This window comes from Hymenobacter cavernae (genome assembly GCF_014641455.1).
Lineage (GTDB): Bacteria > Bacteroidota > Bacteroidia > Cytophagales > Hymenobacteraceae > Hymenobacter > Hymenobacter cavernae.
Genome location: NZ_BMHT01000003.1, coordinates 702 through 181,910, shown reverse-complemented (window position 1 = coordinate 181,910; position 181,209 = coordinate 702). Strand labels below are relative to the sequence as shown.

Genomic DNA, 181,209 nt, shown 5'->3' with positions numbered 1-181,209 from the left:
GTGGTGATAAAGAACGTGAGAAACTGCAGGTTCTCCTTCGGCCGCTTGCCCGGCGCGAACAGATTCACGCCCGTGTCCGTGCTCATGGCCCAGTTGTTATGCTTACCTGAGCCGTTCACGCCCGCAAAGGGCTTCTCGTGCAGGAGCACCTTGAAGTGGTGGCGCTCGGCGATGCGGTCCATCAGGTCCATCAGGAGCTGGTTGTGGTCCACGGCCAGGTTGGCATCCTCGAAGGTGGGGGCGCACTCAAACTGGTTCGGAGCTACTTCGTTGTGGCGCGTGCGCAGCGGAATGCCGAGCTTGGTGCCTTCCTCCTCGAACTCGACCATGAAGGCGTGCACGCGGCTGGGGATGGAGCCGAAGTAGTGGTCTTCCAGCTGCTGGCCCTTGGCCGGGGCGTGGCCGAAGAGCGTGCGCGAGGTCATCACTAGGTCGGGGCGGGCATCATACAAGGCTTTGTCGACCAGGAAGTACTCCTGCTCAATGCCCAGGGTGGTGTGCACGCGCTGCACGTCTTTGTCGAAGTACTGGCACACGTCCACGGCGGCCCGCTCCAGCGCGGCCAAGGACTTGAGCAAGGGCGCTTTGTAGTCGAGCGCCTCACCGGTGTAGGCCACGAAGATGGTGGGGATGCACAGGGTCTTGGTGCCGGGGGCTTCCAGGATGAAGGCGGGCGAGGTGGGGTCCCAGGCCGTGTAGCCGCGCGCCTCGAAGGTGTTGCGGATGCCCCCGTTGGGGAAGGAAGACGCGTCGGGCTCCTGCTGCACCAGCGCCGAGCCCTTGAAGTTCTCAATCGGGCGGCCGTCGGAGTTCAGGTCGAAGAAGGAGTCGTGCTTTTCGGCCGTGGCCCCGGTCAGCGGCTGGAACCAGTGCGTGTAGTGGGTGGCCCCTTTGGCCATGGCCCACGTCTTCATGGCTGACGCTACAGCATCGGCTACCGAACGCTCTACCGGTGTGCCTTGCTTAATAGCCGATTGTAATTTCTTGAAATAGTCGCTCGGCATGGTGGCGCGCATGGCCTCCAGGTTGAACACGTTTTTACCGAAGCTATCGGAGCGACGCTCGGTATAGGTGGGAACCAATACGGGCTGACGCCGATCAACCAATTCAAGAGCTTTAAAGCGAAGGATAGACATGAAGACGTGAAGTATTGTTTGGTGGAGGCAAAGTAGAACAGAACAAACCATTTTTCCAAAGTTGCTTCCTAAACAAGGGTGCTTTTTTCTAAAACACCCTTGTTTTAGCAGTTCTTGCTTCTATTTACCCCTAGGTAGTTGCCTAAACATGAATTATTTCGAAGCTACTCCCCAAAACGGCAAAATAGCTTCTATAGCTAAATCCCACTTTTTCTCTCTTGTTAGCTTCATTTCCCTGATCCTATCGCCTACGTTCCGTACAGTTGCTACGGCTTCATTGCGGAGGCTAAAGCTAGGTTTGCGACCTTGTGCCAGGTGCCGGGTGCCAGCCATCACCTTCCCGTTTCAAAGAAGAGCCCTGAATTCAACTGTGCAGCGATGCTGAATAAACTCCGAGAAAAACTCCTGAAGGGCGAACCTAGCCTGGGCACCTTCGTCCAGATGAGTGACACCGCCATTATTGAATGCCTCGCCCTGGCTGGCCTCGACTACGTGGTGCTCGACCTGGAACACAGCCCGATGAGCGTGGAAAGTGCTGGTCGTCAGATTATCACCGCAGAACGGCGAAGCCTCACGCCCTTGGTTCGCTTGGCTGACAGTTCGCGCACTTCGGTTATGAAAATGCTGGACCTAGGTGCGCAGGGGCTCATTATTCCAGCCATCAAAACCGTGGAAGAGGTAAAGAATGTCGTCCGATACGGGAGGTACTATCCGCTTGGCGAGCGAGGCTTCGGGCCGGCCCGCGCGTCGGATTTCACGTACGCCGCGGGTTTGCAAGACCTAGGTAGCTACCTGGAAAGCCGTAATCGGGAAACCCTGCTGCTGCCCCAGTGCGAAACGCGTGAGTGCCTGGAAAACGTGGAAGAAATCGTTAGCCTCGACGGCGTGGACGGCCTGTTCATCGGCCCGTTTGATCTTTCTATTGCGTTGGGCAAACCGGCTCATTTTGAGGCAGAAGAGGTGCAGGCGGCCATCCAGCGCATCTTGGCAGCCTGCCAGGCCGCCGGCAAGTTCTGCTTCACCTACGCCGACCGCACCCAGGCCCGACTGCGCTTTCAGCAGGGCTTCAACAGTGTAGCGACCAGCATGGATACCGTGGAATGTACTCGGGCCTTCCAACTGCTGGTTCGGGAAGTGATGGGGTAAGAACGGGCAAGGCCAATCTACTCAGTTAAAGCCATATACGCTGCCTATGCTTGAGGAATCGTTCTAGGCGTCACTTTCACCGTACCTTTACCCCGTGAAAAAGCGCTTTTTATTCCAGCCGCTGTACTTTTTGTTTTGGCTGGTGTTTTTCGTGGCTTTAAAGGCCTTATTTCTGGGTTATCAATCGGCTAAAGCGGCCGCGCTATCGGCTGATACCCTCCTGCATGTCTTCGTTTATGGCTTGCGCCTGGATGCCTCCGCCACGGCCTATCTCTGCCTGATCCCCTTCCTACTGTTTGCAATAGGGAGTCTGGCCGGCGCGCGCTTTCCCACCGACCGCCTTATTCGCCTGTACACCGGGGTGATGGTCGTGCTGGTCGCGCTGCTGACTACCGTAGATCTGGAGCTGTACCGCGCCTGGGGCTTTCGCCTCGACGCCACCCCGCTGCAATACCTGGATTCGCCCGCTGAAATGGTAGCTTCGGCCGGCAGCGCCCCGGTGGCGGTGCTGTGCCTGCTGCTGACGGGCGCGCTGCTGTTTAGTTGGTGGCTTTACCGGCGTTTGCTGGGACGCCTGCCAGCACTGCCACCTAGGTTTGGGCGCGGTCGGGCGGCGCTGGTCGGTATGCTGGAATTGATCTTGCTCGTAGTGCCGATGCGCGGTGGCGTGCAGCAGATTCCGGTGAACCAGAGTGACGTTTACTTTTCAAGTCAGCCGTTTGCGAACCACGCGGCCGTCAACGTGCCCTGGAACGTTGCCAACTCGCTGTTCTTGCAGAATGGCGGCCCCAATCCGTACCAGTTTATGGCCGACACCACCGCCACGCGCACCGTGCAGGCGCTCTACTCGGCCGCGTCGACTGGGCCGGATACCACGCACCTGCTGCGCCAACCGCGACCTAATGTGCTGTTTATCATCCTGGAAAGCTTCACCGCGAAGCTGGTGGGGTGCGTAGGCGGCGAGCAGGGCGTCACGCCTAACCTCGACAGCCTGGCGCGCACGGGGGTGCTGTTTACCAACTTATACGCCAGCGGCGACCGTAGCCAAAAGGGCCTGGTGTCCTTATTAAGTGGGTACCCCAATCAGCCCACCACCAGCATTATTAAGTACCCGCGCAAAACCGAGCGCCTCCCCCACTTGTGCCAGTCGTTGAAGACAGCCGGCTACAGCTCGCACTATTATTATGGGGGCGAGCTAGCTTTTGCCAACATGAAAAGCTACCTCGTAACGGCTGGCTACGAGCAATTTACCGAGCGAAACGACTTTGCTCCGGCGCAGCAGAACTCGAAGTGGGGCGCCCACGACCACGTGCTCTTTGACCGGATGCTGCGGGACTTGCCTCGTCAGCGACAGCCTTTTTTCGTGACGGCCTTTACCCTGAGCAGCCACGAACCGTTTGAGGTGCCGATTCCGACCAAATTTCCGGGCACCGACGAGGCGTCCCGCTTCCGCAACTCCGTTTATTATACCGACTGGGCCCTAGGTCGCTTTCTGCGCACCGCTCGGAAACAGCCTTGGTGGGATAACACCCTGCTCGTGCTGGTAGCCGACCATGGCCATCCGCTGCCCAACAACGATACTAACGAGGACCCCGGCAAGTTCCATATTCCGCTGGTGCTGGCGGGCGGTGCCTTGCAGCCAGCGGCACGGGGGCGCGTGGTAGCCGACCTAGGTACCCAAACCGACGTTGCAGCAACCCTGCTCACCCAACTTGGCTTGCCGTCTGAGAGTTACGTTTGGAGCCGCGACCTGTTCCAGCCAGCTCGCCAGCCATTTGCTTTCTACTGCTTTAATGACGGCTTCGGCCTGATAACACCAAGCGGCACCGTGACGTACGATAATGTGGCTCGCCAGCTCATATGGAAAAACCCGGCCAGCGTGCCGGGTACCCAGCTCAAGCAAGGACAGGCGTACGAGCAGGCTTCTTACGCCGACTTTCTCCAGAAATAAAGCCCAATGTCCCAGCTGCTCTTCGTTTATAATGCCGAAGCCGGCGCGGTGAACGGGCTGCTGGATACGCTGCACAAAACTCTGTCGCCCAGCACCTACGCCTGCTCGCTCTGCCGCATCACGTACGGCGCCATGAGCATGCGTTCGGAATGGAAGCAGTTTTTGCAGAACCTAGGTTTGCCAACTCGCTTTCTGCACCGCAAGGAGTTTTTTCGGGAGTTTTCGCAATGGCACCACCAGCCGCTGCCCGCTGCTTTCCTGCAAAATGCGGCTGGTGAGTGGCAGCTTCTTCTATCGAAGGAAGACTTCGACCAGGCTGATCTGCCGACGCTGATGCAGCTGGTGCGGGACCGACTGGCGACTGTTGCGTGAGAACCTAGGTTGCTATAAACGAGACTTGTTCCTGAACTAAAAGGACGTCATGCTGAGCTGGTCGAAGCATCTCTACCGCTTCGTTGAGCTAGCGTTATAAAGTTAGCACTGCGGTAGAGACGCTTCGACCAGCTCAGCATGACAAACGATTTTCCCGATTTTCTTAATTCAGGAACAAGCCTACAGAGTGAATCAGAACACGGCTGCCGTTGTACCTAGGTACGGCCGCTTGCTTCGCGCCTGAATCTGCTTGGGCTGCTAGCGGTTGTGCCCGAAAAACGCTGGTTGTTGCGTACCTTTGCAGATTCTTATGGATACCAGAAAAGTTGCCTTTTACACGCTGGGCTGCAAGCTCAATTTCTCGGAGACTTCCGCCATCGGGCGGCAGTTTGAGGAGCGCGGCTTTCAGAAAGTGGCCTTCGAGGAGGCCGCTGATATTTACGTTATCAATACGTGTTCCGTCACCGACCACGCCGACCGCAAGTGTCGCAAGGTGGTGAAGGAAGCGCTGAAGCACAACCCCGACGCCTTTGTGACCATCGTGGGCTGCTACGCGCAGCTGAAGCCGCAGGAAATTGCCGAAATTCCCGGCGTGCACGCTGTGCTGGGGGCCGCCGAGAAGTTTCAACTGGTGGATATTCTGGCCGGGTTCGAGAAGCCCACCGGTGGCAAAGGGCAGGTGTACGCCAGCCCCATCAGCGAGGCCACCGAGTTTCACGCCGCGCATTCGTTCGGCGACCGGACCCGCACTTTCCTGAAGGTACAGGATGGCTGCGACTACTCCTGCTCGTTCTGCACGATTCCGCTGGCCCGTGGCAAAAGCCGCTCGGGCAGTGTGCAGAGCGTGGTAGAGCGGGTGCAGAAGCTAGCCGAAACCGACGTGCAGGAAATCGTGCTGACGGGCGTAAACCTAGGTGACTTTGGTTTGCAAGGCCCGGAGCGCGAGCGGCGCGAGAACTTCTTCGACCTGGTGCAAGCCCTGGATGAAGTGAACGGCATCAGCCGCTTCCGCATCTCGTCGTGCGAGCCCAACCTGCTCACCGACGAGGTGATTCGCTTCGTGGCCGGCTCGCAGCGCTTCATGCCGCACTTCCACATTCCGCTGCAAAGCGGCTCCGATAAGATCCTGGGGCTGATGCGGCGGCGCTACCGTCGGGCCCTCTATGCCAGCCGCGTAGCTCTCATTAAAGAAGTGATGCCGCACGCCTGCATCGGCGTCGATGTGATTGTGGGTTTTCCGGGTGAAACGGAGGAAGATTTTCTGGAAACCTACCACTTCCTCAACGGGCTGGACGTGAGCTACCTGCACGTTTTTCCCTACTCGGAGCGGGCCAACACCCTCGCCCCTAGCCTACCCGGCCGCGTGCACGACGGCGAGCGGCACCGCCGCACGACGATGCTGCGCTCGTTATCGGAGAAGAAGAAGCGCTACTTCTACGAGCAGCACCTAGGTCTTGAAACGGAAGTGCTTTTCGAAGATGATGTGACCAATGGTCAAATGGAAGGCTTCACCCCCAACTACATCCGCGTGACGGCCAGATACGACCCGCTGCTGGTTGGCGAGCGGAAGCGCCTACGCCTGATCAACGTCAATGCGCAAGGCCACATGGAAGCCGAGGAGCTAGGTATTGAAGTGCTTCATCACTAAGCACAACTGTCATTCCGAGCAGCGCGAGGAATCTGAGGAATGAACCTAGGTTGCTACCTCAGATTCCTCGCGCTGCTCGGAATGACAAAACAAAGCGGCCCGTAGCACTTCTGCTACGGGCCGCTTTGTTTTGCAGCATGTTCGATTTGCTTTATCGGCTAAGTTGACGCTGCATCATGTCCATCATTTGTTGCATCATGCGCTGTTGTTCCTGCAAATGCTGGTTGCGCATTTCGGCTAAGGCTAGCTGGTGGGTGAGCTGCTGCGCGTAAAGCGCGGCTTGCAGGCTTGCTGTTGGATCAACGGTTGGCGCAGGCATTGCCGGAATGGCTGGCGCTTGGTTTAGAGTTGTAGCAAATGGTAACACCGGCGCAACGGGAGGTTCTACAATTGGTGCAGCAACTGGCGCGGGAGCTACTGAAGCAGCGGCTGGTTCAATGGGTTCTGGTGCAGAAGTTGGAGCAGGTTCCGCTACAGGCGCAGCCGTTGTGGGGGCACCTGCTGAATTCATCGCGCTGGTTGTAGCTGGAGCGGACCTAGGTTCGGAGGCCGTAGCATCGGTCAGCATGGGTCCTGTTCCTTTCATCAGCCAATCAGTTGATACATTTGGGTATACCTCAAATATTTTATTCATGAGATCAAACCCAGGCTTATTCCGCTCATCAACAAGATGTTGAATGACGGTTGCCGTTTTATCCAGAGATGACGCAAAAGCGTTTTTGGAAATCCCTAGATGGGATATGAGTTGACTTATGCGCTGTCCTACGGTCTGCTCAGCCATGTATTTACCAAATGAGAATTCGCGAGTTATAACGCAAATATATACTCATTTGTTTAATAATTAGATTAATCCTACAGCGAGAAAGCAGGTACGAGAAGAAAAACCAGTAATTTAAATTATTCTAACATGCTTATTACTTATTCCTTTGGCACTGACAACTTACCCGCTCAACTGTGGCAAACATCAAATTCGGGATCTGGACGCCGACGCTAACGGTAATTTTATTGCTTTACTTAGCAACAACGAGGTCTGGACGAATACATGGAAACTAGCTTTGCAACAGCCATTTCGTTACCCCTTTATCCGACAGCTGAATGAGGAACGCTTCCTAATTGTTGAGGGCCGCCAAAGCAGTGGGATGAACAATAATGGGCATATTCTGGACCAAAGTGGCCGTGAGTTGCTAACCTTTGATGCGGGGGATGCCGTAGCAGATGTGCTGGTACAAGCAGCCCGGATTGTCATCTCTTACTTTGATGAGGGCATCGGAAATCACAAACCGAGTAGCGACGGATTGGCCGTGTTCGACACCCAGGGGCAGCAACTTTATGGTTACAACTCTAGCGCGTCCGGTTTTATCTTAGACTGCTACTGTATGACCAAGCAGAGTGACGAGGTGATTTTAGCGTACCCATATACCGAATTCCCTTTACTGGAACTGCGCCTGAGCGATTTTCAAACAATTGAGCGTGTTACTCCAGTTGATTTTCGCGGGGCGTATGCCTTGAGCGGAAGCCACGACAATGTGATCTTCTATGCCCGCCATGAGGATCAAAACAGCTTTTTCTGGTGGAATAAACAAGGAAAGGTGCAACGCTTTGGACGCTATAATTGGCTAGGGCTACGTGGGATTGGGCAGGGGAAGTTCCTGCGGTATGATGCCCAAAGTTTCACCATTATTGATGCCATGGGCCTGATGCGCCAAGAACATCAGCGTAAGTCAGAGACCTAGGTGAAGCTCAAAAATATATTGGGTAGGCAAACCTACTCGTAGCGCAGCGACTCAATCGGGTCGAGGCGCGAGGCTTTGCTGGCGGGGTAATAGCCGGAAGCTAGCCCCACCGTCACGCAGATGATCAAACCTAGCATCATCCAGAGCCACGGCACGAAGAAGACGCCGCCGCCGGGGATGAGCAGCGCGATGGAGTTGCCCATAGCCACGCCCAGCACAATGCCGAGCGCGCCGCCCATCACGCAGATGACGATGGCTTCGATAAGAAACTGCTGCCGAATTTGAACAGCTGTAGCACCGAGGGCTTTGCGGATGCCGATTTCGCGGGTGCGCTCCGTCACCGACACCATCATGATGTTCATGAGGGCGATGCTGGCCCCGAGCAGCGTGATGAAGCCCACCAGGAAGCCACCCGAGCGCAAGGTGCTGGTCATGGAGTCGAGCTTGCCGGTGAGCGACTCGCTGCTGTCCACTTCGAAGGAATCTTCCTGCCCCAAAGGGTCGTGGCGCACGGCGCGCATGATACCGGTGGCCTGACCAGTCACGTAAGCCAGGTTTTCGGCCTGCGTGACGGCGGTTTTGATGTCGAAGGTAAGGGCACGCTGGCGGGGCATCTGGTTGCCGGTTTCGAGCGGAATGAGCACGAGGCGGTCGGCGCCGCCGCCACCTAGGTTGCTGCCGCTGGTTTCGAGCAGCCCGACCACCGAAAAGCGCCGGCCGAGCAAATAGATGTATTTGCCCAGCGGACTTTCATTCGGGAACAGCTTGTCTTTCAGCTCCGAGCCCACGATGGCCACGTTGGCGCCGTTATCCAGCTCCGCCTGCGAGAAGGCGCGGCCCGCGGTAAGATTGTAGCTCTGGATTTGCAGATAGTTCTCATCGCCGGCTACTACCTGCGTATTAGGGTTGGTTTTCTGACCGTTGGCTTTGACTTCGGCGGCGCCGGTAATCTGGGCCGAAAGGCCCACGGTGGCCTCGTCGCCGATTTGCTTCTTGTACTGTTTGGCTTGTAGATACGTGATGGCCGGGTACACCTTTTCCGTCACGCCTTGCCGCCGTCGACCACTGTTGTAACCTTTGGCGCGCATCTCAAAGGAGTTGGCACCCAGGCTGGCAAAGGTCGAGTTCAGCTTGTACTTCATCGTATCAATCGCCGTGAGAATGCCCACGAGCGCCATAATACCGATGCTCACAATAAGGGCGGTAAGAATCGTACGGAGCAGGTTGCTCCCGATGGAACGGAAAGCTTCCTTGATGTTTTCTAACAGATGCATGACGGTAGCGGCTACTTGTGCAAGGTAGATGGTTTCGGCTGAACTATGGTCGGTAGTTCGCGTGAAAACCTAGGTAGCTGGTCATGCTGAGCTGGTCGAAGCATCTCGCGTGCTGAGATTGTGATAGTAAACCCTCACGATTAAAGTTACCATTGCACGCGAGATTCCTCCCGCTGGTCGGAATGACGTTCTAATAATGACGTTCAACGGCAGCCCGCAAGATGCTTCGACCAGCTCAGCATGACCAGCTACCTAGGTTAAGCAACCAACAAATTATCCTCGCCTGTCCCCTGCCGTCTGCACTCTTTCGTATCTTACCTTTATTTTTCCCTTCTTTTCTCTGCCGAATGTGATGGTGTTGAAGCGAATCCTGTCTTTGGTCCTTGTTTTGGCGGCCTGCCTAGGTTTTTCCGGCATTGCCTGGGCCAACCACGTCCTCATCCCGATGGACGAAGCTCAGAAAGAACACCTCAAAGCGTACGGCGCAACGTATTGGCTGCTCGGCAAGCAGGTGGAAGTCGATTGGCTGCTGAACTACCGCGGCGGCGCTTTTGCCTTCCCCAATGCGGCCGGCGCCGAAAACGAGCTGACCGTGCGCGGCGTCACCTACCAGGTCATCAGCGACGCGCAGTACAATAACATCCTCCAGGAAATTGCCGACCCGAATGCCAACATGGACGTGATGAAGCTGGAGAAGGTGCCCAAAATTGCGGTGTACACGCCCAAAGGCAAGCAGCCCTGGGACGACGCCGTGACGATGGTGCTGACTTACGCCGAAATTCCCTACACCCAGATCTACGACGACGAGGTGCTGCACGGCGACCTGCCCAAGTACGACTGGCTCCACCTCCACCACGAAGATTTTACGGGCCAGTACGGCAAGTTCTACGCCTCTTACCGCAACCGGCCTTGGTATCAGCAGCAGCAGCGCGAATCAGAGGCTACGGCCAAGCGCAACGGCTTTTCGAAGGTGAGCGTGATGAAAGGCGCCGTGGCCACCAAGATGCAGGAGTTTATTGCCGGTGGCGGGTTTATGTTTGCTATGTGCTCGGCTACTGACAGTTACGACATTGCCCTGGCCGGCCTGGGTATCGACATGGTGGAAAGCATGTACGATGGCGACCCCGCCGATCCGGCAGCACAAAGCAAGCTGAACTTCAACCGCACCCTGGCTTTCAAGGACTTCACCCTGGAGCGCAACCCCATTCAGTACGAGTACTCCAACATCGATATGCAGCCCTACGAGCGCGGCGTGTACGAGGACAACGACTACTTCCAGCTCTTCACCTTCTCGGCCAAGTACGACCCGGTACCCACCATGCTCACCCAGGATCATGAGAAAACCATCAAAGGTTTTATGGGCCAAACCACCGCCTTCCGCAAGAGCCTCATCAAACCCGACGTGGTGGTGATGGGCGAAAACAAGGCTTCCGGCGAGGTGCGCTACATGCACGGCACGCTCGGCAAAGGCACCTGGACCTTCTACGGCGGCCACGACCCGGAAGACTACCAGCACTTGGTAGAAGAAGAACCTACTGACCTTTCCCTGCACCCCAACTCGCCGGGTTACCGATTGATATTGAACAACATCCTGTTCCCAGCGGCGAAGAAAAAGAAGCAGAAGACCTAGGTCGCTGCTGCGCTTCAAAGAAGTAATATGCAAACCCGTCAGTCGCATGTTTGAACGTGTGGCTGGCGGGTTTGCTATTCCTATAGCTCTATAGTAAATAATAAATCGTATTGCATTTTGCACCTAGTGCATCTATATACAGTTGATAGTTAGTGACATAACGATTATCTTACCCGAGCAGCATAAGAGTCACTCTAGGTGTCTCCTTGCTCAACCCAATCCAGCCGTGTGAGCCATTACGAGATGATACAAAAGCCAGTGCTCCTTCTAACCTCAACAGCTATGCAACGCAGACAATTCGTTCAGACTACCCTCGCCGCCCTGCCGTTTGCGGCAACTGCTCAGGCTCAACCTGCCACTGACCGCCCCACCAAAGGCTTCAAAATACAAGCGGGTGAAGGCCGCTTGCACGGACATCTTCAGCTGAAGGGTGTCAACGCTAACATCCTGGACGTGAAGATATCCGGTAAAGACACCAACGGCAACCTAGCTATTTTCGAGCAAACCAGCTTGTCGCAGGGCCGCGGTACGCCGCTGCACGTGCATCCGGCGCAGGATGAAGTCTTCTACGTGCTCGACGGTGAATACGCCTTCCAGGTCGGCGACGACAAGTACCGCCTCAGAACCGGCGACAGTATTTTCCTGCCTCGCCAGGTTCCGCACGCCTGGACGCAAGTCAGTCCGAAAGGCAAGATGCTGGTGACGCTCCAGCCCGCCGGCAAGCTAGAAGACTTCTTCGTGACGATGGCCGCGCTGAAAACAGAACCTACGCCCCAGGAAGTAGCGCAGATTTTTGCCGCTAATGAGATGAAAGTGGTAGGGCCACCTTTGAAGGTGGAGTGAGCAGGTTAGCTTAACGGAGAAGCTAGCTTCCTTTTGAACATTAATTATATTCTATTTATTATCCTTCATACCTTCCAGCTTCAAACTCTTCCTGAAGCTGATGAGACTCCTGTCCCTTGCTGCGCTGCTCCTCACCTGCCTACATAGCCTGGCTCAGAAACCCGTCGCGGCACAACCTTCCGACGCTTGGTTGCAATTCGCTGTTCAGAAAAATGGCGATTATCTGTATGGGTACAAGGATAAAAATGGGCATGTTCGAGTGCCCGCCAAATTCGGCAACTTCACTAATGCTCAAAAATTTACGCATATCATAGCCGTAAGCGAGGCGGGTACACATCAGCAATATTACTTGCTACGAAACGGCCGGAAAGTAGGCGTTGACAGTGTGTACATGTTTGACTTCACATTCGACTGCGAGCGGGAAGGCAAAATCCGGTTTGAGGACCGTAAAAAGAACCGCATCGGCTTTCTCAATATCCAAGGACGCGCAATTATTCCGGCTATGTATAATTTCGTTACGCCATTTCAGAACGGCTTAGCGGTAGCGCGCGTCGGCGCTCGGGCAAAATGCTGGAGCAGTGAAAACGACACCATCCGCTGCGAACACCTAGGTTGGGTAGGCGGCCGGGACGTGCTCATTAATGAGCGCAATGAAATACTAGCCGACAGCCTTGCCGAGGGCCAATGGGCTCACCTCAACTGGTATTCTCTGAAAATCAATCCAGCTGAAGTTGACACCGCTCTTACCTCCTCTTTCCGGGGTAAGCAGGGCGACCGTTACACGTTTATTAACTACGAAAAAGAGTTTACGCAATGGCTATATGAAGTATTCGTACCCGCTGTGCGTACGGGAAATGACAAACAGGTTGCAGCACTATGCTTTCCGGAGCTAGCCGTTGCGGCCCGACCGTTCAAGGGCTGGCCGCATTTTCAACGCGCCGCCTTCATGACCAAATACTATCAGTCTGTGCTACGCCCGAAGCTAGGTATGCTGCACCGCGACTCAAAAAATGTCGCTGTTCTCTCGGAAGAGCTGAACACTTACATCTTCTCCGGTTCTCTTTTTCAATTGTTTATGACAGATTGCGGCGCGCATTTTCAAGATAAGTATCCTGTGTTTGACGTAATGTTGACCTACGCGGCACCTCCTGGCCAAAAGAGTGATGAGTACCACAATCATTTCGAATTTATCCGCACACCCCAAGGCTACCGACTTCTCAGTGTAGGGCTCTAAGTCGGTCAGAGTAAAACTGGGCAGATTGCGCCTTAGCCTTATCTTGTGCCGCATGAAACTTCTGTCCCTAACCACCCTATTCCTCACCGCCCTACCTAGCCTAGCCCAGAAAACCAAGCCCGCCGAAAATCTCGTTCAGTACGCTCACCCCATCGTTGGGACGGCGAAGATGGGGCATACGTTTCCGGGCGCGACGGTGCCCTTCGGCATGGTGCAACTCTCGCCCGATACTGACACGCTTAGCTACGAGCTGAACGGCAAGTACAACCCCGACATGTACAAGTACTGCGCGGGCTACCAGTACAGCGACAAGACTATCGTCGGCTTCAGCCACACGCACTTCAGCGGCACGGGCCACTCCGACCTAGGTGACTTCCTGATCATGCCCACCACGGGCCCGCTCCAACTCAACCCCGGCACGGCCGACAAGCCCCAGAGCGGCTTCCGCTCCACCTTCTCCCACGCCACTGAGGTGGCCGAGCCCGGCTACTACCGCGTGAAGCTCGACGACCACAACATCGTGGCTGAGTTGACCGCCACCAACCGCGTGGGCATGCACCAGTACACCTTTCCGCAGTCTGACCAGTCGCACTTGATTCTGGACCTGATGGCGGGCATCTACAACTACCCCGATAAGAACGTGTGGACGTTTGTGCGGGTGGAAAACGACACGCTCGTGACCGGCTACCGCCAAACCAACGGCTGGGCGCGCACCCGCACGGTGTACTTCGCCATGACGTTTTCGAAGCCCTTCACCGACTACGGCAGTCGTAACTTTTCCAAAAAGCAGGTGTACCGTGGCTTCTGGGGCAAGTTCGACCAGACCAAGAACTTCCCCGACCTAGCCGGTGAGCAGCTGCGGATGTTCTTCAACTTCAAGACGACGGCCAACGAAAAGCTAAAAGTCAAGTTTGCCCTCTCGCCCACGAGTACCGCCAGCGCCCTCCAAAACCTGCGCACCGAGGCGCCCGGCTGGGACTTCGACAAGGTGAAAAACCAGGCCCAACAGCAGTGGCAGCAGGAGTTGAGCAAAGTGGTCATTGAGTCGCCGAAGAAGGTGGATAAGGAGAACTTCTACACGGCCATGTACCACGCCTTCCTGAGCCCGACGACCTTCATGGACGCTGATGGTCAGTACCGAGGCCTCGACCAGAACACCCACAAGGCGGAAGGCTTCACCAACTACACCACTTTCTCGCTCTGGGATACTTACCGCGCCCTGCACCCGCTCTTCAACGTGCTGCAACCCAAGCGCAACGCCGACATGGTGCAGTCGATGCTCGCCCACTTCGACCAAAGCGTGGAGCGCATGCTGCCCGTGTGGAGCCACTACGCCAACGAAAACTGGTGCATGATCGGCTACCACTCGGTGCCCGTCATTGCCGACGCGGTAATGAAAGGCAACGCGCCCTTCGATGCCAACAAAGCCCTCGACGCCTGCGTGACCACCGCCCGCAACGCTTGGTACGAAGGCCTAGGTTACTACGTGCAGCTCGGCTACGTGCCCGAAGATAAAAGCGGCTCGTCGGTGTCGAAAACCCTGGAATACGCCTACGACGACTGGTGCATCGCCCAGATGGCCCAGAAGCTAGGTCGGCAGGACATCTACCAAGAATTCAATAAGCGCGCCCAGAACTGGCGTAACGTCTACGATCAGCGCATCGGTTTCATGCGCCCCAAGCTAGCCGACGGCTCTTTCCGCCCGCGCTTCGACGTGCTGAGCACTAATGATCAAGGCTTTATTGAGGGCAACGCCTGGAACTATAGCCTCTACGTGCCCCAAGACCCGGCCGCGCTGATCCAGATCATGGGCGGCCAGAAGCGTTTCGTGCCGCACCTAGATTCGCTGTTCACCATGCACTTACCCGATAAGTTCTTCGCCGAAACGGAGGACATCACCCGCGACGGTATCATCGGCAACTACGTGCACGGCAACGAGCCCGCTCACCACGTCGCCTACCTCTACAACTGGACCGACCAGCCCTGGAAAACCCAGGCCCGCGTACGCATGATTCTGCCCAAAATGTACCGCCCCACTCCCGACGGCCTAGGTGGCAACGATGACTGCGGGCAAATGAGCGCCTGGTACATCTTCTCGGCCCTCGGTTTCTACCCCGTAGCGCCCGGCTCGCCCGAGTACGCCCTAGGTAGCCCTGCCGTACACGGCGCTGTATTGAATCTGGAAAACGGCAAAACCTTCCGCATCAACGTCAAAAACCAGAGCGACAAAAACGTGTACGTGAAGGAAGCTAGGCTCAACGGCCAGAAACTCACGCGGCCATTCTTGAACCATCAGGCTATTATGAACGGCGGCGAGCTGACGTTTACGATGGCGGCTAAGCCGTAATATTGTTAAGAAACAAGAAGTTATATACTACTCGCAAATAAATATCTACTGATCGTTACACTGTTAATTCTTGTCTCAACACGAAAAACATATGCGCAGGAATGTTACCATATTAATATATCTAAGCAATTTAACATAAAGCTTAAAGCGAGTAGAGTTTCAGAAGCCGATAGTTTCCCACTTGCTTCAATTGTTTTAGTGTATATAATTGACCAAGAAACAAATAAAGAAATTCAGTCAATACATATAGATGCTGAGTATTTATTTGATGATGTATTCAGTAATTGCGAAGCAGCACGCTCTTACACAACTGGCTATAACGCTGAAGATGATGCAATGGACAATGATTATGGCGATGTAGTTGTTGCTGATTTCAATTTTGATGGTCGAGAAGACCTAGCAGTCAAGTACAGTTCAGGAGGTAATGGCGGCCCACAATATAACTACTATATACAGACAGAACAGAGCATTTTTAAGCTGGATAATTTCTTAACTGAGCAAATGATCTACTTCCCGACGGAAATAGATGCAAAGCGACAAAGGCTCATTAATTATGTGCATGCTAATGCTTTGGGAGAAAATATGAACGTATATGCCTATAACTCTTCCAGAAGAACATGGAAGTTCGTCAAACGCCGTTTTAGAAGAGCTGGTTGAGAGCCCAAGTGGCTCCTAACTAACGCGAGTTACGCTGCGCTACATTCGCGTTAGTTGAGAAAACAAAGAAAGCCCCACCCATCAAGCTATTAAGGCTTGAATGAATGGGGCTTTTTATTTAACCGTTAAGTGAATAGCCTATCGGTTGATTGTGAGATTAGGGAAAGCAGTGCCTTTGTTTTTGGAGCGATTGTATAGGTAAGCGGCACCAGCGGCTAGCAATGCGCCACCGGCCAGCTTGCGGTTAAAGCCGCCAGTTTTTCTGACAGCGCCATCAACGTTACCTGGGGTGGAGTTGCCACCGGAAAAGCTCTGAAACAGGCCCGAAATCAAGCCTCCCATTGTGCCACTTTTGCGGTCAGATCCAAATATGCTCATGATTGACAAGGGAAATGGTGTATGGGGTATATAACGTAAGTGGGGGCGGCATGGTTAAGCCCGACGGTTAAAACTCCCAGGCTGGCACCAGCCGAACAATAGCTAACCTCCACTGTTCTGCTACCAAAACCGCCTACCTAGCTTCTGCTGGCCCCCTGTTAAGCAGCTCCGCACGGCTGCCGACCACCAAGAGTATCGCATGCCTACGTTAGTTTATAGCAATTGGGGACTGCTGCACCTAATAGCGGCGCTGGCTTCGTTAGTTCTGGGAACCACGGTGTTGGCGCTACTAAAAGGCGGCAAACGCCACAGAAAGCTAGGCTATGGGTATGTGGGCAGCATGGCAGTGATGCTTGCTACATCTTTTACTATTTACCGCCAGTTTCACGGCTTCGGGATCTTTCACGTGGCGGCGCTGCTCAGCTCTATCACGCTGTGTGCGGGCATGGTGCCGGTGCTACGGAAGAAACCTAGGTATAGCTGGCGGCAGCTGCACTACAGCTTTATGTATTTGTCGGTGCTGGAGCTTTATGTGGCGCTGGTGGCGGAAGTGCTGGTGCGCAGGCCGGGCATGAGTTTCTGGGAAGTAGCGGGGTTGTCGACGGCCACGGTAATGCTGCCGGGCGCGGCTTTGTTCCGGCGCTTCCGCAAAGGCTGGCGCGAACCTGGCTCCCACGCTCAACGACGCAAATTCAAGTCTGCAATTCGAGTAAATGCGACGCGCGTACCTAGCGCTGTAGGCTAGAACCAAGTTATGAAGTAGCCCCAGCGGGACGCTATATCGGCAGTGATTGGTGGAGTGAATGACCGGCTAAGCCTCAGCGGGGCGGCACCTGGGTTCGAACGACGAGTGCCGCCCCGCTGGGGTCCGGTTCGTCTATGCCCCGCAAGCTACCTAGCTTTAGTGACTGAGCTTAGATACCAGCTTTGTCAGCTGCCATTTGACGTACGGTATCTTTGTCGTGCATACTCGCCGTACCCGAATGCTTATCAACTTGTTGCGTCGTTGCAATATCCTTGGTTTCGGGCACAACAAACAAGAAGAAAAGAGAGCCTAGCCCACCGATGCCAGCCAGGGTAACAAAGCCAATCGGGTAGCCAAAATTCTTGACCACGAAGCCCGCCAGGATGCTGCTGAGCGAGACGGCCAGCCCCATGGCGGAGTACACCACGCCTTGCAGCAAGTTAAAACGGCCGGTGCCTTTGCTCAGGTCGGCAATCATCAGGATGCTGATGACGCCGAACAAGCCCGCGCCAATGCCGTCCAGCAGCTGAATGCCGGTCAGCACGTAGGGGTTGTCGATGAAGGCGAACAGCAAGGCCCGCACCGGCAGCAGCAGAAAAGCCACGAGCAGAACTTTCTTTCGGCCGTTTTCGGCGGCGGTGCCGGCAAATTTTGCCACAAACACCATCACGCCCTGCGCCATGATGATGGCCGCCGACAGATACAGGGAAGAATTCTGCTTGTCAACGAGCCCCATTTTCTGGCCGACCAGCGGCAGTATTGCAGCATTGGACAAATGGAACAGTGCCATGGCAATGGTGAAAACCAGAATATTGCGGTTCGACAATAACGATTTCACGCCGGCTACATCGGTTGTTTGGGTAGCCTCGCCGGCGCCACGGGCCAGGTTGTGGTCAATGTCCTTTTCGCGGATGACAAACACGGCCGCAATCAGAAGCACGCACTGAATGATAGAGAAGTAAAAAATGCCTTCGTAGGAGATAAACCGTCCGATCAGGCCGCAAATAATGGCCGCTAGCATGTTGCCAAGGTGGTTGAAGCTTTCATTGCGCCCTATCCTTTTGGAGAGCAGCGAGTGACCAACGATACCTAGGGTAATGGCCGCCACGGCCGGCGCGTACACCGATTGTATTAAACCCACCAGCGCCTGGGAAATTAGCACGGGCCAGAACCCGCTGCTGACAATGATCATCAGGCAGCACAGGGCAATAATGACGGACGCAACAACCAGCAGCCAGCGCTTGTACTTGGTGCGGTCGATGAGGGCACCGGCGGGCGGCTGCACCAGAATACCCACCAAACCGGGCACAGCAATGACAATCCCGATTTCGTCGGGCTGCCAGTTGCGCACCGTGAGCAAGTACACCGACAGGTACACCCCAACCCCGTCCCGGACATCTGCCATAAGCAGGCTCACCCAGTCCAACCCCTTCAAACTCCGTGACGATGCTTCCATACCTGCGGCTTGATTTTTCCGCTTTAACGGAGAAAAGCCAGCCAGGATATTGTCGGGATTAACAACAGATCAGCTTGTTAGGAGCCAAAACCTAGCTTCTGCCGGCTTCGCTTGCCTCAGCAAAACCACCCAGGTACCACCAAAAATTGCGGCGGCACCTAGGTTACTCAGGCCCCTTACTGCGCCCGGCGCTTCTCGTCTTCGGCGCCGCTCTTGCGCTGGCCGGCAGCCGTGAGCTTGTCGTTGCCGAACCGCCAAGCCAACGAGAGCGTTACCACGCGCGAATCGCGGCGCAGGTAGAGGTCCTGGCGATAGTTGTTGTAGAGCGAGGTGGCGCGCAAGGGCGAGGTGTACAGAATATCCGTGGCCGCAAGCTTGAGGGTGCCTTTCGTGCCGAAAACTGCTTTTTGCAGGCCCACGTTCAGCTGCCCAAAAGGCCGGAAATCGAAGTACCCGACCTGCTGGCGCGACTCGTAGCTGGCATTCAGCTCCCCGCTCCAGCCTTTGCCCAAGGTGAGCGTGCTGTTGCTGCTCAGGCTAAACGCGGGGCGCCCTTTGTTCAGCGACGTGCCCGCCAGGTTCCCCTCGAAGTGGATGTAGTAGAACACCGCGTTATTGTAGATATTCAGCCACTTACCCACCGTAATCGGCGCCGTAAACGTGAGGGCCAGGTAATGCTGGCGCGTCAGGTTCACGTAGGTCGAAACGGTTGTGGTGTCGGTTTCGGGGTAGGCCACGTCGGTGATGGGGCTCCTAGTGATGCTGTAGCTGAGCGCGGTCGTGAATTTCTGTTTGAAGGTGTGGGTAAGCTCCACGTTGTAGCTGGTTTCCGGGCGCAGATTGGGGTTGCCTTTAGCGTAGGTCGCCGGGTCGATGATGCTGCGGAACGGGTTGAGCTGCCGGTACGAAGGCCGGTTGATGCGCCGGCTCAGGGAGGCACCTAGCTCGTGCTGGTCGCTGGCGGTATACTTCAGCGCCGCGCTGGGGAAGAGCTGGTAGTAGTTGCGCTGAAAGTTGTCGTCACTCACCACCTGCTTGCCCACGGCGTAGGTGTGCTCGCCCCGCAAGCCGGCCTGCACGTTCAGCTTACCCGCCGTCCGATTCAAATTCAGGTAGGCAGCCGAAATAACTTCATCGTAGCGGAAGTGATTCGTCAAACCTAGGTTGGTGGTTGTCACATCGTTGACGGTATTTTCGAACAGCACGTCGTTATCCGAATATACCCGACTGGTTTTGGCGCCGGCCTCCAGACGCGTCTGGGCATTCAGCGCCTGCGTGTAGTCGGCTTTCAGGGCCTGAATGGTCAGGAGGCTGGTCTGGTCGCCGGTAATGGTGGATTCTGGCAGATTTCCCAGCTCCGGCAAGATGGTCTGGCTTTGCAGTCGGCGCGTGTCGTAGCGGGCGTAATCGACATCGGCGGTCAGCTCCCGGCTGCCGGCTGCGGCATTAGCAAAGGTGTGTTTGAAGTTCAGATTGCCCGTAATGTTGGGGTTGTAGCCCTCACTCGTGCTGCGGGCCGTGTAATAATTCTGTACCTGGCCGCTGCCATCGTAGAAGGTGCTCGTGTTGGTGCCCGCGCCTCTCGGGTGCGGATTTGGCACCGCGAAACCCGCCAGAACGGCGCCTATCGTCGTATTCTTCGACAGGTTTACGTCGGCCCCGAGCTTATAAATCAGAAAATGATCCTGGCCGGTCAGGTAGTTGCGCTGGTCGCTGGTGCCATCGAGCACCGGGTTGTCGCCCTGCGGCTCGTAGAAGTAGCGGTAGGTGTTGCGGATGCCGAAACTATTGCGCCGCGTGTAGGTGGCCGAGGTGAAAAGGTTGAGCCCTTCGCGCCGATGATTGCCCGACAAGGTGCTGGTAAACTTCCCGTACTTCCCGCGTCCGTAGCTGGTATTCAAGGAGCCATTGGTACCTAGCCTTTGGTCCTTTTTGAGGTTGATGGCGATGATACCGGCGCCGCCCTGCGCGTCGTACTTGGCCGGCGGGTTGGTAATCAGCTCGATGTTCTTGAGCTGATCGGCAGGTAAAACGCGCAGATAGTCAGCTAGTTCGGAGCCCGTCATGGGCTGGCGCTTGCCGTCGATGAGCACCAGCAAGCCTTGCCGGCCGCGCAGGGCCAGGTTGTCGTTGGCATCCACGGTCACGCCGGGCGAGCGGCTCAGCACATCCAGCGCCGTGTTGCCGGCCGCTAGGGTGCTGCCTTCCACGTTCACCACGGTGCGGTCGGCCAGACGCTCAAACAACGGCTTCTGGGCGACTACCTGCACTTCTTTCAGTTGGGTGGCGGCGCTGGCTTGCAGGGTGATGCTCGGCAAGGCTAAGCCATTGGTCGACAATGTGAAAGGCTCGCTCCAATACCGTACAAAGCCGACCTGCGTCGCCGACAACCGGTAGCGCCCGGCGGGCGGGCGCTCGAAGCGAAAGGCCCCGCTTGCATCACTAAATTCGGTTTTTACGACGGCCGAATCGGCAGCGTGGTGCAGCGTAAGTGTGGCGTAGTCAATGGGTTTGCCCTCGGCGGTGCGCACGGTGCCCGTGATGCTGCCCGCATTCTGCGCCAGTGCAACGGGTGCCGCCAACGACAGCATCAGCAAGGCTAAGCTTTTGGCTATAAATACAATAAGACGTGTACACATTTTACTTTCAAATAGAGCGCAGTGCTGAGGTGAAAAGAGAAATGCCGCAGAAAGCTGATTTGGGCTTGCCGGACCAGCCAAAACCTAGCTTTGCTATGCGCCAAGCCTTATGAGGCGGCACGAGAGGCCTCGCTCCTACCGTATGCTAACCGGCTGTGCACGACCGGCGAAGAGGCAGGAGGAAGGCGAGAGAATGAAATTCAGACGGGGATACCGCGCGACTTTTGAATCGTTACAGAAAAAGCCAAACTTTTTTTAAGGGCTTACCGAACCGAAGGAAGGCGCAAGCACCGAAAACAAAAACGGCTTTGCCAGGCGAACCTGACAAAGCCGTTCAGCGAAACCTAGGCATTGGTGGTTGTGAAAACCTAGGTATTGCTTTACAGTAGATCCCGCCCTAATTACTTCACCTTAAATACCTTATCCAGAAAAGCCGCTGTGTAGCTCAGCGTCGGCTCAAACCACGGATTGAACAGCGGAAACGGGTGCGGCGAGTTAGGAAAGGTGTGAGTTTCGTGGTAGATGTGGTAGGTATCCAGCTTCTTAATCATATCCTCGCGGCCGGCGTGCATTCTGTCTACGGCGCTGTTGATGAAGACGATAGGCGGCGTTTTGGCGGTTACGTGGTTGAGGGCGCCGGCCTGATGCCACAGGTCGGGCTTTTCGGTTTTGGAGACGCCAAACCAGTACGTGGCCGCCGAAGGGCCTTTGCTGTCGTTGCCCTCACCTGATTCAGGGTGGATGAAAGCTAGGGTACCATCCACATCCACAATGGCTTGCACGCTGCTGGAGTGGCTCTTATTGCACGCGTCGCCCTCAAACTGCGCGTCGCCGTTGGTGGTGCCGATGAGGGAAGCGAGCTGCCCGCCGGCCGAGAAGCCCCACACGGCAATCCTGGTCGTATCAATCGGATATTGCCTGGCGTTGGCGCGCAGCCAGCGAATGGCGGCTTTCAGATCGTGGACCGCGGCCGGGTAAAGCGCTTCCGTGGAAAGCCGATAGTCGGCCGTCACGGTCACGTAGCCTTTCGCCGCAAGCTGCTGGGCCATAGGCACATGCTGCGAACGTTCGCCGGAGCGCCAGCCGCCGCCATAGATGAACAGCACCGCCGGATAGCCCTTTTTGCGCTTGGCCTTCGGGTAGAAAATATCGAGCTGCAAGCTGCGCGCGCCAAGGGTGCAGTACGTCAGATTCATCTTCGACTGGATGCTGGCGGGTGCCGCGGGCCGGGCAATGCTGATGTCGGGGTAATTCTTCTTGGCTTTGACGAACGCGCTGTACACGGTGAACGACGTATCTCGCTGAGCTGCTGGCTGCTGGCCAGCAGCATGTTGTGCGGCCAGCCAGAGCAGCAGGCCAATAAAGAGCCATTGTTTAGGCGAGAAGAAGCTTGTCATTATAGCATTATTCAAAGTGTCGGAATCTGGCGGGAAGGAGGCTGCCTGCGTGAATTTAGGGCAGTTTCCTCAATTTCTGCGTCCTGATAATCTGTTTGGTCTACCAGCCAAAAAATCGTTTGCTGCGTAGTACTAAGCTCACTTTGATCACCGTTGAGTTTGACAGCAGCCAAAGCAGCACTGCCTGCCTTTTGCCCTAAAACAACCCGCACCGCATGGATCTGAACCACACCAACCTAGGTCTCACGGCCAGCCGTGAGGAAGAGCGCCCCGAAGAGGAATTTGAGAACCCATTGCCCCGCGCCGTCCTCCGGCTCAACAACCACCAGCTGCTCGACGGCGAGTGGAAATTTGCCATCGACGTAGACGATTGCGGCCTGCGCGAGGGCTGGTACCTAGGTCATCACTACGAACACACCGCCAACTGGCCCGGCTCGGTGGAGATGCACATGGCCCAGGCCAAAGGCCAGGCCAGCCCGGTAGCGTGGCAGGACAAAGTGGTGGCCTGGTACGAGCGCGAGTTCACGATGCCGGAGCGCGGCGAGCCTCAGTCCCGCTCCATGTTTCAGCTCACGTTTGGGGCCTGCGGCTACGAAACGCGGGTGTGGCTCAACGGCCACTTGCTGCATACTATTGAGGGAGAGGAAGTTCACTATGGTGAATACACGTCCTTTTCCTACGAAATTCCAGAGAACATTCTGCACCTGGGCAACCGCCTGACGGTGCGCATCGTGGATACGATGGACGCCGACCTGCCCCGCGGCAAGCAGGAGTCGCACGTGTATAAGCGCGGCGGCATCTGGTACCAGACCTACACCGGCGCGGTGCGCAGCGTGTGGCTGGAGATGGTGGAGCGCAACCGCCTCCGTTCCCGCCTGGGTGTGGTGAGCGTGGTGGAAGATCAGCTCGTGCGCTTCAACGTGACGATGCGCATCCACGACCCCGGCAACTACATCGTGCGGCTGAAAGTGTTTGCCCGTGACTCGCACGACGCCGAGCCCCTGGCCACCTCCGACTTCCCGATGCGTCTGGAAGCCGGGCAAAAGCAGCAGCGCCTCGTGATGGAAGTGCCGGATGCGCAGCTCTGGTCGCCGGAGTCGCCGACGCTTTACCGCCTGGTGGCCCAACTAATTGACAGTGACGGCTATGAGGCACAGATTGAGGCTTACTTCGGTTTGCGCAAAATCGAGGCGCGCGGCTGCCACGTGTACCTGAACAACCAACGGATTTACCTGGATGGCATTCTGTATCAGCCCGGTACGGCTACGTTTGCCGAGATGCAGCGCCACATGTACGCCATGAAGGAGCTAGGTTGCAACCTGGTGCGCGTACACATTGCCGGCATCGACCCGCGCATCTACAACCTGGCCGACGAGCTAGGTTTGTTGCTGTGGGTGGAAGTGCCGAGCCCGCACAGCTCCACGGCACGCAGCCGCCGCAACCACAAAGCCGAATTGCTGCGGATGCTGGCGCTGATTGAGACGCACCCGTCCATCGTCATATGGAGTCTCTACAACGAAGACTGGGGCGTGCAGGATATTGCCACCAGCACCAAGACCCAGAAGTATATCGTTGATACTTATCACTATATGCAGCTGGCGCACCCGCAGTTCTTAGTGGTCGATAATGACGGCTGGCACCACATTTCCTTTACGGGGCGCCTGAAATCGGACCTGCTCACGGCTCACCTCTACACGCCCGACCTAGGTCGGTGGCGCGAGCTGCTCGACCGGCTCGTGCACGGCGAAATGGAAGGCACCGCCGCCTTTCCGCTCGTGGTAGGCGACCCGTTCTTCTACCGCCATCAGGTGCCGTTGATTGTGAGCGAGTGGGGCGGTTTCGGCTTTCCCGACTACGGCGGCCCCGCCGACGATGCCGAGCGCACCGAGCGCATCCGACAGTTCAAACAGGAGCTGCGCGCCCGCCCCATCGCCGGCGACGTGTACACGCAGGCCACCAACATCGAAGACGAGCGCAACGGCATCATCGACGCCCAAACGGGGGCGCTGAACGTGCCGGCAGGCTTGCTGGCGTCGGGGCCGTTGGAGCAGCCGAAAGTGGCGAATTGAGATCAAAAAGCACCTTGTCGTTCTGACACTAGAAAAAGCCAGCCCGGTTGCGTACGCAACCGGGCTGGCTTTTTCTGCGCCATTGCTTCTGTGCCGCTAGTGCATGCGGTCGTTGCGCACGGGCAGGTTCGTCACGATTTCGCCTTCGATCTTGAGCAGCTCCTGCAAGCGCGCGTCGACTTCCTGCGGATCGCAGTACTCCTTGGCCAGGTCGACGTAGGCCACGAAGTGTCCGGCTTCAGAGGCCATCAGCTCGTAGTAGAACTGACTCAGGTCGGGGTCGGGAATGTGCTTCCAGAGCAGCTTAAACCGCTCGCACGACCTAGCTTCGATGAGCGCAGACACCAGCAGCTGATCCATGAGCTGCCGCTCGCGGGCGCCGCCCTTGCGCACATGGCTCATAAGCTGCACCACGTACTCGTCGCGCCGCGGCTTGCCCAGCTCGAAGCCGCGCTTGCGCAGCTCCCGCACCACCCGCTCGAAATGCTCCCACTCCTCGGCCACCAGACCAGTCAGCTCATCGACGAGGCGCGTCTTCTCCGGATATTTCACGATCAGGCTGATACCTGTACTCGCTGCCTTCTGCTCGCAGTACGCATGGTCCACCAGAATATCCTCGATGTTCTTGCTGGCAATATCCACCCACCTAGGGTCGGTATTGAGCTTTAGCTTAAGTATGGTTTTCTCTTTCATGAGCGGTGAGTTGGTGAAATGGCGAGTTGGTGAGTTAGTGAAATGGTGAGTTCTCTGCTTCGTTTGCTCAACTTGCACATTCAGATATCTACTCACTATTTCACTAACTCGCCATCTCACCATCTCACTAGTTAAAGAACTGCCAACGGATGCCAAACTGGAAGCGGCGGGGTAGGCCGGTGTAGTAAGGCGTGGTGAAGTAGCCGTCGCGGTAGAGGCCCTGGTTGATGTAGGCCATTTTCAGGAACACCCCCACGGTTTTGATGTCGGCGTTCAGGAACACATCGAAGAGCGCATAGTTGCGAATAGTGAAGTGGTCCTGCACGTAAAACTGCTGGGTGTTCGGGTTGTAGTCGTAGCCCCGGAAGCGCGACTGGTAGTACATCTGCGCGCCTATTTGCCCGAACAGCGCGTTCTTAAAAACAGCGCCTTGGTAGTAGATCCTGGAAGTGGCTACGAGCGCCGGAATGCGCAAGCCTTCCCCGTCGCCGCCCGCCGTGTAGGTGCCCTCGTTGTCGGTGTAGAGCTTGCCGATGTGGAAGCGGTGTCGCACCCCCACGGTCAGGAGCTGTTTTGAGCTGGTAAGCTGTTGCGGCTCGGCATTGCGGTCGTAGTACACCAGGTTGCCGATAGTGACTGCCGTTGCGGAAGCCTCCAGGTGATGAGTACCTAGGGTTTGATTCAGGCGGCCTGTGAGTTGGGTTACATTGGTGTTATCGAACTTGGAGCTGAATCTGTTCCCTGGGCGGTTTGTATCAGGCCGCACGACATCATTGCTGGCAGAGCGATGATTCCAGTCATAATGCGCGCCGAAGAATTCGTCCTGTGTAAAGGTAGGCGCGTAAGAACTACTAGCTACTTCGCCGCTGAGCGGCCCTACACGAGCTAATGCGCGAAACCAGTATTCGCCTAGCTCGCTTGTGCCAGTCGTGCCAAACGAGCCAAATGAAGGCAGTATCTCCCCGGCCGTTTCAATTGCAAAGATTTTATAACGAAAAGCTGCCGTACCCCCTAGGATCACTTGAGAACCGGAACGCGGATTAGTAGGCGCATACAAGACAGACAGGCTATCAAGCGTGCGTGTCGTGAGGCTGAAATTGCGAAGGCGACCGTAGAGCCGGTAATCGACGGTATTGCTGTGACCTAGCACCCCAAACGTATTTTCCAGCTGCCGATAATTGGCCTGATCATCCACATTCGCCAGACCATACCGTCTGAAGGGATAAAAGCTTGCTGTATCCTGCGCATTATCCGTATACTGTACGGACTGACGACGCCAGTCAAACGTATGAAATGCCGTAAGGCCCCTACCTAGCAACTGGTAGGTTTGGGTGAAGTGCAGCTGGTCGCGGTCGTCGCGGTTCACGGCCTGAGTCAGCCACACGTTGGCCCGCTCGTAGCCGAACCAGGTGGTATCCGCAGGCAGACGCCGGACGCCGCCTTGCTCTGCCGCTTCGTACCGCCCGGTCGTGAAGTTGGCCACCAGATGATAGCGTCCATCTTCCGTCTGGTAGCGCGTGAACAGCAGCACGTTAGATTGTTCCGCCAGCCCTGATCTTCGGGGAACATACAGCGCCTTATTGCCCGCAATACGCTCATACGCTACCCCCACGTTGAAATTCTTACCCAGGCTGCGCGTATAGGAGATTTCGAACACCTGCTCGCCGAGGCCGCTCTGCACGTAGCGAATGAACGTGTAGGGCGAGCGGGTATCGTAGTAGGGAATGGTGGTAGCGTCGCGGAAGTAGCGGTTGAACGCGTCGCGCCCCATGCGGGCCCCGATCTGGGTGTTCATCTGCCACAGCAACGGCCGCGACGCCGTGCCCATGTTACCTAGGTCCTGCTGGTAGGTGGTGTCGTGGGTCCAGTAGCGCGGGTTTTGAAGATTGGTAATGGCCGTATCCACCATCACTCCTTTGTAGTTTTCGCGCAGAATATCGGCTTCGCGCAGAATTAGCGTGGTCTTCGGGCCGTAAAGCGTCTTGGTGGAGTCATCCAGAATCTGCGCCCGGCTGGCTACCGGCAGCAGGCCTAACGCGCAGATCAGCAGCAGCCCAAGCCGCCGGAATACGGATTGCGGAAGCACGCAAACAGGAGAAAAGCGCAACGGCGCACGAAAGGTCGAAGGCAAAAGCAGGTCAGACAACAGCTTGGGGCTGAAATAACGACGTGAGCATCTGTTGCAGGCGAGCGGCGCCATCAGCGAGAAACTGCACGTCAATCGGAATATAAAAGATAGGCAATTGGGCAATGGCCGCTGCCAGCTCGGGGGCCAGCAGGCGGGCAGCATCCTTTTGAGTGGTAAAAACGCATTGTCCGGCCCGACATTGCGCGGCCACTGCTGCAATATCGGCAGCCGAAAACACATGGTGGTCGGCGAAAGCCACGTGGTGGGTAATCTGGTAGCCGGCCGCCAGCAGATACTCACGCAATGGCCCCGGCTGGGCAATGCCCGTGAGCAGCACAATCTCTTTCCCGACCAGCGCTGATGCGCTGGTAACGGGTACCGGCGCACCATAGGCATACGTCGAAAACAGCACGGGTACGCCGGGCCGCGCGTAGCGCCGAACCCGGGCCGCAATAGCGCGTTGTGCATCATCCGGCAAGCCAGGTGCGCACTTCGTCACGACCACCACATCCGCCCGGCGGGCCCCGCGCCGGCTCTCGCGCAGACGCCCGGCCGGCAGCACATAGTCACGGTAAAAAGGCCGCTGCTGCTCGGTGAGCAGGATGCTCAGCGCCGGGCGCACGCGGCGGTGTTGATAGGCATCATCGAGCACCACGTTTGTTATATCTAGTTTATTATCAAGGATTTGCGCAACTCCGGCGCGACGATCTTCGCACACGGCAACGGGTACGCTGGCGCCGGAATCCTGGTAGTGCTGCAAGGGCTCGTCGCCGAGCGTGGCAGCGGTATCGGTAGCGCCTGCCAGGCGGTAGCCGCGCGTGCGGCGGCCGTAGCCACGACTCAACACAGCGGGCTTTTCGCCCTGGGCCAGCAGCTCCCGCACCACCCATGCCACGTGGGGCGTTTTGCCCGTGCCGCCCACCCGCAGGTTGCCCACGCTGATAATTGGCACCGGAAAGCTAGCTGATGCTTTCAGGCCTGTGTCGTAGAGCCAGTTGCGCACAGCCATAACCCCGGCATAAAGCCAGGCAAAAGGCAGCAGCAGAACAGCAAGCAGCGAAGGCATTGACCAGATTATAACAGATAGCAGCGCAACAAAAATACAGGGAATATGGTGAGGTGGAGAAATGGCGAAATAGTGAGGTTATGATTTAAGCAGATTTCCTTGAAGAAGAGTAACGCTACGCTCTACTTCGACTCACCGCGTAAGAGCTACAAGAATGCTAGCAGCCTGCCGAGCCAGGGAACAACCTAGCTTTACTTCCGCAGCGCAGGAACCGTAAACGCACCATCTCACCAGTTCACCACCTCACCATCTCGCTGATGACCTTCGCCGACCGCCTGCTTCATTTTCTCACGAGTTTTCCGTTGCCGGCCACGCTGCCGGAGGAAGTCGAGGCCATCAGCCCCTACCAGCAGGCTACGCCGCTGGCGTTGCTTACTCAATTCGCCGAACACTACTACGCTGACAATCAGCCACGCGTAGCCTTGCTGGGCATCAATCCCGGCCGCCTGGGCAATGGCCGCACCGGCGTAGCGTTCACCGATCCTATCGCCCTCGCCGCCTGGGGCATCGACAACGACCTGCCCCGCCGCCGGGAGCCGTCGAGCGAGTTTGTGCAGGAAGTGGTGCTGGCGATGGGCGGACCGCAGGTGTTTTACCAGCACTTTTTCCTCGGCTCGCTCTACCCGCTGGTGCTGCTGCGCCACGGTCTCAACTACAATTTCTACGACTCCCCTGCCGTGACGACCGCGCTGTGGCCCGCTATTCAAGATGCGATGCAGCGGCTGACCCAGGAAGTTGGGCTTGCTCGCCACGCGGCTATTTGTTTGGGTCGCCGCAACGGCAAGTACTTTCAAAAGCTCAACAAAGAGCTAGGTTTGTTCGGCGAAATCATCGTGCTCGACCACCCGCGCTACCTCATGCAGTACAAGCGCCGGGCGCTGGCCGAGAATGTTGCGCGCTACGTGGAGGTGCTGGAATCACTTAAAAAATGAGTTTTTCGCTCAACCTTGCCTCATACACTCTGCACTAGAACACCCAATTTTCAATTCTTAATTCATAATTTTTAATTCCTCCCAATGCCTACCGTTGCCGACCTAGCCCGCGTGCTTGAAGCCGCCGCGCCCCTCGCCTACCAGGAATCGTATGATAATGCTGGCTTGCAGTGCGGCGACCCGCGGGCGGAAGTAAAAGGCGTCCTCATCACGCTGGACTGCACGCCCGCTGTCGTTGAGGAAGCCATTCGGCGCGGGTGCAATGTTGTGGTGGCGCATCATCCGGTGGTATTCAAGCCGTTGAAACGCCTGACCGGCGCCAACGAAGTCGAGCAAACGATGATAAAAGCCATCAAGAACGACGTGGCTATCTACGCGGCGCACACCAACCTCGACAACGTGCTGGCCGGCGTGAACCGCAAGCTGGCCCAAAAGCTAGGTCTGGAAAAGCTGCGCATCCTGGACCCGAAAAGTGGTTTGCTAGCCAAGCTAGCCGTGTACACGCCGCCCGAATACGCCGAGCAGGTAGTGGAGGCGCTCTACGCCGCCGGCGCCGGCCAGATTGGCAATTACCATGATTGTAGCTTTCGCTTCCCAGGCCTAGGTACCTTCACACCCGGCCCCGACACCAACCCGTTTCAGGGCGAGCCGGGTAGCGCCGAGCGCACCGACGAAGTGCGCGTGGAAGTGCTGCTGCCCTTGCATCGGCAGCGTGCTATCTTGAGCGCCATGCGCGCTGCTCACCCCTACGAGGAAGTGGCCTACGATCTGATTCGGCTCGAAAACGAGCACCAGGAAGTAGGCTCCGGCATGATCGGTGAGCTTCCGAAAGCGCTGAGCCCGAATGAGTTCCGGGCGCACCTGCGGCAGAACCTAGGTGTGCCTGTGGTGAAACACACGGCTTTCGACAAGCCCATCCGGAAAGTAGCGCTGTGCGGTGGCGCGGGTAGCTTCCTGACCAGCAAGGCCCGCGCAGCCGGCGCCGACGCGTACGTGACGGCCGACCTGAAGTATCACGAGTTTTTCGGCGCCGAAGGCCAGCTGATGCTTTGCGACGTGGGCCACTTTGAAAGCGAGCAATTCACCGGCGAGCTATTCCAGGATTTGCTTACCGCGAACTTTACGAGTAATTTTGCGGTCTTAATCGCTGAGACCCCCACAAACCCTGTCCGATATGATTTCTAATCCTTCCACGGAGACCCCCGTTGCCAGTAAGCTGGAAGCCCTTCTGAACCTGCAGCGCATTGACTCGCAGCTCGATGAAATCCGGCGCGTGCGCGGCGACTTGCCCGAAGAGGTGCGCGACCTGGAGGATGAGATTGCCGGCTACGAGGTCCGCGTCAGCAAGTTCGACGAAGAAATTGCGGGCCTGAATGACCAAATCAAGCAGCGCAAGCAAGCCGCGAAAGATGCCGAAGGCCTCATCAAAAAGTATGAGGAGCAGCAGCAGAACGTACGCAACAACCGTGAGTACGAGGCCATTGCCAAAGAAATTGAGCTGCAAAAGCTGGAAATCCAGATTTCTGAGAAGAAGATCAAGGAGGCCCAATACCAGATTGATCTGAAGAACACGGAAATCGCCGGTACCAAGCAGCGTCTGGATGAGCGCAAAAAAGACCTCACCAACAAGAAAGGCGAGCTGGAAACCATCGTGAGCGAAAGCGAAAGCGAGGAAAAAACGCTCATGGACGAGCGCGGCAAAGCCACTCAACCCATCGAAGACCGTCTGCTGACGGCGTATACGCGTATCCGCGGTAACGTGCGCAACGGTCTCGCCGTCGTGACAGTGAAGCGCGACGCTTGCGGCGGTTGCTTTAACACGGTCCCTCCTCAGCGTCAGGCTGATATCATCTCGCACAAGAAAATCATCGTGTGTGAGCACTGCGGCCGCGTGCTGGCCGACGTTGATTTCAAAGCAGCCTAGGTTTATAGCTATTGCCTGTAAGAAGAAAAGGAACGGCCTCGGTCGTTCCTTTTTTATTGAGCTGAATGAAGGTTCCCGCAGAGGTGCGCAGAGGGTTTCGCAAAAGGGCGCAGAGGGCAGTCATGCTCGTATTGATTACGACCTCTGCGAACCTCTATGAAACCCTCTGTGCACCTCTGCGGGAACCCTCGCAAGCGCCGATTGAGCTAGTCGCTGCCAACGACCAGCTAGCTCCCGACGCTCGCCGCGCGTATGCTGAAGTACTAAAGTTGCGCCCCGAGCCCGCTCGCACGCTACTCCGCACTGCTTCGCCTACGGCCGCTGGCACCCTGCTCGTTGCCGACTGCGCCGACTTCACAGAGCTGATGATCAGCCAGGAAGCCACGCGCTACACCAAGACGATAGAAGCGCAGAACCACCGGCTGGAACTGCTGGCGAAGTCCAAGGAGCGCGGCCCCTTGCCAAGCTACGCGGCGGCGGAGCTTCGGCTGCACCAGGCGGCGGCTCAGGTCACGTTTGGGCATGAAGTGCAAGGTGCCTGGAACTTACGCCAGACCTACTTGCAGATGCAAGCCGTGGTGCAACGCTATCCTGGCTTTCTGCCGGCTCGCAAAACGCTGGGGCTGTGTCAGTTCTTTATCGGAGCGCTGCCGCCGGGCTACCGCTGGTTTTTGAAGCTGCTGGGCTTAAGCAGCAGCACCGAGGCCGGTTTGCAAAACCTAGGTCTGGCTGCTCAGCGCCCCAACGATTTCCAGCCGGAAGCCCAGATTCTGCTTGCCCTTATTCAAGAGTCGTATTACAAAAAGCCCGGCCAAGCCAGTCAGCTCCTCACGCGCTTAGCCAATCAGCAGCCCGACAACCTATTGTACAGCTATCTGGTTATCAGCCTGAATAAGCGCCAGCACCAGACCGAGCGCGCCCTGGCAGCCTATCGTGCCCGCCCCGAGGGTGCGGGCTACCTGCCGCTGCCGTACCTGCATCACATGGCCGCCGATTTGTTGCTGTACCAGGGCAAGTACGCGGCCGCCGAGCACGCTAACCTGCTGTTTTTGAGGCAATACCACGGCCAGCACTACCGCAAGGATGCTGCCTTCAAGCTCTACCTGGCGGCCTGGCTTGCTAACGACGCAACCGCAGCCAACCGCTACCGCCAGCAGATTGATGCCACGGGCCGCACGGCGGTGGAGGAAGACGCCTATGCGCAGCGCTTCTACGAAGATAAGCTGCCCTTAAATCGGCTGCTCACCCGCGCCCGCCTTCAGATTGATGGTGGCTACTACCGGGAAGCCCTGGCGACGTTGCGAACCTTTTCACCTGCTGCTGCCACACCCCTTCGCGACCAGTTGGAGTGGCCTTACCGCTGGGCCCGCGCCTACCACGGCCTAGGTCGCCTGGATTCTGCGCGCCTGTTCTACGCCCGTACCATCGCACTTGCCGGGCGGGCACCGTACTATTTTGCGCCGCAAGCCGCGTTACAGATGGGCTATCTTTGCCAGGCTGATGGTCAGGTAAATCTGGCGCGGGTCTACTTTCAGAAGGTGCTGGATTCGCCCAAGCACGAGTACAAGAACAGCACCGATGCCAAAGCAAAAATTGCCTTGGTCGAGTTAAAGTAGTTTATCAGCTAAATCTAGCTTACTGCTTAAAAATCTGATACTTTGGTAGCCATTATTTCTTTTGCCTCGCTTCCTGTATCGCCCGAAGATTTCCGGGCGCGGGCGCTGCATTGGGCGGCTCAGTTTCGTTACTGCGCCTACTTCGATCCCAACGACCTAGCCTATCCTGAAGGTCCCTTCGACCGAATGCTAGGTGTCGCCAATGCAGCCGACGACGCTCCTACTTCGCTGGCCGAGCTGCGCCCCTGGCTCCAACAGCCACCGGCTTCCGGACCTAGGTTTGGCATCCTCACCTACGAGCTAAAAAATGAGATTGAAGCCCTGCACAGTCGGCACTTCTCGGGCTTGCAGTGGCCAGCGCTGCACTTCTTCACGCCTCAAACCTGGCTCTGCTGGCGCTTGGACACAGTAGAAATTCACGGGGAAACGGCAGGCGTCCTGGCCGCCATCCTAGCCACTGAACCACCTGTTCCTGCTGCTCCGCGCGTAGCGGCTATGCACCCGCGCCTACCCAAGGCCGACTACCTGACGACGGTAGAAGCTATTCGCGAAGATATTCTCAATGGCGAGGTCTACGAGCTGAACCTCTGCATGGAATTCTACGCCGAAGCCGTTGCACTCGATCCGGCGGCTACTTTTCGGCGCCTGAATGAAGCGTCGCCGATGCCTTTTGCGGGTTTCTATAAGTGGGAGGATTATTACTTGCTTTGTGCTTCGCCCGAACGGTTTCTGGCTCATTATTACCCGAGCATCATTTCTCAGCCTATCAAAGGCACTGTTCGGCGCGGCGCGACACCTGCCGAGGACGAACAGCAGCGCCAGCAATTACTACACGACGAAAAGGAGCGCGCCGAAAACCTGATGATTGTGGACTTGGTGCGCAACGACCTAGCTCGGGTAGCCAAAACCGGCTCCGTGCAAGTGCCTGAGCTGTTCGGCCTGTATCCTTTCCGAAACGTTTGGCAGATGATTTCAACTGTCGAGGCCGAGTTGCGCCCCGACGTAGACGTAGTAGACGTACTGCGAGCGACCTTCCCCATGGGCTCCATGACCGGCGCTCCAAAAGTGCGCGCTATGCAGCTCATCGAGCACTATGAGCGCACCCGCCGCGGCCTCTACAGCGGCAGCCTAGGTTACGTGTGGCCCGACGGTGAATTTGAGTTCAACGTGGTCATTCGCTCGTTGCAGTACAACGCCGCTACCGGCTACCTCAGCTTTCAGGTTGGCTCGGCCATCACCTACGATTCAGTGCCGGAGCGTGAGTACGAAGAATGCCTGTTGAAAGCCAAGGCGATACTGGAAGTGCTTGGATCCGTTGTCAGTTAACATTTAACATTTAATATATACAATTTACCAATTCACACTCTACCCGTTACTTGGACATATTCACAACGACAACAATAACCAAGCACACCATTGATCAATTACCATTCTACCCGTTATCTTAACCTAGGTACCGAGAACGGAGGGTTGATAATTGGTAAATGTTAAATGGTAATTGATCAATGGCAACTGTCATTCTGTCATTTTTCGGGGTAAAAACGTACCTTTGCCGTCCTTCTGTGTTTGAATGATTATGTCGCAGCAACTCTTCACCTTAGATTTTCTTGATTCATCAACGGCACCCGCGGCAGACGAGCACCAGCCGGCTGAGGCCGTGCGCGTGAGCCCTGCTACCCGCACGGGTCGCCAGCGCAAGCTCTACATCGAGAGCTACGGCTGTCAGATGAATTTCTCCGACTCTGAAATTGTCTCCTCCATCCTATTCGAGGAAGGCTTCGATACCACCGAACAGCTCGCCGACGCGGACCTCGTGCTGCTCAACACCTGCTCGATCCGCGAGAAGGCCGAGCAGACTGTGCGGATGCGCCTCAAGCAGATCAATGGTCATAAAAAGAAGAACCCCGGTTTGTTGGTCGGCGTGCTAGGCTGCATGGCTGAGCGCTTGAAAACCAAGTTCTTAGAGGAGGACAAGATCGTTGACCTCGTCGTTGGCCCGGATGCTTACCGCGACCTGCCGCGCCTCATCAGCGAGGTAGATGGTGGGCAGAAGGCCGTGAACGTGCTGCTTTCCCGCGAGGAAACCTACGCCGACATCACGCCCGTGCGCCTGAACTCCAATGGCGTGTCGGCCTTCGTGAGCATCATGCGCGGCTGCGACAACATGTGCTCGTTCTGCGTGGTGCCGTTCACCCGTGGTCGGGAGCGGAGCCGCGACGCCCACAGCATCGTGCGCGAATGCCAGGACTTGGTAGCCGCTGGTTACAAAGAAGTTACGCTCCTGGGCCAGAACGTGGACAGCTACAAGTGGGCTTCCGAAGACGGCACCGAACAGGTCAACTTTGCCCAGTTGCTGGAGCAGGTAGCGCTAGTCAGCCCCGAGCTGCGGGTGCGCTTTTCCACCTCGCACCCCAAGGATATTACCGATGAGGTGCTGTACACGATGGCTCGCTACGAGAACATCTGCAAGTACATTCACTTGCCGGCCCAAAGCGGTAACTCCCGGATTCTCAAGCTAATGAACCGCACCTACGACCGTCCCTGGTACGAGGAGCGTGTGCGCGCCATCCGTCGCATCCTAGGTGACGACTGCGCCATCAGCACCGACATGATTTCGGGCTTCTGCTCCGAAACCGAGGAAGAGCACCAGGATAGCCTCACCCTGCTCGACTTCGCGCAGTACGATATGGGCTATAACTTCTTCTACTCGGAGCGCCCCGGCACGCTGGCCGCCCGCAAGCTGGAGGATGATATTCCGTTGGAAGTGAAGAAGCGCCGCTTGCAGGAAGTTATTGATCGTCAGCAGCTACATGCCCGCGCCCGCTACGCACGCATGGTAGGCCGGGTGCATCGGGTGCTGGTAGAAGGCACCTCCAAGCGCAGCCAAGAGCATCTGAGTGGCCGCAACAGCCAGAACCAGGTGGTTATTTTCCCGAAAGGTAATTTCCAAAAGGGCGATTATGTGAATGTGCTAGCCACCAGCACGACTGGCGCGGCCTTGTTGGGTGAGGTTGTCTCATAGCTTACTTTGCTTGCATGGCGAGAAACAAGCATTACAAGCTAGCTCCTGAGCGCAAGCGAAGAAAGTTTCTTAAAGCAGGAGCAGGCTGCTTGCATGTGCTGCTACTTCTTACTGGCATTCCTGGTGCCTTCATCATTTATTTCTCCATACGTAGCTACTACTTGCGCACTGAAGGAATAGTCACCAAAGCAGTGATTATTGACGACAAAAATTATTTCGGCAACGGCACCGTTTCCCACGACTTTTCCTATTCATACAGGTTTACGGTGAATGGTGAAGAGTACACGGGCGATAGCCGCAGCCGAGACTATTCGGTCGGGCAAACTATCAAAGTAAAGTATGCGGCCAATCACCCGTACTTTAATGAGGTTAGTGAGCCAAAATAAGCGCAGTTGCTAAACAACATTAGCCTTGACACCTTCCGAGATACAAAGCATCAAACAGCGCTTCGGCATCATTGGCAACGCCCCTGCGCTGAACTACGCCATCCAAGTGGCGGCCCAGGTTGCCCCGACCGATATGACCGTGCTCATCTCGGGAGAAAGCGGCTCGGGTAAAGAATCGTTTTCCAAGATCATTCACGCCCTTTCGCCGCGCAAGCACGGGCAGTTCATTGCCATCAACTGCGGCGCCATCCCTGAGGGCACAATTGATTCCGAGCTTTTTGGTCACGAAAAAGGCTCTTTCACGGGGGCCAATGAGGCGCGCAAAGGCTACTTTGAAGTAACGAACGGCGGCACCATCTTCCTCGATGAAATCGGAGAGATGCCGCTCGGCACGCAGGCTAGGTTGCTGCGCGTGCTGGAGAATGGTGAGTTCATTCGGGTTGGTTCTTCCAAAATCCAGAAGACCGATGTGCGCGTGGTTGCCGCCACCAACGTGAATCTGCTGGATGCTGTGCACGAAGGCCGGTTCCGGGAAGATCTGTACTACCGCCTGAATACGGTGCCGATTACGGTTCCACCGTTACGTGAACGTGGGGATGATATCTATCTACTATTCCGCAAGTTCGTTACTGATTTCGCCGAGCGCTACCACGTCAAACCGATCAGCCTGACCTCCGACGCGGTGGTGGAGCTACAGCGCTTCCGGTTTCCTGGCAACATCCGTCAGCTCAAGAACATTGCCGAGCAGATGTCGGTGCTGGAAATGGAACGGGAGGTGGATGCCAACCGCCTGCGCCAGTACCTGCCCGCTCAGCAGAGCAGTAGCCTGCCGATGCTCCTAGGTTCGGGGGGAATGAACGATGGCGCACCGAACAGCGCCTATTCTGAGCGTGATTTGCTCTACAAAGTGCTGTTCGATATGCGCCGCGACATGACTGACCTCAAGAAGCTGGTGCTGGACTTGGCCGCGGGTCAGCGGCCAGCGGAAACCCAGGAGCTGCTGCGCCAGAACAGTCATTTGTTTACCAATCTCAACGTAGCGCCCTACGATGGTAGCGCCCGCCTCAACCGGCCCGCCGTGCCCGACAACGACTCGGAATACTTTATTCCGGACCTAGCCGTTGATGAAACTGCGCACTACGAGGAGGACGAAGCGCAACGCGTGGAAGACATTCCGCACGAGACCGAAGAGGAAACTTTGTCGCTTGAAGCCAAGGAAAAGGAAATGATTATGAAGGCGCTCAAGAAGCACCACAATAAGCGAAAGTACGCCGCCCACGACCTAGGTATTTCGGAGCGCACGCTCTACCGTAAATTGAAGCAATATGACCTGGAACAATTGTAGTCAGCGCCTTATCGGCTGGCTATGCCTACTGCTTCTGCCTGTGCTGGGTGGGTGCAAGATTTACTCGTTTGCCGGTACCAACATTGACCCAAGCGTCAAGACCATTTCGATTCAGACGTTCCAGAACAACGCCAACAACGGCCCGTCGGCGCTGGCGCAAAGCTTCACGGAGAACTTCAAAGACTACTTTCAGCGCAACACCACGCTGAAACTACTGCCCCGCGACGGTGACTTACAATTTGAAGGTCAGATCATTGCCTATGATTTTGCGCCGGCGGCTATTACCCGCGAAGGCAACGTCGACCAGGCGGGCGTGAACCGCCTGACGGTGCAGGTGCGCGTGCGCTTCACCAACACCCGCGACCCGAAGCAGGATTTCGAGCAAACCTTCCAGAGCAACCAGGATTTTCCATCTACCCGCGATATCACCAGCATCAACAGCGACCCAAACGCCACCCGCGATGTGCTGCGCAACATCATCACCGACGTGTTCAATAAGTCGGTGGCGAACTGGTGATGGAAGTTGGAAGTGTTAAGTTTTGAATGTTGAGTTTCGACTTTTGCCTCAGCACAGCTTAACACCTAGGCTCCTTGGCAAGAACCTTCGCACTCAGAACTTAACACTTAACACCCCAACACTCCTATTATGACCCGTGCGTCGCTGCTACATGTTCTGGACCACCTAAGCGAGGTTTCTGATACCGAAGTCCGCGAGTTGGAGCAGCTTGCCACCGCTTTTCCTTACTGTCAGACGGCCCACCTGATTCTGGCTAAAGCAGCGCACGACCGGGGCAGTATGTTGGCCAGCCAACGCCTGCGCCGCGCCGCCACCTATGCTACCGACCGGCAGCTGCTGCGCCAGCTTATCGAGTTTACGGCACCAACTTCCGTGGCGATTTCGGCAGAAGCCGAGCCGCAGCCAGCTTTGCAAAGCGCAGCCGTGGAAGACAGCACTTCTCTTGCATTGGCAGCGACTAGCTCAGCGGAGGTTATTTCAGTCAATGAACCTGCTACTGACGCCGCCCCTGAAGCAGCACCTGATGAAATAGTACAGCCTGCGGTTGAAGCAACAGCGTCTGATTATGAGCAGGATAAAGCCCCAACCGACGATATCACCCATGAAACGCTGGCTAGCTCATCGCTCCCTTCGGAAGCTATTCTTCTATCCGCCGTCGATAGCGCAGAACCTAGGGTAGCTTCTGATACCTCGGAAGAAGTTGACAGCTTTGCAGTTCAGCTCCCTGGTTTATCCTTGCATGAGCAAACTTCTGATAATCAGGAGTATGAGCCGAATAACAATTTCTTACAGGAAGTAGCCGCAGAGCAAGCAGAGCTCGAACCAGTTGCGCCACTTGAGGAGCTGCTACCACCAGCGGCACCGCCCATCCGGCTGCCGCTTGAGACGGGTTTTTCGCAGTTTGAGTTCGGTTTAGCTGACGCAACGCCTGAGCTTACCCCGGTTTATGAGCTGCTGGATTCGGATACGGAAAAAGGCGATGCAATCACTACCGCTTCACCGGCTTTCTACGGCGTTCCTGATGTCGGCTACGGGTTGGGAGCGGGTAGTCGCCTGGGCTATTGTCTGCAAAGCCCGGACGAGCTGACGTTTAGCGTACCGGCTAGCAGCTTCGAGCCTGACGCATTGATCCTGGCGCACTTAGCGGCTCATCAACCCTCTGAGTCCGTTCGCACTTCTGTTGATATCATCTCGCAGTTTCTGCGCAACAAGCCTCGCCTGAAGACGCCCGCAACCATCTTGCCCACAGCAGATGAACAAGATGACTTATCAGTGAAGAGTACCCGCGCCGAACCCGACCTAGCTTCCGAAAGCCTGGCCCTCATCATGGTACGGCAAGGCAAAAAAGACCGTGCTATCGAAATATATGAGCGGCTGATGGTGCGCCAGCCAGAAAAAATGGCGTATTTTGCAGACAAAATTCAAAAACTGAAACTTTCGGAGTAGATGTACATTGCCATCATCAGCCTGATTATTCTTGTTTGCGTGCTGCTCGGCCTGATCGTGCTGGCGCAAAACCCTAAGGGCGGCGGGCTATCCAGCCAGTTTGGCGCCGGCGGCGCAGCCAACCTCATGGGCGTAAAACGCACCGGCGACCTGCTAGAGAAGCTCACCTGGGGCTTTGCCATCGGCCTGATCGTGTTGTCGCTCGGCACCCACGTCCTGCAAGGCTCTGCCACGGCTGGCGTTCCGGCCCGCAGCGTAAACCAACAGCGTGCTCTTGAGACGCGCATCCCAACTGGTCCGGCGGCTCCCGCTGCACCAGCACCGGGCCAAGCAGCTCAGCCACGCACGGATACGCCTCCGGCACCTGCTACTACTACGCCCACAACTCCTCCGGCACAGTAGAACCCATAATTTTGTACCCGACTTCTGTTAACCGGTGCCTCTTCTGAGTAGGAGGCACCGGTTTTTTTTGTGCAGATTTGCCCGCCCTTAGCCCTGCTTCTGTCAGTTTGCACCTGACATGTTTGGCAGCTTCTGACGGACCTAGGTGTCGTGTAGTGCGTCAACTGCGTTCATTCTGTCAGGTTTGCCGGGATGGCACAAGAAGTGTGCATTGGCGGGCACGGGTTTAGTTCCCTCAATATCATTTAACTCCTTTCAACCAAAACGTACAATATGGCACTTAGCATTAAACCGCTGGCCGACCGCATCATCATTGCGCCAGCTGCCGCCGAGGAAAAAACCAAATCGGGTATCATCATCCCCGACACGGCTAAAGAAAAGCCCCAGCGCGGCGAAGTGGTAGCCGTGGGCGAAGGCAAAGTAGCCGACAATGGCACAGCCATTAAGCCTCAGGTGAGCGTTGGTGACCAAGTGCTGTATGGCAAATATGCCGGCACTGAAATCACCGTTGATGGCCAGGACTACCTCATCATGAAGGAGTCGGACATTTTTGCCGTACTGTAGTAGTTTCCCCTCTCCCTTATCTGCTCTAAACCTCTTTAAATAAGATGGCCAAAAACATCCAATTCGACACCGACGGTCGCGACAAGCTGAAGCGCGGCGTAGACAAACTGGCGAATGCCGTGAAAGTAACCCTAGGTCCAAAAGGCCGCAACGTGGTTATTGACAAGAAGTTCGGTGCTCCCACGATTACCAAAGACGGTGTAACCGTTGCCAAAGAAATCGAGCTATCTGACCCCGTTGAAAACATGGGCGCTCAGTTGGTAAAAGAAGTTGCTTCCAAAACTGCTGACCAAGCTGGTGACGGTACTACTACTGCCACCGTACTAGCTCAGGCTATCTACACCGCTGGCTCGAAGAACGTAGCGGCTGGTGCTAACCCGATGGACCTAAAGCGCGGCATCGACAAGGCTGTACAAGCTGTTGTTGCTAACCTGAAGGCTCAGTCAAAGAAAATCGAAAACTCTTCGGAAATCGCCCAGGTAGGTACTATCTCGGCGAACAACGACGCTGAAATCGGTAAAATGATTGCCGATGCCATGGATAAAGTTGGCAAAGAAGGCGTTATCACCGTTGAAGAAGCTCGCGGCACCGAAACCGAAGTAAAAACGGTAGAAGGCATGCAGTTCGACCGTGGCTACCTCTCTCCCTACTTCGTTACCAATCCGGAGAAGATGGAAGCTGAGTTCGACAACCCTTTCGTTCTGATCTACGACAAGAAAGTGAGCACCATGAAAGAACTGCTGCCCGTATTGGAGCAAGTAGTTCAGACTGGTAAGCCGCTGGTTATCATATCGGAAGATGTTGACGGCGAAGCTCTTGCTACGCTCGTAGTAAACAAGCTACGTGGCTCGCTGAAGATTGCCGCTGTGAAAGCTCCTGGCTTCGGCGACCGTCGTAAGGCAATGCTGGAAGACATTGCTGTGCTGACGGGCGGTACCGTGATTTCGGAAGAGCGCGGCTACAAACTCGACAGCGCTACCATCGAATACCTAGGCCAAGCCGAAAAAATCATCATCGACAAAGACAACACGACGATTGTCAATGGCCGCGGTGACAAAGAAGGCATTACGGCTCGCGTAAACGAGATCAAAGCCCAAATCGGCACCACTACCTCTGACTACGACAAGGAGAAACTGCAAGAGCGCCTAGCCAAACTGTCGGGTGGTGTGGCTATCCTCTACATCGGTGCTAGCACGGAAGTAGAGATGAAAGAGAAGAAAGACCGCGTAGACGATGCATTGCACGCTACTCGTGCTGCCGTTGAAGAAGGCGTAGTACCCGGTGGTGGGGTTGCGCTGGTTCGTGCCCTGGATTCGTTGGAAGCCGTTGACACCATCAACAGCGACGAGCGCACGGGTGTGAACATCATCCGCACGGCTCTGGAAGCTCCCTTGCGCACCATCGTAGCTAACGCCGGTGGCGAAGGCTCGGTAGTAGTACAGAAAGTTCGCGAAGGCCAAGGCGACTACGGCTACAACGCCCGCGAAGACCGCTACGAAAACCTTGTGGCTGCTGGTATCCTCGACCCAACCAAAGTAACGCGCCTGGCGCTGGAGAATGCTGCTAGCATCGCTGGTCTGCTCCTAACCACGGAAGCTGTTATTTCGGACGAGCCAGAAGATGAGAAAGCTCCTGCTGGTGGCGGTATGCCTGGTGGCATGGGTGGCATGGGCGGCATGATGTAATCAGCCGCGCAGCTAGCCTAGCTGTGATTTAAAAAGCCCCTGGAACCTAGGTTCCAGGGGCTTTTTGTTTGTGTGATGTAGCGCGAAGCTCCCGCTTCGCGCATCGTTGAACGTCGCGTTTGCAGTAACCTAGGTTGTCAGCAACGATGCTATTCAACGATACGCGAAGCGGGAGCTTCGCGCTACATCCTGCGAGCGGCGCTGGATCATGCAGATCCTGAATCTGCGGCTGATGTACGTGTTTGGTGTATTCGGCTTGCTTTGCCTGGCTTACACGCAGGCACTGCTGAGCTTACTGTATACTATACTCGTTTACGCAAAAAAGCGCTGCCGACAATCAGCCGACAGCGCTTTTTGATGAAAGGCTAGCTTCGTACTTTACCCTACCGTGTTCATCATTTTCACCAGCTTACGGCTGAAGATGAACAGAACCACCGCAGCCGTAGCTGCCGACACGACGAAGACCATGAAGAACTCGTAGATGCCGGTGATTTCGAAGCCGAGCAAATGCGGTGCGGGTTTACCTGCTTCCGGGTAAAGGCCGCTCATGAAGCCAGCCAGATAGTTGGCAGCAGCGTTGGCCAGAAACCACACAGCCATCAGCAAAGAGCTAAACTTTATCGGCGACAATTTATTCACCAGTGAAAGACCAATCGGCGACAAGCAAAGCTCGCCCATCGAGTGCAGAAAATAGAGCGCTACCAGGAAGAACATGCTCACCTTCACACCGGGCTGTATGTCTTTCACCCCGAAGCACATAACGAGGTAGCCAAGCGCCAGCAAACCTAGACCGATAGCCATTTTCATCGGTGACGGCGGCTCGGCACCACGCCGGCCGAGGGCCGTCCAGAGCATAGCCATAAGCGGGGCACCTACTACCACGAAGAAGCCATTGAGGTTCTGGAAAAGGCTAGGCGGTAACGTAACCCCGAAAATAGTACGGTCCATCTGCTCATCGGCGAAGAACGTGAGCGAAGCCGGCGCCTGCTCAAATGCGGCCCAGAAGAACACCACAAAGAACGATACCGCGAAGATTACCCACACGCGCTGCCGGTCGCCGGAAGTCAATGACTTATCGGATAGAATCAGGGTAGCAATGCCTAGCGTCGAGATGATCAGCAGCGGCATGATTATATTCAACCTGGTAGAATCAAGCCACAGAATACCGAGCGCGACGGCCAGTAGTACCGGCAGCAGCATGAACACGCCCTTTACGCCGGGGGAGCTGACGGGCGTAGTGCCCACTTGCTCCCCTTCGGGCGTGTGAAGGTATTTGGTTTTGCCCCAGTTAAAAACCACCGTGCCGAGTACCATCGCAATACCGCAGGCCAGAAAAGCCCATCGGAAGTCGGCCGGGTTGCCGGTGTCACCGACGAGGCTGGTGATGGTGTTGCCAAAGAACGAACCTAGGTTGATGCCCATGTAGAAAATGGTGTAGGCAGCATCTTTGCGCGAATCGGTGGGCGAATAGAGCGTACCCACCATTGAGGAGATATTCGGCTTGAAGAAGCCATTGCCGATAATCATGGCACCTAGGCCCAAGTATAGCAATTGATGGCTAAGCGCATGACTATCAGCAGGCCCGTAAGAAGAAGCTGAGATAAACAACACAAACTGCCCCAGCGCCATCAGCAGGCCGCCCGTCACGATAGAGCGGCGGTTGCCCCAGTAACGGTCGGAGATGTAGCCACCAATCAGCGGGGTCAGGTAGATCAGGCTCGTGTAGCCGCCGTAGAATTTGGAGGCAAAGGCCTTGTCCATCATCATGGCCTTGGTGAGGAAGAGCACGAGCACGGCGCGCATGCCGTAGTAGCTGAACCGTTCCCACATTTCGGTGGCAAACAGCAGGTACAAGCCCCTTGGGTGGCTGGTTTGGGCCGCTACGGGAGCTTGCTCTCGCACGGCAGAAGCACTTTGCATGGAAGGTGATTGAGGTGATAGAAATATAGCGCTGGTGCAGGCTTCGGCTGCAAACAGGCGGCGGTTGGTAAAGCTACAAAACTTTTGGCACTGCCTAGCTTGGGTTGGAAGGCCTTTTTAGGAGCTATTCGCTCATGCTAGGTGCTTTCGTGGCCAAAGTCGAGGTTCTGTCCAACGTCCAGTTTTTTCCTACTTTTAATACAGTTTTCCACCCACCATTTTTTCCCACCCACCCATTATGACGCAAAACGTCAACCTAGCCCTTCGTCGGTTGCAGCCGTTAGGGTTTACACAGCCCACGGGCACACTTCACCTCAACCTCTCGCCTGCCGAACTGGTAGAACACGCGCTCCGGCGCGGCGAAGGCACCCTCACGGACACCGGCGCCCTGATGTGTGACACGGGCCAATTTACCGGCCGTTCGCCCAAAGACCGCTTCATTGTGCGCGATGCCGCCACCCAGGCTAGCGTATGGTGGGGCGACGTCAACATCGCCTTTGCCGCCGATAAGTTCGACCAACTGCATCAGAAGATGGTCGACTACTTGTCGGCGGCAAAGGAGCTGTACGTGCGCGACGCTTACGCTGGTGCCCACCCAAACTACCAGCTGAAGCTACGCGTGGTGAACGAGCTAGCTTGGCACAACCTCTTCTGCCACAAGATGTTCTTGCGGCCTGAAGCTAGCGAGGACACATCCTGGCTGCCAGACTTCAGCATCATTTGCGCCCCCGGCTTTGAGGCCGATACAGCAACCGATGGCACCCGCCAGAAGAATTTCGCCATCATCAACTTCACCAAAAAGCTGATCCTGCTAGGTGGCACGGGCTATGCCGGCGAGATGAAAAAGGGCATCTTCAGCGTGCTCAATTATTTGCTACCGCAGGAGCATAATACGCTGCCGATGCACTGCTCGGCCAACGTTGGTGCCGACGGCGACACGGCCGTTTTCTTTGGCCTGTCGGGCACAGGTAAAACGACCCTCTCGGCTGACCCGCACCGCAGTCTTATCGGCGACGACGAACACGGCTGGACGCCAGACGAAGGCATCTTCAATTTTGAAGGCGGCTGCTATGCCAAAGTGATTGACCTGACCCGCGAGAAGGAGCCGCAGATCTGGGATGCCATCCGCTTCGGGGCTATTGTGGAAAACACGCGCTTCGTGCCGGGCACCCGCACGGTGGACTACACGGACAAATCCGTCACCGAAAATACGCGCACGGCTTACCCTATCTCGTTCATTGACAATGCTATTGAGCCTTCCGTAGCCAAAGCGCCCCGGCATATTTTCTTCCTGACGGCCGATGCTTTTGGCGTGCTGCCGCCCATTAGCAAGCTCGATAAATGCCAGGCCATGTACCACTTCATGTCGGGGTACACGGCGAAGGTGGCGGGCACGGAAATGGGTATTACGGAGCCGCAAATCACGTTTTCGGCTTGCTTTGGGGCGGTGTTCCTCCCCTTGCACCCGACCAGATACGCCGAGATGCTAGGTCGGAAGATGGAGGAAAACCAGGTGAACGTGTGGCTGGTGAACACCGGCTGGACCGGTGGCAGCTACGGCGTAGGGCGTCGGATGAAGCTAGCCTACACGCGCGCCATGATTACGGCCGCCTTGCGTGGTGAGCTCACCAATGTGCCTTCCTTCACTGATCCGGTTTTCGGGGTAAAAATACCGACGAGTGTGCCGGGCGTGCCGAGCAACCTCCTGGACCCGCGCAACACGTGGCAAGACCCGGATGCTTACGACCAAACCGCAGCAGCCTTAGCGGAAAAGTTTGTCCAGAACTTCCGCAAATACGCTGATTTTGCCAGCAAAGACATTCTGGCCGGCGCCCCACGCGTTGTAACTGTCGAGGCCTAGGTCCGGAGCTAGCCTTCAACAAGTTAAGTAAGAACACCCGCTGGCACTGGCTGCTAGCGGGTGTTTTGCTGTGTGGCCGCACGGCCAAATTCGAGCACCAGGTAAGCACCAGTGCCGCTTCGCCCCTCCCCAACGATTCGCCAGTTGTTCTTTTTATAAAACGCTCTGGCTTTCTTGTTCTTCGCCAAGCACTTAAGCGTGTAAGGCGTGGGCAGCCACTCCCGAAGGCTGCGCAGCAAGTGCCGCCCAATACCTAGCCGCTGGTAGCCCGGCGCCACGAACAAGTGGTGAATAAAAGCGTCGGCTTCATCGACTGAGATAAAGCCGGCCAGCTCGCTATCCTTTTCGGCCACCCACACCACTTCGCCTTGCGTTTGTCGTTCAAAATCATCTAGTTGAAATCGTTCAGGATCAAGCCAGAAAAAGCCCGAGCGGCGGCTTTGCAAGAAGATTTCTGCCAAACGGGCGGAATCGTTGGGTTGTGCTTTGCGGATGGTAATCGACATAAAAACGCTGCTCTGGACCTCGTAGCGGAAGGATCTTCCGGTTACCCTGCATATATCGCAGAAAGTTGCGATTCGTTTAAAAAACTGCTTGACCTAGCTTTTCAAAATCTCGCCCCAATCATTCGGCGTACTTTTGTGCTTATGGCTACCTTCTACGCTCCCGACCTGACCACGCCGACCTACACCCTCCCCGAGGAAGAAAGCAAGCACGCCGTTCGCGTGCTGCGCCTAGGTGCCGGCGACGTCGTAGAGCTGGTAAATGGCCGTGGTAGCGTGTATCAGGCGGAAGTTGTGCAGGCCGATGCCAAACGTTGCCAATTGCGCATCACCAGCGAGCAGCAGGTACCGCAGCGGCCTTACTCAGTACACGTCGCCGTGGCGCCCACCAAAAACCTTGACCGCATGGAATGGCTGGTTGAGAAAGCCACTGAAATCGGCGTAGATCGGCTGAGCTTCCTGCGTTGCGCCCGCTCCGAGCGCCGGGAGCTGAAGCTGGAGCGGCTGGAGAAAATTACCGTCAGCGCCCTAAAGCAATCAGGACAAGCCTGGTTGCCGCAACTGGACGAGATGCTCGATTTTAATGCGTTCCTGAAAACAGTAGAACCAACTACCACTTTCATCGCGCACCTGGCCGATGATGAGCGCACCGAGCTGGCACAAGTAGCAAGTGGCCCTTCTTGCTGCATCCTCATCGGCCCCGAAGGCGACTTTACCCCGGAGGAGATTGCCGCGGCCCGGCAACGCGGCATCCGGCCGGTTGCCCTAGGTTTTACCCGTTTACGTACCGAAACCGCGGCTCTGGCGGCGGTTCATACCGTGCATGTTGTTAATTTGCTGAAAGCTGAAACGACGGTTGATTGAACGACGTCTACGGGCCTCCGCGTTACCTCAGCGCACCTCTGCGGGAAATCTCATCAGAACAATGCTCAAATCCTTTCTCCTCAGCTTCCTCCTGCTCATCACGGTAGCGGCCGCACCCGTGGCACCTAGCTTTCGTATTGCTAAGCTACACTATGGTGGTGGCGGCGATTGGTACGCTAACAAAACCTCACTGCCGAACCTGATTCAGTTCTGCAACCAAACCCTAAAAACCAACATCGCGCCCGACGAAGCCACCGTGGAGCTGGATTCGCCAGAGCTGTTCACCTATCCTTTCGTCCACATGACGGGGCACGGCAACGTCTCCTTCACCGAGGCCGAAGCCAAGAACCTGCGTCGTTACCTGATTGGCGGCGGCTTCCTACACATCGATGATAACTATGGCCTCGACAAGTTCATCCGCCCCGAGATGAAGAAAGTATTTCCGGAGCTGGAGTTCGTCGAGCTGCCTTATTCCCACCCCATCTACCACCAAAAGTTTGCCTTCCCGAAAGGTCTGCCTAAAGTGCATGAGCACGACGGCAAGCGGCCGCAAGGGTTTGGCATCCTGTACAAAGGCCGGCTCGTGTGCTTCTACACGTATGAATGCGACCTAGGCAACGGCTGGGAAGACCTAGGTACCTACCCCGAAGATACGCCGGCCGTTCACGAAGCCGCGCTGCGCATGGGCGCAAATCTGGTCGCCTACGCCTTAACGCAGGATTAAGCGCCAGCTGTTCAGAAGCGCTTACTCGTACTTGCGCTTCAAAATTTCACTTAATATGAATGCAGCCCGCACATCGCTTGGGCTGCGCAGCAGGTCGGTTACGTGTCGGCGCGTGCTGGCGGGGCTAAGTTCGCTGGGCGCAGCCTGCCGGCTCCAATAATCCTCGGGGCGCGGTGCATTGGCGCGCGGCAACGCGGCGGCCCGCTGCCGCACGGGTGGCGCCGCATCAAGCGGACGCGCCGTAGCAGGCGCTTCCAAGGAAACCGGCCGCGTTTCGGTGCGCTCTAAGCTACGCGGAGCCTTGGCTTTTTCGCGCGGCAACGGCCGCCCGGCCGGTGTGGTTTCGGGGATTGTTGCAACTGGCGCAGGCGCCGACCTAGGTCCCGCGCCTTGCTGGTTTTGCGTCTGCATCTGCTTCAGCAGTTCCTCAAACGACGTAGCTGGCAACCCCGGCTTGGCTGGCAACCCCGGCTTGGCTGGCCGCGCCGACCTAGGTTTGGGCTGACCGGGCGATGGCAGTCGGCGCTCCTGTGCTTCCCGCCGCATGGTTTCCTTTGCCTTCTTCCACCAGCGCACCACCAAGGCGAGCAGTCCGATAAAGATGAGCAGGAGCGTTTGGAGCTTTTCAGGCATAGCAGTCTTATGGTTTCTGGCAGCACGCCGAAGATACACAAACCCAAGCCAGGAAACCCTTAGCGCACGCCCTGATCCGGAAAGCGACCTTGTTTTGTGCGGTAGAAAGCCTTAATCTTTTCCAGATCGGCTTCGTAGTCGCCAGTCGGGTAAAAGGGCGGACCGACGCCGGCTTCTTTGTTTTTATAGTCCAGATAGCCGAGCAAAATGGGCACGCCGGCACCGACTGCGGCGTGGTAAAAGCCTTTGCGCCACTTGGGTTGGTACTTACGCGTGCCCTCGGGTGTGATAAGGATGACCAGCTCGTCGCGCTCATTGAACAGTTGCACCATGCCATCTACCAGGCTGTTGTTCTTGCTGCGGTCCACGGCCAAGCCGCCGAGTGAGCGGACCAAAGCTCCGAGCACCGGAATGGTCGTCCACTCTTTTTTGATGGTGAGCTTCACATCCACATCCATCAGAAAAAAGGCGGCGCGCGCGTACATAAAGTCCCAGTTGCTGGTGTGGGGCGCGGCAATCATCATGCTTTTGGGAATGCCTGGTGGCACGCGCGGACCTAGGTGCCAGCCCGTTATCCAGAACCAAAAGCGGGAAAAAAGATACCAGAAAGTAGAGGTTTTGCGAGCCATGCGAAAGAGAAAGCAGCTGGTGAGAAGTGCTGCCGGGTATCAAAACTAGGCAAATGTAGCGTAAGCCAATAAGCCGCGACTTACCCTTTTCACAGCAAAGCTTCCAGCTCAGCGGCCCGGCTCAGTGTGTAGCGGTAGCCAATCTCAAAAAGTTCGGGGGCCTGCCGATAGCTCATGGTACGGAACCTACGCAGCTCGGGCGGCTCTAAGAGCAAGTGGCAGAGCTGTTTACTCAAAATCGTATTGCCCCCAATAGCTAGGTTCAGCGTGCGTTCGATTACCCCACGGATGTTGTTGAATTGTGCCTCCCGGTTGGGCGGGTTGCAGTGCACGCCCACGATCCGCAGATCTGGCTGAGCCACATCCAAGAGTGCTTCTACGGGCAGGTTGTTGAGCAACCCACCATCCACCAGTTGCCGGCCCTCATATTCTACTGGTCGGTACAGAATAGGCACCGCCGCCGAAGCTAGCAGCGGCGGCACCAACGGCCCGCTCGAAAAGCGCACCGATGTGCCTTCTACCAAATCAGTAGCCACCAGCGTCAGAGGAAGTTGCAGCTGCTCGAATGTGCAGCCCACGCCTAGGTGCCGCTCAAACAGCGTCCCGACCGCATCAATCCGAAACAGCCCATAGCGGCTCAGCGCAATCCGGGTGAGCCGGGTAATATTTACCTCCTGAAATAGCCGCAGGATTTCGCGGGGCGGAAAACCCGCGGCATAAAAAGTACTGGCAATAGCGCCGGAGCTTACGCCCGCCAGTCGCGCCACCGGAATTTGCAGCTCGTTCAGGGCTTCCAGTACGCCCAGGTGGGCAATACCCCGCGCGCCGCCACCCGATAGGGCTAATCCGATCATCTTGGTGCTTGGTGCTTGGTGCTTGGTGCTTGGTGCTTGGTGCTTGGTGCTTGGTGCTTGGTGCTTAAGAGTACTGGTTTGTTTGAGGAAAGTTCTAAGGGAACCTAGCTTTTCTGAACACTAAGCACTAAGTCCTATAAATCCTCCAGCCGTAGCGCATCGGCCAACCGCACACCTTTGTCAGTGAGCTGCACGGTGCAGGCAGCCACGCTCGGGTCATGTTCGAGGAGGAGCACCCAGTTTTCTTCGGCGGCACGGCGCAAAACAGCTTCTTTCTCGCTGAGCGTCACTAGCGGGCGCATATCGTAGCTCATCACATAAGGCAGCGGAATGTGGCCCGTAGATGGCAGCAGATCGGCCATAAAAGCCAGGGTCCGACCTTTGTAGCGCAACAGCGGCACCATCATCTTCTCGGTATGCCCGTCGGCAAAGATGATTTCGGAGAACTGCGACAAGGCACTGGGTACACCCACCGCTGCATCCACGAACTGCAAATGGCCGCTTTCCTGAATCGGTAAGATATTCTCCCTCAGAAAGCTAGCTTTCTCGCGGGCATTTGGGTACACGGCCCAGTTCCAGTGCGCTTCATTGCTCCAATAGGTAGCATTCGGAAAAGCTAGCACCAGCTTGCCATCGGGGGTGCGCACCACCGAGCCGCCGCAGTGGTCGAAGTGCAGGTGGGTCAGGAATACGTCGGTAATGTCGGAAGCCGTGAAACCTAGCTTTCGCAGCGACTTCTCCAATGTGTCGTCGCCGTGCAGGTAGAAGTGCCCGCGAAACTTAGCATCCTGCTTTTCGCCAATACCATTATCAATGAGAATGAGCCGGTTACCGTCTTCCACCAACAGGCAACGCATGGCCCAGGTGCACATGTTGTTTTCGTCGGCGGGGTTCAGCTTCTGCCACAAGCTCTTGGGCACCACGCCGAACATAGCGCCGCCATCGAGTTTAAATAGCCCCGTATCAATCGTGTGAAGCGTCATTGCAATGAAGATTATCCATGAACATTGAGCAGTAAAACTAAGAATGCGCGGCAAAGTGTAGCAAAGCACTCCGCCGCGCATCTCCTCAATTATCAATGGCTCACTGTTCATTGACAATTGCTCATTGCCTTATTCAAGCACCACTCCCATGGCGGCAAACTTGTCAATCCGTTGACTGATACGTTCTTCCGTGGGCAAGGCTTCTAGCTCGTCGAGCGCCTTAACGAGCGTTTTCTTGAGTGTCTCGACCATCTTTTGCGGGGCGGTGTGGGCGCCACCTAGGGGCTCCTTCACGATGCCATCCACGAGCTTGGCTTCCATCATGTCCTTAGCGGTGGGCTTCATAGCTTCAGCTGCCTGCTCTTTATAATCCCAGGAACGCCATAGGATCGTAGAGCAGTTTTCCGGCGAAATAACTGAGTACCAGGTATTTTCCAGCATTAGCACCCGGTCGCCAATGCCAATACCCAGGGCGCCGCCCGAAGCACCCTCACCAATAACGACGCAGATAACTGGCACCTTCAGCAAGAACATTTCCTTTAGGTTGTGGGCAATGGCTTCGCCTTGTCCCCGCTCCTCCGCTTCCAGGCCAGGGAAAGCGCCGGGCGTATCAATGAGCGTGACAATGGGCTTATTAAACTTCTCAGCTAGCTTCATCAGGCGCAGCGCTTTGCGGTAGCCTTCCGGGTTAGGCATACCGAAATTGCGGAACTGCCGCTGCTTGGTGTTGCGACCTTTTTGCTGGCCGATAAACATCACCGTACGACCATCCAGCTCGGCAAAGCCGCCCACCATGGCCTTATCGTCGGCTACGGTACGGTCGCCGTGCAGCTCCACAAACTTTGTGGTCATGCCCTCAATGTAGTCGAGCGTGTAGGGGCGCTCGGGGTGGCGCGAGAGCTGCACGCGCTGCCAGCGCGTAAGATTAGCGTAGGTTTCTTTCTTAAGAGCCTTGATTTTGGCCTCCAGGGCCGCTACAGCCTCCGATACATCCACTTGGCTGTCGAGCGCCAGTTGCTGCATTTCACGGAGCTTGCCTTCTAAGGCCGCGATAGGTTGTTCGAAATCGAGGAGCATTGCCAAGTAGATAGGATAGTCAGGTTGCGGAAAAAAGCAGGCAGCAAAGGTAAGCGAAACCGCTCCATCTGCGACAAAGCAGCTTCCGGAATGATTTTCCAAAAAATAATGTCGCTGAGAGACAGCCACAAGCGCTCTAATTGGCTCTATTGAGGCAGAAAAAACAGGACGAGTGTTGTGTAGTCTCAAACCTCCTTCTACCTTTGCATCACTTTAACGGAAAGACACACGGTTTTCCACTCAAGTTAAAGTAATTGGTTCGGTAGTTCAGTTGGTTAGAATGCCGCCCTGTCACGGCGGAGGTCGCGGGTTCGAGTCCCGTCCGGACCGCAAAAAGCCGCTCAGCAATACGCTGAGCGGCTTTTTCGTTATAAGTAGAAGGTTCGGTAGTTCAGTTGGTTAGAATGCCGCCCTGTCACGGCGGAGGTCGCGGGTTCGAGTCCCGTCCGGACCGCAAGGAAGTTTTCGGCTTCGCCTTCTAGTTTAAGAGTCTCCTGGTTAAGGCCGGGAGACTCTTTCTTTTTTACGGCATTTTGCAGCAGGCCTAGGTTACCTAGATCTGTTGATTGGGCACCTAGGTTTTGGCAATCAGAAGCTTATCAAAAGATGATCGTCTTATTGCGGTAAACAAACACTTGTTCATCAAAGACCAGCTTCAGGGATTTGGCCAGGACGATCTTTTCCACGTCGCGGCCTGCCTGCGCCATTTCGCGGGCGCTTTGGGTATGATCGACCGGAATAATGCTCTGGGCAATAATAGGCCCTTGGTCGAGCTGCTCATTAACAAAGTGCGCCGTGGCCCCGATGATCTTTACGCCGCGCTCATACGCCTGCGCATACGGATTGGCGCCGACAAATGCGGGCAGAAACGAATGGTGGATATTGATCAGGCGGTTGGAATAATGCGCCACAAACTCGGGCGACAGAATGCGCATGTACTTGGCCAGCACCACAAACTCCGGATTATACGCCTGAATGGCACCCAGCACTTCCGCCTCGTGCTCTTCTCTGCTCTTGCCCTCGTGGCTGATGTATTGAAACGGAACGTCGAACTTCCGGGTCAGGTCGGCTAGCACCTCGTGGTTGCTGATGACGCAGAGAATGCGCGCGTTCAGCTCCTGAAACGCATGCCGAATCAGCAGGTCGCTGAGGCAGTGGTGCTCTTTGGTCGCGAGCAGCACGATGTCTTTTTTCCGCTTATCGGTGAGCTTGATCGTGACGCCGGCCGGCAGCGCCTGGCGCAGGTCTTGCAGCAGCACTTCCCGGTCAAAATCGCCGGTAAACTCCGTACGCATGAAGAAGTGGTTGAATTCTCGCTCTACGAATTCGCCGTTGCTACTAATGTTTAACGCGTGTTTGAAGAGAACTTCGGTGATTTTGTAAACTAAGCCGCGTTCGTCCGGGCAATTGATAAGCAGCAAATGAGACATCAGGAGAAGCGTTTGTAGTGCGTTTATCAGGCTTGCAAGTTAGCCAGCACTGCTTTGCCAGGAACGGCTTTTATAATGAAAACCTAGGTTTATGATAACGAAAGAAGCCCGTGGCGTGACGCGACGGGCTTCTTTCGTTATCATAAACCTAAGTTTGCTTGCTGCCCCCAGCTATTTCTTACTTAATCATCAGCTTTTCGCTCTTGGCGCTTCCATCCTGGTGGCGGATACGGAGCACATAAACGCCTGGCTGCAACTGGCTCCAATCGAGCTTCTCGCTGTATGGGCGCTGCCACAACTGACGGCCCGTTAGGGTATAGAGCTCCTGCGCGACCGGCTTTGCCATGGAAGTAGTACCTAGCTTGGCAGCTAGGGTAATGGTAGCCAGCGGCCCCACGTAAAGCTGCTGCTGCTGAAGCTTTTGCTGCCACAAAGACCATTCATTCTGCTCGGTCTGAATGGTGATGGGAGTGTTGGGCAAGTGGTTGTTGCCAATCATCGGCATCAGGTTGCCGCCCGTCACCACGTCCTGGTCGTGGCGGTCGGTATAGGGGAAGTTATAGCCGCTTTTTACGTAGCCAATAGTGTTATTTTCAATCTTGTTGCCGAAAAACACCGAGCCAGGCTTGCCATAGCCGTTAAAGATAGAAGCAGCGGCGTAGGTAGCATTCAGGCGGGTACCATCGGGCAGTAAGCCGCTGGTGATGATTCGATTATCGTGGTACGATACATCGTGCCCAGCGGCAATGTTCATCCCTGCATTGCAGATACTTACAAACTGGTTGTTGTAGGCCTCCAGATAAGCAGTGGTTGTGGCGGAGGTAGTGCCGTCGCCGTCGGTAGTCATGCCGGTGCCGGTAAAGTGGCTATCCGTTGCCGGGTACGGATAGGCGCCCTGCACGTAGTTGTCGTGCACGCGGGCCGGGCTGCCGGCGGTGCCCGACGAGTTGTAGAAGTTGATATTGTCCTCCACGGCGCTTTCGTTAGGTTCGTTGCGGAACTCATTGAAGCTGACATCAATACCGGCTAGGTTCTGCACCGTATTGAGTTGCACAAAGCTGCGGTGCTCTTTGCCGCCGTTGCGGAAGCGACCGTCGCAATTTAGCCCTTGGTTGTAGCGAACGGTTAGCGTTTGCTGGGCCGATCCGTCGCCGCTCCAGCGGTTAGCCAGAATGCCGGTGGTATGCTCCAGGTAATTATGCTCAACGACCAATTGCTTGGCCTGATACGCATCCACGAAGCGGCCACGGGGGCGGTTGTCTTCGGTGGGCTCCAGGCCGTAGCCGCGGCACTTCCGCACCGTTAGGTTGGAGCCGCCCGTTGCCTGAATCAGGTCGCCGGCTCCCACGAGAGTGCAATTTTCCAGTATCACCGGCTCGTTGGTTACGATAACCACGCACGGCACCGAGGAACTCAGGCTGCGATAGTTGCCGGTGTAGGTTCCGCCCTGCGTAATCATGATGGGCGCCGAGTAGGCTAGCTCAGGGGCCTGCGCCTGCACATGAGCGGCAGTTATTAAAAACGAGAGAGTAAGTGGTAGAATAAACTTCATACGCATTGCGTGCTCAGCGTAGTGCAACGCGCCTGTGCGCTTCGCACTACCTTCAATAAAGAGTTGAATAGCAGAATAATGGGAGACTAGCGCCGCTTGCCTGCAAAGCAACTGAGCACTCTTTCAATTTGTACTTATTTATAAAAATCACTGGCTCACTGTAAATAATAAGCCAAGCATATTTATTACATAAGTACAATTAATAACCACTTAACAGAGCCGCTTTAAACGCTACTCCCATCCACGATCAGGCTAACACAAATTAGACCACACAAACTTTTTAGGCCCTCTATGGCAGTTATTATATAAATTTTTCAATTTATGTATAACAACTTATAAAAATAAGTATAATTACTAAAGCATACCTACGTTATATATTAAAAAATAAAATATTATTGATATTCAAATAGCATTTTTACAGCCTATCAGCAAGAGCTGTGCTTGTGTTAGTGGAAGAATACTGCTCAGCTAAAGGCAACCTTGCTACTTTGCAAAGCCACTTGACTCATTTTTCTGTTTACCTATCGAACTGTAATCTTGCATCATACATGAACGTCTCCGTTACCCGCGCTCAGGACCGAGGTCTGAAGGACATTGGTTGGCTGCAAAGCAACTTTTCCCTGAGCTTTTCATCTTACGCCAACCCAGTGCGCGCCGGCTTTGGGCTGGTGCGCGTGTTCAACGATGACTTCGTGGCGGCTGGGCAAGGCTTTGGATTGCACGCCCACGCCAACATGGAAATCATTTCCGTGCTGTTAGCTGGCAGCATGAACCATAAGGATTCGCTGGGCTATTCGGAGGTGATTACGCCCGGTGGCGTGCAGATTATGAGTGCGGGCAGCGGCCTGCGCCACGAAGAGTACAACGTAGGCGACGAGCAGGTGAACTTTCTGCAAATTTGGATCGAGCCGAAGCTGCAAAACGTGACGCCGCGCTACCAACGGCGTCAGTTTCCGCGAGAGAAGCGCCACAACCAGCTGGTTACAATCGTTAGCAACGAGGAAGGAATGGCGCATTGCTGGATCAATCAGAACGCCAAGCTGTCGTTGGGCTACTTTGCCGCCGGGCAAACCATCGATTATGCCTTCAAACCGCTGAATAAGTGCCTGTTCATCTTCTGCATCAGCGGGCACCTAGCGTTGGCGGATCAGGAGCTAAACGCACGCGACTCGATTGGCATCTGGGACACGGATCAGGTAAGCATCCAGTGTCAGACGGAAAGTGAGTTTTTGATCATTGAGGCGCCTATTAATCACTAGGTAACTCAAGTTACGCAGCAAGAACGATAGCCCCAGCGGGGCGGCACCTAGGTTTCGGGGTGTCGTCTCGCTGGGGCTCAGTCGTTTGTACTGGCTATCTGCTCCTGATATGCCGCCCTGCTAGGGCTAGACCACACCTTGAGTTAAGTAGCTAGAATTAGGATTCAATAAAGCAGGACACACCTTTTACAGCGAACTTCATAGTGAATTATTCAATGTTCTAAATATTACTATACATACAAAATATTGTTATTTTCTTGTAAAGCACCTGCTTACGCTCCTATATTCAGGCACTCACTCCACGCCCCCATCTCACCTCAACCAAAACTCTTCTCGTATGAAAAGCATCTTCTTGCTCTTGTTCGGGCTACTCACCTTTGGGAGTATCAATGAAGCATCAGCGCGGCCGGCGGCGACCAGCTCCGTTCAGGCGGCTTCCGAAACGCCGCGGATTCGCTACCGCCACCCCGCAGTGCATCGCCCAAACTATACGCTTTACAAGGGCAACAAGAAAAAACATCGGCTGTTCGGACTTCTCTAACCTTACGCTGCTTATACTAAAAAAGGCGCCGGCAGACACCGGCGCCTTTTCATTTTTTAGCCTGTCGCCTACTTCACAATCAGCTTGGAGGTTGCGCCGTCGGTAGCGCGCAGCACGTACACGCCGGCCGCCAGTCCATTGGCGTCGAAGTGGTCGGTGGCGAGCAGCTGGCGCACCGGGCGGCCGAGCAGATCGGTGAGCATGCCCGACACGGCGCGGCTCAGGCGCACCGTTGTGCCCTGCGCCGGATTAGGATAAAGCAGCAAAGGCGCAGCCGTTGGGCGGGCGGCAGCGGTACCGAGCACGGTCGTTTGAATGCTGTACACGGCCACAGTGCTGCTGACCTCATTGGCCAGAATCAGCATCGGCTGCCCCGTCGGGCTATTGGCCGCCGACACGAACACAATTCCTTCGGGACCTAGGTCGCCGGTGCCGGCGGTGAGGCTGCGGTTGTTGACGTAGAACTCCAGCACGGGGCTCGCCGGGTTGTTGATGTTGAATCCCATCACGCCACCCGTGCGCTCCATCGACACGAAGGCATACAAGTTATTGCCCAGCTGGCCGGTGGTTATGCCTTCAGGCTCCGGGCCTTTGTCGTCGGATCGGTTCTTACGCGTGGGCGCTTCCCCAAAGCTATTGCTGGCGTTGAAAATATCGCGGTACGGAGCACTGGTAGCCGTAACGCGCTCCAGCAGGTTGCCGCTATCATAGGCTTCGGCGCCGGTAGTGGCATTGTAGATGCTGAATGAACGGCCGCCGTAGGCATAAATCTCATCAAAATCCCCGTCGCCGTCGGTGTCGCCGGTCTTGTTGGTCACGTTCAGACGACCTAGCACACTGGTGTTTTTGAGGAGCGCCGCGTTCGGGAAAGCCATAGGATCGAGCACGTAGCCGCTGCTACCCAGCCGCACCTGCTCGCTGAAACCCGTGTAATCACGCGCATCGCCTTCGTTGGCAGTAAGCAGATACGGCGTGCCGCCCACTTCAAAACTGGCAATGGCGTCGGGCTGCCGCATCCCCTTGATAGGCCAGTTAGCAATCAGCACGTCGCCGCTCTGGTCGGAAGCATCGATGCCGTGGCCGGGCAGGCGCAGGTCGCTGTACCCAATGGGCCGAATAGCCGTTATTTGCTTGGTAGCTAGGTCGAGCGTAGCTAGGCCATTGTTTTCCTGCAACGTGATGTAGGCCATGCGCGAGTCGGCACTCACGGCGATGTACTCCGGCTCCAAGTCCTGAGCCACCGTAGAGGGCGAGGCAGCCCGCCCGCCGTAGATGCGAATGCCCTGTGCCCGCAGCTGCGCGGCCTGCACGTTGAAGCTGCTAAAGGTGGCCGTAGTCACGTTGGCCTGCGTTAAGCCAGCAACTCCGCCGGCCATATCAATTACCGACACGCTGCCTTCGGGGTCCACGGTGTAGTCAGCTTTGGGCTCGCCCTCGTTGGCGGTCAGCACGTAGGTGCCGTCGGGCGAAAAGGTAACCATGTCGGGCATAGCGCCCACGGTCACTTGCTTCAAGAAGGCGCCGTTCTGGTCGAAGAACACCACGCTACCGTTAGCCTGCGGGTTGGTATTTTCGATAGCGCAGGCGACTACGCCGTTGCGCACCGCCACCGAATTGATGCCGCCGTAGGATTTGATATCGATAGAAGCCAAGGCGGTAATGGCTCCAGGATTCGTGAAGTTGAGGATGTCGAGCTTGCCCCCAACCGAGTTGGCTACGTACAGACGCTTGGTGCTGGCGTCGTAGGCCACAATTTCAGCCGAATTGATCTGCGTATTGCCGCTGAAAGGCGTCCCGTTTTGGTAGCTCTGCAACAAGCTCAAGGTGAGGTTGCCGGCTGGTACGGGCGCGGGCGTGTCATTGTCCTTGATGTACACCAGAATATCCGTCGCGCCGGCACCTAGGGTCGCATTCGTTGGGTTTTGGAGGCGTACGGTGAAATACTCTGTTTCCTCGGCCAAGGCATCATCCAGAAGCGGGATGGTGAGCGTCTGGTTGGCCGTGGAGCCATCGGGAAAGGTGATGGTCTGGGTAGTGGTGAAGGTAAAATCCTGCCCCGCGGTAGCCGTACCTAGCCCCTGCACCACCGCCTCGACGGTGCTGGCGGCAGCTCCTGGATTTTGGATGCTAATGGCTAGGCTTACAGAGCCGGCGTTTTCATTTCCGATAACCGTAGCGGCCACACGGCTTATGGTCTGGGCCTGAGCCGTGCCCACCGCCATACCTAGCAGCAATAAGGTTTTTGGCAAAAGCGAGCAGTAGTTTTGGTGCATAGTTCGTTGGTTTACAGGATATTGTAATATAACAACAATAGCTGCGTGATTGGAAGCGCCAAAGCTACCGGCAGCCTGTTACCGCAGCATTACGGCCCCGTTATGGAATCATGAACTGAACGTAGTTCTTCAGCAAACACAACCCGCCAGCAAATCCCGGTACCACCAGCCCGCATCTTTCACGGTGCGTTGCTGCGTCTCGTAGTCCACGCGCACCAGCCCGAAGCGCGGCTCGTAACCTTCTGCCCACTCGAAGTTATCGGTGAAAGACCAGGCGAAGTAACCTTCTACTGGCACCCCTTCGCGGCGGGCGCGCAACACTTGCCCAATGCAGGCGCGCAGGTACGCTTGGCGAGCTAGGTCGGGCACGCGGCCCGCTATCAGCTCATCCGAAAATGCCGCTCCATTCTCCGTAATCAACAAGGAAGGAGCTGATTCGTAAGCACTGAACTGTTTTAACATATGGTAAATACTCTCCGGGAACACCTCCCAACCCATTTGAGTATACGGAACATTGCGCCGCTTGGCGCCCACCAGCGTAGCCCATAGCAGAGGCACGTACGGCGAATGCCGCACCACTTCGCGGGTGTAGTTCTGCACCCCAAAAAAGTCGAAGCTGAATGGCAGCAACGCCTCATCGCCGGGCCGGATATAGCGGTCCAGCCAGTTCAGAATGGGCAAGTCAGCCACGGGGTAACCCAGGCCTAGGGCCGGCTCCACAAAAAGGCGGTTGAGCAAGGCACCAGCCCGCTGAGTAGCTCGTTCGTCGCGGGGCAAACCGAGACGCCAGGGCGTCAGATACGAGCAGGAAAAGGTAGTACCGATACGAGCGGTAGCTGGCAGCGTGGCACGTAGCGCCCGACCTCCTTCGGCCTGTGCCAGGGCGGCATGGTGAGTAGCTGCTAAGAAAGGGCTTAGGCCCCGGAGGCCAGGAGCGTGAATACCAAGCATGTGCCCGGCCCCGACGAACACCATCGGTTCATTGAGCACCATCCAGTGCTGCACCCGGTCGCCGAGGCGAGCAGCCATTAGCTGGGCAAAGTCTGTGAGCCAACCCACTACAGCACGATTGGTCCAGCCGCCGCAGTGCTGTAAGGCCAGTGGTAAGTCCCAGTGGTAAAGCGTCAGCCAGGGCGTAATGCCGCGCTCCAGGCAGCTATCTACGAGGCGCTCGTAGAAGTCCAGTCCTTTCGTATTAATGGCACCGGCACCAGCAGGCAGCACCCGCGACCATGCCACCGAGAAACGAAAATTACTTATACCCATTTGCTTCAAAAGATTCAAGTCTTCTTTATACAAATGGTAAAAATCACAAGCTATATCTGCGGTTTCACGTCGCTTGATACGTCGACGCCCCCGTACAAAGTTATCCCAGATGCTAGGTCCTTTGCCGTCCAGATCCCAGGCTCCTTCTATCTGGTACGCGGCCGTTGATACGCCCCAGTGAAAATTAGGACCAAAATCGGCGCGGGAATAAGCGGCGGGCGTGCTGGGCGGGAAAAAGGCCGCGGGTAACTGGGGCATTTCTTAAGTAACGGGAAATACGGACGCTCAACTTTGGTTGAAAATAATCGCCTGTCATTCTGAGCAGCGCGAGGAATCTGCATGAAACGCCCAAATGGCTACCTCAGACTTCCCCGCTGCTCTGAATGACAGGCCTTACTGGGCACGCAGCCAAGACAAAAATGACTACGAACTCAACGAAACAGGCTTCACACCAGCTCGCAGCTGCTCTAGCAAGAGCTTATCCAGTACCTGCGCGGTTTCGTCGGGGTAATCGACCGGGATGGAGCGGCCATTCTGGAGCCAGTGGTCGACGGTAGCTAGGTGCTTATCCTTCAGGTTCTTCACCATGGGCACCCCGAGTTGGGCCAGCGCTGCCGCGTTGCAGATCTGCTCGTACTGGTTCTTCATGGGCACAACCAGCAGCTTTTTTCGCAGAAATAAAGCTTCCGCGGGGGTTTCGAAGCCAGCGCCGCACAGCACACCGGCACTACGGGCCAGGCTGTCGGTGAAGGCGGCCCCGCTCACGGGCCGCACGCGCACGTTTCCGTGCTCCGACTCCTGCCGGCTATGCTTGCTGAACACCTCCCAGCGCGTGGTGCGACTCAGATAGCGCAGACGATTCACCAGCGTAGCTTCGTCGAAAGCGGGCAGATAAACGGTGTAATGGCCGTCGTTGCGCGGGGTTAGCTCCCGCACCTGCCGCCGGATAACGGGCGTGTGGATGCCGGCGTCATAGCGTTCAAAGTGGAAGCCATAATGGGCAGTGCCGGGCGCATAGTGGCGCAGCACGGCCCGGCCTACGGGGTCATCGGTGTACGGACGCGGGGCATGTTCGCTCAACACGGCACTTTGGTGGCTGAGCGCCACACACGGCACTTGCCGCAACCGGCAGGCCCAAGCCGAAACAGGCTCAAAATCATTGATAACCAAATCATAACTCTCAACCGGAAGTCGGCGCATTTCGCGCAGAAATGCGGTGGAGTTGAGTTGCCAGAAGGTCTTGATGAAGCTGATGCCGCCCTTTTTACCAAAAATAAAACCTAGCCCATGACATTGATGGCGTACCGAAAAGGGTAAGGCCAAGTCGGCGGGTGGCCCGCTTACCAGCACATCGAGGTGGCTGACGCGTTGCTGTAATAGGGGCACTATATCCAGAGCGCGGCTCAGGTGACCATTGCCCGTGCCTTGGATAGCGTAAAGTACTCGGGGCATTCGTATGAAATTTCTGGTTGTATATAGTATTGGAACAAGGCCCTCCTGTCATTCTGAGCGACGCACGGAATCTGAGTAAAAAGCTAGGTATCAACTCAGATTACTCACGCCACTCGGAATGACAGCACTTCTTATTTTTCAGTTAGCTTCTTACCGAGCTTAAACTCAGCCAATAAATCCGTCAGCAGCGCGGCTTCGGTGGCCGCCTCCGATTCGTCTGGCCCGATGGGGTGCTGCATGCGTGGGTCGAGGGCATAGTGGTAGAGCTGCCAACCCGTGGCCGCATTATATTCCAGCGCCGTCAGATTCTCGACCCAATCGCCGGAGTTGAGATAGGTAACTTCACTGTGCGGCATCTGCATCGTCTTCATTTCGGGTTGGTGAATGTGGCCGCAGGCCACGTAGCGGTAGCCTGCTTCGGCGGCAATGCCAACGGCCGTCTGCTCAAAGTCGCTGATGAGACTCACGGCACCTTTCACCCGATCTTTCACTGCTTTCGACAGCGCCACGCGCGGCCGACCTAGCTTTTGAAGCACAAAGTTGACAAGGCGATTCAGCAGGATCAGCAGGTCGTAGCCTTCGGCACCTAGCTTGGCCAGCCAGCGCGAGTGACGCATGGTCACGTCGAACACATCACCGTGGAAGAACCAGGCTTTTCCCTCGGGCAGGTCCAGCACCAGTTTGTTGGCAATGGATAAAGCACCCAGACGCGTCCCAGCAAATTTGCGCAGCAGCTCGTCGTGGTTACCGGTCAGGTAGTGAATGCGCGTGCCTTTAGCCAATAGCCCCACCAGATGCCGTACCACCCGCATGTGGGCCGGCGGCCAGTAGCTTTTGCTGAACTGCCAGATATCGACAATGTCGCCGTTGAGCACCAATATCTTAGGCTTGATACTCTTTAGATAGCGCAGCAGCTCCGGCGCGTGGCAGCCGTAGGTACCGAGGTGTACGTCGGAAATCACCGCTACTTCTACGCGGCGGCGTTTGGGCGTTTTCAGACTCATCCGGCTAGGGGGCGCGACCAAAACCAAGGTCGTGGCTGAACGCGACGCGAGTGGCTAGCAGCGGTTTCTTCGCCGGCCCGGAACGGGGAGCGCAGCGACCCGGCCGAATGCAGCACATACGCCAGCACCAAGGCCAATTGAAACAGCACGTAGGCTAGCCCATGCGCCAGGCTACGCAAGAGCGGAATCGGGTTGGAAGCGTGCATTGTGTCGGGCCAATTAATTCAACTCAAATTTCGGAGCGCACTGTGAATCAGTCATTATGCCTGAGTTACGCTTACGTCACCTTTCCTCCTGCTCACCGCACCATGCCTATTCGCCGTTCCGGGCCCGATTTTAGCTAACGGCCAGCTTTTCGGTCTTTATCCAACTACCTTTCCTTCCCAGGCCGCACCACGGCACTATCATCTTGCTTATTTTATGAAACAAGCTCTTCTATTTTTGGCGCTTTTCACGTCGCTGACCGCTGCCGCCCAGGCGCCTACTCCTATCCCTGGCACGCCCCGCAAGCGCTACCTACGTCCGCAAAAAGATAATGACTGTGCTTACGTACAGAACGTAACTAAGAATACCGATGAAGACTCCGACCAGAACGGCACGCTTACCCGCCTGGCTTTTCGCCCTTACGCGGAGCTGCTCACGGAAATTGACGCCTTGCGCAAAATGAATAACTGGGCCGATACCACCTACCAGCGCCGCTTAAATGCATTGTCACCCGGGGGGGTGCTGGTCGTGACGATGTACCGCCAAGGCGCTAAGAATGCGGACCCATCTGCCCTGAGCGTTTCGGGCAAAGACGCAGCCGGTAAGGAGCTATTCAGCCAGACGCTTACCGCTGGCACCGGCCGTTTCTGGAACCGCGACCAGTACATGAGTCAGCGCATTATTCCATTTGTTAAAACAGATCCGCCGCAGCCCGTAGCTGTTACCATCACCGATTCAAAGCTGAAGCAGAACTTTGAGTACGTAGTTAACCCTTAATAACACTTTGCTTTATAGGATATAACAAACACAAAGAAGCCACTCTATGCAGTGGCTTCTTTGTGTTTAACCAAATGTTTTGCTACACTTTAATCCTTTTGGGTATCACGTAACTGTATCCATTGCACGGCCATAAGCGTCTTGGCATCTTCAAAGCTGGTGCGAATCATCTCTTCCCAGGTGAACGATACAACCGTAATTCCTTCATCTTCATCGGCGGCGCCGCCACCCTCCCCTATCTTCTTGCTGACTTCAGCGTAGTAGAGCCGAATGTATTCGGAGGTGGCGCCGGGTGAGGGGTAAAAGCTAGCTATTGGCTCCAGGTGGTCGACGGCATACCCTAGCTCTTCATCAATCTCGCGGCGGATTGCGTCTTCCGGGCCTTCGCCTTCCTTATCGAGCATGCCCGCGGCTACTTCCAGCAGCTCCGACTCAGCGCCAACCCGAAACTGGCGCACAAACAGGTAGCGCTGCCGGGCAGTGTCGTAAACAAGCGCCGCTACGGCCCGTCCGGGCTCAAATCGTTCACGCTTAAGTTCCTTACCATCAGCATCTACCGTCAGTTCCGAAAGTTTATAGTGCCCGTCGTGAAGGATTTTACGTTTCGTGATGTTCATAGGGTAATGGTTGGGGTTGTTCGTTATTATGTCGTGATAAACCGGCATCTTGCGCAGCATTTCACGTGGCTATACGCTTTTCAGCCATTATTTGCTTACACTATTCCCTTTTTCAAGGGCGGTTTTTCTTCTTTTTTGACTGGACACACAGACCAGTCTAGCAGCCGCAGCCGCTCTTTGGCTGCCTTTTTCCTTTTTTAATGTCATTCGACGAACTCAATTTAGTTGAACCGATTCTGCGTGCTTTGCACGAAGAAGGGTACACCACTCCCACGCCTATTCAGCAGCAGGCTATTCCGCATGTGCTGGAGGGCCACGATTTATTGGGCGTTGCCCAAACCGGCACCGGCAAAACCGCCGCTTTCACCGTTCCAATTCTCCAGACGCTTAGCCAGCGGGCCAAGCTTCAGAATCAGCCTAGTGGCCGCATTCGCTGCCTGGTGCTCACTCCTACCCGCGAGCTAGCTATTCAGATCGGGGAGAGCTTTGCCGCTTACGGCCGTCACCTAGGTTTGCGCCACACCGTCATCTTCGGTGGCGTGGGCCAGATGCCGCAAACCAATGCGCTGAAGCGCGGCGTGGAAGTGCTTATTGCCACGCCCGGCCGCCTGCTCGACCTGATGAACCAGGGCTTTGTTGACCTGCGCCATCTCGAAATCTTCGTGCTGGATGAGGCCGACCGCATGCTCGACATGGGCTTCATTCACGACATCAAGCGTATTCTGCCCAAGTTGCCCGCCAAGCGGCAGACGCTGTTCTTCTCGGCCACCATGCCGGCTCAGATTCAGCAGCTAGCCGACTCTATCCTGCGCCCCAATCCGGTGAAGGTAGCCGTTACACCGGTTTCGAGTACCGCTGATACGGTAAAGCAAGCCGTGTATCTGGTCGAGAAAAATGATAAAGCCGCGCTGCTCGAACATTTACTGGAGGACAAGAATATCCGCCGCGTACTGGTGTTCGCGCGCACCAAGCACGGCGCCGACCGCGTAGTGAAAACCCTGGCGAAAGCAAACATTGCCGCCGAGGCAATCCACGGCAACAAGTCGCAGAATCATCGGCAGCGGGCGCTATCCAGCTTCAAAGCCGGCACTACCCGCGTGCTCGTTGCTACGGATATCGCGGCCCGCGGCATCGACGTGGAAGAGCTTACGCACGTTATCAACTACGAGCTGCCCAACGAGCCCGAAACCTACGTGCACCGCATCGGGCGCACTGGCCGGGCTGGCGCCTCGGGCGTGGCGCTGTCGTTCTGCGAAGATGAGGAACGCGCTTATCTGCAAGACATCCAGAAGCTCATCAAGCGGCAACTCGACGTCGTGACAGATCATCCGTACCGTACGACCAGTGTTGCGCCGGTGCTGCTGCACGGTGGTGGCCCCATCCAGCGTCCGAAAGGCCCGGCTGGTCGCCCACCGCGGCCGGGGCGTGAGCCCCGTGCCCCTCGCGCTGGTGCCGAGGCATCGGGCCGCTCAGGCCAGGCAACACCTCGCACAGGTGGCGGTCAGCGCCCGGAGCGCGCCGCTTCTCCGCGGGGTGGCGAGCGGACTGATGGCAGTGGTCAGGACCGTCGGAGCTATCGTGGTGGCAGAGGCAATGGCCGTTAGGTTACCACTGCTTTCCTCTTAAGCAGACTTCACTTATAAGAAACGTCTGGTGCTACAACATGCGCCAGACGTTTTTTTGTGCGTGCTGGCGACGGCCTGGACCTAGGTCCTGTGCATCTCAAAAGCTAGATGTAAGATCTCTGCGCAAACAAATTCTCCTTATCTGAGCTTATATGAGTGCCTCTTGTTTCTATCGGTTGATTTCAACCAGCTACTATTCATTGTCATGGCGAAAAGCACTCTTCCCGTTATCCAGGCTCTGCGCGATACGGCTCAGCGCCTCGCTACGCAGGCGCCCTACCAGTGGGGCCACATGGGCAGCTGCAACTGCGGCCACCTGGCCCAAACGATTACCCGTCTTACCAAAGGAGAAATCCACGCCCGTGCCATGCAGCGCTACGGCGACTGGGAGCGGCAGCTGATCGACTATTGCCCTACCAGCGGCCTGCCCATCGACCAGACCATTGATGAGATGCTGGCCCTAGGTTTCACCCGCACAGACCTCACCCACTTGGAGCGCCTTGCCGATCCAACGATTCTGGCAGCTATTCCTTTTGAGCGGCGCAACGCCCTGCGTCACAACCAGCGCGATGATGTAGTGCTTTACCTGCGCACCTGGGCTGATCTGCTGGAGACAAGCCTACTGGCGGGCATTCAGCTCCCCGATCTTACGCCAGCCCCGCAGCCGTTAGTTTCCTCGCATACCGCTTCTTCAGTAAGCGCCTAAGCCATTAGAAGGCTCAGCCTGGTACACATATCCATTGCTTAACAACGCGAAAGCAGGAACAGGCCCCACCGAATCAATAATTCAGTGGGGCCTGTTCCTGCTTATATACTATAATGTTGAACAGAAGCCTTACAGCCCGCAGACTTCTTCAAGAAAGCTTAAGCTAGGTTAGTTAGGACCCTAGACTAGACCAGCCTAGCCTTACTGCTTATTAACAGAAGGTTCGCTGCTTTGCGCTTGGCGGTAGCCTTCCGGACGATGAGCACGCTTGTAAGCGGCATCGGCATTAGGGTCTTTCTCAGCGTCGGGCGGCGGTGTGCAGGACGTCAGATAAAACGAGGCGCCAGCGGCGAACAGCAGGGTGAGCAGACGAAATTTTTTCATGGCCCAAAGGTAAGCACCGCCCCCAAAACTGCCAAGCGCTACCATCGCGCTCTGCACACCCACCCGGCTGCGTTTGGAAATAACATCAACGCCTCGCCAATTACAAATGTAACAGGACAACAGTTTGCAGCTTCAACAACCTTGGCTGCAACCTAGCTATAACAATTCTGTCTATTGGTTTCTCCTGGCTTTTCCCACCTGGGTGTAGCTGCTTCTGATCAAAGAGTACAAAAATAGCTGTTGACGAAGTATGTCAGTCTTCTTTGCAGCCAGCACCCAGTTCTCAGCGCAGCGCTAAAGAGGTTAGAACCCAATCTGCTCTTACTAGTAGGATTTAACTTATCGAGCACAATGTTAAATCCCTTAGCAACCAGAGCTTACATCTTCTTTCATCTACTACCTTCTGTTTGATAGCATCTTATTTAACTTAATAAATATTTGGACATCTATAGAAAACAGCAAGAATATCTTAGATTATTGATTCATACATCCCCATATTATTGTCTGATATACAATCATTTATAACACACTACATAAGCACGATACACGCAGTGCAAAACAGCAAAAACGTGTATAATTATCCTAAGCAGAAGAAGGTATATTAAGCACCTAAATACCGCCTATTTAACACGTTGCTATGGATCAGTAAGCTACTAAAATTATCGCTCTGCCAAATTGAACTCTATTAAGCTCGACAGTAAAGATTTTGGTTCTATGAATGATTAATGTCAGCTGCTAATGTGAGTACGAAAAGAAGGCGGAAAGTTTAAGTGTTACGGCAGCTGAACAGCTAGCTGGGCTAACCTGATTGCTAAGCGTTGAAATGAGTGTACAGGATAGGTTTCAGCGTCTATAAGGCCTTGCTACACAACTTCTATACCCGTTTGCTACTGCCGAGCCGTGCGGGCCGTATTATATGAATGCAAATGGTGCTCTTTACAGGCCTGGGCGCGAGCGCAGGCTGATTATCTGTTTGCGCCAGGGCTTAGTTGCACGTGCCTCCCACTGCCCTGCTCACATCAGCTAGCTTCTGGCCGGTAGTCTGTGAACGTACCGTCCTGGTAGAAGATGACGATACGGCGGATTGCTTTATCCGGCTCAGCAAACGCCAGAGTAGCTGAGGCTGGCAGTGGAGCAACAGGGTTTTGCATCACACGCTGGTGGTGCTTGGCTGCGGAGGCGGCTGCTACGGAAGCAGGCACGCCCGGCAAAGGCGTGCCTGGCCCAACTGGCGCCGTCACAGGGTCAGCGGCAAGCCTCTCAGCGACACTTTCCGGCCGAAGACCAGCATCTACTACTATACCCGACTGAGCAGCGCCTTCAAAAAGGGTGCTTATTGGCTCTTCAGTGGCTCGCAAGGCAGTTGCTGTACTCTGGGGCTCCTGACGAGCACTGTTCGTGCTACCGGCAGCTTTTTCGGACCCAGGTGGTCTGGTTGGAAGCTTGGCTTCAGCGACAACAGGTGCCGGTGGTACGGCACTAGCCAGCATCTCGCCCACACCGCGAAGGAGCCACGGCATTGACAGGGCCGGAAAGGCGTCTATAATCTTCTGTACCACCTCCAGGCTAGGTTTATTGCGGCCACTCAAGATGTGACTAACGATTGGGCGCGCCACTCCAATAGCATCCGCAAACTGTGTAGGTGTTAGTTGCCGTGTTTCCAGAAGTTGCCGGATGCGTTCGACCATTGTTTGTAGCTGCCTCATTGTGTGATTACAAATGTACGGCAGCACGGAACACGGATAGCATATTCGCGGCCTGATTACGGATGTTAACAACAATAAACTACCGCTTCTACAGTAGATATATATGTAAACAAATAATCCTTTCTGTTTACATATGTTTTACAATAGTAAATCTTGCTTCCTTCTCGTGCTTGATTAATCAGCAAGCCCAAACCAAGCCGAGGCATCCCTACTCCATTCCCTTTGAGGCTACCTTGAAAGTTCGCTTAGCGTCTAGCCAGATCATAATCCTAGCTCGACAGCACCAAGAAGGTTCACCCCAATCCAGTCCGGTCGGTTACGTGAGACAACAAAAAGGCACCCCGATCAACTATCGGGGTGCCTTATAAAATGTATTGTAATGAGAGAAGGACTTCCGGGCTAGCCTCTCTTCACGGCTAGTCGAAATATTCCTTTGCCAAGGCTTTGTCGTGCCCGTAAATATCATCACGGAAGTGCAGGGCTCCGGCTTCATCCACCCAGGCAGTGAAGTACACGAGGTAGACGGGCAGCTTTTCTTTGAGTGTAATGTACTTCTCCCGATGGTTGGCAATGGTATCCAGAATAGCTTGTTGGTCCCATTCGGGCCGGTCGCGCAGCAGGTATTCGGCTAGCTTAATGGGCTCCTGCACCCGCACACAACCGTGACTAAAGCCCCGCTTGCCCTGACTAAACAGCTCGTCGTGGGGCGTGTCGTGGAGGTAGATATCCTGGGAGTTGGGGAAGATAAACTTCACATCACCGAGGTCGTTTTTGGGACCCGGCCGACGACGCACAGTATACTTGAAGTTGCTCTGATTTACGTTGGCCCAGTCGATAGAGCTAGGGTCTACGGGTGTGGCTTTACGGCCCCAGCCCTTCACCACTTCCATGTCGAGACGGTTGAGCGTACCCACCGGATCAGCCATCAGCCTTGGCCGCAGTTCCTTCTGAATGATGCTCATTGGCACGTTCCAGTAAGGGGCCAGCACCACGTACTCCATCTTGTCGCTGAACACGGGTGTGGCGTTGAGCGTCTTGCCCACAATGACGCGCATGTTGAACGCCTCCTTGTTATTCTCGACGACGTGCAGCGTGTAATCGGGAATGTTCACGAGCAGGTAATTCGGCTCGAAGCGCTTCGGAACCCAGCGCCACCGCTCCATGTTTACGATGATCTGGTTGATGCGACTATCGACCGGAATGTTGAGCGTTTTTAGCGTTTCGCCGCTCACAATTCCGTTAGCCATAAGTCCATTTTGCTGCTGAAAACTCTTTACCGCACTCACCAATTCGGAATCATATTTCTCTGCCGGAGCTGCGGTTCCAACGGCTGTCGCCGACGTATTAGCAACCGCAACGGCAGGCGTTTCGGTCGTGCTAGCAGCAGGGGCTGGCGCAGCTTTGTCGCCTAGCAGGCGCTTGTGCAGGAGCGCAACCGCCGGGCTTACATCGCCCGGCCTGAGCTTGGTAGTAGCCGGCAAGGTTGGCCAGCCGCCATTGCGTTGAATGGCACGATACTCGGCCAGAGCCTTTTTCAGGCGGTCGTACTCCGGGTGGAGCGGCTCAAACTCGTAGTAAGGATACGTGCTTTCGCGCTCCTTCAGAATCGTCATCAAGGCTTTGTGCAGCTTGATCTTGTTGCGCTTGACGTTCCAATCGATGTTCTTGACTTCACGCGGGTTTACAGTACCCCGGTAAAAGTCGGAAGCCCACTTAAAATAAGTGCCCGATAGGGCGACGTCAATCTCCTTTTCAAGCGAATTGCGCTTGGTTGAATCGGATTTGGCCTCATCCAACTCCGCAAAAAGCTTATCGAAGTCCTTGATTTTGTAATCTTTAGGATCTAAGCCTTCGTCGGCGGCCTTGTTGATAACGCCGAGCATGGTTTGGGCCTGCGGCAGCAGCTCGTGGTTGCGAAACCAGCCGAGCCGGAAGTCCCGTTCTCGGTAAAATTTCTTGGCCCATATCAGCTGACTCTTGAACGCAGGCTCAGCCGTCATGGCACGCACCACGTACACGCTGTCAAGCTTGGGCTGCGGCCCGCCAGCTTTGGTAATTGCGCCGGGCAGGGCGTTCTGTATTTTAGCCTTCTGATCCTGGCTGCACGACGTGGTCGAGGTGAGGAGCGTCAGGCTCAGCACCCAGAACAGCAGTGTGGTCAGGAAAGAAGGACGAATAGCTAGGTTCATGCAAACAGGGAAACGAGGTATAGAAAAAGTCAGGTTAACAAGGGTGAGCTCAGCCGAACGCTAAACTCAACCACCGGTCACCGGTTGCGCATTTTACTGCGGATTGCCCGGTGGGGTTGCCACACTATCGCTATACATCAATAGGCGCAAGTTAGTGCTTTTCCTTTATACCCTTGTACAGAATCCTTTCCAGTCTTCCGCAGTCGGCTTCGTTGCTTTTGTTTCCGTACCTAGCTTTTCACCTCCTCTGTTTAGTTGAGTTTGCTCCCCCGTTCTGTTTCGCTCATGCCTACTTCACTGCCTTCCCTCATGCCCGATCCGCACAGCTCCGCCCGACCTGCTGAGGCCAGGGTCCGCCACCTGCTGCTTGACTTAACTGTCGACTTTGCGAGTCGCACGCTGGCGGGTCATGCCACCTGGCAGCTCGACCGCGAGGCAGATGCGATGGAGCTGCTGCTCGACTCCCGTGGCCTGCTCATCGAAGCGGTGCTGCTCGGTGGTGCTGAAGGTACGCCTACCTCGTTCGACCTAGGTCCCGACGACCCGGTACTTGGGCAAGCCTTGCGCATCGACCTGCGGCTGGAGACAGATACAGTCACGATCCGCTACCGCACCGCACCCGACGCCGCGGCGCTTCAGTGGCTCACGCCCGAGCAAACGGCTGAGCGCGTCCACCCCTTTCTGTTCACCCAGTCGCAGGCAATCCTGGCGCGCACCTGGCTGCCCTGCCAGGACTCGCCCGGCGTACGCTTCACCTACGAGGCGCGGATACGGGTGCCGGCCGAACTGCTTGCCCTGATGAGCGCCACAAACCCACAGACGCGCAACGCGCTCGGCAAATATCACTTTTCGATGACGCAGCCCATTCCGGCTTACCTTATGGCGCTGGCCGTCGGCGACCTAGGTTTTGCCCCGGTCAGTGGCCGCACGGGCGTGTATGCCGAACCCGTGACGCTGCCCGGCGCCGTCAGCGAGTTCGTCGACCTGGAAAAAATGGTGGCCGCCGCGGAAGAACTTTACGGCCCCTACCGCTGGGAACGGTACGATTTGCTGGTGCTGCCACCTAGCTTTCCGTTCGGCGGCATGGAAAACCCGCGCTTAACATTTGTAACGCCGACCATCCTGACCGGCGACCGAAGCCTAACCAGCCTGATTGCCCACGAGTTAGCGCACTCTTGGTCGGGGAACCTGGTGACCAACGCTACCTGGAACGACTTCTGGCTGAACGAAGGCTTCACGGTGTACTTCGAGCGGCGCATCATGGAAAAGCTGTACGGCCGCTCCTACTCCGACATGCTGCAAGTCCTCGGCCACTCCGATTTGCTGGCTACCATTGATGAAATCGGGCCGACGAGCCCCGACACTCACCTGCATCTCAACCTAGCGGGCCGCGACCCCGACGAAGGTCTCACCGATATTGCCTACGAAAAAGGCGACTACCTCCTGCTCACCCTGGAGCACCTGGTGGGCCGGGCGCGGCTCGACACCTTTATTAAGGAGTACTTCACGCGCCACAGCTTCCAGTCCATGGACACGGCTTCCTTTGTGAGTTACCTGCGGCGGGAACTGCTCGACCAAGAGCCGGGTTTGGAAGAGCGTCTGCAACTGGATGCCTGGATCAACGGTCCGGGGATTCCGGCGGTGGCGCCGCCGGTCAGTTCGGAGCGGTTTGCAGCAGTGGAGGAAGCGTTGGCAAAGTGGCAGCACGGCACGCCGACCGCCGACCTAGGTACGGCCGATTGGAGCAGCCACGAGTGGCTGCACTTTCTGCACGGCTTACCCAAGCAACTCACTGTCGAGCAACTCGCCGAGCTTGACAGGGCCTTTGGCTTCACCGGCTCCCACAACGCCGAGCTGCTCGCGGCCTGGCTGCCCCTGACCCTAGCTGCTGATTACCACGCTGCCGACGATTCCTTGCATCAGTTCCTGACACGGGTGGGTCGGCGCAAGTTTTTGGTGCCGCTCTACAAGGCGGTGCTAACTACCCCAAATGGCCTAGCACGCGCCCGAGTGCTGTATGCTGAAGCTCGCCCCAACTATCACGCGGTAGCCACAAGCACGCTGGATACGTTAGTAGGGCTAGGCTGAACAATTAAATCGAAACCCCGGTGGCCCAAAGCTTGCTTGCCAACCTGTTTCGTTTCTATCTTTTGTGTTGAACCAGTTGATTGTTAGCGTTGAAAAATCAAAAACCCCTCGGCAAGCTGATTGCCATCGGTGGCAATGAAGATAAAGGCACTTATCCTAACCCCCGCACCAAGAAGAAGTACTACCTCAATTTCTTTGAGCTAGGTATCCTGAAGCGCATCGTGACGGAATCCGGTAAAGACGATCCGCGGATTGAAGTGATTACGACGGCGTCGATGATTCCGGAGGAAGTCGGCAAGATTTACGTGTCGTCGTTTGCGATGCTGAATTGCCTGAACGTAGGCATACTGGACATTCGCACGCCTGAGGACGCCCGCAAGCCCGAGTACCTGGAGCGCCTGCTCGCCGCCGACGTGGTGATGATGAGTGGCGGCAACCAGGCGCGGCTGCGGGAGATGTTCGGCGAAAGCGAGTTTCTCGACCGCCTCACCACCCGCTACTATCAGGAGCCCAACTTCGTGATAGCCGGCACCAGCGCCGGGGCCATGGCCATGTCGCACATCATGATCAAGGGCGGCAGCGTGCCGGGCGCCCTCATGAAAGGTGCCGTGCAGCTCGGCCTGGGTTTGCGGCTGCTCGACACGGCCGTAATCGATTCGCACTTTGTGAAGCGTGGCCGGTTTGGGCGCCTCATCGAGGCAGTAGCGCTTCACCCCAAGCTCATCGGCATTGGGCTGGGGGAAGATACCGGCGTGCTCATCACCGAAGGCAACTTGGTCGAAACGATCGGCTCCAATCTGGTCGTCATCATGGACGGGCACGACTTGGAACACAACAACGCCGCCGCTGCCAAAAAAGGTGCGGCCATTTCGGTCGAGAACATGAGGATGCATGTGCTGATTAAGGGCAACGTTTATAATATTAAGGAGCGGAAATTCTACGTAAACAAAGACGCCCTAGCTCCTGTGGCGGCCGAACCATCACCCCGCCCGCAGCCTACCCCTGCTTCCTAGGTCTGCGAACCTAGGTTTGTCTCTTGTTCTCTTCCCAGTCAACGCCTCAACTTACCACATGCAACGAAGCACCTCTTGGATCTGGAGTAGCTGGCTGATAATTTTCTGGCTAGCTATCCAGACGCTGCAAGCCCAGACGCTTACCGAGCCGTTCGCCAACGAAATTGCCGCCTTCGCTCACCAGGATAGCCTGCTGCCGCCACCAGCTCGCAGCATTGTATTCACGGGCAGTTCCTCCATCCGCATGTGGACAACCCTGGCGGCTGACTACCCCGGCCGGCCAGTGCTGAACCGTGGCTTTGGCGGCTCGCAGCTCAGCGACGTGAATCGCTATTTCGAGCAGCTCGTCACGCGCTACCATCCGCGGCAGGTGGTGCTCTACGCCGGCGACAATGATATCAACGCTGGCGTTTCACCCGAGCAGGTAGTTGAAGCGTTTCGCACGTTTGCCGAGCGGCTGCATCGGGAGTTGCCGGGCACCCGCCTGGTTTTTATCTCGATCAAACCTAGCTTGGCGCGCTTTGCGCAATACGGCCAAATGCAGGCGGCCAACAAACAAATTCAGCAGTACACCAAAACGCACCGCTGGGCGCAGTTTGTCGACGTGGGCCCCGCCATGCTAGGTTCCGACGGCAAACCCAGGCCCGAGTTGTTCAAAGAAGATGGCCTGCATATGACATCCGCCGGCTACACCATTTGGACAAAAACGCTAAGGCCGTATCTAGCCCGATAAACCAACGATAAACAAAGAAGCGCCTTGATCGGGCGCTTCTTTGTTTATCGTTGGTTTGTAGGAACGCGCCACGGCGCGTTCGGCGTTGAACGACTTTACCTGCTTTAATTTGCTCCGACGCGCATGCAGAAGTCGAACACGCCGTGGCGTATTTCTACTCCTTATATATAGGCTGCACAAAAGTCCTCGCCTCTACTCCTTAAAGATGCCGATGTACAAAGGCGTCTCAGAAGTGAGCGTGCCGCGGTACATGCCTTCGGAGTTGAAGGGCAAAGCTAGGTTGCCGGCCGCGTCGACGGCAATCAAGCCGCCATCGCCCCCGACCGGAGCTAGCTTGTCGTGCACCACAATGTTGCAGGCTTCGGCCAGGCTCAGGCCGCGGTACTCGATAAGGCAGGCCACATCGTAGGCAGCCACGGCGCGCATAAAGAATTCGCCGGTACCAGTGCAGCTAATGGCGCATGTACGGTTGTCGGCGAAGGTGCCGCTGCCAATCACCGGAGAGTCGCCGATGCGGGAGTAGCGCTTGTTGGTCATGCCGCCGGTGCTGGTGGCGGCGGCCAGGTTGCCGTGCCGGTCGCGGGCTACGGCGCCCACAGTGCCAATCTTGCTTTTCGGATTTTCCTTCGGAGAACCGTCGTGGCTATGGTCGAGCTGCACCTTGCCGCTTTTCAACGCGCCCTGGAGTTGGTCGTAGCGGTGCTGGGTGAAGAAGTATTCGTCGGGCTGCGTCGGCACGTTATGCTCGCGGGCAAACTCCTCGGCACCAGGCCAGGCCAGCAGCACATGGTCCGACCGCTCCATGATGAGGCGACAAAGACTAATCGGGTTCTGAATATTGCGCACGCCCGCCACGGCGCCCGCCGACCGGTCGCGGCCATCCATAAGGGCGGCATCCATCTCGTGGCGGCCGTCGTGGGTGAAGACCGAGCCTCTACCGGCGTTGAACATGGGCGAATCTTCCAGCGCCCGCACGGCGGCTTCCACCGCATCGAGCGCCAGGCCGCCATTGCGCAGCACATCGTAGCCGGTTTCGATAATTTGTTGCAGCGCGTCGCGGTACTTGCGTTCGAGTTCGGGCGTCATTTGGTCGCGTGAGATGGTACCAGCACCACCGTGCACAGCCAGAGCGAGAGGAGAATTCATGCGAAAAGGAAGAACAAAAACGTGAGAATTTAAGTGACGGTAAGCGGCTCGGGTATACGCATTTCGGCGTTCAATTTCGAGTAGCACAACCTTTGTAGTCCGCGCCAAAGCGGGCACTACGCGGACTACAAAGCCCGCGCTCCACAAGGCTAGCTTCTTCCAGTACGCAGCCCGCCGAGGGTGGTTTTGGTCGAGCTACCTAGTCAAAGCGGCGTTTTCTTCGTATATTTGACTGACTAATCTCACTCTCAATATCTCTTTATTATGGCTTACGAAGCTACCGGCCGCCTGCACGAAATCTTCGATGAACAACAGGTGAGCGAGAAATTCCGCAAGCGCGAGTTCGTGCTGGAAGTTCAGGATGGCCAGTACCCTGAGCATATCAAGTTCCAAATGGTGCAGGACAAAACCGCCCTCATTGACCCCTACAAAATCGGCGACGAGGTAAAAGTGACGTTCAACCTGCGCGGCCGCGGATTCAACAAGAACGGCCAGATGCTGTACTTCACCAACCTCGAAGCATGGCGCATCGAGTCAGCGGCTGGTGGCGCTGCCCCTGCTGGTGGTGGCTATTCCCAGCAGGCTGCTCCGGCTCCCCGTGCTGCTGCTCCCGCTGCTAACCAGAACCCTAACTTGCGCGCTCAGCCCGCTGCTCCCATTGCTGGCGACGACGACAACGACCTGCCTTTCTAAGCATACCTAGGTTTTGACTTTGAAAGAAAAAGCCGCTCCTGATCAGGAGCGGCTTTTTTGTTTTATTTGAATTTGTTTAGAGCTATTGTCAATATGTTCGCACCATCGCAGACAAGCGTTGATAGTTAAATACTAACACTAATTACCTTCTTCTTATGGCACAATCAGGCAGGCCAAGAAAATGTGATCCTAAAGTTGATGCGTTACGGCAGGACATCAAGTATGATCAACTTGATACAGTCACACAAACGCTTGCAGAGTTTGGGGTTGATGCTACCGATGCCTATGGTAGAACAGCTTTAATAAACGCTGTTATTGAAAACAAAGAAGATCTGATCCGCTGGCTCCTAGAAAATGGCGCAAATATTAATCATCAAGATAGAGGAAGGTACTCTGTTTTACATTTTACCGCTCAAGAAAGGTTTGTCGATCTTACCAGGTTACTTCTAGAAGTAGGTGCTAATCCTAATTTGCAAGACAAGCATGGTAATACAGCCTTATGGACCGCAATCATGAACGAGAAGCTTCCACCACATGAACAAGCAATTGTGAAACTACTTTTAGAATTTGGAGCAGATCCAGATATTACTAATAACTACGGCAAGTCACCAAGGGACTTGTATACTACGATGTATGCGTTAGGTATATTAGCTATTGAATGAAGGTTGATCTATACTAGCAAAGCCCTCTGGCTGAACTATACGGATCTGGTACAAGTATGCAGCTCTACTTCCAAAACGGCTTCGTTTTCAACAGCCGATCCGGCCATTGCCACTCGCGTTGAAGCAGCCGGTGCCCGGCAACGCAGGTGGCTTGCGGTCCGCCCCAATACACGAGCGTTTGCGAGGCAGCCGAAAGGCCTTGCTCTTTTGCAGCAGCCAGGTATTGCGCCGCCGAAAGCGCATCCGTCACCACAAAGTGCAGCGGCGAGTGGCCATCGAGGTCAGGAAAACAGTCGTCGGCGTGTTGCGCGTGAATGACGCTGATGACCGGAACTTCGGCCGGAATCTGTCGGCGCAGCGCATAGAAGTGCGACAAGCAGGAAATATCTCCTAATAGCGCGTACCCGGCAGCCGTTGGGTCGAGCACGAATTTGCCACCAAGTCCGTAGAAACTTACTTCATCGCCGGGCTGGCATCGAGCGGCCCAGCGGGCACCCGGTCCATCGGAAAAAGTGCAAATGGCTAGGTCTAACTGCGCGGTGTGCGGGTTGTAGTCCCACACCGAATAGGTTCGCTTGCGTAGGGTGGCCGCTTCGCCGCGGGCACTCAGGCCGAAAAACACGTTCAGCGTCTGGCCCGGTACATACTTCCAATCGACGAAGGCGGGGCTAGCTAACGTGAGCTGATAGGTGTGAGCTGCAATGCGTTGCGCGGCTACAACGGTGGCTTGCTACGTCACCTGACGTGCTAGCGAGGTAAGTAAACTCATGAACGAGAAGCAAACGAGTAGGTCAATAGCTTTAAGACGGTTTAGCTTACGCCTTTACTTTAAGACAGCTTCGAAACTCGGTTCGACAAGCTTAGCAAGAGGCTGGATCAAGCATCATTTTTCAGCTAAACGCTGCTTGATCCTGCCTCTTGCTAAAGCCACTCATTGCCTTTTGTCGTTTATTGCGTTTGTAACATCCCCTAGGTTTGCCCGTTTTGTGGAGCATTCCTGGTTTCTCTCCCCTCGCATGGCTGGCTCTTTTGATCAACAAGTACTTCGTGGTAAAACGGTGCTGATAACCGGCGCTTCGGGCGGCATCGGGCTGGTGACGGCGCGGGAGCTGGCCCGCCGCGGTGCCCATCTGGTGCTGGTGTGCCGCAACCCCGACCGCGCCGCCGGTGCCCGCGCGGCCGTGCAGTTTGCCGCGCCCGGCGCCCAGCCCGACGTGCTGCTCTGCGACTTTTCACTGCTGGCCAACGTGCGCGAACTGGCCGCCGAAATCAACCAGCGCTACGAGAAGCTCGACGTCCTCATCAATAATGTGGGCATTGTGCCCGGCCCGCTCACCATTACCAGCGAAGGCCATGAGCTGAGCTGGGTGACGAACCACTTGGCGCCCTTCCTGCTCACCAACCTGATTCTGCCGAAACTAACGGCCGCCGAGCAAGCACGCATCATCACCCTAGCTTCCGAAGCTCACTGGCTTGGCGAGATAGAAGCCTCCCAAGAAGTGCGCAACGACCCGGAGAAGTACAGCGCCCTCACCGCGTACTGCGACTCCAAACTAGCCAACATCCTCTTCACCAATGAGCTAGCGCATCGCCTCGACCTCACCGGCGTGACGGCCAATTGTCTGCACCCCGGCATCGTGGACACGGGCCTTGTGAACCCAAACAGCTCCCGGCTCATCAAAGCCTTGTGGTGGCTGGCGCGGCCCTTCATGATTACGCCCGAGCAAGGTGCCCAAACCAGCATCTACTTGGCTAGCTCGCCGGAAGCGGCACAAGTATCAGGGCAATACTTCAAGAAAAACAAGCCCGGCCGCTGCTCCAGCCGCGCGCAGAACCGGGCGGAAGCTAGCCGGCTGTGGCGCATTTCGGAAGAGGAAACGGGCGTGGGGCAGTTGTAATATCACCTGTCATCCTGAATGCAGCGCAGCGAAATGAATGACCTCCCTCTCTTACGCGAAAAGCTCATCTATATTCCCCAGATCCTTCTGTTGTACCAAAGCTAGCTTAAAGAGTAATTAAGGGCTTAGGATATGTAAAAGCTTTTCGCGTAAGATAGGAAGGTCCTTCACTCTGCTGCGCGCCGTTCAGGATGACAACGATTTTATATGTAGCATGACAGACCTTCAGGAATTAATCCGGCAGGGCGAGGGCGAGCGGCTGGAATTCAAGAAGAAAACCACCCATCCGACGCGCATTTCGCGCACCCTAGCTTCGCTGGCCAACACGCACGGAGGGCGGGTGCTGGTGGGCGTCGATGACGACGGCCGCATTGTGGGCGTGCGCGATGCGGAAGAAGAAATCTACGTGCTGCGCGAAGCCGCCGAACATTACGTAGAGCCGCCGTTGCGCCTGGGTTTCAAAGAAGTAGAGGAAGACGGCCGCACCGTGCTCATCGTGACGGTGCAGGAAAGCAGCCAAAAGCCGCACCGCGCCCAGGTGGCGCCCGGCGACTGGCGCGGCTACGTGCGCGTGCGCGACGAAAGCGTGCAAACCAGCAGCCTGACCGAGAAAGTGTTGGAGCGCTCCGAACCGCAGTTCGAGAAAATTCCGCTCAATAAAGAAGAGCTGGCGGTGCTGGAATATCTGCGCAAAAACCCGCGCATCACCCTGGCCCAGTACATGAAGCTGCTGAACCTAGGTCAGCGCCGGGCTTACCGCACGCTTATCAAGCTCACGTTGCACGGCTACATCCGCCACCACGACAAAGAACAAGAGCCATATTATACACTGTAGGTGAAATGGAGAGGTGGTGAAATAGTGAGTTATCGTTCTTACTCACTATTTCACCACCTCTCCATTTCACCTATTAGTCCTGCTTGCGGGCGCGGGCTTGTTTTTTCTCCTCTTTGGCGGCCTTCTTCTCCTTGGTCGATTTGACGGGCTCCTTTTTCTTTTCTTTTCGAGCGTCTTGTGCTTTTGCCATGACTGTAAAATGTAGGTGGTGTGAATAAGGAAATTCTGTAACGTAAGGGTTCGGAGCGGTGTTGTCCGCCTTCCGACCTAGCTTTAAAAGACTTTACGCAGTTACGCAGTCTTACAGCAGCGGCAGGTACCGCTCGCGCAACACGTTCAGGTGGTGTGCTTCGTGACCGGGAACGATATACACGAGTGCCCGCACACTAGCCGGGCCATTGTTGGCCGTGCCAGCGCGGTCAAGCTGTGTGGGCGTAAAGGTGCGAAAAAGCGCTATAGTAGCCGCACGTACCGCCGCATATTCCGCGATAATGTCGGTCAGGGGCCGGTCGTTGGCACCCGAGTTCGGCACGTAATCATTCTGCTCAAAGCCGGGCAGGTTCTGCTGGTCGCCGCGGGCAAAGCGCAGGGCACGGTAGGCCATAATGCGCTCCGTATCCAGAATATGCACTAGTACCTCCTTGATCGTCCACTTGCCGGGCGCATAGGCTAGCCCCGCTTGCTCATCGCTGAGCGTACCGGCGAGCTGCTGCACCTGCCAGAACTGCGCCTGAAGCTGCGCAATCGGGTCGGCACCCTCGGGAATGTGGCGAATATAAGCGGCGTAGTAGGCTAGGTATTGGTCCGGCGTGGGAGGCGTAGTAATGGGAGCCATGGGCGGAGCAGGAGCTGATGGAGGCGCTAAGTAATTGAGAAAAGTTTTCTTTTCCAGGCTAGGATGCCGCCGCCGAATCAAGCGCCGGGAGCTTTCCCAGAAGTGCGCCGGAATAGCCTTCATCTGCGGGCGGCTGGCGCTCCAGGCCGACGGCACACCCGTCCCGAAGGCCCATTGTAAGAAGTCGGGCATCACGTAGGACCAGGTGCTCTGGTTGTGGCGGCCATCCACCACCTCCACGTAGCGCACCGCCGACTCCGACAGGCCGCCGCGTGTGATAGCCGCCATCAGGTCCAAGGTATCTTCGATGGAGTCGATGATGCCGTTGTGGTTCCGGTCGTTGGTCTCGTCCTGGGTGCCGGTTTGCAGCCAGAATTGATGCTGCGGATGCGGCCGGCCGTGGCGCACGAGACCGTGCATAATGCGGTCGGCATCAGTGTAACCTTCGCTGAGGGCGCGGCTGCGCCACCAGAAAGAACCCGAAAAGACGCCGGCCCGCCGCGCCGCATCAGGGTGATGCCACACCAGATCGAAGGCTGCTAACCCGCTGAGGGAGAAGCCCGCTACCACCACCAACCTAGGGTCGGCGGTGATGTTATACTGCTCCTGTACCTCGGGCATCAGCTCGCGCAGCACAAACTCGGTGTAGAGCCCGGCTTTCTCGCCCCGGCCTAGAAAGTCGGGGCGGGCGGCGGTGCCGTATTCCCGAATCCGCTCGCCGGCGTGAACGGCCACCAGCACAAACGGCCGCAGCGCCTGACGGCGGTACATCCCATTGAGAATGGCAGGCAGCCGCAGTCGGCTGAGGTCCTGACCATCATTCAGATACAATACCGGGTAGGGCTCGGCCGCCGGGTCGTAACCTGGGGGTAACACTATATCAAGCCGGACCGTACGCTCTAAAGGAACCGAGTTCAAGAACTGGTTGCGCACCACGGTCACCGTCTGACGCTGGGTAGGAAAAAACTGACTCATTATTCAAATAAAGTAAGAACCTGTCATTCCGAGCCGCGCGAGGAACCCGGATTAGATAATAGAGTAGCAAACTCAGATTCCACGCAGGGCTCAGAATGACAGAACTACTGCAAGGTACTTTTTTCCGCTCCTAGCTAGGTTCGCGAACGGCGAATAGATAGTTTACGGCAGGTTCTCGCTTCTTTCGCTCACTCACCAAAACGCTACGACTTTGCACGAAGAATACCGCTCGTTTTACTCGCACCAGCTCGGCCACAACGTGGAGATGCTGGTTTTTGGCGATTGGGGCTACCCTATCGTTGTTTTTCCCACCTCGCGGGGCCGCTACTACGAAGCCAAGGATTTCAAGCTCGTGGAATCGGTGCAGGGTTTTATCAACGACAAAAAGATCAAGCTCTACTGCGTCGACAGCGTGGATGCGCACACCTGGTACGCCAAGCACCTGCATCCGGCCGAGCGCGTGCAGAACCACATGCGCTACGACGCCATGCTCAGCCAGGAACTAGTGCCGATGCTACAGCATGAATGTCAGGTAGATAAGATTGGCGTAGCGGGTTGCAGCTTCGGCGGCTACCAGGCCCTGAACTTCGCTTTCCGCCACCCCGAGCAAGTGGCCTACCTCTTTGCCATGGGCGCGGCGTATAATATGGAGCAGTTTGTAGATGGTCACTACGATGAGAACTTCTACTACAACAACCCGCCGGCCTACATGCGCGATGCGCATAACGAGCATTTCTACCAGATGAACATCGTGCTAGGTACGGCCGAAGACGATTTCTGCAAGCCTTCCACCCTGCACATGTCCGACATTCTCAACCAAAAAGGCATCCGTCACTGGCTCGACATTCGGCCCGGCAGCCACGATTGGCCCGTGTGGCGCGACATGTTTCCGCATTATTTGTCGCAGATTTAAGTACTTAGCGCATCGGCAGTGTTGTCGGCTTTTTAAAATACATCTTCATTTACTTCTACGGATTCCTTATTCCGTACTACGCTTATGAAAAAAATTGGTATTCTCTTCGGCAGGGAAAATAGCTTTCCCCAAGCTTTCGTAGACCGCGTAAACCAGAAAGCACCGGACGGCATCAGAGCCGAGTTCGTCGATATTGACCTCGTAGAGCAGGCAGTACCCACGGATTATGCCGTCATTATTGACCGGATTTCGCAGGACGTGCCTTTCTACCGGGCTTACCTTAAGAACGCAGCCCTAGGTGGTACGGCCGTGATTAACAACCCCTTCTGGTGGAGCGCCGACGAGAAATTCTTCAACAACGCTCTGGCCGTGCAGCTGGGTGTGCCGGTGCCGCGCACGCTGTTGCTACCTTCCAAAGAGCGCCCCACCGATACCGCGCATGAGTCGTTCCGCAACCTGCGCTGGATCGACTGGGAAGAGGCATTTGCCCGTATCGGTGGTTTCCCGGCTTACATGAAGCCTCACTCCGGCGGCGGCTGGAAGAGCGTGTATAAACTTCATAACATGCACGACTTCCACCAGGCCTACGACGAAACCGGTCAGTTGGTGATGCTTCTCCAGGAGTCGGTGGAGTTCACTGATTATTTCCGCTGCTACTGCATCGGCGGCAAGGAAGTGCTCATCATGCCCTACGAGCCCCGCAACGAGCCGCACCTGCGCTACGCCACCGAAATGAAAACGACCGGCGAGGCCGGCGAAAGGCTTTTGGCCACGATGAAAGACTACGTGCTGAAGCTGAACGAAGGCCTAGGTTACGACTTCAATACCGTCGAATTTGCCGTACGCGACGGAATTCCGCTGGCTATCGACTTCGGCAACCCCGCTCCTGATGCTGACATCAATTCGGTGGGTCAGGAAAACTTTGAGTGGGTTGTTGAAACGGCGGCTAACTACGCTATCGAGCGGGCGCTGGCCCAGCAGCCCGGCAAAGACAACCTGACCTGGGGCACGTTCGTGCAGCGTTCGGCCGCGGCTACTGGTGTTGCAGCTCCGGCTGCCGAGGCACCTGTGAAGAAAGCAGCCGCTAAAAAGCCAGCTGCGTCGAAGAAAGAAGCCGCATCGAAGAAGGAAGCAGCCCCAAAAGCTAAGAAGAGCAAAGAGTAACAATTCGCGCAGACTTCACCACCTAGCTTTCTTTTTGGAGCGGGTTGGGAGGTGAGGTCTACGTAAGTTTTCCCGTGTAGCATCCACCTATTAACGTTACCTGCTATGGCTATGCCGGTTTTCACGCTCGGAATCGAGGAAGAGTTTCAAACAATTGACCCTACCACCCGCGACCTTCGCTCCCACATGTCGGAAATTGTGGAGGGGGGCAAGATGGTGCTGCAAGAGCAAGTGAAGGCCGAAATGCACCAATCGGTGGTGGAAGTAGGTACGACGATCTGCCACAACATCACCGAAGCGCGCGAGCAAGTGATGCACCTGCGGCGCATGGTAATCGAGCTGGCCGGCAACGTGGGCTTGCAGATTGCCGCCGCCGGCACGCACCCGTTTTCGCGCTGGCAAGATCAGCCTATCACGCCCGACGCCCGCTACGACAAGATTGTGGAGGAATTGCAGGACGCCGCCCGCTCCAACCTGGTGTTCGGGATGCACGTGCACATCGGGCTCGAAAACCGCGACCTAGGTGTGTACATGATGAACTCGCTGCGGTACTTTCTGCCGCACCTCTTCGCGCTCAGCACCAACTCGCCCTTCTGGGAAGGCCGCGAAACGGGCTACAAATCGTTTCGTACCAAGGTATTCGAGCGTTTTCCGCGCACCGGCATTCCCGATTATTTCAGCAGCGCCAGCGAATACGATGAGTACATCGCCCAATTGGTGAAGACCGGTTGCATCGACAACGGCAAGAAAATCTGGTGGGATTTGCGCCTCCACCCTTTCTTCAACACCATCGAGTACCGCATCTGCGACATGATGATGCGCGTGGACGAAGTGGTAGCCGTAGCGGCCGTAATGCAGGCGCTGGTTGCAAAGATTTACAAGCTAAAGCTTCAGAATCTGAACTTCCGGCTTTACCGCAAGGCGCTCATCAACGAGAACAAATGGCGGGCCGCGCGCTACGGCATTGAAGGCAAGCTGATTGACTTCGGCAAGCAGGAGGAAGTGCCCACCAAAGCCCTTATCCACGAGTTACTGGACTTTGTAGATGATGTACTCGATGAGCTAGGCAGTCGTCACGAAGTGGAATACTTACTCAAAATGATGGAGGTAGGTACCGGCGCCGACCGTCAGTTGGCTGTGTTCCGCCAGACCGGCGACCTGAAGAAAGTAGTCGATTATATTATTTCTGAAACCAGCTACGGGTTGTAAGCTGTTACGTAGAAAGCACACGTCGACGGCGGCCGTCGACGTGTGCTTTTCTATATCTCACGCAGCCAAGCACCTAGGTCGGTACGACCTTTGTGGCACGCTGGCTTTTCCTCTTTAATCCGGTAGCTTTCTGCCTGCCGCTCCTTTGCATGAAATCATTAAAAATTGCCATTCTCGACCTGTACGACAACGCGCCTAACGAAGGCATGCGCTGTCTGAACCAGCTCGCCCGACGCGCGCAGGCCGAAAGCCCCGTAGCCGTGTCGTACGACGTGTTTAACGTACGAGCCAACCTGGAAGTACCTGATCTTAGCTACGACATCTACCTTTCCAGCGGCGGCCCCGGCAGCCCGCTTGCGTCGGAAGAAGCGTGGGAGCAACCGTTTTTTGCCCTAATGGATGGCATTCTTACCTGGAATGAGACCCACGCCCGCAAGAAGCACTTGTTTGTCATTTGCCACTCGTTTCAGCTCTTGACCCGCCACCTAGGTATCGGCACCTTAAGCAAGCGCAAGTCAACGTCACTAGGAATTTTCCCCATTCCAAAAACGGAAGCTGGTCAGATGGATCCGCTGCTGAGCGTGTTACCTGACCCGTTCTACGTGATGGATTCGCGTGACTATCAGGTGACGCAGCCCGACGCAGAGCGTATCGCTGAGCTAGGTGTGCAGATTCTGGCTTTGGAAAAAGAGCGGCCGCACGTGCCGCTGGAGCAAGCCGTTATGGCCATTCGCTTCACCGACGAGATTTTTGGCACTCAGTTTCACCCCGAAGCCGACAGTGAAGGCATGCTGCGCTACATGAAAACCGAGGAGAAGCGTCGGCAAGTAATTGAGAATCATGGCGAAGAGAAGTACCTGGAGATGGTACAGCTTCTGCAAGATCCTAATGCCCTTGAGCTAACGGATGCCGCCATTTTGCCTACCTTCCTGCGGACGGCTATTGAAGCGCTGACGGCCGAGGTAGTTCCGGCTGGTGCCGGCGTGAATAGCTAATCGTTGAACGTTCTGCTTCTTTGAACGTCATGCTGAGCCCCGCGAGGTAGCTCGTGTGTTGATGTTGTGATACTAATTCCTAACGGTTGGAATTACCATTGCACGCAAGATGCTTCGACAAGCTCAGCATGACGTTCTGTTATTTTCCGCCTCCTTCTTATCCTTAGCTCTATGGTTCCTGAATACCGTGCCGCTTATAATCAAGCATTTAGCCCGCAGCGCTACCAAGAATTCCTAGGTTCTATGGCGGACGATCTGCCGGAGCTGTTGGATTTTCGCATTGCGGAGACACCGATTTTCGTGCCCGCTGCGCTGCGTGATAAGCTCATCAGCGCCGGCGAAAGCATTATCGATGTGCTGACGGCGGACAACTTCAAAGAGCTGACGGAGCAGGCCGTGCCGCCGCACCAGCGCGTGCCGCACGAGGATGCGCACACGGCTTTTCTCGCCATCGACTACGCCGTATGCCGCAACGCCGATGGCGAGCTGGAACCGCAGCTAATTGAGCTCCAAGGCTTTCCATCCTTATATGCTTTCCAAGATTACCTACCGGGCAAGTTCCGGCAGTTTTTCCCAATTCCTGATTCGGTGTCGCAACTGTTTGGTGTCGATAGCTCAGCGGCTTATTTCGAGCAGCTGCGCCAGCTGATTGTAGCGGATGAAAACCCGGAGAATGTGATTCTGCTGGAGCTGTTCCCGGAAAAGCAGAAAACCCGGCTCGACTTCGAGCTGACCCGGCGCGCGATTGGCGTGGAAGCCGTCTGTCTGACGAAGGTGCGCAAGGATGGCCGCCAGCTGTATTATGAAAAAGAAGGCCGACGGATTGACATCAAGCGCATTTATAACCGTTTGATTTTCGACGAGTTGGATCAGCACCCAGATTTAAAAACCGAGTTCCGCCTCACTGACTACGTCGATGTGACGTGGGTGGGTCACCCGAACTGGTTTTTTCGCATTAGCAAGTACACGATGCCGCTGCTGCACCACGCGTTTGTGCCACCTAGCTTTTACCTGCACACACTGTCGTCGTACCCCGCCGATCTGGAGAACTACGTGCTCAAGCCCTTGTTTTCCTTCGCCGGCAGCGGCGTGAAGCTGGATGTCAGCGCCGCGGACCTGGACGCCATTTCGGACAAGCACAACTACCTACTCCAGCGCAAAGTACAGTACGAGCCCGTTATTCAATCGCCTGATGGCTTGGTGAAATGCGAGATTCGCATGCTTTACATCTGGCACGAGCACGCCGCCCGGCCTATGCTCATCACCAACCTAGGTCGGCTGAGCCGGGGTGCCATGATCGGGGTTGATTTCAACAAGAATAAAGATTGGGTTGGCGGTACGGTGTGCTTGTTTGAATAAGCGCATTAGGCAGTTGCCTGCTTTGACAGGCGCTCGAATAAAAAATAACGGCAAAAAGCACGGCCTCAAATATCTATAGGTATCTGAGGCCGTGCTTTTTGCGTACAAGTCGAGTTAGCCTTCCGGCGACACTTCTCCCCTAGCTCTCACATAGGATTAAAGACGATTCGAACCGCTGCTGCCGTACATTTGCATTGTATTGAATGCAACTATCCGCAGAATGTATTGTCTTTTTATAATATTATAGTAACATTGTTCTTCCTTGGCCATTGTACTTTTGCTTCTTCTTTCATCACTTACCCAGCACCTATTTCATGAAAAACCTTTTACCATTTTCCCGTTTGCTGACGGGATTTTTGCTTTCGCTCCTGACGGCGAGTAGCGCCTGGGCCCAGGTGACGCTGGCTACCAGCCCGTATGTGGAAACCTTCGACGGCATCGGCAGCGGCCTGCCAACGGGCTTTACCGTGCGCACGGGTGCCACGACTACTATGCTAGGCACCACGGCAACCCTGACGACCGCCAAGACGGCCTGGAACAACACGAGTGGCGCTTTCAAAAACCTAGCTTCGGCTACGGGGCTGACGGCCGCTTCTACTACAGCCGAGCAGGATGCCTCCACCAACCGCGCCTTGGGCGTGCGCCAGACCGGCTCCTTGGGCGACCCTGGCGCAGCATTCGTATTTCAACTGGCTAACACGAATGGCAGAACGGATTTCAAGCTAAACTTTCTGCTTCAGTCGCTGGACCCGTCTTCACCCCGTGTTACCAGCTGGCAGGTAGACTACGGCACGGGCAGCAACCCGACCACCTTTACTACGGTGAGCACCGGAAATACCACCGGCAACTCGGCCTTCGCCAACAAGCCAATCAGTGTTGACTTTGGTAGTCAGCTGGATAACGCCACGGGCCCGGTCTGGATTCGCATCGTTACGCTTACGGCCAGCACAGGCTCGAGCAACCGCCCTACCTCGGCCATCGACGATTTCACCCTAGCTTGGTCGACGCCAAACGGCAACACGCCCGCCATAACCGCAGCGCCGGCTACACTCGATTTTGGCAACCAAAATATCGGCACTACGTCGGCGACAAAAACCTATACGCTTTCGGCGGCCAACCTCACGAGCAACGTAACGGTAACGGCCACAGGGCCTTTTACGGTTTCTAAAGACGGTACGGCTTTCACTTCTACCCTGACCTACACGCCCGCGGAGCTAGCTATGGCCCGCGCCGTTTCGGTTCGCTTTAGCCCCACCGCGCAGGGCGCCGCCAGCGGCACCATCAGCAACGTAAGTACCGGCGCCACCACCCGCAACGTGACCTTGCTCGGCAACGGCGTGGACCCCAACAACCTGCTTTCGACCTTCGATAACTGTACCACTACGCTCTCGGATGGCTGGTCGCAGTTCAGTGTATCAGGCGCTCAAACCTGGGCTTGCACCACTTTCGGCCACGATAATGCCGACCCAACGGGCAAGGCCTCTAAGCCTAATGGCGTGCAGATCAATGGCTTTGCTAACTCCGCCAACAATACCAACCAAGACTGGCTGATCTCGCCCAGTTACGACCTGACCAGCGGCTACAACTTCCCGCTGTTTTCGTTCTGGAGCCGGGTAGCTTTCACCGGCGATCCGCTGCAACTGCGCATCTCAACCAATTATTCCGGCACGGGCAGCCCGACGGCCGCTGGCGTTAGCTGGACCGATTTACCGGTGCAGTTCCCGAGCCAAGCCTCGGACACTTGGACGCGCACTGCTAACATCGACCTGAGCGCCTACAAAGGTCAGAAGGTGTACCTAGCTTTCGTGTATACTTCAACGACGGAAGATGGTGCCCGCTGGACCTTGGATGACATCAGCCTGCTGAACTCCAGCACGCCGCCTCCACCCGCTTTGTTTACCAATTCTTTGGGCATCGACTTCAACTATGTAGCGGTAAATACATCTGCTACGCAGACATTCACGTTGACCCTCAACAACCTGACAGGTTCGGCTACAGTAACTTCCTCCGACCCTGCGTTCTTGCTCGCGAAAGATGGTACAACTACTTTCAGCTCCACGCTAACTTACACGGCAGCCGAGGCCAGCAGCGCCCCCAAAACCATTACCGTTAGATTCTCGCCTACCCAGGCCAGCCGTAACTACACGGCTAACCTGACGATAACGACGCCAGGCGCTTCTACCCTGACCATTCCGCTGTCGGGCAACACCTACAACACGGCTAACTCGCTGGAAGTCGTGAACTGGAACGTGGAGTGGTTCGGCTCGACGCAGAATGGCCCGACCAACAAAGACCAGCAGCAGGCCAACGTGCAGACCATCCTGAACTCTATCAAAGCCGATGTGTACGGCTTGGTAGAAGTGGTTGACACGGTGCGCTTAGCCAGCGTGGTAAGCCAACTGCCGGGTGGTCCTTACACCTACAAAGTGTCGCGCTACGGCTCTTACGCCGACAATCCCAGCGACCCAGATTACGCTAGTGCGCAGAAGCTTGCTTTCGTATACCGCACGGATCTGCTGAGCAATGTCACGATTTCGTCGCTGTTCCGCTGCACCGAGGCTCAGGCTTGCCCCGGCTATAACCCTTGGTCGGGTGGCCGTTTCCCTTACGTGATGGATGCCGATGTGACGCTGAATGGCATCACCAGGCATGTTAAGTTTATCCTGATTCACGCTAAGGCCAATACTGCGCCCACGGCTACGTCGTACCAGCGTCGCAAAGCCGCTGCCGATCAGCTGAAAACTGAGTTGGACACGCACTACCCGAACGAGAATTTCGTCATCCTAGGTGACTTCAACGACGATCTGGACGTGACCATCACCACCGACGCGGGCACGACAGCCACTTCTTACAGCGCCTTTACCACGGATGCAGCCAACTATTCGGCGTTGACTTTGCCGCTGAGCCTGGCCGGCCGGAAGTCGACGGTGAGCTACAACGACATGATTGACCACGTTGTAGTTTCCAACGACATGAACGCGTATTACATCCCCGGCTCGGCGGCGGTGCTAACCAACGCGGCTGGTCTGGTGGCCAATTATGGCAACACCACCACTGACCACTACCCCATCCTCACGCGCTACCTGTTTAGCCCCGTCACGGCTACGAAGGGAGCTTCGGCAGCCAACAACCAGTTCCAGGTGTATCCGAACCCAGCCACGAACTCATTGCACCTGAGCGCACCGGAGCCAGGCAAAGCTCTGCACCTGCAAGTGAGCACCGCTGATGGCCGCTCGGTACTGAGCGCCACTGGTTCGCTGGAGCAGCTGAATGAGCAGATCAATCAGCGCGTTGGCAGCCTCAGCGCCGGTCTCTACGTCATCAAGCTGACCGGCGAAAAGCAGTCATACGTGAAGCGCTTTGTGAAACAATAAGCGTAGCAGACCTAGGTCTTTCTGTAACAAAAAGCCCGCCTTCTCAGGCGGGCTTTTTTTATGGCAATGATCGGTGCGCCATCAAAAATTCATCAGGCTACCGTAAAAAGCAAGTTCACTCGTCATTTCTCCCACTGATCGAAATGACACCCAGGGTAGCCTCTAAGCAACCTAGGAAACCACGCCTTCCTTGTGTCTTAGGGCGGCAGACATAACGCGGACCCGGCTAGGCACGTAGACAAGCGCACTCTCCCTCCTTCATTTCAGCACTTCCTACTTATGTCTTCTCTCGTCCAAAAAGGTCTTCAGATCTCTAAAAATGTCATTTTCAACGTCTTTCTTCAGCGCGCTGGCAAGCTGCTTGGTAAGCCCTTCCGCGTGGCCGTGGTGCTGCGGGAAGTAGCTGCCAAGCTCGACGACAACAATAGTCCCAAAGGAGCGCTTCAGCAGATTGCGGACATGGGCCGCACGCTGGTGCGCCTGGTAAGCGCTTATATTACAGGCTCCTATCGCCACATTGAAGGAAGTACCATTGTGGCGGGCCTGGCCGTGCTGCTTTATTTTCTATCGCCAATAGATCTGGTACCGGATTTCATTCCGATGCTGGGCTTGCTGGATGATGTGGCGTTGGTTAGCTGGTTTATCAGCAAGTTTGCGGGCGAGATTACGCGCTTTCGGGAGTGGGAATCCACTTCTGCGGTATCAGCTTCCGGCGTGGCACCCGCACCCGCCAACTCAGACCGCAGCTTACCGGCGGTGGCCGAGCTAGGTCATTCGTAAGCATCATTTTCCTGTAAAGCTCGAAAGCCCCGGCAGCCGTCGGGGCTTTTTGTTGGTCTTTGCGGAGTTGCTTTCTACCGCCAAGCGTTGCTACTTCCCCGCATGTTGACTTCCCCCCGCTCTTTTTCTGCCCGGCACCTAGCCTGCCTGTTATTCGCCGTTGCTCTTTCAGGCTCGCTGGCGCAGGCACAATCGACAGTCCAGGCGCCGACTCCAACCACAACCCTGCTCTGTCCGGCCGCCGTTTTCGACGGCAAGGAAACCCACGCAGGCTGGGTGGTGCTCGTCAGTGGCAACAAAATAACGGCCGTTGGTCCGGCCGCGCAGGTCACGGCTCCGGTCGGTGCGCGCACGCTGGACCTTGCCAACCAGACGCTGCTGCCGGGCCTGATCGAAGGGCACTCGCACATGCTGTTGCACCCATACAACGAAACCAGCTGGAACGATCAGGTACTCACAGAGTCGCAGGCGCTGCGGGTGGCGCGGGCTACGGCACACGCACAGCGTACCTTGTTGGCCGGCTTCACCACCGCTCGCGACCTAGGTACTGAAGGCGCCGGCTACGCCGATGTGGGCCTGAAACAAGCTATTGACCAAGGAATTATCCCCGGCCCGCGTCTACTGGTGGCTACCCGCGCTTTGGTAGCCACTGGCAGCTACGGCCCCAAGCTATCCACCGACGTAACTTTGCCGCAGGGTGCGCAAGAAGCCGATGGCGTTGAAGGAGTAGCGCGGGCTACGCGCGAGCAAATGGGCAAGGGCGCCGACGTTATCAAGGTTTATTCCGATTACCGCTGGGGCAAGGGCGAGCCTTCGCACCCTACCTTTTCGCAGGAAGAATTGACGGTCATTGTGCAAACGGCCAAAGCCGCCGGTCGCCCCGTCGTGGCGCACTCCTCCACGCCCGAAGGCATAAAGCGCGCCATCCTGGCCGGCGTCGAAACCATTGAGCACGGCGACAACGGCACGCCTGAAGTCTTCAAGCTGATGAAGCAGCACGGCGTAGCCTTCTGCCCCACCGTAGCCGCCGGCGACGCTATCTTACAGTACCAGGGCTGGCGCAAAGGCCAGGACCCGGAGCCCGCTCGCGTGCAGGAAAAACGAGCTAGCGTAGCCGCTGCCCGTAAAGCAGGCGTGACCTTCGTGATGGGCGGCGACGTAGGCGTATTCGCTCACGGTGACAACGCCCGCGAAATGGAGCTGCTGGTGCGCGACTACGGCTTCACGCCCCTGGAAGTGCTTCAGCAAGCCACCAGCGGCAACGCCACCGTCTTCCACCTAGCCGACCGTGGCCGCATCGCTACCGGCTTGCTCGCCGACCTCATCGCTGTGCAAGGCGACCCGACCAAAGATGTAAGCGCCCTACGACAAGTCCAAATGGTGATGAAAGGTGGAGTAGTGTATAAGTAGCTGAGCAACTAAGTAAATCGTTATTGAACACCTTCACTCAGTTGCTCAGCTACTCAGTTACGCTACGGCCGCTCAATACCTAGCTTTTTCAGCTGTTCCGCGTACTTGTCATAAATCACGCGCAGGTCTTCATTGTGCTTGTCGCCGTCTACGCCGATGCTGACGTTGCTGGTGTGGAAACGATGCAGATGGCTGATGTGCGGACTTAGCACTGGCAGGTGGCCGGCCAGCAGAAAGCGCACGTACAGGTCCAGGTCCTCGGCCATTTTGATTTCCTCGTCGTAGCCGCCAACCTGGTCGAAGAGGGTGCGGCTGTAGCATACGTTGCCCTGAATGAAGTGCTCGGCTTTGAAGATGGCCTGGAGCATTTCGGTGGGCGAGTCGAACTTCCAGGTGTAGTAATCTTCGTTGGGCAGATAGCGCCGCTCTTCATCCATGCGCAGAAAATCAGCCACAAACCATTGCTGGTCACGGTATTGCTCTACCAAAGAGCCATAGTGAAACAACGTACGCTGGAGCATGATGTCGTCGTCGTCAAGCGGCACGATCCAGGTATCGGCGGGCGCTTCGTGCACGAGGCGGTTGCGGGCGGGTCCGGCCAGGATGCGCTCGGGGTGCGTCCAGAAGCGCAGCGGCGGGCCATCCTGACCTAGGTTGCGAAGCCACTCGGCCGAGCCGTCGGTGGAGCCATTTTCGTAGATCAGGTGTTCATAAGAGAAGTCGAGGGGGGCGCTTACGGTCGCTCGGACGCTGGCAACGGCTTCGGGCAAATACTGCCGGCGGTTGTGACTAGGGGTGATGATGGAAAAGTGCATAACCGCCTATTCTGGTTTTCCCGGTAAAAAGTTGCCTCGCCGTAGCAGCCTAACTTTCTCCACCGCCTCATCGTTACGGTTGCTAGTACTTCTTTACTTTATGGCAAGATTCCTTGTTTCCCTTCGTCTGCCCGATGTCTTTGATGATGCCCTGATGGAAATCATTCCGCGCCATCGTGCCTTCATCAATCACCTGATAGCCGAAAATGTGGTGGAAACGTACGCTATCAGCGCCGACCGCGCGCGGGGCTGGGTGACCATGAACGGCGAAGATGCCGATGAAGTGCGGGCCGTCGTCGAGCAGTTTCCGCTCTACGACTTCTTCAGCCACATCGAGATTGACGAGCTATTTCTCTTCGACAGCGTTGCTACGCGTCTGCCACGCATCAGTCTTAATTAAGCTTAAAAGCAAGTTTGTAAAATGGTGGCCTGATCTTTTATCTGTGATAGGCAACGCATAACCTCATCCTTTTACAAGCTCACTCGCTCACCGCTCCCCATTTCCCCTTCTGCATGACCCGTTTTTTCCGGTTTTCGGTTCTTATGGTAGCCGGCTGGCTGGCCTTGGCTGCCGTTCCGGCTCCCGCCGATAAAGTCACCACCGAACAAGTTGTTTCTCGACTAGCTACTTCTATTGAAAGCATCAAGACCCTGCGGTGCAGCATCAACGCCAAAGAACGCATTGGCACCGGCTACCAGCTCAACCAGAGCTTTCTGAAGCTAGCCTACAACCCGCAACGGGTATATATGCGCAACAAGAAAGGCATTGAGGTGCTGTGGGTTACGGGCCAAAATGACGGCGATGCCTGGGTTTACCCCAATAGCTTTCCCTACGTTACGCTCAACCTCGACCCCAATGGCACGCTCATGCGCCGCAACCAGCACCATAGTGTGCTCGATGCCGGCTATGGCGTGGTGGCTGATATCATTCACGGCTCCCCTTTGCGCCAGGATCATAGCTTCGAGCGCAGCTTCCGCTACACCGGCGACACGCTCGTGCAGAACCGCCCTTGCTACGTCCTCACCTCCAACTATGCGCAGTTTCGCTACGTGACGTACAAGGCCGTGAAAGGCGACACCCCCGCTCGCGTCGCCGAGCGCTTCGGTTGCGGCGAGTTTCGCGTGATCGAGCGCAACGGCCTCACTCCCGGCCAAGTCATTGCCGAAGGCAAAGTCCTACAGGTGCCGAATGCCTACGGCCGCCATACGGTGCTGTGCATCGACCAAAAGCTCATGCTCCCACTCATCGTCCATGTCGTTGATGACAAAGGTCTGTTTGAACGCTTCGAGTTTTCTGATGTAATTGTTAATCAACAGATTGCACCAGCTGAATTCACCAAAGATTACAAAGGATACAAGCTCTAACCTTGTCTGAACCACGGATTCGACGGATTTTTCGGATTACACGGATTTTGTGGACGATTGACAACCTAGGTTTTAGTCAGCAAAAAAGCCTTCCAGAAGTGGAAGGCTTTTCTTTTTCAAACAGATCAGGAAGCGAGCTGAAAAGAGCCGAAGCGAATCATCCGAAAAATCCGTCGAATCCGTGGTTCAGATTACCGCCGCATAGTTTTCTCAATCTCATCCCACATAGGCGCGGGAATTATTTCCAGCTTATTGAACTCGCCGGCGCCATTCAACCACTCGCCCCCATCGATGGTCACGACTTCGCCGTTCATGTACGCCGAGAAATCAGACACGAGGTAAGCCGCTAGGTTGGCCAGTTCCTGGTGCTCACCCACGCGCTTCAGCGGTACAGAGGCGGCTGGGTCCAGCTTTTTGGCCAATGGCTCGGGAAATAAGCGACTCCAGGCGCCTTCCGTCGGGAACGGGCCGGGTGCAATGGCGTTGGAACGAATTCCATATTTAGCCCATTCTACTGCTAATGAGCGTGTAAGGGCCAGCACCCCCGCTTTGGCTGTGGCCGAAGGCACCACGTACGCCGAGCCGACAGAAGCATACGTCGTGACGATGTTGAGGATGGTGCCGGGCTTCTTATCGGCTATCCAGCGCTTACCAAAAGCTAGGGTGCAGTTGTAGCTACCCTTCAGCACGATGTCCACAATGACGTCGAACGCCTTGTGACTCAGCCGCTCCGTGGGCGAGATAAAGTTGCCGGCGGCGTTATTGAGCAGCACGTCTACGCCGCCAAACTCATTGATCGTGCGCTGAAGCATGTTTTCTACCTCGTCATATTTGCGCACGTCGCACTGCACAGCCAGCACCCGACCACCGGTTTGCTGCCGCAACTCCTCGGCAGTTTTTTCCAGCACATCCAGCTTGCGGCTGCTAATCGTGACGTTGGCGCCAAGCTGCAAAAAATACGTCGTCATGGCGCGACCTAGGCCGGTGCCGCCGCCCGTCACGACGATGGTTTTACCTTGGAGTGCGTTGTCGCGGAGCATGGGTTGGGAGTAAGCGGCCATTTGGGAAGGGTTGAGTGTTAAGTTTTGGATGTTAAATGCTAGGTGTTGAAAGTTGAATGTTACCAATAATTTGATTACCACTTGGCAAAGGCTAGATAACTGGTAGATGGCAACTGTTAAATGAAAAACTCTTAACATGCAGCCAGCATGACGGACTCTCCCCGAAAATCTTCTTCTCTCCCGACCGTAGCCGTACTTGGCTGCGGCTGGCTGGGTCTACCTTTGGCGAAGGCGCTCGTAGCGCAAGGCTACCCGGTTGTTGGCTCCACCACCACTCCAAGCCAGTTACTCACACTGCGCGACACGGGCATTATGCCCTTCTTGCTCCGCCTAGCTCCTACGCTCACCCCAACGGATGCCGACACGCTCCATGCTATGCTTACCGGCGTGGATGTGTTGATTCTCAACGTTCCTCCCCGACGCTCGGCCACCGGCCCCGACTATGCAGCGCTGCTGCAACCTGTGTACGAAGCCGCCGAAACCTGTAGAATTGCCGCGGTGCTGTTTGTCAGTTCCACCAGCGTTTACCCCGATGAGCCCCGCCCCATGCGGGAGCAGGATGCGGTGGCTACGGCAGAAGCCAACTCGTCGATGTTGCGAGCGGAGGCGCTGTTTGCTTCTCCGCAGCGGCCGTGGCAAACGACTGTCGTGCGGCTGGGCGGCTTGTTTGGTCCGGGCCGACTGCCGGGGCGCTTCCTTGCTGGCCGCCAGGATGTTGCGCAACCCCACGCACCCGTCAATCTGATTCATCTTACCGATTGCGTTGGCTTGCTCACCAGCATTATTCGCCAGCAAGCCTGGGGGTACACGTTCAACGCCTGTGCTGCGCAACACCCCTCCCGAGCAGAATTTTATACGCAGGCTGCCCGAAAGCTAGGTCTGGCTGCGCCTGCTTTTCAACAAGCGGACACAGCCGGTGGCAAAAGCATTGATAGCCAACTGGTGCGAGAGAAGGTAGCGTACGAATTTCAGTACGACAACTTATTAGCGGCACTTTAGCCCTTCGATTTTATCTCAATCCCACTCCGAGAAATGACTACTTGCAAAAGCTAGGTTTTCAGGCTCGTACTGCGCGAACGAGAACATGCTGTAGCGTGTTCCTACTGCTCCTCTGTACTTTTGCTCCGTGAATTCTACTCCTTCTACCGTAGCTGTGCTGGGCGGCGGCGCGGCCGGTTTCTTCGGCGCTATTGCCTGCGCCGAGGCCAACCCACGCCTCACGGTTTATCTCCTCGAAAAAACGAGCAAGCTGCTCAGCAAAGTGCGCGTTTCGGGCGGCGGCCGTTGCAACGTGACTCACGCCTGCGACTCGCCCACGCAACTAGCCCAACACTATCCGCGCGGCAGCAAGCCACTGAAGGAGGCCTTTCGCCAATTCGGGGCCACCGATACTGTGCGCTGGTTTGCCGACCGTGGCGTCGCGCTCAAGACTGAGCCCGACGGTCGCATGTTCCCCACCACCGATTCCAGCGAAACCATCGCGCAGTGTTTGCTCGATGCCGCTCATCGGGCTGGCGTTAAAATTCTGACCAACACGGCCGTCGAAATAGTTCAGCCACTACCAAATGGCGGTTTTCGGCTTCACTTAACGGGTGCTCACGCTCAGGAAATGCATGTCGATCGGCTGCTGATTGCCACGGGTGGCGCGCCTAAGTCGGAGAGCTACCAGTGGCTGCGTACCCTAGGTCATACCATCGCGGAGCCAGTGCCGTCGTTGTTCACCTTCAACGTACCCGAGTCGCCCTTGCGAGAGCTGCCGGGCGTGAGTGTGCCCAACGCCCGCGTTCGTGTGGCGGGCGAAAAGCTGGAGTACGAAGGTCCGGTGCTCGTCACGCACTGGGGCGTGAGCGGACCAGCGGTGCTCAAGCTTTCAGCGTGGGGCGCCCGCCGCTTGCACGAGTTGCAATACCAAAGCACGGCGCTCGTAAGTTGGGTGCCAGCCCACACCGAAGAGTCACTGCGGCAATGGCTGCAAGAGTTCCGGGCCCAGAACGGCCGCAAGGTAGTCATGAGCAATCCGCTGTTCGGTTTGCCCCAACGGCTATGGCGCACGCTCACCGAACAGGCTAGCATTGGTGCCGAATTGCGTTGGAGCGAGCTACCCGCCAAAGCACAGAATAAGCTGATTGAAAGCCTACTACGCACCGCACTACCCGTACGCGGCAAGACGACTTTTAAAGAAGAATTTGTGACTTGCGGCGGCGTGGTACTCGGCGAGATAAACATGCAAACCATGGAAAGCCGCCGCGTACCGGGCCTGTATTTTGCCGGCGAGGTCCTCGACATCGACGGCATCACCGGCGGCTTCAACTTCCAAGCTGCCTGGACCACAGGCTACCTGGCCGGCCGCGCAATGGCGGGAAATCATTTACCATTTAACAATTAACATCTACCAACTACCATCCCATCATTGCAGAACGACTAGCACCTAGGTCTACCTGACACAGGTTGTTCAACAATACGCGAACTACAGAGTTCGCGCTACATAGGAGCCGGAAGCAAATACTGCGTAAGTGTTCATTGGTAAATGGTAGATGATAAATGTTAAATGACTCCGCAACCCTGGGAGCAGATAGTTAGTAAACGGAAGCACAGTTCTTTCCCTTAACACACTAACTACTACTCCTCATGGACGCCAAAACCACACAGGCCGGCCTTAACGAATTGATCGAAACACTGAAAGACGGCCAGAAAGGCTACGCCGAGGCAATGACCGACGTAGAAGATGCCGATCTGAAAGATACCTTCAAGAAATACGCCGCCCAGCGTGCCAGCTATATCACTGAGTTGGAAGACCAGATGTTCAAGCTGGACCTGAAGCCAGACGAAACCAGCTCCATTACCGGTACTGTACACCGTGCTTTCATCAACCTGAAAGGCTTAGTGACGAGCAAAGACCGTCATAGCATCCTGGCTGAGTGTGAGCGTGGCGAAGACTACGCCAAGAAAGCCTACGAAACGGCTCAGAAGATTGAAGGTCTGCCCGCCGAACTGAAGGCTGTTATCGAAAAGCAAGCTGCCGGCATCACGCAAGGCCACGACGAAATGCGTGCCCTGCGCGATTCGAGCAAATAAGCTTAAATCATAGATTTTTGAGACACCTTTGTCTCAACAAAAAAGCCTCCCATTACTGGAAGGCTTTTTTGTTGAGAGCTACTAATAGCAAGAGCTAGGTTCGACGAACCTAGCTCTTGCTATTAAATTCAGACGTAGTCTGATCTATTCGTCGAAGCTTTGATTATCGCGACGGGGCTTGTAGCCGCCTTCACGCTCACGGTTGCCGCCATAGCTGCCACCACGATTGCCGTAGCTGCTACCACCGTCGCGGTTACCTTTGTAGCCACCGCCGTAGCTGCTGCCACCACGGCTACCGCCGCCATAACTGCTTCCACCGCGGTTGCCACCGCCATAGCTGCTGCCACCACGGTTGCCACCAAAACCACCTTCGCGGTTACCACCGAAGCTCCGGCGAGCCGGACGGTTTTCATCGGCGCTAAAGCCCCGCTCCCGGTTGCCACCTTCCTGCTGCGCATCACCTTCCTGGCGGGGCGTCGCAATGTTGAAGGCTACCGGGCGGCCAGCGATGGTCGTGCGACCTAGCTTGCTGGTAATTTCTTCCACGAACTCATTCGGCACTTCCACAAAGCTGAATTTATCGTAGAGGGCGATATCGCCTACTTTGCTGCCAGTCAGCGCGGTGTTCTCGGCGATGATGTCGACGATGTCACGCGGATGCACACGGTCTTTCTTGCCAATCGTGACGAAGAGACGGGTGAAGCCCGGGCGAACAGCACCCCGCTCGCGGCCAGCTTCCAGGCTTTTCTCAGCCTGCTTGTCTTCCTTCATCGTCATTCTGAGCAGAGCAGCAGCGATATCCAGCGAAGTGATATCTTCCTCCTGATCGAGCAGACGTTGAACGCGACCAACGTATTTCTCCAGGTTGCCCTTCTCGATCATCTCTTTGATCTGACCCAGGAACAGCGTGGTTTTCACCTCCGACACATCTTCGAAGGAAGGAATACGCTCTTGCTTGATCGTGGCTTTGGTGAAGCGCATGATGTCGCGGAGCTTATAGATGTCGCGGCCCGACACGAAGGTAAAGGCCTTACCTAGCTTGCCAGCGCGGCCCGTACGACCGATGCGGTGCACGTAATATTCCTCGTCGGCAGGAAGGTCGTAGTTTACAACAGCTTCCACATTCTCCACGTCGATACCACGGGCGGCTACGTCGGTAGCTACCAGAACTTCGAGCGTGCTCTTGCGGAACTTGTCAAGCGTATTCTGGCGCTGGGCCTGGCCCATGTCGCCATGCAAGCCATCAGCGAAGTAGCCGCGAGCCTGCAAATCCGTTACAATTTCGTCGACCATGCGCTTGGTGTTCGCAAATACGATGGTTGACTTCAAATTGTACATATCAATGATGCGCGACAATACATCCTTTTTCATAGGATTGCGCACTTCATAGTACATCTGCTCGATGTTCGTAACGGTCATCTCCTGATGATTGACCTTTACGATCTGCGGATTCTTCTGGTACTTCTTGGTAAGCTCCATAATAGGCTTACTCATTGTAGCCGAGAAGAATACCGTCTGGCGTTCCTCAGGCATTTTAGCTAGCACCGTCTCAATGTCGTCGCGGAAGCCCATGTCGAGCATTTCGTCGGCTTCATCAAGGATGATTTTCGTCACCTTATCGAGCTTCAGCGTACCGCGCTCCAAGTGGTCCATCACGCGGCCGGGCGTACCGATTACGATCTGCACACCACGCTCAAGCGCCTGAAACTGACGCTCGTAGCTAGAGCCGCCGTAGATCGGCACCACGGCCAAACCACGCTTATACTTACCTAGCTTTTGGATTTCGCCCGATACCTGTACAGCCAGCTCACGTGTGGGGCACAGGATAAGCACCTGCACGGCGCGGCTGTCGAGGTCGAGGCCTTCGATGGCAGGAATACCGAACGCGGCGGTTTTGCCGGTACCGGTTTGGGCCTGGCCAATTACGTCGCGGCCTTCCAGCAGAACCGGAATAGCAGCCGTTTGGATGGGAGAAGCTTCCTCGTAACCTAGGTCGCTGATAGCACGCTGCATTTCCTCGGAGAGGTGCAGCTCTTCAAATTTTACTTTTTCCATGTCGGAGTTAGGAATGGGAGAACAAAAGCTCTGAAAACAGCAGATTCAGCGACGTACTTCTCCCACTCTACAACGACGATAAGTGACGGAAGCAACAAACGGGAAACAGGAGGCCTATCGATGACGATTACAAATGACGGCAGCCTAGCGCTGCGCAGAACATGGCCGTTCTCAAATGCGGGTGCAAAGGTACAAAGAGTATTTTGTATTTGCTAATTAGGATAGAATATTGAAATGCGGTTTGGAAAGCAGAAAGCTGGTTTTGGCTCTCTGCAGACCGGCTGCCTACTCAGAGAGCAGGCGCTACCTTAAGCCTATCATGCGGAGACGTGAGTGGCTCGCGCAGGTCGTTGCAAGGCTTCCAGACGGCTTACTTGATGTACGCTTTTTGTGAAGCGGTCTGGTGTTCTAAGCTAGCTTATTACTTACAAGCGAGGCTTGTAAATCGTTCCAGCCAGATATAAATATAAACAAAGAAGGCCTGCTAGCTAGCAGGCCTTCTTTGTTTCACTTCGAGGAAGTGAAGCTTGGACTATACAAGCGACACCTTAACGGCATTCAGGCCTTTCTTGCCCTGAGCTACGTCAAATTGAACCTTGTCGTTCTCGCGAATTTCGTCTACGAGGTCACTTACGTGTACGAAGATATCTTCGCCGGTTTGATCGTTCTTAATGAAACCAAATCCTTTGGTATCGTTAAAAAATTTTACTGTTCCTGTCTGCATGATAGCGTTTTACGGATGTCATTTAAGCTAAGTGGTCACGCGAAATAGTATTGGTAATGCTAAAGCGGGATGAAGCACATTCTCTTAAACTTAGGCAATTGTACGACTTATTATTTTAGGAGTTGTCTTCTTACCTGCCAACCACCATTCTGGCCTGGTCACTTGGCGCGGCGCATCAATGTAATAAACCGGCTTTAGAGGCTGCATTCGCAACAAAATGGCCTCGCCAACTATTTACTTTCTGATGGAAAATAATTCTGCTCCGGCCTTTCGCTTCTCCCGAAACTTCACTGTTACTGACGCCGACATCGACGAGCTAGGCCACGCCAACAACGTGCAGTACGTGCGCTGGGTGCAAGATACGGCCGGCGCGCATTGGCTCTCAGCCTACCCTCCCGGCGAGCGAGACGCCTTCATTTGGGTGGTGCTGGAACACCGCATCCGCTACCATCGACCTAGCTTTGCCGGCGAGGAGCTGCGCGGCACTACCTGGATTGGCGAAATCCGCGGGGCGCAGTGCCAACGCTTCGTACGCATCGAGCGGGTGTCGGATGGCGTGCTGCTGTGCGAAGCCGAAACTCAATGGGTGCTGCTCGACCCTAGGTCGCAGCGACCCAAGCGGGTGGAGGAAGCGGTGGTGAAGCGGTTGTGGGGGCCGATGGGGTGAGCAGGTACTATATTGGATCTTCTAACTTGAGATTAAGTATTTCTGTATCAGATGGAATAATCCATTTATTATTTACGCAGGAACCAATACCAATAACAGGGCAGAACCCATTTTCTATATTCATCAGACACCAGCTTCTATCATCTGGAAGCAAGTATAAACTAGCATCAAAAAACGATGTACTAAAGAAATGAATAAATTCATCAATATTCGCTCTGTATATTACCTCTTTTGAATGTGGCAACAAATTATATACTTCATACCATCTCCAATAATCTTCGATATAGAGGTTAACCTTATTAGTTAGGAATATTTGCTTTAGAATGCCCCTTAAATTATCTAATGTATCTTGTTCTAATATAGCAAACCCTCTCTTTCGCCACGGCAAAGTTCTTTGCATGCTCAGATCATAAGGCAATTCAAACATTTTAGCTAACTTACTAAACCTTGTCTTAGAATAATTAGGAGTCGAATTGAATGAGTATATCCCATATTCATTCCAAACTTTAACGTTAGCATTTATCTGTTCAATAGAAATAGTATTTGGATCAACTTCATTGAAAGGAAACCCATCTATAATTCCCACAGAAGGCAATAATGCTATGTAAGCACTATACGTATTAGGAAGAAGATGCTTTACTTTCAAAGATTCAATATCACTTCGATCAGAGACAGAGCCTCGTAACCATTTAAGAGCAGATAAGTCAGTAGTATAGTCCATTATCAAATAAACTGATTAATCTAGTTTTATCAAAACCACCTTCCATGCCCTCCACCTTCCGCATTTATTCTTCTTCTGCCGGCTCCGGCAAAACCTACCAGCTTACCAAGGAATACCTGAAGCTAGCTTTGGGCTCGGAAGATCCGGCTTATTTCAAGAGCATCTTGGCCATTACCTTCACCAACGATGCGGCCGGGGAGATGAAGGAGCGCATCATTGGGGCGTTGCGGCGATTTGCGTACCCGGAGGCCGGGCAGGCGCAGAACGACCCTTTGCTGCGCGACATTGCTGAGGAATTGGCGGAAGATGGCCTGCTCCCACGCCACGCGCAAACGCCCGCGGAAAAGCAACAAGAGCTGCGGCGACGGGCGGCAGCGACGTTTCGGCTGGTGCTCTACCACTACGCCGATTTCGCCGTCAGTACCATCGATTCGTTTGTGCAGCGCATTGTGCAGGCCTTCACGCGGGAGCTAGGTTTACCGGCTACCTTTGAAGTAGAACTGGACAGTGACACGGTGCTGCAAAGTGCCGTGGCTCTGCTGCTCGACAAAGTGAACCGCGACCCGAACAGCAAGCTCCTCTCCCGCTCCCTCGCCGACTACGCCCTGAGCAAAGCCGACGAAGGTCGCAGCTGGAATAACCTGGCTGATGAGTTGGTGACGTTCGGGCGCTTCCTACTTTCGGAGCCGGTGCACGAGGCCGTGGCCCAACTCCAGAAGATGTCGCTGCAAGACTATCGTCGGCTGCACGAAACGCTCAAGACGCGCAAAGAGGAGATTGAGCAGACATTTCAGGCCGTAGCCGGGCGAGCCTTGCAGACGCTAGATGTGGCTAATGTAACGGAAGCTGATCTATATCAGGGTAAAAACGGCATCATGGGCTACTTCACGAAGTGGGAGGAGCGTCTGCTGCCCGACAAAGACGCCAACAGCTACGTGCGTGCCACTATAGAGCAGGATAAATGGTACAGCGGTAAGGTAAAAACGGCCGCCGACAAGCAGCGCGTGGATGTCGTGAAACCTGATTTGACAGAAGCTTATACGGAGCTAGAAAATCTGCGCGCTACCCTGCTACCTGACTACTTGCTGGTGATAGGCATGCTGCCTTATCTCTTTCAGGTGTCGCTGCTGAGCGAGCTGAGCAAGTCGGTGGACCAGCTGAGTCGGGAACGGGGCGTGGTGCTCATCGCCGAGTTCAACCGCCGCATCGCCCAGATTGTACTGCGTGAGCCGGTGCCGTTTCTATACGAGCGCATGGGTGAACGGTACCGCCACCTGCTGATTGATGAGTTTCAGGATACCTCTGTGCTGCAATGGAATAACCTGCTGCCGCTAGTAGAAAACGCGGTTGCTAATGGCGGCCTTTCCCTAGCTGTCGGCGACGCCAAGCAGGCTATCTACCGCTGGCGGGGCGGCGAGATGGAGCAGATTCTGCGCCTCTACCAGAATGAAACGCAGTACCTCTACGGCCGCGTGGCGGATGAGGAGTTGCGCGACTTACTGGAGGGGCGCTACTATACCCTAGATCAAGCACTGGAGCCGGCCAACCTGAATGTAAACTACCGCTCGGCGGCGGAAATCATTGGGTTCAATAATGACTTCTTTGGGCAGGTGAGTCAGTCGCATTCGCAGCTGCCACTGGTGCAAGGCATTTTTGATGAGGGATTTAAGCAGGAAGTACCTAGCCTTCTCCCAGCTTCTGGGTCTGGCGGTAGCACCTCCGCGGGCCACGTCGAACTGCTCTTCACTGAAGACGACGCCCCTGCCCTGCGCTACGACCCCACCACCGGCGCCTACACCACCGAACCCCTGCCCGGCCTGCCGCCCACGTACATCTTCGACTACGACGAAAGCACACTTTACCTTACGCTTCAACTCGTGGAGCAAGCCGTGCACGACGGTTTCAGGCTCCAGGATATTGCCGTGCTGTGCCGTCGGCGCGACAGCAGCCGGCGGGTCGCAAAGTTTCTGAAGGAGCGCGGCTACGCCATTATTTCGGCCGATTCGCTGTCGTTGGAGTTTGCGGAAGTGGTCAACCTGCTGGTGGCTGTGTTCCGGGTGCTCAACCAGCCCGCCGACACCCTAGCTCGTGCTGAGGCTTTGTTGCTGGTTGATAAGGTAGTACGCCGCGTGGCGCCCGCCCCGGACCGCGCCCGCCGCATTGCTGAGCTGGCTAATGATGCCCACGCCCTCCCCTTCTTCGACGAGCTGCGCGCCCTGGGCTACGACGTGCAGGAGCGGGAAACCGGCAACCTAGGTTTGTACGAACTCACCGAGCGGCTGATCGGTACCTTCGGGCTGCTGGGCCGCAACGCGGAAAGCGAGTACCTCTTCCGCTTCCTCGACCTGACGTTGGAGTACAGCCTACGCTTCGGCAACAACCTCAATAACTTCCTCGCTTACTGGCAGCAGAAGAAGAGCAACCTCAGCATTAACGCCCCCGCCGGCCGCGACGCTATTACCATTACCACGGTGCACAAAGCCAAAGGCCTGGCTTATGGCGTGGTCATCGTGCCGTTCGCCGATTGGTCTTTGACGCCCTACCGTGGCACGTTGCTCTGGGGCCGTTTGCTCGACACGGAAAAGCCAGTAGCGGAGATGCCCGCTGTGGCTGTCGTCAACCAGACGCAGGCGCTTACCCGCACGCCCCTGGCCGATCAATACACCGAAGAGCTGGAGAAAACCTTCCTGGAAGGCCTCAACATGCTCTACGTGGCCTTCACGCGCCCGCGCCACCGTCTTTACGTTATCAGCCGCCGACCTAAAGCGACCAAAGCCGCCAAAGAAAATGATGCCGCTACCGAGCAGGCCAAAACGGTGGCCGAGCTGCTGCACCGCTACCTGCTCGCCACGGGTCAGTGGGACGATGAGCGCACCGCCTACATCCTGGCCGACGCTCACAATATGGTGCCCGTGAGTAAAAAGCAGCAACAAGCCACCGGCAATTGGCAGCTGACAAACCTAGCTAGCACGCCCTGGGAAGAGCGCCTGCGCCTGCGCCGTCACGCCAACACGCTCTTCGACTTCAACGACCAGCAAGCTCAGGGCGAATGGAACCGCAAGCTGCACTACGCCTTGCGCCGCACTATCCTGGCCATTGAGGTAGATCGGGTGGCGGCACAACTGGTGTCGGAGGGCTTGGTGAGTACCCGCGAACGGGCGGAGTTGGTCGAGAAGCTGCACCGGGTTGTCGAGCACCCGCAGATAGCACACTACTTCAGCCAGGCCGTGGAGGCCGAAACCGAGCGCGAAATCCTGGTAGGTGGCGCCCGCCGCCAGGACTACAAACCCGACCGTATCGTTTTTGAGCCGAACCTAGGTGAAGCGCCCGGCCGCGTCACGCTGCTCGACTTCAAGATTCCACCACCGGAGCCGCAGCATCGTCGGCAGTTGCAGCAGTATGCCGGGTTGTTCCGGCAGCTAGGTTATGCGGATGTGCAGTGCGTGCTGTATTATTTTGGAACGGAAGAGGTGATTAGGTTTTAGGCGAAGTCCTGAGCAATTTATAAAGCAAAAGAAGTATGCAGGTCCTTGATTCTAGAGAATACACAGCAAATCTCCACCATCATTATGAAAATTACTTTGGTTCGCCTGGAAAAAGGTTAATACTTAATGAAGGACCTAAAGAGAAGCTGCATTCAACGTTTTATGTTCTACTATTCAAGTTAGCTAATTATTACTGCTATTGTACAGTAGGTATGTCAGCAGATCGAATTGACGATAATCTAATTGAACTGATTGTTTATTCTCCTAAAGCTGACAAATTATTGGTTGAGCTTATGACAGTTTGTGCTTCCTTTCACCGGAATGTAGCACCATTAAACCTTCATCATACTGTAAATATCGGCCGGCCTTGGCTGAAAAATTCAAAGTGTGATCATGCCTTTATTTCGCTTCCCTATTTAAATGGGCCACGATTAGAAATATTCAACTTTGAGAGTCATGAGATTCACTGCTACTGGCTTATTCCAATAACCGAGAGAGAAAGAGACTACAAGATTAAGAACGGCTGTGAGGCATTGGAACAGTTATTTGAGGACAAGCAATTAGACTACCTTGACATCAAGCGCAACTGCTTAGCTTCTGAGAGCTAGAAAGTTTTGACACCTAGGGAGCAATATAGAACAGGAATTAATACTGAAATATCTCCTGCAATACCTCACAAATCTGTTGCCCAACAGACTCCGGCAATACACCTAGCTTTTTCACCAAGCGGGTTTTATCTACCGAACGGATTTGATCTAACGCAACCTGACCTGCTTTGCCCTGAAAGGACCAATTTACCCGCGACGGATAGGGCTTCTGTGCACTGGTAAGCGCTGCAATCGTGACGGTGCGTAGGTTGCGATTCATCTCGTCGGGGGAGATGATGAGGCATGGGCGCGTTTTGCTGATCTCGCTGCCTTGCGTGGGGTCTAGGTTTACCAGCCAGACTTCAAGCCGACTGACTACCATTGCCATTCGTCTTCCAGTGTTTCATCCGAGAACCCTTCTAGCAGTTCCTCATCGGGCGTGTGACCCTGGGCAGCCGCTTGTTGAAAACGCTCATCCCAGCCCTGGCGCGCAGCATTTTCCACAGGCGTAATCAGGACCCCTTCGGAGGTTGGTTCTACGTTCACTTCACCGGTCAAATGATACTGCTCCAGCAATTTCTTGTGCAGGATAATCCCCTTCGAATTGCCAACACGTATAAGACGGGTTTTCATAATCGTTAGTCTGTCTGCATGGTAGGAACGCGCCATGACGCGTTAAGTCCTAAATTTACGTTATTATAAAGTAAGAACATTGCCAGTAAGTAACAATGTTCAATGCCGAACGCGCCATGGCGCATTCCTACTATTTTTGGCCACAATACTAATTTAATTGGAATATTTTGTACATTTACCGCTACCAACATCTTTGTTCACGTCCCTAAAAGCGGAGAACCATGTCTGATAAACGCCAGGCCGCGCTCGGCTTCATCTTCATCACGTTGTTGCTGGATGTCATTGGGTTTGGCATCATCATCCCCGTTGTTCCGAAGCTCATCAGCCAGCTTACGGGCGAAGGCATGAGTGAGGCGGCGAAGTATGGCGGCTGGCTGGGTTTTGCGTTTGCCAGCATGCAGTTTCTGTTTTCGCCGGTGCTGGGCAACCTTAGCGACCAATACGGGCGGCGACCGGTGTTGCTGTTCGCCCTTTTTGGCTTTGGCCTTGATTACCTGTTTGTTGCCTTTGCGCCTACCGTGGCGTGGCTTTTCGTGGGGCGCATCATCGCGGGCATCACGGGAGCTAGCTTCACGACGGCCTCGGCTTACATTGCCGACATTACCCCACCGGAGAAGCGGGCGCAGAACTTCGGCATGATCGGAGCGGCGTTTGGACTTGGCTTCATCATCGGGCCAGTGATTGGCGGCTTGCTGGGGCAATACGGTGCACGGGTGCCATTTTTGGCAGCAGCCGGGCTTACCCTAATCAATTGGCTGTATGGCTACTTCATTCTGCCGGAGTCGCTGCCCGTAGAGAACCGGCGAAAGTTTGACTGGAAGCGGGCTAATCCGGTTGGCTCGTTGCGGCAGCTGCAGCGCTATCCGGTTATTCTGGGCATGGTAGGTTCGCTGGTGCTGCTCTACATTGCGGCCCACGCAGTACAGAGCAACTGGTCGTATTTCGTGATGTACCGCTTTGGCTGGAGCGAGGCGTATGTGGGGTATTCGCTGGGCGTTATTGGCCTGCTGACAGCCTTGGTGCAAGGTGTTCTGATTCGCTACCTCAATCCAAAGCTAGGTGCCAAGCGCTCCGTGCTCATCGGTTTTGCGCTGTACGGCCTTGGCTTTCTGCTCTTTGCCTTTGCTTCGAAAGGTTGGATGATGTTTGTCTTTCTGATTCCGTACTGCTTAGGCGGCATTGCCGGGCCAGCGTTGCAGGGCCTTATGTCGGGGCAGGTGCCGCCGAATGCGCAAGGTGAGCTACAAGGTGCGCTAACCAGTTTGGTTAGCCTCACCTCTATCATTGGCCCGCCACTGATGACGAATATCTTCTCCTACTTCACGGGCCCGAAAGCCCCCGTGCATTTCCCCGGCGCCGCCTTCTTGACGGGAGCTGTTCTAATTCTGATCAGCGTGGGGTTGGCGATGCGGTCATTGGCAAACTACAAGCAGCCAGCCGTCAGCATTCCGGCTGAAGCGGCTTTGGCGGAGTAGCTATAACAAAAGAACGTCATTCCTCGCAGGCTCGGAATGACGTTCTTTTTAGTCGCTCTGAAAGCTAGGCCGTTTGCTTTTTGCCCAGCAGATTCTTCACGGCCGTTACGGCTTCCGGCACCGCCAGCGCTACGGAGGCAATGGAGGCAACCGTAGCCGTCTGGCAGTAGAAGCACAGCGCTTTGTTTTCCTTCCACTCTTCACGCGCTAGTGTAAGGTTAGTCGCTACGTCACCTAGGGTCTTGATTAGTAAGCTGATTGGCAACGCAGGGTTGTCAGCAGCACGGTTTGCACCGCCGGCCGCGGCCAGCGCCGTCGTGATGCCGTAGGTGGAAATCATGCCTACAGCATCGGGCGTATCGAGGCGCTTGTAGCCGTAGTCGGAGGCGTCGACTTTATCGGAATCGAAGGGCCCAACGGGTGGGTCGGGCAGGTGGTGGATGATGCCGGTCTGGTACAGTGTCACGATCTGGCCGAGCGCTACTCCGAGCAAGGATAGGCCAATAATCCAGCGGCGACGTTTTAGGTTAGGGTCTTGGTTGTAGCGAAGCTCTTCGCTTAATTGGGTCGGGTTCATAAGAGTTAGTTGCGGTGAATACCAGGTGGTACGTGCCCGCCCGCAGGTTGGGTTACCTAGGTTGTAAAGTGTGCTGAACAGCACATCGTATGCGGCATCCTTTTGCCAGCTTACGGAGTATGTTCTTCTAAACTCCTCAGCAATGGAAGCAGACCTCACCTTGCACGTCAACGGGCAGCCGCACACGGTACGCGTCGACCCAACTACGCCACTGCTTTATGTACTGCGCAACCAATTGGCCCTTAACGGTCCCAAGTTCGGCTGCGGTCTTCAGCAGTGCGGCGCCTGCATGGTGGTCCTCAACGGCAACCTAGCCTGGCCGAGCTGCCAGCTGCCGGTTTCGGAGGTACTGCATACGACTATCACTACGCTCGAAGGCCTCACCCGCCCCGACGGCTCTTTGCACCCCCTGCAGCAAGCCTTCATCGACGAGCAGGTGCCGCAGTGCGGTTACTGCCTCAATGGCATGGTGATGGCGGCCGCTGCCCTTCTTCAGCAACATCCTAAGCCCAACGAAGAAGAAATTCGCAATAGTCTTTACCGGGTGCTGTGCCGATGCAGCGTCCATAGCCGCGCCATCAAAGCCATCAAGCGAGCCTCAGAAATGAGCTAATCACCTGCCAGACATCCGGCCAATAGCCCACACATTTCTCTTGCTATGAACGCCCAACTGCCTTCTGCTTCCCGTCGCAAGTTCCTTAAGAGCGCTGGCTGTCTGACGATTAGCTTTGCCTTCCTAGGTCTAGGCACCGAAACAGCTGGCAGTCCGATAGTAGCTGATGAATTGCCGGGGAGCCTTCAGAACAATCCGCGCATCAACGCCTGGTTGGAAGTGCTAAGCGATGGGCGCGTGCGGGTGCTCACCGGCAAGATTGAGCTAGGGCAGGGCATTGGCGTAGCCGTGCAGCAAATGGCGGCCGAGGAGTTGGATATGCCGCTGGGCAAGGTAGAAGTGGCTCTGGCCGAAACCGACCGCACTCCCGACGAGCGCTACACGGCCGGCAGCGCATCTATCGAGCAAAGTGCCATGTCGGTGCGCTACGCGGCGGCCGCGGCTCGGCAGAAGCTCCTAACGTTGGCGGCGCAAAAGCTAGGTGTGAAAGCAAGTCAGTTAAGCCTTGCTGATGGCGTGATTCAAACCAAGGACAAGAAGCGCCGGCTCACGTTTGCGCAAGTCTTGAACGGCGCACAGCTTACCGATGAGGTGCGCTTACCGATCAAGCTGAAGCCCAAAAGCCAGTACCGCTACGTGGGTAAGGCTATGCACCGGGAGGAAATTGAGCGAATGGTGCGGGCTGATGAGTGGTACGTGCACGACCTACGATTCCCGAACATGCTGCACGCTCGCGTGTTGCGCCCCGCCAACTACGAATCGAAGCTCGTGAAGCTTGATGTAGCCGAACTCAAGCGTCTCGTGCCTGGCTTACTGAAAGTGCACGTCGATGGCAGCTTCGTCGGCTTATTAGCCGAGCAAGAATATGACGCCAAGCTAGCACAGGACTACGCCAAGCTGCACGCCCAATGGACGCCCGGCCGCACTCTCCCAGCCGGGCAGCCCCTCCCCGATTACCTCCGTAAGCTTCCCTCCAGCTCCAAGCAAATAGCCAACCAAGGCCACTTCGACACGCCATCAGTTGCAAGCGAAACTACACTGAGCGCCAGCTACTTCAAGCCCTACCTCATGCACGGCTCCATTGGACCGAGCTGCGCGGTGGCTCTGTTCGACCAAGGCACGCTGCACGTCTGGACGCACACGCAGGGCGTATACCCGTTGCGCGACTCGCTGGCTGATTTGCTGAAGCTGCCCCAGGAAAAGATCCACGTGAAAGGCGTTCCTGGCTCAGGTTGCTACGGCCACAACGGCGCCGATGATGCCGCCGCTGACGCTGCTCTGCTCGCCATAGCCACGCCCGGCCGCCATGTACGCGTGCAGTGGGCTCGCGAGGACGAGCACGCCTGGGAGCCTTACGGCAGCGCTATGGTCGTCGACATCAGCGCCCGCCTTGACCCAAGCGGCCGCATCACGCACTGGCAGCAGCAGGTCTGGACGGATACGCACAGCGCCCGCCCCAGCGGCCACGCCGATAAGCTTCTGCCCGCCCAATACTTAGCCCAACCACGCCTTCCGAAAAACGACGGCGCTACCGACCAGAGCGCCGGGGGTTACCGCAACGCTGAGCCGCTTTACGTGGTGCCCAACCTGCGCGTCGACGCCTATTTCTTCGAAGGACCTTTGCGCGTTTCCGCCTTACGGAGCCTAGGTGCCTACGCTAATGTATTTGCTATTGAGTCGTTCATGGATGAGTTGGTCGAGAAAGTAAAAAAAGATCCGTGGGAGTTCCGGTTGCAGCACTTGCAGGATGAGCGTGCGAAAGCCGTGGTGCGGAAAGCACAGGAAATTGCGGGCCAGCAAAAGCTTACTGAGAGCGAAGGTCTAGGTTTCGCCTTTGCGCAATACAAAAACAAGGCGGCCTACGTCGCGGTGATAGCCAAAGTACGCCTTGCCGAAGAAGGTACTATTTACCGTCCGCAACTCTGGGCCGTTATCGATGCTGGCGAAGTCATCAACCTCGATGGTATTAAAAACCAGACGGAAGGCGGCATGATACAAGCCGCCAGTTGGGCCACCAACGAAGAAGTAATCTTCGATACCCACGGCATCCGCAGCCGGCAATGGGAAAGCTACCCCATCTACCGCTTCGACGAAGCTCCTTATATAATGGGCGTTACGGTCATCGACCGTCCGAATGAGCAACCTCTGGGTGCCGGCGAAGCCGCGCAGGGTCCAACGGCCGCGGCTCTCGCCAACGCCGTGTACCGGGCTACGGGCAAGCGCATCCGCGAACTTCCGCTGCGTCCCGAAAAGCTGGTAGATGAATCGGTGCACCGGCAGTAAGCAGACCTACCCTACTACAGCCCTAGCCAATACTCGATGGCTATGCAAACCCCCATCATCCCGCACACCAGCAACGCCCGCCGTTGAGCATCCGCGAGCCGCCGCTGCCAGTACTCCTCTTTCATCGTCCAGTAGACCAGCCTCTTCATGAAGTTTCCTTGTTGATTATAAGCGCCTTACATTCCTCACAGACAATCTTCTCATGCTGTTTACCAGCGTATGAAGTCGTCTTCTGTTCTATACGGCGCTGCCAAGGAAGTGTCCTACGTAATTGATGGTATATCGTGTAGTACTTTTTTGGTATTGTATAATGCTTATTGCTTCAGGTAGTGGATGTTAGATGAATGCGCTGTTTCCTTTCGCATGCCTGAAGAGTAGCTTGCATGTCTACAAACGTCAGCGAATGCAGCTACTATTACGGCCTAGTTAAGTAGCACCGCATTGCAACGAGTTAATTCAGCAGTTGTGGGGCTTTTTTGCGCTACTGGGCTTTTCCTTACCCACTGCGCATCAATGCACAAAATCATGCATGATTTTGTGCATAACCATTTCTGTGTAAATGAGTAATGCAGATGGTCAGGGCTTGTGTTGCTGATTGCACCTTCTTGTGCTACCCCATTTCCCCCACTGCTATGCGTAAACGTACAATCGAAGCTGAGTACGGCCCTGAGTTGGCCGCAAAGCTCAACGCCTTCCAGGAAGGGTTGAAATCTGTGCAGCAAAAGCATCAACTTCACTTCGACGAGACACCGGCCCGCCCCAGCCGGACAGCCTCAACCCTAGCGGAGTACGTGATTGTGCACTACAATCCACCGCGCATGTCGCTCGTGTTTCATCCGCAGCTTCCCGATGATATTGCCCAAGATACCCGCGCCTTATTTCATCAGTTTTTTGAATAATACTTCCAGTAAAACCTAGGTTAGGGAGTGTGCCGAACAGATGTTGCGGCGCCTATTTGGCAAGCCGCCGCTACTTGGCGTACCGGCTGTTTAGCCCCTCCAAAACAGCAGTTGTGGCCGGATGCTGCCGCTCGCTGGTTGTCCGCTGCTGCTGCTGCTGCTGATCAGCGCGATACTCTTCCTGCAACAGCTTTAGTTCCTGCTGCACCTGCTTCAGCTGCCGCTGTAAGGAACGTGCATGTTCGGCGTGCGTAGTCGTGGGAGGCGTCCAAGCCCGAAACTGCTGAAGCTCCTGCTGAGCGTACGATACCAGCAGCGTAGCATTTGTCAGGAAGGTTTCTTCCGGACCGGGTGCAGGAGCAGCGGGAGAAGCAACACCAATGCCACAGGCATTCAGAAACCGGAGGCAGACAGAGAAGAGGTAGTTCATAGCGGGTGGAAGCCGTAAAGCGGGTATAAAGCCGGTTTACAGAAAGCAATTCCTGCTCCAAATCTTCGTCAACAACCTGCTTATCTGATACTCAGCCGACTACCTAGCTTCTGTTTTATGTATAATATTCCTTTTTCTGAATATATTCCTTGTTTTCTCCTAAAATGGACCTTGCTCAGTGCGGCTACACGCAGGTGCAACTTCTGTAGCTGTTCGCTACGGCTAGCGGCCGGACTTACGCATAGAAGAACCTCTTATTATCAGGGAAGTTGGCAAAACAATCGTATCAACCAGCGCTTCTGCTTCGCTGGTTTGTTCCAACTTTCTTAATAATACGTCTATCGAATTTTCAGCCAGACTTTCCACTGGCTGTGCAATGGCCGTTATTGTTGGGGAGTGCAGTCGAAATAAATCGTGGTCGTCGAACGATATCACACCTATATCCTCCGGGATCCGCAAACCTAGGCGCGCAATAGCTTCCAAACCGTAAATACTTAAAATATTATTAGCGAATATAATTGCGTCGTATTCCCTGTTATTTTTTATAAAACTGTATATTTCTGACACAAGCCTTTCAAGGCCTTCCCCGAAATTCACCACAAAGCGCTTGATGTTCTTTGCCCGCCCCGCTTCATCCAGCGCTTTGCTATAGCCTTGTAGTCGCGCCTCCATTTGCGTTTGCCGCGATTCGCTTGTCACAAAGGCAACATTCTCAAAACCTTGTTCCAGCAAGTGCCTGGCAGCCTGATAAGTACCATCAGCCCCGTCTACGACCACATAATCACTGATCAGGCTCGGAATATACCGATCTAGGAGTACCGTAGGCTTATTGCTTCTAAGTAAAGAATTAACTTCCTCCTCAATTCCTTCAGGTGGGGCAATGATATAGCCGTCAATATGCCGCTCCTGAAACATGGATATTAAATCCTTGGTCTTAGCGGTATTATTATCCGTGCTGCAATAAATAATCCGGTAGCCACGCCCAAATGCTTTTTTTTCAATTAACCATGCAACAGTTGCAAAGAAAGGGTTAGATATATCTTCTATAATGAGCCCAATTACGTGTGTTTTACCAGTCCGCAGACTTTTAGCCAGCTGATTCGGTTTATACCCGACTTCTTCCACATACCGCAATACTTTTTCGGCCAGCGCATCGCTAATTCGCTGCTCTTTCGCCTTACCATTTAAGACAAAGGAAACCGTAGCAATTGACACGTTTAAATGACGTGCAATGTCATGAATCAATGTGCGCTTTTTCACTTTATCTGTACTGCTCATACAATCCGAAAGAAGGGCAGCTTAATTTCTAAGTGATAATCTTGGTACCACCTAGGTTAGTGCCCAATAGGTTATGCTATTACCTATTATATTCTAAAAAATCACTTTCTCCCAGCGGTGATGCCTTCCCACTGATCAGTGCGGAAGGGTGCAGCTGGCAAACCTTCCTTGTTGTAGAGGTTGCCTTTGGGGTTGTTGGCCCAGTCGTAGCGCACAGCTACCGGGTTCGGCACGGCCGCGCTGGTCACGAGCAGTTCTTGTCCTTGCTGCGTGGCCGTGGCCCAGTAGAACTTCTTGTCGGCGCCGGCTATTGCAAAGCCTTTGATCGTGTCGCCTTTCACTTGCAGCCCCGAGCCTAGGTTCCGGAACTTCAGCCGCACTTGATTTCCCTTGATGCTCATCGACTCGTAGGTTGGGCCGCTGGCTACCACTTTTTCACCGTACGCCACGTTGCGCGCTACCAGCGCCAGCCGATGCCCCACGGCCTGCTTATTGGCCGGGTGAATGTCGCTGGCATCGCCCACATCCACGGCGACGGCCATGCCAGTGCGGGGCAACGTCAGTGCCATCGCCTGCGCTTCCCGCAGCTCGGCCCAGCCTGACTCAGCGGGCTCGGGCAGGGCTTTAGTAAAGTTGGCGAGCTGCACGAACAGGAACGGCAGATCGGTGCCCCAACGGCTGCGCCAATCCTTAATCAAGGTCGGAAATAGCGTGCGGTACTGGTAAGACCGGCCGGTGTTGCTTTCACCCTGGTACCAGATTACACCTTTTAAAGCATACGGAATCAGGGGCGCAATCATGCCGTTATAAAGCACCGACGGCAGATTTTGAGCGTTTTTAACTTGCTCAGTGGGCTGCACACCCTGCTGACCTAGCTTTTCCTGCTCGACTACGCGCGCCTGAAAGTCCGGTAGCTGCTTCAGGGCTTCTCCGCTAACCCAAGCCTCGGCGGGTGTACCACCCCAAGGGCTGTTAATCAGGCCAATGGGGATGTTATACTGCTGAAATAAGTCGCGGGCGAAGAAGTACGCCACCGCCGAAAACTGGCCCGCCGTGCCTGGGCTGCACACCATCCACGCGGAGCCCTGGTTCTCTGACCTAGGTTGGTACGCAACTTCTTTCTGGACGGTGAATTGACGAATTTTTGGAAAGCTGGCGGCAGCCACCTCCTGTTCCGCGTTCAGAACCACGGGATACGCGCCAGGCGCAGGCGCGTTTTTGTCGCGCAGCGGCATCTCCATGTTCGACTGTCCCGAAGCCAGCCACACATCCCCAATCAGAACATCTTCTAACGTAATGGTATTCTGCCCTTTAATGGTTAGGGTATAAGGTCCGCCCGCCGGCATAGCTGGGAGCGTCGCCTGCCATTTGCCGCCTGCGCCAGGAGCTGCCGAGTACGTTTTCCCCTGAAAGCTGATCGTGACTTTCTCACCCGGCTCGGCCCACCCCCAAATCGGCACTTTTGTTTCGCGCTGTAGCACCATGTGGCTGCCCACGAGAGCAGGTAAGCGCACTGCTGCCTGCACGGCAAGGCTGCTACTCAGCCCGAGGAAGGACAAGATTAATTTTCTGGTATCCATTGTTGATGAATGGGCGAGGAGAAACAAGGTGAGAGGCGTTTGTAGCGCAAGCAGCAAACCTAGGTCACGGCTCCAAGACAGCAGGATGTTCGCTACTCGGCCAAAGACCTTGACAACTGTTACTATTTGCCGTTGCTTAAACGTTTTTCTTGGTCAATGTATAGTGTTTTCTGGTGTTATCAAATGCTTGCAGCTACTGATTATACTCTTGGCTACTCCTGATTATAGGAAAACTTAGGTAGCGCGGTATAATCAGGGAACTTTACAAAATTTTATGCTTTAAGGTTAACACAAGTTCTTAAGCCGCAAACGTTTGCTTCCCTAATTTCAAAGACATTCTGCCTTTCTATAATATAAATAGTTGACGCACAGGTACTTACTTCCTCTTAATTATCATCTACCTCTTGGTAGCTCGTGAAAGTTTTGCTGTTACTGTATGACGCTCGATTAATAAATATGCTAAAACCTTTTAGCTTAGCATCAATAGCAGCTGCTTCGGCGATTAGCTTCGTCATCATTACACGCTGTTCTTTTCCGCTCCTAAACCCATCTGATGCCTAACCCTTCTACTCTGCTTCGTTTTCTTTCTTGCTTGCTCCTCTTTGGGATGCACCAAGCTTTTTCTCAGCAACCTAGCCCAGCAGCTAGCGCCACTGCTGGCAAAACCATTCAGCCAATAATGACGGGCTGGCGCTTTCGGCAAGTAGGCAAGGACAACTGGGCGCCCGCTACGGTGCCCGGCACGGTACACACTGATCTGCTGGCTACTAAGCAGATCGAAGACCCGCTGTACCGCGACAACGAGATGAAGCTGCAATGGATCGGCAAGACGGATTGGGACTACGAAACGACGTTTGCTGTGGCGCCTGCTACGCTCCAACGCTCGCATCTGGAGCTAGTTTTCAAAGGCTTGGATACGTACGCCGATGTAACCCTCAACGATGCCTCTATTCTGCACACCGACAACATGTTCCGCGAGTGGCGCGTGGACGTGAAGCCGCAGCTGAAAGTCGGCGAAAACCGCTTGCGCATCCGGTTTCGCTCGCCGCTGAATGAGGTGGCAGAACTGCCCAAGAGAGCTGGTTATGAGCTGTTTGCCATCAACGACGAGCAGGCCATGGGCATCATTGGCGACAAAGGCCCGGTACTGAGCCCCTACACCCGCAAAGCGCCCTATCACTACGGTTGGGACTGGGGCCCGCGCTTCGTGACTTCGGGCATCTGGCAGCCGGTGCAGCTGGAAGCCTGGGACGCTGTCAAAATCACCGATTTTCACGTTGTGCAGCGCCAGATCAGCGCGCAAGCGGCTCAGCTACAATTGGTAGTGGAATACGAAGGGGCCGCTTCAGCCGGTGGGCAGCAGGCCACTTTGGTGCTGGAAAACCTAGGTCCGGATGGCAAAGCTGGTCAGCGGCTGGAGCAAACAGTGACGTTGCAGCCCAATAGGCACGAAGTAACGGCTGACCTCCGCATTAACAACCCTAGGCTGTGGTTTCCAGCTGGTTACGGACCTCAGTCGCTCTACTCCTTCAAAGCGCAATTGCTACAAAATGGCAAGCCGCTGGACGAAGCGAAGACACGTACCGGCCTGCGCTCCTTGCAACTGCGGCGCGAGCATGACGCCTATGGCAAGTCGTTCGAGTTTGTGGTCAACGGCATCCCGATTTTTGCCAAAGGCGCCAACTGGATTCCGGCCGACATCTTCCAGACGCGCGTAACGCCAGCACGCTACCGCCACCTGCTGCAATCGGCCAAGGACTGCAACATGAACATGGTGCGCGTATGGGGCGGCGGTATCTATGAGAACCAAATCTTCTATGACCTCTGCGACGAGCTAGGTCTGATGGTGTGGCAGGATTTCTTGTTTGCCTGCTCCTTCTACCCTGGTGATGAAGCTTTTATGAGCAACGTGCGCGAGGAGCTAACTTATCAGGTGCGCCGCCTCCGCGACCATCCCAGCATTTCCATTTGGGTAGGCAACAACGAAAACGAAATTGCCTGGCAGGAATGGGGCTTCCCCGTGAAAAATGGCCCGCACCGACTGGCAGTGTGGAGCAACTACCTCAAGCTGTACCGCGACCTGATACCAACTGTCCTGAAAGCGCAAGACCCTGACCGCCCGTACTGGTCGTCGAGCCCATCGGCTGACTTTGAGGACATTGCCGGTTCGCAGGCCAACGGCGACATGCACTACTGGCAGGTGTGGGGCGGCACGGCACCCATCTCCGATTATGAAAAGCAGATACCTAGGTTTATGAGCGAATACGGCTTCCAGTCGTTCCCTGACTTGAAGTCGGTGGCGCTGTTCACGAAGCCGGAAGACTGGGATATTGCCTCGCCGGTGATGAAGGAACACCAGCGCAGCGCCGTCGGCAACCCGCGCTTGAAAGAGTATTTGCTGCGCGACTACAAGGAGCCGAAAAACTTTGCTTCTTTCCTGTATGTGAGCCAAGTACTACAGGCGCAAGCCATTAAGCTCAGCGCCGAGCACTTGCGGCGCAACCGGCCGCGCACGATGGGCTCGATGTATTGGCAGCTCGATGACTGCTGGGGCGTGGCTTCGTGGTCGTCGATTGACTATTACGGCCGCTGGAAAGCCTTACAGTATTACGCCAAGCGCTTCTACTCCGCCTTCCTCGTGAGTCCCCACGAGGAAGGCGACCAGGTGCGCTTCTACGTGGTGTCGGACCGCACCAGCGCCGTGCCGGCTAGCCTGCAAGTGCGGATGCTGGACTTCAACGGCAAGGTGTTGTTCAAGCAATCGGCTAGCCTGCAAGTGGAGCCGCTGACCAGCAAGGTTTACCTCGAAATTTCCAAGGATAAGCTCCTGAAAGGCCAGGATATCAAGAAGGTAGTGCTAGCCTGTGATCTGCAAGCCAACGGCACCACGCTCTCAACCAACACGCACTACTTTGCACTGCCCAAGGAGATGACACTGCCCAAAACTAACGTCAGCGCTACCTGGGCCCGCACCACCGACAGCACCTACCAGGTGACCCTGAAAAGCACAGCCCTGGCCCGCGAAGTGTACCTCTCACTAGCGCAAGGCGACGGCTTCTTTGGCGACAACTACTTCGACCTATTGCCCGGCGAAACCAAGGTATTGACCTTCAAGAGCGAAGGCGCTACTTCGCTCGATGAGCTGCGCAAGCGGCTAGTGGTTCGCTCGCTCACGGATGCGTTTTAATTGCTCGTAACTCCCTTCCCAGTTTCTCAACATGGTTATCCAACGCTCCGCCTTCGTTACCTCCAAACCACTGAATCACAATCTAAAACCTTTCGTCAGTCGAGCTTCTGCACTAATACTAGGCACTACCGTTTTGCTGGGCAGCGCCTGCCAGCGCAGCAACGTACCGACGGCCGCCACGGCAACTCCGTCCAGTGCAACGACGGCCACGCCGCAGTGGAGCCCGCGCGTGGCGGCCCTGCTGAAGCAAATGACGCTGGAGGAGAAAATCGGGCAGATGACGCAGATTACCAATGCAGCCATCAACCATACCGGCGAGCAGAAGGACGTGTCGCTGGATTCGGCCAAGTTGGTGCCGTTCATTCGGGACTATGGCGTGGGCTCGTTTCTGAATGGTGAGGCCGTGCCGCCGACGCAGTGGCTTTCGTATTTAACTGCTTTGCAACGGATTGCAATGCGCGAATCGCGCCTGCACATTCCCGTCATCTACGGCATCGACCACATGCACGGAGCTAGCTACGTGTCGGGCGCGGCTATTTTTCCGCACAACATCAACCTAGGGGCCACCTTCAATGCGGAGTTTGCGCGGCAGGAAGCCCGCGCTACGGTGATAGAATCGGCGGACCTAGGTCACATCTGGGTGTTCGCGCCGGTGCTCGACCTAGGGGTGAACGTGTACTGGCCGCGCTTCTACGAAACCTACGGCGAAGACCCGCTGGTGGCGGCAAGCCTAGGTGCGGCGTATGTCAAAGAGTTACAGAGTAACACGGACATTCTGCCCTATAAAGTAGCGGCTTGTGGAAAACACTTTCTGGGCTACTCCGACCCGCGCAACGGCTGGGACCGAACCAACGCCATGATTTCCGATCAGCGGCTACAGGAGTTTTTCCGACCTTCATTTCAGGCGGCTATTGATGCAGGCTTGAAGTCGGTGATGATCAACAGCGGCGAAATCAACGGCGAGCCGGTGCACTCTTCTAAAGCCATTCTGACCGACTTGCTACGCACGCAGATGGGCTTTAAAGGGGTGGCCGTAACCGATTGGCAGGACATCATCCGCCTCGTGACGGTGCAGAAAACGGCTGCAAACGAGAAGGAGGCCACGTTTCTATGCATCGATGCGGGCGTGGACATGGCTATGACGCCGTACACCACCGATTTCTGCCGCTATGTGAAAGAGCTGGTGAAGGAAGGTCGGCTGATGGAAGACCGCATCAACCTTTCTGCCGGGCGCGTGCTGCAAATGAAGGACGAGCTAGGTATGTTCGACAACCCCATGCCTCGTGCCGACCGCCTCAACCGCATTGGCTCGCCGGAGTTGAAGCAGCAGACGCTGGAAGCGGCTCGTGAATCGGTGGTGCTGCTCAAAAACGAGAAGAACATGCTGCCCCTGGCTCCGGCTAAGGTGAAGCGGCTGCTGATCGTCGGCCCGTCGGCGGACTCGCGAGCGAACCTGGCCGGTGGCTGGACCCTAGCTTGGCAGGGTCGCCAGGAGGCGCAATACCCGCAGGAGGTGTTGACGATCTATGCCGCGCTGAAAAAGGAGTATCCCAATGCGCAAGTGGAAACAGTTCCTTATCAGGATGTTACTGGCAAACCGCAGCTAGCCAACGTAGCCGCCGCAGCTCGTCGTGCCGACGCGGTTATCCTAGCTATCGGGGAGCGGCCGTACGCGGAAGGCCTAGGCAACAGCAGCGACCTGACGCTACCCGAAGATCAGCAGCAGTTGGTGCGCACGGCCCAGAGCGCTGGCAAGCCGACGGTGCTGGTCATGATTGGCGGCCGACCCAATATCATTCGCCAAGTAGCTGAGCGCTCAGAAGCTATTCTGTGGGGCGGCCTGCCGGGTTTTGGCGGCGGACAAGCCATTGCAGAAATCATCAGCGGCAAAGTGAACCCCAGCGGCCGGTTGCCTTTCACGTATCCGCAGTTTGCCGGGCACATCTCCAACTACCACCACGACAACAACGAGAACAGCTTGGATCTAAGCGACTTCGGGGCCGGCTTTGAGAACCGAGGCGCCAAGTACAAGAGCACCATGCTCACCGAGTACGGCGACGGATTGAGCTATACGGCGTTCCGCTACAGCAACCTCCAGCTCTCCGACACCGTGCTGACCGGCAATGGCACGGTACGCGCCACCGTACGTGTGACGAACACCGGCGCCCGTCTCGGCAAGGAAGCCGTGCTCTGGTTTATGACCGACGAAGTGGGGCGTATCACGCGGCCTGTGCGCCTGCTCAGGCACTTTGAAAAACAAGCGTTTAAGCCGGGCGAAAGCCGGGAGCTAACCTTTATCATTCAGCCGCAGCAAGACCTGAGCTACCCCGATGCGTACGGCAAGCGCCTGCTCGAAGACGGCTACTTCACGCTCCGCGTGGGCGACCAGAAGCAGCGCTTCCGCTATGCGGGTGCCACGGCTCAGCATTCACCTACTACCCCTCCTCATAGCCCGAAAACTAGTGGCGCTACCGGTTCCAAGTAACGCACCTAGGTTATCGTCCGTGCCATCTCATGTAGCGCAGACGATAGACTCCGCACTACACGTACACAAGGCGGGGAACCGCGCTAGTTCAAATTTCTTCTTATGTCGCTATCTAAGAGCACTTTGTGGCTGAGTCTGTTGCTTGTACTGTCCTTGTCGGTGCGCGGGCAGCAGCTCACCGAAGCTATCCGCCTGAACCAGGTCGGGTTTTACCCGTTGGCGCCAAAGGTGGCCGTGGTAGTCGGGACAGTTGTGGGCAAGTTTTTCATCACCACCCCCGACCGGAAGACCACTGTTTTCACGGGGCAGCTAGGTCCTCAGCGCAACGATGCCCTGGCCGGGCAGCAAACCCGCATAGCTGATTTTTCGGGCTGCAAAACAGTGGGCACGTTTGTCATCTGGATTCCTTCGCTAGGGTTTTCGCACTCATTTCAGATTCGGCCGGGCGTGCACGAGGGTGTGGCGCGGGCGTCGCTCAAGGGCTTTTATTACCAACGGACTGCTACGCCCTTGCCGCCGACGTACGCCGGACAGTGGAGCCGCCCTCTAGGCCACCCCGACAACCAAGTGCTCGTGCACGGCTCCGCGGCTAGTGCGCAGCGGCCAACTGGCACCCTCATTTCCGCCCCGCGTGGTTGGTACGATGCCGGCGACTACAATAAATACGTGGTCAACTCGGGCATTACGCTCGGCACTTTGCTTTCCCTTTACGAAGACTTTCCGGCTTACACCACGCAACTCAACGTGCAAATCCCGGAGAGCAAAAATGCCATTCCAGACCTTTTAGACGAATCGCTCTGGAACCTGCGCTGGCTGCTCGCTATGCAAGACCCTGCCGATGGCGGCGTGTACCACAAGCTCACCAATGCCAAATTCGACGGCATGGTCATGCCCGATCAGGTCAGTACGCCGCGCTATGTGGTGCAGAAAAGCACAGCGGCTACCTTAGATTTTGCGGCTGTGATGGCGCAGGCCAGCCGTATTTTTCGGAAGTTCAACCAGCCGCTTCCCGGCCTCGCCGATTCGTGCTTGCAAGCTTCGACTAAGGCTTGGGAGTGGGCCCAACAGCACCCAACCGTCTACTACCAGCAGGAGGCCCTAAACAAGCAGTTTCAGCCCGCCATCAGCACCGGCGCTTACGGCGACCAGGACGTGCAGGATGAGTTTGTCTGGGCGGCGGCCGAGCTGTACGCAACCACCAAACAGGAGAACTACTACAAAGCCGTGCAGCTGTTTCCGGGTGATAAAACGCCATTACCTACTTGGAATCAGGTTCGTACCCTGGCGTATTATACCCTGGCTCGGTTCAGATCGGAGCTGACGCCCCTCGCTCAGAAGGACCTAGGCCAGCTCAGGCAGGGGCTTATCACGCTGGCGGATAACCTGACCGCGGGCGCCACCACGCGCGCCTACCAAACCGTGATGGGAAAAACCGCCGCCGATTTCAACTGGGGCAGCAGCTCCAACGCCGCCAACCAAGGCATTGCCCTGCTCCAAGCCTACCAGCTTACCGGCGACAAGAAATACGCGCTGGCCGCTCTTACGAACCTAGATTATTTGCTAGGCCGCAATGCTACGGGCTACTGCTTTGTAACAGGCACCGGCGCCAAATCGCCGCAGCACCCGCACCACCGGCTTTCGGAAGCAGATGGCGTGCTAGCTCCGGTTCCGGGCCTGTTGGTGGGTGGTCCGAACCCCGGCCGCCAGGATGGCTGCCAGTACACATCGAGCCTGCCCGCCACAACCTACGCCGACGATGTTTGCTCCTATGCTTCCAATGAAATTGCCATCAACTGGAACGCCCCACTGGTGTACTTGGCGGGAGCATTGGAAGCATTGCAGGTGCAGGCTAGCTTCTCTCCTACCGCAACTACCAAGTAAAGCTTTCCTACTTGGTAGCAGGCAGGTAATTCACTTCTCGATAAGTAGTTGAGCCAACTTCCGCTTGCCGAATTCTAAAAAGTGCGGCCCTGGTTTTCAGAGGCCGCACTTTGCGTTTGTGTCTGAGAGCCTATGCTAAATTGCTACAAGAAGCCGTTCAGTTTACAATCACTAAAAAAACAACCTGTACACTTAGTTGGCAGTAGTACTTACTGTCTAATTTGTGAGTCTTCGGCAATTATTTATACTATTCATTAAGAAAATCATCTTTAGCAAAAAACAACCAAGCGCTTACGTAGCAATAATCTGGCATCTAACTGTATATTCGCTGTTAATCCTGTTCTTTTAGATCCTAATTCTGTGAAATCTTATCCTATTCGCATGTATGCCTCCCACCCGGATGCTGCGCTGCTGGGTGCATTGCGGGCAGATGATGAAGGCGCTTTCGCAGAGATTTACAAGCGCTACTCCTACCGGCTATTCACCGTTGCTTACCAAAAGCTAGGTAGCCGGGAAGTGGCGGAAGAGCTGGTGCAGGATTTATTCGCGGACCTCTGGAGCCGCCGCGCCAGCCATCAGGTGCAGGAGCTACAGCCTTACCTGTTTTCCGCGATTCGATACCGGATTATCAACTACATAAAAGCCCAAAAAGTAAAGGCCGGCTACGAGCTTTACTGTCGCCTCAGCACCTCCGAAGCCGATACCGACACGGAAAATAACCTAGCCCTGAGCGACTTAAGCGCGGCTTTTCTGGCTGGTGTGGGCAAGCTGCCTGAGAAGTCGCGGGAGGTATTTCAGCTTAGCCGGCTTGAGCACTACACCGTACCCGAGATTTCAGTGCGCGTAAACCTCTCGGAGAAGTCGGTTGAATACCACCTGACCAAGTCGCTGAAGCTCCTGCGTAGCTACCTGCGCGATTTTTTGCTGGCCATTCTGCCTTTATTCATTTTTTTGCAATAAATTAACTCATTATCAATCAGGATATTATCAATTGCGCTGCTAATCGCTGTCTATATTTTTAAGAAAAAAGTACTGTTGGGTTTAGGGCTAGGGGCAAGTTCGTTGACTTGTAAAGTAGAAGCCCGCCTAAATCCTCTCTCCCCGTGACGGAAGCCGAATTCCATACCTTACTTCAGCGCTACCTCGATGGCCATTGCACGCCCGAAGAGCAGGTGCTGGTAGAGCGCTGGTACGACCGCCTGGAGGAAGCAGACGCGCACTCGTTGCGCAGCCAGAATCAGGAGGCCGTGGAGGATGCCATCTGGCACCGGCTCACCCAAGCCCAGTCTGTGCCGGAGGCCCGCGTGGTGCGCCACCCAGCCAGCTTCTGGCAGGCTCCGGCGCTTCGGGTGGCGGCCGCACTGGTATTGTTTGCGTTAGCCCTCAGCGTGCTGGCTCCTTACGCCAAGCACTTCCAAGGCTTCCCTTTCTCCGACGGGGTAACCCTGGCGAACGGCTGGACGCTGCGCACCAACGCAACCCAGCGGGAGCAAGCGTTTCAGCTACCCGACGGCAGCCAGATTACGCTGCACCCCGGCAGCCGCCTGCGGTATAATACCAATTTCGACGGTCCCCGGCGCGAGGTGCACCTGGAGGGCGAGGCATTCTTCAAGGTGAGCAAGAACCCGGCGCGCCCGTTCCTAGTGTTCACCAAGCAAGTTGTTACGACGGTGCTGGGCACCAGCTTCCGGGTGAAAGCCTACGCGGGCAGCAACCTAGCTTCGGTAGCAGTGCGGGAAGGGAAAGTAGCCGTGCAGGCCCGCAAGAATGCCAAGCTGGAAGCCACACCTGCGCATCCGGCCGCAGCGGGCATACTGCTTCTGCCCAACCAGCAAGTCGTTTATTCGGCGGCGAGCCGCCATTTAAAGAAGGAGTTGGTCGACAAGCCGGTAGTACTGGTGCCGCAGTCCTTCGAGTTTGAGGAACGCCCCGTGACGGAAGTACTGGCCGCTTTGAAAAAGGCCTACGGCGTAGATATAGTATATGATAAAGCAAAGCTGGCCGGCTGCACGGTTAGCATCACCTTTTATAATGAGCCCCTGTTTGAAAAGCTAGGTTTGCTGTGCAAGTCTTTGGGTGCCTACTATAGCCTGTCCGATGCGCAGGTGATAATTCACAGTGATGGTTGTCAGATGAAACCAGGAAGCTAGGCTTCCGTGGTCCGTTCTTTTCGAGTCTTTTCCGGTTCTACCCTACCCTTCCTGCTCAGGAAGCCACCTATTGCAGCAGATATTTGAATGTCAGCGCCTTGCAGAGCACTGACCTTTGTATTGCTTTTTCTTTAGTCCCACCACAATCCATTACATCCCCATGCAAAAATCAGTACATCTTCCCCCACCCTCTTGGTCCAGGGCTACCATCAAAGCACTTTTGCTCCATACGGTGATGGTCGGCTTGCCAGTGGGTGTGGCAACAGCCCGCCCGCTTACCACAGATCAGCCAGCTCTGGTTACGCACCCGCTAGCGGTTCAGACTGTGCTGGAACGCAAAATTACATTACAGGTACAAGCGCAAACGATTAAGGAAATCCTGAATCAAATTGCCAAGCAAGCCAACATCCGCTTTGTGTATAGCCAGCAACTTATTGGTGCTGAGCGCAAAGTAAGCTTACAGGCGAAAGAAGCGCCCTTATCAACAGTGCTGGATGAGGTCTTGTCGCCGCTAAAAATTCAGTACGAAGTCAGCAATGACCGCGTGGTCTTGCGTGTTCCTTCCCGGTCCACGTCCGCAAACGTTACCAATTCTGCAAACGTTTCTGATAGACAAGATGTGACCGTCTCCGGCCGGGTAGTAGATGCAAAAGGCTCAGGCTTGCCCGGCGTAACGGTTGTTGTAAAAGGAACCAGCACGGGTACGGGCACCGGTCCGGATGGCAGCTTCACGCTGCAAGCTCCTGAGAACGGCGTGCTGGTATTCAGCTTCGTGGGTTTCACGCGTAAGGAAGTGCCCGTGACGGGTGCCACCAGCAACCTGACCGTGACGCTGGCCGAAGACACGCAGGCCCTGAACGAAGTAGTGGTAATTGGCTACGGCACTGCCCGCAAGAGTGACCTCACGGGCGCCGTGGCCTCGGTTACCAGCGCGCAGCTCACGCAAGTAGCTACCTCTGACCCTGTGCAGGCGCTGCAAGGCCGCGTGGCCGGCGTAGAAGTGACTTCTAACAGCGGCCAGCCGGGCTCGGGCACCCGCATTCGGGTGCGGGGAGTGGGCACTATTAATAACAGCGACCCGCTGTACGTAGTGGACGGCATCCAGACCAGCGACATCGGCTTTTTGCTGCCCGCCGACATCGAGTCGACCGAGATTTTGAAGGATGCCTCAGCCACAGCCATCTACGGCTCGCGCGGGGCAAACGGAGTGGTACTTATCACCACCAAGCACGGCAAGGCGGGTGCCACGCAGTTCAACTTTTCTGGCTACACCGGCTTTCAGCAAATCCGGCGCACGCTGCCCCTCACCAACGCCGCCCAGTACGCGACGCTCGTGACGGAGGCCTTCACTAATGCCGGGAAGCCGCTGCCCGACTACGGCTCGCGGTTGCAAGAAGCTATTGCTACTAACGCTGAAGGTGTTGATTATCAAGATTTGGTAACGCAGAAGGGCTTAATTACCAACTACAGTTTATCGGCCTCGGGCGGCTCCGAGCAAAACCGCTACCTAGTGAGCGGCAGCTACTTTCAGCAAAACGGCATCATCAAGAATTCGGGCTTTAAGAAGTTCGTGATTCGGGTGAACGACGACGTGGTGCTCACCAAGCGCATCAAGGCGGGCGTGGCGGCTACGTTTACCAACAACAACCAGACGGGCAGCGGCGATGGTCAGGGGGGCTCGCAGCCTTACACGATACTGCAATATGCGCAGCAAATAAACCCGGTTCTCAACCCGTTCGGCCCCAACGGGACTTACAACGACGACGTCATCACGCGCAACGCGCTGAACGTGCCGCGTCTCCTCGACGAGCAGAAGTATAACAAGCTTCAGAACAACAACCTATTCACCAGCAGCTACCTCGATGTTTCGCTGTTTAAGGGTTTGTCGTTCCGCTCCACGTTCGGCATTAACTACTTCAACAACCACCCCAAAGTATACCAGCCGCAGTACTACATCGGCCCGGTAGACCAGCGGGCCCAGAGCGCGCTCATCGAAACGCGCAACGAAAACGTGAGCTGGGTGTGGTCGAACTACTTCAACTACAACAAAACGTTTGCTGATAACAGCAACCTCTCCTTTACCCTAGGCCAGGAGGCGCAACGCGGCTACGGCAACGGCATCTCCATCACGGCTTACAACGTGCCGCTCGATGCTTCGCTGCAATACGCTTCGGCCTCGCGCAGCACCGGCAACGTGGTGCGCAGCAGCCAGTACGACGGTAGCTTATCCTCTTACTTCGGCCGGGCTAACTACAACTTCCGCGACCGTTACCTCGTGACGGGTACGTTGCGCTTCGACCAGACGTCGAAGTTCCTCGGGCCAGTGCGCACAGGCACGTTCCCGTCGGTAGGTGCGGCCTGGAACATCTCCAATGAGCGGTTCCTCAAGGATGTAAGCTACTTGTCAGTGTTGAAGCTACGGACCAGCTACGGCCAGGTAGGCAACCAGAACGCTGCCCCCAACTACGGCTACGCCTCGGTAGCGCGCAACAACCAGATCTACTCCTTCAACGGAGTGGCCGCTCCCGGCTTGGCCATCAGCCAGATTAACAACCCGGACCTGAAGTGGGAAACGGCCATCACTACCGACGTGGGCCTCGATGCAGAGTTTTTTAATAGCCAGCTGACGCTTACGGCCGACTATTTTGAGCGCCGCACCAAGGACATGATTGCCTTGTCTCCGGTCCCCGACTACGTGGGGCAGGCTCCTGCTCCTGCCAACGTAGGTTCGCTGCGCAATCGTGGCCTAGAGCTGGCGCTGAGCTACCGCAATGCCATTGGCAAGCTGCAGTACAACGTAGGGGTTAACTTCACTAAAATCAACAACGAAGTAACCAGCCTAGGTGGCGGTAATGCCATTGCTGCTGGCAATGTGCTCCCGCAGATCGGCAACACTACCCTCACCGACGTAGGCCGCGAGATAGCCTTCTACTACGGCTTGAAAGCCCAGGGCGTGTTTCACAATCAGGGCGAAATTGACGCGTATAAAAATGCTGCTGGTGGGCTGGTGCAGCCCGGTGCGAAGCCCGGCGATGTGCGCTACCAGGACACTAACGGCGACGGCACCATCACGGCTTCCGACAACACGTACCTAGGCAGCGGCACGCCTAACTTCAGCTATGGCGCCTCGCTGAACCTGAACTACTCGGGCTTCGACTTCCGGATGTTGCTCTACGGCGTGCAGGGCGCCGAAGTCATCAACGGTGGGGCCTTCAACCTGTCGAAATCGGCCGACTTTGTGGGTGTGTGGAGCAACTTCTACGCGAACCGCATGGACCGCTGGACGCCCAGCAACCCCAACAGTGACCAGCCCCGCGTGACCTCGACCGACACCAACGGTAACGACCGCTTTAGCAGCCGCTACGTGGAGGACGCGAGCTACCTACGTGCCCGCAACATGGAGCTAGGCTACACGCTGCCCCAGACATTCCTAGACAAGATTCAGGTGAAAGGTGCCCGGGTGTTTGCCTCGGTTGATAACGTTTTCACCATCACCAAGTACACGGGCTACGACCCCGAAATATCGACCGTAGCTAACTACAACAACCCCCTGTCGTACGGCGTGGACTACGGCAACTACCCGCAGGCGCGCACCTACCGTCTGGGCTTCAATGTTCAGTTTTAATCAGCTATTTCCTACCCTCTTCATATGAAACCCACTCGCGCCGCCGTATTGCTCGGCCTGCTGCTAACTACTGCTCTTGCTCCGGGTTGCAAAGACTTTCTGGACAAAGAGCCTCTAGGTACCACTACCCAGGATAATCTCTTCAAAGACCCCACCAATGCCGTACAGGCAATCAACGCCGTGTACGACGTGGCTGCCTGGGACCAGGGGCCCAAGTGGGGCGACCCCAGTGGCCAGTACGTGGCCCAAACCTACGAATGGATGTTTGGAGACCTGATGACCGATGATTCCGAAAAAGGAGGCAGCTCGGCCAGTGACTTCCTGCCCCTCATCGAACTCAAAACCTGGAACATTCCGCCGTCCAACCAGACCGTTACCACGCTGTGGGTGCACAGCTTTACGGGTATTGCGCGGGCTAATACGGTCATTAACAACATCGATGCTGGCACCATCGACGCGGGGCTGAAATCGCGCTTGAAGGGCGAAGCCTTGTTTCTGCGGGCTTATTTCTACTTCAACTTGGTGAAAGGCTTTGGTGGCGTGCCGCTGTTTGAGAAGACCGTGACGCCCGCCGAGGCGTCCAACGTAAGCCGCGCTACCATTGCCGAGACCTACGCCTTCATCGAGAAAGACCTGAAGGCCGCTGCCGCCCTGCTGCCTGAGAAGAATGCCTACGCTGGCGCTGACCTAGGCCGGGCCACCAAGGGCGCCGCCAACGGCTATCTGGCCCGCGCCATCATGTATCAGTTGGGCACCGTGAATGGTAACAACCACACCTGGCAGGAAGTGTACGACATCACGAGCACCATCATCTCGTCGGGTCAGTACAGCCTGCTGGCCAATTACGCGGCCATTCACCAGGAGATTGGCGAGAATAGCAGCGAGTCGCTGTTCGAGATTCAGTTTGCCACCTCCAACGACACTTACGGTCCCATCTCGATAGGCACGACTAACAATATTTTTCAGAACAACCGCAAGACCTGGGGCTATGGGTTCAACAACCCCACGCAGAGCTTGGTGGACGAGTTTGAGCCTAACGACCCGCGTAAGGAAGTCACGATTATCAAGAACAACGACATCGTGCTGGGTATCCTCAACCCCGTTGATATCACGCAGAATGCTACTGGTTACTTCAACCGCAAGGCGGCTATTATCGCCCCCAACGCCCCGGAGTCGGGCCCGCAGAACATCCGCAAAATGCGCTACGCCGACATCCTGCTAATGAAAGCTGAAGCCGCCGCTCAACTCAACAAGCCTGGCGAGGCCATTGCCTTGGTGAACCAGGTGCGCGCCCGCGCTCGTATGTCGACCCGCCCGCCGGGCACTACGTTGGGCTCGCTGGCCTACGAACCCGCCAACGTCCCAGCCGGCACCCTACCCGACCTGGCGCCTGGCCTTTCGGGCAGTGCTCTGCTGAACGCCATCTGGCACGAGCGCCGGGTAGAGTTTGGCGAAGAGTCGCTGCGCTTCTGGGACCTCGTGCGCACAGGTCGCTACCTGAACACCTTGCCGGCCGATGTACGGGCCCGGGCGGCGTCGCACGTTGCCACCGAAACTTCGGTGAACCCCATGCCACTGCTGCCGATTTCGCTGAACGACGCCCAAAGCTGGAAGCTGCCCCAGAACCCTGGCTATTAGCCCTAGGTACCTAGGGTCTCCCAGAAAAAAGCCCCGTTCTACACGTTGTAGAGCGGGGCTTTTTGCTATCGGCAGCTATCAAAAGCCGTGTCATGCTGAGCTGGTCGAAGCATAACAAACGTGTAATTCCGCGACGCTGCAACCTAGGCCAGCTGCTTGCTATTCAGCGTTGCTATGCCATTGAATGGCAAAATACCCGCAGGCCGTGCTGCCCGTGTTGGTGAAGGCGTGCGGCACATTCGAGCGCAGCAAAACCACGTCACCCGCCGCCGCTTTATGCGAGGTTTTATCGATTAGAATTTCACCGCTGCCCTTCGTCATGAGGATGATTTCCTCCGTGCGGTGGGTGTGCGGCGGGTGGCTGGCAATGCCGGGATTGAGCACCGTGGCGTGCACATCAAAGCGCTTGAACATGGACGACGGCTGGTCGAACACGGGACGGGTTTCGCCTTTCTCCGTTTTCACCATTTTGAACTTACTCCAGTCTTTCACGAAAGAGCCGCCGCCCGCCTGTCCGCGCTGAATATCCACGGGGTCTTTGGCCCTGAATTTCAACACGTAATAGGTCACCGGAGCCTTCGTCGTATTCTTGAAGCTTTGCTTATCACCGGCCACAATCAGGGCCAGCCCGCCCGGACCTAGGGTCCTGGTCGAGTCTTTCACTGTGGCCGTCAGGCTGCCTTCTTTTACCACCACGAGTTCCTCGGCATCATTGTACGCCTGTAGCGGATGGTTCATCTGTCCCGGCCCGAGCGTGGACGTGTGAATGGCCAGCTCCGCCAGGTCGAGGGTACTGCCTTTCGCTATTTGCTGGCTTGCTCGCCCGCCGTCTTTTTTCACCGGCTGGGCATTGCTGCTATACACGGCCGAGGGCAGCGAAGCGTCCGTTTGAACGATAAAGCCGGACATAGCAAGAGCGCCGACGGCAAGCAAAGGCATGTTCATATACGCAGTGATTGAATTCAATTCTGGGAGAAAATGTAATGTGGTTCTGTTTGGTTTAACTCAACTACAATAAACCGTCATGTCGACCCGCGGGAGACATCTCGCGTGCGGAGGTTGTGGTGGGAAACCCAACGCTTGGTTTACCATAGCACGCGAGATGTCTCCCGTTGGTCGACATGACGGTTTATTACTCACTCGGGCTCTGCGAAGCTAGCTCCAGCGCTTTGGTGGTGGTGTAGTACTTCGCCAGCATGTTGGGCACTTCCCACTTGGGTATGTTGCGCTTTTCCAGGTATTCCAAAAATTGCTGCGTTACGCGGGCAAAATGCGCTTCGTGGCCTTCGCGGTAGCTGTCCGGAATCAGCATTTCCCAGCCCTTCGCCGACTTTTTTAATGTCACGCCCGGATACCTAGCTTGCAGCTTCTTTAGCTCACTCTGCAAGGCATTTTCATAAGCCGGGTTGTTAACAATAGGCTCGACATAAAGCGCCGTTTTGTATTGTTGCTCAGCGCCTTGCCGAATGACTAAATTGGCTTTCGTGCCGCGCATAATGGAGTGATGCGTATCGCCGGCGCCTTCGGGCGCTTTGTAGGCCCACGTCACCGACACCTTGGCGTGCACCCCGAGCAGCTTGTAGGAAATCGAGCCGTTGCTGTACACTTTCAGCAAGGTGTCGTTAGCCAGGTCGCGCTTTAAGTAATCCGGAAAAGCAGTCAGTTTGGTGATGGTCTTGAACTGACCTAGGTTCATGTCGGTGGCCCAGCGCTTGGCAGCAAGTACCTGAATATCTTTCTTGTAGTCCAGGATTCTCTCCGGAAAACACTCCCACTGCACCAAATCTACCAAGTGCGTCGTGACATCGACGATGCCCTCCCCTTCCTGCCGCACATCCATAAACCACGGTGGCCGGGTTAGCACACTTCCCGACACGTACTTATAGAAGTAGTGCACGCTCTCTTTCGTCACAGCCGGGTTGTCGGGCGTTCCTTTTTCGAGCGTACCGAACACCTGCGGCAGGCGGGAAAGCTCTTTTTGCAGCACGGTTGTTATCTCAAACCGCTCGGTCATAATATCATACAGCAGCAGGTTTTTCTGCTGGGCCGTCGCGAAGGCGGTTTCCAGCGTCTTGAACTCCTTGCTGTTTATGGCCATTGGTTTGTCGGCCAGCACATTAAAGCCCGCCTTTAGCGCTCCGGCGATGTACTCCGTCTTCTTCTGATTATTGCCTGCAATTACGACCACGTTGCCTGCTTTTTCGGCCAGCATTTTCTGGAAGAAATCGGGGCCGGTGTACACCTGCTCCTGCCAGCGCGTCGGGGTTTCGGCGCGGGTGTTGTAGGCCGTAATGCGGTCGAGGTGCAGCTGCACGTCGGAGCCGGCGGGCGCGTACACACGCACCCTAGGGTTGACGTTCGGGTACATCGATTTCTGCACCAGCGCCGCGTGGAAGTGGCCGGGGTCGAGCGTCACCAGCCGCACCGAGGCGCTGGATTTAGCGGTGTTTTGTGCCAGGCAACCTAGGGTCGTCAGAAAAAGAAAGTGGCTGGCAATGAAGAATCTCCTCATTTTTTTTAAGCGTAAGCAGTTAAAAAACGGCGGAAGTCATTTCCCGCAGAGGTGCGCAGAGGAGACGCAGAGGTGCGCAGTGTTCTACCGGCACCTAGGTTGGCTAACAGCTAATAGCCAGCAGCTAACAGCTAACAGCTTAAAATCAACCTGGCAGCGCGTAGGGCTTGCGCTGGGGCCGCGTGAGCATGGCATTGGCTTCGTCGTCGTTTTTGAAGCGCTCCTTGGCCGGGTCCCAGTAAACTTTGCGCTTCAGCTTCATCACGATGTGGTGAATCAGGCAGGTCGAGCAGGACCGGTGCCCCACTTCCACGGGCGCAATCGGCTGCTTGCGTGACTTGATGCACTCCAGCCAGTTGCCGTGGTGCTCCTTGCTTTCGTATAGGTGAATCTCGTTGGGCCCGATTACCGACTGAATGATCTTCGGGTCGCTGGCATCCAACGCTTTACCCGCTTTGCCGGTCGGGTCGCTGGCTGTGGCTTGCGCATCGCCGCGCGACACGAAGATCCAGCCATCGGTGCCTTCAAACCTGATTCCGTTCGGGAAACTGTCGCTGATAATCATGTGCACGCCGTTGGCATACAGGCCTTCTGTCTTGAAGGGGCCGTGCACATCCCACAGACCTTTTTTCGGAAATTCGGCCGTGCCCCACACTTCAATCGGGCCGGTGTGCTCGGTGTTCATGGCCCAGTGAGCACAATCGACGTGGTGGGAGCCCCAACCCGTAATCATGCCCGCGCCAAACTGCTCGCAGCGCAGCCAGCCGGGGCGGTCGTAGCCCTGCTGCGGGTGCACGCGCTTTTCGGTGTAGTACACTTCCGGCGTCGAACCTAGCCACATGTCGTAGTTCAGATTTTTGGGCACCGGCATGGGCGGCTCGTCGTTGCCGGATGGGTCGCCGGGCAGGCCGATGTACACGGTTTTCAGCTGCCCAATGCGCCCGTTGCGCACCAGCTCCGCCGCGTAGCGAAACTGCTGGGAAGACCGCTGCTGACTGCCAATCTGGAAAATGCGCCCGGTGCTTTTCACCGCGTCGCTCAGCGCGCGGCCTTCCGCAATGGTCAGCGACGTGGGCTTCTGGCAGTACACATCCTTGCCCGCCTTCACCGCCGCCATTCCGATCAGCGCGTGCCAGTGGTCGGGCGTGCTAATGAGCACACCGTCAATGTCTTTGTTCTGTAGCAGGGCGTGGTAATCGTTGTACACCTTCACGCCGTCGTACGGCTTGCCGTTCTTCTTCGAATAATATTCGTTGACTAATATTTTCCCTTCTTCGGCGCGGCGGGTATCTAGGTCGCACACGGCCATAATCTGCGCTTGGTCATATTGCCACACGCCGGGCATGTCGTGAATTCGGGAAATTCGGCCCGTACCGATAGCGCCAATATTTATTCGGTTGCTCGGCGCATTTTTCCCAAAAACACTGGCCGGCACAATCGTCGGGAATCCGCCAAAAGCTAGGGTAGCTACCGCTGCTTTCGCTGAGGTTTCCAGAAAATTCCTTCTGGAAAACTGAGATGCTTTTTCTTCGCTCATTTTGCTTATGATTTTAAAGTAATCAGAAGAAAATATTATTTAAGCTTCACCGCAACTTTGGGCGAATTACCGAAATACTGCCAGCCGCTTTCCGCCTTTTCTTTTGTAAAACGACCGTTGTACACAATCAATCTGTATTTCAGCGTGTAGGTTTTGCCGGGTTCGAGCAGCCAGTTTTTATTCTTAGTTGGCGAAAAATTCGCGAACATATCGCCGCGGCCGTTCATGGTTTCGGGCCAGATGCGCAGCGGCTCGGGGTAGTTGTAATTCGTCGGGTACGACATCATCACGAGGCCGCCGTAATCCTTATCAAGTTGCCCTTGCACAATGCACCAGCGGGCCGTGGAACCGTCGGCTTCTTTGCGGTTTTTGCCCTCCGAAGTCAGCACCTCGCTATTGTCCTTGTTCCACTTTTCGGTGGTGCGCCAACCAAAACCGCCGTAGCGATACGCCAGCAGCAGCACCGGGCTAGGACTCGCGCAGCTCATATTGATGGTCACATCGGCAATGTAATAATCCTGATCTTTAGGCTGATACACCCTTACTGATTGCAGCTCATTCAGGGCAACCTTCTCTTTCCCGCCCGGCTTGAAAGCGACGTGCTCCTGCAACACTTCGTACTCGCTGTACACTGGTCCATCGGTGGTAGCTACCACGTTGGCGAAGCGCACGGTGCCTTTCCGGTCGCGGATATTCCAGAAGTCGACGGTGTCTTTTTCGAAGAGCACGTGCGTCCACGGGTTCCAGATACCGTAGTGGTGGTAGTGGTCGGGCGCCTGAATGCGCGTCAGCTCCTGACCGTGCGGCGTCCACAAAGGGTGAATAAAGCCGCTTCGTTTATATGCCGTGTCAATTCCGGCCGGCGGGTAAATGGTTTTATAATTATAGCGCACCAGGTTTTTATCACCCGTGCGAACTGTTAAAGCGCCCTGCTGATCATTTATTTTAATGGTAGCAGGCGGGTTATTTTTCACGCCTTTTACTAATTCAAAGGTGTGCTTGCCTTTTTTCGCATTTACCGGATCAATAATCCAGTGAATAAAACGCTCGTTGCCGTTTTCAATCTGGCTTGGTATTGCCGTGCGCTTGCCTCCTTCCACGGCTACCAGGCTCAAAACTGAATCCGGCAAAAGCGTTATTTCATCCAGGCTGGCTTTAACCGGAATTGCCAGATTGCTGGTGGCTTGCGGAAGGTCGACCTCAAGCGTTGCTATTTTTTGCGAAAACCCGGCAGTACTTATCACCGAGAACAGGAAAAGAAGCGGATACTTTAGGTTGGTCATAATAAGCTAGCTGCTTGGCGCTTTAAAATCCGGCTGATTTGCTCGTGGCTGTCGTTGCCTTGCCTACGCCGGCCCGACCTAGGTACAGCCCCGTACGGGCCGACTTCTTCAGGCTAAAGCGAAGGGCGAAGAGATGCGGACCGAAAGCAATCGGCTTAAAAGTAACTAAGGCAGCATTAAGCGCAATCCTTTGCAAGGCTCCTGCAAACGTTTGTGATAGTTTATTATTGGGATTAGACCTGATTTTTCTGGATTCACGGCAACTTCTGGTACACAACAGACACAGCGTTAGCTGCCCGGGAGTAGCTAGCTTGCGCCAGACGGAAAAACCAGTTGCCGGCCTTCGGAGTACAACTCCCATCCGTTAACCGAGCTTCCCGTTCCAGTAGTATCCGCGAATGAAGCAGTACGTTTCTTTCACCACCATGTCGCTCCTGTATGCTTTTCGCACGGTGCTGGGGTGCGCTATTGTCTGGCTTTTGTTTAATTGGCTGAAGCTGGAAAAGATGGAATGGGCGCTGATTTCGGTGATTATCGTATCGGAACCGGACTTCGGAAACCTGCGCAATGCAATTACCTCGCGCATTGTTAATACCGTGATGGGCTGCGCGATAGGCGCGGTTTGCATTCTTGTGGTAGGCGTCACGGTGTGGTCGTTGCTGGTGGGCGTCACGGTTTCGGTCCTGATCAGCACCTCGTTCAAGCAGTACCCTTCGGCCTGGAAGCTAGCCCCGGCCACCGTTTCCATCGTGATGGCGCCGGCCGTGATGGAGCACGCGCCCTGGCGCGAGGCCATCGCCACTGCCCTGACGCGCACGGGTGAAGTGCTGCTGGGGTGCTTCGTTGCGTTTGCCCTGGGGTTTATTTTTTCCACCATTCGTAGATGGCGCAATCCGCCTTCCTTGTCGGAATAGCGGCTTCCGCTCCTCTTTCATCTTTTCCCTAATCTTCTCTAAATGAGCCAAGAACTTCTGCTAACCGTTGCTACTAGCCTGCCCCTGACGGGCCTAGGTGTCCTGCTTTTCCCGGAGGAAACCGAGTCCGAGCTGCTCGCCTTCGAGCTGTATGTGCAGCTGCCCGTGCGGCTGCTTTGGCCCGACGGCCGCGAGCAGAACAGCACCGCGAGCGTGGAAGAAGTTTTCCGGCCGGTGGTGCCGGGCGCTTTGCAGAACGTGGCGGTGCGGGCCCTAATGCTCAACCAGGAAGATGCCGCCGAGGTGCCCATGGGCACGCGGGTGTACAGGCGGGAGATGTGAGTTAGAAGTTGGGAGCTAGGAGCCAGGGTGTCGACTAGCCTGCCAAATAGTTCTCATGTCTGAGGTCTTCTAACTCCCAGCTCCTCACTTCTTATACTTTCCTAAGAGCCTATGAATAAAGCAGTTAATTGCAATTTTTATTTGAAATCTTTATATTCACTGCTGTAAGGGCAGGATTCCGAAAAGGCCCGGTGCTTCCTAGAGTAGGAACTGGAAACTATTGCAACGTTGCTCTATGAAAAAGCTAGCTTTCCTGAGCCTGCTGCTACCGCTGGGCCTGGCAGTGTCGTTTCAAGTACCCAAAAACAACATCCGGTTAGTTAGCACCAACTTGTACACGGTGTCGTCGGTGGAGCGCATGACCACGACCGACCGCGACGCCGTGCGCAAAGCCATTGTCGACTACTACAAGCTCGGCGACATCAGGGCCGGGCAAACGGTGGTTATCAACCCCAACGATCCGCGCAACAAAGCCGGCTGGATCTTCAGCGAATCGGTCTTTTCCAGCGTGTTTTCCAGCAAATTCATCAACTGGAAAGGCAAAGGCAACCTGCCCCAGGAAGCGCTGCGCGTGAAGACGGTGCTGAACAAGTACGCCGCGCGGGAGTAAGCCCCGGCCTTGCCCAAACCTAGCTACGCACAGCTTTGCCGATGAAAAAGCTGCTTTACGGCTGGATGGTGCTGCACCTCACCTACATAGGCGTAGTGAACCTGCTGGCTAGCTACAACTTATGGCAGGATGCGCAACAACCTAGGGCTCCTGCGCAGCCGCTGCCGGGCCTGCTCCGCACCCAGGCCGCCCGCTACTACGGGCGCCTGACCGGGGCCGAGCACGGCTACGGCTTCTTCGGCCTGAACGTGCGCAGCAACGGCGCGCTCACCGGCGAGTGTGGCGGGCAGAAGCTGGAGCCCACGGGTCGCTCCTTCGAAACCTCGCTGCGCCTGATTACGCTGGCCAACACCCTTACCGATGATTGGCTGGCGCCTGCCACCGTGCCCCAGGCCGACGCGCCGCTACTGGCCGACTATCGGGCGTTGGTGGTACGCAATGTGGCGTTTACGCTGCACCAGCAAGCCGGCTGCCCCGATACGGCCATGGACCTGCGCTACGCCCTGCTTCTGTATCCTTCACTCGCCGAGGCCCGGCAGGGCAAGCCGCTGACCTACGCGCTACGCCCCTTTCTCACGGTGCATTATACCTTCCGCCCGCATGATCGTTGATGAGCGCCGGCTGCCACGCGTGGCCCCAGCACTCGCGACGATGGCCGCGGTCAATCCTGGCTGGCTCGCTTTTCTCCGCGTGAACGTGGCCAGTATTGCCTTGCTCCACTTCTGGTCGCTTCAGCCTGATTTCGACTTGCTGTTCTCGTACCGAGGCTACGTTTACCCCGACATTCTGGACGCAACTCACGACCACGTTTTCTGGACGCTCACGAGTTTACAGCAAACGCTGGCCGGCGCCGGGCTACCCTTGGCGTATGAGTCGCTGCTGCTGGCGGCGCGCTGGGCTTACCCGCTTTGTCTGCTGCTGCTGGGCCTGGGTTTGTTCACGCGCGTGGCGGCGGTGGGCGCGCTGTTGCTGCAACTGCTTTTTACTCAGTCCATTCACCTCTACCAATACGGCGCCGATGCCTTCACTACGGTGGCGCTTTTTTACTGTTGCGTGTTTCCCGTGGGCAGCCGCTACGCCCTCGACCTAGCCTGGCAGGGCCGTAAGCCGGCGTTGGCTCACCAAGGCTTATTCCTGACGTGGCTGCGGGCGCACCTGGGCCTGGCGTACTTCTTCTCCGGCCTCGATAAAGTGATTGGCCCGACGTGGCGCAACGGCGAAGCCATCTGGAAGGCATTGCATAGCCATGCTTATTTCAGCGTTTTTTCCCTCGACTTTCTGGTGCGCACGCCCTTTTTCCTGCTGGTTGGCTGGCTGACCGTCGGGCTGGAAATGGGGTACGCGCTGGGCATGAACTACCGCCGCAGTCGGCCGTGGTGGTTGCTCGGCATTGTGGGCATGCACCTAGGTATCGGCCTGTTTATGGGCCTATTTTTCTTTTCGGCGCTGATGATTGTGCTGAACCTGGCAGCTTACTACGCGCCCACCTTGCCACAAACTGACGAACCAACCTAGGTCGGTAGCGCGGAAATCACCGAACGCGCCATTGCACTCAAACGACAAAACCCTAGGCCGCACTGCCGCGTCCTAGGGTTTTGTCAATGTTTGATTATGCCACAACCGGGCTACTTCACCAGCCAGCCGTTGGCATCAAACCAGTTTTGCAGGCTCTCGACCCAGTCGTCTTTGGTGGTTTTGTTGTGCATGCCGAAGCCGTGGCCACCTTTCGGGTAGAGGTGCATTTCGGCGAGTACGCCCTGCCGGGTGCAGGCTTCGTAGAACACGATGCTGTTGCGCACTGGCACCGTTTTGTCGTCCTGGGCGTGCACGAGGAAGGTAGGCGGCGTTTGGGCCGTCACCTGCAACTCGTTGGAATAAAGCTTAGTCTGCTCGGCGGAAGGCGTTTTACCGATCAGGTTATCACGCGAGCCGCCGTGCTTCAGCTCCTCCGAAAAGCTGATAACCGGGTAGAGCAGCACCAGAAAATCGGGGCGCACGGAAGTGGCACTCACGTTCTGTCCTACCGGCTTCTCGAAGTGCGTGCCGGCCGTGGAGGCCAGGTGCCCGCCGGCCGAAAAGCCCATAATGCCGATGCGGTTGGGGTTCACATTATACTTGGCGGCCTGCTCGCGCACCAGTCGTAGACTTTGCTGCGCATCCAGTAGCGGCGCAATGGATTTATCGGGCTGGCTTTGGTCGTTGGGCAAACGATATTTTAGCACGAATGCCGCTACGCCCATCTCGTTCAGGCGCTTAGCCACCTCGCGCCCTTCATTGTCGACGGACAAGCGGGCGTAGCCACCGCCGGGGCAAATGATAACGGCCGTGCCATTGGCCTTCTCCTTGGGCGGCAAATAAATCGACAAGCTAGGTTGCACCACGTTGCTGATGCGCTCAGTGCCATCGGCTACTTTGATGCTGGTTTCCTTAACGTCGCTGGGTTTGGAATCGGGAATGGTGCCGGTGTAAATCGGGATGATCTGGTTTTGGGCAAAAAGCATGGAAGAGGAGGCGCTGAGGAGAAAAGCGACCAGCAATAGTTTTTTCATAGGGCAGGATGTTTGGCGGCTAATCTAGCTAAAAACCCGACGTAATAGGAACGCGCCACGGCGCGTTCTCGCCCGCGCTGTTCGAGAATTCACAGTAAGCCGTTCAACGACGAACGCGCCGTGGCACGTTCACCAAGACCGTTGTAGCTTTGCAGCGTTTTCTGAACTGCCTAGCTTTTCTCACCATGTTTGCTACTTCGCGTCGTCTGCCTCGGCGGTTAGCTTTGCTGGCTTTTTTGCTAAGCGTGCCTTCCCTTCTATTTGCCTGGGGCGCCTGGAGTCACCAGCGCATCAACCGGGCGGCTATCCTGGCCCTGCCGCCGGTCATGCGCACCTTCTTCTACAACCACGCCGATTTCCTGACCGAAGAAGCCGTGCTGCCCGACGCCCGCAAGTACGTGATTAACGACAAAGCCGAATTTACCCGCCACTTCATCAACCCCGAAGCCTACAACCTAGGTCCGGTCGCGCAGTTTCCGCGCACCTGGGCTGAGGCGCAAACCCGCTTCGACGCGGCTACGCTGGAGAAAAACGGCACCCTGCCCTGGTACATCGAGCAGATGATGGGCAAGCTGACCCGCGCTTTCAAGAACGGCCGCAAGGATGAAATTCTGTTTCTGGCCGGCGACCTAGGTCATTACCTCGGCGACGCCCACATGCCCCTGCACACCACCCTCAACCACGACGGCCAGCTCACCGACCAGCGCGGCATTCACTCGTTCTTTGAGGGGCAGCTGCCCGAAATGTTTGGCAAAGACTACAACTTCCACGTCCGCGAAGCGCGCTACATCGACGACCCGTTGGCCGAAACCTGGGCCATTATGCAGCGCAGCTTCGCCACCGCCGATACGTTGCTGCGCCTGGAGAAAGAGCAGCAAGCCAACCTCACGGCCGCCAGCATCTACCAGCTCGACGCGCAGGGCGCCATTCGCAAAAACCAGTTTGGCGACACCTACCACACCGCCGACTACGCCACGCGCTACCATCTGGCCCTCAAGCACATGGTCGAGCGCCAGCTGCGCGCCGCCACCGTCGCCACCGCCGACTATTGGTACACGGCCTGGGTAAATGCCGGCAAACCTGACCTAGGTAAGCTCGACTCGAAGACCACCACACGCAACAACCAGCGAGGCCTGAAGCAGGAGCTAAAGCTAATCCGGAAGGGCAAGCTGGTAGATTTTTACACCAATCCGGAATTTTAAGAGCACCCTACTTTACTCGCTGCTCCTCTCCCTGTGGCTCTATGGCCTATCGTAGCGTGCATTCACGTGTGCTTTTTGCAACATTGCAGCATTTAGAAAAAAGATTCTACCTTTGAGCTTCATCTAATCTTCATGATGGGTAGCTCATCGATAAGCATAGGGAGGAGAATAATAGCCTGGGGGCTATTGCTGCTGCTTGTGCGCGTCTTTCTGCCCGAAGCAACCGTGCTGCGTGCTCACTTTCACCAGCACACGGAGGAAGAACCAGTTTGGCAGGCACCACAGCGGTTAGCCACCAAGCACATGCTTACCCCCAAGCACCAACACTGCCACGTTGAGCAGCTGTACGATGCGCCGTTCCAGCCTTCCTTGCCGGTGTGCGTAGCGGAGCCCATGCGGCTATTAGCCTACGCCATCTACCGTCCGCAGGCTCCCGTATGTCGGGCCTCGCATTTACTCGATGGCGCCAGCCTGCGCGGGCCACCTGCCCAGCAAGCCTAGATCCGGGCTACACATTATATTAGCCTTACAGCTGTCCCGCGGTGCTGGTGCACCTAGGATGGCTGTGCGCATCGCACGCAGCCCAAGCGTCTCGCTTCTGACGCCTATTTAATCTCCGACTTCCTCACTTCAGGGAGTGAAAGTGCTGCTCGTAAGCCAGCCTTATTTCGCATGCCTTAGCGGCTTGTCTAGATGCGCGGCATCCTCTTAGCCAGCTCAGTCTAACTTTTCAAACGACTGATTTTCAACTGCACCGCTCTGTTGTCCTACTATGCTTATGCAGTAGGCCGGGTGCGGGCTATCCTCTCCTTTTTGTCGACTTCACCCCCGTAGCCGCGCGGCGCCTACGGCTGGGTCTCCCCTTATCTTCATGCGACGACTTCTTCTCTTTATAGGATTACTATGGCCATTGCTGACTGTTGGCCAAACCCCATTAGGTCACCTTGCTGGCCGCGTTGTGGGACCGAGCGGTCAGGGACTGGAACGTATTACCGTGGTGGAAAGCACCGGGCGCTTTTCCACGCTTACCAGCGCCGATGGCCGCTTCTCGCTCGATCAGCTGCCCCTGGCCGAGTACACGCTGATTACCCGCAGTCTAGGCCACCAGGAGCAGCGCCGCACGGTGGTGCTGAGTGCCGACGACCCCAATGTGACGGTAAATTTCACGCTGCAACCTAGCTCTAACGCCCTCCAGGAAGTGGAGGTGTTGGGTCGCAAGGAAACCACTTACAAGAGCGACTACAGCTTCGTGGGGACCCGCACGGCCACCGCGCTCATCAACGTGCCGCAGTCTGTTTCGACGGTGACCAAGGAGTTGATAGAGGACCGTCAGGCGTACCGCCTCACCGAAACGGTGAAGAACGTGGCCGGCGTGGCGCAGTACTCGCACTACGACGACTTCACGATTCGCGGCTTCCGCAACGGCTACGAAAGTGGCTTTCGGCTGCTCAATGGGTTGCGCTCGGGCTTCAGCTACGGCAACGCGTTTACGCAGGCACCCCTCACCGTGAATCTGGAACGGGTAGAGGTATTGAAAGGCCCCGGCGCGGCCCTGTTCGGCGACATTAACCCCGGTGGCACCATCAATATGGTGACCAAAAAGCCGCTCGATGTGGCCCGCAAGGCCCTGACTTTCTCCACAGGCAGCTTCAACACGACCCGCGCCACGGCCGACTTCACCGGCCCGCTGAACGAGCAGAAAAACGTGCTCTATCGCTTCAACGCAGGTTACGAGAAAACCAACACCTTCCGCGACGTGAACGACACGAAGTCGCTGATGCTAGCTCCTACCGTTACGTTCCTGGTTTCCGACAAAACGACGCTCAACGCCGAGCTGGTGTACACCCACAACGACGGCTACCTCGACCGCGGCCTGCCCATTAAGAGCAACGACCTCTACGCTGTGCCGCGCTCCTTCACCCTGAGCCAGCCCAGCGATTACTTCCGCACGACCACCTACTACCTGAACGCCTCGCTCAACCACAAATTCACGGATTGGCTGTCGTTCAACGCCTCTTACCTCGACTTCACTTATAACGAGAATCTGAGCGAGCACCGCACGCTGAATAGCTACGACAACTCGGACGCTAGCAAGCCGCGCAATTCGGTGATGAATTTACGCTACTTCGACCGCCGCGCCGAGGAGTACACCAAGAACTTGTCGGCCTACTTGGTGCTGAACCGCAACACTGGTTCGCTGGCGCACAAAGTGGTGGTGGGAGCCGACTACATCCGCTTCAATACCGACAAGGAAAGCGCCATGTTCGAGTCGCGGCAACGGCTAGCGACCAGCGTAGCCAATGGCGTGGTGAGCCAGCGCGTAGTGCCGCTGCAGTTCGACCTTAACAGCCCGAGCTACGAAATCCGCGACCCGAGCACCTACATCCGCCGTCCGACCCCGGCGTTCTTTATCGACTACATCAACTCGATTTATCACACCACTGGCCTTTATGCGCAAGACCAAATCGAGGTGACGCCCCGCCTGGGCTTGCTGCTGGGGGCACGCTACGAACTGTTTGCCGACGAGCGCGACTACGGCGACGGCTCGACTAACATTCAGCAAACCAAGTTCCTACCTAGGGCGGGCCTCACCTATGCCCTGCGCGAAAACCTGAACTACTTTGCCAGCTACAGCGCGGGCTTCCGGCCGCTCCGGCCCGAGCTCATTCGCTTTCCGGAGCGCTATGGGCGCAGCGAGGCGTTCAGTCCCGAAACCAGCTACCAGCTCGAAACCGGCCTGAAAGGCGAGTTCTTCGATAAAGCCCTGTTTGCTACCGTGGCTGCCTACCAGATTGAGCGCCGCAACCAGCTCGTGAATACCGGCTCGCTCACGGCCGCTGGCGCCGCCATCTACCGCCAGAACCAAGCCCGCTCGCGTGGGGTGGAGGTTGAGCTGACGGGTAACATCCTGCCCAATTTCAGCCTGAACGCCAACTACGCCTTCAACCACACCGAGGTGACGAAAGCTGACCTAGCTGCCGAACAAGGGCAACCTCTCGCCAACGCCCCCCAAAATTCGGGTGGCTTATGGACCAAATACACGTTTCTCGCGCCCGCGCTGCGTGGCCTAGGCCTAGCTGTGGGCGGCAACTTCGTGACGCGCCGCCGTTTCGAAAACCAGGTGGAGCCCCTCGAAGGAGGACCTGCCGAATGGGCCTACTGGCCCGGGTACGCCGTGGCTGACGTGGCGCTGTTCTACACCGTCAACCGCTTCAACTTCCACGTCAACGTCAACAACCTCTTCGACACGTACTACTTCGTGGGCGGCTACGACTACTTCCGGGCCAGCCCCGGCGCCCCGCGCAATTTCATGGTCACGCTGGGGTATTCTTTTTAGCAGAAAAGCTAGGTCGGAGCCAGGTATCGACTAGCGCTGGGAAAGATAATCAACCAAAAACTGTTAATGACTTACATTCTAGAAGCCAAAGACTTGCGCAAGCAGTACCCGGATAAGCTGGCGCTGCAAGGACTGAATTTGCAGATTGAAGCCGGCGAAGTATTTTGCCTGCTGGGCCAGAATGGCGCGGGCAAGTCAACGACCATCAACCTGTTCCTGGGTTTTGTGCAGCCCACGGCGGGCGCGGCGTACATCAACGGGCTGGAAGTAGCCAGCAACGCACTCAGGATCAAGCAATACCTAGCCTACATCCCGGAGAATGTGATGCTGTACCCACACCTGACGGGGCTGGAGAACCTAGCTTTGTTTAGTAGTCTGGCAGGCTTCAAGTACAAGGAAAGCGAGCTGCTCGCCTACCTAGCCCAGGCCGGACTGCCAGTCGAGGCCGTGCAGCGACGCGTGGGCACCTACTCCAAAGGCATGCGCCAGAAAGTGGGCATTGCCATTGCCGTAGCCAAGCACGCCAAGGTGCTGCTGCTCGACGAGCCCACTTCTGGCCTCGACCCCAAAGCCAGCAACGAGTTTTCGGAGCTACTGCGCCAGCTCAGCCAGCAGGGCACGGCCGTGTTCATGGCCACCCACGATATTTTCCGGGCCAAGGAAGTAGGTACCCGCGTGGGCATTATGCGCGAGGGCGAGCTGGTGGATGTGCGCCCGACTGCTCTGCTGAATGCCAACGAGTTGGAGCAGCTCTACCTTCACTACATGCACTAGCCGATGATACAGAGCATTGCCCAAAAAGAGTTTGTGAGCACCCTGCGCGACCGACGCTTCGTGGTGCTGAGCGTGCTGGTGCTTGGGCTGTTGCTGGCTGCCACGCTGGTCGGTCGCGCCAGCTACCGCACCTTGCAACGGGAGCGCACAGTGGCGCAGCAAACCGTTAATGACCAGTTTCATCACCAGCCCAACCGCCATCCGCACCGAGTGGCGCACTATGGCTCGTTTGCGTTTCGGCCCAAATCGGGCTTGAGCTTCCTCGACGCGGGGCTGGATTCGTTTACCGGCGCGTCGGTGTTTTTGGAGGCGCACCAGCAGAACAGCGTTAATTTCAGTCAGGCGCAGCAGTCGGGCTCGCTCATCCGGTTCGGGGAGCTGACCGTGGCCTTTGTGTTGCAATTGCTAGTGCCGCTGCTGATTATTTTTCTGTGTTTCAGCGCTTTCACCGAGGAGCGCGAAACCGGCACTTTGAAGCTATTGCTGAGCCAGGGCGTGTCGCTGCGGCAGGTAGCCTGGGGCAAAATCGTGGGCTATGGGCGGGCGGTGGCGCTGGTGGTCGGGCCAGCGCTGGCGCTGGCGGCGTGGCTGCTGTTTGGAGAGGAGGAGTTCGGCAATAACCCTGATTTGTGGGTGCGCCTGGCCTTGTTCGGGGCGAGCTACGTGGTGTATTTCTTCCTGTTTATCGTGGGCTCGGTGGTGGTGTCGGCATGGCAGCAACACGCGCGCACGGCCCTCGTGACGCTGCTCGGCTGCTGGATGCTCGGCTGCATCATCCTTCCCAAAGCCACGGCCAACCTAGGTGCCAACCTTTTCCCCACCATCACCAAAGCGCAAATGGATGCCGCCGTGCACGAGGAAGCACAAAAAGGCATCAACGGCCACGACCCGCAGGATAAGCGCACGGCTCTGCTGAAGGAAAACCTGCTTAAAAAGTACGGCGTAACGTCCGAAAAGGAACTGCCGGTGAGCGTGGGCGGCCTGGTAATGGCCGAGAGTGAAGCCTACACCAGCCAGGTCTACCAGCAGCATTTTGCCGACCTCACCCGCACCTACGAGCGCCAAAACGCCCTTTCGACCTGGGCCGGCTTGCTGAACCCTTACCAAGCCATTCGGCCGCTTTCGATAGGGCTAGCCGGCTCCGACTTCGCTCATTATGTGCACTTTCAGCAAGCCGCTGAGGACTACCGCTACCAACTCGTGCAGCGCCTGAACGCGTTGCAGGCCAGCATGGGCTACGGCGACAAGGAGCGCAAACTCGACGCCGCTACCTGGCGGGCCATCCCTACCTTCGCCTACCACGCGCCGCCGCTTAGTTGGGCGCTCGGCTACCTGCTGGTGCCCGCGCTGGCGCTGCTGCTGTGGGCCGTGGGGCTGAGCTGGCTGGGACTGAAAGTGATTGACAAAACGCCTATTGCCTAGCTTAATGAGAGTATTCTGGATTCTGTTTACCGCCGAATGGCGGCATTTTAAAGCCGCCCGCGGCCTTGTTCTACTGACGAGTCTCGTGCTGCTGGTAGGGCTGTACGGCATCTACTACGGCACTACCGAAATCGGGCGCCAACGCCAGCACCTGGCCGAGCTGCCCGCGCTGGCCCACCACAATGTGGAGGAGCTGAAAACCAAGTTTCCAGAGCCTGCCGATGCCGGTGAAATCGGCTACTATCACACCACCTTCGCCGTGCACCACCCGACGCCCTGGGCGAGCCTCTCGCTGGGCCAGCGCGACGTGAACCCATACTACGTGAAGCTGCGCTTGCTCGGCCTACAAGGCCAGCTCTACGCCTCCGAAAACGTGAATCCAGCCAAGGTGCTCAGCGGCAACTTCGACCTGGCTTTTGTGCTGGTGTATTTGTTCCCGCTGCTGATTATTGCCTTGAGCTTCAACTTGCTATCCAGCGAAAAGGAACAAGGCATTCTGCCGCTGCTGCTGGCCCAGCCGGTGAGTGCGGCGCTGGTGGTCGGGGCCAAGCTGGCGTTTCGGTTGGCGCTGGTGCTCGGGCTGGCACTGGTGCTGTCGGGGGTGGCGATGCTGTGGGCGCGTGTGCCTCTGGATGGCCGCGTGGGGCTGTGGCTGGCGCTGGTAATGCTCTACTGTTTGTTCTGGTTTGGGCTGGCCTTTCTCGTCACGGGCTTGCAGCGCAACTCGGCCTTCAACGCGGTGGCCTTAGTAGGTTTGTGGCTGGTGCTGGTGGTGCTGGTGCCGGGCTTGCTGAACGTGTACGTGAGTGCCGCCCGGCCCGTACCGCAAGGAATTGAGCTGACGGTGAAACAGCGCGAAGAAATTCACGGCGGCTGGGACAAGCCCAAAACGGAAACCATGAACCGCTTTTTCGCCCTCTACCCGCAGTGGCGCGACACCACTACCATCAAGGAGCATTTTGTGTGGCGCTGGTACTACGCTTTTCAGCACCTAGGTGACCAATCGGTGCAGCCGCTGGCAGTTGCGTATACCGACGGGCTGCGCCAGCGCTACGAGCTGGTGAATCGCCTCAACTGGCTCTCGCCCGCCATCAATGCCCAGACCAGCCTCAATGCCCTGGCTGGCACCGATTTGCCTACGCACCTAGCTTTTCAGCGAAGTGCCACCCGCTACCACGATACACTACGGGCATTTTACTACCCCTACCTCTTCCGCCAAGTGGCCTTCACTCACGCCGACTACGCTAAGGAGCCAACGCACACCTTCACGAGCAGCTCCGAAATCAGTACGACCATCAGGGGCTTGGGCAAGCTGCTGGTGAGCCTCGGCGTGGTATATGCGGCTGGCCTGCTGCTGTTTCGGGCGCGGCCCATTAATCCGCGCTAAGCAAACCTAGGTTTGCTTGAATAGACCTCTCCGCGGAGCCAGCCGGAGCACCTTCAGGCCAGATACTCAAAACTCCAGTCGAAACACGCTGCCCGTTCCCTCCACCGACTGCACCTGAATGCTGCCTTTGTGCAGATGCATAATCTGCTTGGCCAGGCTTAAGCCGATGCCAGAGCCATTTTTGTGCGTGGTAAAAAAGGGAATGAAGATGCTATCCAGTAAGTCGGCCGGAATGCCCGTGCCGTTGTCTATTACTTCGAGCACGACCCGCTCCTTCTCGTTTACTTTGGCTACCAACTGAATCTGCGGATGAGGCCGGCCTTCCACGGCGTGTGCCGCATTGAGCACCAGGTTGATAAGCACTTGCTCCATCAGCCGGCTATCCGCTTGCAGGAGCAAATCGGAGGGTTGAATAGAGAGAAGTAACTCAATGTTCTGCTTTGCCAACTGGTTCATCAGTAGTGTTCGGATGCTGTTGAAAAGCTCCTGCACATAAATAGTAGTCCGTAGCGGCGTGGTGATCTTGCTGAAGTTGCGGTAGACCTGGGCAAAATTCAGCAGTCCTTCGCTGCGGTGCTGGATAATGCTGATTCCTTCTTCCACATCGTCGAGCAAATCGGAGTCATGAAAAAGCGGCTCGGTGGCTTTTTCCTTTTCCAGGCGCACGTGGCGGCGCAGCGTGTCGGCCAGCGAGGCAATAGGCGCCACCGAGTTCATGATTTCGTGCGTCATCACGCGCAGCAGCTTCTGCCAGGCCTCCGTCTCAGTTTCATCGAGGGCATGGCTCACATTCTTGAAGGCAATGAGCGTGAAGCTGCGATTGTGCAGCCTGAACGACGTTGCCGACAACAACAGCTGCATCGTCCGCTTACCCACGGTTAGTTTTACCACCGAAGAAGCACCGGGTTCCAGCTGCATAATGGCATCATAGAGCACCTCGTGGCGCTTCTGCAACGCCTGGATACTATGCAGGCAAGGCAACTCCAAGGTTTGCTTAAAGGCCTCATTGACCCATTCTACTTGGCCCTCCGCGTCGTAGGAAAGGATGCCGGTGTCAATTAGCTCCAGCACCGTTTGCAGGTACGTAAACTGCGCTTCCTTTTCCGCGCTCAGCTGCCGGAACGTGCTGTTGATCTGGTTGAAAGCGGCGTGTAGTTGCTTCAGGGAAGGATTGGTGTGCGCTTCGTTGAAGTGCTGCGAAAAGTCGCGGTATTTCACGGCCAGAATAAAGCTAGCTAGCTCTTTGTTGCTGCGCGTGACGTAGCGGGCTAGCTCCAACACCAGCACCACGATCAGGAAGCCCGCGAACAGCACGGGCGCATACATGGCCTTGTGCGCGTAGTAAACCGCCCCGTACAGCAGCGCAAACAGCCCCAGCAGTCGGAAGAAAATGCCGATTTCGAGCCGTTTAAAGGTCATGTTTTTCGAGGCGACGGTAGAGAGCGGTGCGCGTAATACCTAGCTCTTTGGCGGCTTTGGTGATGTTGCCGTTGTGGCGCTCAATCACGCGCAGGATCGTGTTCTTTTCCACCTCTTGCAGCTGCAAAGGGCCTTCGGGGTAGCTGGGTAAAGCTAGCCCAGGAGCTGGCAACGGCATTTCCATGGCCGAAAAGCTGAAATCCTGGGGACGCAGCACGTTGCCCTCGGCCAGGATGATGGCTCGCTCCACGGCGTGCTGTAGCTCCCGAATATTGCCCGGCCAGCTGTGCTGCTTGAGCTTTTTGAACGTCGTCGGCTCAAACTCGGGCGTGGGCTTGTGGTTGCGGGCCGCGTACAGGGCTGCGAAATGCCTGGCTAGCAGCAGCACATCGTCGCCCCGTTCGCGGAGCGGTGGGAGGGTAATTTCGACCGTATTGATGCGGTAAATCAGGTCTTTGCGAAACTGGTTCTTGGCGGCTAGCTCGTAAAGCGGCGCATTGGTGGCTGAGATGAGCCGGATGTCAACGGGTACCGGCACGTTGCTGCCCAGCGGAATCACCTGCCGGTTTTGCAAGGCCGTCAGCAGTTTGGCCTGCTGGGGGAGGGAGATATTGCCGATTTCGTCCAGAAACAGTGTGCCCGTGGAAGCGGCTTCGAAGCGCCCTACCCGGTCGTCCTTGGCATCGGTGAACGAGCCTTTCTTGTGACCGAAAAGCTCACTTTCAAAAATGCCTTCGCTCATGGCCGCTAAGTCGGCGGTGATAAACGGCTTGCTCGCCCGAAACGACCGTTGGTGCAACGCCTTCGCTACTAGCTCTTTGCCCGTGCCGTTTTCGCCCAGCAAGAGCACATTGGCTTCGGTCGGCGCCACCTTTTCTAGTTTGTGAAATAGCTCCTGCATGGGCTCCGAGTTGCCCAGGATGGCCTCGGCGGCGAAGGAAGCGGAGCGTTTTGGCTGACTGCTGGTGGGGCCGCTTTTACGGGTTTTCTGTTGCAGGGCGGAAGCTAGGGTTTCCAGGAATTTCTCGTTATGCCACGGCTTCACAATGAAGTCGGTGGCGCCGGCCTTCAACGACCGCACGGCCGTGCTGATTTCGCCGTGGGCCGTGATCATAATTACGGTGGCCTCCTTGTCGCGCTCCAGGATGCGGCCGAGCCAATACAGGCCTTCGTTGCCGGTACCTAGGTTGCTTTTGAAGTTCATATCCAGGAAGATGACATCGAACGTCTGCCGGCCCAGCACCGCTAGTAGGTTCTCCGGATTCTTCTCCGTCACGACTTCCTGCACCTCGGTTTTAAGCAGCATTTTGACTGCAAACAGCACATCGCTGTCGTCGTCAACTATCAGCACGCGCACTTTACTGGAAGCCATTGGAACTGTTGCAAAAGGGAGGATGGATGACCGGCGAAAGAACCTAGGTACTAAGTACTCGAATGCCGACCACAAACTGTACTAATTTACAAAAACGCCCTTTTTAGCTTGCAAAGCAGGTTCTCGCTGCGCTTACTGCTCAAAGTGTATCGGTACCGAACAGTAAAGTGTATCAAAAGCGAACAGTATTGCCATTAAAGAGCTGGCTTTAATAAATAAGTTACTTAAAGTCAACAACTTATATCAACGGCACAATCCTTATTGGAATACTTGGCAGAAGCAATTGCGAAGGCTAACAACGCATTTCGAAGACCATGGACGTACCTATTCAAAAGAAAACCTGGACGACGCGCAAGCTGCTACTCGTGGCAGGCATTGTCGTCGTGGCGGGGCTGCTGGTAGCTAGCTTCTTATCTACAGCCGGCCCCACCAAGCTGAACGTGGACCCCGAGCGCATCACCATTAGCGAAGTCACGAAGGGCACTTTTCAGGAGTTCATCCCCATCGATGGCACGGTAATGCCGATCAAAACCATTTACCTGGACGCCACCGAAGGCGGCACGGTGAAGAATATCTTGGTGGAAGACGGCGCCACGCTCACGCCCGGCCAGCCCATTATTCAACTGACGAATACCGACTTGCAGCTGGAAATGGTGAACCGCGAAACGGCCGTGTTCGACCTGATGAACAACCTCCAGAACACGCGCAATCTGATGCGCCAAAACCGCATCCAGCAACTCAACCAGCTAGCCGACATCGAGTATCAGCTGAAGGAAGCCAAACGCATCTACGAGCTGAACAAAACGCTCCACGAGCAGAAGGTAATTTCCCGCCAGGACTTCAACCAGAGCCAGAATAACTACCAGTACCAGGTGCGCAAGCAGCAGCTCACCCGCCAAACCTTGCAGCAGGATTCGGTAGCGATGCGCCAGCAAATCAACCAGATGCAGGAATCGGTGGGGCGCATGCAAAGCAACCTAGCCCTGATGCGCAAGAAGATGGACGACCTCACCATCAAAGCGCCGGTGGCCGGGCGCATCACCTCCTTGAATGCCGAAATTGGGGAGTCGAAAGCCCGCGGGCAGCGCATTGGCCAGCTCGATATGCTGAATGGATTGAAGGTGCGCGCCAATATTGATGAGTACTATATCTCGCGCATTTTTCCCGGCCAAAAGGGCGAGTTTGTGCTCGATGGCAAGCAGTATGACCTCAGCGTGAAGAAGATTTACACGCAGGTTACCAAGGGTTTGCAAGTGGATATGGAGTTTGTGGGCAAAGCGCCGGAGGGTATCCGCCGCGGCCAGACCTTGCAAGTACGCCTCGCCCTAAGCGACCAAACCCAGGCAGTGCTGGTGCCCAAAGGTGGCTTCAACCAGAAAACCGGCGGCAACTGGATTTTCAAAGTCAGCGACAACGGCACTAAAGCCTACAAAGCCGACATCCGCCTAGGCCGCCAAAACCCGGAATACTACGAAGTGCTGGAAGGCCTCAAGCCCGGCGATAAAGTGGTGACCTCCAGCTACGAAGGCTACGAAGATATGGGCGAACTCGTGCTCAAAGACAAGCAAGAATAGTCGGGACTACCTCGCTATAATCAGAACCAACCAGTCCAACTCCCCGCATCATGATCAAGATTGAAAACCTGGAAAAAGTGTACCGCACGGAAGAGGTCGAGACTAAAGCCTTGAACAAAGTATCCCTTACCGTGAACGAGGGCGAGTTCGTGGCCATCATGGGACCGTCGGGGTGCGGCAAGTCTACCTTGCTGAATATCATTGGTTTGCTGGATGAGCCTGACGGCGGCAGCCTCAAATTTGCCGGCACCGAAATAGCTCACTACACCGAACGCAAGCGGGCCGATCTGCGCAAGCGAAACCTAGGTTTCGTTTTCCAGAGCTTCAACCTGATCGACGAGCTGACGGTGGTGGAAAACGTGGAGCTGCCTTTGATCTACCTAGGGGTAAGCGCGGCCGAGCGCAAGGAGAAAGTAGATAAGGTGCTGGAAAAGATGCAGATCATGCACCGCCGCAACCACTTTCCGCAGCAGCTCTCGGGCGGCCAGCAGCAGCGCGTGGCCGTGGCTCGGGCTGTGATTAACTCGCCCCGCTTAATCTTGGCCGACGAACCCACCGGCAACCTCGACTCCAGCAACGGCAACGAGGTAATGGAGCTGCTCACGGAGCTAAACGAAGCAGGCACCACCATCATCATGGTCACGCACTCCGAGCACGACGCCCGCTATGCCCACCGCGTCATTCGCCTGCTCGACGGCGAGGTGGTGATGGAGAACGTGCATAAGCAGTTCACTGCCTGAATCTTATTGCCGCTGCACCTACCTACTCAGCACCTAGGTCTAGCTAGGTCGGAGCGTCAACTTCCCCCTACACCTCGCACTGATAAACCGCTGCCGTTATGTTTAAGAACTACCTAAAAGTTGCCTACCGCAGCCTCGTCCGCCACAAGGGCTTTTCGTTTCTGAACATTGTCGGCTTGGCCCTAGGTCTCACGGCGTGCCTGCTAATCGGGCTGTTTGTGTTTGATGAGTTGCAGTACGACAAGTCGGTTCCGGAAGGCAACCAAGTGTATCGGGTGTACACAGAATACACGAAGAATGAGGCACTTGAGGCCTTCGCGGTAGTTCCGCCCATGTTTGCCACTACCCTGAAGCAGGAGTTTCCCGAGGTGGAGCAAACCACGCGCATCCTGATGAACTCGTCGATCAGTTTGCTGGAGGTCGGGGAGAAGAAGATCTATTTGGAGAACGGGCTGATTGCGGATTCCACCTTTTTCGATGTCTTCCCGCTGCCCTTCAAGTACGGCTCCGCTAAGGAAGCTTTGGCCGGAACCCGGTCTATTGTGCTGGCGGAAGACGCCGCCAAAACGCTCTTCGGCGGCCAAGACCCGGTAGGAAGAGAGCTGAAAGTCAGCAAGACAACTTTCATCGTGAAAGGAGTGCTGCGCAACAGCTTGTCTAAATTCCACCTCAAAATCAACTATGTGCTGCCGCTGGCTGCCGCCGAAATACCAGCCGAGCGCATGAAAAGCTGGGGCTGGCAACAGTTTTATACCTACGTGAAGCTGAAGCCAGGCACGGATGCCCAGCAAACCCAAGCCAAGCTGCAAGACTACATCGTGCAGAAAGTCAGGAACCTCGACAAAAAGGACCCCATCACCTTCGTTCCGTTTCTGCAACGCCTCACCGACATCCACTTACACTCGGCTAGCTTCAAATACGACTTGGCCGTGCGCGGCAACATCACCTACGTGAAAGCGCTCAGCCTCATTGCCGCTTTCGTGCTGCTCATTGCCTGCTTCAACTTCGTGAACCTAGCCACGGCAAAGTCGATGCAACGCGCCAAGGAAGTAGGCATCCGCAAAACAATCGGGGCCAGCCAGCAGCAATTGATGCTGCAATTCCTGATAGAGACGGTCCTCCTGACGTTCGTCAGCGTGCTCGTTGCCGCGGTGCTTACCTCTCTGGTGCTACCCACGCTCAACGAGTTTACGGGCAAGGACATGTCGTTCAACCTTCTCGCTCAACCCGTTATCCTCTTGCTGTTAGTGATTCTGACGGTGGTAGTTGGGCTGATGGCGGGTTTTTACCCGGCTCTGGTGCTGTCGGGGTTTCAGCCCATCAAGGTATTGAAGCGCTCCGTGGCGAGCGACGGGATGTTTGGCCGGGTGCAATGGCTGCGCCACGGGCTGATCGTGGTGCAATTCTCGTTGTCGATCTTCCTGATCGTCAGTGCTATTGTTGTCTTTCTGCAAGTGGATTACTTGCACAACAAAGACCTAGGTTTCAACCGCGAGCAGATCATGTTTTTCCCGATGCGCGGCGAAAACATGAAAAAGAGCTACGAGTCTTTCAAGAGCGAGCTGCTCCAAACGCCCGGTGTTGCTTCGGCGTCCATCGGCTACGGCTTTCCGGGCGATGCCGTGGCCGGCGACCAGATTCAGGTTCCTACCAAAGGCGAGCAAAAGCTGTATTCCGTCACGCACCTGATGGTGGATTATGATTACCTCCAGACGCTCGGGTTGCAGTTGCTAGTGGGCCGCAACTTCTCGAAAGAGCTGACCACCGATAAAGACCACGCCTTTATTATCAACCAAACGGCGGCCCAGGAGCTAGGCTTCGGCACGCCAGAACAGGCTCTGGGACAAACGCTTGTGTGGAACGTAACCGCAGATTCCGTCAAGAAGGGCCAAGTCATTGGGGTGGTGAAAGACTTCCACTACAAGAGCCTGTACGACCGGGTGGAGCCCGCCGTGCTGCACATCAACCCGGCCGACTACTGGAAAGTAGCCGTCAAGCTGAAGGGCGAAAACCTAGGTAGCGCCATCAGTGGCGTGAAGGAAGTATGGCGCAAATTCTCCCCTGATTATCCTATCGAATACAAGTTCCTGGACGACAATTTCACCCAGATGTACCAGGCCGAAGACAAGCTCAAGTCGCTGCTTTGGGTGTTCACGGCCGTGGCGGTTTTTGTGGGCTGCCTAGGTCTGTTTGGGCTAGCTACCTACGCCGCCGAGCGCCGGAAAAAAGAAATTGGTATTCGCAAAGTACTGGGTGCCAACACATCTACCATCGTGGCGCTGCTGTCGAAAGAATTCCTGAAGCTGGTACTGGTGGCGGCCCTTATTGCCTTTCCGGTGGCCTGGGTGGTGATGCGCAAATGGCTGGAAGACTTTGCGTACCGCATCAATTTCCCGCTGTGGGTATTCCTGGCGGCCGGGCTGGCTGCGGTGGCAGTAGCCTTCCTGACGATCAGCTACCAGGCTATTAAGGCGGCTACCACCAACCCCATCCAGAACCTACGAGCCGAGTAACCGGCAAGCAAAGCTAGCTTTTACGCAATGCCTTATTGATCTGCCCAATCCTTTCCAGCCGCTCCTGCCATGCTCCAGAACTATCTCAAAATCGCGCTGCGCAACCTGTGGCGCAACAAAGCTTTTTCGGCTATCAATATTCTTGGGCTAGCTATTGGCATGGCTACCTGCCTGATGATCATGCTGTTCGTGCAGAACGAGCTGAGCTATGACCGCTACAATGAAAAGGCCGACCACATCGTGCGGGTCGTGTTTCGCGGGTCAATACAGGGGCAGAAAATAAAGGAGGCGAATGTGATGCCGCCCGTGGCGCAAACCCTGCAAACGGAGTACCCCGAGGTGCAGGCGGCTACTCGCATTCAGGAGAGCGGCACCCCCCGGATCAGCTACGGCGATAAGTCGTTCAAGGAGGGCAAGGTGGCAATGGTTGATTCCAACTTCTTCCAGGTTTTTACCATTCCCTTGCTCCAGGGCGACCCCAAAACCGCCCTGGTTCAGCCGTATACCGTGGTCTTGTCGAAAGCAATGGCGCAGAAGTACTTCGGCGCCGCTAACCCCGTCGGTAAGGTACTGACCTTCAAGGAGTGGAATCACTCCTGCAAAGTGACCGGCGTGTTTGATAAGGTGCCCGCCAACTCGCACTTCCACTTCGACGTTTTCGCGTCGCTTTCCAGTATGCCCGATGCCAAGTCCTCCTCGTGGATGACCTCCAACTACTTCACCTACCTGGTGCTACCGGCTGGTTACGACTATAAGGTGCTGGAAGCCAAGCTGCCCCAGGTGGTGGAGAAGTACCTAGGGCCGCAGCTGCACCAAGCCTTGGGCATGAGCTTCACGCAGTTTCGGCAAAAAGGCAACGACCTAGGTCTGTACCTGCAACCCCTGACGGACATTCACCTGCGCTCCGATTTCACCGGCAACCTGGAGGCTGGCGGCGATGTGCGCTACGTGTACATTCTCGGCTCCATTGCCGTGTTTATGCTGCTGATTGCCTGCATTAACTTTATGAATCTTTCTACGGCGGGCGCTTCCAAGCGGGCGCGCGAGGTGGGCGTGCGGAAGGTGCTAGGGTCGTTGCAGGGGCAGTTGGTGGGGCAGTTTCTGCTCGAATCTATCCTGCTGACCCTCGTGGCCCTTTTGCTGGCCGTGGTATTGGTCACGATGGCCTTGCCCGTCTTCAACGACCTAGCCCAGAAGCAACTTACCTTCGATTTGCTGGCTACCTGGTGGCTGCTGCCGAGCCTCGCACTTTTCGGGGTGCTGGTGGGCCTTTTGGCGGGCAGCTACCCGGCTTTTTTCCTGTCCTCCTTCCAGCCCGTAGCCGTGCTCAAGGGCAAGTTTACCTCAGGTAAGGGCAGCTTAGGATTGCGGAGCGGCTTGGTTGTGTTTCAGTTTTGCATCTCTATTATCCTGATGGTCTGTACTTTGGTAGTGTACCAGCAGCTTGAGTACATTCAGAATAAAAAGCTAGGGTACGACAAAGACCACGTGCTGGTGCTCCCGGAAGCGTGGTTGCTGGGCAAACACGCCGAAACGTTTCGGCAGCAGCTCCTGCAAGACCCGCGGGTGGTGAGCGTGAGCACCTCCGGCTACCTCCCCGCTGGCCCGAGTTATTCCAACAACTTCCTGCTCTCCACCGACGACAACCCCACGCAACTGTTGAAAGTACTCCGCTACGAGGTTGACCCGCAATACATTCCGACCCTAGGTATCCAAGTGGCCGTGGGCCGCAACTTCTCCAGGCGTTATTCCACCGACTCCACGGCCGTAATCTTGAACGAGACAGCTGCGAAGACTTTCGGGTGGAACAAAAACGACCTAGGTCACACCCTATCGAGTTCCGATAACCAAGGCCGCAAGGTCACCTACCACGTTATTGGTGTGGTCAAAGACTTTCACTTCAAGTCCTTGCACGAGCCCATCTCCCCGTTGATCATGACACTCAGCACCACTGCCGGCGCCGTGATTGTGAAAGCCAAGGGCGCAGATCTGGCCAACCTGGTTACTTCCCTAAAAGAGCAGTGGAACAAGTTTTCGGCGGAAGATTCTTTTTCCTATTCTTTTCTGGACGAGCGCTTTATGCAAACTTACGAGGCCGAACGGAGGCTAGGTCGCATCCTGTACCTCTTCGCGGGGCTCACGGTTTTGGTGGCCTGCCTGGGCTTGTTTGGGCTGGCCACGTTCACGGCCGAACAGCGTACCAAGGAAATCGGTATCCGCAAGGTGTTGGGTGCTTCCATCCCCAACATTGTCTCGCTGCTCTCCAAGGACTTTCTCAAGCTGGTGATAATCGCCAATGTGGTGGCGTGGCCGCTGGCGTGGTGGGCCATGCACCGATGGCTGCAAGATTTTGCCTACCGCGTCAGTCTCAGTTGGTGGGTATTTGCGCTGGTTGGCGTAGTCGCAGTCCTGATTGCGCTCATAACAGTTAGTGCACAAGCCGTGCGGGCTGCGGCCTCTAACCCTATCAAAAACCTACGGGTTAATTAACAACGCTATTTTGATAGCTATACGGATTTAAACGCTGAATACTCTCTCAATAAGAGCAAAACAAAGTGTGAGCTAATCTATCAAAGTGCGATTCAGACACTGCCTAATTAGCCTTAATCCGCTCATTCTGGCAGGAGTTGTTGAAGGGCAGACCAAAAATCCAGTACAAACTCACCCTACTAAAACCCCCTCAGCATTTTATAAAAAGCCTCGGCATAGGTATCACTGATCGGGATGATTTGATCAGCAATCTGAATTCGGTTTTTCTCGATGTGGTCAATTTTATCAAGCGCAACCAGAAAGGACCGATGCACGCGAACAAAATTCTGGGTGGGCAGCAGCGCTTCTAGTTTGGCAAAGCTCAATAAGGTCATAAGCTTCTCTTCCGTGGTATGAATTCGTAAATAGTCTTTCATCCCCTCCACAAAGAGAATATCGCGGGTAGCTACTTTCTGGATGCGGTGGCCCACCTTCAGAAAAAAGTACTCCGGCTCCGCTTTTTCTTCCTGCTTTTCCAAGGTAGGGCGGGGCCGCTGTTCCTGGTACAGGCGCAAAACGCCTTTGTAAAACCGCTCAAACGTAAAGGGTTTTAACAGGTAGTCCTTCACCTCCAAGTCATACGCCTTCAGTGCATACTGATCATAGGCAGTAGTCAGGATAATCATGGGTTTGGGGCTCAGCATCGGGATGAAACTTAGCCCATCCAGATCCGGCAGGTTTATGTCCAGAAACAGCAGGTCGGGCTTGTCTTCCCTCAGATGAGAAGCGGCTTCCAAAGGACTCATGTAGGACCCTTTCAACTCTAGGAAAGAAACTTTCCGGATGTATTCTTCCAGGATTTCCTGGGCCAGATACTCGTCCTCAATGATTGTGCAGGTGAGCTTTTCTTTCATGAGCCGGTGAATGAAGGCCGTAAATGGTAAGCGTAATCGTAAAGGTTTCGCCCGTGTTCTGAATGACCAGCGTGTGCTGGTTAGGATACAACAAAGCCAGCCTTTTCCGGACATTGGGCAACCCGATGCCACCGGGCTCTTCCGGCGGATGAGCCGCGTTTTTCCCGATGGGATTCTGCACGCGAAAAGCTAGGTTATCGTCTTTTAGCTCCACCCGTACCTTCAGATCGCCGGGCGCCAGCCGAGCGGGGCTGTGTTTGTAGGCGTTTTCCAGCAGGTGAATGAACAGCAAGGGAGCAATGGAGTAGGATGCTGTCTGGCCTGCTATCTGCAGGTCGACCACCGGGCTTTGCTTGTAGCGCAGCTGCTGCAAACTCACGTAATCCCGCACATAGTCCATCTCTCGGGTCAGTGGCACGGTGGCGGCATTGGACTCATAGATCATGTAGCGCATCAACGAAGCTAGGTGCGTAACGGCCTCCGGGGCGGCGGGAGCTTGTTTGTACACCAGCGTGTGGATGTTGTTGAGCGTGTTGAACAGGAAGTGCGGGTTGATCTGCGACTTCAGGTAGTGGAGTTCGGCCTCCACGGCTTGCTTCTCCAGTTGTTCTTTCTTGATGGTATTGAGCACCAGATTCTCGGTAACCCGGGCCAGCCAGCTCAGAAACAGAAAGATAAATACCGTGAACAGGTGCATGAAATAGTACCCAAAATCAAACGGTTTCTGGTGAAAAAGCAAAAAAGGAACCGGCCCAGTCAACACGATTCCTGCCAGCCGGAGCCAGTAGCCTCTGCCTTTTCTCTGACTCGTATACTGAGTTAATAGATAGAAATGACTGTAAAAAACATACAGACAGGTCGCTATAAACCCCGTGGTGGTGGTACGCCAGAGGGCATCAGTTTCACTCCTAAGTTGGAAGCCGACCAATAAGGTGAACAAGACCCACACGAATAGGTGAATCAGCCGGAAGATTTTTTTGACGCGGTCCATAGCACAAAGGTGGCTTTTCCGGACCTGCCTAGCACACCACCCTCGACCAGATGCGCATCCTGATCTACGATCGGTGAAAAGGAGCCCGCCAGGGCTTTGGCGGAAGCAAAGCCCTGCTTGGCAGATTGCTTTACTGCATCAGCATATCGGTTTTCGCATTCCGAGTCGGCACCTATTGCTTCGTCCTGAAACAGAGAAAGCAAGCATCAGACAAGGGGCTTTACGTCCCTGATTCGAAAGATTTACCGAAGCAAATTCAGATAAAATGGAAAAGCACCCGCGCGGCCTGACCATCCGCAACGTATCCAAAACCTATGCGAACGGCGTGCAGGCGTTGCATAATGTCTCACTAGATATTCCGCCGGGTATGTATGGGCTGCTAGGCCCGAACGGCGCGGGTAAATCAACCCTCATGCGCACGCTGGCCACCCTACAGGAGCCCGACGAAGGGCAACTATTTCTGGGAGACATCGACGTGGTGAACCAAAAGGAGGCAGTACGTCAGACGCTGGGCTACCTGCCCCAGGAGTTTGGCGTGTACCCTAAAGCCAGTGCGGAAGAGCTGCTCGACTACTTCGCGGTGCTGAAAGGCATCACCAACCGGGCCGTGCGGAAGGAAACAACTGAAGCCTTACTCAATCAAACCAACCTCTGGGACAAGCGCAAGCAGAAGCTGGGCGGCTTTTCAGGGGGTATGCGGCAGCGCTTTGGCGTGGCTGTGGCCTTGCTGGGTAGCCCTCAGTTGCTCATAGTGGACGAACCCACGGCCGGCCTAGATCCCGCCGAGCGGGTGCGTTTTCTCAACCTGCTCAGCGAGTTGGGCGAAAACAGCGTCGTCATCCTCTCCACGCACATCGTGGCGGATGTGGCGGAGTTGTGCACCAACATGGCCATCATCAATCAGGGGCAGATTCTGCTGGAGGCTTCGCCGCTGGAGGCCGTAGCTGCACTGAAAGGGCTAATCTGGCGCAAGCTGACCGATAAACAAGCCCTGCCCGCGCTGGAGCAGGAGCACCAGATCATTTCGGCCAAACTGCTCAGTGGCCGCATCCTGGTGCACGTGTACGGCCCGGACAGGCCCGGCAACGGGTTTGAACCGGCAGAGCCGGATTTGGAGGATGTTTATTTCAGTGCCATGACGGGCTGCTTCGGCCCGGCCCGTGAACAGGCAAAAGCGGAGCTGATAGGGTTATGAAGTTCCAACGAATTTTTGCGCTGGAATTTCGGTACCAGCTCCGCCAAGCCTCTACCTGGCTCTACTTCGCGGTTATCCTGATCCTTGCTTTTTTGATTGTCGTTGCCAATTATGCCTCCGATGCGCGCGACGGGTATTTTTTACTCAATGCGCCCAGCGTCATGGCGGCCGTCACGGCTATCTGTAGCGTGAAGTGGCTGCTGATCGGTGCATCCGTGGCGGGCGATGCCGCAGCCCGCGATGCGCAGACGCGCATGCACTTGCTCACCTACACGGCCCCCGCCAGCAAAGCAGCCTACCTGGGCGGGCGGTTTCTGGCCGCTTTCGCCCTCAGTGTGCTCATTCTGCTCGCCATTCCGGCGGGCCTGCTGCTGGCCATGCACGGTGCCGGGATAGAGGCCGAGCTTCTAGGCCCATTCCGAGTAGCGGCTTACCTGACTACCTTTTGCTTTATTGCGTTGCCCAATGCCTTCGTTGCCACGGCCATTCAATTCTCGGTGGCGGCGCTTAGCCGCCGAGTTCTGGCAAGTTACCTGACCGGAGCAGCCTTGTTCGCGGTAGCCTACCTGATCTGGCCGGTGCTGCCGGAGGCAGGGCGGTGGGGCAATCTGGCCGATCCAATGAGCTTTGGCCCTATCCTAGACCTTCTGTCCAATCAGTGGAGCCCACTAGAAAAAAATACGCGCTTGCTGCTGCTGGAGGGCCTTTTTCTCACTAACCGCCTCCTGTGGCTCGGCATCTCGCTAGGTCTACTGGCGTTTACTTATATCCGGTTTCAGTTGGTGTTACCCGAAGCCGGGCAAACGAAGAAAACAGCCACCCCGCCACAATCAGAGGTAGCAGCCTGGCAGAACCTGAATTGGGGAGCCGGCGGCGCCCTGCCGCAGGTCCGGGGAACATATGGCTGGACCACGCAGCTGCGCCAGTTATATCACATCACTTGGCAAGCCTTTCTGCCGCTTGCCAAAAGCAAAGCTGGTCTTCCGCTCCTGGCTATTCTGGCCCTGCTGGTGGGGCTGACCGTACCCGGCAACCTGAAGGGCCGGGGCGTGCCCCTACTGCCCCGCACCGATTTTGTTCTGGATTATCTGACCGCACCACTTGCCCAGCCGGAGAGATTCTGGATTATTATCGCCCTGCTCACCATTTTCTACGCCGGGGAGCTGGTGTGGCGGGAGCGGGAAACCGGTCTGAGCGAAATTGCCAACGCGGCGCCGGTGCCGGGATGGGTGCTTTTTCTGAGCCGGTTTCTGGCGCTGTCTCTGGTGCTGGTGGTGTTTCTGGGCTTTCTGATGACGGCCGGCATGGTGGCGCAAGCGGCCTTGGGCGAACCTAGGTCTGCCATCGGGCTGTACGTACCGGTGTTGTTCGGGCTGCAATTGGCCGAGTGCCTGCTCTTTGCCCTGCTGGCCCTCGTCGTACACGTATTAGTGAATCAGAAGTTTGTGGGGCATCTGGTGGCGCTGCTGGCCTATGGACTTATCGCCTTCGCGCCCATCCTAGGTATTGAGCACAAACTGCTGATCTTCGGTGCCAGTCCGCCCTGGACGTACACCGACATGGCCGGCTTTGGACCAACACTGACGCCTTGGCTGTGGTTTAAAGGCTACTGGGCAGCTTGGGCGCTGTTGCTGGCGGTGGTGGCGGTGCTGTTTTGGGTGCGGAGCCGGGAAAGCAGCATTGCCACAAGGCTTCAACTGGCTCGTGGGCGCTTCACGGGCTCTTTGGCTTGGATGGCGGCAGCGGCAACGGGAGCCATTGCAGTGGCCGGCGGGTTTATTTTCTACAACACCAATGTGCTGCACAACTACACCAGCGCCTCCGCCAGCATGGCGCAGCGGGCCGCCTATGAGCAGCGTTACCGCCAATACCAGCATGTGCCCCAGCCCCTGCTGACCGGCGTAAACCTAGAGGTGGAAATATACCCCCAACGGCGAGCAGTCGACATACAAGGCACGTACGTGCTGGTGAACACTAGTCAAGGCCCCATTGACTTGATTCATCTGGGGACGGGCGCGGGCGTGGAAACCACCACTGTGCGTTTTGACCAGCCATTCAAGAAAGTGCTTGTGGACGAGGAGCTAGGTCACCGCATCTACGCGCTATCGAAGCCCATACCCCCCGGTGATTCGTTGCGCCTGCGCTTTCAGGTAACCTACAGAGCGAAGGGCTTTTCCAACAGCGGAGCCGACATGCAGGTGCTGAAAAATGGCACTAGCTTTCGGAGTATGGAGTGGCTGCCCGTCATCGGGTACCAGCCCTACCGGGAACTGGATGAAGCCGGCGCCCGCAAACTATATAGCCTAGCTCCCCGGGCCGCCACGGCCTCGCTCTACGACGTAGCGGCGCGGCGGTATGCTCCATTTGCCGAACAGATCCGCTTCGAGGCCATCGTAGGGACGGATGCCGGTCAACAGGTGGTGGCGCCGGGCACGTTGCGCCGAAGCTGGATTAAGGGTGGTCGCCGTTACTTCCATTACGTCACGGAAGCGCCCATTCGCAATGAATATTCCTTTTTTTCGGCGAGCTACGCGTTGCAGGAAGGGAAGTGGCGCAACTCGTCGGCCAGCTCGGCGCAGGAGGTTGCCATCCAGATTTTCTCTCCCTGGGGGTTGACGGAGAACCCGGCGCGAATGGTCCGGAGCGCGCAGGCTTCGCTGGACTACTACACCCATCAGTTTGGGCCTTACCCGCACCGGCAGCTTCGCTTTGTGGCGCATGCCGGGTACGGCTTCGGCCACCACGCCGCGCCCATCGACATTACGGCGGAGGAAGGCTTTTTCCTCCTGAATCCGAAGGCTGCTAAGCGGGGCTTTGATCTGGTGACGGCCGTGGTGGCGCACGAGGTAGCGCACCAGTGGTGGGGCAACCAGCTCAAACAAGCCTATGTAGAGGGCGCCAGCCTGATTACCGAAAGCCTGGCGTGGTACTCGGCCATGGGCGTGCTGGAGGACAACTACGGCCCTGAGCACCTCCAGCGGCTCCTGGATTTTCTGCGGGAAGAGAACGAAACCCCGCGCACCCGCGCCGCCAAGCCCCTGCTCCAGGCCGACGACTGGTACCAAAACTACCGCAAAGGACCTCTGGCGCTGTACGCGCTAAGCCAGTATGTGGGTCGGGACCGGGTAAACGGAGCGCTCCGAAACTTGCTGGCGAACCACCGCCCAGGCACGCTTCCCCGGCCCACTTCGCTGGACCTTTACCGGGAGCTGCAAACGGTAACGCCCGACTCACTCCAACCGCTGTTGCACGACCTGTTCGAAGCTAACACCTTTTGGGAGCTGGTCACGCAAGACGCTACCGCCAAACAATTCAAGGGAGGCAACTGGCAGGTAACGCTTACCCTGCAAGCCAGCAAGCTGGTTGTGGATAGCGTCGGCACTGAGACCAAACTCCCGATGAAGGAGTGGGTAGAAATCGGTGTCTTCGCTCCCGGCGAAATGGGAAAGGAGGTTGGCAAGCCGCTCTACCGGCAAAAGCACCTGATCAGATCCGGCCAGCAGACCATCGTGTTAACGGTACCTGACCAACCTGCTACCGTCGGTGTTGATCCCCGCCAATTATTGATTGATTGGAAGGCGGAGGATAATTACCAAGTGGTGAACCGGCGAAATCCGCAGTATACTGCGTCACCAGCAGGCTGGTGATCTGCTCGTGGGATTCGCACAAGAAGTTAGATATCCGCAGACGGCGCAGGATAATGGCCCAGACCTAGGTCGGTCGTAAGGGTACAGTGGCTCTTTGCCCTGTTTTAGCGGCTGCACACGCACGTGGGAGGCTCCAGCATGGGTCTCATAGTCAAGCGCGCATGATCGAAAACGCCGGGGGCCACATTGAGGTGCGCAGCCAACTCGATCAGGGCTCCATCTTTCTGGTGTACTTGCCGCAGCGCGAGTACGTACACCAGGAGCTGCCGTTTGGGGTCAACCTACTCACGCACCGGCTTGTGCAAGCAGGAAGCTACGAATTATCTGGTCCTGCAATAAACTGACCGTTTGCTCAACGAAAACGGTTAGTCTCTTTCGGGCTACGACGCTACCATCAGAGAAGAACTGTTCCACTCAACTTAACCCCGGTCAGCTTGACGAAACTGTCGGGGCGACAATCCCATCACCTTCGTAAACACCCGGGAGAAATAATACACATCTTCGAAACCTAGCTGAGCAGCTATTTCTTTGATGCGCAGGTTGCTGTAAGTGAGCTGCTGACAGGCCGCTTGCACCTTCAGGAAGTTGAAGAAGACGATGGGCGGACGTCCTACCTGCGCCCGAAACATCGCCGAGTAGTGTGAGGCTGATAGACCGGCCTGCGCGGCTAACTCCTGCACGCTGAAGCTACCGGCTAGGTGCTCGCGCATGAATTGAATGGATTGCGCAACGCTGCCCGCAGTAGTGGGCCGGGCAAACGGATCGGCGGCGGGTAGCAGTGTCAGTAGAAAATGCGTGAGGCGGGCGCTAGCCTGAACGACGCCAGCCAAGGTAGCGGAGAGGGTAAGCTGCAAAAAAATAGTTTCAAACAATTGAAAACGCTCCTCGGTAGGCAGAACAGTGGCCGGACAGGCAGGTGCATTGCCCTGTAGATAAGCGTACAAGTCAGTGGCCTGACTACCCGTGAAGTGTAACCAGTAAATAGTCCAGGGAGTAGTCTCATCAGCAGCGTACTTGTGGGGTACCTGTGCCGGCAGAATCACCCACTGATTGGTGTGCAGAGCGCACTTCGCCTCGTGGTTCAGCTGGTACCAACCGCTGCCCTGCACGCAGTAAAGCAGAATGTACTGGGTGCTACCCGAACGGCGGCTGCGCCTGTGTGCTTTAGCAACGGGGTAAAAGCCAATATCAGTAAGGTAGAGCCCTTGGCACAACGGATGATTAGCCGCTTCCTGTAGTAAGGGCACCGGTAAGCGGTAGCTACGCTGACCCTGAAATCCGTCTTTCATTGCCGTTAAAGGTAACGAGTTGTTCAGACAGCTGTATCGTCCATCTTTTCGTCGGAAAAGCTATTTCTATACGGGTATGCGGCGCTAATATTTGTCAACAGCGGGTGTTGGCGGCTGGCTGCGGTTTGTAGCGGCGAGCAGTGGCTGGCCTCCGCTTTTGTTCTTCAGCCGGGAGAGCAGGAAGTTCGCTTACCTGCTCTCCCGGCTGTTCCCATTCCCACCCGCACCCATGTCCTCCCACGTACCTGCGCCTGCTGCGGCGGCCGTTGCCTTTCATTCAACTTACATCGTCGGTATTGCCTTCATTGCTGCCCTAGGGGGCTATCTGTTTGGGTTCGATTTTGCCGTAATTTCCGGGGCTCTCCCCTTTTTGCGCCAGCAGTTTGCGCTCACGGCCTGGTGGGAAGGCTTTCTCACCGGCTCGCTGGCGCTGGGCTGCATGGCAGGCTGCTTGGTGGCGGGCCAGCTAGCCGACCGCTACGGCCGGCGGCCGGGCCTGCTACTGGCGGCGGGTATTTTTGCCGTGTCGTCGCTGGGAATGGCGCTTGCGCCGGGGCTCGGGCTGTTTGTGGTCGCGCGCTTCGCCGCTGGCTTAGGGGTGGGAATGGCTTCCATGCTGAGCCCGCTTTACATCGCCGAGATTTCGCCGGCCGGCGTGCGGGGCCGCAACGTGGCTATCAACCAATTAACCATCGTCATCGGCATTCTGGTGACGAACCTAGTCAATTACTTCCTGGCCGATCAAGGCCCTGGTGCTTGGCGCTGGATGTTTGGACTGGGAGCAGTGCCCGCGGTTTTGTTTCTGCTGGGCGTGTTGTGGCTGCCCGAAAGTCCACGCTGGCTGGCACAGGTAGGTCAGCTGGATCGGGCCCGAGTGGTGTTGCGCAAAATCGGTAACGAGGCTTTCGCGACGGCTACGTTGACAAGCCTAGCTTCCTCAACAACAGGCAAGGAAACACAGGCCCGGTTTCGGGAGGTGCTGGGCTCCGACGTGCGGCCGGCGGTGGTAGTAGGCGTGGCGCTGGCGGTATTTCAACAGTTTTGCGGCATCAACGTGGTGTTCAACTATACCTCCACCATCTTCGCCGCGGTGGGTGCCGACCTGAACCGGCAGCTGCTCGAAACCATCGGCATTGGCGTAGTCAACCTAGCTTTTACGCTGGTGGCCATGGTGCTGGTCGACCGGCTGGGGCGACGGCCGCTGTTGTTGTTTGGCGCGCTAGGGTTAGCCGTGCTGTACTTGGTACTGGCTTTTTTGCTTCAGACGCACGCCGCGTTAGGCCTGGTGTCGGCGGTCGTGCTGGCGGCTATCGGTACCTACGGGCTGTCGTTGGCTCCGGTGACCTGGGTAGTGATTTCCGAGATTTTTCCGACCCGCATCCGGGGCGTGGCCTCGTCGGTGGCTACGGTGGCCCTGTGGGGAGCTTACTTCGTACTGGTGTTCACGTTTCCCATTCTGGCTCAAGCCATTGGCACCTACGGACCCTTTTACCTGTACGCGGGCATTTGCCTGCTGGGCTTCTTCTTTGTGCGCGCCAGGGTAAAGGAAACCAAAGGCCAGACGCTGGAGCAGCTAGAAGACACCTTCGCCCGGCATTAGATTTTTCAGACAGCCAACAAGCTAGAGACGAACGACTATGCGCACTTCGGCGGTATCCGTGTGGCAAGAAACGGTGACTATTCCCACCTACGGCGTAGGTGAACCCGACAAAAACCCGATGTTCTTCGAGAAGCGGGTGTACCAGGGCAGCAGCGGCGCGGTGTACCCGCACCCGGTCATCGACAAGATCTACGACGAGAAGCAGGACCGCGACTATGCGGGCTTATTTCTGGAAAACAAGTATCTGAAGATCATGATCCTGCCGGAGCTAGGTGGGCGCGTGCAGATGGCCTACGACAAGCTCAAGCAACGTCACTTCGTGTACTACAACCAAGTGGTTAAGCCGGCGCTGGTGGGCCTCACAGGTCCCTGGATTTCGGGTGGCATCGAGTTCAACTGGCCGCAGCACCATCGCCCCAGCACGTTCGAGCCGGTTGATTTTCGGCTGGAAGAACACGCCGACGGCAGCGCCACGGTGTGGGTGAACGAGGTGGAGCGCATGTTTCGCACCAAAGGGCTGACGGGCTTCACGCTGCACCCGGACCGCGCCTACCTCGAAATAAAGGCGCAGCTCTATAATCGTACTTCGCTACCCCAGACGTTTTTGTGGTGGGCCAACCCGGCCGTACGCGTCAACGATGACTACCAGTCGGTTTTTCCGCCCGACGTCAATGCCGTGTTCGACCACGGTAAGCGCGACGTTTCCACGTTTCCCATTGCCACGGGCACCTACTATAAGGTCGATTACGCGCCGGGCACCGACATTTCGCGCTACAAGAATATCCCGGTGCCTACGTCCTACATGGCTATCAATTCGGACTACGATTTTGTGGGCGGCTACGAGCACGACACGCAGGCCGGGCTGCTGCACGTGGCCAACCACCACGTGTCGCCGGGCAAGAAGCAATGGACCTGGGGCCACGGCGACTTCGGCCGCGCCTGGGACCGAAATCTGACCGACGAAGACGGCCCCTACATCGAATTGATGACGGGCATGTTCACCGATAATCAGCCCGATTTCAGTTGGCTGATGCCCTACGAGGAGAAGTCGTTCACGCAGTATTTCCTGCCCTACCAGGCACTCGGCGTGGTGAAAAACGCCACCAAAGACGTGCTGGTGAACGTGGAAGCAGTTGATGACAACGCGGCCGACGTGAAAGTGTACGTGACTTCCGCCCAACCTCGCTGCCGGGTGCAGCTGCTGGTAGCGGGCCAGTCGGTACTCGATGAAACTCAGGACCTAGCTCCCGAGCAGGGTTTTGCCCAGCATGTGAGCCTGCCCCATGACACCACCGAGCAGGACTGGCTACTGCTGATTCAAGATGCTCAGGGCGGCGAATTGCTGCGCTACGCTCCCGCCGACAACCGGCAAAACGAGGTACCGCTACCCGCCAAGCCGGCCCTGGAACCGCAGGCAGTAGAAAACCCTGAGCAACTGTTTCTTACGGGACAGCACCTGGAGCAGTACCGCCATGCCACCTACAGCCCTGTACCCTACTACGAGGAGGCCCTGCGCCGCGACCCGCAGGATGCGCGCAACAACAACGCGTTGGGTGCTTGGTATTTGCGCCGGGGCCAATTTGCCAAGAGTGAGCCGTATTTCCGGCAGGCCATTGCGACTCTCACCCAGCGCAACCCAAATCCATACGACAGCGAGCCGTACTACAACCTAGGTCTGAGCTTGAAGCATCAAAACCGAGTGAATGAAGCGTACAACGCTTTTTTCAAAGCCACCTGGAGCAGCGCTTGGCAGGGCGCCGCTTACTTCGCCGTCGCGCAAATTGACCTAGTACGCGGGCAGTATAGCCTAGCCTTGGAGCACATCGGCTGGGCCTTAGACCGCAATGCCCGCAGCAGCAAGGCCTACGTAGTCAAGGCCGCGGCCCAGCGCTTGCTTGGCCGCCCTACCGAAGCCTTGACCACTTGCGCCGAAGCCCTGCGCCGTGACGGCTTCAACCTAGGTGCCTTGTTCGAACAGGCTCTCGCTTACCGTGCCCTCGACCAGCCAGCCGCCGCTGATGCCAGCCTAGCTCAGCTGCTGACCCTAGCTCGCGGTGACGCCCACAATTACCTCGAATATGCGCTTGACTACGGCGCCATGGGACGCTACGCCGAGGCCAGGGAATTGTTGACCCTAGCTTTGCACCATGCTGCTCCCGACCCTTTAGTAGCCTATCACCTAGCCTACTTCCGCCAGCAGGCGGGCGAACCGGCCCAGGCCCTAGCCTACGCGCAGCAGGGAGCTGCCACTCCCCTAGCCCCCTTCTTCCCCAACCGGCTCGAAGACATTGCGGCCTTGCAACTAGCTACCGACCTCAATCCAACTGACGCGCACGCGCCTTATTTGCTTGGCAACCTGTGGTACGACAAGCGGCAGTACGACGAGGCCATTACCGCCTGGGAGCTAGCCACGACCCGCGACCCCACCTTCCCGACGGCGCTGCGCAACCTAGGTATTGCCTACTTCAACAAGCGCCAAGAGCCCGAAAAAGCGTTGGAATGCTTTGAAAAAGCCTTTGCGCTAGCCCCCACCGATGCGCGCGTACTCATGGAGCTTGCCCAGCTTTACCGGCGCCTGAACTACTCGCCGGCCACGCAGCTAGCCCTACTGGAAGCGCACTTGCCGGTAGCAGAAATGCGCGACGACCTGTTCCTGGAACGCGCGGCCCTCTACAACCAGCTCGATCAGCCGGCCCAGGGCTACGCGCTGCTGATGGCCCGGCAGTTTCACCCCTGGGAAGGAGGTGAAGGCAAGGTAGCCGGCGAGTATCTGCGGAGCCTGACTGAACTGGCTAAGGCCGCGTTGCGCGCAAACCGACCCGCTGAAGCGGTAGCCCACCTCACGCAGGCGCTGGCACCTAGCTACCCGCACAACCTAGGCGAAGGCAAGTTGCCTGGTGCTCCTGAAAACGAAGTGCACTACTGGCTTGGCTGCGCCTACGAGGCCCTAAATCAACCTGCCGCAGCACGGGCGGCGTGGCAGCAAGCTACTGCTGGCAACAGCGAACCAACTGCCGCCCTCTTCTATAATGACCCGCAACCTGATCAGATCTTCTATCAGGGCCTAGCCTGGGCTAAACTGGGGGATGAGGAGCAAGCGCACGCCATTTTCACCCGGCTACTGCACTACGGCCAGCAGCACTTGCACGATGCGGTCAAGCTCGACTACTTTGCCGTATCGCTGCCCGATCTACTCATCTTCGAGGACGACCTCAGCCGCCGCAATGCCCTGCACTGTCGCTACCTCATGGGCCTGGGCTACCTAGGTTTAGCTCAATTGCCCCAAGCCGAAGCTGCTTTAGAAGGTGTGTTGCAGCAAGATAGCCGGCACACAGGCGCTCAAACGCACCTGAACTTGCTGCGGAGGCCGGTTTCTTCGCTTCTTTCTGCCTGATGCTATGCAACTACGCTCGCTGATACTTGCCTTCATAGCCTTGGTTGGTAGCACGGGGGCAAGCTACGCCCAAGTGCCCGCGGCGCCGCTGGTGGTGGATGCTACCACGCCCGCCCCGCCGCCCGAAACCGGCTACCTACGCCTAGGCACCGCTACGTCGCCGACCGGCCACACCCTGGGTGCGAACAGCCAATATTTAACCCGTGACGGCCAGCCTTGGCTGCCGGTCATGGGCGAGTTTCACTTCGCGCGCTTCCCTAAAGCCCGTTGGGAAGAACAACTACTCAAGATGAAAGCAGGCGGCGTGCAGATTGTGGCGTCTTACCTGTTCTGGATTTTTCACGAGGAAGAGCAGGGTAAATTCAACTTTCGCGGCGACCGGGATTTTCGCTATTTCGTGCAGCTCTGCGCCAAACATGGCTTGTACGTAGTGGCCCGCATCGGCCCCTGGAACCACGCCGAGCTGCGCAACGGCGGCTTCCCCGACTGGCTGGTAAAGCAACTACCAGCCAGCGCCTTACGCAGCAACGACCCCGCGTATCTTGCCGCCGTGCGCCCCTACTGGCACCAGCTCCGCCAACAAACCCAGGGCTTGCTGTGGAAAGAAGGCGGCCCTATTATCGGCATCCAGCTCGAAAACGAATACAACCGCGGCAAAGCGAGCCAAGGAGCCGTGCACATCGCCGAGCTCAAGAAAATGGCGTTGGCCGAGGGCTTCGACGTGCCCTTTTATACCGTAACGGGCTGGCAAGGCGCCCGCTACCCCGAGCAGGAGGTAATCCCCGTGTTCGGCGGCTACCCCGACGAGCCCTGGGGCCGCGGCCCGACCAAGATGCCGCCGGTAGAGGTCTACAACTTTCGCTTCAAAAGTCGGGAGGGCGGCAACCTAGGTATTCAGGGTGGCGAAACGGCCGTGCGCAACGCGCCTGCGCAGCTGGCGCATTATCCCTTTTTGGGGGCCGAGTTCGGCGGCGGCATTCCGGTTATGTACCGGCGCCGGCCCCTGCTCACGCCCCCCGATGTGGCTGCTATGCTGCCCGTGCAGCTCGGCTCAGGGGTGAATTTGTACGGCTACTACATGTTTCACGGCGGCCGTAACCCGCAGGGGAAACGCTCGTGGCTGCAAGAGTCGACCCGCACAGGTAGCTGGAACGATCTGCCCCGCATTGGCTACGACTTCCAGGCGCCGCTAGGTGAAACCGGAGCCGAAAGCCCGCTTTTTGCCCAGCTTAAGCTCGTGCATTATTTCCTCAACGACTTCGGCAACTTACTAGCGCCGATGGTGCCGCGGGCGCCCGCTGAGCAGCCCACCAGTGCCAGCGACCTGACGGTGCCGCGCTGGGCCGTGCGCACGCAAGGCACCAGCGGCTTTTTGTTTCTGAACAACTACGTGCGCAACTACCCAACGCCCGCCCGGCCAGCAACCCAATTTGAAGTGCGGCTGCCCGGCGAAACGCTCACTTTCCCACAAAACCCCATTACAGTACCGGCGGGCAGCTACTTCATCTGGCCCTTCAACTTAGAAATGGGCGGGGCTAAGTTGAAATACGCCACGGCCCAGTTGTTTACGAAGCTGCAAGTGGGTGCCGAGCCGTACTACGTCTTCTTCGCGCAGCCCGGCATCCCGGCTGAGCTGGTATTTGATGCCGCCAGCGTGCAAACCGTAAGCACCCCGACCGGCCCCGTTGCGGCGGCTGGTGGGCAGGTGCGAGTGATGAATATTCAGCCGGGCACCAACCTAGCTTGCACGGTGCAGCCCCGCACCGGACCAGCCGTGCGCGTGCTGGTGCTCAGCGAGGAGCAGGCCCGTCAGACGTGGAAAACGACCCTCTACGGCGCGGAGCATCTAGTACTAACGCCCCAGGAAATCTACTTCGACGGCAACCAGATTCAGCTGCAAGCCGAGGGCCAGCCTACCTTTCAATTTAGCGTATTTCCCGCCCTTGCCACGGCACCCAAGGGTAGTGTAGTGCTGCAAAAAGGCGCGCTTGAGGGCGTATTCCAGACCTACTCAGCGAGTGTGCCGAGCCGCACGGTCGGGGCCAAAGCAACACTGGTAAAGGCTGCTGGCACGGTGCCGCCCATCCGCTTCGGTGGTCCGGCCAAAGGCGCCGTGGAACCTAACGACACCACCTACGAGCAGGCGGCCCAGTGGCGGCTGGCGCTAGCCGGCACCAAGCTCAAGGGGCTGGACGACATCATCCTGCGCTTCACGTACGCCGGCGACGCTATCCGGCTCACGACTGGCGAAAGGCTGCTCAATGATGACTTTTACAATGGAGCCCCGTGGCGCGTCAGCTACCGCAATCTGGTAGCCGATAACCTAGGCAAGTCCTTGCGGGTGAGCATTCTGCCCCTGCGAAAGGATGCGCCCATTTACCTGGAAGACGGGCGCCGACCTAGCTTTTCAACCAACGATCAGGTGAGTGAATTACGCAGCGTAGAAGCCATTCCGCGCTACCGTCTCACGGTGCAAACCACCAAGTAGCTTTACTACCCTCCCACCCATGCGCCTACTTACCAAACTTAGTTTTTTCCTCTGGTTCAGCTTTTTAGCAGGACCGTTGTGGGCCGCCGACGCGCTGCCGCTGGCCGGTGAGTGGCGCTGCCGCCTCGACCCGCAGGACACAGGAATTACGGCCCACTGGTTTGCCACCACCCTGCCCCAAACCGTGCGCCTGCCTGGCTCCCTGGCCGAGAATGGCCTGGGCGACCCGGTATCGTTGCAGACGAAGTGGACGGCCACCATCTACGACAGCTCCTGGTTTTACAATCCGCGCCTGGCCAAGTACCGGCAGCCCGATAACTTCAAGATTCCCTTTTGGCTGACGCCTAACACGTACTACGTAGGACCGGCCTGGTACCAGAAAACAATTGAAGTGCCCGCCGCCTGGCGCGGCCGGCGGCTACTCCTGTACCTGGAGCGAGCCCACTACGCCACCCGCGTGTGGGTCGACAACGCCGAGGTAGGCCAGCAGGTGTCGCTGTTGGCCCCGCACCAATACGAGCTAACTGGCCTTTTGTCACCCGGCTCGCATACGCTCACAGTGCGCGTTGATAACCGCCTGGAAACCTTGAACGTAGGTCCCGACTCGCACAGCGTATCCGACCACATTCAAGGCAACTGGAACGGGCTGATTGGCCGCTTGGAGCTACAAGCAGGGCCGCCGGTCTTTTTGCAAAGCGTGCAGGTGTACCCCGACCTAGCCCACCACGCGGCGCGGGTCAAGCTTTTCGTCAAGAACACCACCGCCAAGTCGCTAACGGGCACCGTGCAGCTAGCCGCGCAAGCGTATAACACCACAACGGCGCACCAAGTAACTCCGATCCAGGCCGATTTCGTCGCCAAACCTGGCGAAAGCCTAGTGGAACTCACGTTGCCGATGGGCGAAGCGGCGCAATTGTGGGATGAATTTCATCCGGCCCTTTACCGGCTTACCGCCACGCTCCGGCCCAGAAAAGGCGCGGCCGATGAGCAGCAGGTTTCGTTCGGGATGCGCGAAATCAAGGCGGTGGGCAACCGCCTGGTAGTGAACGGCCGGCCCGTTTTTCTGCGCGGCGACCTGCACAACGGCGAGTTCCCCCTGACAGGCTACCCGGCCATGGACGTGCCCGCTTGGACGCGCGTGCTGACCGTACTGAAAAACTACGGCTTCAATCACATCCGCTTCCACTCTTGGTGCCCACCCGAGGCAGCCTTCACCGCAGCCGACCAGCTTGGCTTCTATCTTCAGCCGGAAGGACCTAGCTGGCCCAATCACGGCACCTCCCTCGGCGACGGCCGCCCTATCGACCAATTTATCTACGACGAAACCACGCGCATGGCGGCGGCCTACGGCAATCATGCTTCGTACTGCATGCTGTCGGCGGGCAACGAGCCGGCGGGACGCAACCAAGCCAAGTACCTAGCCGATTTCGTCAAGTTTTGGCAAACGCGCGATTCGCGGCGCGTCTATACGGGTGCGTCCGTGGCCATGAGTTGGCCCCTCGTGCCCGAAAACGAATACATGATTAAATCCGGGGCGCGCGGATTGCCCTGGGCGAAGGAACGGCCCAACAGCACCTTCGACTATCGCGCCGCCATTGAGAAGTTTCCGATGCCCTACGTGACGCACGAAATGGGCCAGTGGTGCGTGTTCCCCGATTTCAAGGAAATTGATCAGTACACGGGCGTCTATAAGGCCCGCAACCTGGAGCTGTTCCGCGAGGACCTGGCCGACCACGGCATGGCCGACCAAGCCGAAGCCTTTTTGCAGGCCTCGGGCAAATTGCAGCTGCTGTGCTACAAGAATGAAATCGAAGCGACCTTGCGCACCCCTGGCTTGGCGGGGTTTCAACTGCTAGGCTTGCAGGATTTTCCGGGCCAGGGCACCGCGCTGGTCGGCGTGCTTAACCCATTTTTCCGGGAGAAGGACTACGTGACGGCGGCGCAGTACCGGCGCTTCTGCCAGCCGACGGTGCCACTGGCCCGCTTGCCTAAGTTCGTGTTTACCAACGACGAAACGTTCGAGGCTGCCGCCGAACTTTACCACTACGGCCCCCAAGCCCTACCGCAAACTACCCTCACCTGGACCGTTAAAACGGCGAATGGCTCCCTGGTAGCCCAGGGTCAGTTTGCACCGACGGCCATACCCACAGGGACCAACACTCTCCTAAGTACCGTGCGTTTGCCGCTGGCCAGCATCACCAAAGCAACCCAACTGACGCTGGAAATTGCCGTGCCCGGTAGCGCCATTGCCAATGATTGGAACTTCTGGGTGTACCCCGCTCAGCTGCCGACGCTGCCTAAAAGCGAGGTGTACTACTGTACCCGCCTCGATGCGAAAGCGCAGCAAGTGCTGGCGAAGGGTGGCCGGGTGCTGCTCAATGCCGCTGGTCAGGTGGTGAAGGGCAAAGAGGTAGCCATGAGCTTCACGCCCGTGTTCTGGAACACGTCATGGTTTAAGATGCGCCCGCCGCATGTCACTGGCTTCGTGGCAGATCCGACGCACCCTGCCCTGGCAGACTTCCCCACGGAGGCGCACAGCGACTTGCAGTGGTGGGAAATCGTCAACCAGGCCCAGGTGATGCACTTGGAAGATTTTCCAGCGGGCTTCCGCCCCATTGTGCAGCCCATTGACACCTGGTTTTTGAACCGCCGCCTAGCCTTGATCCTAGAAGCTAGGGTTGGCCCCGGCCGCCTGCTCGTCTCTAGTGCCAACCTAGCTCCCGCGGACAACGCGCAGCGCCCGGCGGCCCGGCAGCTTTACTACAGCTTGCTGCGCTACGCGCAGTCGGCACGCTTCAACCCGGTAACTGCCGTTGACTTGAGCGTAGTAAAAGACTTGTTCGAAACGCCCTCGCGTGAGCAGTTCAGCACCTTCACCAAAGGCAGCCCCGACGAGCTAAAACCGCAACGCAAATAATACTCAAATGTACTTGGTAGCTTGGCACCCGAAAAGCGCCAAGTTTCTGCCGTGATGTAGTCTTAATACACTACCTAGGTATGAGTGCTCCCGGTGAAGTTCATCAGGGTGGAAGTTCCTACCGCAGGTGACACTTACGACGTATAGCTGCTTAAATAAGCTTGTAATATTACCGACAACCTCCTTCAGAATTATAAACCCTTACAGCCACCCAACAACATACTGCCGCGCATGAGAGTATTTCTCCTCTTGACAATCTTACTGCTGCGAAACGCCGTTTTGTCTGCACAATCGATTGAGTTAGTTAACCCCATCCTTACTGGCTTTTACCCAGACCCTAGCATTGTAAAGGTGGGGCCGGATTACTACCTGGTAAATTCCACGTTTTCCTACTTTCCCGGCATCCCCGTGATGCACAGCCGAGACCTCAAGAACTGGAAGCAGGTGGGCAACGTCATCAGCCGACCTTCGCAGATGAACTTTCTGGGCGACCGGATGACGCGCGGCTTATTCGCCCCCGCCATTGAGTATCACAATGGCACCTACTACGTCACCTGCACGCTCATCGACCACAAGGGTAATTTCGTGGTGACGGCTAAAAACCCCGCCGGCCCGTGGAGCGACCCGACTTTCTTGCCCGAGGTGCGCGGCATCGACCCCTCGCTGTACTTTGAAGGCAACAAGGCTTATGTCATCTACAACAGCGACCCGCCCGGCACCCCATTGTACGACGGGCACCGCTCCATCAAGATCATCGAGCTGAACCCGCAGACGCTGCAAACCGTGGGCGAAGCTAAAATTGTAGTGAACGGGGGAGTAGACCTGAGCAAAAAGCCGGTCTGGATTGAGGGCCCGCACCTGATGAAGCGGGGCGACTGGTACTACCTCTACGCGGCCGAGGGTGGCACGTCGGTGAACCACACGGAGGTGGTCTTCCGCAGCAAGGCACCCCTAGGTCCGTTTGTGCCCTACGAGAAAAACCCTATCCTCTCGCAGCGCGAACTGCCGAAGGACCGCAAAGACCCCATCACCTCGGCCGGCCACGCGCAGTTTGTGGAAGGCCCGGATGGCAAGACCTACGCCATTTTCCTGGCCGTGCGGCCTTACGAGGGCAACTACTACAATACGGGCCGCGAGACGTTTATCGTGCCCGTGGAGTGGAAGGACGAGTGGCCTGTAACAGTGCCTGGCCCTAACGGGGTGCAGTACGCCTACAAAGCCAACTTCCCCGAGGTGAAGCAGCCCGGCGCCCTGCCGCAGAGCGGCAACTTCAGCTACACGCTCACTTTTGAAAAGCAGCTGGACCCCGCGCTGCTGTTTTTGCGCACGGTCGATAGCACCAATTTCTCACTGAGCAAGGCCAAAGGTCTCACCCTGAAGCTGAAGCCGGAAACCTGTGCCGAGCTGGGCAACCCGGCCTTCATCGGCAAGCGCCAGCAGCACCTGTACGGCAGCGCCGAAACAGAGCTGACGTTCGCCCCGAAAGCGGCCAATGAAACGGCTGGCCTAGTGGTGTTCCAGGACGAGAAGCACTTCTACTACCTCTGCAAGTCGGTAGACAAGGGCAAGCCCGTCGTGCAGCTGTTCAAGAGCACGGCCGAGGCCAAGAACCCGGAGCTAGTAGCCAAAGCGCCTTTGAAAGCGGCAGCCGGCAAGGTGCAGCTGCGCATTAATGCTGACGGCGACACTTACAGCTTCCGCTTTTCGGAGGACGGCAAGACCTATACGTTGCTGAAAGACAAGGTGGATGCGCGTTTTCTGAGCACACAGGTAGCGGGTGGGTTTATCGGCTGCCTCTATGGGATGTACGGCACCTCGGCCGGGCAGTCGACCACCAACACAGCTGCCTTTAAGTGGCTGAAATACGAAGGCCACGACCCGATGTACAAAAAATAATACGCGGCCCGCTACGCTCCCACCCTCCCTTTATGCGCTTATTCCCACTCCTTTGCCTGCTGGCGCTGCCGCTCGTCGCAGCCCATGCGGCCCGGCCCATCCGTATCAGCAGCCCCGATGGGGCCGTGCTGGTGACG

The 181,209-nt window shown here is 56.3% G+C and carries 142 protein-coding genes, 2 tRNA genes and 1 pseudogene; 92 read left to right on the top strand and 53 right to left on the bottom strand.

The annotated features are described in order from the left end of the window. Nucleotides 1-1,136: glutamine synthetase III domain-containing protein (locus IEX74_RS23170; protein ID WP_229755226.1), on the bottom strand; the 1,136-nt coding region annotated here is incomplete at its 3' end. A gap of 378 nt (nt 1,137-1,514) precedes the next feature. Between IEX74_RS23170 and IEX74_RS08975 the strand changes: the two genes are divergently transcribed. The 4 genes from IEX74_RS08975 to mtaB all read left to right on the top strand — a co-directional run bounded on the left by IEX74_RS08975 (nt 1,515) and on the right by mtaB (nt 6,253). After that, entirely contained in the window at nt 1,515-2,282 is a 768-nt protein-coding gene (locus IEX74_RS08975) for an HpcH/HpaI aldolase family protein (protein WP_188813288.1), read from the top strand. A 94-nt stretch (nt 2,283-2,376) separates the two neighbouring features. Continuing rightward, complete coding sequence (locus IEX74_RS08970) at nt 2,377-4,233, top strand: LTA synthase family protein (RefSeq protein WP_188813285.1); 1,857 nt, start codon at nt 2,377-2,379, stop codon at nt 4,231-4,233. Between the two features lie 6 nt (nt 4,234-4,239). After that, nucleotides 4,240-4,605, top strand: coding sequence for a hypothetical protein (locus IEX74_RS08965; RefSeq protein WP_188813283.1), 366 nt, complete (start codon nt 4,240-4,242; stop codon nt 4,603-4,605). A 310-nt stretch (nt 4,606-4,915) separates the two neighbouring features. Continuing rightward, nucleotides 4,916-6,253 (top strand): tRNA (N(6)-L-threonylcarbamoyladenosine(37)-C(2))-methylthiotransferase MtaB, encoded by a 1,338-nt coding sequence (mtaB, locus tag IEX74_RS08960; RefSeq protein ID WP_188813281.1) that lies wholly within the window; start codon nt 4,916-4,918, stop codon nt 6,251-6,253. A 151-nt stretch (nt 6,254-6,404) separates the two neighbouring features. Here mtaB and IEX74_RS08955 read toward each other — a convergent pair whose 3' ends face one another. After that, nucleotides 6,405-7,034, bottom strand: a complete 630-nt coding sequence (locus IEX74_RS08955; RefSeq protein WP_188813278.1) for a helix-turn-helix domain-containing protein — start codon at nt 7,032-7,034, stop codon at nt 6,405-6,407. 145 nt (nt 7,035-7,179) lie between these two features. On the opposite strand from IEX74_RS08955, the gene IEX74_RS08950 reads away from it, so the two are divergent. Beyond that, on the top strand, nt 7,180-7,986 hold the full coding sequence (locus tag IEX74_RS08950; RefSeq protein WP_188813276.1) for a hypothetical protein: 807 nt from the start codon (nt 7,180-7,182) through the stop codon (nt 7,984-7,986). Between the two features lie 32 nt (nt 7,987-8,018). Here IEX74_RS08950 and IEX74_RS08945 read toward each other — a convergent pair whose 3' ends face one another. Further along, nucleotides 8,019-9,260 (bottom strand): ABC transporter permease, encoded by a 1,242-nt coding sequence (locus IEX74_RS08945; RefSeq protein ID WP_188813273.1) that lies wholly within the window; start codon nt 9,258-9,260, stop codon nt 8,019-8,021. 352 nt (nt 9,261-9,612) lie between these two features. On the opposite strand from IEX74_RS08945, the gene IEX74_RS08940 reads away from it, so the two are divergent. The 5 genes from IEX74_RS08940 to IEX74_RS08920 all read left to right on the top strand — a co-directional run bounded on the left by IEX74_RS08940 (nt 9,613) and on the right by IEX74_RS08920 (nt 15,971). Beyond that, the gene (locus IEX74_RS08940; protein WP_188813271.1) at nt 9,613-10,890 is read left to right on the top strand and encodes an asparagine synthetase B; all 1,278 of its coding nucleotides are present in this window, start codon (nt 9,613-9,615) and stop codon (nt 10,888-10,890) included. 282 nt (nt 10,891-11,172) lie between these two features. Further along, the gene (locus IEX74_RS08935) at nt 11,173-11,733 is read left to right on the top strand and encodes a cupin domain-containing protein (RefSeq protein WP_188813270.1); all 561 of its coding nucleotides are present in this window, start codon (nt 11,173-11,175) and stop codon (nt 11,731-11,733) included. Between the two features lie 100 nt (nt 11,734-11,833). Beyond that, nucleotides 11,834-12,967, top strand: a complete 1,134-nt coding sequence (locus IEX74_RS08930; protein WP_188813269.1) for a WG repeat-containing protein — start codon at nt 11,834-11,836, stop codon at nt 12,965-12,967. 52 nt (nt 12,968-13,019) lie between these two features. Next, on the top strand, nt 13,020-15,314 hold the full coding sequence (locus tag IEX74_RS08925; protein ID WP_188813268.1) for a GH92 family glycosyl hydrolase: 2,295 nt from the start codon (nt 13,020-13,022) through the stop codon (nt 15,312-15,314). A gap of 198 nt (nt 15,315-15,512) precedes the next feature. Next, a complete protein-coding gene (locus IEX74_RS08920; protein WP_188813267.1) occupies nt 15,513-15,971 on the top strand; it encodes an XAC2610-related protein in 459 nt (152 codons plus the stop codon). Between the two features lie 138 nt (nt 15,972-16,109). Here IEX74_RS08920 and IEX74_RS08915 read toward each other — a convergent pair whose 3' ends face one another. Beyond that, nucleotides 16,110-16,349 (bottom strand): hypothetical protein, encoded by a 240-nt coding sequence (locus IEX74_RS08915; protein WP_188813266.1) that lies wholly within the window; start codon nt 16,347-16,349, stop codon nt 16,110-16,112. Nucleotides 16,350-16,548: 199 nt separating this feature from the next. On the opposite strand from IEX74_RS08915, the gene IEX74_RS08910 reads away from it, so the two are divergent. Next, a complete protein-coding gene (locus tag IEX74_RS08910; protein ID WP_188813265.1) occupies nt 16,549-17,094 on the top strand; it encodes a DUF2306 domain-containing protein in 546 nt (181 codons plus the stop codon). A 169-nt stretch (nt 17,095-17,263) separates the two neighbouring features. Here the strand turns inward: IEX74_RS08910 and IEX74_RS08905 are convergent, their stop codons facing one another. From IEX74_RS08905 to IEX74_RS08895, 3 genes are all read right to left on the bottom strand, one after another. After that, nucleotides 17,264-18,499 (bottom strand): MFS transporter, encoded by a 1,236-nt coding sequence (locus IEX74_RS08905; RefSeq protein ID WP_188813263.1) that lies wholly within the window; start codon nt 18,497-18,499, stop codon nt 17,264-17,266. A gap of 227 nt (nt 18,500-18,726) precedes the next feature. Then, complete coding sequence (locus IEX74_RS08900; RefSeq protein WP_229755173.1) at nt 18,727-21,189, bottom strand: TonB-dependent receptor domain-containing protein; 2,463 nt, start codon at nt 21,187-21,189, stop codon at nt 18,727-18,729. Nucleotides 21,190-21,590: 401 nt separating this feature from the next. Then, entirely contained in the window at nt 21,591-22,586 is a 996-nt protein-coding gene (locus tag IEX74_RS08895) for an alpha/beta hydrolase (protein WP_188813260.1), read from the bottom strand. 215 nt (nt 22,587-22,801) lie between these two features. Here IEX74_RS08895 and IEX74_RS08890 point away from each other — a divergent pair, with 215 nt between their 5' ends. Beyond that, complete coding sequence (locus tag IEX74_RS08890) at nt 22,802-24,655, top strand: glycoside hydrolase family 2 protein (RefSeq protein ID WP_188813258.1); 1,854 nt, start codon at nt 22,802-22,804, stop codon at nt 24,653-24,655. Nucleotides 24,656-24,751: 96 nt separating this feature from the next. Here the strand turns inward: IEX74_RS08890 and IEX74_RS08885 are convergent, their stop codons facing one another. From IEX74_RS08885 to lpxK, 3 genes are all read right to left on the bottom strand, one after another. After that, nucleotides 24,752-25,348: a MiaE family protein gene (locus IEX74_RS08885; RefSeq protein WP_188813256.1), complete on the bottom strand. Its 597-nt coding sequence runs from the start codon at nt 25,346-25,348 to the stop codon at nt 24,752-24,754. A gap of 127 nt (nt 25,349-25,475) precedes the next feature. Further along, entirely contained in the window at nt 25,476-27,434 is a 1,959-nt protein-coding gene (locus IEX74_RS08880; protein ID WP_188813253.1) for a putative porin, read from the bottom strand. 52 nt (nt 27,435-27,486) lie between these two features. Next, nucleotides 27,487-28,542: a tetraacyldisaccharide 4'-kinase gene (lpxK, locus tag IEX74_RS08875; RefSeq protein WP_188813251.1), complete on the bottom strand. Its 1,056-nt coding sequence runs from the start codon at nt 28,540-28,542 to the stop codon at nt 27,487-27,489. A gap of 257 nt (nt 28,543-28,799) precedes the next feature. On the opposite strand from lpxK, the gene IEX74_RS08870 reads away from it, so the two are divergent. The 13 genes from IEX74_RS08870 to groL all read left to right on the top strand — a co-directional run bounded on the left by IEX74_RS08870 (nt 28,800) and on the right by groL (nt 42,381). Further along, on the top strand, nt 28,800-29,474 hold the full coding sequence (locus tag IEX74_RS08870) for a uracil-DNA glycosylase family protein (protein WP_188813249.1): 675 nt from the start codon (nt 28,800-28,802) through the stop codon (nt 29,472-29,474). A gap of 84 nt (nt 29,475-29,558) precedes the next feature. Continuing rightward, the gene (locus IEX74_RS08865; RefSeq protein ID WP_188813247.1) at nt 29,559-30,659 is read left to right on the top strand and encodes a Nif3-like dinuclear metal center hexameric protein; all 1,101 of its coding nucleotides are present in this window, start codon (nt 29,559-29,561) and stop codon (nt 30,657-30,659) included. Then, the gene (locus tag IEX74_RS08860) at nt 30,649-31,398 is read left to right on the top strand and encodes a zinc ribbon domain-containing protein (protein WP_188813244.1); all 750 of its coding nucleotides are present in this window, start codon (nt 30,649-30,651) and stop codon (nt 31,396-31,398) included. Before IEX74_RS08865 ends, IEX74_RS08860 begins: the two co-directional genes overlap by 11 nt. Nucleotides 31,399-31,529: 131 nt before the next feature. Then, nucleotides 31,530-33,014 (top strand): tetratricopeptide repeat protein, encoded by a 1,485-nt coding sequence (locus tag IEX74_RS08855; protein WP_229755169.1) that lies wholly within the window; start codon nt 31,530-31,532, stop codon nt 33,012-33,014. A gap of 42 nt (nt 33,015-33,056) precedes the next feature. Continuing rightward, complete coding sequence (locus IEX74_RS08850; protein ID WP_229755168.1) at nt 33,057-34,340, top strand: anthranilate synthase component I family protein; 1,284 nt, start codon at nt 33,057-33,059, stop codon at nt 34,338-34,340. Between the two features lie 250 nt (nt 34,341-34,590). Beyond that, complete coding sequence (miaB, locus tag IEX74_RS08845; protein WP_188813240.1) at nt 34,591-36,036, top strand: tRNA (N6-isopentenyl adenosine(37)-C2)-methylthiotransferase MiaB; 1,446 nt, start codon at nt 34,591-34,593, stop codon at nt 36,034-36,036. A 14-nt stretch (nt 36,037-36,050) separates the two neighbouring features. Continuing rightward, the gene (locus IEX74_RS08840; RefSeq protein WP_188813237.1) at nt 36,051-36,422 is read left to right on the top strand and encodes a DUF3592 domain-containing protein; all 372 of its coding nucleotides are present in this window, start codon (nt 36,051-36,053) and stop codon (nt 36,420-36,422) included. Nucleotides 36,423-36,447: 25 nt separating this feature from the next. Further along, nucleotides 36,448-37,767, top strand: a complete 1,320-nt coding sequence (locus IEX74_RS08835; RefSeq protein ID WP_188813235.1) for a sigma-54 interaction domain-containing protein — start codon at nt 36,448-36,450, stop codon at nt 37,765-37,767. Then, nucleotides 37,748-38,284 carry an LptE family protein gene (locus IEX74_RS08830; RefSeq protein ID WP_229755167.1) on the top strand — a complete coding sequence of 179 codons (537 nt, stop codon included), beginning with the start codon at nt 37,748-37,750 and terminating at the stop codon, nt 38,282-38,284. Before IEX74_RS08835 ends, IEX74_RS08830 begins: the two co-directional genes overlap by 20 nt. 129 nt (nt 38,285-38,413) lie before the next feature. After that, nucleotides 38,414-39,730, top strand: coding sequence for a DUF8458 domain-containing protein (locus tag IEX74_RS08825; protein ID WP_188813233.1), 1,317 nt, complete (start codon nt 38,414-38,416; stop codon nt 39,728-39,730). Then, a complete protein-coding gene (secG, locus tag IEX74_RS08820; protein ID WP_188813231.1) occupies nt 39,731-40,132 on the top strand; it encodes a preprotein translocase subunit SecG in 402 nt (133 codons plus the stop codon). A gap of 273 nt (nt 40,133-40,405) precedes the next feature. Further along, nucleotides 40,406-40,696: a co-chaperone GroES gene (groES, locus tag IEX74_RS08815; RefSeq protein WP_086596013.1), complete on the top strand. Its 291-nt coding sequence runs from the start codon at nt 40,406-40,408 to the stop codon at nt 40,694-40,696. Between the two features lie 44 nt (nt 40,697-40,740). Next, nucleotides 40,741-42,381 carry a chaperonin GroEL gene (gene groL / locus IEX74_RS08810; RefSeq protein WP_188813229.1) on the top strand — a complete coding sequence of 547 codons (1,641 nt, stop codon included), beginning with the start codon at nt 40,741-40,743 and terminating at the stop codon, nt 42,379-42,381. A 378-nt stretch (nt 42,382-42,759) separates the two neighbouring features. On the opposite strand, the gene IEX74_RS08805 is transcribed toward groL, so the two are convergent. Beyond that, the gene (locus tag IEX74_RS08805) at nt 42,760-44,301 is read right to left on the bottom strand and encodes a peptide MFS transporter (protein ID WP_188813227.1); all 1,542 of its coding nucleotides are present in this window, start codon (nt 44,299-44,301) and stop codon (nt 42,760-42,762) included. A gap of 238 nt (nt 44,302-44,539) precedes the next feature. Here IEX74_RS08805 and pckA point away from each other — a divergent pair, with 238 nt between their 5' ends. Then, nucleotides 44,540-46,162, top strand: coding sequence for a phosphoenolpyruvate carboxykinase (ATP) (pckA, locus tag IEX74_RS08800; protein ID WP_188813225.1), 1,623 nt, complete (start codon nt 44,540-44,542; stop codon nt 46,160-46,162). Nucleotides 46,163-46,215: 53 nt separating this feature from the next. Here pckA and IEX74_RS08795 read toward each other — a convergent pair whose 3' ends face one another. Continuing rightward, complete coding sequence (locus IEX74_RS08795; RefSeq protein WP_188813223.1) at nt 46,216-46,668, bottom strand: GNAT family N-acetyltransferase; 453 nt, start codon at nt 46,666-46,668, stop codon at nt 46,216-46,218. Between the two features lie 141 nt (nt 46,669-46,809). Here IEX74_RS08795 and IEX74_RS08790 point away from each other — a divergent pair, with 141 nt between their 5' ends. Together IEX74_RS08790 and IEX74_RS08785 are read left to right on the top strand one after the other, a co-directional pair. After that, entirely contained in the window at nt 46,810-47,529 is a 720-nt protein-coding gene (locus tag IEX74_RS08790; protein WP_188813221.1) for a 16S rRNA (uracil(1498)-N(3))-methyltransferase, read from the top strand. A 61-nt stretch (nt 47,530-47,590) separates the two neighbouring features. Then, nucleotides 47,591-48,253 carry a DUF4159 domain-containing protein gene (locus IEX74_RS08785; RefSeq protein ID WP_188813219.1) on the top strand — a complete coding sequence of 221 codons (663 nt, stop codon included), beginning with the start codon at nt 47,591-47,593 and terminating at the stop codon, nt 48,251-48,253. A 21-nt stretch (nt 48,254-48,274) separates the two neighbouring features. Here IEX74_RS08785 and IEX74_RS08780 read toward each other — a convergent pair whose 3' ends face one another. The 5 genes from IEX74_RS08780 to IEX74_RS08760 form a co-directional block, all read right to left on the bottom strand. After that, nucleotides 48,275-48,886, bottom strand: coding sequence for a flagellar biosynthesis protein FlhF (locus IEX74_RS08780; protein WP_188813217.1), 612 nt, complete (start codon nt 48,884-48,886; stop codon nt 48,275-48,277). A gap of 59 nt (nt 48,887-48,945) precedes the next feature. Beyond that, on the bottom strand, nt 48,946-49,515 hold the full coding sequence (locus tag IEX74_RS08775) for a 1-acyl-sn-glycerol-3-phosphate acyltransferase (protein ID WP_188813215.1): 570 nt from the start codon (nt 49,513-49,515) through the stop codon (nt 48,946-48,948). 89 nt (nt 49,516-49,604) lie between these two features. Then, the gene (locus IEX74_RS08770) at nt 49,605-50,369 is read right to left on the bottom strand and encodes a patatin-like phospholipase family protein (protein ID WP_188813213.1); all 765 of its coding nucleotides are present in this window, start codon (nt 50,367-50,369) and stop codon (nt 49,605-49,607) included. Nucleotides 50,370-50,503: 134 nt separating this feature from the next. Further along, nucleotides 50,504-51,352, bottom strand: coding sequence for an MBL fold metallo-hydrolase (locus tag IEX74_RS08765; RefSeq protein WP_188813211.1), 849 nt, complete (start codon nt 51,350-51,352; stop codon nt 50,504-50,506). Between the two features lie 129 nt (nt 51,353-51,481). Then, nucleotides 51,482-52,429 carry an acetyl-CoA carboxylase carboxyltransferase subunit alpha gene (locus IEX74_RS08760; RefSeq protein WP_188813209.1) on the bottom strand — a complete coding sequence of 316 codons (948 nt, stop codon included), beginning with the start codon at nt 52,427-52,429 and terminating at the stop codon, nt 51,482-51,484. Between the two features lie 256 nt (nt 52,430-52,685). Here IEX74_RS08760 and IEX74_RS08755 point away from each other — a divergent pair. Further along, nucleotides 52,686-52,759: transfer RNA gene (locus tag IEX74_RS08755), tRNA-Asp, on the top strand. 50 nt (nt 52,760-52,809) lie between these two features. Continuing rightward, nucleotides 52,810-52,883: transfer RNA gene (locus IEX74_RS08750), tRNA-Asp, on the top strand. Nucleotides 52,884-53,028: 145 nt separating this feature from the next. Here IEX74_RS08750 and purU read toward each other — a convergent pair. Beyond that, nucleotides 53,029-53,859, bottom strand: a complete 831-nt coding sequence (gene purU, locus IEX74_RS08745; RefSeq protein WP_188813207.1) for a formyltetrahydrofolate deformylase — start codon at nt 53,857-53,859, stop codon at nt 53,029-53,031. A gap of 178 nt (nt 53,860-54,037) precedes the next feature. Continuing rightward, a complete protein-coding gene (locus tag IEX74_RS08740) occupies nt 54,038-55,411 on the bottom strand; it encodes a T9SS type A sorting domain-containing protein (protein ID WP_188813205.1) in 1,374 nt (457 codons plus the stop codon). Between the two features lie 548 nt (nt 55,412-55,959). Here IEX74_RS08740 and IEX74_RS08735 point away from each other — a divergent pair. Together IEX74_RS08735 and IEX74_RS08730 are read left to right on the top strand one after the other, a co-directional pair. Then, on the top strand, nt 55,960-56,670 hold the full coding sequence (locus IEX74_RS08735) for a pirin family protein (RefSeq protein ID WP_188813203.1): 711 nt from the start codon (nt 55,960-55,962) through the stop codon (nt 56,668-56,670). A 337-nt stretch (nt 56,671-57,007) separates the two neighbouring features. Next, nucleotides 57,008-57,211 carry a hypothetical protein gene (locus IEX74_RS08730; RefSeq protein ID WP_188813200.1) on the top strand — a complete coding sequence of 68 codons (204 nt, stop codon included), beginning with the start codon at nt 57,008-57,010 and terminating at the stop codon, nt 57,209-57,211. A gap of 68 nt (nt 57,212-57,279) precedes the next feature. Here the strand turns inward: IEX74_RS08730 and IEX74_RS08725 are convergent, their stop codons facing one another. From IEX74_RS08725 to IEX74_RS08705, 5 genes are all read right to left on the bottom strand, one after another. Then, the gene (locus IEX74_RS08725) at nt 57,280-59,460 is read right to left on the bottom strand and encodes a choice-of-anchor I family protein (protein WP_188813198.1); all 2,181 of its coding nucleotides are present in this window, start codon (nt 59,458-59,460) and stop codon (nt 57,280-57,282) included. Nucleotides 59,461-59,613: 153 nt separating this feature from the next. Then, the gene (locus IEX74_RS08720) at nt 59,614-61,008 is read right to left on the bottom strand and encodes a GH1 family beta-glucosidase (protein WP_188813196.1); all 1,395 of its coding nucleotides are present in this window, start codon (nt 61,006-61,008) and stop codon (nt 59,614-59,616) included. Nucleotides 61,009-61,173: 165 nt separating this feature from the next. Then, nucleotides 61,174-62,202 carry a glycosyltransferase family protein gene (locus IEX74_RS08715; RefSeq protein ID WP_188813194.1) on the bottom strand — a complete coding sequence of 343 codons (1,029 nt, stop codon included), beginning with the start codon at nt 62,200-62,202 and terminating at the stop codon, nt 61,174-61,176. Between the two features lie 131 nt (nt 62,203-62,333). Then, a complete protein-coding gene (locus IEX74_RS08710; protein WP_188813192.1) occupies nt 62,334-63,206 on the bottom strand; it encodes a UDP-2,3-diacylglucosamine diphosphatase in 873 nt (290 codons plus the stop codon). Further along, entirely contained in the window at nt 63,203-63,412 is a 210-nt protein-coding gene (locus IEX74_RS08705; protein WP_188813190.1) for a hypothetical protein, read from the bottom strand. The genes IEX74_RS08710 and IEX74_RS08705 overlap by 4 nt, the downstream gene beginning before the upstream one ends. A gap of 214 nt (nt 63,413-63,626) precedes the next feature. On the opposite strand from IEX74_RS08705, the gene IEX74_RS08700 reads away from it, so the two are divergent. Then, nucleotides 63,627-64,187 (top strand): hypothetical protein, encoded by a 561-nt coding sequence (locus IEX74_RS08700; protein ID WP_188813188.1) that lies wholly within the window; start codon nt 63,627-63,629, stop codon nt 64,185-64,187. A gap of 89 nt (nt 64,188-64,276) precedes the next feature. On the opposite strand, the gene IEX74_RS08695 is transcribed toward IEX74_RS08700, so the two are convergent. After that, entirely contained in the window at nt 64,277-64,804 is a 528-nt protein-coding gene (locus IEX74_RS08695) for an NUDIX domain-containing protein (protein WP_188813186.1), read from the bottom strand. 200 nt (nt 64,805-65,004) lie between these two features. On the opposite strand from IEX74_RS08695, the gene IEX74_RS08690 reads away from it, so the two are divergent. Both IEX74_RS08690 and IEX74_RS08685 read left to right on the top strand, forming a co-directional pair. Beyond that, the gene (locus IEX74_RS08690; RefSeq protein WP_188813184.1) at nt 65,005-66,408 is read left to right on the top strand and encodes a DEAD/DEAH box helicase; all 1,404 of its coding nucleotides are present in this window, start codon (nt 65,005-65,007) and stop codon (nt 66,406-66,408) included. 226 nt (nt 66,409-66,634) lie between these two features. Continuing rightward, nucleotides 66,635-67,135 (top strand): hypothetical protein, encoded by a 501-nt coding sequence (locus IEX74_RS08685; RefSeq protein WP_188813181.1) that lies wholly within the window; start codon nt 66,635-66,637, stop codon nt 67,133-67,135. Between the two features lie 201 nt (nt 67,136-67,336). Here the strand turns inward: IEX74_RS08685 and IEX74_RS08680 are convergent, their stop codons facing one another. The 3 genes from IEX74_RS08680 to IEX74_RS08670 form a co-directional block, all read right to left on the bottom strand. Further along, nucleotides 67,337-67,519, bottom strand: a complete 183-nt coding sequence (locus IEX74_RS08680; protein WP_188813179.1) for a hypothetical protein — start codon at nt 67,517-67,519, stop codon at nt 67,337-67,339. A gap of 1,019 nt (nt 67,520-68,538) precedes the next feature. Next, nucleotides 68,539-69,207, bottom strand: coding sequence for a helix-turn-helix domain-containing protein (locus IEX74_RS08675; protein WP_229755166.1), 669 nt, complete (start codon nt 69,205-69,207; stop codon nt 68,539-68,541). A gap of 434 nt (nt 69,208-69,641) precedes the next feature. After that, complete coding sequence (locus IEX74_RS08670) at nt 69,642-71,414, bottom strand: L,D-transpeptidase family protein (protein WP_188813175.1); 1,773 nt, start codon at nt 71,412-71,414, stop codon at nt 69,642-69,644. A 285-nt stretch (nt 71,415-71,699) separates the two neighbouring features. Between IEX74_RS08670 and IEX74_RS08665 the strand changes: the two genes are divergently transcribed. The 3 genes from IEX74_RS08665 (at nt 71,700) to IEX74_RS08655 (ending at nt 75,248) form a co-directional block, all read left to right on the top strand. Next, nucleotides 71,700-73,502: a M1 family metallopeptidase gene (locus IEX74_RS08665; protein WP_188813173.1), complete on the top strand. Its 1,803-nt coding sequence runs from the start codon at nt 71,700-71,702 to the stop codon at nt 73,500-73,502. A gap of 89 nt (nt 73,503-73,591) precedes the next feature. Further along, nucleotides 73,592-74,515 (top strand): cyanophycinase, encoded by a 924-nt coding sequence (locus IEX74_RS08660; protein ID WP_188813171.1) that lies wholly within the window; start codon nt 73,592-73,594, stop codon nt 74,513-74,515. Between the two features lie 58 nt (nt 74,516-74,573). Next, a complete protein-coding gene (locus IEX74_RS08655) occupies nt 74,574-75,248 on the top strand; it encodes an SGNH/GDSL hydrolase family protein (protein WP_188813169.1) in 675 nt (224 codons plus the stop codon). Nucleotides 75,249-75,440: 192 nt separating this feature from the next. On the opposite strand, the gene IEX74_RS08650 is transcribed toward IEX74_RS08655, so the two are convergent. Further along, complete coding sequence (locus IEX74_RS08650) at nt 75,441-76,394, bottom strand: isoaspartyl peptidase/L-asparaginase family protein (protein ID WP_188813167.1); 954 nt, start codon at nt 76,392-76,394, stop codon at nt 75,441-75,443. A 264-nt stretch (nt 76,395-76,658) separates the two neighbouring features. On the opposite strand from IEX74_RS08650, the gene IEX74_RS08645 reads away from it, so the two are divergent. Both IEX74_RS08645 and IEX74_RS08640 read left to right on the top strand, forming a co-directional pair. Continuing rightward, the gene (locus IEX74_RS08645; RefSeq protein ID WP_188813165.1) at nt 76,659-77,087 is read left to right on the top strand and encodes a DUF3127 domain-containing protein; all 429 of its coding nucleotides are present in this window, start codon (nt 76,659-76,661) and stop codon (nt 77,085-77,087) included. 155 nt (nt 77,088-77,242) lie between these two features. Further along, entirely contained in the window at nt 77,243-77,749 is a 507-nt protein-coding gene (locus IEX74_RS08640; RefSeq protein ID WP_188813162.1) for an ankyrin repeat domain-containing protein, read from the top strand. A gap of 64 nt (nt 77,750-77,813) precedes the next feature. On the opposite strand, the gene IEX74_RS08635 is transcribed toward IEX74_RS08640, so the two are convergent. Beyond that, entirely contained in the window at nt 77,814-78,371 is a 558-nt protein-coding gene (locus IEX74_RS08635) for a siderophore-interacting protein (protein WP_188813160.1), read from the bottom strand. Nucleotides 78,372-78,765: 394 nt separating this feature from the next. Here IEX74_RS08635 and IEX74_RS08630 point away from each other — a divergent pair, with 394 nt between their 5' ends. Both IEX74_RS08630 and IEX74_RS08625 read left to right on the top strand, forming a co-directional pair. After that, the gene (locus tag IEX74_RS08630) at nt 78,766-79,647 is read left to right on the top strand and encodes an SDR family oxidoreductase (RefSeq protein ID WP_188813158.1); all 882 of its coding nucleotides are present in this window, start codon (nt 78,766-78,768) and stop codon (nt 79,645-79,647) included. Nucleotides 79,648-79,861: 214 nt separating this feature from the next. Beyond that, on the top strand, nt 79,862-80,482 hold the full coding sequence (locus tag IEX74_RS08625; protein WP_188813156.1) for an AlbA family DNA-binding domain-containing protein: 621 nt from the start codon (nt 79,862-79,864) through the stop codon (nt 80,480-80,482). Nucleotides 80,483-80,783: 301 nt separating this feature from the next. Here IEX74_RS08625 and IEX74_RS23165 read toward each other — a convergent pair whose 3' ends face one another. Then, a complete protein-coding gene (locus tag IEX74_RS23165; protein WP_229755165.1) occupies nt 80,784-82,292 on the bottom strand; it encodes an alpha/beta hydrolase-fold protein in 1,509 nt (502 codons plus the stop codon). 211 nt (nt 82,293-82,503) lie between these two features. On the opposite strand from IEX74_RS23165, the gene IEX74_RS08610 reads away from it, so the two are divergent. The 8 genes and pseudogenes from IEX74_RS08610 to IEX74_RS08575 all read left to right on the top strand — a co-directional run bounded on the left by IEX74_RS08610 (nt 82,504) and on the right by IEX74_RS08575 (nt 93,496). Beyond that, nucleotides 82,504-83,205, top strand: a complete 702-nt coding sequence (locus IEX74_RS08610) for an esterase family protein (RefSeq protein ID WP_229755164.1) — start codon at nt 82,504-82,506, stop codon at nt 83,203-83,205. Between the two features lie 84 nt (nt 83,206-83,289). Then, complete coding sequence (locus IEX74_RS08605; RefSeq protein WP_188813154.1) at nt 83,290-84,369, top strand: ATP-grasp domain-containing protein; 1,080 nt, start codon at nt 83,290-83,292, stop codon at nt 84,367-84,369. Nucleotides 84,370-84,480: 111 nt separating this feature from the next. After that, entirely contained in the window at nt 84,481-85,578 is a 1,098-nt protein-coding gene (locus IEX74_RS08600) for a carboxylate-amine ligase (RefSeq protein ID WP_188814096.1), read from the top strand. A 149-nt stretch (nt 85,579-85,727) separates the two neighbouring features. Further along, nucleotides 85,728-86,573, top strand: coding sequence for a type 1 glutamine amidotransferase (locus tag IEX74_RS08595; RefSeq protein WP_188813152.1), 846 nt, complete (start codon nt 85,728-85,730; stop codon nt 86,571-86,573). 171 nt (nt 86,574-86,744) lie between these two features. Beyond that, a complete protein-coding gene (locus tag IEX74_RS08590) occupies nt 86,745-87,932 on the top strand; it encodes a hypothetical protein (protein ID WP_188813149.1) in 1,188 nt (395 codons plus the stop codon). Between the two features lie 314 nt (nt 87,933-88,246). After that, the gene (locus tag IEX74_RS08585; protein ID WP_188813147.1) at nt 88,247-91,306 is read left to right on the top strand and encodes a T9SS-dependent choice-of-anchor J family protein; all 3,060 of its coding nucleotides are present in this window, start codon (nt 88,247-88,249) and stop codon (nt 91,304-91,306) included. A gap of 525 nt (nt 91,307-91,831) precedes the next feature. Then, nucleotides 91,832-91,939, top strand: a pseudogene (locus IEX74_RS23480) (YkvA family protein); the annotation flags it as partial. Between the two features lie 249 nt (nt 91,940-92,188). Then, the gene (locus IEX74_RS08575; protein WP_188813143.1) at nt 92,189-93,496 is read left to right on the top strand and encodes a metal-dependent hydrolase family protein; all 1,308 of its coding nucleotides are present in this window, start codon (nt 92,189-92,191) and stop codon (nt 93,494-93,496) included. A gap of 62 nt (nt 93,497-93,558) precedes the next feature. Here the strand turns inward: IEX74_RS08575 and IEX74_RS08570 are convergent, their stop codons facing one another. Continuing rightward, complete coding sequence (locus IEX74_RS08570) at nt 93,559-94,311, bottom strand: glycosyltransferase family 2 protein (protein WP_188813140.1); 753 nt, start codon at nt 94,309-94,311, stop codon at nt 93,559-93,561. A 100-nt stretch (nt 94,312-94,411) separates the two neighbouring features. Here IEX74_RS08570 and IEX74_RS08565 point away from each other — a divergent pair, with 100 nt between their 5' ends. Then, nucleotides 94,412-94,711: a hypothetical protein gene (locus tag IEX74_RS08565; RefSeq protein ID WP_188813139.1), complete on the top strand. Its 300-nt coding sequence runs from the start codon at nt 94,412-94,414 to the stop codon at nt 94,709-94,711. A 113-nt stretch (nt 94,712-94,824) separates the two neighbouring features. Further along, nucleotides 94,825-95,676 (top strand): DUF1571 domain-containing protein, encoded by an 852-nt coding sequence (locus IEX74_RS08560; protein WP_188813137.1) that lies wholly within the window; start codon nt 94,825-94,827, stop codon nt 95,674-95,676. Nucleotides 95,677-95,867: 191 nt separating this feature from the next. Here the strand turns inward: IEX74_RS08560 and IEX74_RS08555 are convergent, their stop codons facing one another. Next, nucleotides 95,868-96,737: an SDR family oxidoreductase gene (locus tag IEX74_RS08555; protein WP_188813135.1), complete on the bottom strand. Its 870-nt coding sequence runs from the start codon at nt 96,735-96,737 to the stop codon at nt 95,868-95,870. 147 nt (nt 96,738-96,884) lie between these two features. Here IEX74_RS08555 and IEX74_RS08550 point away from each other — a divergent pair, with 147 nt between their 5' ends. From IEX74_RS08550 to IEX74_RS08540, 3 genes are all read left to right on the top strand, one after another. Next, nucleotides 96,885-97,736, top strand: coding sequence for an NAD-dependent epimerase/dehydratase family protein (locus IEX74_RS08550; RefSeq protein ID WP_188813133.1), 852 nt, complete (start codon nt 96,885-96,887; stop codon nt 97,734-97,736). Nucleotides 97,737-97,863: 127 nt separating this feature from the next. Beyond that, complete coding sequence (locus IEX74_RS08545; RefSeq protein WP_229755163.1) at nt 97,864-99,123, top strand: BaiN/RdsA family NAD(P)/FAD-dependent oxidoreductase; 1,260 nt, start codon at nt 97,864-97,866, stop codon at nt 99,121-99,123. A gap of 242 nt (nt 99,124-99,365) precedes the next feature. Continuing rightward, complete coding sequence (locus IEX74_RS08540) at nt 99,366-99,812, top strand: PA2169 family four-helix-bundle protein (RefSeq protein ID WP_188813131.1); 447 nt, start codon at nt 99,366-99,368, stop codon at nt 99,810-99,812. 144 nt (nt 99,813-99,956) lie between these two features. On the opposite strand, the gene IEX74_RS08535 is transcribed toward IEX74_RS08540, so the two are convergent. Beyond that, complete coding sequence (locus IEX74_RS08535) at nt 99,957-101,867, bottom strand: DEAD/DEAH box helicase (protein WP_188813129.1); 1,911 nt, start codon at nt 101,865-101,867, stop codon at nt 99,957-99,959. Between the two features lie 532 nt (nt 101,868-102,399). Further along, nucleotides 102,400-102,591, bottom strand: coding sequence for a cold-shock protein (locus tag IEX74_RS08530; RefSeq protein ID WP_188813127.1), 192 nt, complete (start codon nt 102,589-102,591; stop codon nt 102,400-102,402). 244 nt (nt 102,592-102,835) lie between these two features. On the opposite strand from IEX74_RS08530, the gene IEX74_RS08525 reads away from it, so the two are divergent. Continuing rightward, a complete protein-coding gene (locus IEX74_RS08525; protein ID WP_188813125.1) occupies nt 102,836-103,258 on the top strand; it encodes an acyl-CoA thioesterase in 423 nt (140 codons plus the stop codon). Between the two features lie 7 nt (nt 103,259-103,265). Here the strand turns inward: IEX74_RS08525 and IEX74_RS08520 are convergent, their stop codons facing one another. After that, complete coding sequence (locus tag IEX74_RS08520; RefSeq protein ID WP_188813123.1) at nt 103,266-103,979, bottom strand: hypothetical protein; 714 nt, start codon at nt 103,977-103,979, stop codon at nt 103,266-103,268. A 44-nt stretch (nt 103,980-104,023) separates the two neighbouring features. Between IEX74_RS08520 and IEX74_RS08515 the strand changes: the two genes are divergently transcribed. Next, nucleotides 104,024-107,464: a UvrD-helicase domain-containing protein gene (locus IEX74_RS08515; protein WP_188813121.1), complete on the top strand. Its 3,441-nt coding sequence runs from the start codon at nt 104,024-104,026 to the stop codon at nt 107,462-107,464. Between the two features lie 35 nt (nt 107,465-107,499). Continuing rightward, nucleotides 107,500-108,072, top strand: coding sequence for a suppressor of fused domain protein (locus IEX74_RS08510; RefSeq protein ID WP_188813118.1), 573 nt, complete (start codon nt 107,500-107,502; stop codon nt 108,070-108,072). 37 nt (nt 108,073-108,109) lie between these two features. Here the strand turns inward: IEX74_RS08510 and IEX74_RS08505 are convergent, their stop codons facing one another. After that, entirely contained in the window at nt 108,110-108,439 is a 330-nt protein-coding gene (locus IEX74_RS08505; RefSeq protein WP_188813116.1) for a type II toxin-antitoxin system PemK/MazF family toxin, read from the bottom strand. Continuing rightward, nucleotides 108,427-108,684 carry an AbrB/MazE/SpoVT family DNA-binding domain-containing protein gene (locus IEX74_RS08500; RefSeq protein WP_188813115.1) on the bottom strand — a complete coding sequence of 86 codons (258 nt, stop codon included), beginning with the start codon at nt 108,682-108,684 and terminating at the stop codon, nt 108,427-108,429. The genes IEX74_RS08505 and IEX74_RS08500 overlap by 13 nt, the downstream gene beginning before the upstream one ends. 221 nt (nt 108,685-108,905) lie before the next feature. On the opposite strand from IEX74_RS08500, the gene IEX74_RS08495 reads away from it, so the two are divergent. Next, nucleotides 108,906-110,159 (top strand): TCR/Tet family MFS transporter, encoded by a 1,254-nt coding sequence (locus tag IEX74_RS08495; protein WP_188813113.1) that lies wholly within the window; start codon nt 108,906-108,908, stop codon nt 110,157-110,159. Nucleotides 110,160-110,223: 64 nt separating this feature from the next. Here the strand turns inward: IEX74_RS08495 and IEX74_RS08490 are convergent, their stop codons facing one another. Further along, a complete protein-coding gene (locus IEX74_RS08490; RefSeq protein WP_188813111.1) occupies nt 110,224-110,736 on the bottom strand; it encodes a vitamin K epoxide reductase family protein in 513 nt (170 codons plus the stop codon). A gap of 142 nt (nt 110,737-110,878) precedes the next feature. Between IEX74_RS08490 and IEX74_RS08485 the strand changes: the two genes are divergently transcribed. Together IEX74_RS08485 and IEX74_RS08480 are read left to right on the top strand one after the other, a co-directional pair. Next, complete coding sequence (locus IEX74_RS08485) at nt 110,879-111,349, top strand: (2Fe-2S)-binding protein (RefSeq protein WP_188813110.1); 471 nt, start codon at nt 110,879-110,881, stop codon at nt 111,347-111,349. 45 nt (nt 111,350-111,394) lie between these two features. Beyond that, nucleotides 111,395-113,632, top strand: a complete 2,238-nt coding sequence (locus tag IEX74_RS08480) for a xanthine dehydrogenase family protein molybdopterin-binding subunit (RefSeq protein ID WP_188813109.1) — start codon at nt 111,395-111,397, stop codon at nt 113,630-113,632. Nucleotides 113,633-113,646: 14 nt separating this feature from the next. Here the strand turns inward: IEX74_RS08480 and IEX74_RS23350 are convergent, their stop codons facing one another. Beyond that, nucleotides 113,647-113,781 carry a hypothetical protein gene (locus IEX74_RS23350; protein WP_262892029.1) on the bottom strand — a complete coding sequence of 45 codons (135 nt, stop codon included), beginning with the start codon at nt 113,779-113,781 and terminating at the stop codon, nt 113,647-113,649. A 483-nt stretch (nt 113,782-114,264) separates the two neighbouring features. Here IEX74_RS23350 and IEX74_RS08475 point away from each other — a divergent pair, with 483 nt between their 5' ends. After that, nucleotides 114,265-114,531: a hypothetical protein gene (locus tag IEX74_RS08475; protein ID WP_188813108.1), complete on the top strand. Its 267-nt coding sequence runs from the start codon at nt 114,265-114,267 to the stop codon at nt 114,529-114,531. Nucleotides 114,532-114,601: 70 nt separating this feature from the next. On the opposite strand, the gene IEX74_RS08470 is transcribed toward IEX74_RS08475, so the two are convergent. From IEX74_RS08470 to IEX74_RS08460, 3 genes are all read right to left on the bottom strand, one after another. After that, nucleotides 114,602-114,961, bottom strand: a complete 360-nt coding sequence (locus IEX74_RS08470) for a hypothetical protein (RefSeq protein WP_188813107.1) — start codon at nt 114,959-114,961, stop codon at nt 114,602-114,604. 222 nt (nt 114,962-115,183) lie between these two features. Further along, on the bottom strand, nt 115,184-116,239 hold the full coding sequence (locus IEX74_RS08465; protein WP_188813106.1) for a LacI family DNA-binding transcriptional regulator: 1,056 nt from the start codon (nt 116,237-116,239) through the stop codon (nt 115,184-115,186). 101 nt (nt 116,240-116,340) lie between these two features. Next, on the bottom strand, nt 116,341-117,819 hold the full coding sequence (locus IEX74_RS08460) for a sialate O-acetylesterase (RefSeq protein ID WP_188813105.1): 1,479 nt from the start codon (nt 117,817-117,819) through the stop codon (nt 116,341-116,343). A gap of 607 nt (nt 117,820-118,426) precedes the next feature. On the opposite strand from IEX74_RS08460, the gene IEX74_RS08455 reads away from it, so the two are divergent. The 7 genes from IEX74_RS08455 (at nt 118,427) to IEX74_RS08425 (ending at nt 132,785) form a co-directional block, all read left to right on the top strand. Then, nucleotides 118,427-121,006: a beta-mannosidase gene (locus tag IEX74_RS08455; RefSeq protein ID WP_188813104.1), complete on the top strand. Its 2,580-nt coding sequence runs from the start codon at nt 118,427-118,429 to the stop codon at nt 121,004-121,006. Between the two features lie 133 nt (nt 121,007-121,139). Further along, nucleotides 121,140-123,491 carry a beta-glucosidase family protein gene (locus IEX74_RS08450; RefSeq protein ID WP_188813103.1) on the top strand — a complete coding sequence of 784 codons (2,352 nt, stop codon included), beginning with the start codon at nt 121,140-121,142 and terminating at the stop codon, nt 123,489-123,491. A gap of 102 nt (nt 123,492-123,593) precedes the next feature. Further along, nucleotides 123,594-125,372, top strand: a complete 1,779-nt coding sequence (locus IEX74_RS08445; protein WP_188813102.1) for a glycoside hydrolase family 9 protein — start codon at nt 123,594-123,596, stop codon at nt 125,370-125,372. A 360-nt stretch (nt 125,373-125,732) separates the two neighbouring features. Next, nucleotides 125,733-126,332 (top strand): RNA polymerase sigma factor, encoded by a 600-nt coding sequence (locus IEX74_RS08440; protein ID WP_188813101.1) that lies wholly within the window; start codon nt 125,733-125,735, stop codon nt 126,330-126,332. A 143-nt stretch (nt 126,333-126,475) separates the two neighbouring features. Beyond that, nucleotides 126,476-127,522: a FecR family protein gene (locus tag IEX74_RS08435; RefSeq protein ID WP_188813100.1), complete on the top strand. Its 1,047-nt coding sequence runs from the start codon at nt 126,476-126,478 to the stop codon at nt 127,520-127,522. A gap of 160 nt (nt 127,523-127,682) precedes the next feature. Further along, nucleotides 127,683-131,147 (top strand): TonB-dependent receptor, encoded by a 3,465-nt coding sequence (locus IEX74_RS08430; RefSeq protein WP_188813099.1) that lies wholly within the window; start codon nt 127,683-127,685, stop codon nt 131,145-131,147. 24 nt (nt 131,148-131,171) lie between these two features. After that, entirely contained in the window at nt 131,172-132,785 is a 1,614-nt protein-coding gene (locus tag IEX74_RS08425; RefSeq protein ID WP_188813098.1) for a RagB/SusD family nutrient uptake outer membrane protein, read from the top strand. 159 nt (nt 132,786-132,944) lie between these two features. On the opposite strand, the gene IEX74_RS08420 is transcribed toward IEX74_RS08425, so the two are convergent. The 4 genes from IEX74_RS08420 to IEX74_RS08405 all read right to left on the bottom strand — a co-directional run bounded on the left by IEX74_RS08420 (nt 132,945) and on the right by IEX74_RS08405 (nt 138,117). Further along, nucleotides 132,945-133,730, bottom strand: a complete 786-nt coding sequence (locus tag IEX74_RS08420) for a cupin domain-containing protein (protein WP_229755162.1) — start codon at nt 133,728-133,730, stop codon at nt 132,945-132,947. 187 nt (nt 133,731-133,917) lie between these two features. Next, a complete protein-coding gene (locus IEX74_RS08415) occupies nt 133,918-135,297 on the bottom strand; it encodes a putative oxidoreductase C-terminal domain-containing protein (protein WP_188813096.1) in 1,380 nt (459 codons plus the stop codon). A 145-nt stretch (nt 135,298-135,442) separates the two neighbouring features. After that, nucleotides 135,443-136,834 (bottom strand): Gfo/Idh/MocA family protein, encoded by a 1,392-nt coding sequence (locus IEX74_RS08410; protein ID WP_188813094.1) that lies wholly within the window; start codon nt 136,832-136,834, stop codon nt 135,443-135,445. A gap of 35 nt (nt 136,835-136,869) precedes the next feature. After that, nucleotides 136,870-138,117 (bottom strand): DUF6807 domain-containing protein, encoded by a 1,248-nt coding sequence (locus IEX74_RS08405; protein WP_188813092.1) that lies wholly within the window; start codon nt 138,115-138,117, stop codon nt 136,870-136,872. 398 nt (nt 138,118-138,515) lie between these two features. On the opposite strand from IEX74_RS08405, the gene IEX74_RS08400 reads away from it, so the two are divergent. The 5 genes from IEX74_RS08400 to IEX74_RS08380 all read left to right on the top strand — a co-directional run bounded on the left by IEX74_RS08400 (nt 138,516) and on the right by IEX74_RS08380 (nt 141,498). Continuing rightward, nucleotides 138,516-139,031 carry an FUSC family protein gene (locus tag IEX74_RS08400; RefSeq protein ID WP_188813090.1) on the top strand — a complete coding sequence of 172 codons (516 nt, stop codon included), beginning with the start codon at nt 138,516-138,518 and terminating at the stop codon, nt 139,029-139,031. 42 nt (nt 139,032-139,073) lie between these two features. Further along, complete coding sequence (locus IEX74_RS08395) at nt 139,074-139,373, top strand: hypothetical protein (protein ID WP_188813088.1); 300 nt, start codon at nt 139,074-139,076, stop codon at nt 139,371-139,373. Nucleotides 139,374-139,608: 235 nt separating this feature from the next. Continuing rightward, on the top strand, nt 139,609-139,983 hold the full coding sequence (locus IEX74_RS08390) for a hypothetical protein (protein WP_188813086.1): 375 nt from the start codon (nt 139,609-139,611) through the stop codon (nt 139,981-139,983). Nucleotides 139,984-140,024: 41 nt separating this feature from the next. Then, nucleotides 140,025-140,594, top strand: a complete 570-nt coding sequence (locus tag IEX74_RS08385; protein WP_188813084.1) for a hypothetical protein — start codon at nt 140,025-140,027, stop codon at nt 140,592-140,594. After that, nucleotides 140,584-141,498: an HTTM domain-containing protein gene (locus tag IEX74_RS08380; RefSeq protein WP_188813082.1), complete on the top strand. Its 915-nt coding sequence runs from the start codon at nt 140,584-140,586 to the stop codon at nt 141,496-141,498. Before IEX74_RS08385 ends, IEX74_RS08380 begins: the two co-directional genes overlap by 11 nt. A 110-nt stretch (nt 141,499-141,608) precedes the next feature. On the opposite strand, the gene IEX74_RS08375 is transcribed toward IEX74_RS08380, so the two are convergent. Next, nucleotides 141,609-142,532: an alpha/beta hydrolase gene (locus IEX74_RS08375; protein WP_188813080.1), complete on the bottom strand. Its 924-nt coding sequence runs from the start codon at nt 142,530-142,532 to the stop codon at nt 141,609-141,611. Nucleotides 142,533-142,717: 185 nt separating this feature from the next. On the opposite strand from IEX74_RS08375, the gene IEX74_RS08370 reads away from it, so the two are divergent. The 6 genes from IEX74_RS08370 to IEX74_RS08345 all read left to right on the top strand — a co-directional run bounded on the left by IEX74_RS08370 (nt 142,718) and on the right by IEX74_RS08345 (nt 150,654). Continuing rightward, on the top strand, nt 142,718-143,734 hold the full coding sequence (locus IEX74_RS08370) for a zinc dependent phospholipase C family protein (RefSeq protein ID WP_188813078.1): 1,017 nt from the start codon (nt 142,718-142,720) through the stop codon (nt 143,732-143,734). 198 nt (nt 143,735-143,932) lie between these two features. Further along, entirely contained in the window at nt 143,933-144,235 is a 303-nt protein-coding gene (locus IEX74_RS08365) for a hypothetical protein (RefSeq protein ID WP_188813076.1), read from the top strand. Nucleotides 144,236-144,605: 370 nt separating this feature from the next. Then, a complete protein-coding gene (locus tag IEX74_RS08360; RefSeq protein ID WP_188813074.1) occupies nt 144,606-147,071 on the top strand; it encodes a TonB-dependent receptor in 2,466 nt (821 codons plus the stop codon). A 66-nt stretch (nt 147,072-147,137) separates the two neighbouring features. Beyond that, the gene (locus tag IEX74_RS08355; RefSeq protein WP_308421116.1) at nt 147,138-147,845 is read left to right on the top strand and encodes an ABC transporter ATP-binding protein; all 708 of its coding nucleotides are present in this window, start codon (nt 147,138-147,140) and stop codon (nt 147,843-147,845) included. Nucleotides 147,846-147,848: 3 nt separating this feature from the next. Next, nucleotides 147,849-149,267 carry an ABC transporter permease gene (locus IEX74_RS08350; protein ID WP_188813072.1) on the top strand — a complete coding sequence of 473 codons (1,419 nt, stop codon included), beginning with the start codon at nt 147,849-147,851 and terminating at the stop codon, nt 149,265-149,267. 4 nt (nt 149,268-149,271) lie between these two features. After that, complete coding sequence (locus IEX74_RS08345; RefSeq protein WP_188813070.1) at nt 149,272-150,654, top strand: ABC transporter permease; 1,383 nt, start codon at nt 149,272-149,274, stop codon at nt 150,652-150,654. A gap of 66 nt (nt 150,655-150,720) precedes the next feature. On the opposite strand, the gene IEX74_RS08340 is transcribed toward IEX74_RS08345, so the two are convergent. After that, entirely contained in the window at nt 150,721-152,073 is a 1,353-nt protein-coding gene (locus IEX74_RS08340; RefSeq protein WP_188813068.1) for a sensor histidine kinase, read from the bottom strand. After that, nucleotides 152,063-153,445, bottom strand: a complete 1,383-nt coding sequence (locus tag IEX74_RS08335; protein WP_188813066.1) for a sigma-54-dependent transcriptional regulator — start codon at nt 153,443-153,445, stop codon at nt 152,063-152,065. The genes IEX74_RS08340 and IEX74_RS08335 overlap by 11 nt, the downstream gene beginning before the upstream one ends. Before the next feature lie 314 nt (nt 153,446-153,759). Between IEX74_RS08335 and IEX74_RS08330 the strand changes: the two genes are divergently transcribed. The 4 genes from IEX74_RS08330 to IEX74_RS08315 all read left to right on the top strand — a co-directional run bounded on the left by IEX74_RS08330 (nt 153,760) and on the right by IEX74_RS08315 (nt 160,762). After that, nucleotides 153,760-155,019: an efflux RND transporter periplasmic adaptor subunit gene (locus IEX74_RS08330; protein WP_188813064.1), complete on the top strand. Its 1,260-nt coding sequence runs from the start codon at nt 153,760-153,762 to the stop codon at nt 155,017-155,019. Nucleotides 155,020-155,069: 50 nt separating this feature from the next. Continuing rightward, entirely contained in the window at nt 155,070-155,759 is a 690-nt protein-coding gene (locus IEX74_RS08325) for an ABC transporter ATP-binding protein (RefSeq protein ID WP_188813062.1), read from the top strand. A gap of 98 nt (nt 155,760-155,857) precedes the next feature. After that, nucleotides 155,858-158,272, top strand: coding sequence for an ABC transporter permease (locus IEX74_RS08320; RefSeq protein WP_188813061.1), 2,415 nt, complete (start codon nt 155,858-155,860; stop codon nt 158,270-158,272). A 69-nt stretch (nt 158,273-158,341) separates the two neighbouring features. Next, nucleotides 158,342-160,762, top strand: a complete 2,421-nt coding sequence (locus IEX74_RS08315) for an ABC transporter permease (RefSeq protein ID WP_188813059.1) — start codon at nt 158,342-158,344, stop codon at nt 160,760-160,762. Between the two features lie 179 nt (nt 160,763-160,941). Here the strand turns inward: IEX74_RS08315 and IEX74_RS08310 are convergent, their stop codons facing one another. After that, on the bottom strand, nt 160,942-161,655 hold the full coding sequence (locus IEX74_RS08310; RefSeq protein WP_188813057.1) for a LytR/AlgR family response regulator transcription factor: 714 nt from the start codon (nt 161,653-161,655) through the stop codon (nt 160,942-160,944). Beyond that, the gene (locus IEX74_RS08305) at nt 161,624-162,352 is read right to left on the bottom strand and encodes a sensor histidine kinase (RefSeq protein ID WP_229755161.1); all 729 of its coding nucleotides are present in this window, start codon (nt 162,350-162,352) and stop codon (nt 161,624-161,626) included. Before IEX74_RS08305 ends, IEX74_RS08310 begins: the two co-directional genes overlap by 32 nt. Nucleotides 162,353-162,911: 559 nt before the next feature. Here IEX74_RS08305 and IEX74_RS08300 point away from each other — a divergent pair. From IEX74_RS08300 to IEX74_RS08290, 3 genes are all read left to right on the top strand, one after another. Continuing rightward, nucleotides 162,912-163,841 (top strand): ABC transporter ATP-binding protein, encoded by a 930-nt coding sequence (locus IEX74_RS08300; protein ID WP_188813052.1) that lies wholly within the window; start codon nt 162,912-162,914, stop codon nt 163,839-163,841. After that, on the top strand, nt 163,838-167,488 hold the full coding sequence (locus IEX74_RS08295) for a M1 family aminopeptidase (protein WP_188813050.1): 3,651 nt from the start codon (nt 163,838-163,840) through the stop codon (nt 167,486-167,488). The genes IEX74_RS08300 and IEX74_RS08295 overlap by 4 nt, the downstream gene beginning before the upstream one ends. A 161-nt stretch (nt 167,489-167,649) precedes the next feature. Continuing rightward, nucleotides 167,650-167,832 carry a hypothetical protein gene (locus tag IEX74_RS08290; RefSeq protein WP_188813048.1) on the top strand — a complete coding sequence of 61 codons (183 nt, stop codon included), beginning with the start codon at nt 167,650-167,652 and terminating at the stop codon, nt 167,830-167,832. 75 nt (nt 167,833-167,907) lie between these two features. On the opposite strand, the gene IEX74_RS08285 is transcribed toward IEX74_RS08290, so the two are convergent. Next, nucleotides 167,908-168,777 (bottom strand): AraC family transcriptional regulator, encoded by an 870-nt coding sequence (locus IEX74_RS08285; protein ID WP_188813046.1) that lies wholly within the window; start codon nt 168,775-168,777, stop codon nt 167,908-167,910. A gap of 229 nt (nt 168,778-169,006) precedes the next feature. On the opposite strand from IEX74_RS08285, the gene IEX74_RS08280 reads away from it, so the two are divergent. From IEX74_RS08280 to IEX74_RS08260, 5 genes are all read left to right on the top strand, one after another. Further along, complete coding sequence (locus IEX74_RS08280; protein WP_188813044.1) at nt 169,007-170,377, top strand: sugar porter family MFS transporter; 1,371 nt, start codon at nt 169,007-169,009, stop codon at nt 170,375-170,377. 37 nt (nt 170,378-170,414) lie between these two features. Further along, nucleotides 170,415-173,771 carry a DUF5107 domain-containing protein gene (locus IEX74_RS08275; RefSeq protein ID WP_188813042.1) on the top strand — a complete coding sequence of 1,119 codons (3,357 nt, stop codon included), beginning with the start codon at nt 170,415-170,417 and terminating at the stop codon, nt 173,769-173,771. Nucleotides 173,772-173,775: 4 nt separating this feature from the next. Continuing rightward, nucleotides 173,776-176,259 carry a beta-galactosidase gene (locus IEX74_RS08270; protein ID WP_188813039.1) on the top strand — a complete coding sequence of 828 codons (2,484 nt, stop codon included), beginning with the start codon at nt 173,776-173,778 and terminating at the stop codon, nt 176,257-176,259. Between the two features lie 19 nt (nt 176,260-176,278). Further along, a complete protein-coding gene (locus tag IEX74_RS08265; RefSeq protein ID WP_188813037.1) occupies nt 176,279-179,176 on the top strand; it encodes an exo-beta-1,4-galactosidase in 2,898 nt (965 codons plus the stop codon). Between the two features lie 231 nt (nt 179,177-179,407). Further along, nucleotides 179,408-181,072 (top strand): glycoside hydrolase family 43 protein, encoded by a 1,665-nt coding sequence (locus IEX74_RS08260; RefSeq protein WP_188813035.1) that lies wholly within the window; start codon nt 179,408-179,410, stop codon nt 181,070-181,072. Nucleotides 181,073-181,209: the final 137 nt, after the last annotated feature.

Bases quoted from the DNA above. Each gene is read 5' to 3' on its own strand.
- IEX74_RS08975 (WP_188813288.1), top strand. From the start codon at position 1,515: ATGCTGAATAAACTCCGAGAAAAACTCCTGAAGGGCGAACCTAGCCTG.
- IEX74_RS08965 (WP_188813283.1), top strand. From the start codon at position 4,240: ATGTCCCAGCTGCTCTTCGTTTATAATGCCGAAGCCGGCGCGGTGAAC.
- mtaB (WP_188813281.1), top strand. From the start codon at position 4,916: ATGGATACCAGAAAAGTTGCCTTTTACACGCTGGGCTGCAAGCTCAAT.
- IEX74_RS08955 (WP_188813278.1), bottom strand. From the start codon at position 7,034: ATGGCTGAGCAGACCGTAGGACAGCGCATAAGTCAACTCATATCCCAT.
- IEX74_RS08945 (WP_188813273.1), bottom strand. From the start codon at position 9,260: ATGCATCTGTTAGAAAACATCAAGGAAGCTTTCCGTTCCATCGGGAGC.
- IEX74_RS08940 (WP_188813271.1), top strand. From the start codon at position 9,613: ATGGTGTTGAAGCGAATCCTGTCTTTGGTCCTTGTTTTGGCGGCCTGC.
- IEX74_RS08935 (WP_188813270.1), top strand. From the start codon at position 11,173: ATGCAACGCAGACAATTCGTTCAGACTACCCTCGCCGCCCTGCCGTTT.
- IEX74_RS08930 (WP_188813269.1), top strand. From the start codon at position 11,834: ATGAGACTCCTGTCCCTTGCTGCGCTGCTCCTCACCTGCCTACATAGC.
- IEX74_RS08925 (WP_188813268.1), top strand. From the start codon at position 13,020: ATGAAACTTCTGTCCCTAACCACCCTATTCCTCACCGCCCTACCTAGC.
- IEX74_RS08915 (WP_188813266.1), bottom strand. From the start codon at position 16,349: ATGAGCATATTTGGATCTGACCGCAAAAGTGGCACAATGGGAGGCTTG.
- IEX74_RS08910 (WP_188813265.1), top strand. From the start codon at position 16,549: ATGCCTACGTTAGTTTATAGCAATTGGGGACTGCTGCACCTAATAGCG.
- IEX74_RS08905 (WP_188813263.1), bottom strand. From the start codon at position 18,499: ATGGCAGATGTCCGGGACGGGGTTGGGGTGTACCTGTCGGTGTACTTG.
- IEX74_RS08900 (WP_229755173.1), bottom strand. From the start codon at position 21,189: ATGTGTACACGTCTTATTGTATTTATAGCCAAAAGCTTAGCCTTGCTG.
- IEX74_RS08895 (WP_188813260.1), bottom strand. From the start codon at position 22,586: ATGACAAGCTTCTTCTCGCCTAAACAATGGCTCTTTATTGGCCTGCTG.
- IEX74_RS08890 (WP_188813258.1), top strand. From the start codon at position 22,802: ATGGATCTGAACCACACCAACCTAGGTCTCACGGCCAGCCGTGAGGAA.
- IEX74_RS08885 (WP_188813256.1), bottom strand. From the start codon at position 25,348: ATGAAAGAGAAAACCATACTTAAGCTAAAGCTCAATACCGACCCTAGG.
- lpxK (WP_188813251.1), bottom strand. From the start codon at position 28,542: ATGCCTTCGCTGCTTGCTGTTCTGCTGCTGCCTTTTGCCTGGCTTTAT.
- IEX74_RS08870 (WP_188813249.1), top strand. From the start codon at position 28,800: ATGACCTTCGCCGACCGCCTGCTTCATTTTCTCACGAGTTTTCCGTTG.
- IEX74_RS08865 (WP_188813247.1), top strand. From the start codon at position 29,559: ATGCCTACCGTTGCCGACCTAGCCCGCGTGCTTGAAGCCGCCGCGCCC.
- IEX74_RS08860 (WP_188813244.1), top strand. From the start codon at position 30,649: ATGATTTCTAATCCTTCCACGGAGACCCCCGTTGCCAGTAAGCTGGAA.
- miaB (WP_188813240.1), top strand. From the start codon at position 34,591: ATGTCGCAGCAACTCTTCACCTTAGATTTTCTTGATTCATCAACGGCA.
- IEX74_RS08840 (WP_188813237.1), top strand. From the start codon at position 36,051: ATGGCGAGAAACAAGCATTACAAGCTAGCTCCTGAGCGCAAGCGAAGA.
- IEX74_RS08830 (WP_229755167.1), top strand. From the start codon at position 37,748: ATGACCTGGAACAATTGTAGTCAGCGCCTTATCGGCTGGCTATGCCTA.
- IEX74_RS08825 (WP_188813233.1), top strand. From the start codon at position 38,414: ATGACCCGTGCGTCGCTGCTACATGTTCTGGACCACCTAAGCGAGGTT.
- secG (WP_188813231.1), top strand. From the start codon at position 39,731: ATGTACATTGCCATCATCAGCCTGATTATTCTTGTTTGCGTGCTGCTC.
- groES (WP_086596013.1), top strand. From the start codon at position 40,406: ATGGCACTTAGCATTAAACCGCTGGCCGACCGCATCATCATTGCGCCA.
- groL (WP_188813229.1), top strand. From the start codon at position 40,741: ATGGCCAAAAACATCCAATTCGACACCGACGGTCGCGACAAGCTGAAG.
- IEX74_RS08805 (WP_188813227.1), bottom strand. From the start codon at position 44,301: ATGCAAAGTGCTTCTGCCGTGCGAGAGCAAGCTCCCGTAGCGGCCCAA.
- pckA (WP_188813225.1), top strand. From the start codon at position 44,540: ATGACGCAAAACGTCAACCTAGCCCTTCGTCGGTTGCAGCCGTTAGGG.
- IEX74_RS08795 (WP_188813223.1), bottom strand. From the start codon at position 46,668: ATGTCGATTACCATCCGCAAAGCACAACCCAACGATTCCGCCCGTTTG.
- IEX74_RS08790 (WP_188813221.1), top strand. From the start codon at position 46,810: ATGGCTACCTTCTACGCTCCCGACCTGACCACGCCGACCTACACCCTC.
- IEX74_RS08785 (WP_188813219.1), top strand. From the start codon at position 47,591: ATGCTCAAATCCTTTCTCCTCAGCTTCCTCCTGCTCATCACGGTAGCG.
- IEX74_RS08780 (WP_188813217.1), bottom strand. From the start codon at position 48,886: ATGCCTGAAAAGCTCCAAACGCTCCTGCTCATCTTTATCGGACTGCTC.
- IEX74_RS08775 (WP_188813215.1), bottom strand. From the start codon at position 49,515: ATGGCTCGCAAAACCTCTACTTTCTGGTATCTTTTTTCCCGCTTTTGG.
- IEX74_RS08770 (WP_188813213.1), bottom strand. From the start codon at position 50,369: ATGATCGGATTAGCCCTATCGGGTGGCGGCGCGCGGGGTATTGCCCAC.
- IEX74_RS08765 (WP_188813211.1), bottom strand. From the start codon at position 51,352: ATGACGCTTCACACGATTGATACGGGGCTATTTAAACTCGATGGCGGC.
- IEX74_RS08760 (WP_188813209.1), bottom strand. From the start codon at position 52,429: ATGCTCCTCGATTTCGAACAACCTATCGCGGCCTTAGAAGGCAAGCTC.
- purU (WP_188813207.1), bottom strand. From the start codon at position 53,859: ATGTCTCATTTGCTGCTTATCAATTGCCCGGACGAACGCGGCTTAGTT.
- IEX74_RS08740 (WP_188813205.1), bottom strand. From the start codon at position 55,411: ATGAAGTTTATTCTACCACTTACTCTCTCGTTTTTAATAACTGCCGCT.
- IEX74_RS08735 (WP_188813203.1), top strand. From the start codon at position 55,960: ATGAACGTCTCCGTTACCCGCGCTCAGGACCGAGGTCTGAAGGACATT.
- IEX74_RS08730 (WP_188813200.1), top strand. From the start codon at position 57,008: ATGAAAAGCATCTTCTTGCTCTTGTTCGGGCTACTCACCTTTGGGAGT.
- IEX74_RS08720 (WP_188813196.1), bottom strand. From the start codon at position 61,008: ATGCCCCAGTTACCCGCGGCCTTTTTCCCGCCCAGCACGCCCGCCGCT.
- IEX74_RS08715 (WP_188813194.1), bottom strand. From the start codon at position 62,202: ATGCCCCGAGTACTTTACGCTATCCAAGGCACGGGCAATGGTCACCTG.
- IEX74_RS08710 (WP_188813192.1), bottom strand. From the start codon at position 63,206: ATGAGTCTGAAAACGCCCAAACGCCGCCGCGTAGAAGTAGCGGTGATT.
- IEX74_RS08705 (WP_188813190.1), bottom strand. From the start codon at position 63,412: ATGCACGCTTCCAACCCGATTCCGCTCTTGCGTAGCCTGGCGCATGGG.
- IEX74_RS08700 (WP_188813188.1), top strand. From the start codon at position 63,627: ATGAAACAAGCTCTTCTATTTTTGGCGCTTTTCACGTCGCTGACCGCT.
- IEX74_RS08695 (WP_188813186.1), bottom strand. From the start codon at position 64,804: ATGAACATCACGAAACGTAAAATCCTTCACGACGGGCACTATAAACTT.
- IEX74_RS08690 (WP_188813184.1), top strand. From the start codon at position 65,005: ATGTCATTCGACGAACTCAATTTAGTTGAACCGATTCTGCGTGCTTTG.
- IEX74_RS08685 (WP_188813181.1), top strand. From the start codon at position 66,635: ATGGCGAAAAGCACTCTTCCCGTTATCCAGGCTCTGCGCGATACGGCT.
- IEX74_RS08680 (WP_188813179.1), bottom strand. From the start codon at position 67,519: ATGAAAAAATTTCGTCTGCTCACCCTGCTGTTCGCCGCTGGCGCCTCG.
- IEX74_RS08675 (WP_229755166.1), bottom strand. From the start codon at position 69,207: ATGGTCGAACGCATCCGGCAACTTCTGGAAACACGGCAACTAACACCT.
- IEX74_RS08670 (WP_188813175.1), bottom strand. From the start codon at position 71,414: ATGAACCTAGCTATTCGTCCTTCTTTCCTGACCACACTGCTGTTCTGG.
- IEX74_RS08665 (WP_188813173.1), top strand. From the start codon at position 71,700: ATGCCTACTTCACTGCCTTCCCTCATGCCCGATCCGCACAGCTCCGCC.
- IEX74_RS08655 (WP_188813169.1), top strand. From the start codon at position 74,574: ATGCAACGAAGCACCTCTTGGATCTGGAGTAGCTGGCTGATAATTTTC.
- IEX74_RS08650 (WP_188813167.1), bottom strand. From the start codon at position 76,394: ATGAATTCTCCTCTCGCTCTGGCTGTGCACGGTGGTGCTGGTACCATC.
- IEX74_RS08645 (WP_188813165.1), top strand. From the start codon at position 76,659: ATGGCTTACGAAGCTACCGGCCGCCTGCACGAAATCTTCGATGAACAA.
- IEX74_RS08640 (WP_188813162.1), top strand. From the start codon at position 77,243: ATGGCACAATCAGGCAGGCCAAGAAAATGTGATCCTAAAGTTGATGCG.
- IEX74_RS08630 (WP_188813158.1), top strand. From the start codon at position 78,766: ATGGCTGGCTCTTTTGATCAACAAGTACTTCGTGGTAAAACGGTGCTG.
- IEX74_RS08625 (WP_188813156.1), top strand. From the start codon at position 79,862: ATGACAGACCTTCAGGAATTAATCCGGCAGGGCGAGGGCGAGCGGCTG.
- IEX74_RS23165 (WP_229755165.1), bottom strand. From the start codon at position 82,292: ATGAGTCAGTTTTTTCCTACCCAGCGTCAGACGGTGACCGTGGTGCGC.
- IEX74_RS08605 (WP_188813154.1), top strand. From the start codon at position 83,290: ATGAAAAAAATTGGTATTCTCTTCGGCAGGGAAAATAGCTTTCCCCAA.
- IEX74_RS08600 (WP_188814096.1), top strand. From the start codon at position 84,481: ATGCCGGTTTTCACGCTCGGAATCGAGGAAGAGTTTCAAACAATTGAC.
- IEX74_RS08595 (WP_188813152.1), top strand. From the start codon at position 85,728: ATGAAATCATTAAAAATTGCCATTCTCGACCTGTACGACAACGCGCCT.
- IEX74_RS08590 (WP_188813149.1), top strand. From the start codon at position 86,745: ATGGTTCCTGAATACCGTGCCGCTTATAATCAAGCATTTAGCCCGCAG.
- IEX74_RS08585 (WP_188813147.1), top strand. From the start codon at position 88,247: ATGAAAAACCTTTTACCATTTTCCCGTTTGCTGACGGGATTTTTGCTT.
- IEX74_RS08575 (WP_188813143.1), top strand. From the start codon at position 92,189: ATGTTGACTTCCCCCCGCTCTTTTTCTGCCCGGCACCTAGCCTGCCTG.
- IEX74_RS08570 (WP_188813140.1), bottom strand. From the start codon at position 94,311: ATGCACTTTTCCATCATCACCCCTAGTCACAACCGCCGGCAGTATTTG.
- IEX74_RS08565 (WP_188813139.1), top strand. From the start codon at position 94,412: ATGGCAAGATTCCTTGTTTCCCTTCGTCTGCCCGATGTCTTTGATGAT.
- IEX74_RS08560 (WP_188813137.1), top strand. From the start codon at position 94,825: ATGACCCGTTTTTTCCGGTTTTCGGTTCTTATGGTAGCCGGCTGGCTG.
- IEX74_RS08555 (WP_188813135.1), bottom strand. From the start codon at position 96,737: ATGGCCGCTTACTCCCAACCCATGCTCCGCGACAACGCACTCCAAGGT.
- IEX74_RS08550 (WP_188813133.1), top strand. From the start codon at position 96,885: ATGACGGACTCTCCCCGAAAATCTTCTTCTCTCCCGACCGTAGCCGTA.
- IEX74_RS08540 (WP_188813131.1), top strand. From the start codon at position 99,366: ATGGACGCCAAAACCACACAGGCCGGCCTTAACGAATTGATCGAAACA.
- IEX74_RS08535 (WP_188813129.1), bottom strand. From the start codon at position 101,867: ATGGAAAAAGTAAAATTTGAAGAGCTGCACCTCTCCGAGGAAATGCAG.
- IEX74_RS08530 (WP_188813127.1), bottom strand. From the start codon at position 102,591: ATGCAGACAGGAACAGTAAAATTTTTTAACGATACCAAAGGATTTGGT.
- IEX74_RS08525 (WP_188813125.1), top strand. From the start codon at position 102,836: ATGGAAAATAATTCTGCTCCGGCCTTTCGCTTCTCCCGAAACTTCACT.
- IEX74_RS08520 (WP_188813123.1), bottom strand. From the start codon at position 103,979: ATGGACTATACTACTGACTTATCTGCTCTTAAATGGTTACGAGGCTCT.
- IEX74_RS08515 (WP_188813121.1), top strand. From the start codon at position 104,024: ATGCCCTCCACCTTCCGCATTTATTCTTCTTCTGCCGGCTCCGGCAAA.
- IEX74_RS08510 (WP_188813118.1), top strand. From the start codon at position 107,500: ATGCAGGTCCTTGATTCTAGAGAATACACAGCAAATCTCCACCATCAT.
- IEX74_RS08505 (WP_188813116.1), bottom strand. From the start codon at position 108,439: ATGGCAATGGTAGTCAGTCGGCTTGAAGTCTGGCTGGTAAACCTAGAC.
- IEX74_RS08500 (WP_188813115.1), bottom strand. From the start codon at position 108,684: ATGAAAACCCGTCTTATACGTGTTGGCAATTCGAAGGGGATTATCCTG.
- IEX74_RS08495 (WP_188813113.1), top strand. From the start codon at position 108,906: ATGTCTGATAAACGCCAGGCCGCGCTCGGCTTCATCTTCATCACGTTG.
- IEX74_RS08490 (WP_188813111.1), bottom strand. From the start codon at position 110,736: ATGAACCCGACCCAATTAAGCGAAGAGCTTCGCTACAACCAAGACCCT.
- IEX74_RS08485 (WP_188813110.1), top strand. From the start codon at position 110,879: ATGGAAGCAGACCTCACCTTGCACGTCAACGGGCAGCCGCACACGGTA.
- IEX74_RS08480 (WP_188813109.1), top strand. From the start codon at position 111,395: ATGAACGCCCAACTGCCTTCTGCTTCCCGTCGCAAGTTCCTTAAGAGC.
- IEX74_RS23350 (WP_262892029.1), bottom strand. From the start codon at position 113,781: ATGAAGAGGCTGGTCTACTGGACGATGAAAGAGGAGTACTGGCAGCGG.
- IEX74_RS08475 (WP_188813108.1), top strand. From the start codon at position 114,265: ATGCGTAAACGTACAATCGAAGCTGAGTACGGCCCTGAGTTGGCCGCA.
- IEX74_RS08470 (WP_188813107.1), bottom strand. From the start codon at position 114,961: ATGAACTACCTCTTCTCTGTCTGCCTCCGGTTTCTGAATGCCTGTGGC.
- IEX74_RS08465 (WP_188813106.1), bottom strand. From the start codon at position 116,239: ATGAGCAGTACAGATAAAGTGAAAAAGCGCACATTGATTCATGACATT.
- IEX74_RS08460 (WP_188813105.1), bottom strand. From the start codon at position 117,819: ATGGATACCAGAAAATTAATCTTGTCCTTCCTCGGGCTGAGTAGCAGC.
- IEX74_RS08455 (WP_188813104.1), top strand. From the start codon at position 118,427: ATGCACCAAGCTTTTTCTCAGCAACCTAGCCCAGCAGCTAGCGCCACT.
- IEX74_RS08445 (WP_188813102.1), top strand. From the start codon at position 123,594: ATGTCGCTATCTAAGAGCACTTTGTGGCTGAGTCTGTTGCTTGTACTG.
- IEX74_RS08430 (WP_188813099.1), top strand. From the start codon at position 127,683: ATGCAAAAATCAGTACATCTTCCCCCACCCTCTTGGTCCAGGGCTACC.
- IEX74_RS08425 (WP_188813098.1), top strand. From the start codon at position 131,172: ATGAAACCCACTCGCGCCGCCGTATTGCTCGGCCTGCTGCTAACTACT.
- IEX74_RS08420 (WP_229755162.1), bottom strand. From the start codon at position 133,730: ATGAACATGCCTTTGCTTGCCGTCGGCGCTCTTGCTATGTCCGGCTTT.
- IEX74_RS08415 (WP_188813096.1), bottom strand. From the start codon at position 135,297: ATGAGGAGATTCTTCATTGCCAGCCACTTTCTTTTTCTGACGACCCTA.
- IEX74_RS08410 (WP_188813094.1), bottom strand. From the start codon at position 136,834: ATGAGCGAAGAAAAAGCATCTCAGTTTTCCAGAAGGAATTTTCTGGAA.
- IEX74_RS08405 (WP_188813092.1), bottom strand. From the start codon at position 138,117: ATGACCAACCTAAAGTATCCGCTTCTTTTCCTGTTCTCGGTGATAAGT.
- IEX74_RS08400 (WP_188813090.1), top strand. From the start codon at position 138,516: ATGAAGCAGTACGTTTCTTTCACCACCATGTCGCTCCTGTATGCTTTT.
- IEX74_RS08395 (WP_188813088.1), top strand. From the start codon at position 139,074: ATGAGCCAAGAACTTCTGCTAACCGTTGCTACTAGCCTGCCCCTGACG.
- IEX74_RS08390 (WP_188813086.1), top strand. From the start codon at position 139,609: ATGAAAAAGCTAGCTTTCCTGAGCCTGCTGCTACCGCTGGGCCTGGCA.
- IEX74_RS08385 (WP_188813084.1), top strand. From the start codon at position 140,025: ATGAAAAAGCTGCTTTACGGCTGGATGGTGCTGCACCTCACCTACATA.
- IEX74_RS08380 (WP_188813082.1), top strand. From the start codon at position 140,584: ATGATCGTTGATGAGCGCCGGCTGCCACGCGTGGCCCCAGCACTCGCG.
- IEX74_RS08375 (WP_188813080.1), bottom strand. From the start codon at position 142,532: ATGAAAAAACTATTGCTGGTCGCTTTTCTCCTCAGCGCCTCCTCTTCC.
- IEX74_RS08370 (WP_188813078.1), top strand. From the start codon at position 142,718: ATGTTTGCTACTTCGCGTCGTCTGCCTCGGCGGTTAGCTTTGCTGGCT.
- IEX74_RS08360 (WP_188813074.1), top strand. From the start codon at position 144,606: ATGCGACGACTTCTTCTCTTTATAGGATTACTATGGCCATTGCTGACT.
- IEX74_RS08355 (WP_308421116.1), top strand. From the start codon at position 147,138: ATGACTTACATTCTAGAAGCCAAAGACTTGCGCAAGCAGTACCCGGAT.
- IEX74_RS08350 (WP_188813072.1), top strand. From the start codon at position 147,849: ATGATACAGAGCATTGCCCAAAAAGAGTTTGTGAGCACCCTGCGCGAC.
- IEX74_RS08345 (WP_188813070.1), top strand. From the start codon at position 149,272: ATGAGAGTATTCTGGATTCTGTTTACCGCCGAATGGCGGCATTTTAAA.
- IEX74_RS08340 (WP_188813068.1), bottom strand. From the start codon at position 152,073: ATGACCTTTAAACGGCTCGAAATCGGCATTTTCTTCCGACTGCTGGGG.
- IEX74_RS08335 (WP_188813066.1), bottom strand. From the start codon at position 153,445: ATGGCTTCCAGTAAAGTGCGCGTGCTGATAGTTGACGACGACAGCGAT.
- IEX74_RS08330 (WP_188813064.1), top strand. From the start codon at position 153,760: ATGGACGTACCTATTCAAAAGAAAACCTGGACGACGCGCAAGCTGCTA.
- IEX74_RS08325 (WP_188813062.1), top strand. From the start codon at position 155,070: ATGATCAAGATTGAAAACCTGGAAAAAGTGTACCGCACGGAAGAGGTC.
- IEX74_RS08320 (WP_188813061.1), top strand. From the start codon at position 155,858: ATGTTTAAGAACTACCTAAAAGTTGCCTACCGCAGCCTCGTCCGCCAC.
- IEX74_RS08315 (WP_188813059.1), top strand. From the start codon at position 158,342: ATGCTCCAGAACTATCTCAAAATCGCGCTGCGCAACCTGTGGCGCAAC.
- IEX74_RS08310 (WP_188813057.1), bottom strand. From the start codon at position 161,655: ATGAAAGAAAAGCTCACCTGCACAATCATTGAGGACGAGTATCTGGCC.
- IEX74_RS08305 (WP_229755161.1), bottom strand. From the start codon at position 162,352: ATGCACCTGTTCACGGTATTTATCTTTCTGTTTCTGAGCTGGCTGGCC.
- IEX74_RS08300 (WP_188813052.1), top strand. From the start codon at position 162,912: ATGGAAAAGCACCCGCGCGGCCTGACCATCCGCAACGTATCCAAAACC.
- IEX74_RS08295 (WP_188813050.1), top strand. From the start codon at position 163,838: ATGAAGTTCCAACGAATTTTTGCGCTGGAATTTCGGTACCAGCTCCGC.
- IEX74_RS08290 (WP_188813048.1), top strand. From the start codon at position 167,650: ATGATCGAAAACGCCGGGGGCCACATTGAGGTGCGCAGCCAACTCGAT.
- IEX74_RS08285 (WP_188813046.1), bottom strand. From the start codon at position 168,777: ATGAAAGACGGATTTCAGGGTCAGCGTAGCTACCGCTTACCGGTGCCC.
- IEX74_RS08280 (WP_188813044.1), top strand. From the start codon at position 169,007: ATGTCCTCCCACGTACCTGCGCCTGCTGCGGCGGCCGTTGCCTTTCAT.
- IEX74_RS08275 (WP_188813042.1), top strand. From the start codon at position 170,415: ATGCGCACTTCGGCGGTATCCGTGTGGCAAGAAACGGTGACTATTCCC.
- IEX74_RS08270 (WP_188813039.1), top strand. From the start codon at position 173,776: ATGCAACTACGCTCGCTGATACTTGCCTTCATAGCCTTGGTTGGTAGC.
- IEX74_RS08265 (WP_188813037.1), top strand. From the start codon at position 176,279: ATGCGCCTACTTACCAAACTTAGTTTTTTCCTCTGGTTCAGCTTTTTA.
- IEX74_RS08260 (WP_188813035.1), top strand. From the start codon at position 179,408: ATGAGAGTATTTCTCCTCTTGACAATCTTACTGCTGCGAAACGCCGTT.